This window comes from Dankookia rubra (assembly GCF_004355005.1).
Taxonomy (GTDB): domain Bacteria; phylum Pseudomonadota; class Alphaproteobacteria; order Acetobacterales; family Acetobacteraceae; genus Paracraurococcus; species Paracraurococcus ruber_A.
Window position 1 is genome coordinate 1 of the sequence record NZ_SMSJ01000004.1, and the last position, 218,835, is coordinate 218,835.

General features: G+C 71.5%; 222 protein-coding genes and 1 riboswitch (1 of these 223 only partly in view). Of the genes, 93 read left to right on the forward strand and 129 right to left on the reverse strand.

Features of this window, described 5'->3' with window-relative positions; all coding sequences use genetic code 11:
- On the reverse strand, positions 1-486 hold a 486-nt coding region (locus tag E2C06_RS04410), incomplete at its 3' end, for a tetratricopeptide repeat protein (protein ID WP_133287377.1).
- 179 nt (positions 487-665) lie between these two features.
- On the opposite strand from E2C06_RS04410, the gene E2C06_RS04415 reads away from it, so the two are divergent.
- Positions 666-905, forward strand: coding sequence for a NepR family anti-sigma factor (locus E2C06_RS04415; protein WP_133287378.1), 240 nt, complete (start codon positions 666-668; stop codon positions 903-905).
- Positions 906-915: 10 nt separating this feature from the next.
- Here E2C06_RS04415 and E2C06_RS04420 read toward each other — a convergent pair whose 3' ends face one another.
- Complete coding sequence (locus tag E2C06_RS04420) at positions 916-1,446, reverse strand: RNA polymerase sigma factor (RefSeq protein ID WP_133287379.1); 531 nt, start codon at positions 1,444-1,446, stop codon at positions 916-918.
- A 308-nt stretch (positions 1,447-1,754) separates the two neighbouring features.
- Positions 1,755-3,425 carry a formate--tetrahydrofolate ligase gene (locus E2C06_RS04425; protein ID WP_133287380.1) on the reverse strand — a complete coding sequence of 557 codons (1,671 nt, stop codon included), beginning with the start codon at positions 3,423-3,425 and terminating at the stop codon, positions 1,755-1,757.
- Between the two features lie 98 nt (positions 3,426-3,523).
- Between E2C06_RS04425 and E2C06_RS04430 the strand changes: the two genes are divergently transcribed.
- Complete coding sequence (locus E2C06_RS04430) at positions 3,524-3,736, forward strand: DUF1289 domain-containing protein (RefSeq protein ID WP_133287381.1); 213 nt, start codon at positions 3,524-3,526, stop codon at positions 3,734-3,736.
- A gap of 144 nt (positions 3,737-3,880) precedes the next feature.
- Entirely contained in the window at positions 3,881-4,531 is a 651-nt protein-coding gene (locus E2C06_RS04435) for an OmpW/AlkL family protein (RefSeq protein WP_133287382.1), read from the forward strand.
- Positions 4,532-4,645: 114 nt separating this feature from the next.
- Here E2C06_RS04435 and E2C06_RS04440 read toward each other — a convergent pair whose 3' ends face one another.
- The gene (locus E2C06_RS04440; protein ID WP_133287383.1) at positions 4,646-5,806 is read right to left on the reverse strand and encodes a 2-aminoethylphosphonate--pyruvate transaminase; all 1,161 of its coding nucleotides are present in this window, start codon (positions 5,804-5,806) and stop codon (positions 4,646-4,648) included.
- Positions 5,807-5,819: 13 nt separating this feature from the next.
- On the reverse strand, positions 5,820-6,494 hold the full coding sequence (locus E2C06_RS04445; protein WP_133287628.1) for a DUF1194 domain-containing protein: 675 nt from the start codon (positions 6,492-6,494) through the stop codon (positions 5,820-5,822).
- A gap of 127 nt (positions 6,495-6,621) precedes the next feature.
- Here E2C06_RS04445 and E2C06_RS04450 point away from each other — a divergent pair, with 127 nt between their 5' ends.
- From E2C06_RS04450 to E2C06_RS04475, 6 genes are all read left to right on the forward strand, one after another.
- Complete coding sequence (locus E2C06_RS04450; protein WP_133287384.1) at positions 6,622-7,380, forward strand: endonuclease III domain-containing protein; 759 nt, start codon at positions 6,622-6,624, stop codon at positions 7,378-7,380.
- A 107-nt stretch (positions 7,381-7,487) separates the two neighbouring features.
- Positions 7,488-7,910, forward strand: coding sequence for a CBS domain-containing protein (locus tag E2C06_RS04455; protein ID WP_133287385.1), 423 nt, complete (start codon positions 7,488-7,490; stop codon positions 7,908-7,910).
- 144 nt (positions 7,911-8,054) lie between these two features.
- On the forward strand, positions 8,055-9,272 hold the full coding sequence (locus E2C06_RS04460; RefSeq protein WP_241671116.1) for a CaiB/BaiF CoA transferase family protein: 1,218 nt from the start codon (positions 8,055-8,057) through the stop codon (positions 9,270-9,272).
- Positions 9,269-10,072 carry an enoyl-CoA hydratase gene (locus E2C06_RS04465; RefSeq protein WP_133287386.1) on the forward strand — a complete coding sequence of 268 codons (804 nt, stop codon included), beginning with the start codon at positions 9,269-9,271 and terminating at the stop codon, positions 10,070-10,072. Before E2C06_RS04460 ends, E2C06_RS04465 begins: the two co-directional genes overlap by 4 nt.
- Before the next feature lie 183 nt (positions 10,073-10,255).
- Complete coding sequence (locus E2C06_RS04470) at positions 10,256-10,921, forward strand: exopolysaccharide biosynthesis protein (protein ID WP_133287387.1); 666 nt, start codon at positions 10,256-10,258, stop codon at positions 10,919-10,921.
- A gap of 263 nt (positions 10,922-11,184) precedes the next feature.
- Positions 11,185-11,483, forward strand: a riboswitch (cobalamin riboswitch).
- Between the two features lie 142 nt (positions 11,484-11,625).
- Complete coding sequence (locus E2C06_RS04475) at positions 11,626-13,617, forward strand: TonB-dependent receptor plug domain-containing protein (RefSeq protein ID WP_133287388.1); 1,992 nt, start codon at positions 11,626-11,628, stop codon at positions 13,615-13,617.
- Here the strand turns inward: E2C06_RS04475 and E2C06_RS04480 are convergent.
- The gene (locus E2C06_RS04480; RefSeq protein WP_133287389.1) at positions 13,571-14,533 is read right to left on the reverse strand and encodes a cation diffusion facilitator family transporter; all 963 of its coding nucleotides are present in this window, start codon (positions 14,531-14,533) and stop codon (positions 13,571-13,573) included. The genes E2C06_RS04475 and E2C06_RS04480 overlap by 47 nt on opposite strands.
- A gap of 85 nt (positions 14,534-14,618) precedes the next feature.
- Here E2C06_RS04480 and E2C06_RS04485 point away from each other — a divergent pair, with 85 nt between their 5' ends.
- Positions 14,619-14,945 carry a YnfA family protein gene (locus tag E2C06_RS04485; RefSeq protein WP_133287390.1) on the forward strand — a complete coding sequence of 109 codons (327 nt, stop codon included), beginning with the start codon at positions 14,619-14,621 and terminating at the stop codon, positions 14,943-14,945.
- Between the two features lie 3 nt (positions 14,946-14,948).
- Here the strand turns inward: E2C06_RS04485 and E2C06_RS04490 are convergent, their stop codons facing one another.
- From E2C06_RS04490 to E2C06_RS04505, 4 genes are all read right to left on the reverse strand, one after another.
- Complete coding sequence (locus E2C06_RS04490; RefSeq protein ID WP_165982212.1) at positions 14,949-15,698, reverse strand: FkbM family methyltransferase; 750 nt, start codon at positions 15,696-15,698, stop codon at positions 14,949-14,951.
- A 43-nt stretch (positions 15,699-15,741) separates the two neighbouring features.
- On the reverse strand, positions 15,742-16,299 hold the full coding sequence (locus E2C06_RS04495) for a cob(I)yrinic acid a,c-diamide adenosyltransferase (RefSeq protein ID WP_133287392.1): 558 nt from the start codon (positions 16,297-16,299) through the stop codon (positions 15,742-15,744).
- Between the two features lie 10 nt (positions 16,300-16,309).
- Positions 16,310-17,182 (reverse strand): energy transducer TonB, encoded by an 873-nt coding sequence (locus E2C06_RS04500; RefSeq protein WP_133287393.1) that lies wholly within the window; start codon positions 17,180-17,182, stop codon positions 16,310-16,312.
- A 116-nt stretch (positions 17,183-17,298) separates the two neighbouring features.
- On the reverse strand, positions 17,299-18,186 hold the full coding sequence (locus E2C06_RS04505; RefSeq protein WP_133287394.1) for a cation diffusion facilitator family transporter: 888 nt from the start codon (positions 18,184-18,186) through the stop codon (positions 17,299-17,301).
- Between the two features lie 895 nt (positions 18,187-19,081).
- On the opposite strand from E2C06_RS04505, the gene E2C06_RS04510 reads away from it, so the two are divergent.
- Positions 19,082-21,004, forward strand: coding sequence for a family 16 glycosylhydrolase (locus E2C06_RS04510; protein ID WP_133287395.1), 1,923 nt, complete (start codon positions 19,082-19,084; stop codon positions 21,002-21,004).
- 5 nt (positions 21,005-21,009) lie between these two features.
- Here E2C06_RS04510 and E2C06_RS04515 read toward each other — a convergent pair whose 3' ends face one another.
- The 8 genes from E2C06_RS04515 to E2C06_RS04550 form a co-directional block, all read right to left on the reverse strand.
- Positions 21,010-21,786 carry an NUDIX hydrolase gene (locus tag E2C06_RS04515; protein ID WP_133287396.1) on the reverse strand — a complete coding sequence of 259 codons (777 nt, stop codon included), beginning with the start codon at positions 21,784-21,786 and terminating at the stop codon, positions 21,010-21,012.
- Between the two features lie 5 nt (positions 21,787-21,791).
- The gene (locus E2C06_RS04520) at positions 21,792-22,763 is read right to left on the reverse strand and encodes a Bug family tripartite tricarboxylate transporter substrate binding protein (protein WP_133287397.1); all 972 of its coding nucleotides are present in this window, start codon (positions 22,761-22,763) and stop codon (positions 21,792-21,794) included.
- Positions 22,747-23,439, reverse strand: coding sequence for a transposase (locus E2C06_RS40715; protein WP_165982213.1), 693 nt, complete (start codon positions 23,437-23,439; stop codon positions 22,747-22,749). The genes E2C06_RS04520 and E2C06_RS40715 overlap by 17 nt, the downstream gene beginning before the upstream one ends.
- 813 nt (positions 23,440-24,252) lie before the next feature.
- Positions 24,253-24,813, reverse strand: a complete 561-nt coding sequence (locus E2C06_RS04530) for a c-type cytochrome (RefSeq protein ID WP_133287398.1) — start codon at positions 24,811-24,813, stop codon at positions 24,253-24,255.
- A complete protein-coding gene (gene soxC / locus E2C06_RS04535) occupies positions 24,800-26,062 on the reverse strand; it encodes a sulfite dehydrogenase (protein ID WP_133287399.1) in 1,263 nt (420 codons plus the stop codon). Before soxC ends, E2C06_RS04530 begins: the two co-directional genes overlap by 14 nt.
- Positions 26,063-26,101: 39 nt before the next feature.
- Entirely contained in the window at positions 26,102-26,644 is a 543-nt protein-coding gene (locus E2C06_RS04540; protein ID WP_206664430.1) for a DUF302 domain-containing protein, read from the reverse strand.
- 181 nt (positions 26,645-26,825) lie between these two features.
- Positions 26,826-27,578 (reverse strand): SDR family NAD(P)-dependent oxidoreductase, encoded by a 753-nt coding sequence (locus E2C06_RS04545; RefSeq protein WP_456305170.1) that lies wholly within the window; start codon positions 27,576-27,578, stop codon positions 26,826-26,828.
- A gap of 63 nt (positions 27,579-27,641) precedes the next feature.
- Positions 27,642-28,415, reverse strand: a complete 774-nt coding sequence (locus E2C06_RS04550) for an MBL fold metallo-hydrolase (RefSeq protein WP_206664431.1) — start codon at positions 28,413-28,415, stop codon at positions 27,642-27,644.
- A 25-nt stretch (positions 28,416-28,440) separates the two neighbouring features.
- On the opposite strand from E2C06_RS04550, the gene E2C06_RS38595 reads away from it, so the two are divergent.
- On the forward strand, positions 28,441-28,602 hold the full coding sequence (locus E2C06_RS38595; protein WP_206664432.1) for a hypothetical protein: 162 nt from the start codon (positions 28,441-28,443) through the stop codon (positions 28,600-28,602).
- 103 nt (positions 28,603-28,705) lie between these two features.
- Here the strand turns inward: E2C06_RS38595 and E2C06_RS04555 are convergent, their stop codons facing one another.
- The 3 genes from E2C06_RS04555 to E2C06_RS04565 all read right to left on the reverse strand — a co-directional run bounded on the left by E2C06_RS04555 (position 28,706) and on the right by E2C06_RS04565 (position 31,535).
- Positions 28,706-29,524 (reverse strand): alpha/beta fold hydrolase, encoded by an 819-nt coding sequence (locus E2C06_RS04555; protein ID WP_133287633.1) that lies wholly within the window; start codon positions 29,522-29,524, stop codon positions 28,706-28,708.
- A 49-nt stretch (positions 29,525-29,573) separates the two neighbouring features.
- Positions 29,574-30,593, reverse strand: coding sequence for an alpha/beta fold hydrolase (locus tag E2C06_RS04560; RefSeq protein WP_241671117.1), 1,020 nt, complete (start codon positions 30,591-30,593; stop codon positions 29,574-29,576).
- 270 nt (positions 30,594-30,863) lie between these two features.
- On the reverse strand, positions 30,864-31,535 hold the full coding sequence (locus E2C06_RS04565; protein ID WP_165982214.1) for a helix-turn-helix domain-containing protein: 672 nt from the start codon (positions 31,533-31,535) through the stop codon (positions 30,864-30,866).
- A gap of 748 nt (positions 31,536-32,283) precedes the next feature.
- On the opposite strand from E2C06_RS04565, the gene E2C06_RS04570 reads away from it, so the two are divergent.
- The gene (locus tag E2C06_RS04570; RefSeq protein WP_165982215.1) at positions 32,284-35,247 is read left to right on the forward strand and encodes an ATP-binding protein; all 2,964 of its coding nucleotides are present in this window, start codon (positions 32,284-32,286) and stop codon (positions 35,245-35,247) included.
- 156 nt (positions 35,248-35,403) lie between these two features.
- On the opposite strand, the gene E2C06_RS04575 is transcribed toward E2C06_RS04570, so the two are convergent.
- Positions 35,404-35,868, reverse strand: coding sequence for a DUF1348 family protein (locus E2C06_RS04575; RefSeq protein WP_133287403.1), 465 nt, complete (start codon positions 35,866-35,868; stop codon positions 35,404-35,406).
- A 300-nt stretch (positions 35,869-36,168) separates the two neighbouring features.
- Here E2C06_RS04575 and E2C06_RS04580 point away from each other — a divergent pair, with 300 nt between their 5' ends.
- The 5 genes from E2C06_RS04580 to E2C06_RS40720 all read left to right on the forward strand — a co-directional run bounded on the left by E2C06_RS04580 (position 36,169) and on the right by E2C06_RS40720 (position 40,474).
- Complete coding sequence (locus tag E2C06_RS04580) at positions 36,169-36,642, forward strand: nuclear transport factor 2 family protein (protein WP_133287404.1); 474 nt, start codon at positions 36,169-36,171, stop codon at positions 36,640-36,642.
- Positions 36,643-36,924: 282 nt separating this feature from the next.
- On the forward strand, positions 36,925-37,911 hold the full coding sequence (locus tag E2C06_RS04585) for a catalase family peroxidase (protein ID WP_165982216.1): 987 nt from the start codon (positions 36,925-36,927) through the stop codon (positions 37,909-37,911).
- A 71-nt stretch (positions 37,912-37,982) separates the two neighbouring features.
- Complete coding sequence (locus tag E2C06_RS04590) at positions 37,983-38,513, forward strand: cytochrome P460 family protein (RefSeq protein ID WP_133287406.1); 531 nt, start codon at positions 37,983-37,985, stop codon at positions 38,511-38,513.
- A gap of 477 nt (positions 38,514-38,990) precedes the next feature.
- Entirely contained in the window at positions 38,991-39,701 is a 711-nt protein-coding gene (locus tag E2C06_RS04595; RefSeq protein WP_133287407.1) for a DUF983 domain-containing protein, read from the forward strand.
- A gap of 161 nt (positions 39,702-39,862) precedes the next feature.
- On the forward strand, positions 39,863-40,474 hold the full coding sequence (locus tag E2C06_RS40720; protein ID WP_369126533.1) for a transposase: 612 nt from the start codon (positions 39,863-39,865) through the stop codon (positions 40,472-40,474).
- Here the strand turns inward: E2C06_RS40720 and yghU are convergent.
- Positions 40,394-41,266 carry a glutathione-dependent disulfide-bond oxidoreductase gene (yghU, locus tag E2C06_RS04605; protein WP_133287409.1) on the reverse strand — a complete coding sequence of 291 codons (873 nt, stop codon included), beginning with the start codon at positions 41,264-41,266 and terminating at the stop codon, positions 40,394-40,396. The genes E2C06_RS40720 and yghU overlap by 81 nt on opposite strands.
- A 121-nt stretch (positions 41,267-41,387) precedes the next feature.
- On the opposite strand from yghU, the gene E2C06_RS04610 reads away from it, so the two are divergent.
- The 8 genes from E2C06_RS04610 to E2C06_RS04645 all read left to right on the forward strand — a co-directional run bounded on the left by E2C06_RS04610 (position 41,388) and on the right by E2C06_RS04645 (position 48,516).
- Positions 41,388-42,107 (forward strand): DUF1028 domain-containing protein, encoded by a 720-nt coding sequence (locus E2C06_RS04610; RefSeq protein WP_133287410.1) that lies wholly within the window; start codon positions 41,388-41,390, stop codon positions 42,105-42,107.
- Between the two features lie 98 nt (positions 42,108-42,205).
- Positions 42,206-42,988 carry a M10 family metallopeptidase C-terminal domain-containing protein gene (locus E2C06_RS04615; RefSeq protein WP_241671118.1) on the forward strand — a complete coding sequence of 261 codons (783 nt, stop codon included), beginning with the start codon at positions 42,206-42,208 and terminating at the stop codon, positions 42,986-42,988.
- A gap of 62 nt (positions 42,989-43,050) precedes the next feature.
- Positions 43,051-44,556 carry an amidohydrolase family protein gene (locus tag E2C06_RS04620; RefSeq protein ID WP_133287412.1) on the forward strand — a complete coding sequence of 502 codons (1,506 nt, stop codon included), beginning with the start codon at positions 43,051-43,053 and terminating at the stop codon, positions 44,554-44,556.
- A 59-nt stretch (positions 44,557-44,615) separates the two neighbouring features.
- Positions 44,616-44,978: a nuclear transport factor 2 family protein gene (locus E2C06_RS04625; RefSeq protein WP_133287413.1), complete on the forward strand. Its 363-nt coding sequence runs from the start codon at positions 44,616-44,618 to the stop codon at positions 44,976-44,978.
- A 49-nt stretch (positions 44,979-45,027) separates the two neighbouring features.
- A complete protein-coding gene (locus E2C06_RS04630) occupies positions 45,028-45,996 on the forward strand; it encodes a Bug family tripartite tricarboxylate transporter substrate binding protein (protein WP_133287414.1) in 969 nt (322 codons plus the stop codon).
- Between the two features lie 15 nt (positions 45,997-46,011).
- Positions 46,012-46,704, forward strand: a complete 693-nt coding sequence (locus tag E2C06_RS04635; RefSeq protein WP_133287415.1) for a cyclase family protein — start codon at positions 46,012-46,014, stop codon at positions 46,702-46,704.
- 35 nt (positions 46,705-46,739) lie between these two features.
- On the forward strand, positions 46,740-47,711 hold the full coding sequence (locus tag E2C06_RS04640; protein ID WP_133287416.1) for a Bug family tripartite tricarboxylate transporter substrate binding protein: 972 nt from the start codon (positions 46,740-46,742) through the stop codon (positions 47,709-47,711).
- A gap of 10 nt (positions 47,712-47,721) precedes the next feature.
- The gene (locus E2C06_RS04645) at positions 47,722-48,516 is read left to right on the forward strand and encodes a hypothetical protein (RefSeq protein WP_133287417.1); all 795 of its coding nucleotides are present in this window, start codon (positions 47,722-47,724) and stop codon (positions 48,514-48,516) included.
- A gap of 20 nt (positions 48,517-48,536) precedes the next feature.
- Here the strand turns inward: E2C06_RS04645 and E2C06_RS04650 are convergent, their stop codons facing one another.
- Together E2C06_RS04650 and E2C06_RS04655 are read right to left on the reverse strand one after the other, a co-directional pair.
- Entirely contained in the window at positions 48,537-49,571 is a 1,035-nt protein-coding gene (locus tag E2C06_RS04650) for an alpha/beta hydrolase family protein (RefSeq protein ID WP_133287418.1), read from the reverse strand.
- A gap of 5 nt (positions 49,572-49,576) precedes the next feature.
- Positions 49,577-50,542, reverse strand: a complete 966-nt coding sequence (locus E2C06_RS04655; protein WP_133287419.1) for a Bug family tripartite tricarboxylate transporter substrate binding protein — start codon at positions 50,540-50,542, stop codon at positions 49,577-49,579.
- Between the two features lie 104 nt (positions 50,543-50,646).
- Here E2C06_RS04655 and E2C06_RS04660 point away from each other — a divergent pair, with 104 nt between their 5' ends.
- On the forward strand, positions 50,647-50,943 hold the full coding sequence (locus E2C06_RS04660) for an alkylphosphonate utilization protein (RefSeq protein WP_133287420.1): 297 nt from the start codon (positions 50,647-50,649) through the stop codon (positions 50,941-50,943).
- 52 nt (positions 50,944-50,995) lie between these two features.
- Here E2C06_RS04660 and E2C06_RS04665 read toward each other — a convergent pair whose 3' ends face one another.
- Positions 50,996-51,790: an enoyl-CoA hydratase/isomerase family protein gene (locus tag E2C06_RS04665; protein ID WP_165982217.1), complete on the reverse strand. Its 795-nt coding sequence runs from the start codon at positions 51,788-51,790 to the stop codon at positions 50,996-50,998.
- 103 nt (positions 51,791-51,893) lie between these two features.
- On the opposite strand from E2C06_RS04665, the gene E2C06_RS04670 reads away from it, so the two are divergent.
- Positions 51,894-52,868, forward strand: coding sequence for a Gfo/Idh/MocA family protein (locus tag E2C06_RS04670; protein ID WP_133287422.1), 975 nt, complete (start codon positions 51,894-51,896; stop codon positions 52,866-52,868).
- Positions 52,869-52,885: 17 nt separating this feature from the next.
- Here E2C06_RS04670 and E2C06_RS04675 read toward each other — a convergent pair whose 3' ends face one another.
- Both E2C06_RS04675 and pobA read right to left on the reverse strand, forming a co-directional pair.
- Positions 52,886-54,841: an alpha/beta hydrolase domain-containing protein gene (locus E2C06_RS04675; protein ID WP_133287423.1), complete on the reverse strand. Its 1,956-nt coding sequence runs from the start codon at positions 54,839-54,841 to the stop codon at positions 52,886-52,888.
- Positions 54,842-54,886: 45 nt separating this feature from the next.
- Complete coding sequence (gene pobA / locus E2C06_RS04680; protein ID WP_133287424.1) at positions 54,887-56,068, reverse strand: 4-hydroxybenzoate 3-monooxygenase; 1,182 nt, start codon at positions 56,066-56,068, stop codon at positions 54,887-54,889.
- Between the two features lie 174 nt (positions 56,069-56,242).
- Between pobA and E2C06_RS04685 the strand changes: the two genes are divergently transcribed.
- Positions 56,243-56,965, forward strand: a complete 723-nt coding sequence (locus tag E2C06_RS04685; protein ID WP_133287425.1) for a glutathione S-transferase family protein — start codon at positions 56,243-56,245, stop codon at positions 56,963-56,965.
- A gap of 29 nt (positions 56,966-56,994) precedes the next feature.
- A complete protein-coding gene (locus E2C06_RS04690; protein WP_206664434.1) occupies positions 56,995-57,699 on the forward strand; it encodes a DsbA family oxidoreductase in 705 nt (234 codons plus the stop codon).
- A gap of 59 nt (positions 57,700-57,758) precedes the next feature.
- On the opposite strand, the gene E2C06_RS04695 is transcribed toward E2C06_RS04690, so the two are convergent.
- From E2C06_RS04695 to folK, 5 genes are all read right to left on the reverse strand, one after another.
- Positions 57,759-58,499, reverse strand: a complete 741-nt coding sequence (locus E2C06_RS04695) for an SDR family NAD(P)-dependent oxidoreductase (RefSeq protein WP_133287427.1) — start codon at positions 58,497-58,499, stop codon at positions 57,759-57,761.
- Positions 58,500-58,534: 35 nt separating this feature from the next.
- Positions 58,535-58,945, reverse strand: a complete 411-nt coding sequence (gene acpS, locus E2C06_RS04700; RefSeq protein ID WP_133287428.1) for a holo-ACP synthase — start codon at positions 58,943-58,945, stop codon at positions 58,535-58,537.
- A complete protein-coding gene (locus E2C06_RS04705) occupies positions 58,942-61,137 on the reverse strand; it encodes a RelA/SpoT family protein (RefSeq protein ID WP_133287635.1) in 2,196 nt (731 codons plus the stop codon). The genes acpS and E2C06_RS04705 overlap by 4 nt, the downstream gene beginning before the upstream one ends.
- A gap of 115 nt (positions 61,138-61,252) precedes the next feature.
- Complete coding sequence (rpoZ, locus tag E2C06_RS04710; protein ID WP_133287636.1) at positions 61,253-61,651, reverse strand: DNA-directed RNA polymerase subunit omega; 399 nt, start codon at positions 61,649-61,651, stop codon at positions 61,253-61,255.
- Positions 61,652-61,786: 135 nt separating this feature from the next.
- Complete coding sequence (gene folK, locus E2C06_RS04715) at positions 61,787-62,353, reverse strand: 2-amino-4-hydroxy-6-hydroxymethyldihydropteridine diphosphokinase (RefSeq protein ID WP_133287429.1); 567 nt, start codon at positions 62,351-62,353, stop codon at positions 61,787-61,789.
- 25 nt (positions 62,354-62,378) lie between these two features.
- Here folK and E2C06_RS04720 point away from each other — a divergent pair, with 25 nt between their 5' ends.
- Positions 62,379-63,014: a LabA-like NYN domain-containing protein gene (locus E2C06_RS04720; RefSeq protein ID WP_241671120.1), complete on the forward strand. Its 636-nt coding sequence runs from the start codon at positions 62,379-62,381 to the stop codon at positions 63,012-63,014.
- Positions 63,015-63,058: 44 nt separating this feature from the next.
- Here the strand turns inward: E2C06_RS04720 and E2C06_RS04725 are convergent, their stop codons facing one another.
- The 3 genes from E2C06_RS04725 to E2C06_RS04735 all read right to left on the reverse strand — a co-directional run bounded on the left by E2C06_RS04725 (position 63,059) and on the right by E2C06_RS04735 (position 65,904).
- Positions 63,059-64,390, reverse strand: coding sequence for an ATP-binding protein (locus tag E2C06_RS04725; protein WP_133287637.1), 1,332 nt, complete (start codon positions 64,388-64,390; stop codon positions 63,059-63,061).
- 88 nt (positions 64,391-64,478) lie between these two features.
- A complete protein-coding gene (locus E2C06_RS04730) occupies positions 64,479-65,192 on the reverse strand; it encodes a response regulator (RefSeq protein ID WP_133287431.1) in 714 nt (237 codons plus the stop codon).
- A 127-nt stretch (positions 65,193-65,319) separates the two neighbouring features.
- The gene (locus E2C06_RS04735) at positions 65,320-65,904 is read right to left on the reverse strand and encodes a MarR family winged helix-turn-helix transcriptional regulator (RefSeq protein WP_241671121.1); all 585 of its coding nucleotides are present in this window, start codon (positions 65,902-65,904) and stop codon (positions 65,320-65,322) included.
- Positions 65,905-66,197: 293 nt separating this feature from the next.
- Here E2C06_RS04735 and E2C06_RS04740 point away from each other — a divergent pair, with 293 nt between their 5' ends.
- Positions 66,198-67,271, forward strand: coding sequence for a branched-chain amino acid aminotransferase (locus tag E2C06_RS04740; RefSeq protein WP_133287432.1), 1,074 nt, complete (start codon positions 66,198-66,200; stop codon positions 67,269-67,271).
- A 19-nt stretch (positions 67,272-67,290) separates the two neighbouring features.
- Complete coding sequence (locus tag E2C06_RS04745; protein WP_133287433.1) at positions 67,291-67,893, forward strand: LysE family translocator; 603 nt, start codon at positions 67,291-67,293, stop codon at positions 67,891-67,893.
- A gap of 1 nt (position 67,894) precedes the next feature.
- On the opposite strand, the gene E2C06_RS04750 is transcribed toward E2C06_RS04745, so the two are convergent.
- Entirely contained in the window at positions 67,895-68,683 is a 789-nt protein-coding gene (locus tag E2C06_RS04750) for a substrate-binding domain-containing protein (protein ID WP_165982218.1), read from the reverse strand.
- Between the two features lie 139 nt (positions 68,684-68,822).
- Between E2C06_RS04750 and E2C06_RS04755 the strand changes: the two genes are divergently transcribed.
- Positions 68,823-69,443, forward strand: coding sequence for a carboxymuconolactone decarboxylase family protein (locus E2C06_RS04755; protein WP_133287434.1), 621 nt, complete (start codon positions 68,823-68,825; stop codon positions 69,441-69,443).
- Positions 69,444-69,597: 154 nt separating this feature from the next.
- On the opposite strand, the gene E2C06_RS04760 is transcribed toward E2C06_RS04755, so the two are convergent.
- The 6 genes from E2C06_RS04760 to dapA all read right to left on the reverse strand — a co-directional run bounded on the left by E2C06_RS04760 (position 69,598) and on the right by dapA (position 73,919).
- Complete coding sequence (locus tag E2C06_RS04760; protein ID WP_133287435.1) at positions 69,598-70,350, reverse strand: sulfite exporter TauE/SafE family protein; 753 nt, start codon at positions 70,348-70,350, stop codon at positions 69,598-69,600.
- Between the two features lie 55 nt (positions 70,351-70,405).
- Positions 70,406-71,206, reverse strand: a complete 801-nt coding sequence (locus tag E2C06_RS04765; RefSeq protein ID WP_133287436.1) for a cyclase family protein — start codon at positions 71,204-71,206, stop codon at positions 70,406-70,408.
- Between the two features lie 55 nt (positions 71,207-71,261).
- Positions 71,262-71,816, reverse strand: a complete 555-nt coding sequence (locus E2C06_RS04770; RefSeq protein ID WP_133287437.1) for a glutathione peroxidase — start codon at positions 71,814-71,816, stop codon at positions 71,262-71,264.
- The gene (locus E2C06_RS04775; protein WP_133287438.1) at positions 71,809-72,483 is read right to left on the reverse strand and encodes a sulfite oxidase-like oxidoreductase; all 675 of its coding nucleotides are present in this window, start codon (positions 72,481-72,483) and stop codon (positions 71,809-71,811) included. The genes E2C06_RS04770 and E2C06_RS04775 overlap by 8 nt, the downstream gene beginning before the upstream one ends.
- A 67-nt stretch (positions 72,484-72,550) precedes the next feature.
- Positions 72,551-73,036: an SsrA-binding protein SmpB gene (gene smpB, locus E2C06_RS04780; RefSeq protein WP_133287439.1), complete on the reverse strand. Its 486-nt coding sequence runs from the start codon at positions 73,034-73,036 to the stop codon at positions 72,551-72,553.
- A gap of 4 nt (positions 73,037-73,040) precedes the next feature.
- Positions 73,041-73,919 (reverse strand): 4-hydroxy-tetrahydrodipicolinate synthase, encoded by an 879-nt coding sequence (gene dapA, locus E2C06_RS04785; RefSeq protein WP_133287440.1) that lies wholly within the window; start codon positions 73,917-73,919, stop codon positions 73,041-73,043.
- A gap of 179 nt (positions 73,920-74,098) precedes the next feature.
- Between dapA and E2C06_RS04790 the strand changes: the two genes are divergently transcribed.
- The 4 genes from E2C06_RS04790 to E2C06_RS04805 are packed head-to-tail and all read left to right on the forward strand — an operon-like array spanning position 74,099 to position 77,884.
- Entirely contained in the window at positions 74,099-76,087 is a 1,989-nt protein-coding gene (locus tag E2C06_RS04790; protein ID WP_133287441.1) for a lytic transglycosylase domain-containing protein, read from the forward strand.
- Positions 76,087-76,932: an alpha/beta fold hydrolase gene (locus tag E2C06_RS39150; protein ID WP_133287442.1), complete on the forward strand. Its 846-nt coding sequence runs from the start codon at positions 76,087-76,089 to the stop codon at positions 76,930-76,932. The genes E2C06_RS04790 and E2C06_RS39150 overlap by 1 nt, the downstream gene beginning before the upstream one ends.
- On the forward strand, positions 76,929-77,393 hold the full coding sequence (locus E2C06_RS39155; protein ID WP_241671122.1) for a phosphatidylglycerophosphatase A family protein: 465 nt from the start codon (positions 76,929-76,931) through the stop codon (positions 77,391-77,393). Before E2C06_RS39150 ends, E2C06_RS39155 begins: the two co-directional genes overlap by 4 nt.
- On the forward strand, positions 77,393-77,884 hold the full coding sequence (locus E2C06_RS04805; protein WP_133287443.1) for a CinA family protein: 492 nt from the start codon (positions 77,393-77,395) through the stop codon (positions 77,882-77,884). The genes E2C06_RS39155 and E2C06_RS04805 overlap by 1 nt, the downstream gene beginning before the upstream one ends.
- Here E2C06_RS04805 and E2C06_RS04810 read toward each other — a convergent pair.
- From E2C06_RS04810 to E2C06_RS38605, 21 genes are all read right to left on the reverse strand, one after another.
- On the reverse strand, positions 77,871-78,848 hold the full coding sequence (locus tag E2C06_RS04810; protein WP_133287444.1) for a tripartite tricarboxylate transporter substrate-binding protein: 978 nt from the start codon (positions 78,846-78,848) through the stop codon (positions 77,871-77,873). The two genes, E2C06_RS04805 and E2C06_RS04810, sit on opposite strands and share 14 nt — an antisense overlap.
- A gap of 1 nt (position 78,849) precedes the next feature.
- The gene (locus E2C06_RS04815; protein ID WP_133287445.1) at positions 78,850-80,142 is read right to left on the reverse strand and encodes a serine hydrolase domain-containing protein; all 1,293 of its coding nucleotides are present in this window, start codon (positions 80,140-80,142) and stop codon (positions 78,850-78,852) included.
- 61 nt (positions 80,143-80,203) lie between these two features.
- On the reverse strand, positions 80,204-80,596 hold the full coding sequence (locus tag E2C06_RS04820; RefSeq protein WP_241671123.1) for a YraN family protein: 393 nt from the start codon (positions 80,594-80,596) through the stop codon (positions 80,204-80,206).
- A gap of 91 nt (positions 80,597-80,687) precedes the next feature.
- On the reverse strand, positions 80,688-81,752 hold the full coding sequence (locus E2C06_RS04825) for a threonine aldolase family protein (protein WP_133287446.1): 1,065 nt from the start codon (positions 81,750-81,752) through the stop codon (positions 80,688-80,690).
- A 68-nt stretch (positions 81,753-81,820) separates the two neighbouring features.
- Positions 81,821-82,447, reverse strand: a complete 627-nt coding sequence (locus tag E2C06_RS04830) for a glutathione S-transferase family protein (protein ID WP_133287447.1) — start codon at positions 82,445-82,447, stop codon at positions 81,821-81,823.
- 83 nt (positions 82,448-82,530) lie between these two features.
- Complete coding sequence (locus E2C06_RS04835; protein WP_133287448.1) at positions 82,531-82,851, reverse strand: hypothetical protein; 321 nt, start codon at positions 82,849-82,851, stop codon at positions 82,531-82,533.
- A gap of 37 nt (positions 82,852-82,888) precedes the next feature.
- Positions 82,889-83,359 (reverse strand): type II toxin-antitoxin system RatA family toxin, encoded by a 471-nt coding sequence (locus E2C06_RS04840; RefSeq protein ID WP_133287449.1) that lies wholly within the window; start codon positions 83,357-83,359, stop codon positions 82,889-82,891.
- A complete protein-coding gene (gene lipA, locus E2C06_RS04845; protein ID WP_133287450.1) occupies positions 83,359-84,339 on the reverse strand; it encodes a lipoyl synthase in 981 nt (326 codons plus the stop codon). Before lipA ends, E2C06_RS04840 begins: the two co-directional genes overlap by 1 nt.
- A 26-nt stretch (positions 84,340-84,365) precedes the next feature.
- A complete protein-coding gene (gene lpdA / locus E2C06_RS04850) occupies positions 84,366-85,763 on the reverse strand; it encodes a dihydrolipoyl dehydrogenase (protein WP_133287451.1) in 1,398 nt (465 codons plus the stop codon).
- Position 85,764: 1 nt separating this feature from the next.
- Positions 85,765-86,298 (reverse strand): GNAT family N-acetyltransferase, encoded by a 534-nt coding sequence (locus E2C06_RS04855; protein ID WP_133287452.1) that lies wholly within the window; start codon positions 86,296-86,298, stop codon positions 85,765-85,767.
- Entirely contained in the window at positions 86,298-87,713 is a 1,416-nt protein-coding gene (locus tag E2C06_RS04860) for a pyruvate dehydrogenase complex dihydrolipoamide acetyltransferase (RefSeq protein WP_133287453.1), read from the reverse strand. Before E2C06_RS04860 ends, E2C06_RS04855 begins: the two co-directional genes overlap by 1 nt.
- A 13-nt stretch (positions 87,714-87,726) precedes the next feature.
- Positions 87,727-89,157, reverse strand: a complete 1,431-nt coding sequence (locus E2C06_RS04865) for a pyruvate dehydrogenase complex E1 component subunit beta (protein ID WP_133287454.1) — start codon at positions 89,155-89,157, stop codon at positions 87,727-87,729.
- Between the two features lies 1 nt (position 89,158).
- Positions 89,159-90,124 carry a pyruvate dehydrogenase (acetyl-transferring) E1 component subunit alpha gene (gene pdhA, locus E2C06_RS04870; RefSeq protein WP_193560423.1) on the reverse strand — a complete coding sequence of 322 codons (966 nt, stop codon included), beginning with the start codon at positions 90,122-90,124 and terminating at the stop codon, positions 89,159-89,161.
- Positions 90,125-90,931: 807 nt separating this feature from the next.
- The gene (locus E2C06_RS04875; protein ID WP_133287456.1) at positions 90,932-91,264 is read right to left on the reverse strand and encodes an FtsB family cell division protein; all 333 of its coding nucleotides are present in this window, start codon (positions 91,262-91,264) and stop codon (positions 90,932-90,934) included.
- A gap of 124 nt (positions 91,265-91,388) precedes the next feature.
- The gene (gene eno, locus E2C06_RS04880; protein ID WP_133287457.1) at positions 91,389-92,666 is read right to left on the reverse strand and encodes a phosphopyruvate hydratase; all 1,278 of its coding nucleotides are present in this window, start codon (positions 92,664-92,666) and stop codon (positions 91,389-91,391) included.
- Between the two features lie 102 nt (positions 92,667-92,768).
- On the reverse strand, positions 92,769-93,038 hold the full coding sequence (locus E2C06_RS04885; protein ID WP_133287458.1) for a hypothetical protein: 270 nt from the start codon (positions 93,036-93,038) through the stop codon (positions 92,769-92,771).
- 13 nt (positions 93,039-93,051) lie between these two features.
- A complete protein-coding gene (locus E2C06_RS04890) occupies positions 93,052-93,984 on the reverse strand; it encodes a hypothetical protein (protein ID WP_133287459.1) in 933 nt (310 codons plus the stop codon).
- 111 nt (positions 93,985-94,095) lie between these two features.
- Entirely contained in the window at positions 94,096-95,730 is a 1,635-nt protein-coding gene (locus E2C06_RS04895; RefSeq protein ID WP_133287460.1) for a CTP synthase, read from the reverse strand.
- Positions 95,731-95,862: 132 nt separating this feature from the next.
- Positions 95,863-96,183 carry a preprotein translocase subunit SecG gene (secG, locus tag E2C06_RS04900; RefSeq protein ID WP_133287461.1) on the reverse strand — a complete coding sequence of 107 codons (321 nt, stop codon included), beginning with the start codon at positions 96,181-96,183 and terminating at the stop codon, positions 95,863-95,865.
- Between the two features lie 38 nt (positions 96,184-96,221).
- Positions 96,222-96,404 carry a hypothetical protein gene (locus E2C06_RS38600; protein ID WP_206664435.1) on the reverse strand — a complete coding sequence of 61 codons (183 nt, stop codon included), beginning with the start codon at positions 96,402-96,404 and terminating at the stop codon, positions 96,222-96,224.
- A 103-nt stretch (positions 96,405-96,507) separates the two neighbouring features.
- Positions 96,508-96,975 (reverse strand): hypothetical protein, encoded by a 468-nt coding sequence (locus E2C06_RS38605; RefSeq protein ID WP_206664446.1) that lies wholly within the window; start codon positions 96,973-96,975, stop codon positions 96,508-96,510.
- Between the two features lie 65 nt (positions 96,976-97,040).
- On the opposite strand from E2C06_RS38605, the gene E2C06_RS38610 reads away from it, so the two are divergent.
- On the forward strand, positions 97,041-97,178 hold the full coding sequence (locus tag E2C06_RS38610) for a hypothetical protein (RefSeq protein WP_206664436.1): 138 nt from the start codon (positions 97,041-97,043) through the stop codon (positions 97,176-97,178).
- 272 nt (positions 97,179-97,450) lie between these two features.
- On the forward strand, positions 97,451-98,311 hold the full coding sequence (locus E2C06_RS04910) for an SDR family NAD(P)-dependent oxidoreductase (protein WP_133287462.1): 861 nt from the start codon (positions 97,451-97,453) through the stop codon (positions 98,309-98,311).
- A gap of 22 nt (positions 98,312-98,333) precedes the next feature.
- Here the strand turns inward: E2C06_RS04910 and E2C06_RS04915 are convergent, their stop codons facing one another.
- From E2C06_RS04915 to E2C06_RS04930, 4 genes are all read right to left on the reverse strand, one after another.
- Entirely contained in the window at positions 98,334-98,747 is a 414-nt protein-coding gene (locus E2C06_RS04915; RefSeq protein ID WP_133287463.1) for a Rieske (2Fe-2S) protein, read from the reverse strand.
- A gap of 63 nt (positions 98,748-98,810) precedes the next feature.
- Positions 98,811-99,920, reverse strand: coding sequence for an amidohydrolase family protein (locus E2C06_RS04920; protein WP_133287464.1), 1,110 nt, complete (start codon positions 99,918-99,920; stop codon positions 98,811-98,813).
- A complete protein-coding gene (locus E2C06_RS04925; protein WP_133287465.1) occupies positions 99,917-100,981 on the reverse strand; it encodes an amidohydrolase family protein in 1,065 nt (354 codons plus the stop codon). The genes E2C06_RS04920 and E2C06_RS04925 overlap by 4 nt, the downstream gene beginning before the upstream one ends.
- A 110-nt stretch (positions 100,982-101,091) precedes the next feature.
- On the reverse strand, positions 101,092-101,757 hold the full coding sequence (locus E2C06_RS04930) for a winged helix-turn-helix transcriptional regulator (protein ID WP_206664437.1): 666 nt from the start codon (positions 101,755-101,757) through the stop codon (positions 101,092-101,094).
- An 82-nt stretch (positions 101,758-101,839) separates the two neighbouring features.
- Between E2C06_RS04930 and E2C06_RS04935 the strand changes: the two genes are divergently transcribed.
- The 3 genes from E2C06_RS04935 to E2C06_RS04945 are packed head-to-tail and all read left to right on the forward strand — an operon-like array spanning position 101,840 to position 103,173.
- Complete coding sequence (locus E2C06_RS04935) at positions 101,840-102,262, forward strand: VOC family protein (RefSeq protein ID WP_133287467.1); 423 nt, start codon at positions 101,840-101,842, stop codon at positions 102,260-102,262.
- A 4-nt stretch (positions 102,263-102,266) separates the two neighbouring features.
- Entirely contained in the window at positions 102,267-102,734 is a 468-nt protein-coding gene (locus E2C06_RS04940) for a VOC family protein (RefSeq protein WP_165982220.1), read from the forward strand.
- Between the two features lie 19 nt (positions 102,735-102,753).
- Positions 102,754-103,173 (forward strand): YciI family protein, encoded by a 420-nt coding sequence (locus tag E2C06_RS04945; protein WP_133287469.1) that lies wholly within the window; start codon positions 102,754-102,756, stop codon positions 103,171-103,173.
- A gap of 129 nt (positions 103,174-103,302) precedes the next feature.
- On the opposite strand, the gene E2C06_RS04950 is transcribed toward E2C06_RS04945, so the two are convergent.
- The gene (locus tag E2C06_RS04950) at positions 103,303-104,307 is read right to left on the reverse strand and encodes an NAD(P)-dependent oxidoreductase (RefSeq protein ID WP_133287470.1); all 1,005 of its coding nucleotides are present in this window, start codon (positions 104,305-104,307) and stop codon (positions 103,303-103,305) included.
- A 96-nt stretch (positions 104,308-104,403) separates the two neighbouring features.
- Here E2C06_RS04950 and E2C06_RS04955 point away from each other — a divergent pair, with 96 nt between their 5' ends.
- Positions 104,404-105,813, forward strand: a complete 1,410-nt coding sequence (locus E2C06_RS04955; RefSeq protein WP_133287471.1) for a dipeptidase — start codon at positions 104,404-104,406, stop codon at positions 105,811-105,813.
- Positions 105,814-105,870: 57 nt separating this feature from the next.
- Here the strand turns inward: E2C06_RS04955 and E2C06_RS04960 are convergent, their stop codons facing one another.
- Positions 105,871-107,283: an FAD-binding oxidoreductase gene (locus tag E2C06_RS04960; protein ID WP_133287472.1), complete on the reverse strand. Its 1,413-nt coding sequence runs from the start codon at positions 107,281-107,283 to the stop codon at positions 105,871-105,873.
- 121 nt (positions 107,284-107,404) lie between these two features.
- Here E2C06_RS04960 and E2C06_RS04965 point away from each other — a divergent pair, with 121 nt between their 5' ends.
- A complete protein-coding gene (locus E2C06_RS04965) occupies positions 107,405-109,030 on the forward strand; it encodes a GMC family oxidoreductase (RefSeq protein ID WP_133287473.1) in 1,626 nt (541 codons plus the stop codon).
- Positions 109,031-109,091: 61 nt separating this feature from the next.
- Here the strand turns inward: E2C06_RS04965 and E2C06_RS04970 are convergent, their stop codons facing one another.
- The 4 genes from E2C06_RS04970 to E2C06_RS04985 form a co-directional block, all read right to left on the reverse strand.
- Entirely contained in the window at positions 109,092-109,832 is a 741-nt protein-coding gene (locus E2C06_RS04970; RefSeq protein WP_133287474.1) for an enoyl-CoA hydratase/isomerase family protein, read from the reverse strand.
- Complete coding sequence (locus tag E2C06_RS04975) at positions 109,829-110,485, reverse strand: enoyl-CoA hydratase/isomerase family protein (RefSeq protein ID WP_133287475.1); 657 nt, start codon at positions 110,483-110,485, stop codon at positions 109,829-109,831. Before E2C06_RS04975 ends, E2C06_RS04970 begins: the two co-directional genes overlap by 4 nt.
- 86 nt (positions 110,486-110,571) lie before the next feature.
- Positions 110,572-111,546: a hydroxymethylglutaryl-CoA lyase gene (locus E2C06_RS04980; RefSeq protein ID WP_133287476.1), complete on the reverse strand. Its 975-nt coding sequence runs from the start codon at positions 111,544-111,546 to the stop codon at positions 110,572-110,574.
- The gene (locus E2C06_RS04985) at positions 111,543-112,403 is read right to left on the reverse strand and encodes a CoA-binding protein (RefSeq protein WP_165982221.1); all 861 of its coding nucleotides are present in this window, start codon (positions 112,401-112,403) and stop codon (positions 111,543-111,545) included. Before E2C06_RS04985 ends, E2C06_RS04980 begins: the two co-directional genes overlap by 4 nt.
- Before the next feature lie 13 nt (positions 112,404-112,416).
- On the opposite strand from E2C06_RS04985, the gene E2C06_RS04990 reads away from it, so the two are divergent.
- Positions 112,417-113,544 (forward strand): ATP-grasp domain-containing protein, encoded by a 1,128-nt coding sequence (locus E2C06_RS04990; protein WP_165982222.1) that lies wholly within the window; start codon positions 112,417-112,419, stop codon positions 113,542-113,544.
- 1 nt (position 113,545) lies between these two features.
- Here E2C06_RS04990 and E2C06_RS04995 read toward each other — a convergent pair whose 3' ends face one another.
- Genes E2C06_RS04995 through E2C06_RS05005 form a run of 3 tightly spaced genes read right to left on the reverse strand, consistent with a single transcriptional unit; the run spans position 113,546 to position 115,406 of the window.
- A complete protein-coding gene (locus E2C06_RS04995; protein ID WP_133287479.1) occupies positions 113,546-114,505 on the reverse strand; it encodes a Bug family tripartite tricarboxylate transporter substrate binding protein in 960 nt (319 codons plus the stop codon).
- The gene (locus E2C06_RS05000; RefSeq protein ID WP_133287480.1) at positions 114,502-114,864 is read right to left on the reverse strand and encodes an MmcQ/YjbR family DNA-binding protein; all 363 of its coding nucleotides are present in this window, start codon (positions 114,862-114,864) and stop codon (positions 114,502-114,504) included. The genes E2C06_RS04995 and E2C06_RS05000 overlap by 4 nt, the downstream gene beginning before the upstream one ends.
- Before the next feature lie 20 nt (positions 114,865-114,884).
- The gene (locus E2C06_RS05005; protein ID WP_165982224.1) at positions 114,885-115,406 is read right to left on the reverse strand and encodes a GNAT family N-acetyltransferase; all 522 of its coding nucleotides are present in this window, start codon (positions 115,404-115,406) and stop codon (positions 114,885-114,887) included.
- Between the two features lie 62 nt (positions 115,407-115,468).
- Between E2C06_RS05005 and E2C06_RS05010 the strand changes: the two genes are divergently transcribed.
- The gene (locus tag E2C06_RS05010; protein ID WP_133287482.1) at positions 115,469-116,143 is read left to right on the forward strand and encodes an RraA family protein; all 675 of its coding nucleotides are present in this window, start codon (positions 115,469-115,471) and stop codon (positions 116,141-116,143) included.
- Here the strand turns inward: E2C06_RS05010 and E2C06_RS05015 are convergent.
- On the reverse strand, positions 116,115-116,423 hold the full coding sequence (locus tag E2C06_RS05015; RefSeq protein ID WP_133287483.1) for a hypothetical protein: 309 nt from the start codon (positions 116,421-116,423) through the stop codon (positions 116,115-116,117). The two genes, E2C06_RS05010 and E2C06_RS05015, sit on opposite strands and share 29 nt — an antisense overlap.
- Before the next feature lie 30 nt (positions 116,424-116,453).
- Positions 116,454-116,918, reverse strand: coding sequence for a tRNA (N6-threonylcarbamoyladenosine(37)-N6)-methyltransferase TrmO (gene tsaA / locus E2C06_RS05020; RefSeq protein WP_133287484.1), 465 nt, complete (start codon positions 116,916-116,918; stop codon positions 116,454-116,456).
- 72 nt (positions 116,919-116,990) lie between these two features.
- Between tsaA and E2C06_RS05025 the strand changes: the two genes are divergently transcribed.
- Positions 116,991-117,941 carry a Bug family tripartite tricarboxylate transporter substrate binding protein gene (locus E2C06_RS05025; RefSeq protein WP_165982225.1) on the forward strand — a complete coding sequence of 317 codons (951 nt, stop codon included), beginning with the start codon at positions 116,991-116,993 and terminating at the stop codon, positions 117,939-117,941.
- Here E2C06_RS05025 and E2C06_RS05030 read toward each other — a convergent pair.
- Both E2C06_RS05030 and E2C06_RS05035 read right to left on the reverse strand, forming a co-directional pair.
- A complete protein-coding gene (locus E2C06_RS05030) occupies positions 117,928-119,154 on the reverse strand; it encodes a CaiB/BaiF CoA transferase family protein (protein ID WP_133287486.1) in 1,227 nt (408 codons plus the stop codon). The genes E2C06_RS05025 and E2C06_RS05030 overlap by 14 nt on opposite strands.
- Positions 119,151-119,999 (reverse strand): FAS1-like dehydratase domain-containing protein, encoded by an 849-nt coding sequence (locus tag E2C06_RS05035; protein WP_133287487.1) that lies wholly within the window; start codon positions 119,997-119,999, stop codon positions 119,151-119,153. The genes E2C06_RS05030 and E2C06_RS05035 overlap by 4 nt, the downstream gene beginning before the upstream one ends.
- A gap of 181 nt (positions 120,000-120,180) precedes the next feature.
- On the opposite strand from E2C06_RS05035, the gene E2C06_RS38615 reads away from it, so the two are divergent.
- On the forward strand, positions 120,181-120,318 hold the full coding sequence (locus tag E2C06_RS38615) for a hypothetical protein (RefSeq protein ID WP_206664438.1): 138 nt from the start codon (positions 120,181-120,183) through the stop codon (positions 120,316-120,318).
- A 561-nt stretch (positions 120,319-120,879) separates the two neighbouring features.
- Complete coding sequence (locus E2C06_RS39160; protein ID WP_241671126.1) at positions 120,880-121,422, forward strand: NAD(P)/FAD-dependent oxidoreductase; 543 nt, start codon at positions 120,880-120,882, stop codon at positions 121,420-121,422.
- A gap of 123 nt (positions 121,423-121,545) precedes the next feature.
- On the opposite strand, the gene E2C06_RS05045 is transcribed toward E2C06_RS39160, so the two are convergent.
- From E2C06_RS05045 to E2C06_RS05055, 3 genes are all read right to left on the reverse strand, one after another.
- Positions 121,546-121,818: a hypothetical protein gene (locus E2C06_RS05045; protein WP_133287488.1), complete on the reverse strand. Its 273-nt coding sequence runs from the start codon at positions 121,816-121,818 to the stop codon at positions 121,546-121,548.
- A gap of 74 nt (positions 121,819-121,892) precedes the next feature.
- A complete protein-coding gene (locus tag E2C06_RS05050) occupies positions 121,893-123,095 on the reverse strand; it encodes a CaiB/BaiF CoA transferase family protein (RefSeq protein ID WP_133287489.1) in 1,203 nt (400 codons plus the stop codon).
- A gap of 110 nt (positions 123,096-123,205) precedes the next feature.
- The gene (locus E2C06_RS05055) at positions 123,206-125,152 is read right to left on the reverse strand and encodes an elongation factor G (RefSeq protein WP_133287490.1); all 1,947 of its coding nucleotides are present in this window, start codon (positions 125,150-125,152) and stop codon (positions 123,206-123,208) included.
- Positions 125,153-125,322: 170 nt separating this feature from the next.
- Between E2C06_RS05055 and E2C06_RS05060 the strand changes: the two genes are divergently transcribed.
- Both E2C06_RS05060 and E2C06_RS05065 read left to right on the forward strand, forming a co-directional pair.
- Positions 125,323-125,736: a hypothetical protein gene (locus E2C06_RS05060; RefSeq protein WP_133287491.1), complete on the forward strand. Its 414-nt coding sequence runs from the start codon at positions 125,323-125,325 to the stop codon at positions 125,734-125,736.
- A 69-nt stretch (positions 125,737-125,805) separates the two neighbouring features.
- Positions 125,806-126,582, forward strand: a complete 777-nt coding sequence (locus tag E2C06_RS05065) for an SDR family NAD(P)-dependent oxidoreductase (RefSeq protein ID WP_133287492.1) — start codon at positions 125,806-125,808, stop codon at positions 126,580-126,582.
- Positions 126,583-126,703: 121 nt separating this feature from the next.
- On the opposite strand, the gene mgtA is transcribed toward E2C06_RS05065, so the two are convergent.
- Complete coding sequence (gene mgtA, locus E2C06_RS05070; protein ID WP_133287493.1) at positions 126,704-129,217, reverse strand: magnesium-translocating P-type ATPase; 2,514 nt, start codon at positions 129,215-129,217, stop codon at positions 126,704-126,706.
- A 99-nt stretch (positions 129,218-129,316) separates the two neighbouring features.
- On the opposite strand from mgtA, the gene E2C06_RS05075 reads away from it, so the two are divergent.
- Positions 129,317-129,982, forward strand: coding sequence for a gamma-glutamylcyclotransferase (locus E2C06_RS05075; protein ID WP_165982226.1), 666 nt, complete (start codon positions 129,317-129,319; stop codon positions 129,980-129,982).
- 51 nt (positions 129,983-130,033) lie between these two features.
- Entirely contained in the window at positions 130,034-130,717 is a 684-nt protein-coding gene (locus tag E2C06_RS05080; protein WP_193560420.1) for an isochorismatase family protein, read from the forward strand.
- Between the two features lie 62 nt (positions 130,718-130,779).
- Here E2C06_RS05080 and E2C06_RS05085 read toward each other — a convergent pair whose 3' ends face one another.
- The 3 genes from E2C06_RS05085 to E2C06_RS05095 form a co-directional block, all read right to left on the reverse strand.
- Positions 130,780-132,183, reverse strand: a complete 1,404-nt coding sequence (locus E2C06_RS05085) for an NAD(P)(+) transhydrogenase (Re/Si-specific) subunit beta (protein WP_133287496.1) — start codon at positions 132,181-132,183, stop codon at positions 130,780-130,782.
- Positions 132,184-132,187: 4 nt separating this feature from the next.
- Positions 132,188-132,601, reverse strand: coding sequence for an NAD(P) transhydrogenase subunit alpha (locus E2C06_RS05090; protein ID WP_133287497.1), 414 nt, complete (start codon positions 132,599-132,601; stop codon positions 132,188-132,190).
- A gap of 87 nt (positions 132,602-132,688) precedes the next feature.
- Entirely contained in the window at positions 132,689-133,846 is a 1,158-nt protein-coding gene (locus E2C06_RS05095; protein WP_133287498.1) for a Re/Si-specific NAD(P)(+) transhydrogenase subunit alpha, read from the reverse strand.
- A gap of 236 nt (positions 133,847-134,082) precedes the next feature.
- Here E2C06_RS05095 and E2C06_RS05100 point away from each other — a divergent pair, with 236 nt between their 5' ends.
- Positions 134,083-135,402, forward strand: a complete 1,320-nt coding sequence (locus E2C06_RS05100; protein ID WP_133287499.1) for an MFS transporter — start codon at positions 134,083-134,085, stop codon at positions 135,400-135,402.
- 111 nt (positions 135,403-135,513) lie between these two features.
- Here the strand turns inward: E2C06_RS05100 and E2C06_RS05105 are convergent, their stop codons facing one another.
- Entirely contained in the window at positions 135,514-136,875 is a 1,362-nt protein-coding gene (locus E2C06_RS05105) for an ABC1 kinase family protein (RefSeq protein WP_133287500.1), read from the reverse strand.
- Positions 136,872-138,770 (reverse strand): M3 family oligoendopeptidase, encoded by a 1,899-nt coding sequence (locus tag E2C06_RS05110; protein WP_133287501.1) that lies wholly within the window; start codon positions 138,768-138,770, stop codon positions 136,872-136,874. The genes E2C06_RS05105 and E2C06_RS05110 overlap by 4 nt, the downstream gene beginning before the upstream one ends.
- Before the next feature lie 88 nt (positions 138,771-138,858).
- Here E2C06_RS05110 and E2C06_RS05115 point away from each other — a divergent pair, with 88 nt between their 5' ends.
- The 3 genes from E2C06_RS05115 (at position 138,859) to E2C06_RS05125 (ending at position 141,639) form a co-directional block, all read left to right on the forward strand.
- Positions 138,859-140,607, forward strand: a complete 1,749-nt coding sequence (locus E2C06_RS05115; RefSeq protein ID WP_133287502.1) for an AMP-dependent synthetase/ligase — start codon at positions 138,859-138,861, stop codon at positions 140,605-140,607.
- Between the two features lie 4 nt (positions 140,608-140,611).
- Positions 140,612-141,286 (forward strand): class I SAM-dependent methyltransferase, encoded by a 675-nt coding sequence (locus E2C06_RS05120; protein ID WP_133287503.1) that lies wholly within the window; start codon positions 140,612-140,614, stop codon positions 141,284-141,286.
- A 140-nt stretch (positions 141,287-141,426) separates the two neighbouring features.
- Positions 141,427-141,639 (forward strand): hypothetical protein, encoded by a 213-nt coding sequence (locus E2C06_RS05125; protein WP_133287504.1) that lies wholly within the window; start codon positions 141,427-141,429, stop codon positions 141,637-141,639.
- Here the strand turns inward: E2C06_RS05125 and E2C06_RS05130 are convergent.
- The 9 genes from E2C06_RS05130 to E2C06_RS05170 form a co-directional block, all read right to left on the reverse strand.
- Positions 141,584-142,429 carry a sterol desaturase family protein gene (locus E2C06_RS05130; protein ID WP_133287505.1) on the reverse strand — a complete coding sequence of 282 codons (846 nt, stop codon included), beginning with the start codon at positions 142,427-142,429 and terminating at the stop codon, positions 141,584-141,586. The genes E2C06_RS05125 and E2C06_RS05130 overlap by 56 nt on opposite strands.
- A gap of 43 nt (positions 142,430-142,472) precedes the next feature.
- A complete protein-coding gene (locus E2C06_RS05135; protein WP_133287506.1) occupies positions 142,473-142,676 on the reverse strand; it encodes a hypothetical protein in 204 nt (67 codons plus the stop codon).
- Positions 142,677-142,811: 135 nt separating this feature from the next.
- The gene (locus E2C06_RS05140) at positions 142,812-143,624 is read right to left on the reverse strand and encodes a quinoprotein dehydrogenase-associated SoxYZ-like carrier (protein WP_165982227.1); all 813 of its coding nucleotides are present in this window, start codon (positions 143,622-143,624) and stop codon (positions 142,812-142,814) included.
- A 5-nt stretch (positions 143,625-143,629) separates the two neighbouring features.
- On the reverse strand, positions 143,630-144,565 hold the full coding sequence (locus E2C06_RS05145) for a quinoprotein relay system zinc metallohydrolase 2 (protein WP_241671127.1): 936 nt from the start codon (positions 144,563-144,565) through the stop codon (positions 143,630-143,632).
- Positions 144,566-144,617: 52 nt separating this feature from the next.
- Positions 144,618-144,695: a pyrroloquinoline quinone precursor peptide PqqA gene (gene pqqA, locus E2C06_RS40725; RefSeq protein WP_133287642.1), complete on the reverse strand. Its 78-nt coding sequence runs from the start codon at positions 144,693-144,695 to the stop codon at positions 144,618-144,620.
- Between the two features lie 74 nt (positions 144,696-144,769).
- Complete coding sequence (gene fdhF / locus E2C06_RS05155) at positions 144,770-147,514, reverse strand: formate dehydrogenase subunit alpha (protein ID WP_133287509.1); 2,745 nt, start codon at positions 147,512-147,514, stop codon at positions 144,770-144,772.
- Complete coding sequence (locus E2C06_RS05160) at positions 147,511-149,199, reverse strand: NAD(P)H-dependent oxidoreductase subunit E (protein WP_133287510.1); 1,689 nt, start codon at positions 149,197-149,199, stop codon at positions 147,511-147,513. Before E2C06_RS05160 ends, fdhF begins: the two co-directional genes overlap by 4 nt.
- Positions 149,200-149,233: 34 nt before the next feature.
- Positions 149,234-149,578 carry a hypothetical protein gene (locus E2C06_RS05165; protein WP_133287511.1) on the reverse strand — a complete coding sequence of 115 codons (345 nt, stop codon included), beginning with the start codon at positions 149,576-149,578 and terminating at the stop codon, positions 149,234-149,236.
- Positions 149,575-150,237, reverse strand: coding sequence for a hypothetical protein (locus E2C06_RS05170; protein WP_133287512.1), 663 nt, complete (start codon positions 150,235-150,237; stop codon positions 149,575-149,577). Before E2C06_RS05170 ends, E2C06_RS05165 begins: the two co-directional genes overlap by 4 nt.
- A gap of 287 nt (positions 150,238-150,524) precedes the next feature.
- Between E2C06_RS05170 and E2C06_RS05175 the strand changes: the two genes are divergently transcribed.
- Genes E2C06_RS05175 through E2C06_RS05190 form a run of 4 tightly spaced genes read left to right on the forward strand, consistent with a single transcriptional unit; the run spans position 150,525 to position 154,094 of the window.
- Positions 150,525-152,312 (forward strand): methanol/ethanol family PQQ-dependent dehydrogenase, encoded by a 1,788-nt coding sequence (locus E2C06_RS05175; protein WP_133287513.1) that lies wholly within the window; start codon positions 150,525-150,527, stop codon positions 152,310-152,312.
- Between the two features lie 53 nt (positions 152,313-152,365).
- Entirely contained in the window at positions 152,366-152,770 is a 405-nt protein-coding gene (locus E2C06_RS05180; RefSeq protein ID WP_206664440.1) for a c-type cytochrome, read from the forward strand.
- The gene (locus E2C06_RS05185; RefSeq protein WP_133287515.1) at positions 152,767-153,579 is read left to right on the forward strand and encodes a substrate-binding domain-containing protein; all 813 of its coding nucleotides are present in this window, start codon (positions 152,767-152,769) and stop codon (positions 153,577-153,579) included. Before E2C06_RS05180 ends, E2C06_RS05185 begins: the two co-directional genes overlap by 4 nt.
- A 14-nt stretch (positions 153,580-153,593) precedes the next feature.
- On the forward strand, positions 153,594-154,094 hold the full coding sequence (locus tag E2C06_RS05190) for a rhodanese-like domain-containing protein (RefSeq protein ID WP_241671128.1): 501 nt from the start codon (positions 153,594-153,596) through the stop codon (positions 154,092-154,094).
- Between the two features lie 22 nt (positions 154,095-154,116).
- On the opposite strand, the gene E2C06_RS05195 is transcribed toward E2C06_RS05190, so the two are convergent.
- Genes E2C06_RS05195 through E2C06_RS05205 form a run of 3 tightly spaced genes read right to left on the reverse strand, consistent with a single transcriptional unit; the run spans position 154,117 to position 156,817 of the window.
- Positions 154,117-154,698: a hypothetical protein gene (locus tag E2C06_RS05195; protein WP_133287517.1), complete on the reverse strand. Its 582-nt coding sequence runs from the start codon at positions 154,696-154,698 to the stop codon at positions 154,117-154,119.
- Positions 154,695-155,651, reverse strand: coding sequence for a PQQ-dependent catabolism-associated beta-propeller protein (locus tag E2C06_RS05200; protein WP_133287518.1), 957 nt, complete (start codon positions 155,649-155,651; stop codon positions 154,695-154,697). Before E2C06_RS05200 ends, E2C06_RS05195 begins: the two co-directional genes overlap by 4 nt.
- Positions 155,636-156,817 (reverse strand): ABC transporter substrate-binding protein, encoded by a 1,182-nt coding sequence (locus E2C06_RS05205; protein WP_133287519.1) that lies wholly within the window; start codon positions 156,815-156,817, stop codon positions 155,636-155,638. Before E2C06_RS05205 ends, E2C06_RS05200 begins: the two co-directional genes overlap by 16 nt.
- An 80-nt stretch (positions 156,818-156,897) precedes the next feature.
- On the opposite strand from E2C06_RS05205, the gene E2C06_RS05210 reads away from it, so the two are divergent.
- Positions 156,898-157,404 (forward strand): DUF3280 domain-containing protein, encoded by a 507-nt coding sequence (locus E2C06_RS05210; protein ID WP_133287520.1) that lies wholly within the window; start codon positions 156,898-156,900, stop codon positions 157,402-157,404.
- A gap of 13 nt (positions 157,405-157,417) precedes the next feature.
- Here the strand turns inward: E2C06_RS05210 and E2C06_RS05215 are convergent, their stop codons facing one another.
- Positions 157,418-157,777 carry a c-type cytochrome gene (locus E2C06_RS05215; protein WP_206664447.1) on the reverse strand — a complete coding sequence of 120 codons (360 nt, stop codon included), beginning with the start codon at positions 157,775-157,777 and terminating at the stop codon, positions 157,418-157,420.
- 166 nt (positions 157,778-157,943) lie between these two features.
- On the opposite strand from E2C06_RS05215, the gene cysK reads away from it, so the two are divergent.
- Positions 157,944-158,858, forward strand: a complete 915-nt coding sequence (gene cysK / locus E2C06_RS05220; RefSeq protein ID WP_133287522.1) for a cysteine synthase A — start codon at positions 157,944-157,946, stop codon at positions 158,856-158,858.
- A gap of 38 nt (positions 158,859-158,896) precedes the next feature.
- Here cysK and E2C06_RS05225 read toward each other — a convergent pair whose 3' ends face one another.
- The gene (locus E2C06_RS05225) at positions 158,897-159,196 is read right to left on the reverse strand and encodes a DUF2312 domain-containing protein (RefSeq protein ID WP_241671129.1); all 300 of its coding nucleotides are present in this window, start codon (positions 159,194-159,196) and stop codon (positions 158,897-158,899) included.
- Positions 159,197-159,288: 92 nt separating this feature from the next.
- A complete protein-coding gene (locus E2C06_RS05230) occupies positions 159,289-159,597 on the reverse strand; it encodes a DUF1244 domain-containing protein (RefSeq protein WP_133287523.1) in 309 nt (102 codons plus the stop codon).
- Between the two features lie 121 nt (positions 159,598-159,718).
- On the opposite strand from E2C06_RS05230, the gene E2C06_RS05235 reads away from it, so the two are divergent.
- A complete protein-coding gene (locus tag E2C06_RS05235; protein ID WP_133287524.1) occupies positions 159,719-160,093 on the forward strand; it encodes a nuclear transport factor 2 family protein in 375 nt (124 codons plus the stop codon).
- Positions 160,094-160,158: 65 nt separating this feature from the next.
- Here E2C06_RS05235 and E2C06_RS05240 read toward each other — a convergent pair whose 3' ends face one another.
- Together E2C06_RS05240 and E2C06_RS05245 are read right to left on the reverse strand one after the other, a co-directional pair.
- A complete protein-coding gene (locus tag E2C06_RS05240) occupies positions 160,159-161,124 on the reverse strand; it encodes a tripartite tricarboxylate transporter substrate-binding protein (RefSeq protein WP_133287525.1) in 966 nt (321 codons plus the stop codon).
- A 163-nt stretch (positions 161,125-161,287) separates the two neighbouring features.
- A complete protein-coding gene (locus E2C06_RS05245) occupies positions 161,288-162,361 on the reverse strand; it encodes a tartrate dehydrogenase (RefSeq protein ID WP_133287526.1) in 1,074 nt (357 codons plus the stop codon).
- 43 nt (positions 162,362-162,404) lie between these two features.
- On the opposite strand from E2C06_RS05245, the gene E2C06_RS05250 reads away from it, so the two are divergent.
- The 4 genes from E2C06_RS05250 to E2C06_RS05265 all read left to right on the forward strand — a co-directional run bounded on the left by E2C06_RS05250 (position 162,405) and on the right by E2C06_RS05265 (position 166,895).
- On the forward strand, positions 162,405-163,112 hold the full coding sequence (locus E2C06_RS05250; protein WP_133287527.1) for a GntR family transcriptional regulator: 708 nt from the start codon (positions 162,405-162,407) through the stop codon (positions 163,110-163,112).
- Positions 163,113-163,236: 124 nt separating this feature from the next.
- Positions 163,237-164,550: a glycerate kinase type-2 family protein gene (locus E2C06_RS05255; RefSeq protein ID WP_133287528.1), complete on the forward strand. Its 1,314-nt coding sequence runs from the start codon at positions 163,237-163,239 to the stop codon at positions 164,548-164,550.
- Between the two features lie 396 nt (positions 164,551-164,946).
- The gene (pyk, locus tag E2C06_RS05260) at positions 164,947-166,380 is read left to right on the forward strand and encodes a pyruvate kinase (RefSeq protein ID WP_165982237.1); all 1,434 of its coding nucleotides are present in this window, start codon (positions 164,947-164,949) and stop codon (positions 166,378-166,380) included.
- A gap of 116 nt (positions 166,381-166,496) precedes the next feature.
- Positions 166,497-166,895 (forward strand): hypothetical protein, encoded by a 399-nt coding sequence (locus tag E2C06_RS05265; RefSeq protein ID WP_133287530.1) that lies wholly within the window; start codon positions 166,497-166,499, stop codon positions 166,893-166,895.
- A 40-nt stretch (positions 166,896-166,935) separates the two neighbouring features.
- Here E2C06_RS05265 and E2C06_RS05270 read toward each other — a convergent pair whose 3' ends face one another.
- Positions 166,936-168,402 carry a DUF2231 domain-containing protein gene (locus tag E2C06_RS05270; protein WP_133287531.1) on the reverse strand — a complete coding sequence of 489 codons (1,467 nt, stop codon included), beginning with the start codon at positions 168,400-168,402 and terminating at the stop codon, positions 166,936-166,938.
- A gap of 253 nt (positions 168,403-168,655) precedes the next feature.
- On the opposite strand from E2C06_RS05270, the gene E2C06_RS05275 reads away from it, so the two are divergent.
- Positions 168,656-170,173, forward strand: coding sequence for a coiled-coil domain-containing protein (locus E2C06_RS05275; protein WP_133287532.1), 1,518 nt, complete (start codon positions 168,656-168,658; stop codon positions 170,171-170,173).
- 280 nt (positions 170,174-170,453) lie between these two features.
- On the opposite strand, the gene ada is transcribed toward E2C06_RS05275, so the two are convergent.
- The 3 genes from ada to E2C06_RS05290 form a co-directional block, all read right to left on the reverse strand.
- Positions 170,454-171,524, reverse strand: coding sequence for a bifunctional DNA-binding transcriptional regulator/O6-methylguanine-DNA methyltransferase Ada (ada, locus tag E2C06_RS05280; protein WP_133287533.1), 1,071 nt, complete (start codon positions 171,522-171,524; stop codon positions 170,454-170,456).
- 338 nt (positions 171,525-171,862) lie between these two features.
- The gene (locus E2C06_RS05285; protein ID WP_165982228.1) at positions 171,863-172,444 is read right to left on the reverse strand and encodes a tetratricopeptide repeat protein; all 582 of its coding nucleotides are present in this window, start codon (positions 172,442-172,444) and stop codon (positions 171,863-171,865) included.
- Positions 172,445-172,633: 189 nt separating this feature from the next.
- Positions 172,634-173,626: a Bug family tripartite tricarboxylate transporter substrate binding protein gene (locus E2C06_RS05290; protein WP_165982229.1), complete on the reverse strand. Its 993-nt coding sequence runs from the start codon at positions 173,624-173,626 to the stop codon at positions 172,634-172,636.
- 132 nt (positions 173,627-173,758) lie between these two features.
- On the opposite strand from E2C06_RS05290, the gene E2C06_RS05295 reads away from it, so the two are divergent.
- Positions 173,759-174,865 (forward strand): YihY/virulence factor BrkB family protein, encoded by a 1,107-nt coding sequence (locus E2C06_RS05295; RefSeq protein WP_133287536.1) that lies wholly within the window; start codon positions 173,759-173,761, stop codon positions 174,863-174,865.
- Positions 174,866-174,989: 124 nt separating this feature from the next.
- Here E2C06_RS05295 and E2C06_RS05300 read toward each other — a convergent pair whose 3' ends face one another.
- The 7 genes from E2C06_RS05300 to E2C06_RS05330 form a co-directional block, all read right to left on the reverse strand.
- A complete protein-coding gene (locus E2C06_RS05300) occupies positions 174,990-175,400 on the reverse strand; it encodes a hypothetical protein (RefSeq protein ID WP_133287537.1) in 411 nt (136 codons plus the stop codon).
- A gap of 72 nt (positions 175,401-175,472) precedes the next feature.
- The gene (locus E2C06_RS05305) at positions 175,473-175,883 is read right to left on the reverse strand and encodes a globin (protein WP_133287538.1); all 411 of its coding nucleotides are present in this window, start codon (positions 175,881-175,883) and stop codon (positions 175,473-175,475) included.
- Positions 175,884-176,024: 141 nt separating this feature from the next.
- Positions 176,025-176,246 carry a DUF2798 domain-containing protein gene (locus E2C06_RS05310; protein ID WP_133287539.1) on the reverse strand — a complete coding sequence of 74 codons (222 nt, stop codon included), beginning with the start codon at positions 176,244-176,246 and terminating at the stop codon, positions 176,025-176,027.
- Positions 176,243-177,565: a glycolate oxidase subunit GlcF gene (gene glcF, locus E2C06_RS05315; protein WP_133287540.1), complete on the reverse strand. Its 1,323-nt coding sequence runs from the start codon at positions 177,563-177,565 to the stop codon at positions 176,243-176,245. The genes E2C06_RS05310 and glcF overlap by 4 nt, the downstream gene beginning before the upstream one ends.
- Before the next feature lie 197 nt (positions 177,566-177,762).
- The gene (locus tag E2C06_RS05320; RefSeq protein WP_133287541.1) at positions 177,763-179,067 is read right to left on the reverse strand and encodes a hypothetical protein; all 1,305 of its coding nucleotides are present in this window, start codon (positions 179,065-179,067) and stop codon (positions 177,763-177,765) included.
- Positions 179,068-179,189: 122 nt separating this feature from the next.
- Positions 179,190-179,939 (reverse strand): SGNH/GDSL hydrolase family protein, encoded by a 750-nt coding sequence (locus tag E2C06_RS05325; protein ID WP_133287542.1) that lies wholly within the window; start codon positions 179,937-179,939, stop codon positions 179,190-179,192.
- Positions 179,940-179,944: 5 nt separating this feature from the next.
- On the reverse strand, positions 179,945-181,159 hold the full coding sequence (locus E2C06_RS05330) for an OpgC family protein (protein ID WP_165982230.1): 1,215 nt from the start codon (positions 181,157-181,159) through the stop codon (positions 179,945-179,947).
- 144 nt (positions 181,160-181,303) lie between these two features.
- Between E2C06_RS05330 and E2C06_RS05335 the strand changes: the two genes are divergently transcribed.
- Positions 181,304-182,065 (forward strand): SGNH/GDSL hydrolase family protein, encoded by a 762-nt coding sequence (locus E2C06_RS05335; protein WP_165982231.1) that lies wholly within the window; start codon positions 181,304-181,306, stop codon positions 182,063-182,065.
- A 73-nt stretch (positions 182,066-182,138) separates the two neighbouring features.
- On the opposite strand, the gene E2C06_RS05340 is transcribed toward E2C06_RS05335, so the two are convergent.
- A complete protein-coding gene (locus tag E2C06_RS05340) occupies positions 182,139-182,954 on the reverse strand; it encodes a hypothetical protein (protein WP_133287545.1) in 816 nt (271 codons plus the stop codon).
- Positions 182,955-183,197: 243 nt separating this feature from the next.
- Positions 183,198-183,356 carry a hypothetical protein gene (locus E2C06_RS37385; RefSeq protein ID WP_165982232.1) on the reverse strand — a complete coding sequence of 53 codons (159 nt, stop codon included), beginning with the start codon at positions 183,354-183,356 and terminating at the stop codon, positions 183,198-183,200.
- A 298-nt stretch (positions 183,357-183,654) separates the two neighbouring features.
- On the opposite strand from E2C06_RS37385, the gene E2C06_RS05345 reads away from it, so the two are divergent.
- A complete protein-coding gene (locus E2C06_RS05345; RefSeq protein ID WP_133287546.1) occupies positions 183,655-184,470 on the forward strand; it encodes a bestrophin-like domain in 816 nt (271 codons plus the stop codon).
- A gap of 68 nt (positions 184,471-184,538) precedes the next feature.
- A complete protein-coding gene (locus E2C06_RS05350) occupies positions 184,539-184,871 on the forward strand; it encodes a hypothetical protein (RefSeq protein WP_133287547.1) in 333 nt (110 codons plus the stop codon).
- A gap of 22 nt (positions 184,872-184,893) precedes the next feature.
- On the opposite strand, the gene E2C06_RS05355 is transcribed toward E2C06_RS05350, so the two are convergent.
- Positions 184,894-186,078: an FAD-binding protein gene (locus E2C06_RS05355; protein WP_241671130.1), complete on the reverse strand. Its 1,185-nt coding sequence runs from the start codon at positions 186,076-186,078 to the stop codon at positions 184,894-184,896.
- A gap of 8 nt (positions 186,079-186,086) precedes the next feature.
- Positions 186,087-187,559, reverse strand: coding sequence for an FAD-linked oxidase C-terminal domain-containing protein (locus E2C06_RS05360; RefSeq protein WP_133287549.1), 1,473 nt, complete (start codon positions 187,557-187,559; stop codon positions 186,087-186,089).
- 128 nt (positions 187,560-187,687) lie between these two features.
- Here E2C06_RS05360 and E2C06_RS05365 point away from each other — a divergent pair, with 128 nt between their 5' ends.
- Positions 187,688-188,059, forward strand: a complete 372-nt coding sequence (locus E2C06_RS05365) for a hypothetical protein (RefSeq protein ID WP_133287550.1) — start codon at positions 187,688-187,690, stop codon at positions 188,057-188,059.
- A 517-nt stretch (positions 188,060-188,576) separates the two neighbouring features.
- Here the strand turns inward: E2C06_RS05365 and ykgO are convergent.
- The 3 genes from ykgO to E2C06_RS05380 all read right to left on the reverse strand — a co-directional run bounded on the left by ykgO (position 188,577) and on the right by E2C06_RS05380 (position 190,963).
- Positions 188,577-188,702 (reverse strand): type B 50S ribosomal protein L36, encoded by a 126-nt coding sequence (gene ykgO, locus E2C06_RS05370; RefSeq protein ID WP_133287551.1) that lies wholly within the window; start codon positions 188,700-188,702, stop codon positions 188,577-188,579.
- 86 nt (positions 188,703-188,788) lie between these two features.
- Positions 188,789-190,003, reverse strand: coding sequence for a 3-sulfinopropanoyl-CoA desulfinase (acdA, locus tag E2C06_RS05375; RefSeq protein WP_133287552.1), 1,215 nt, complete (start codon positions 190,001-190,003; stop codon positions 188,789-188,791).
- A 30-nt stretch (positions 190,004-190,033) separates the two neighbouring features.
- Positions 190,034-190,963 (reverse strand): hydrogen peroxide-inducible genes activator, encoded by a 930-nt coding sequence (locus E2C06_RS05380; RefSeq protein ID WP_133287553.1) that lies wholly within the window; start codon positions 190,961-190,963, stop codon positions 190,034-190,036.
- A 195-nt stretch (positions 190,964-191,158) separates the two neighbouring features.
- Here E2C06_RS05380 and E2C06_RS05385 point away from each other — a divergent pair, with 195 nt between their 5' ends.
- From E2C06_RS05385 to E2C06_RS05395, 3 genes are all read left to right on the forward strand, one after another.
- The gene (locus E2C06_RS05385) at positions 191,159-191,734 is read left to right on the forward strand and encodes a peroxiredoxin (protein WP_133287554.1); all 576 of its coding nucleotides are present in this window, start codon (positions 191,159-191,161) and stop codon (positions 191,732-191,734) included.
- A gap of 193 nt (positions 191,735-191,927) precedes the next feature.
- Positions 191,928-192,458, forward strand: coding sequence for a carboxymuconolactone decarboxylase family protein (locus E2C06_RS05390; RefSeq protein WP_133287555.1), 531 nt, complete (start codon positions 191,928-191,930; stop codon positions 192,456-192,458).
- Positions 192,459-192,520: 62 nt separating this feature from the next.
- On the forward strand, positions 192,521-194,080 hold the full coding sequence (locus tag E2C06_RS05395; RefSeq protein WP_133287556.1) for an EAL domain-containing protein: 1,560 nt from the start codon (positions 192,521-192,523) through the stop codon (positions 194,078-194,080).
- A 10-nt stretch (positions 194,081-194,090) separates the two neighbouring features.
- Here the strand turns inward: E2C06_RS05395 and E2C06_RS05400 are convergent, their stop codons facing one another.
- Positions 194,091-195,044, reverse strand: a complete 954-nt coding sequence (locus tag E2C06_RS05400) for an MBL fold metallo-hydrolase (protein WP_133287557.1) — start codon at positions 195,042-195,044, stop codon at positions 194,091-194,093.
- A 183-nt stretch (positions 195,045-195,227) separates the two neighbouring features.
- Positions 195,228-196,205: a 2-hydroxyacid dehydrogenase gene (locus E2C06_RS05405; protein WP_133287558.1), complete on the reverse strand. Its 978-nt coding sequence runs from the start codon at positions 196,203-196,205 to the stop codon at positions 195,228-195,230.
- A 153-nt stretch (positions 196,206-196,358) separates the two neighbouring features.
- Between E2C06_RS05405 and E2C06_RS05410 the strand changes: the two genes are divergently transcribed.
- The 15 genes from E2C06_RS05410 to E2C06_RS05475 all read left to right on the forward strand — a co-directional run bounded on the left by E2C06_RS05410 (position 196,359) and on the right by E2C06_RS05475 (position 216,879).
- Entirely contained in the window at positions 196,359-197,150 is a 792-nt protein-coding gene (locus E2C06_RS05410; protein ID WP_133287559.1) for an SDR family oxidoreductase, read from the forward strand.
- Positions 197,151-197,331: 181 nt separating this feature from the next.
- The gene (locus E2C06_RS05415; RefSeq protein ID WP_133287560.1) at positions 197,332-198,597 is read left to right on the forward strand and encodes a hydantoinase/carbamoylase family amidase; all 1,266 of its coding nucleotides are present in this window, start codon (positions 197,332-197,334) and stop codon (positions 198,595-198,597) included.
- Positions 198,594-200,666: a hydantoinase/oxoprolinase family protein gene (locus E2C06_RS05420; protein WP_133287561.1), complete on the forward strand. Its 2,073-nt coding sequence runs from the start codon at positions 198,594-198,596 to the stop codon at positions 200,664-200,666. The genes E2C06_RS05415 and E2C06_RS05420 overlap by 4 nt, the downstream gene beginning before the upstream one ends.
- A complete protein-coding gene (locus tag E2C06_RS05425) occupies positions 200,666-202,351 on the forward strand; it encodes a hydantoinase B/oxoprolinase family protein (protein WP_133287562.1) in 1,686 nt (561 codons plus the stop codon). Before E2C06_RS05420 ends, E2C06_RS05425 begins: the two co-directional genes overlap by 1 nt.
- 240 nt (positions 202,352-202,591) lie before the next feature.
- Positions 202,592-204,670 (forward strand): PQQ-dependent dehydrogenase, methanol/ethanol family, encoded by a 2,079-nt coding sequence (locus E2C06_RS05430; protein WP_133287563.1) that lies wholly within the window; start codon positions 202,592-202,594, stop codon positions 204,668-204,670.
- Between the two features lie 22 nt (positions 204,671-204,692).
- Positions 204,693-205,637, forward strand: coding sequence for a Bug family tripartite tricarboxylate transporter substrate binding protein (locus E2C06_RS05435; RefSeq protein WP_133287564.1), 945 nt, complete (start codon positions 204,693-204,695; stop codon positions 205,635-205,637).
- Positions 205,638-205,720: 83 nt separating this feature from the next.
- Positions 205,721-207,178: an N-acyl-D-amino-acid deacylase family protein gene (locus E2C06_RS05440; protein WP_133287565.1), complete on the forward strand. Its 1,458-nt coding sequence runs from the start codon at positions 205,721-205,723 to the stop codon at positions 207,176-207,178.
- A gap of 7 nt (positions 207,179-207,185) precedes the next feature.
- Positions 207,186-207,605, forward strand: a complete 420-nt coding sequence (locus E2C06_RS05445) for a hypothetical protein (RefSeq protein WP_133287566.1) — start codon at positions 207,186-207,188, stop codon at positions 207,603-207,605.
- A 300-nt stretch (positions 207,606-207,905) separates the two neighbouring features.
- Positions 207,906-209,534 (forward strand): thiamine pyrophosphate-binding protein, encoded by a 1,629-nt coding sequence (locus E2C06_RS05450; RefSeq protein WP_133287567.1) that lies wholly within the window; start codon positions 207,906-207,908, stop codon positions 209,532-209,534.
- 366 nt (positions 209,535-209,900) lie between these two features.
- On the forward strand, positions 209,901-212,057 hold the full coding sequence (locus E2C06_RS05455; RefSeq protein WP_165982233.1) for a TonB-dependent siderophore receptor: 2,157 nt from the start codon (positions 209,901-209,903) through the stop codon (positions 212,055-212,057).
- Positions 212,058-212,064: 7 nt separating this feature from the next.
- Entirely contained in the window at positions 212,065-213,156 is a 1,092-nt protein-coding gene (locus tag E2C06_RS05460; RefSeq protein WP_133287569.1) for a PepSY-associated TM helix domain-containing protein, read from the forward strand.
- Complete coding sequence (locus E2C06_RS37390; RefSeq protein WP_165982234.1) at positions 213,153-213,311, forward strand: hypothetical protein; 159 nt, start codon at positions 213,153-213,155, stop codon at positions 213,309-213,311. Before E2C06_RS05460 ends, E2C06_RS37390 begins: the two co-directional genes overlap by 4 nt.
- 188 nt (positions 213,312-213,499) lie before the next feature.
- Positions 213,500-214,669, forward strand: coding sequence for an acyl-CoA dehydrogenase family protein (locus E2C06_RS05465; protein WP_133287570.1), 1,170 nt, complete (start codon positions 213,500-213,502; stop codon positions 214,667-214,669).
- A gap of 83 nt (positions 214,670-214,752) precedes the next feature.
- Positions 214,753-215,718 carry a Bug family tripartite tricarboxylate transporter substrate binding protein gene (locus E2C06_RS05470; protein ID WP_165982235.1) on the forward strand — a complete coding sequence of 322 codons (966 nt, stop codon included), beginning with the start codon at positions 214,753-214,755 and terminating at the stop codon, positions 215,716-215,718.
- 27 nt (positions 215,719-215,745) lie between these two features.
- Entirely contained in the window at positions 215,746-216,879 is a 1,134-nt protein-coding gene (locus tag E2C06_RS05475) for a CaiB/BaiF CoA transferase family protein (RefSeq protein ID WP_133287572.1), read from the forward strand.
- Between the two features lie 275 nt (positions 216,880-217,154).
- On the opposite strand, the gene E2C06_RS05480 is transcribed toward E2C06_RS05475, so the two are convergent.
- Positions 217,155-218,018, reverse strand: a complete 864-nt coding sequence (locus E2C06_RS05480; RefSeq protein ID WP_133287573.1) for a transglycosylase SLT domain-containing protein — start codon at positions 218,016-218,018, stop codon at positions 217,155-217,157.
- Between the two features lie 337 nt (positions 218,019-218,355).
- Positions 218,356-218,835, reverse strand: the 3' portion of a protein-coding gene (locus E2C06_RS05485) for an N-formylglutamate amidohydrolase (protein WP_133287574.1). Its footprint extends 405 nt past the window's final position; the window shows 480 of its 885 coding nt (coding positions 406-885); its start codon lies off the right edge, out of view; its stop codon occupies positions 218,356-218,358.

Below are 218,835 nucleotides of genomic sequence, written 5' to 3' on the forward strand. Positions count from 1 at the left end.
GGCCGCACCGGCCGCATCGCCGGCCTCGCGCCGCGCATGGGCGAGCGCGAGCCGAGGCTCAGGCGCCTCCGGCAGCAGGGCCGCCGCCTGCGCCAGCGGGGCCAGCGCCGCCGCGGCATCGCCGAGCGCAGAGAGCGCCTGGCCGAGGTTGCGCAGCGCCACCGGATCCTCTGGCCGCCGCGCGAGCGCCGCCCGCAGCGCCACCACCGCCTCGGCCAGCCGCCCGGCCTCGGCCAGGGCGGCGCCGCGATTGGCGAGGAAGACCGGCTCCTCCGGCGCCGCCGCCAGAGCGCGTTTGGTATGCCGCAGCGCGCCGGCCGCATCGCCGCGTTGCCGCGCCAGCACGCCCAGCAGGTTGTGCGCGTTCGGCTCGTCCGGCCGGCGCTTCAGCACTTGGCGGTAGAGCCTTTCAGCCGCAGCCAGGTCGCCCGCGGCGTGGCGCGCGGCACCGGCCTGCAACAGGGACTGGGGATCTTCGGGAGGCATCCGGCGGTCATCGCAGCCGGGCGTTCCCGACGCAATGCGGCCATCCCGGTTCAGGCGGCCATCACTAACGCGTGCTTGCTTATGCGAACCGGCTTATCTACTTTCACGTGCATTCCAGCCTGCTTCGCCTGCCACCCCGGACAGCCGTTGCGGAACAAAGCCCGGAGCCCCCGCGCCGCATGCCCGACGCCAAGCCCAATGCCTTGTCCGCCGGCGTGGAACCCGCTTCCGATGCAGGCATTGGGGTTTCCATGCAGGATCTTGCAACCCCCGTCCGGGACAGGCCGCCCGTACCGCAGGCGGAGGCACCCGAGTTCGACGCTTGGCTGCGCCGGCACCTGACCCGGCTGCACGCCGAGGTGCTGACCGAACCGGTGCCCGACCGCTTCCTTCGACTGCTCGACCACCTTTCCGACTGAACCGCCGCGGTCAGCCCAGCTCCGGGTCGCTGCCCGAGCGTGGCTCCAGCCCGACGCCGCGCCGCAGCGCCTCCCGCGCCCGCGACAGGCGCGACCGCAGTGTCCCCGCCGGCACGCCGAGCACCTTCGCCGCCTCGCTGTAGTCGAGCCCCTCGACCACCACGACCCAGAGTGCCTCCCGGTGGATCGGCGGCAGGCGGCGGAAGGCGATGATCACGTCGCGCATCTCCTGCCGCTCCTCCTGCCCGCCCGAGATTGCCGCTTCCGGCATCGTCTCGGGCGACAGGAAGGGGCTGCGCGCGGCCCGCCGCACGGCGGCGGCGCGCGCATGGCGCAGGATGGTGAAGAGCCAGGCGCGGAGATTCGTCCCTTCCTGGAACTGGTCGCGCGCGCCGATCGCGCGGACGAGCGTCTCCTGCACAAGGTCGTCGGCGGCATCGCCGTGCTTCACCAGCACGCGCGCGAAACGTCGCAACCGCGGTATCTCCGCGGCAACAGCGTTCGCGAAGGCGTCCGCCCCGGGCGCCCTGTCCTCTTGCATTCGAAACCGGTGGCCCCCTCGTCACGCTGCAATCTCGTCGGACACGACACTATCCGATGGCCGCGGACGGGTGCGCCACGGGCGGCACACCCTTGCGTGTGAGCCCGGGTGCTGCGCTGCACGCTTGCGTGCGGCGTTCATCGATTGGCCATGATTGCACCAGCGCCGTGCACCGATGACACAGCGCGGCGCGGCAGCGTGGCGCGATACGGTCTCGCATCATCTGCCGGATCGGCGATCCGTGTCTTGCACCACACGTTTGCCGTGCGGTGCGGTGCCGGAAGTTGCCTGGAGGCTGAAGCGGGACCTCAGAACAGCCCGTCGATCCGACCGTCGGCGTCGAGCCCGATTCCCTCCGCCGCCGGATGCCGCGGCAGGCCGGGCATGGTCATGATGTCGCCGCAGACCGCGACGACGAAGCCGGCCCCGGCCGAGAGCCGGACCTCGCGCACCGGCAGCACATGGCCCTCCGGCGCGCCCATCCTGGTCGCGTCGGCGCTGAAGCTGTACTGGGTCTTGGCGACGCAGACCGGGACATGGCCGAAGCCCATCTCCTCGAAGCGCTTAAGCCGCGCCGCGACCGCGGGCGGGATCTGCACTTCGGCGGCGTGGTAGATCTCCCGCGCGATGGTCCGCAGCTTCTCGGCGAGCGGCAGGGCAGGCTCGTAGAGCGAGCGGTACTTCGCATGGCCCTCGGCCAGCAGCGCCTGCACCGCGCGGCCGAGCTCGGCGGCGCCCGCGGCGCCCTCGCCCCAATGGGTGCAGAGGAAGGCCTCGGCGCCGATCCGCGCCATGGCGTGGCGGACCGCGGCGATCTCGGCATCCGTGTCCGTGGTGAACTTGTTCAGCGCGACGACGACGGGCAGTCCGAATTTCCGCATGTTCTCGACATGGCGGACAAGGTTGACCACGCCGCGCTCGACCGCCGCCACGTCCTCCGGCCCCAGCGCCGACTTCGCCACGCCGCCATGCATCTTCAGCGCCCGCACGGTGGCCACGACCACCGCGAGGTCGGGCGAGAGGCCGGCACTCGGGCACTTGATGTCGAGGAATTTTTCGGCGCCCAGGTCGGCGCCGAAGCCGGCTTCCGTCACCACCACATCGGCGAGCGAGAGGCCGAGCGTCGTCGCCATGACGCTGTTGCAGCCATGCGCGATATTGGCGAAGGGCCCGCCATGCACCAGCGCGGGCGAGCCTTCCAGCGTCTGCACCAGGTTGGGCTGCAGCGCGTCGCGCAGCAGCGCGGCCATGGCGCCATCGGCCTTGATGTCGCGCGCGGTGATGCTGGTGCCGTCGCGGGTCTGGCCGATGATGATGCGGCCGAGCCGCGCCTGCAGGTCGGCGAGATCACGCGCGAGGCAGAAGATCGCCATGACCTCGGAAGCCACCGTGATGTCGAAGCCGTCCTCCCGCGGCACGCCCTGCGAGGCCCCGCCGAGGCCGAGAACCATGTTCCGCAGGTTGCGGTCGTTCATGTCCATGGCGCGGCGCCAGGTGACGCGGCGCGGATCGATGCCGAGCGCATTGCCCCAGTACAGATGGTTGTCGATCATCGCGCTCAGCAGGTTGTTCGCCGCGGTGATCGCGTGGAAATCGCCGGTGAAATGGAGGTTGATGTCCTCCATCGGCGCCACCTGGGCCCGGCCGCCGCCGGTCGCCCCGCCCTTCACGCCGAAGCAGGGGCCGAGCGAGGGCTCCCGCAGGCAGATCATGGTCCGGGTGCCCAGCGCGTTCAGCGCGTCGCCGAGGCCGATGGTGGTGGTGGTCTTGCCCTCCCCGGCCGCGGTCGGGCTGATGCCGGTGACCAGCACCAGCTTGCCGCGCGGCTTGTCGGCCTGGGTCCGCAGCAGGCTGAAATCGAGCTTCGCCTTGTGGCGGCCGAAGGGGATCAGTGCCGCCTCCGGGATGCCGGCGCGTTCGGCGATGGCGCCGATCGGCAGCAGGGTCGCGGCGCGCGCGATCTCGAGGTCGGTGGCCATGATCTTCCCTCCCGGCAGGCTCCTCGCGCTTAGAGGTCCGGGCGGCCAGGGGCAAGCGCCGGCGGCAACCATCCGGTCCGGAACGGCTTTGCTAGGGCATGGCAAGCCCCTGCATCGATATCTGCCGCTACGACGAGGCCACGGGCTGGTGCCTCGGCTGCGGCATGACCCGGAAGGACAAGAAGCACTGGAAGAAGGCGAAGGAGCAGCGGCCGGAGATCCGCGCGGTGCTGCCCGGCCGGCTGGCCGCCCTCGCCGCCTCGGGCGAGGCAACCGGCGAGGCGGCAAAGAAGAAGAAGCGGAAGGACTGACTGGCCTGCTGTGGCTTTTTTGCCACAGCGTGGTGGCTCGGGATATTGGTTTCAGACGCAACTTGATCCGCATCAAGGCCGCGTGACGATTGCGCACCTATTCCGGTCCGCAGCGGCAACGCCGCCCTCAACGGATCGAGAGACATGCACAAGACCTTTGGTAAGCTGGCCGGTGCCGTCGCCCTGGCCGCCCTCGCCGTCACCGGCGCCGCCGCGCAGGATGCGCCGCGCGGCAAGCAGGCGGGCGACTTCGTCGTCGGCCTCGGCGCCATTGGGGTGCTGCCGGGCAACGGCGGCAGCACCAGCATCGGCGGCAAGCCGGAAGCGAGCAACTCGGCGACCGCGCAGCTCGACTTCACCTATTTCATGGCGCCGCAGGTCGCGCTGAACCTGATCGCCGCCACCTCGCAGCACGATGTCAGCGTCAAGGGCTCGGCGCTCGGCGACGTGAAGCTGGGCAGCGTCTGGGTGCTGCCGCCGACCTTGACCCTGCAGATCCACCCGTTTCCGGCCTCGCGGATCAGCCCCTATGCGGGCATCGGCCTGAACTACACCTTCTTCTACGGCTATGGCGGCAACAAGACCCCGCCCGTGAGCCGCGTGCGGATCGACAGCACCCCGGCCTTCGCCGCGGTGGTCGGCGTGGACTACGAGCTTGCGCCGAACTGGCTGCTGAACCTCGACGCCAAGAAGATCCTGCTGCGGCCGGATGTCAGCGTGAACTCCGGCACCGTCACCGCCCGCGCCAACCTCGACCCCTGGGTGATCGGCGCCGCCGTCCGCTACCGGTTCTGAGCCCGCGGCGCGGCCTGAATCCAGATCCGGATGCGGCGCCGCCATGGCCCGTTGTTGCCAGGGCAGGTTCACGCGTCCGGGCCTTCGCGCCCAGCCGCGGGCCGCCCTGGCCGCTCAGTCGTCGTCCCGGGCCGAGACCTTCTGCCGCGGCGCATCGTTGCCCGAAGCCTCGCGCCGCGTGACGCCCAGCTCCCGCAGCGCCCCGTCGATCGCCGCCACCGCGCCGCGGATGTCCTCGGGCGTTACCGCACCGATGCAGCCGACGCGGAAGGTCGGCGCCTGGGTGTTCCAGAAATTGCTGATCAGCACGCCGCGGCGCTTCAGCGCATCGACGAAGGGCTGCAGCTCGAAGGCCGGGTCGGCCGGCTGGTGCACGGTGACGATCACCGGGCCCTGATGCGCCCAGTCCAGGTAGGGCGCCATGCCGAGCGCCCGCACGCCGTCATACATCGCCCGTGCGTTCTCCCGGTAGCGCGCCAGCCGCGCGGGCTGGCCGCCTTCCCTCTCATGCAGGTCGAGCGCCACGCTGAAGGCCGCGAGCGACTGCACCGGCGGGGTGAAGCGGAAGCTGCCCCAGCCTGCCCGCAGCGCATGGGCATAAACGTCGGACAGGTCGAAGGCCCATGACCCGGCATTGCCGGCCGCGGCCGTCACGCTGTCGATCCGCGCGACCGCGAAGCCGATGCCGGGGAGGCCTTCGAGGCACTTGCCGCTGGTGAAGATCAGCGCGTCGATTTCCGGGTGGTCGGCGAGATTGACCGGCAGCGCGCCGAAGGCCGAGACGGAATCGAGGATCAGCCGCCGCCCGGCCGCCCGCACCGCCGGGCCGATGACCTCCGGGTCGTTGACGATGCCGCTGCCCGTTTCGTTGTGGATCATCGCGACATGGGAGATGGCGGGGTCGGCCGCGAGCGCCGCGGCGATCTCCTCGGCGGTGACCGGCCGGGTGTCCGGCCCGGGCAGGGCCACCACCACGCGGCCGGCTTCCGTCGCCAGCCGCACCGCGCGGTCGGCATAGGCGCCGTTCTGCGGGATCAGCAGCTTCCCCCCGGCCGGGACGAAGGTGCGGATCGCGGCTTCCATCATGAAATGGCCGCAGCCCTGCAGCGGCAGGGTGGCGTGCATGCCCTCGACGCCGCCGGCCAGCACCCGGACGCGCTCGCGGATCGAGGCATAGGTGGGGCGGAAATCGTTGTCCCAGGGGGCGATGTCCTGCGCCATCGCGGCACGGGTCTCGGGCCTGGTCTGCACCGGGCCCGGAATCAGCAGCAGCATGAATCTGCACCTGTCAGTAAGCCCGAGGAGATAACCGATCCGCCCGGGACAGGAGAAGCCCGCCGATCTCCCGCGCCAGCTTTTCCCGGATAGCCTGGGCAAAGGCGGCGTAGTCCGGGCAGTCCATGGCGAAGCTGCCGGGGCCGCCGATGACGTCCGACCGGTAGTGGTCGAGCAGGTCGGGCTCCTCGTTCAGCACCGCGAGGCCATTCAGCGTGACCCCCGCGGCGACGCCGATGTCGCGCACCGGGCCGGGCAAACGCCCCTGGTTGTGCCGGCCGTCGCCCGAGACGTCGAGGACGTGGCGCGTGGCCGGCGCCGGGCAGCGCGCCAGCAGGGCGAGGCCCGCCGCCATCCCCTCCCCCAGCGCGGTCGCCCCCGGCAGCGGCAGGCGTGGGGCATTGTCGATCGCCTCGGCCAGCGCCGCCGCGGAGGCCGCCCCGTCCAGCCGTGTCCAGGGCACCGCGACCTCCGGCCCGCCCGAGGGCGGCCGCATCGAGGGCCAGGCGCCCGACCAGAACAGCAGGGCCACGGCGACCGCCCCGCGCGGCCCGCCGGCGCAGGCCGCGGCGATGCCGGGGTCGCGGAAGGCCGCGGCATAGCCGCCGATCATCAGGCCGAACTCGTCGTAGTCGACGCTGGCCGAGACATCGATGGCGAGGCAGAGGGCGAGGTCGACGGGATCCATCGTCACCGGATAGCGCGAAGCTGCACCCGGTCCGCAGCGCGCATCAAGCCCGCACGGGATGTTGCGGCCATGGCCTTGGGGGCGGTTGCAGGCCGAACCGCAAGGCGCGAGGGCCGTTCGTCCTGCCATGCCCGTCCCCCAGACCTCAGAGCCCCGCCGCGGCGTCGCCCGCCTACCGCCCGCGCCGGATGCCGCGAAGCGCGCCCTGGCGCTGGAAGCGCATCGGCGGCTCTGCGCCGAATACGGCTGCCCCATCACCTATTTCCACGCCCTGGCGCCGCTGGACGAGCTGGTCTCCTCCCTGCTGTCCCACCGCACCAAGAATGCCGACAGCGCCCGGGCCTTCAAGGCGCTGCGGGAGCAGTTCCCGGATTGGGCGGCGGTCCGCGACGCGCCGGTGGCGGAGGTCGAGCGGGCGATCGCCGGCGTGACCTGGCCGGAAGCCAAGGCGCCCGCCCTGCAAAGGACGCTGCGGGCACTGACCGAACGGCAGGGGCTGCTCGACCTGTCGCACCTGGCGGGGATGCCGGAGGCGGAGGCGGCGGCCTGGCTCGCCTCCCTGCCCGGGGTCGGGCCGAAGACGGCGGCGGCGGTGCTGTCCTTCAGCACGCTGCGCGGCCGGGCGCTGCCGGTCGACAGCCACCACCACCGGGTCGCGGCACGGCTCGGGCTGATCCCGAAGACGCTCGCGGTCGGGCCGGCGCATGCGGTGCTGGCGGCGCTGCTGCCGGACGACTGGGACGCGCAGCAGTTCTACGACCACCATCAGGTGCTGATGCGGCACGGCCAGCGCTGCTGCTTCTTCCGCGGCCCGGCCTGCGGCCGTTGCGTGCTGCGGGACCTCTGCCCGGAGGGCCAGGCGCGGCTCGGCACCGTGCCGGCCTGAGGCACCCGATCTGGCGCCCACAACAACGCGACCAGGCGGCTTGCGGCGGATCAAGGCCGGCCGCCGGCCCCGGCCCGAAGCTCCGCCGGCCGTCATGGGAGGGCAAGATGACCAACCGCCACATGCACGAGATCATCACCCGGCGGCATCCGATCACCCTGCCGCCCGAGGCCTCCGTGCAGCATGCCTGCCAGGAGATGCGGAACCACCGCATCGGCGCGATCCTGGTGACCGACCCGCATGGCCGGCTGCTCGGCATCTTCACCGGGCGGGACGCCATCTGCCGCATCCTGGCCGAGGGCCGCGACCCGCACGCGACCTGCCTGCGTGACGTGATGACCGCCAACCCCGAGGCCATGCCGCCGCATGTCCGGGCGGTCGAGGCGCTGCGGCTGATGCGAGACGGCGGCTTCCGCCATGTTCCCGTGGTGGATGGCGACCGCCTGGTCGGCATCGTCTCCCGCGGGGATTTCCTGGCCGACGAGCGCGGCCGGCTGGAGGTGGAAAGCGACCTCTGGGAACGGCTCTAGACGGCTCGCGGGAGGGCTCGAAGGCCCGGGCGCCGATCCGCCGGGGCCGGGCGGCGTCGCGTCCGGATCGCGGCCCGGCCCCGGCCCCCATCTGGCCAGTGCGGGCACCCTCCCCTAGTCTTGCCGCTATCCCGGGAGGAACCGATGCCCGAAAGCCCGATCGATCCGAAATTGATGCAGGAGACTCGCCTTCCCCTGGCCGGCCTCCGCGTCCTCGACCTGACGCTTGCCCGCGCCGGCCCGACCTGCGTCCGCCACCTGGCGGACTGGGGCGCCGACATCATCCGGGTGGAGCCGCCCGGGCAGGGCGACGGCCTCGGCGGCGCGCGGGACGGCTTCGACCAGGTCAACCTGCACCGCAACAAGCGCGGCCTGTCGATCGACCTGAAGAACCCGGCCGGGCTTGCCGCCTTCCGCAAGGTCGCGGCGACCGCCGACATCCTGGTCGAGAACATGCGGATGCAGGTCAAGCACCGCCTGAAGATCGCCTATGACGACCTGAAGGAGATCAACCCGCGGCTGATCTATGCCTCGATCTCCGGCTTCGGCCAGACCGGCCCCTATTCCAAGCGCGGCGGCGTCGACCAGATCGCGCAGGGCATGGGCGGGCTGATGACCATCACCGGCGAGCCGGGCCGCGGGCCGATGCGGGTCGGCATCCCGATCAACGACCTCACGGCGGGCAACCTGCTGGCCATGGGCATCATGATGAAGCTCTACGACCGGGAGCGCACCGGCCGCGGCGGCTATGTCCATACCTCCCTGCTCGAGGCCCAGGTCTTCATGCTGGACTTCCAGGCCAGCCGTTACCTGATGGATGGCGAAGTGGCGGGCCAGGCCGGCAACGACCACCCCGTGAACATCCCGATGGGCGTCTTCCCGACGCAGGACAAGCCGATCAACATCGCGGCGTCCTCGCCCAAGCTCTGGACCAATTTCTGCAAGGCCGCCGGCCACGAGGAATGGCTCGAGGTCGAGGACTGGAAGACCAATGGCGGCCGCTCCAAAGATCGCAAGCGGATCAACGAGGTGATAGCCGCAGTCACCAGCCAGCATTCCTCCGACTACTGGATCGAGAAGCTGGAGGAAGCCGGCATCCCCTGCGGCCCGGTGAACAACATCCGCGAGGTCTTCGAGGACCCGCAGGTCCAGCACCTCGAGATGGCGATGCCGATGCAGCACCGCACCCGCGGCGACATCAAGGTCGTGGCCCAGCCGGTGAACCTCGAGGGCGTCGAGACCGGCTTCTACCGGGACATGCCGAACCTCGGCGAGCACAACGACGAAATCCTGGCGGAAGCCGGCCTCACCGCAGCCGAGATCGCAGACCTGAAAGCCAAGGGAGCCCTGGGGGGCGCATGAGCAACTTCGAATTCGCCGACGGCAAGATCCTCGCCAGCATCGAGGACGGCGTCGGCCGGGTGGTGTTCAACCAGCCGGAAAAGCGCAACGCCATGTCGGTGAACATGTGGGAGGGGATGGGCGCCGCGCTCGACCTCTTCGCCGAGGACCCGAAGGTGCGCTGCGTCGTGCTGCAGGGCGCCGGCGACAAGGCCTTTGTCTCGGGCGCCGATATCAGCCAGTTCGAGAAGGTCCGCAGCAACGCCGACGCGCAGCAGGAATACGACCGCATCACCAGCGCCGGGCGGGTGAAGCTGTCGAATTACGCCAAGCCGGTGATCGCGCAGATCCGCGGCTTCTGCATGGGCGGCGGCCTCGGCATCGCCATGTCGACCGACATCCGCATCGCCTCCGAGGACAGCCAGTTCGGCATCCCGGCGGCGAAGCTCTCGATCGCCTATGGCTTCGACATGGTCCGCGCCCTGGTCGACCTGGTCGGGCCGGCGCATGCCCACATGATCCTGATGACCGGCGAGCGCTTCGACGCCCGTGAGGCCGAGCGGGTCGGGCTGGTCAACAAGGTGGTGCCGGTTGCCGAGCTGGATGCAACCGTGGCGAAGCTGACCGCGACCCTGGCGGGGAACGCGCCGCTCTCGCTGACCACCAACAAGCAGACGGTGAAGGCGGTGCTGAAGGACGCGGCGGACCGCGACATGGCCGCCATCCGCGCCGCCATGGCCGCCTGCTTCGACAGCGCCGACTACAAGGAAGGCCGCCGCGCCTTCATGGAGAAGCGCAAGCCGGCTTTCACCGGTCGCTGATATCCTCGGCACCGCCTCGCCAGGCCCCGGGTCTCGCCGAGATTCCCGGTGCATGGCGGGGCGGTTGCGCTTAGGATAGGCAGAACGTGACGGACCCGCAAAGAAGGGTCGCGCGACGAGGCTTTGGAAGAACGGCCGTTCCGCGGCTGGGCATCGACTGGGACGAAGGGTCTGAGACCGGGAATGGACGGGAATATCGAGGCGCCGATCGTCGCGGCAGCGTCCGTGCATGGGCACGCGCACGGCACGGAAGCCGCCGGTGCGCCGATCTCGCGCATCGTCGCCGAAGTGGCGGCCCGCTTCCCCGGCGAGCGCATCACCCTCGGCGACATGGCCGAGGCCTTTGGGGATCGCGCCTTCGGCCTGCTGATCCTGCTGCTGCTGCTGCCCTCGCTGCTGCCCGGCATGGCCTCGGTCTTCGGCACGCCGGTGCTGATCCTCGGCGTGCAGATGGGCCTCGGCCGGCGGGTGCCGAAGCTGCCCGGATTCATCGCCCGGCAGAGCATCAAGCGGGGCGACCTGTTGCGGCTGGCCGGCTCCTCCTCCAAATGGCTGAACAAGGTCGAGCGCTTCGTGAAGCCGCGGCCGGGCTTCTTCACCTCCCCGGCCGGCGACCGGATCTTCGGCTGGCTCACCGCCTATGTCGCGCTGATGCTGATCCTGCCCGGGCCCGGAACCAATGGCCCGCCGGCCTTCGGCGCCATCGTCATGGCGCTCGGCCTGGTGGAGCACGACAACAAGGTCACCGCCTGGGGCGTTGCCCTGACCATTGCCGGCTGCGCCTTCGCCACCTTCGTGCTCGGCGTGGTCTGCTGGCTCGGGGTCAAGGCGCTCGGCTGGGTGTTCTAGCGGCGCGCCCACCGCCGGGCGGGCAGGCGAGCGCGGCAGGTCGGGCATGTGTCCGCCCGTTCTCCTCCTGTCATGCCGAGCGCACGAAGGTTATACCTTCATGCGCTCCCGGGCGCCGCGCCTCCGCGCGGCTCGGCTTCGCCGCATTGGCAACGGGCGCCACTCGGCGCCTCGGTCCTTCGAACCGCAGGTCGGGACTTCGTGCGTCAGGTGTGATGCCCCCCGGACCGCTGCCCCCCTGCCCTCCGGCCGGGTGGCCTGCTACAGGGCAGTCATGCGCCGGTGGCCCGCAAGGGCTGAAACGGGAACGCGTGAGGTTGGGACTTCGGCCTGGGATCGGTCGGCGCGCATTCGGCGCGGCGGGTGATCCGCAGGGCCACGGACCCGTCCAGGCCGCGGCTGCCCTCGCAACTGTAGGCGGTGAGGTCCTGCCATTCGCCATTGCGCCGAAGGGGTGTTCCCCGGCCGCGCGAGAAGGCGGCAGGATCGCGGAAGGCATCGGGGATCTTCCCCGGCCGTCCCCACCGTGAGCCAGGAGACCGGCCGGCGCAGAGTTGTCTCGCGCGTGCCGGGCGAGGTGCACCGGCGCACCGGATCACAGGCCACCCGCCGCGGCGGGGCGCCTCCGTCTGCGGGAACGACGCCCGTCGTCCCGGCCCCCAGGGCCGGGGCTCGTTCGTCAATGCCGCAGGGGGAACCCCATCATGCGACGCGTCACACTGGCCCTGTCCGGGGCCCTGGCAGGCGGCATCGCCGCGCTGCCCGGCCTCGCCCATGCCCAAGCGCCGATTCCCGACACCATCATCACCGGCACCCGGATCCCCACGCCGCAGGAACGCGTGCCGGCCGCCGCCACCGTCATCACCCGCCAGGATATCGAGGAGCGCGGCTACCAGACGCTGGCCGAGGCGCTGACCGCCGTCCCCGGCCTCCGCATCGCGCCGCAGGGCGGGCCGGGCCAGCTCACCAGCGCCTTCCTGCGCGGCACCGGCAGCGGCAACGTGCTGGTGCTGATCGACGGCGTCCCCGCCAACGATGTCGGCGCGCCGACCGGCGGCTTCGACTTCGGCCAGGACCTGCTCTTCGACGTGGAGCGGATCGAGGTGGTGCGTGGGCCGCTTTCCTCGCTCTATGGCTCCTCGGCGATCGGCGGCGTGGTCAACCTGATCACCCGCCGCGCCGCGCCGGACAAGGCCTTCGCGCCCTATGGCGAGCTGGCCGGCGGCACGCAGAACACGCTGCGCGGCGGGCTCGGCGCCACCGGCACGGTCGGCGCCTTCGACTACCTGATGTCCGGCTTCTCGCAGTCCACCCGCGGCTTCAACGCGCTCGCGCCGCGCTTCGAGACCAACATCCCGGAACGCGACGGCTTCCGCGGCGCCACCGGCACCGCGCGGCTCGGCTGGACACCGATCGAGGGCACCCGCTTCGAGGGCCTGCTGCGCTGGCGGGAGAACCGCTTCGGCCTCGACAACGTGCCGCAGGACGACCCCAACTACAGCGGCCGCGACCGCCGCTGGGCCGGGCAGTTGCGCGGCGAGACGAAGCTGCTGGACGGCGTCTGGACCACCGGGATGCGGGTCTTCTCGACCGAGCAGAGCCGCCGCTACACCAACCTGCCCGACCAGTTCGATGCCTTCACGCGGGAGGATTCCCGCTTCCGCGGCACCCGCACCGGCGTCGACTGGGGCAACACGGTCCGGCTGCCCTCGGCCGGGCCCTTCACCGACGGCGCGTTCGGCTTCGGCGTGACGCATACGCTGGAGGAGGCGCGGACGACGCAGTCCTTCCCCTCCGACTTCGGCGATTTCACCAGCAACCTGCGGGCGCAGCAGCACACCACCTCCGGCTGGGCCTCGCTGCAGTACCGGCTGCTGGAACGGCTCGACCTCTCGGGCGGGCTGCGGCAGGACAACGTCACCGGCGTCGAGGGCGCGACCACCTGGAAGCTAGGCGCCGCACTCGCCCTGCCCGAGGTCGCCTCCCGCCTGCGGCTTTCCGCCGGCACTGCCTTCCGCGCGCCGTCGCTCTTCGAGCGCTACGGCATCGGCGCCTTCGACGGCTTCCAGGTCTCGACCGGCAACCCGGACCTGAAGCCGGAGCGCAGCTTCGGCTGGGAGATCGGCAGCGACACCGACCTGCCGGCCTTCGGCAACCGGCGCTTCGCCACCGCCAGCTGGACCTTCTTCCGGAGCCACGTGCGCGACCAGATCGTCAACGTCTTCGGCCCGACCGGCAGCACCTATGCCAATATCAACCGCGCCGATATCCACGGCGCGGAGCTCGGCATGACGCTGCGCCCGGCGAGCTGGTTCGAGACGACGGCGGCCTGGACCATTACCGAGGCCTTCGACGCCGAGACCGACCGCCGCCTGCCGCGGCGGCCGGAGACGGTGGTCAGCCTGACCGCCCGGCTCGTGCCGCTGCCGAAGGTGGTGGTGGCACCGACGGTGCTCCTCACCGGCCGCAGCCCCGAAGCCGCCTTCGCCAGCTACGCCAATGACGGCACCGCCTATGCTTATGCCCGCAGCAACCCGGCGGGCGCGGTGGTGAACGTCACCGCCAGCTGGCAGGCCTTCGATCAGGCGGCGCTCTTCCTCGAGGCGCGCAACCTCGGCAACAGCCGCTGGGAGCCGGTGAACGGCTTCGTCACGCCGGGGCGGAGCGTGCTGGTCGGGACGCGCTTCGCGCTGTAGCGGCGGGCGCGTCCCGCGGCCGCGGCCGCAGGAAGAGCCGCGTTACCTCCGGATGCGCCGCCTCGACGCGGCGCGTCAGCTCGGCGGCGGCCTGTTCGACCCCGCCGCCGGGCAGGTCGTCGCGGAAGTCGATGGTCACCGCGACCAGCACCTCGGCCGGGCCGAGATGCATGCTGAGCAGTTCCTCCACCGCCGCGACGCGCGCATCGGCCAGCAGCATGCCGCGCACAGCCTCGACCAGCCGCGGCGAGGCCGCCTCCCCGGTCAGCAGGCTGCGCGTCTCGTTCGCCAGGAAGGCGGCGGTCGCCACCAGCAGCAGGCCGATGCCGATCGAGGCGACGCCGTCCAGCACCGGCAGGTCGAGCCATTCGGCAAGGCCCAGCCCGGCCAGCGCGATCAGCAGCCCGACCAGCGCCGCGCTGTCCTCGAGCAGGACGGAGAAGACGCCGGGATCCTTGCTGCGCCGGATGGCGGTCCAGAAGGGCTCGCCGAGATGGGCGCGGCGGAACTCACGATAGGCGACGCGGAAGGAAAGGCCTTCGAAGACCACCGCGGCGCCGAGCACGGCGAAGTTGATCCAGGCGCCCTCGACCGGATGCGGCGCGGCGATCTTCCGCCAACCCTCGTAGATCGAGAAGGCGCCGCCGAGGGCGAAGATCAGCAGCGCCACGACGAAGGCCCAGAAGTAGAGCTCCATCCCATGGCCGAAGGGGTGCCGGACGGAAGGCGGCCTTGCGGCGCGACGCAGGCCGAGCAGCAGCAGCCCCTGGTTGCCGGTATCGACCGAGGAGTGGATCGCCTCCGACAGCATGGCGGCGGATCCGGTCCAGAACGCGGCGGCGAATTTGGTCGCGGCGATCGCGCAGTTGCCCGCAAGCGCCGCCAGGATGACCCGCCGCGACCCGCCATGCGCCATGCCCTGTACCTCCGCTGCAACCGGGCAGAACGGCGGCGGGCCGGAATGGCTGCATGGCGCCCTCCGGCGCGCTAGCCTGCGCCGGATGACCAGCGCAATCGCCTACGCCGTCGCCGCGCTCGCCGAGATCGCCGGCTGCTTCGCCGCCTGGGCCGTGCTGCGGCAGGATGCGGGCGCCTGGTGGCTGCTGCCCGGGGCGGCGTCACTCGGGCTCTTCGCCTGGGCGCTGACCTGGGTGGAGGCGGATGCGGCCGGCCGCGCCTTCGCCGCCTATGGCGGGGTCTATATCGCCGCCTCGCTCGGCTGGCTCTGGGTGGTGGAAGGACGGACGCCGACCGGGTGGGACATGGCCGGCGCCGGGCTTTGCTTGGCCGGGGCCGGCGTCATCCTCGTCGGCGCGGCGCGGGGGTAGCGCCTATGCCAGGGCCTCGCTCCGCGTGGCATGCACGTCCAGCCAGCCATGCGCCAGCAGCCCGTCCCGCCCCGACAGGCGCATGAAGTCGAACCAGCGGCCGGTGATCTCGGTGAAGTCGGACCACCGCGCCGGGTCCAGCTCCAGCCCGAACAGCCCGCTGTGGTGGCCGGTGAACTGCACCGCGGCGTAGCTGCCCTCCCGCGCCGGCTCCGGCGGCGGATTGCTCCAGTGGAAGGCCTGGTTCACCAGCTGCGCCCGGTCGTAGCCGCAGGCCCGCAGATAGGCGAAGATGTCGAAGGAGGAGGCCTCCATCGAGACAAAATCCGGCCGCCGCCCATCCGCCAGGAGCTGCCGGGCGCATTCCTCGTCCATGCCCTCGATGTCGCATTTCAGGTAGCGCGGCACGCCGAAGCGATCGAACAGCTCCATCATGGTGACCGTGGGCACCGTGATCTCCTGCACCGCGTGCCCGCCCTTGGCGGCGAAGTCGCGGTAGACGCTGTTCCAGTCATCCTTCACCGGGTTGACCCAGAAGGAGATCGTCTCCCCGCCGCGGGGATAGAGCGCGCAGGGCACCACGGTCAGCCGCCCGGCCTCGACCTCTGCGGCGAAGCGGGCGGAGACCGCGGCGCAGAAATCCGGCCTCGCCTCCAGCGCCACCACGCGGAAGCCCTTCCGCAGGTAGTATTCGGTGTCGAGGCCATGGTGCAGGCCGAGGTCGAAGACCAGGTCGGGGATCGGGGGGCTCATGCCGCCATGGATACCGCCCCGGCGCCCGCCGGCAAAGCGAAGCTCACGCCCCGCCGGGTACCCAGAGCACGTCGCCCGCGCCATTGCCGTTCAGCCGCCGCGACAGCACGAAGAGATGGTCGGACAGCCGGTTGAGGTAGCGCACCGCGTCCGGGTTCACCGCCTCGGCCGCCGCGAGCGCCACCACCGCGCGCTCCGCCCGCCGAGCCAGGGTCCGTGCGAGGTGCGCCGCCGCCGCTGCCGGGGTGCCGCCCGGCAGCACGAAGCTGCGCAGCGCCGGCAGCGCGGCGTTCATGGCGGCGAGTTCGCGTTCCAGCCGCAGGCACTGCGCCGGGGTCACCCGCAGGCGCCCCTCCCCCTCCCCTGGCATGCAGAGATCGGCGCCGAGGTCGAAGAGGTCGTTCTGCATGCGCGCCAGCATCGCGTCCGCTTCCGGCTCCGCCTCGGTCTGCAGCCGCAGCAGGCCGAGCGCGGCATTGGCCTCATCCACCGCGCCCATCGCCTCGATCCGCAGGGTGTCCTTGCGCACCCGCGTCCCGTCACCGAGCGAGGTCTCGCCCTGGTCGCCGCCGCGGGTGGTGATGACGTCGAGCTTGACCATGAACCGAACCTCAGCGGGGCAGGCGGAAGGTGACGTTGACGAAGGAGAAGGACACCACCGGTTGGCCGTCCCGCATCGCCGGCTCGAACCGCCACTGCGCGTAGTAGTCGAGCGCCGCCTTGTCCAAGGCGCGGTGGCCGGCGCTCGATACGATCTCCACATTGGTGACCCGGCCCCGTTCGTCAATCGTCAGCCGCAGGCGTGCCGAGCCGGCCGCGTTGCTCCGGCGCGCCTCTTCCGGATAGGCCGGCTCCGGTGGCCGATAGACCGCCTTTGCGGCGACCGTCACGCCGGTGATCGTCGCGCGCGCACCGAGCGAGAATGGCTGTACTCCACCCGCCCAGGGATTCACCTGGGGCGGTGCGGGCGTTTCCTGCGCCGGCGATGGCCTGGCGGCCGCGGGGGTTGCGCGCGGCGTCGCAGGCCGGGGCGGCATCGGCGGCGGCAGGGGCAGTGGCTCCGCGTCGTCCGGCTCGGCCGTCGGCGCGCTGGCGGCCAGCGGGGGCGCCGGCGCGGGCGGCGGAGGCTCGGTGGGGATGGGCGGGGGCGGCGGCGCGACGGTGGCTGCCAGGGCCTCCGGCAAGGGTGGCGCGGGCTCGTCGAGGCCGGGCGCGGGCGGCGGCGGGGGTGCCACGGGCGAGGGTGGCACTGCCGCCGCGGGAGGCGGGGGGGGCGGGGCAGCCTCGGGCGGCGGCGGCACCGGCCGTTCCGCGGGTGCGGCCGTCGCATCCGGACTGTCGGGCTGCGCCTCGCCGGCCACCTCCTCGGCCGCATCCTCCCAGACCATGGCGACGGCCTGGGTATCGGGCGCCGTGCCGAGCTTCGCGCGCTCCAGCCACAGCAGCATTCCGCCCAGCGCCGCGGCGTGCAGCGCCACGGACACCAGGGGGGCCCAAAGGAATGCCTCATCGGCGGGCCGGCGCCGACGCGGCCCCGCCCAGCGCGCGGCGACAGCGGGGACGATTGCCTGCCGAGCCTCCGGTGCCGTCGAACGACGGCTCACAGCACCAGCACGCCGTGGTGCTTGGCCTTGCCCTCGGGCTCGACATGGATGGTGATGGTGGCGCCCTCGATCTCCGCCTTCAGCGCCGCCTCGATCCGGTCGCAGATCACATGCGCATCGTCGACGCTGAGGCTGCCGGGCACCACCAGGTGGAACTCGATGAAGGTCAGCCGCCCGGCATGGCGCGTGCGCAGGTCATGCGCCTCGATCGCCCCCTCGGCGCTGGCCGAGACGGCGCCGCGGATCCGCGCCAGGAGGCCGGGCTCCACCGCCTCGTCCATCAGCCCGCCGACCGATTCCCGCATCAGGTACCAGCCGGACCAGAGAATGTTCACCGCGGTCAGCGCCGCGATCAGTGGGTCGAGCCAGAGCCGCCCGGTCACCGCCACCGCGCCGACGCCGACCAGCACGCCGAGCGAGGTGACCACGTCCGCCATCAGGTGCCGCGCATCGGCCAGCAGCGCAGGCGACCGGAGCCGCCGCCCCTCGCGCCGCAGCAGGATGGCCCAGCCGGCGTTGATGGCGGTTGCGGCGGCCGAGATCAGCAGCCCGACCACCGCATCCTCCGGCGGGCGCGGCGCGACATAGGCGCCCCAGGCGCTGTGCAGGATCGCCAGGGCGGCGACGATGATCAGCGCGCCTTCCAGGACGGCCGAGAAATACTCCGCCTTGGTATGGCCATAGGGGTGGTTGGCATCGGCCGGCAGGGCGGAAAACTGCACCGCGACCAGCGCCGCCCCGGCGGCGGCGACGTTCACCACGCTTTCCAGCGCATCGGCCAGCAGCGCGACGCTGCCCGTCACCCACCAGGCGCCGAGCTTCAGCGCGAGCACGGCGGCGGCGATCACCAGGCTGCCGGCGGCGAGGCGGACCACGCGCGTCATGCGATCGGGGCGGCGGAAGGGGCCAAGGGGCGGGGCTCCGGCAATGGAGGCGGTTCATGCCCCGGAGGATGCAGTGGGGGCAACCCCCGATGCACCGTGCCGGGACCCTGGTCGGGACCCGCTCGGACCGCCGGGAGGCTGGCCGGGGAACGCGCCTCGCCCCGCAGCTTTCGGGCGGCACCGAGGGGACGGAGCAAGGGGGCAGGAGCCAGCACATGGCAGGATCGAACGAGCGAGAGGCTGGCCAGACCGACACGGGCGCACCGCCCGGCGCTTTGGGGGACCGGTCAGCCCCAGGAACCGGGCAGACCAGGGTGGTCCCTGCCCCGAGTGCCACGGCAGCGGCCGACGCAACGGGCAGCCCTGTCCGGCCTACGAGGGCAGCGGCCAGGTCGTGCGGGTCGTGGGCAACGCGTAGACTAACGGCTCGCCGGCCTTCGCCGGGGCCAAATTCACGCGCATGTTATCCAAAAAATGAGACGGTCCAAGCTCAGTATTCCGCTCAAGCAATTGATGCGTGAGGATGAAAAAGCTTTGAATGCGGTGTTCCACAACCCTGGCTTTATCGAAATTCACTAAAAGAACCATTGCGGTAACTGTTAGTCCTTCTAATCTTCCAAATATTCAACCCGAAGCTTATTTATAATTGCATACGTTCGCCTAACAGCTCTTATCGGCGACTACTGATGTCTTCTCTTTATTGAAACGCCACGCAGAGAAGACATACCGAACCCGTTGTCATTTCGGGTTCAGTGAGCCAGGCCATCTAATCGCCTTCCGGGGCTCTTAACCCCTGCCGGCCACCGTGCCGACGGGATGTGAGCCCCATGCCTCCGCTCCGCGGCGCTTCACAACAAGCCACGGGGTCCTGCCACCAGGCATGGAAGGACAAGCCTTGGCCATCCTCAATGCAGTCTCCGTTGCACTGAACACCTCCGCCGCACCCAGGAAATGGCTCACCGCCGCCAAAGGCACGACCCTCAACGGCACCAGCGGGGCCGATGCCCTTTCCGCCCCGAACGGTCAGGCCACCCTCAGTGGCGGCGGCGGCGACGACACCTATGTCATCTGGGACGCCAGCAGCCGCATCATCGAATTGGCCAATGGCGGCATCGACACGGTGCAGTCCTATGCATCGGCCTTTGCCCTGCCCGACTTCGTCGAGAACCTGCAGCTCATGTGGACCGGCAGCGCTGGCCGCGGCAATGCGCTCCACAACATCATCACCGCGGGCGATGGCTCGCAGACCCTCGACGGCGGCGCTGGGAACGACGTGCTGACCGGCGGCACCGGGGCCAATACCTTCATCGCCCGCCGCGGCAATGGCAGCGACGTCATCACCGATTTTCAGGCCGGCATCGACAAGATCCTGCTGCAGGACGCCGCCCTCTACAGCTTCGGCGCGGTGCAGGCGGCGCTGACCCAGCTGGGCACCGACACCGTGCTCAGCCTCGGCGGTGGCGAGAGGCTGGTGCTGCGGAACGTCAAGGCCAGCTTGCTCAGCGCGCAGGATTTCATGCTGCCGGCCGACCCGACGCATGCCGGCATGCGCGTCACCTTCGCCGAGGAGTTCAACAGCCTCAGCGCCTCGGCCACCGGCATCGGCACCACCTGGAAGACGACTTTCAAGATCAACGACCAGCTGCGGACCCTGTCGACCAACAAGGAGGCCGAATACTATTCCGATGCCTCGGTCGGGGTGAATCCCTTCAGCATCAGCCAGGGCATCCTCGACATCACCGCCGCGCCCGGAAGCAACCCGTTGGGGCTCGCCTATACTTCCGGGCTGCTCACCACCGCGAGGTCCTTCGCCCAGCAATACGGCTACTTCGAGGTGCGGGCGCAGCTTCCGGCAGGCCAGGGCTTCTGGCCGGCCTTCTGGCTGCTGCCGGCCGATGGGGGCTGGCCGCCCGAGATCGACATCTTCGAGATGCTCGGCAAGGACCCGACCACCGCCTATTTCAGCCTGCACACCACCACCGGGCCCACCACCACCAAGTCGATGAGCCTGCTGCCGGACCTGTCGAAGGGCTTCCACACCTTCGGCCTCGACTGGCAGGCCGACCGGATCCGCTGGTATGTCGACGGCAACGAGGTGGCCGAGGCGGCAACCCCGGCCGACATGCAGAAGCCGATGTACATGCTGCTGAACCTGGCGGTCGGCGATGCCGGAAGCTGGCCCGGCAAGTATGATCCGAGCCTGCCGACCGGCCATATGCTGGTCGACTATGTCCGCGTCTGGCAGGCCGGCACCATCGCCCCGCCGCCCAGCGTCACCACGGTCACCGGCCCGGGCGACGTCACCGCGGCCGGCGGCACCTATACGCTGCGGCCGGACGGGCTCAGTGACCTCTATGACTTCACCAAGGCCCGCGCCGCCATCCATCTCGACGCCGCCACCATGTCCGCCAAGCCGGTGCATACCGTCTGGGGCAGTGCCCTCGGCGACGAGGTCCGCGCCGGCGCCGGCACGCTGAACTTCTCCGCCGGCGCCGGCGACGACACCTTCTTCTTCGGCCGCGGCACCTCCCGCGTCCAGGGCGGCGGCGGCAACGATACCTTCGTGCTCACCAAGGGCGCCATCGCCGCAGGCGACCAGATCATCGACTTCCACCGCAGCCTGCCCGGCGGCGGGGAGCACGACCTGCTCCGGCTCGACGGCTTCTCCAGCGCCGCCCACCTGGACTACCGGGCCGGCACCAAGATGCAGTCCTATGTCGTGGTGGACGGCACCTATGTCTCGCCGGTCATCACCATCCAGATCGCCAATGCCGCAGGCACGCTCACCCAGGCCGACTACCTCTTCAACCGCGGCTGAGCGGGTCAGATGGCCGGCGCGTCCAGCACCTCGAAGACCGAGCCGCCGTAGCCGGCCTCGGCCGGGATGGTCAGGCGCCAGCCCTGCTCGGTCTGCACCATCTCGGGCGTCACCGTCACCACCGGGGCCTGGCGCGCCGCCGCCAGCGCTTCCGCCACCGTTGCATGGCGGCCGAGCTTCTCGAGGTTCTTCCGGGTCGGGAAGACCAGGCGGCGCTGGCCGGCATTGGCTTCCTCGATCGCCCGGGCCGGGGTGATCCAGACGCTGTCCTCGCTTTCGTACCCGTCATGCACCGCGAGCTGGTCGGGCGGCGCGGCGGCGAGGAAGAACTGTGTGTCGAAGCGCTTGCTGCGGGACAGCGGCGTGACCCAATGGGCGAACTGCACCATGCCGTCGATCGCCGGCTCCAGCCGCTCCTCGGCCAGCATGGCGCTCAGCGGCTGCTCGCCCTTGGCGACGCGGGCGCGGTGCAGCGCCTCGATCCCCAGCAGCCGGGTCGCGTCGACCAGCGTCGCCTCCCCCCGTGGCCGCGCCAGCAGCACGCCGCATTCCTCGAAGGTCTCGCGGATGCCGGCGATACGGAACCCGTCGAGCGCATCCGCGCCGCCCAGCGCCTGGTCGTCCGGCTCCACCCGCCCGCCCGGGAAGACCAGCGCGCCACCGGCGAATTCGATGTCGCGGTGGCGCACCACCATGAAGACCTCGACCCCCTCCGCGCCGTCGCGCAGCAGCAACACGGTGGAGGCGGGCCGCGCCGGGACAGGGAGTTTCGTCTCGCTCATCTCGCTCACTCCAGCCGCAGGCCGAGGCCGCGGATCAGCGGCGTCCAGCGCGCGATCTCGGCCTGGATGAAAGCACCGAATTGCTCGGGCGTGCCGCCGACCACGTCGCCCGCCTGGCGGTCGCGCACGCTGTCGCGCACCGCCTGGTCCGCCAGGACGGCATTGAAGCTGCGGTTGGCTGCGGCCACCACGCCCGGGTCCATCCCGGCCGGGCCGAGGATGCCGTTCCAGACCAGCGCCTCGAATCCCGGCAGGGTATCCGCCACCGGCGGCACGCCCGGCAGCAGGGCCACCGGCCCCTTCGAGGAGACCGCGAGCGGCCGCACCTTGCCTTCCCGGATGAAGGGCAGCGCGGTGGAGACGGTCATGAAGGTCGACAGCGTCTCGGCCGCGAGGATGCTGCGCGCCACCTCCGCGCCGCTTCGGTAGGGCACCGGCGTCATCTTCAGGCCGAGGTCGCGCAGCATCAACTCGTGCGCCAGGTGGCCGGAATAGCCGATGCCGGGATGCGCATAGGGGATGTCGCCTTTCGCCCGCGCATAGGCGATGAAGCCCGCCATGTCCTGCACCGGCAGGGAGGCCGGGACGACCAGGACCAGCGGCAGGTTCACCAGGTGGCAGATCGGGGTGAAGGCGGTGGCGGGGTCGTAGGGGACGCTGGGCTGCAGCTCCCGCGCGATGGCGTTGGCGCCAAGATCGGCCAGCATCAGGGTATAGCCGTCCGGCCTGGCCTGGGCGACGAAGGCCCCGGCGATGGTGCCGCCGGCGCCGCCGCGGTTCTCCACCACCATGGTCTGGCCGTTGCCATGCGGGGCGAAGGCATTGGCGACGGTGCGGGCCAGGGTGTCGGAGGCCCCGCCGGCGCCGAAGGGCACCACCAGGCGCACGGTGCGGTCGGGCCAGGCCGCCTGGGCTTGCGCGAGGCGCGGGGCAGTGAGCGCCGCCGCCAGCAGGCCGAGATCACGCCGTCGCATCATGCTGTCCGTTTCCCTTCCCCGTTGCGGCAAACTGCCGGTGCGCGCGGCACGTGGCAACCGGTCCGGCAGGGGGATCGACGGCACGCCGCCCCTTCCGGACACCCCGCCGAGGGCCGGGAGGCCGCTGGACACCTCCGGTCGGCGGTTTTGGACTTGAGGGAATTGAGGACCGGAATCGGCTCAAGGCAATTGAGGCCGAAGCGGCGGGATCGGGCGGGGAGGCCGGTGCCGCCGGTACCGGCCGCGCGGCGGGTTCAGGATTTGAGGAATTGAGCGCTTGAAGTGAGGCCGTGCGGATGCGGACGGCGCGGCGGTGCAGCGCGGCAAGCCAGCCCGTCAGGGCCCGGAGCGCGGGGTCCGCCGCTTCCGCGGCCGCCGCGTGCAGCCGGGCCCAGACCCCGGCACGGGCCCAGCGATGGTAGTGGCGATAGAGGGTCGGCCAGAACGGGCCCTGCGCGCCGGCCGGCACCCAGGCGACGCCATGCGCGGCGACGGCGAGAATGCAGTTCAGCCGGTGGCGAAGGTCAGGCAGGCGGCTGCGCGGGAGCAGCGGCGCGAGAGCGGCCCATGCGGCATCGGCGAGGGGGGCCCAGGGGCGGGTGGCAGGAATCGGACAAAGTGCCGGGCGCGCGACGCCGGACAGCAGCCTCGCCGGTGCGGGTTCGCAATGGGTCACGCGCCTGCCTCCAAACCAAACGAGCGAAGATAGCAGGAAAATAATCTTATCGCAAGCCGCAACCGGCCCGCCGCGTCAGGCAAGGAACAGGCGGTCCGCGTCCGGGCGGTCCTTCGCCGCCCTGGACCGCCGCCCTGGCCGTCGATCCAGCGGGGGAAGGCGGCCCGTGGTCTTCGGCAGCAGGCTGCCGGGTCGCCCGCCGGCACCGATGAAAGTGAGGTCCCCGGCTTTCCACACGTTGCTGCAGCGCGTGGGCGGTGGCCATCCGCAGGCATCGTCGGATCGACCGAAGCCACGGATCCCCGGTCGGGCATCCGTACTTGGAGCGACCGGGAACGAGCGGGCGGTCAGCATGATCAGGCGGTGACGCGAAGGACGTGCCCGGCTTCGCCGTCACGAACCCTTTGCCCGGAAGCCCAGCGAGGCCATCCGCGCTCCAGGCGGCCTTGCCGCCGAGCGCGGGATGCACCGAACCGCGGACCGCCGCCATGGCCAGGAAGCCCGGATCGCGGCGCGCGGAAGCCTCGGCCGAGCCAGGGCTTGCCTAGCCCGGCGGGTTCCCAGACCCGCGAAGCGCTGTTGCGACAGGCGGGCACGGCCTCCGTCGCCGCGCGATCCCATTCGTCGCGCCGGGTGGCCATGCATCGCACGCCACGGCAGCCATGGCGGCGACCCGCCGCGCCAGCCGCGCGATGTTCCCGTTCACGGGTGCCGCCGACGACCGCGACGCCTTGATCCAAATGAGCCCGCCGACCGCAGGGAGAGCCCCCGAAGCGAGCGGCCTGGCGCTGACCTGGCGCCAGCCGGCCTTCGTCATGGCCTGCTCGCGGGAGGCTGCCGGGCGTTGCGGATGATGCTGAACTCCCGGTCCGGGACGAAGCCATCGCGGTTGGGCATGCGGATCGCGGTCAGGCTGGTGCGGTCGAGAATCGCATCGGCCGGCACGATGCCGTTGAGGTTCAGGATATAGGCGACGACGGCATAGGTGTCGTCGTCGCTGAGCGTCTGCGGCGCCGGGTAGGGCATCGCCCGCCGCACGTAGTCGAACAGCGTCGTGGCATAGGGCCAGAAGCTGCCGACCGTCTTGACCGGGTGGTCCGAGGCCAGGCTGCCCTGACCACCCGCAAGACGGTCGGCGAGACCACCCTGGCCGCTCTCGCCGTGGCAGGCGGCGCAGCTCTCCTCGAAGACCTGCGTCCCGCGGGCGACGCTGCCGCTGCCCGCCGGCAGGCCCTTGCCGTCAGGCCGGACATCGATGTCCCAGAGCGTCACCTCAGCCGGGCTGGCCGGGCGGCCGAACTCCGCGGCGGGGGCAGCCAGGGCGCAGCTGAGGGCCGCGGCGAGGCCGAGCGCTGCGGGTCTAGGCCAGGACATTGCGGACGTTTCCCCCGGCGTCGATGGCCCAGGTCTGCTGGGCGTTGTAGTGGAACAGGGCGTTCGTCCCGGTCCTGGCGATGAAGCTCGCGCGGTCCGGCTGCAGGTTGCCCGCCTCGTCGGTGGCGCGGCTGACGATCTTCGTCGGGCTGCCGTCCCAGGCCCAGTCCGCCTGGAAGCGGGCCTGCGCCTTGGGCAGGGCGGGCCCGGCGATCGCGGCATCGCGCCAGGTCCTGGCGCCGTCGGTGCTGACCTCGACCCGCGTGATGCGGCCGAAGCCGCTCCAGGCCAGCCCGGTGAGCCGATTGAAGCCCGGACGGATCTGCATCATCCCGGACGGCGAGGTGATCACCGAATTCACCTCCTGCCGGAGCTGGAACTGGCGCGCCGCGCCATTCGCCTGAAGCTGGGTGTAGCGGGCGGTCTCCCACCGCGTCATGAAGGGACGGTCGCCGAATTTCAGGCGCCGCAGCCACTTGATGTTCAGGTTGCCCTCGAAGCCCGGCAGGAACAGGCGCAGCGGAAAGCCATGCGCGGGCCGCAGCGGCTCGCCATTCTGGCCATAGGCGAGCATTCCCTCGGCGATGATCTCGTCGGTGAGCGGGATGCTGCGGGCAACCGCGGATCCGTCGCCGCCTTCCGCCAGCATCCAGGTCGAGCCCGGGTCGGCACCCACGAGGTCGATGAGGAAGCGGAGCGGCACGCCGGTCCACTCGTTGGTGCTGACCAGCCCATGGGTGTTCTGCACCGTCACATCGGGCGGCGCCTGCTTCCAGTTCTCCCAGCCGTTGCCGGTGCATTCCAGGAAGGCGACGCGCGAGGTCGCGGGCATGGCGCGGATGTCTTCCATGGTGAAGACGAGATCGCGCTTCACCATGCCATGCACCAGCAGCCGGTGCCGGGCGGGATCGATGTCCGGCACGCCGGCATGGCTGCGTTCGTAGTGCAGATCGGCCGGCGTGATCGTGCCCACCAGCCTGTCGAGCGGCGCCTTCGAGTTGATCGCCTCGCTCGGGTCGACCGGCCGGCGGCCGGGCGTGGATTCCGGGATGCGCGAGAGGTGCACGTATTCGGAACGCTCGCTGGTCGAGGAAAGCGGCGCGCCGGGCCCGCGCGGCGGCACGTCGGCGAGGGTGTCGGCGGCCGCAGGTCCGGCGACGGCGACGCCTGCGGCGCCGGCCAGAATGCGCCGACGCGAGGGATCGCCGCCATCCCGTGCGCGTCCCCTGCCCGTGAATGTCAGTCTCATGCTGCCGGCTCCTGCCTGCGGACGCGATGGGCCAGGGACTCAGTTCGACGTCGCGCCGACCGCATCGGCAATGAGAGGTTCGGCACCCGCGAGCCTGGCGGCAAGTCCCGCCGGCAGACCGTGCCTGCCCTCGAGCGAGCTCGCGGGCGTGTAGACGACGAGCACCTTGCCCCCCGCCTCCTCGCGCACCAGGAGCTTCAGCGGCAACTCGAGGCCGAAGTCGGGAGCGGCGATCATCAGCGGCGTGCCGCCCTTCGGATTGCCGTAGACGAGAAGCGTCGTCGGCGGCATCTCGAGACCGGCCGACCTGGCGGCCTCGCGTTGATCAATGGCCGCGAAGATCGTGAAGCCCCTGCCCTCCAGTGCGGAACGCAGCTTCTGCAGGGTGTCCGCGAAGGGATACGCGCTCTCCAGCCGCTTGGTCTCCGTCATCCCAGCCTCCATCGCCAGCGCATTCGTCGCCGGGGCCGCGACGGCGAGCATCACGCCACATGCCGCCGCCCGCCGCGAAATCCAGGCCTGATCCCTCATCGCATGCACCCTGTTCAAACCGGTGGCCAGGCAGCCGCCGAGGTCCCGCACGGCAGCCTGTCCGTACCTCCCCGGGCGCCAGGCGGTCGAGGCAAGACGCGCCCGGATGCGACGCCCGCGGGCATCCCCGCAAGCGGAAGCGGCGCCGCGCGCCTGATCGAAGCGTCCCCCGGACCCGGCCGGGGTGGCGGCGGAAGGGCAGTGCGGCACGCGGGCCATGCACGACGCGCGCCTAGATCTGGGCTGATCCGCCATCGACGAACAACTCGACGCCGTTGACGAAGCTGCTCTCGTCCGATGCCAGGAACAGCGCCGCGCCGGCAGTCTCCTCGACATCGCCGAGGCGCCCCAGCGGCGTCGTCTGTTCCACCATGCGGACCATCTGCCCATGGGTCTCGCCCGTCGGTGCGAGGCCGTGCCATCCCGGGGTGGAGGTCGATCCCGGCGCGAGCACGTTGACGCGGATCCGGCGTGGCGCGAGATCCAGGATCCAGCTGCGCGCGAAGTTGCGGATGGCCGCCTTGCTCGCGCTGTACACGCTGAAGGCGGGGGTGCCCTTCGTCGCGGCGGTCGAGCCGGTCAGGATGACCGAGGCACCGTCCTTGAGCAGCGGAAGGGCCTTCTGGACCGTGAAGAGGGTACCGCGGACATTGGTGGCGAAGGTGCTGTCGAAATGCTCCTCGGTGATCGACCCGAGCGCCGCGAAGCTGCCGCCGCCGGCATTGGCGAAGAGCACGTCGATCCTTCCCGCCTCTTCGCGGACGATGGCGAAGAGACGATCCAGGTCCGCCAAGCGGGAGACGTCGCTCTGGATTCCCCGGGCGCTCCCGCCCACCTCCGCCACCGCGGCAGCGAGTTCCTTTTCGCGGCGCGCCGTCATGAAGACGCGGGCGCCTTCCCTGGCGAACCGCTTGGCGGCGGCAAGGCCGATGCCGCTGTTCGCACCGGTGATCACCGCGATCTTTCCATCGAGCCGACCCATCATACGATCTCCTGCTGGTGATTGTCGCGGCTTACCGGTGCCGATTGCGCGCGCTTCGCTGCCGGGTCAGACACCCTCAAGAACAAGCCTGGTGAACAGGTCGGGGCTGATGACGAAGCTGCCCCATGTCGCGTCGTGATCGCCGGTCGGCTTGGCGGCGATCACCTGCTCCAACGAAAGTCCGTTCCGCTTCAGGGCCGCAACCTTCATGCGGACGTCGACAAGCATGTCGCGGAAGTCCTGGAGCTCACGCCGGTTGCTCACCGGTCGGCCATGCCCCGGAACGACGATCGTGCGGTCCGTCGTCATCGCCAGATTGGCATCCGCTGCGCGGATCGTGCCGTCGATGCTGCCGCCGGTGGAATAGTCGATGAAGGGATAGGCGCCGTTCCAGAACGTGTCGCCGGTGTGCAGGATATCGGGTTCGACGAAGTGTACCGAGATGTCGCTGTCGGTATGCGCCGGGCCATAGTGGCGAAGCTGCAGCGTGGTGCCGTTGGCGCGCAGCCTGTGGTCCTGAGCGAAGACATCCACCGGCAGGCCCCCCGCCGGCACGGCCGGAAAATCGTAGGACCAGTCTTCCACCCGCTGCGTGGTGGAAAGATGCTTGCGGGTGTTCTCATGCGCCAGGATCCGGGCGCCGACCGAATGCAACCATTCATTGCCGTCCGAATGGTCGAAGTGCCAATGGGTATTGATCAGCCGCGTCACCGGCTCGGCGCCGAGTTCGGCGAGCGCGCCTGTCATCTGGCGGCGCGATGCGCCGATCCCTGCATCCACCATCAGCTTGCCATCGGACCCCGTCAGCACCGCGACATTGCCGCCGGAGCCTTCGAGCACGGCGACGTCACCGCGCAACCTATGGATGGCGATCGGCGCCCGCGCCGCTTCCGCCTTGATCGTGTCGACGATCCCGCGCGCCTCGGCGAAGGCCTGCCGCGGCGTCAGCCAGGCGCCGGACGCGATGAGGGCCGGCGCGCTCAGGCAGCACAGGCAGAAGCCGCGGCGCGACGGTGAGGCGCGGTGAACGGGGGTCATGGCACCTCCGGTTGTGTCGTGCGGCGCGGTTGCCGCGAAGTTTTCGGCTCAGAAAAGGTGCCGCGGTTGCCCGCGGCGGACCCCCGACCGCCCTAGGCGATGAAGCTCAGCAGCTCCGCGTTGACGCGGTCCTTGAGCGTCGTGCACATGCCGTGCGGCGCGCCGTCATAGACCTTCAGCGTGGCGCCGCGGATCATCCGCGAGGACAGCATCGCCGAGGCGGCGATGGGCACAATCTGGTCGTCGCTGCCGTGCAGGACGAGGGTGGGGACATCGATGCGCGCCAGGTCCTCGGTCAGGTCCGTCTCGGAAAAGGCCTTGATGCAGAAATAGGATGCGGGAAAGCCCGCCATCATGCCCTGCCGCCAGAAATCCTCCCGCACGCCCTCCGAGATCGCGGCGCCCGGGCGGTTGTAGCCGTAGAAGGGCAGGCTCAGGTCGCGCCAGAACGTCGCACGGTCGGCCTGCACGCCGGCGCGGAGTTTGTCGAAGGCCTCGAGAGGCGTGCCGAGCGGGTTGGCGTTGGTCTTCACCATCAACGGCGGGATCGCGCCGATCAGCGCGACCTTGGCGACGCGCCCGGTGCCGTGGCGGCCGATGTAGCGCGTGACCTCGCCGCCCCCGGTGGAGTGGCCGACATGGATCGCGTCGCGCAGGTCCAGCGCACGCACCAGCGCCGCGAGGTCGTCGGCGTAGGTGTCGAGGTCGTTGCCGGCCCAGGGCTGGCTGGACCTGCCATGGCCGCGGCGGTCATGCGCGATGCAGCGGTAGCCGCGCTGCGCCAGGAAGAACATCTGGTCCTCGAAGGCATCGGCGCTCAGCGGCCAGCCATGACTGAAGACGATGGGGCGGCCCTGGCCCCAATCCTTGTAGTAGATCTGCGTGCCATCCTCGACAGTGACGGTGCCCATCATGGATCTCCCTCTTTCGGTGGAACTGCGGTGACGACCGCGGCCGGCTTCAGCGTGGAGCGACCTTCCGGTCGAGGAAGCCGCGGATGAGCGGCGCCATCTCGTCGAGCTTGTCCTCCAGCGCGAAATGGCCGGTGTCGAGCAGGTGCAGCTCGGCATCCGGAAGGTCGCGCCTGAAGGGATGCGCACCCGATGCCGGGAAGATCGTGTCGTTGGCGCCCCAGACGATCAGCGTCGGCGGTCGGCGCTGGCGGAAATAGGCCTGCACTGCCGGGTAGAGCGGGACGTTCGTGCGGTAGTCGTAGAAGAGGTCCAGCTGGATATCGGCATTGCCCGGACGATCGAGCAGCGCCTGGTCCTGCACCCAATTGTCCGGGGCGATCCGTGTCACGTCACGGACGCCGTCGGTGTACTGGAACTTCGTCGTTGCCGGCGCCACCAGGAAGTTCAATGCCTGCCGCCGCTCCGCCGAGTTGTCGGCCCAATAGGCCTTGATCGGATCCCAGAAGGCACCCAGGCCCTCGTCATAGGCGTTGCCATTCTGCACGACGAGGCCGGTGATCCTTTCCGGGTGCTTCAGTGCGAGGCGCCAGCCGACCGGCGCCCCGTAGTCCATGACGTACATGGCGTACCGGCCGATGCCCAGGCGATCGAGCAGCCCATCCACCAGGGTGCCGAAGCGGTCGAAGGTATAGGCGAAGGCCTTGTGGTCGGGCATGTCGCTCTGGCCGAAGCCGGGATAGTCGGGCGCGACGACGCGGTACCGGTCAGCCAGGCTCGGGATCAGGTTGCGGAACATGTGCGAGGATGTCGGGAAGCCGTGCAACAGCAGCACCACCGGCGCATCGGCAGGGCCGGCTTCGCGGTAGAAGACCTTCACGCCTTCTATGCTCGCCACCCGGTAATGGACGACAGGCGGGGCGCCTGCAGCGACGGCATGCGGCACCGCCAGCGCCGCACCGATACCGAGAGCGGCGAGCGAGAGGGCGTGGCGGCGGCCGTGGATCAGGGCCGTGGCTGCCGGAGTGCCGGTGAAAGGCGGCATCGCCTCGTCACGGGGTGTGCGCATCGGAACCTCCCTGCCTTCGACAGCCTTCGCCTCGCATGACCTCGACCCTGTCGGCCGGCCCTGGCCACGGTCGCCCGAGGCCATGCCGCGCCGGGACGTTCCTGGGCGTCTCCGATCCGGCGCTGCGTCACCGATGCAGGCTAAGGACGCCGGCAACGCGCTTCTTTCCGATTGCGCGGGCAGGGTTCCGTTATGCCCGGTGGCGCAAGCCGCGCGCGGGGCACGCCGGGCCGCAGCCCGGCGAAGGCCAGCCGCGCCGGTGCCAGGGCGTCAGCGTTGCGGCAGATGCGCCAGCCGCCAGCGGCCCGGGGTGGTGCCGGTGCAGCGCTTGAAGACGGTCGAGAAATGCGCCTGCGTCTGGAACCCCACGGCGAGCGCGATCTCGACGAGGGGCGTATGATCCTCGGCCAGCATGGCCTTGGCGCGGTCGATGCGATGCGCTACGACATAGTCGTGCGGGCGGTAGCCGGTCGTGGCGCGGAACTGGGCGGCGAAGTACGATCGCGACAGCCCCGCAACCTGGGCCAGGTCGATGAGCGTCACCGCTTCGGACAGGTTGGACTCGAGATAGTCCTGGACACGCCTCAGGCGCCATTTCGGCAGCGGGCAGGTCGTCGGCGGCACAGCCTGATGCGCCGCGAGGCGCAGCAGCAGAGTGCGCGCGATGCTCTCGGCATAGAGCGGTTCCCGCGCATGCGGCCGGTCGGCGAGGCTGCGGGCAAGCTGGGCGGCCAGGGGGTCGCGCAGGACACGGCCTGCCGCGTCGGCCATCCTGGCGCCCAGGCCGTCCGTCTCGACGAAATGCCGCGGCAGCCGGATATGGATGAAGTCGCAAGGCGTGTCGAACTCGGCCACCAGCGTCTGGCCGGGCTTGGTCACCTGCACCGCGCCCGCCGCCATGACGCCGTCGAAGATATCCCTCCGGCCGGCGCTGAGGCGCATGCGTGTCCGTTGCAGCGAAATCGCTAGAACATGGCAGTCGGCCGGCGTGGTGGCCTCGGCCCGGCGCCGTTCGGAGGAAGGGTCGATCCAGCGGGAGGCCAGCACGGCGGTGCGGGCCCAGCCGTCATCGTGGCACCCCCCGGTGCTTCGCCATGCCGATTCGAGTGGCAGGCCCGAGGCGGGTCGCCCGGGTATGCCGGGCGACGGATACGCACGGTGCGACAGGCCCGGAGGCTGCGGGTCGACATTCGCCTGGAGAAACATGGAGGTCTCCTCGTCCCGTGCAACGCGCCCTTCCGGCGGGATTGAGTGCTCCGCCGCGCCAGCCACGTCGCAACGGATTGCCGGTTTGCGACTCCGTCATGATGCCGCGAGCCACCCCTGAAAGCCCGTTATGTGCTGTGAGCGGGTGTGAGAAGCGTGGGTCGCTGCCCTTCCGAATGGCTGACCGCACCGGGGCCGGATCCGCCGCCTGATCGGTCGCATGGAACCGGCATCCGGCAGGGATGTTGCGGTGCGTACCGGTTCCGAAGCGCCGAAGCCATGGCCGCACACGACGGCGTGCGCGCCATCATTGCCCGGATCGAGCATGGATGGAGAAGGAGCAGGTGCTGGGGATGAGCCAGATCTCCGATCTCGGCGGTCCCTGTCCTCCGACCGGACGGTCATCCCTGCTGCCTGCGCGGGGCCGGGGATGCGGCATGCGGCGCCGGGCCGAAGCGACGCCAGGCGCCCGCGAGGGCACGGCATGACCGCTGCCTCGAGCGGCCCGTCGACTGCCCCGGTTGATTTCGGCCCTTTCCGGCTGGTCGCCCAGACGCGGCTGCTGCTGAAGGATGGGCAGCCCGTCCTCCTGGGAAGCCGCGCCTTCGACCTGCTCCGTGTACTCGTCGGCAATGCGCGGCAGCCGGTGAGCAAGCGGGAACTGATGGCGAAGGTCTGGCCCGATGTCGTCGTCGACGAAGGCAGCCTGCGCTTCCACATCGCGGCGCTCCGCAAGGCGCTCGGCGACGGAGAAGGCGCGGCACGCTACATCGTCACGCTGCCGGGCCGCGGCTACACCTTCGTCGGCGACGTCAGGCTGTCCGACGCGGCAGCGGCCAGCCAGCGCCAGGCGGTCGACCCTTCCTACATCCTCCCTGCCCGCCTCGGGCGCCTCCTCGGGCGGGATGCGGTGACGCGGGCTGTCGCAGCGCGGCTCGTCGCCGAGCGATTCGTGTCCCTGATCGGGCCGGGCGGCATCGGCAAGACGACCCTCGCCGTCAGCCTCGGGCATGAGTTCCTCGAAACCTTCGCGGGGCAGGTCTGCATGGTGGACCTCGGGCCGGTCGGCGATCCGGGCCTCGCGGTAGGGGCCGTCGCCTCCGCCCTCGGCATCGCGGTCCGGACCGCGGATGCGAGCCCCGCCATCATCGCCTTCCTGCGCGACCGGCGGCTGCTGCTGATCCTCGACAGCTGCGAACATGTCATCGACAGCATCGCGGTCCTGGCGGAGCAGATCCATCGGCAAGCGCCGGGAACCCATATCCTGGCGACGAGCCGGGAGGCGCTGCGCGTCGAAGGGGAACGCGTCGTGCGCCTGGCCGCGCTGGACTCGCCGCCCGAGGACGAGGCGCTGGACGCCGCCAGGGCCCTGGCCTTTCCGGCGGTGCAGCTCTTCGTCGAGCGCGTCGCCGCCGGCGAGAGCGCCTTCGAGCTGAGCGACGAGGAGGCTCCCGTCGTGGCCGGCATATGCCGCAACCTGGACGGCATGCCCCTGGCGATAGAGCTCGCCGCCGGCCGCGTCGGGGTCTATGGCATCGCCGAGACCGCGCGGCTGCTGGACGGGAGCTTCCCGCTGGTCTGGCGAGGCCGGCGCACGGCACATCCGCGCCACCAGACCCTCGCCGCGACGCTCGACTGGAGCCACGCGCTGCTGCTCGAGCCGGAGCGCCTGGTGCTGCGGCGGCTGGCGATCTTCGTCGGCGGCTTCAACCTGGCGGCGGCGAGGGCCGTGGCAGCCGATGATGTCCGCGGTGGCGAGATGGTGCTGGATTCTCTTGCCGGCCTCGTCGCAAAATCCCTTGTGGCGGTGCGGTCCGGCGGCGCGAGGACAACCTACCGCCTGCTCGACACGACGCGCGCCTATGCGCTCGAGAAGTTGGCGGCCAGCGGCGAATGGGCTGCGGTTGCCCGGCGGCATGCCGGGTATTTCCGCGACAGCCTGCCATTGCGGAGCCATGGCTCCGCCGAGACGGCACGGGCCGGATCCATCGACCGTGACAATATCGGCAATGTCCGTGCCGCCCTCGCCTGGTGCTTCGGCGAGGGCGGCGATCCCAGGATCGGCGTCGATCTTGCCGCGGCCGCGGCGCCGCTCTTCCTCCGCCTGTCGCTGCTGACCGAATGCCTGCTCTGGACGGAACGGGCATTGGCCATGCTCGAGGCTGACATGCGCGGAGCCCGGCAGGAGATGGAGCTGCAGGCCTCGCTCGGCGTCTCGCTGATGTTCACGAATGGCAACGGCGAACGGGTCTTCGCCGCCTTCGAAAGCAGCGCGGCGATCGCGGAGCGCATCGGCGACCTGGAGCGTCAGCACCGACTCCTGGTCTGGCTCAACATCCTGCATCTCCGCATGGGGCGCTACCGGGACGCGCTGGCTCATGCCGAGCGATGCGCGGCGACCGCCCTGCAGCTTGGCGACCCGGATGCGATTGCGGCGGCGGACGGCCTGGTCGGCTCCAACTACAACCTGCTGGGGCGGCATGCGGAGGCCGAGCTGCTGCTCTCCGCCTCGCTGGCCCGGGGGATACCGGCCGACGGTCCGGTACGCCTCGGCTTCAGCACCAGGAACCATGCGATGATATCGCTGGCGCAGACCCTCTGGCTCCGTGGCCGGCCGGACCGGGCGGTGTCCGTCGCGCTCGAGACCATCGAGGAAGCGGTTCAGCTCGGCCATCCCGGCACCCATTGCATCGCGCTGCTCTACGCCGTCGCGGTCTTCCTCTGGGCCGGCGACCTTGCGCGGGCGGAGGAGCATCTCGAGCAGTTCATCGCGCAGGCGAAGCGTCATTCCCTGGCACCCTACCTTGCATCCGGCATGGGGATCAGGGGCGAGATCGCCATCCGCCGCGGCCAAGCCGAGGCCGGTGTCGTGGCGCTGCGCACCGCGCTCGGGACGCTGCAACGCGACCGCTACCAGATGCGCGTCACCCCGTTCTGCTGCGCCATCGCCGAGGGGCTTGTCTCGCTGGGCCGCCCTGAGGAGGCGCTGGCGACGATCGACGGCGCCATCGAACGGGCGGAGAGCGTCGGCGACCTGATGTGCATGCCCGAGATGCTCCGCATCAAGGGCGGGATCCTGGCCGGCCGGCCGGATACAGCGCCGCAGGCGGCCGAGGCCATGCTCCTGCGGTCGATCGAGCTGGCACGGGCAAAGGATGCGCTGAGCTGGGAGTTGCGTGGCGCGATGAGCCTGGCCCGGCTCTGGTCCCGCCAGGGCCGTCACCGCGACGCGGCGCAGCAGCTTGCCGCGGTCCACGGCCGGTTCACCGAGGGCTTTGCGACCGCCGACCTGCTGGCCGCGAGGCTGCTGCTCGACGAGTTGGAACGCCGCGCCGCGGGGATGTCCTGGCCTGCGCCGCGGCCTGGCCCCGTGGCGCCGCCCGACGACGCGCCGCCAAGCGACGGGCACGGGGACGACCGGAGGATGCAGGACCGGGCGCCGGACTGAATCGCGCCAGGTTTGCGCGGCCTAGCGGCACGCGACCCGGCATGACGACATTGGAATTGCCGGGCTGCGGTCGCGCTGCGCCGTGCGGCCGCCGCCGCAACCCGGCCCGGTGCCTTTCCATCCCTGCTTTCAGCCTGGTGGTGGCGAGACTGGCCGTCAGAGGCCCAGTTCCTCGAGGCCGGCATGGTCGGCCGGACGGATGCAGGTCCACTCCCAGCGCAGGCGGCGGCCGGCCTCGGGGATGGGCTGGTCGTTGACGGTGGCGTAGCGATGGGTCACCAGCCCCGCCGCGTCGAGCTTCCAATGGCCGTTGCCGTAGCTGCGGAACCAATTGCCGCTATCGTCGCGCCATTCATAGGCAAAGCGGACGGCGATGCGGTCTGCAGAAAAGGTCCAGGGCGCCACCACCAGGCGGTACTCGAGCTCCCGGCTCCATTTCCGGGTCAGGTAGCGCAGGAGCGAGGCGCGCCCGCGCAGGACTTCGGTACGGCAGTGCCAGACGCTGTCGGGGCTATAGGCGAGTGCGACGCGCTCCGGCGCGCAGGTGTTCCAGGCGTCCTCCATCATGCGCACCCTTGCGGCCAGGGTATCGGCGGTCAGCGGCCGTAGCGGCTCGGGCATCGGGTGGGCTCCGCGTCGACGATCGCCGGCCGTGCAGCCCGGCTTTGCCAGCATTCGGGCAGCATCGTCCCGGCCGATGCGGGCGGCTTTTCCCTGCGTCCGGCGGTTTGCTGGTTAGCGCGGGGCGCCACCGCGCCCGGTCGTCCCGCCGAGCGGGGCGGGGCGGCCCGACCATGCATTCGCGCAAGCACCGGTCCTGGGCGGAATACCGCGGAACCGGGCGCCGGCAACCGTCGGGCGATGGCTCGCGGCACCCGGGCGCGGCGCTGCAGCACCGCCATCCTGCACCGGGGAGATCGCGTGGCCAAGGATCGCCAACCCCTGCCGCCCTTCACCGAAGCCAGTGCGGTGCTGAAGGTCAGGACCGCCGAGGATGCCTGGAATTCCTGCGACCCGGCGCGGGTGGCCCTCGCCTCCGCTGCCGGCAGCCTTTGGCGGAACCGGACCGAGATCATGCAAGGGCGGCCGGCCATCACCCGGTTCCTGGCGCGCACCTGGATGCGGGAACTCGACTACCGCCTGATCCGGGAGCTTTGGGCCTTCGGGGGTAGCCGGATCGCTGCCCGCTTTGCCTATGAGTGGCACGATCCGGCTGGCCGGTGGACACGGTGCTACGGCACCGAGGCCTGGGAATTCGACCGGCATGGGCTGGTGCGGCTGCGGCATGCCTCGATCAACGACCTGCCGATCACCGAGGCGGAGCGGAAATTCCATTGGGACCGCACCGGACCGCGGCCGCCGGATCATCCCGGCCTGTCCGAACTCAATCTTTGACCGGCGGGCGCGATGCGCGCCCCGGCGAGCCTGGTGGCCGCGCGCGGCGGAGTCCCTGCGCGGGTCCCGGCATGCGCAATGCGCGCCCTGCGGATCGAGCGCCGCTGCACCGCCGCGACGCGCTTCCGTATCGGAGCCAGTATGGCGTGCGAATGCGCAATGCCCGATGAGAGAACCATGCGACGACTGCCCGTGAGGCCGGCGGGACGCAGTCCGGCCTGCCGTGCCCGGGCAGGTCAACCTACCAGGCTGGTCTCGCCACACAGCCCTCGGAGCGATGTCATGAGGAAGCGCGGTTTCGCCTTGGCCTTGCTGCTGGCCGCCGGCGCGGGCATCTGGCCGGCGGCGGGTCAGAACAATGAGCAATTGGGCCAGCGGCTGTTCGACGTGATGTCGCGCAACAACCCGGAAGTGCTGCCGGGCCGGCGCGTCAACCATGCGAAAGGCGAGGTGTTCAAGGGCACCTTCACCGCCAGCCCGGGCGCTGCTGCGCTCAGCAAGGCACCTCACCTGCAGGGCGGGACAGTGCCGATGGTGATCCGCTTCTCCGACAGCGGCGGGACCCTGACCGTTCCCGACCGGGCGGAGCCGGTCCACGGCATGGCGATGACCTTCCTGCTGCCGGATGGCAGCTCGACCGACCTCATGTGCCTCAACATGCCGGTCTTCGTCTCGGCAACGCCGGAGGATTTCATCGCCTTCAACGAGGCCTTGCAGGCCAGCCCGCCCGGCAGTGCGTCGCCCACGGCGATCCAGCGCCACGTCGCGGCCCACCCGGAGACCCAGCGCTTCCTCGCCATGCTGAAGCCGATGCCGGAGAGCTTCGGCACCGCGAGCTATTTCGCGATCCATGCCTATCGCCTGACCAATGCCGCCGGCGAGCGGCACGATGTCCGCTGGCGCATCGTGCCCGAGGCGGGGGAGCTTGCCCGCAAGCCCGAGGATGCCGCAGCGAGCCCGCCCGATGCCCTGTTCGAGGAGATGCATGGCCGGCTGGACCGTGGCCCGGTGGCGTTCCGCCTGCAGGTCCAGGTGGCCGAACCCGGCGACCCCACGGACAATGCCACCATCGCCTGGCCCGAGAGCCGCCGGATCGTCGACCTCGGGCAGATCCTGGTGACGGCCGCGGTGGCCAACCCGGCCGAGGCCGAGAAGCCGATCGGCTTCCTGCCCGGCAAGGAACTCCCTGGCCTCGAGCCCGGCAACGACCCGTTCTTTGCCGCCCGTGCGGCCGTCTATGCGGTGGCCTTCAGGGCCCGGAATCCCTGATGGCGGCGCGGCACTCGGCGGGGCGGCCGGGCCGGCGTCCATCCTCAGCCCGCGAAAGGGAGACTTGCGACATGGCACGGACATCAACGCCCGCGCTTGCGGTTGCAGCCGTCGCATGTGCCGCCGTCGGGGTGGTCCCTGTTCTGGCCGGCCATGCTGAGGACGAGGCGTCGGCCGTGTTCGGTGTCAGGATGCCTGCCGGATATCGCAATTGGCAGTTGATCAGCGTGGCCCATGAAGCGGGCAGCCTCAATGACCTGCGCGCCGTCCTGGGCAACGACGTCGCGGCGAAAGCCTTCCGGGAAGGGATCACCCCCTTCCCGGATGGCGCGATCATCGCAAGGCTGGCCTGGCGCCATGAGCCGTCGGCCGGAAACAACGCGGCCTTCGGCCGGACCCAATCCTTCGTCGCCGGCGCCCCCACGAATGTCCAGTTCAGCGTCAAGGATTCGAGCCGGTACCCCGGCACGGGTGGCTGGGGATTCGGCCAGTTCGAGGGCGGCAGGCCCAACCGCGACGAGGCGCTCCTCGGCACATGCTTTCCCTGCCACAGCCAAGCGCCGGGCACGGCCGATTTCGTCTTCACGCGCTACGCGCCTTGAGCGGCATCGGCTTCGATCATGAATCCCGCCCCGGGACGTCGGCAGCAGCCCCGGCGCCCAAATGCCATGCGGCCCTGCCGCCTCGCAGGTCGGACCAGCGCTCGCCCGCTGCCAGGAGAGAGACTTCGGGACCGGACCAACCTGCATTCAGGGAAACGCCCGAGGGAAGCCGGACAGATGGCTCCGGAGCCGACCGCATGATGCGACCCACGTGATCGCCGGGAGGGAGCATGACATGGAGGAAGCAAAGTCACGCGTCTCGGTGAGCTATGCGGGCTTCGGCGGCGCTTCCGCGGCGTTCCAGCACTCCCGGTTCACCTCGCTTGCACATGCGGGGGTGGTCGAGAGTCTCGAGCGCGCCATCGAAGCAGTGGGGCTCCGGGGGGGCTGGGCAAAGTCGATGCCCAGGCACTTGTGCGGCGGGGTGGCTAGGACTTGCGAGACACAGTCCAAGTCCTGTCGCTCTACCCAAGGTGCATGGTGCGACTGCTCGAGCCGGATCCCGGCGTCCTGCCCGGCGCTTCCCTCAGGTTCGCGGCCGTGGAGACGCCGGACGGGCATGTCACCGTCACCTGGGCCGACCATGCCGCTGCCTTCGCGCGCTGCGATGATCCGGCGCTCGTCGAACTGGGGCGTGAACTCGCAACCATCTGCGAAGCCGTCTTGACGCGGACCTTGGTGTTGGGGCGCACGCCCGCCGATACGAAGGCGCGCCCGTGGATGAACAGGAGGGGCACCGTGGCAGCCGACCCAGAACCTCGTCGCATCGAACAGGCTACCCTGGCGCAGATGGCGAAGCGATCGTCTCCTGCCCTCTGGCCCGGCCTGCGTCGCGGCGTGTCCAGACGATGCCCGGCTTGCGGCGAAGGCCGTCTGTTCTGCGGCTACCTCGCGGTGATCCCGGCATGCTCGGTGTGCGCCAATGACAACGAGCAGTATCCTTCCGACGATTTCGCACCCTACGTCACCATGTTCTTGGTGCTGCATCTGATGGTGCCGATCCTGCTGATCGCGGACCGCGCCTGGAATGCGCCAATGGGCCTGGAACTGGCCCTTGCGCTGCCGCTTTTCGCGGCCGCAACGCTTCTCCTCTTGCCTTTCGCCAAAGGGGGCGTGATCGGCTTCGCGTGGTCGCGCGGTGTAACCCGTGCGCCAGTGACCATCACAGGCCTCGATGGAAGTGGCTGACCCGTTCATCCGCGCCAAGGCCGGCAGCATGGTGCGCGCGCGGCAGAGCGGCCGGGCGGACGCGCGGTCGGCCGGGTCCGATCGATACCGGTGCCGTGCGGTCGCGCCGGCGGCGCGATCCGTCGCGGGCGGCCTTTCGGGTGCATAGCCGCTCGGCGATGATGACGCGCCACGACCTGGCGGAGCGACGGTGGGAGGCAATTCTCGACCTGCTGCCCGGCAGGGCGGGTGATCCTGTTCGGCCCGCTGCCGACAACCGCGCCCTTGTGGACGGCGTGCTGTGGCTCCGGCATTGCGGGGCGTGCTGGTCGGACATGCCGGCGCGCTACGGGAACGGACTGGGGGACGGTTCACAGGCGCTTCGCGCGGCCGGCCCAAGGCGCGGACCGGGAGCGGGCGTCCTGGACGCTCTCCAGCACGCCAGATGCCGGGGACCGCATGATCGACGGCACCCGCATCCGCGCCCATCGGGATGCAGGAGCGGCACAGGGGCGCGCTCCGATCGGCAAATCCATCGCCCGCCCTTCGGGCAAGGCGGTGCGTCATCCGGCGCCGAGGCGGTCGGAAACCTGCTCGTCATGCCCGGTGCCGGCGGCGTCAGCCGGGCCGAGGACCCGCTGAACACCGCCGTGCTCATCATCTGCGCCAGTTCGGCAACGGCAGGTCAGGGGGGGCGGCGCCCTCCCCTGCCGTCATTCCGCCGCCGGCGCGACCTTGTCCTGCGTCCTGGTCTCGAAATCGCTGGCGTCGTGTCGCTCATGCAACTGGCTTGAAGGCTCCCCCTGCACCCGGTTCACCATCCTTCCGCGCCGCGCCGCCGGCCGCGCGTGGATCGCATCGGCCCAGCGGTTGACGTGCTTGTAGCTCGGCGCGTCGAGGAACTCCGCCGCGCCGTAGAGCCAGCCCTTCACCAGCCCGCCATACCAGGGCCAGACCGCCATGTCGGCGATCGTGTACTCGGCGCCGCCGAGGTACTCGTTCTCGGCCAGGCGCCGGTCGAGCACGTCGAGCTGCCGCTTCACCTCCATTGCGAAGCGGTCGATCGGGTACTCCCATTTCGTCGGGGCATAGGCGTAGAAATGCCCGAAGCCGCCGCCGAGATACGGCGCGCTGCCCATCTGCCAGAAGAGCCAGGACAGCACCTCGGCCCGCGGCGCCGGATCGCGCGGCAGGAAGGCGCCGAATTTCTCCGCCAGGTGCACGAGGATGGCGCCTGATTCGAAGACCCGGATCGGGGTCGGCCCGCTGCGGTCGAGCAGCGCGGGGATCTTTGAATTCGGGTTGATGCCGACGAAGCCGGAGCCGAACTGGTCGCCCTCGCCGATGCGGATCAGCCAGGCGTCGTATTCGGCGCCTTTGTGCCCCGCCGCCAGCAGCTCCTCCAGCATCACCGTCACCTTCACCCCGTTCGGCGTGCCGAGCGAGTAGAGCTGCAGCGGGTGGCGGCCGACCGGCAGCTCCTTCTCATGCGTCGCGCCGGCGGTGGGGCGGTTGGTATTGGCGAAGCGGCCGCCATTGGCCTTGTTCCAGGTCCAGACCTTGGGGGGGACGTATTCGTCGGTCATGGGCGATGCTCCCGTTGATGGCTCCGGGGTAGAGGATGGGGCCGCTGCGGCGGAAGCGACACCCCTCCCCCGCCGGTCGCCGCGCGGGCATGCTCGGCGGCCGAGCCGGAGGGAGCCCCGCATGACCTGGTCCATCGTCGCCCATGACCCCGGAACGGGGGCCTTCGCCGTCGCCGTTTCCACCTGCAACTTCGCGGTCGGCGCCAGCTGCCCCTTCGTGCGCTCGGGCGTGGGTGCGGTCTCCACCCAGTCCTTCACCAACCGCTACCTGGCGCCGGCGATCCTCGACGGGCTGGAGCGCGGGCTGCACCCGGCGGAGGCGATCGAGGGCGCGCTGGTCGGGGACCGGGGCCGGGGGATCCGCCAGGTGCATGCGGTGGACCGGCACGGGAACAGTGCCGCCTGGACCGGCAACAATTGCGTGGAATGGTGCGGCGACAGCCCGCAGCAGGGCTTCTCGGTCGCCGGCAACATGCTGGCCGGCGAGGCAGTGGTGGCCGGCACGGCGGCGGCCTATGCGGCGGGTGCGGCACTGCCGCTGCCGGAACGCCTGATGGCGGCGATGGAAGCCGGCCAGGCCGCCGGCGGCGACAAGCGCGGCAAGCAATCCGCCGCGATGCTGCTGACAACGATCGAGGATTTCCCCGATCTCAACCTCCGCGTCGACGACCATCCGGAACCCTTGCCGGAGTTGCGGCGGATGCTCGGCATCTGGCGGGTGATGCGGGCACCGACGCTGCACGAGGCACCGCGCAAGGCCGACCCGTCAGGCCACTGCGATATCGATGCGATCGAGGCGGGATGGATCGCCCGCGGGGTCACGCTTCGCTTCAGGCGCTAGTAGCAGACGCGTGAGTTCGCGTTTTCGTTTAGTGATCTTGGCGCATCGACACTTCAGGTTGTGAACACGAACGACGGTATACACTTCTGGAGAGCGATATGCCCCTGCTCAATGGCACGACCGACGCGGACACCATCCTCGGCACCGCCGCGGCGGACGGAATCCGGGCCGGCAGCGGCAACGACCTGATCTACGGCGACGGGCTGGACGGACCGCATCCGGCGATCTTCCCGGACCCGGCCGGCGGCCCGGCGCCGCAGGGCAACACGCTCTACGCCGGGGCCGGCCACGACACCGTCTTCGCAGGCTATGGCGCCGATACGGTGCAGGGCGGCACCGGCGACGACCTGATCCAGGGCTGGGGCGTGCTGGCGCAATCCAGCCTCTACCGGGACGCCTATGCCCGGGACGCGGATGGCAGCGACGACCTGCGCGGCGATGCGGGCAACGACACCATCCGCGCCGGCGGCGGCAACGACCGGCTGGATGGCGGCGACGGCGACGACCTGCTGGACGGCGGCACGGGGGCCGACACGCTGCAGGGCGGGGCGGGCGCCGACCGCTTCGTCTTCGGCGCGCTCGACGCCCGGGCGCGGATGCCGGTCTACGACACCAGGGGCGACGTGGTGGCCGACTTCCAGGACGGCTTGGACCACCTGGATCTCTCGGCCTTCGCGCGCCGGCTGCCGGGGGTCGTGACCGACGTGCTGGCCGATACCGCCTTCACCGACCCGACCCACCTGCAGGTCCGCAGCATGATCGTCGGCGCCGACACGCGGGTGGAAATCCATCTGCCCGGCAACGGCAGTCTCGGCGTCGATGCGGTGATCACACTGCTCGGCCAGCACCACCTGACCGCCGCGGACGTGCTCTTCGCCTGAACCATCGCCCCCTTGGCACGCCCCTGGCATGCTGGGCCGCAGCAGCCGGGGGACAAGCGACGATGGCAAGGATCGAGACGGGCCGCATCCTGATCCGCGGCGGGTTGCTGGCGGATGCGGCGACCCGCCGCGCCGCGCCGGCCGACATCCTGGTGGAGGACGGCGTCATCCGTGCCCTCGGCACCGGCCTCGCCGCGCCCGCCGATGCGCGGGTCGAGGATGCGACGGGGCTGCTGCTGCATCCCGGCCTGGTCAACGCCCATACGCATGGCCATGGCGGCCTCGCCCGCGGGCTGGCCGACACCTGGACGCTGGAATTGCTGCTGGCCGCGGCGCCCTGGATGGGCGGCGGGCGGAGCCTCGCCGACAAGAAGCTCTCGACCCAGCTGGTCGCCGCCGAGATGGCGCTGAAGGGTGTCACCGCGGCCTATGACCTCTCGGCCGAGGCGCCGCTGCCGACAAGGGACGGCATGGACGCCATGGCGGAAGCCTATGCCGAGGTCGGGCTCCGCGCGGTGATCGCGCCGATGGTCGCCGACCGCACGGTCTGGGACGCGGTGCCGGGCCTGCGCGACGCGCTGCCGGATGCGCTGCGCGCCCAGGTGGACGCGACCCGCCCGGCACCGGGCGATGCGACGCTGGCCGCCATGCGCGACATCCTGCATCACTGGCGCTGGGCTGCGGCCGATATCCGCGCCGCGCTGGCGCCCACCATCCCGCTGCATTGCGCCGATGAATTCCTCTGCGGCTGCGGCGCGCTGGCGAAGGAGTTCGGCGCCCCGCTGCAGAGCCATGTCGGCGAGAGCAAGCTGCAGGCCCTGGCCGGGATGCAGCGCTACGGGAAGACGCTGGTGCAGCACCTCGATGCGCTCGGCCTGGTCGGCCCGGGCTTCTCGGCGGCGCACGGCATCTGGCTGACCGACGACGACCTGCGCCTGCTGGCGGCGAAAGGCGCGGCGATCGCCCACAACCCGGGCAGCAACATGCGGCTGGGGAACGGGATGTTCCGGCTGCGCCGGGCGCTCGACCTCGGCGTCACCGTCGGGATCGGCACGGACGGCGTTTCCTCCTCCGACACCTCCAACATGTACGAGGCGATGCGCGCCGCCTTCCAGCTCGCCGCGGTGCAGGGGCCGGACCCGGCGGAGTGGGTCAGCGCCGAGGAGGTCTGGCGCGCCGGCACGCAGGGCTCGGCCAAGGCGCTGGGCTTCGCCAACATCGGCGCCATCGCGCCGGGGATGAAGGCGGACATCGTCTTCCTCGACCTGCAGCACCCCAACTGGATGCCGCTGAACGGCACGGTGAACCAGCTCGTGCACACCGAGGACGCCAATGCGCTGCGTCACGTCATGGTCGGCGGCGGCTTCATCGTCCGCGACCGCCGCCTGCTGACCGTGGACCTGGCGAAGCTGGCGCGGGAGGCCGAGGCGGCGCGGGCGCGGCTGGAGGCGCTGAATGCCGGGAAGCGGCAGCTCTTCGCCCTGCTGGAACCCGTGGTCCGCAGCTTCTGCCCGGCCTTCGCGAAGCAGCCCTACCCGGTGCGCCGTTACCTCTGCGATACTGCTTGAACCCCGCCTTTAGTTCTTGATACGTTCCCTCCGCGCCAGCTGGCGCGGAGGGAAAGTCGATGACCACGCAGGAGATCGCCGAGCAATTCGCCGCGCTCTGCAAGGCCGGCCGGTTCGAGGAAGCCGGCGAGCGCTTCTGGGCCGAGGACGTCGTCAGCATCGAGCCCATGGCCGGCGACATGGCCGTGCTCAAGGGCAAGGCCGCGGTCCAGGGCAAGGGCGCGTGGTGGTACGCGAACCATGACATACACGCGACCGAGACCGAGGGTCCCTATGTCAACGGCGATCAGTTCGCCTTGCGTTTCCTCATCGACGTGACGCCGAAGGCCAGCGGCCAGCGCATGCAGATGGAGGAGGTCGGCCTCTACACCGTCCAGGCCGGCAAGGTGGTGGAGGAAAAGTTCTACTTCCGCGGCAGCTGATCCTGGCACGGCGCTGGCTTGTCCAGGCGGTCCCGCCGGAGCCCGCGCCATGCCGACCCGCCGTCTCTTGCTCGCCCTGCCGGCCCTCGCGTTGCCCTCGCGCCGGGCAGGGGCGCAGGCCGGCTGGGCGCCCGACCGCCCGCTGCGCATGGTCGCGCCCTTCCCGCCCGGCGGCGCCTCCGACCTCGTCGCCCGCATGCTGGCCGAGGCACTGGGCGCCGCGCTCGGGCAGCCCATGCAGGTGGAGAACCGCTCCGGCGCCGGCGGTGCGCTCGGCACGGAGGCCGTGGTGCGCGCCCGGCCGGACGGGCTGACCCTGCTGATGGGCAGCCAGGCGACGCATGCCACCAACCCGGCGCTGCAGAAGCTGCCCTTCGACCCCATGTCCGACCTGGCCGTCGTCGCCGGCATCTGCGGCGTGCCGGCGGTGCTGGTGGTGCATCCCGCGGTGCCCGCGGCCACGCTGGGGGAACTGGTCGCCCTGGCCCGCGCCCGGCCCGGCTCGCTCCGCTACGGCTCGGCCGGGATCGGCGCCTCCACCCATCTCGCCGCCGCGCTCTTCGCCCATCTCGCGGGCATCGGGCTGACGCATGTGCCCTATCGCGGCACCGCCCCGGCGACGCAGGACCTGCTGGCGGGGCGGATCGAGCTGATGACCGACACGCTGCCCACCGCGCTGCCGCAGATCCAGGCCGGGCGCCTCCGCGCGCTCGGCGTCTCCACCCCCGCCCGCTCCGCCAGCCTGCCCGAGGTGCCGGCCATCGCCGAGACGGTGCCGGGCTACGAGGCGCTGAACTGGTACGCTGCCTATGTGCCGGCCGCGACGCCCGAGCCGGCCCTGGCGCGGCTGCACCAAGCCCTCGCCGCCGCGGTGGCGCGGCCGCGCTTCCAGGAGCGGCTGGCGCAGCGGGGCATGCTGCCCCTGCCCGGCAGCCGGGCGGCGATCGCCGCCTATGCCGCGGCCGACCGGCGGCGCTGGACCGACCTCGTGCTTGCGGCGAACATCAGGCCCGACTGAGCGGAGGACAGCGCCATGCCCGAATTCGTCGATCTCTCGCGCGAGATCTTCCACCGCACCCAGACCCACCCCAGCCACCCGCCCGCGGTGGTGACGGTCTGGGGCGACCATTCGGAGAAGAAGGTCGCGGGCAACACCACCTTCACCAGCAAGGCGCTGTACCTGTCGATGAGCGACCATGCCGGCACGCATGTCGATGCCCCCGTGCATTTCGACCCGCGGCCGGAGGCGCGCTCGATCGACCAGGTGCCGCTCGAGGATTTCTATACCTCCGGCATCTGCCTCGATCTGAGCCATGTGCCGCTGAAGCATTCGATCACCGTGCCGGAGATGGAGGCGGCGCTGGCAAAATCCGGCCAGGAGATCAGGCCGCGCGACACCGTCCTGCTGCACATGGCGACCAACGACCGGCTGCTCGGCAAGCCCGGCTACCTGCACGACTTCCCCGGTCTGGCGCTCGAGAGCGTGCATTGGCTGGCCGACCGTGGCATCGGCATGTTCGGCGTCGAGGCGATCAGCCCGGCGCCGGAGGGCGAGCCCAACTTCCTCGCCCACATGGCCTGCGCCGAGCGCGGGATCACCCACATGGAATGCCTGGAGAACCTCGACAGGCTGCTCGGCCGCGGTCGCTTCACCTTCATCGGTTTCCCGCTGAAGATCAGGGGCGGCACCGCCAGCCCGATCCGCGCCGTGGCGATGTTCGCCTGACGCCGCTGGCATGGGCGTTGCAGCGCCGCGACATCATGCACGCCCTGCCCCGCCGAACCGTCCTCGCCGCCGCACTCGCCCTCCCCGCCATCGCCAGGGCGCAACCCGCCTGGCCCGAGCGGCCGATCCGCTGGATCGTGAACTTCCCGCCGGGCGGCGCGGCGGACACGCTCTCCCGCGCCCTCGGCGAGGCGATCGGCACGAGGCTCGGCCAGCCCATCGTCATCGAGAACCGGCCGGGCGCCGGTGGCCTCGTCGGCGCCGACCTCGTCGCCAAGGCGCGCGGCGACACGCACCTGGTCATCATCTCGAGCGCCGCCTCGCACGGCATCGGCCCGGTGCTCTACCCGAACATGCCCTACGACCCGATGGCGGACTTCACCCACATCGCCCTCGTCGGCACCTTCGCCAGCGTGCTGGTGGTCAATCCCGGCGTGCCGGCCAAGGATCTCGGCGAGTTCCTCGGCATGGCGCGGGCACGGCCGGGCGGCCTGGCCTATGGCACCGGCGGCAACGGCACCATGAACCACCTGATCGGCCAGCTGCTGGCCCGCGCCGCGGGGGTGGAGCTGACGCATGTGCCCTATCGCGGCTCGGCGCCGGCGCTGGCGGATGCGATCGGCGGGCAGCTCCCGGCCGTCATGGAAAGCCTGCCGATCGCCCTGCCGCACCTGCGCAGCGGCCGGCTGCGGGCGCTCGGCACGTCGGAGGCGACGCGCGACGCCGCGCTGCCGGATGTGCCGAGTTTCACCGAGGCCGGCTTCCCCGCGGCGCAGAGCACCAACTGGTTCGGCTTCTCCGCCGCCGCCGGCATCCCGCCGGAGATCGCTGCCCGCTGGGGCGCGGTGATCGCCGAGGCGCTGGCCGATCCGAAGCTGCGCGAGCGCTTCGCCGGCATCGGCGTGGTGCCGGGGCGGATGGACGCCGCCGGCTATGCCGCGCTGATCGCCGGCGAGCTCGCGCGCTGGCGCGGGGTGATCCAGGCGGCCGGGATCAGGCCGGACTGACGGCGCGGCGATGGCCGGAGAAGCCGACCCGCCGCGCGCTCCCGCCGCCCCGCGCGGGGATCCGGCCCGGGCAGGCCGGGCCGGCGCGGCGGTGGCCGAGGAGGATGCGGAAGCGCGCGGCATCGCCCGCGCGCTGCGGCACGCGATGATCACCGAGGCGCGGCGGCTGGGACCCATGCCGACCGCGCTCGTCAACGCGGCCAACCTCCACAACCCGGTTGCCCGCCGCCGCTTCCTGCTGCGCCTGCGCGAGGCCAACCCGGCCATCTTCCATGCGAGCGACCGCACCAGCGGGGGCAAGGTGCGGATCGAGGCGGTCTGGTTCGACATCGCCGCGGGGCCGCCGATCCGGCCGGGCATCGCCGCCATGCTCTGGCGGTCGCCGGCGCGCCACCGCCGCGTCGTCACCTCCTGGGGCGTCGGCATGGCCTTCTCGCACCATGCGCAGGAACGGGCCGTGCGGCGCCTCGGCGCCGTGACGCTGCAGCAGCAGTCGGAGGTGCTGCATACGGCCTGGCGGTACTTCGGCGGATGCCTCAACGCGCTTGGGCACGGCGACCGCGCGGAGGCCGACTGGGCCGACCTGCTCGGCCGCTCCTACCTCGTGCCCTGCTTCGCCGTGGCGGGGGGCCGCCGGGGATTGGCGGTGATCGACTGGGAAAGCTTCGTGCTGCCGCGGATCGTCACCGTGCTCGATGCCGACCTGCTCCGCCCGGAGCAGGAGGCGCTGTTCCGCCGCTTCCTGGCGGATGGCCGGTGCCCGCCGCTGACCGATGTCGAGGCCCCCGAGCGGGAGGCGGACTGACCGCGCCGCCGCGACCCGCCCTATTTCCCCGACCCGGTTGTCCGCGCCAGCCAGCCGGCCAGCCAGTCCGCGATCTCGAGGCTGTTGTTGTCCTGCATGAGCATATGGGAATTCCCCTTGATGCCCATCTCCGGCAGCACCGCGACCTCGACCTTGCCGCCGGCCGCATTGGCCGCGGCGGCGAAGTCGCGGCAGCCCTTCAGCCGCGGCGTCCAGCGCGGCGCGAGCTCGACGTAGTCGCCCCAGAGCACCAGCACCGGCAGCCCCTTGTAGGGCGCCATGTCGCCATCGGCCGCGGGGCAGGCGCCCGGCTCGATCGAGACAATGCCGGCGATCCCGGCACGGTCCAGCGCCGCCGCCTGGAAGGGGTAGATCCCGGACTGCGAATGGCTGACCAGCACGGCGCCGTCCAGTTTCCGCGCCAGTTCCGACAGCGCCGGCACGGTCGGGTTCGGGGTCGGCAGGCTGTTCAGCCAGTCCGGCACCATCTGCTTCCAGAACTCGCCCTGGGCTTCCAGCGGGAAGCGCATGCCGGGGAAGACCTGCGGGTATGCCGCGCCGAAGCGGAAGATCGCCCAGGCCGGCTCGTGTCCCGCCGAGAAGACCGTCGGCAGCTCGTCCGCCGGGGCCTTGCCGGAGCGGACCCGGTTGATGCCGGTGATGCTGCCGGCCGAGCGGCCGCGCCAGGCCTGGTCGACCACATAGGTCGGATGGCCGCGGCGGACGAAGTATTCGTCCCAACCCATGCGGCCGTCGGGCGTCGTCTCCCAGGTCTTGCCGGTCAGGCAGCAGCCATGCACCAGCACCAGGGGGCGGCCAAGGGGGCGTCCACCGGCGGCGGGCGGCACCTGGTAGCGGACATAGACCTGGTCGACCGTGATGGTGCCGCTCGGCGCATAGGCCGGCAGGGTCGAAAGCGCGTCGGCCTGCACCTCCCGCCCGCCGATGAAGAAGCTGCCCTGCCTTTCGATCGTCAGCGGGCCTTCGGGCTGCGCCGCGGCCGGCAGGGCCAGCAGCAGCGCAAGGGCGAGTGTCAGCACATGGCGCACGGTCATGCTCCTCAACCCGGCTCGATCCCGGCCTCGCGGGCGCGGTCGCCGAGTTCCTTGATCTGGCCGGCCAGAAAGGTCCGGAACCACTCCGGCTCGGTCGGCTTCGGCACGTAGCCGAGCTTCGCCACCCGGTCCGCGAACTCGGCGCTGGAGAGCACCGCGTTCATCGCCGCATTGGCCCGCGCGATCACCGGGGCCGGCGTGCCGGCGGGCACCGCCATGCCGAACCAGAAGCGGAAGCCGTAGCCCGGCAGCACCGTGCCGACCGGCGGAATCTCGGGCAGCAGCGCGAAGGGCTCGGGCTGGGTGATGCCCAGCGCCCGGACCTTGCCGTCCTTCATCTGCGGCACGCCGGCAGGGATGTCGGTGAAGGTGCAGTCGATGCGCCCGGCGATGACGTCGGTCAGCGCCTCCGGCCCGCCGCGATAGGGGATGCCGGCCATCTCCACGCCGGCCATGCGCGCCATGGTGGCGGTGGCGATATGGGCGCTCTGGTTGCCGTAGCTGAAGGTCAGCGCGCCGGGCCGCGCCTTCGCCAGGGCCAGCAGCCCGGCGAGGTCGCGCGCCGGGTGGTCGGCGCGGACGACGAGGATGTAGGCGGTCTCGGCGAGGAAGCCGATCGGGGCGAAATCCTTGATGGGGTCGTAGGGCAGCTTGCGGACCACATAGGGCGCGAGGGCGCCGTTGGTGACGCTCAGCACGCACCAGGTATGGCCATCCGTGCCGGCCCGCGCCGAGGCCTCGGTGCCGACCACGCCATTGCCGCCGGGCCGGTTCTCGATGATCACCGCCTGGCCGAGCTCGCGCGCCAGCGGCTCCGACAGGTGCCGCATCAGCGTGTCGGTCACGCTGCCCGCGGGGAAGGCAACGACGATACGGATGGGGCGGTCCGGCCAGGCGGGTTGGGCGGCGGCGGGCATCGCCAGCAGCGCTGGTGCTGCAAGAATCGCGCGGCGCCCGATGGTGCCCGACATGCCGTCTCCTCCGTCCTGTTGGGCGGGACACTCCCCCGCCGCCGGCCTGCTGGCAAGCCGCCGGGGACCAGCTAGAACGCGGCCGAACCGGAGATCGGGCGGCCATGGCCGAGGATGACGATGCCTATGTCCATGACGAAGCCACGGGGGAATGGCGGCCGGCCGCCGAGGTCGTTCCACCTGCCGTGCCTCCGGTTCGCGACGCTGCCGGCAATGTGCTGGCCGATGGCGATGCCGTCACCGCCATCAAGGACCTCAAGGTGAAGGGCGCCAACCAGACCCTCAAGCAGGGCACGGTGATCCGCTCGATCCGGCTGACCGACAATCCCGAGGAGATCGACTGCCGTCACGAGAGCATCAAGGGCCTCGTCCTGCGCACCGAGTTCGTCCGCAAGCGGTAGCCGAGCCCGCAGAAAACGAAGGGGTGCGGGGGAAGCGCCTTCTTCTTCCTTCCTACTTCACCCAGCTGGCCTTCCGCTTCGCCTTGAAGGCCGCGATCCCCTCCGCTGCCTCGGCTCCGGATGCCGTCCGCGCGAAGGCCGCCGCCCCGGCCTCGGCATAGCCTTCCGGCGAGATCGGCCCGAGCGCCGCCAGCAGCCCCTTGGTCTCGGCCAGCGCCCCCGGCGCGCCCTCCAGCACCGCGGCGATGGTCCGCTGCACCTGGGCTTCCAGCGCCGCCGCATCCGGCAGAACCTGATGCAACAGGCCGATCCGCCCGGCTTCGGCCGCCTCGATCACCGCCGCTTCCAGCACCAGCCGGGTCGCCGCGGTGCGGCCGGCGCGGCGGGCCAGCCAGGGCAGGATCTGCGCCGGGACCAGGCCGCGCCGCACCTCCGGCGCGGCGAAGCGGGCGGTCGCGGCGCCGAAGGCGATGTCGGCGGCACAGCAGAAACCCAAGCCCCCGGCATGGCAGGCGCCCTCGACCGTGGCGATCACCACTTGCGGCAGGGCCGAGATGTCGACGAAGCGCTGCCCGGTGCGGCGGTTGCGGGTGGTCTGGCGGGCCAGCTTCTGCTCCGGCGTCTGGTCCGAGGCGACCTCGGTCAGGTCGAGCCCGGCGCAGAAATGGCCGCCCGCGCCGGCGATCACCAGCACCCGCGCCGTGGCGTCCTGCGCGAGGTCCGCCAGCAGCCGGTCCCAGGCGGCGCCCATGGCCTCGCTCAGCGCGTTGCGGCGCTCCGGCCGGTTCATGGTGGCGCGGACCACGGGGCCCTCGCGGGTCACCAGCAGCGGGGTGTCGTCGGCCATGCGGCATTTCTCCTCGGGCGGCGGAGGATGCGGGCGCGGAGGGGGGCGGGCAAGACGGCCGGAGCGTGGCATACCCGCGCCGAGACAGGCAGGAGACCCCGGCATGGCCGCCATCAACCTCGGCATCATCGGCTTCGGCATCATGGGGGAACGGCTGCTGCGTGCGGCTGTCGACCATGCCGCGGCGCATGTCCGGCCCGTGGGCGTCTGGGACCCCTCCCCCGCCGCCGCGGCGCGGCTGGCCGCGGCCGCACCCGGCGTGCCGCTGCTGGACGGCGCCGCGGCGGTGATCGAGGCCTGCGACTGCCTCTACATCGCCGCCCCGCCCAAGGCGCACCTGCCCATGGCCGAGGCCGCGCTTGGCGCCGGCCGTGCCGTCTTCCTCGAGAAGCCGCTCGCGGTCGACCTCGCCGCGGCGCGCGACTTCGTCGCCAAGGCCGAGGCACTGGACACGCGGGCGGCGGTGAACTTCCCGATGGCCTCCTCGCCCGGCGTCGCCCAGCTCTCGGCCTGGCGGGCGGAGGGCGGGGTGGGGGATGCGGAAAGCCTCGCCATCGAGGTCGCCTTCGCCACATGGCCGCGCGGCTGGCAGCAGGATGCGGCCTCCTGGCTGGCCCGCCGGGCGGAGGGCGGCTTCACCCGGGAGGTTGTCTCCCACTTCCTGTTCCTGACGCGCCGGCAGCTTGGCCCGCTGGTGCTGCAGGACGCCTCCGTCACCTATCCGGGCGGCGACCTGGCGGAGACCGCGATCACCGCCCGGCTGACCGCCGGCGGCGTGCCGGTGACGCTGGCGGGCGGCGTCGGCACCACGCCGAAGGACGACCACAATACCTGGACGCTGCGCGGCCCGGCCGGCGCGGTGCGGCTGCACGACTGGTCGGTCGCCGAACGGCTGGCGGCCGACGGCACCTGGCAGCCCGCGCCGGATGCCATGCCGAATGCGCGGCTGCGGCCGGAGGTGCTGCGCCGCCAGCTCGCCAGCGTCGCCGCCATGACCCGCGGCAAGCCCCATCCGCTGGCGACGCTGCGGGAGGCGCTGGAGGTGCAGCAGGTGGTCGAGGCCATCCTCGCCGCCTGAGCCCGGGCAGCGCGGCGCTACTTCAGGCCGCGCTCGCGCGCCGCGGCGACATAGGCCCCGGCATCCGCCGGCAGCAGCAGCCGCTCGGCCGCCAGCACCTCGGCCGCGACCCGCACCGCGGCGACGTAGGCGGCCTGGCCGGGATAGCGCTCGGCGAGGCTCGGGCGCGGGTCGCCGGCCGCCTGGCGCGCGGCGGCATCGGCGGCGAAGGGCAGGAAGCTGCCCTCGCGGTCGCAGAACTCTTCCCGCAGCCCTTCGGCGGCATAAAGGTTCCAGCCGGTATGGGTGCCGCGCGGCACGGCGATGTCGGGCAGCCGGACCCCGGCGCGCTCGTTGCCGTCGGCATCGACGGCGGGGACGAGCGGGCGCCAGGCCTCCTCGGCGCCACGGGTGCCGGCGACCCAATCCGTCACCGGGGCGATCGGCGTGGCGAAGCGCGGGCGCAGCGTGCCGGGGATGACGGGAAAGCGCCGCAGCGCCTCCTCCGCCGGGACCAGGGTGCCATCGGCCAGGCGCGGCACGCGCGACGGCGGCGGCGCGTTGCCGGCCTCCACCCACTCCTCGAGCGCCGCGAGCAGGGCGCGCAGCAGCGGGCTGGCGGAATGCGGGTTGTTGGGGTTGTGGCAGGGACCCCGCGCGGTGGTCGCGCCGAAGCGGCCACCATGCTTGGTGCCGGCGACGAGGTAGTGCCTGACATTCGGGAGCGCATGCAGGTCCTGGGTGCCGGCCGGGTCGGTGTGGATCAGGCTGGCGCCCTTCTGCCAGTACTCGGTGGAGGTATTCACCTCCATCAGCAGCGGATCGCTGCCGTCGCCGCGCAGCAGGGCGCCGCGCTTGCCCGTGGCGGGGTCGGTCGCCTCGGCCGCGGCCATCGGGAACCAAGTCTCCGGATGGGCGAAGTCCTCGTGCCAGGTCGCGGTGCGGTCGGGCTGGGCGAAGCGGTCATTGGCGAAGACCCGGCCGGCCCCGGCGATATGCGCCAGCACGCCGTCGAAGACCCGGCGCCCGCTTGTGTCGGCATTCATCCCGAGCTCGAGGTGGTGCCGCAGCCAGCGCCCGGCCTGCGAGATGCCCAGGGCGAAGGTGGTGCGGATGGCGATGCCGGCGAGCGGCCCGGGGCGGCCCTGCCCGTCGGCCTCACCGTGCCGCAGGAAGCTGACCAGGTCGCGCGTCGCCGCATAGCCCATGCCGAGCGGCCGGGCCCCGGTCGCGGTGTAGCGGAACTCGTAGATGCTGCCGGGGGTGAAGGCGGTGCCCTCGGGCAGCAGCCGGATCGCGCGCTCGCCGGCGAAGGCGAAGGCGACCGGCTGCGGCGCGTCCTCCCGCCGGCGGCGAACGGTCAGGCTGGCCTTGGCGGGGTCGGCCTCGGCGGCGGGGTAGGAGAGCGGCGCGGTCGGCCGGTCGCCTGGGTTGACGCGGGTGCCGAAGACGAACTCGTCCCGCACCGGGCCGGTGACGCCGGGCAGCAGGGGCAGGTCGATGCGCATCCCGTCGTTGGTGCGCGGCGCCTCGGGGTCCCAGCCGCTCCAGACCACCGTCGTGCCTGCCCGCAGCGGCAAGGCGAGCCCGACCGAGCCGGGGGTCCGCAGCGCGTTCAGCTCCGGCTGTGCGCCGGGCGCGTCGAAGACATTGCCGAAGATCATCTTCCGGCCGCGGTTGGTCACGTCGTACAGCAGCCGGCCATTGGCCCGGGCCGGGTCGGCAGGGCGCAGGATGACGACCTCGGTCGCGTATTCCACCTGGCCGCGGGCGTTGCGCGGGGCGAGGCCGAGATCGACGATGGGCGCATTGCGCGGATCGGCTGGGTCGAGCTCGCCGCGAGCGATGCCGGCGATGCGAAGATAGGGCCCGGCGCCGAAATCCTGGCCGCCGGAGAAGCTTTCCTGCGCGGTGAGCTCGAAGCCGGTGATGCGCGCCGCGGCGGGGGTTGCGGCCAGCAGGGCGGCAGTGGCGGCCGTGACGGCTCGGTTCATGGCGGGTCCTCCCGGCCCGAGGATAGGCGGACGCGGACCGGCCGGTCATCCCATCTGCATGGGCAGGCCGACATAGTTCTCGGCGAGCGTCAGCGACCCCGCCGCGCTGCCGCAGACATAGTCGAGCTCGGCCACCTGAACCTTGTGCTCGAAGGGGTCCCCGCCGTCGAAGCGGTGCAGCATGGATGTCATCCACCAGGAGAAGCGCTGCGCCTTCCAGACGCGGCGCAGCGCGGTGGCGGAATAGGCATCCAGCAGCGCGGTGCCCTGGCCGCGGTAGAAGGCCTCGAGCGCGCGGGCCAGCACGATGATGTCGGCGATCGCCAGGTTCATCCCCTTGGCACCGGTGGGCGGGACGATATGGGCGGCGTCGCCGGCGAGGAAGAGCCGGCCGTGCCGCATCGGCTCGGCGACGAAGCTGCGCATGGGGGTGATGCCCTTCTGCAAGATCGGGCCCTCCTTGACCGGCGAATGGCCGTCGCGCCCGGCCATGCGGGCATGCAGCTCGGCCCAGATCCGGTCGTCGGACCAGTCGGCGATGTCCTCCTCCGGCCGGCACTGGATGTAGTGCCGCGCCAGGGTGGTGCTGCGCATGGTGGCGAGGGCGAAGCCGCGCTCGTGCCGGGCATAGATCAGCTCGTGCGAGGCCGGCGGCGCGCTGGCGAGGATGCCGAGCCAGGCGAAGGGATAGACGCGTTCGTAGACGCGCAGCACGCTCTCCGGCATCGCGTCGCGGCAGACGCCGTGGAAGCCGTCGCACCCCGCGATGACGTCGCAATGCAGGGTCTGTGCCTGGCCGTCATGGCGGAAGGTGATGCTCGGATAGTCGGTGTCGATGTCGTGCACCGCGGCATCCTCGACCTCGAACAGCAGCGGCCCGCCATGGGCGAGGCGCGCGGCGATGAGATCCTTCACCACCTCCTGCTGGCCGTAGATCGTGACCCGCTTTCCGGTCAGCCCGGTCAGGTCGATGCGGTGGCCCTGGCCGTCGAAGCGGAGCTCGATCCCCTCATGCGGCAGGCCCTCGCGGTGCAGGCGGTCGCCGACGCCGGTCTCGGTCAGGATGTCGACCGTGCCCTGTTCCAGCAGGCCGGCGCGGATACGGTCCTCGACATAGGCGCGGGAGCGGGCCTCGAGGATCACGCTCTCGATCCCGGCGCGGTGCAGCAGATGCGCCAGCAGCAGCCCGGCCGGCCCGGCCCCGATGATCCCCACCTGCGTGCGCATGCCGCCCCTCCGCTCCGTCCGGCCGAATGTGCAGGCTTCAACCCCCCTGGCAAGGGATGGCCCGCCCGCGTTTGCAACCGGCGCCCCGGCGGGGGAGAGTGGCACCAGCCGGCCGAGCGAAACAGGGTGCCGCGAAGGCGCCGGGCCTGCCGCGACTGCAAGGGGAGGACGGCCATGGGCCGCGTTCTGTACGACCTGGCCGGGGCCGACCCGGCGCTGCGCTTCAGTCCCTTCTGCTGGCGCATCCGCATGGCGCTGGCGCACAAGGACCTGGAGGTCGAGGCCATCCCCTGGCGCTTCACCGAGAAGGACCGTATCGCCTTCAGCGGCCAGGGGCTGGTGCCGGTGCTGGTGGACGGGGACCGGACGCTGCACGACAGCTGGGCCATCGCCGAATACCTCGAAGCGGCCTACCCGCACCGCCCCAGCCTGTTCGGCGGGCCCGAGGCGCAGGCGGTGACGCGCTTCGTCAATGGCTGGACCGACAGCGTCCTGCATCCCTGGATCGCGCGGATGGTGGTGCGGGACATCCTGGACTGCATTCGGCCGGAGGATGCAGGCTATTTCCGCGAAAGCCGGGAGACGCGCTTCGGCATGACGCTGGAGCAGTTCGTCGCGGCACGGGAGGAGACCCTGCCCGAGTTCCGCCGCGCGCTGCAGCCGCTGCGGCTGGCGCTGCGTGGCCAGTCCTTCCTGGCCGGCGAGGCCCCGGCCCATGCCGACTACATCGTCTTCGGCGCCTTCATGTGGGCACGCTCGGTCAGTCCCTTCCGGCTACTGGAAGCCGACGACCCTGTGCATGCCTGGCGTGGGCGGATGCTCGGGCTGTTCGACGGGCTTGCAGCCGGCGCGCCGGGTCACGACCTGCAGGCGCAAGGATCAGGAGCGGCGCGATGAGCGAAGTCTGTGGCCCGGATGGGTGCGAGGTGCCTGCGACCACAGGCGGGGCGCTGCCGCTGGAGCGGGCGGCGTCACGGATCGACGTCGTCTCCGACGCCATCTGCCCCTGGTGCTGGGTGGGCAAGCGCAACCTGGAGGGCGCTTTGGCGATCCTGGCCTCGGAGGGCGAACGGTTCGAGGTGCATTGGCGCCCGTTTCAGCTCAACCCCGAGATGCCGAAGGAGGGCGTGGAGCGGGACAGCTATCGCGCCGCCAAGTTCGGCAGCCTGGCCCGGAGCCGGGAGTTGGACGCGCAGGTGGCGGCCGCAGGCCGCGCCGCGGGGGTGGACTTCCAGCATGCGCTGATGCGGCGCACCCCGAACACGGTGGATGCGCATCGGGTGATCCGGCTGGCCGGGGCGCAGGGCCCGGCGGTGCAGGACAAAGTGGTGGAGGCGCTGTTTGCGGCCTATTTCCAGCAGGGCCGCGACATCGCCGATCGGGCGGTGCTGGCCGAGATCGCCGGGGCGCAGGGGCTGGACGTGTCCGCCCATCTGGCCAGTGACGAGGGCGAGGCCGAGGTGCTGGCCGAGGATGCCGGCTTCCGCCGCGCCGGCCTCTCCGGCGTGCCGACCTTCGCGCTCGACGGCCATGTGGTCTTCAGCGGCGCCATGCCCGCCGACCGCATGGCCGACGCCTTCCGCCGCGCGCTTGCGATCCTGCGCGGCCCGGCAGCGCGCGCGGCCGAATAGCGTCCCGGAAAATTGGATGGGGGTTGCAGGGGGTATACTTTCCCCCTGCCCATTCTTGTTCAGTAGGTCGCCCGTCCGCCCGAGACGTCGAACACCGCCCCGGTCGAGAAGCTGCAATCCTCGGTTGCCAGCCAGCAGATCAGCGCGGCGATCTCCCCCACCTCCGCGAAGCGGTTGGCCGGGATCTTCGACAGCATGTAGTCGATCTGCGCCTGCGTCATCTGCTTGAAGATGTCTGTCGCCGCCGCCGCGGGCGTCACGCAGTTCACCCGGATCGGCGTCTGCGCCAACTCCCTGCCAAGCGACTTGGTGAAGCCGATGACCCCCGCCTTGGCTGCCGAATAGGCCGCGGCATTCGGGTTTCCCTCCTTGCCGGCGATCGAGGCCACGTTGACGATGCGGCCGTAATTCCGCGCCCGCATGCCCGGCACCACGGCGCGGCAGGACAGGAAGACGCCGGTCAGGTCGATCTCTATCACCTGGCGCCAGGCATCGATCGGATAGGCGTCGACCGGCATGTTGGGGCCGGTGATGCCGGCATTGGCGACGAGGATGTCGAGCGGGCCGAGCGCCGTCTCGGTGCCGGCGAGCGCGGCCTCGATGCTGGCGTAGTCGGCCACGTCGACCTTGGCCGCGAAACCGCCGAGCCGCGCCGCGACCTTCTGCGCCTCGGCCAGGTCGAGGTCCCAAATGGCGGGGCGGCCGCCGCCGGCGGCGATCCGCTCGGCGACCGCAAGGCCGATGCCGCGCGCGCCGCCGGTGATGGCCGCGATCCGGCCCTTGAGATCGAGTGCGTTCATGCAGTCCTCCGCCGCTCGTATTAGGCGGGCCGCGGCTATCCGGCCAGCCGGACCGCCGAGATGATGACGATCGCCGAGGCGTAGGGGTATTCGTCGGTCATGGTCAGGTCCACCTGCGCGGCATGACCGGGCGGGGTCAGCGCGGCCAGGCGCGCGGCGGCGCCGCCGGTCAGCTGCAGGGTCGGTTTGCCCGACCGCAGGTTCACCACGCCGAGGTCGCGCATGAAGACGCCCTGGGCGAAGCCGGTGCCGAGCGCCTTCGACGCAGCTTCCTTCGCCGCGAAGCGCTTGGCATAGGTCCCGGCACGCAGCGTCTCGGTGCGCCGCTCGGCCTTGGCGCGTTCCACCGGGGTGAAGACACGGTCGAGGAAGCGCTCGCCATGGCGTTCCAGCACCCGCTCGATCCGGCGGATGTCGCAGATGTCGTTGCCCAGCCCCAGGATCATCCGCGCATCCGCTCCACGCGCAGGTTGTCGGCCGGCGCCCGCAGCGCCGCCATGATGCGTTCCAGGTGGCGCAGGTCGGTGACCTCGATATCCAGCAGCACCTCGATCGAATCGCCGTCGCGGTGCTGCACCTTCAGCCCGCTGACCGCGCCTTCGTTCTGCGCCACCGTCTCGGTCAGCGCGGCCAGCGCCGAGTTCCGCGCCCGCGTCTCCACCACCACGCGGCCGACGCGGGCGGCGGCCGAGGCCTCGTCCCAATCGACGTCGAGGAAGCGCTCGGGCGTCGCGGCGAAATTCTCGAGCGTGTGGCAATCGGTCGCGTGGATCGTCACCCCCTTGCCGGTGGTGACGATGCCGAGGATCCGCTCGCCCGGCAGCGGGTGGCAGCAGCCGGCGAAGTGGAAGGGCATGCCGCTGACCAGGCCGGTGACCGGCAGGTTGGCATTGCCGCCGCGGGCGGCGCCGGGGCGGTCGGGCCGGCCGAGCAGCGGGCTCGCGCCGATCCGGCCGCGCGGCCGGGCCAGCGGCAGCGCATCGGCGATGCGCGGCGGGATGCGGAGCTCCGGCACCGCGGCGTGCAGCACCTCCTTGGCCGAGAGCGAGCCGGAGCCGACGGCGGTGTACAGTTCCTCGAGCCCCGCCTGCTTGAGCGGCTTGAGCGCGCCTTCCAGCAGCTTCTCGGTCGCTTCCAGCCCTTCCTGGCGGAAGGCCTTGGCGATGGCGGCGCGGCCGCCTTCCATGTGCTCCTCGCGCAGCCGCGCATGGACGAAGCGGCGGATGCGTGCGCGTGCCTTGCCGGTGACGACGAAGCGTTCCCAGCCCGGGTTCGGCTGGCCGCCGCGGGCGGTGATGATCTCGACCTGGTCGCCGTTCTCCAGCTGGTGGCGCAGCGGGACGATCTTGCCGTTGACCTTGGCGCCGACGCAGCTGTCGCCGACCTGGCTATGGACCTCGTAGGCGAAGTCTATCGGCGTGGCGCCGCGCGGCAGCTCGATCAGGTCGCCCTTGGGGGAGAAGCAGAAGACCTGGTCGCGGTGCAGTTCCAGCTTGGTGTGGTCGAGGAAATCCTGCGCGCCCTCGGCATTCTCGAGGATGTCGAGCAGGGCGCGGACCCAGGGGTAGCGCTTGCGGTTGCCGGCGGCGGAGGTATTGCCTGCCGGCCCCTGCTTGTAGATCCAGTGCGCGGCGACGCCGTATTCGGCGACCTCGTGCATCTCCTTGGTGCGGATCTGCACCTCGATCTTGGCGTTGCGCCGTTCCGGCACCGTGACGCCGGTGTGCAGCGACTGGTAGCCGTTGGTCTTCGGCGTCGAAATGTAGTCCTTGAAACGGCCGGGGACCACGCGATAGGCATCGTGCACGGCGCCGAGCGCGACGTAGCAGGCGGCGCGGTCCTCGACCAGAACGCGGAAGGCCATGACGTCCGAGAGCGCCTCGAAGGCCACGTTCTTCTTCTGCATCTTCAGCCAGATCGAATAGGGCGACTTTTCCCGGCCAACCACGTCGATGGCGATGATGCCGTGGTTCGCCAGCACCCGCTTCAGGTCCTGCTCGATCTCGCGGATCAGGTCGGCGCCCTGGCCGCGCAGGAAGGTCAGCCGTGCCGCGATGGTCTGCCGCGCCTCCGGGTGCAGCTCCTGGAAGGCCAGCGTCTCCAGCTCGGTCTTCAGCGCGTCCATGCCGATGCGCTCGGCGAGCGGGGTGAAGATGTCGATGGTCTCGCGCGCGGTCTTCCGGCGGCGCTCGGCCTGCGGCACGAAATGCAGCGTCCGCATGTTGTGCAGGCGGTCGGCCAGCTTGACCAGCAGGACCCGGATGTCCTCGCTCATCGCCAGGACCAGCTTGCGGAGGTTCTCCGCCTGCTTGGTGCGCTCGGATTGCAGCTCGATGCGGGTGAGCTTGGTGACGCCGTCTACCAGCCGGGCGACCTCGGCGCCGAAGCGGCGCTCGATCTCCTTCAGCCCGAAGGAGGTATCCTCGGCGACGTCGTGCAGCAGGGCAGTGGCGATCGTCGCGCTGTCCAGCCGGTAGTCGGCCAGAATGTTCGCCACGGCGATCGGATGGGTGATGTAGGGATCGCCATTCTCGCGCTTCTGCGCGGCATGCGCCTCGGCGGCGACCTGGCCGGCGCGTTCCAGCAGCGCGACATCGGCGCGGGGGTCGTAGCCCGCAACCCGGCGGGCGAGCGCCATCGCCTCATCGAGGCCGGGGACCGGCGCGGGCGCGATGCCCGCCACCGCGCCCTCCGGCGCGCGCGGCACCGGTGCCTGCAGGGGCCCGGCGTCGCGCGAGGTCAATGGGTCCTCCTCAGCGGCGGCCGCCGCCCAGCTCGGCCGCGATGGCGGCTTCCAGATCGTCGGGCGACATGTCCTCGAGGCCGGCGCCCTCGGCGGGCAGCTCCTCATTCACGTCCATGACGCCGAAGATGTTCTCGTCGGTGGCGATGAGGTCGAGCACCTCCTCCTCCGCCGGCTCGGGCTCGGGCGCGCGCTGCAGCGACTTGATCAGGTCGGCCTCGACCGAATCGAGCGCAATGGTTTGGTCGGCGATCTCGCGCAGGGCAACGACAGGGTTCTTGTCGTTGTCGCGGTCGAGGGTCAGGTCCTCGCCGCGGCCGATGTTCCGGGCGCGCTGCGCTGCGATGAGCACCAATTCGAACCGGTTCGGGATCTGGACGATGCAGTCTTCAACAGTGACGCGTGCCATCACGGCCTCGTGTTCATTTGGGCGGCGGGAAGGGCGGCCCGCGGCAAAGGTCTGCAGGAGAACCTTCCAGATAGCCACCACGGCCGGCGGATGCAAGCGGGAAGCCCCTAGCCGGCTGCCCCGGGCGACCCCATCTCAACCCCGAATGGGTTCTGGCGGTGCTTGGTCATGCGGGAGGGCTGCGAGCAGCGCCGCTGGGCCACATCCGAACACCGGATGCACCCAGCCGGGGGCGACGTCCAGCATAGGCTGCAGCACGAAGCGTCGCAGATGCGCCCGCGGATGCGGCAGCACCGGATCAGGCGCCGCGCGGCAGAGCCCGTCGAGGTCGATCAGGTCGAGGTCGAGCACCCTCGGCGCATTGGGATAGGGCCGTTGCCGCCCGGCACGGTGCTCGATGGCATGGAGGGCCGCCAGCAGAAGGGCCGGATCGCCCGCCGCCCCGTCCAGCCGCGCCACCCCGTTGACGTAGAGCGGGGCACCGGGCAGGGGTGGAACCGAGACGGTGCGGTACCAATTCGAGAGGGCCCGCAGTCGCAGCCCGGGCAGGGAATCCAGGGCTGCGGCCGCCGTTCGGCAGGTCTGCAACGGGGGCTGTCCGGCCCCCGCGGGCAAATTCGCCCCTAACGCGATAAGGATCACAGATTTCTCTCTTACAAATATATATTCCCGGCCTAGTATGGAAAGGTGCCTTCCCGGCATGCATCACATTTCGAGAGCGCGCAGCTTGCAGTCCGAGCGTATCGAACGAATCGCCGTCTTCATCGACGGAGCGAACCTCTACGCCGCCTCCCGGACCCTGGGATTCGACGTGGACTACAAGAACCTGCTGGCGCATTTCCGGCAGCGCTCCTACCTCGTGCGCGCCTACTACTATACCGCGCTGCTCGAGACCGAGGAGTACTCGCCGCTCCGGCCGCTGGTCGACTGGCTCGGCTACAACGGGTATTCCGTGGTCACCAAGCCGGCCAAGGAATTCACCGACGCCACCGGGCGGCGCCGGGTCAAGGGCAGCGTCGACATCGAGATGGCGGTCGACGTCCTCGACCTCACCCCCTCGCTCGACCATGTGGTGATCTTCTCCGGCGACGGCGACCTGCGCCGGCTGGTCGAATCGGTGCAGCGCCGCGGCGTGCGGGTGACGGTGATCTCCACCATCCGCACCCAGCCGGCGATGATCGCCGACGACCTGCGCCGCCAGGCGGATGCCTTCATCGACCTCGCGGATCTCGCCGAGCACATCACCCGTCGCCAGGTGGAACCGCGCAGCCGAACGCCGATGGCCCCGGCCGCCCGCACCGGCGCCCCGGTGCGCGCGACGCCGGCGGATCCCTTCCGCGAGACGCCCGACCTGCCGGAATGAGGCCGGCGGCGGCGCCTCGCCGGCCGCGGTGAGCCGCCTGCGGCCTAGACCGGCAGCCGCACCCGCGCCCGCAGCCCGCCCAGCGGACTTTCCTCCAGCATGATCTCGCCGCCATGCGCGCGGACGATGTCGCGGGCGATTGCCAGCCCCAGGCCGGTTCCGTCCGGCGAGCCGCTGTGGAAGGGCCGGAAGGCCTCCTCCCGCTCGGTCGCCGGGATGCCCGGCCCGTTGTCGTCCACCGTCACCTCCGCCCAGAGCGACTTCTGCTCCCCTCCCGGGCCGCCGAGCCCGGTCCGCGGCACCGTCCGCACCTCCACCGCGATGCGCTGGGCATGCCGGCGCGCGTTGTCGACCAGGTTGCCAAGGCAGCGCCGCACCGCATCCGCCCGCAGCGGCATGGCCAGCGCCTCGGGCGCCGTAACCGCCACCTGCGCGCCGGTCCGGCGTGCATTCGCCGCGACGTCCTTCACCAGTTCCACCAGGTCGGCCGGGCGCGACTGCTCCACCCCCTCCCCGCGGGCAAAGGTGAGGTAGGCGGCGGTCATGCGCTCCATCTCCTCGACATCCTGGTTCAGCGCCGCCAGGTCCTCCTCCGTCTCGGCATCGCGCGGCAGCATGGCCAGCGCGAGGCGCATCCGGGTCAGCGGGGTGCGCAGGTCGTGGCTGATGCCGGCCAGCATCTCGGTCCGCTGGCCAACGAAGCGGCGGATGCGCTCCTGCATGCGGTTGAAGGCGGCGGCGGCCTGGCGGACCTCGCTGGCGCCTTCCGGCTTCATCGGCCCGACATCGCGCCCCAGCCCAAAGGCTTCCGCCGCCCCGGCGAGCCGCCGGATCGCGCGCACCTGGTTCTTCATGAACAGGATGGCGACGCCCGAGAGGATCAGCGCCGAGCCCACCAGCCAGATGACGAAGAGATAGAGGGTCGAGGTGAAGAGCCGCTTGCGCGGCGCCTCCACATGCAGCACGCCGTCCGGCAGCTGCACCCGGATGATGATGCTGCGCGGGTCGCTCTGCCAATCGGTGTCGAAGGGCAGCCGCACGCGCTCCCGCAACGCGTTGTTCAGGTCCTCCTCCAGCGGCAGCAGAGGCAGGCTGGCGGGGCGGGCGACGAACTGGATGCGGGCGGCTTCCTCGTAGGCCAGGGCGAGGTCGAGTCGCCAGGCAGCCTCGCGGAAGATCCAGGCGCGGTTCTCCGGATCCTCCCGCCGCACCAGCTCGACCAGCATCGCCACGTCGCCGGCGACGCCCCCCGCCAGCCGGCGGGAGATGACGTCGAGATGCGCGCCATAGAAAAGCTGCAGCGCCACCGCCTGCAGGATCAGCATCGGGACGAGGATGATCAGCACGGAGCGCGCCAGCAGCCCGCGCGGCAGCATGGCCCGCAGCGCGCGGGAGACCGGCTTGGCGCCGGGCGCCGGCAGGGTCACGGCCCGGCGCCCGTCGGGGTCCGGATCGAGGTCCGGGTCAAGGCCCAGGCCGCAGCACGTAGCCGCGGTGGCGGACGGTGTGCAGGAAGCGCGGCTCGCGCGGGTCCGGCTCGATCTTGCGGCGCAGCCGGGTGACCTGCACGTCGACGGCGCGCTCCCCGGCCTCCGGCGTGCCGAGGGCGGCAGCGATGTCCTCGCGGCTCAGCACCTCGCCCGGGCGGCGGGCCAGGGCGGCCAGCAGCGCCGCCTCCCCGCCGGTCAGGCGGATGGTGCCGTCGGGGCCGCGCAACTCCGACCGCTCGGCATCGAACCAGCGCATGCCGAGCTGGACCGGCGCCTGCGGCAGCAGGGTGGACGGCGGCGGCGCGGTGCGGCGCAGGATGGTGCGGATACGCAGCGCCAGCTCACGCGGGTCGAAGGGCTTGGCCAGGTAGTCGTCGGCGCCCATCTCGAAGCCGGCCACGCGGTCGTCGGGACCGCCGCGCGCGGTCAGCATCAGCACGGGCACGTCGTTGCCGTCGCGCCGCAGCGATTCGACCAGCTCGAGCCCCGTCTCGCCCGGCATCATCACGTCCAGCACCACCAGGTCGAAGGCCATGGCCGCCAGGGCGCCGCGGGCCGCGGCGGCATCGGCGGCGCTGGTCACGCGGAAGCCCTGCTCCGCCAAGTAACGCTGCAGCAGCGCGCGCAGCCTAGCGTCGTCGTCCACCACCAGCAGATGGGCGTTGTCGGTGGCAAGCTCGGCCGGCATGTCCAGCGTATTCCTCCCCCAGGTCGCGCACTGCGGGGCGGCGCCGCCCCGCGACTCCATCCTAGCCATCGGCTGGCAGGCTTGCACGGCCGGCCGGGCCAGGGCGAGCCAAAGGCGGCGCCCGGGATCAGCCGGTGCGGGCGAGAGATGTGGCGCCGCGCCGCGTTGGCGAGGGCTGCTCCAGCCGCTCGAGCTGTGCCCGCGCCTCCGGCCCCATCAGCCCGCGCATGACGCGGCGGAAGCCCTCGACCGCGATCGGCCCGGCCTCACGATAGGCCCGCATGACCCATTCGCGCTGCCGCTCGAACAACCGCCGCTCCAGCGCCTCGCCCTTCGGGGTGAGCGAGAGCAGGCGCTGCCGGCGGTCGTTGCGGCCGGTCGCCTGGACGACATAGTCCTCCTCCATCAGCGGGGTCAGCACGCGGGCGAGCGACTGCTTGGTGATGCCGAGGATGCCGAGCAGGTCGCCGACGGTGATCCCCGGCCGGCGGCCGACGAAGTGCAGCACCCGGTGATGCGCCCGGCCCATGCCGAGCTCGGCCAGGATCTCGTCCGCCCCGGCGGTGAAGTCGCGGTAGCCGAAGAAGAGCAGGTCCTGCGCCAGGCGCAGCTCCTCCTCCCGCAGGAAGAGCAGGTTGCGGCCGGCGCCGACCGGGGCACCCACCGGCTGCTCGGCCTTCGCGTCGGCTTTCTGGTCCGTTGGTTCAGGCATGGCTGACATGCTGTGCCGTCTGGCCTCCTGTTTGGTCAGCAACATTGACACATTTTTCCGATTGGGTCTAGTTTGCCCCGGCGGCAAGCAACGATATTGCGGAGAACGCAGCCATGGCGATGGTTCCTTACAGCAACCCGATCGGCTCCTCGGCCAGGGAGGCCGAGTCGCGGCCCCGGCCCACGGCGGCCCCGGCCGGCACGGCCGCTATCCGCCAGCGCTGAAAGCTTCTCCCGCGACACCTTTCAAGGCCCCATAGGGCCAGCAGCACGGCAGCCAGAAGGACCCGAACCATGGGCGATTTCCCGACCACCCGCACCAAGACACCGAAGCCGAAGCCGGCCGACGAGACGCTTTCCTTCGGCAAGGTGCTGACCGACCACATGTTCCTCATGGACTACGACGAGGGAAAGGGCTGGCACTCCCCGCGCATCGTGCCCTACGGGCCGCTCAGCCTCGACCCCGCGACCTCCGTGCTGCACTACGGCCAGGCGATCTTCGACGGGCTGAAGGCCTTCCGCGGCGACGACGGCAAGGTCCGGCTGTTCCGCCCCGACCGCCATGCGGAGCGCTTCAACCGCTCGGCCGGCATCATGTGCATGCCGGAACTGCCCGTCGACATCATCCGCCAGAGCTTCGACGCGCTGATCGGCGTCGACCATGCCTGGGTGCCGCACATGCCGGGCACCTCGCTCTATCTCCGCCCGACCATCATCGCCACCGACGTCTTCCTCGGCGTGCATCCGGCGCACAGCTACCTGTACTTCCTCATCCTCTCGCCGGTCGGCAGCTACTACTCCGAAGGCGTGAAGCCGGTGCGGATCCTGGCCTCCGACAGCCATGTCCGGGCGGTGAAGGGTGGCACGGGCGAGGCCAAGACCGCCGCCAACTACGCCGCCAGCCTGGCCGGCCAGCGCGACGCCGCGGCAGCCGGCTATACCCAGGTGCTGTATCTGGACGGCGTGCACCGCAGGTACCTGGACGAGGTCGGCACCATGAACATCATGGTCCGCATCGGCGACGAGGTGATCACCCCGCCGCTCGCCGGCACCATCCTCGACGGCGTCACCCGCAACAGCGCGATGACCTTGATGCAGGACTGGGGCCTCCGGATCAGCGAGCGTCCCATCACCATCGACGAGGTGATGCAGGCCGGCCGCGACGGCACGCTGCGCGAGATGTGGGGCACCGGCACCGCCGCCGTGGTCTCCCCGGTCGGCACCCTTGGCTACAAGGGCGAGGACGTGACGATCAACGGCGGCGAGACCGGCGAGCTGACCCGGAAGCTCTACGACAGCATCGTCGGCATCCAGTACGGCCGCACCAACGACGCGCATGGCTGGACCAGCGTCGTGGAGCCGGTCTGATAGGGGCCGGGGCGGCGCCATGCAGGGCACCGCCTGGTTCGCCTCGGCCGCCGGCTTCGCCCTGGCGATGTCGGCGACGCCCGGGCCGAACAACGCGCTGGTCGCCGCGACTGCGGCGAATTTCGGCCTGCGGCGCAGCCTGCCGCAGGTGCTCGGCGTCTCGGTCGGCTTTCCCGTCATGCTGATGCTGGTGGCGCTGGGCGCGGCGGAGCTGCTGCGCGGTGCGCCCGGGCTGATGGCGGCGCTGCGCTGGGTCGGCGCCGCCTGGATGGTCTGGCTGGCCTGGGGCATCGCCACCGCCGCGCCACCCGCGCCGGGTGCCGCGCCGGGCAGGCCGATGACGGCGATGCAGGCGGCGCTGTTCCAGTGGGTGAACCCCAAGGCCTGGATCATCGCCGCCGGCGCCATCGCCACCTATACCGGCGGCGAGGGCGGGTTGCTGGGCGAGGCCGTCGCGCTCGCCGCGCTCTTCGCCATTGCCGCCTGCGGCAGCCTGCTGGGCTGGGCGGCGCTCGGCGCAGGCACCGCCCGGCTGCTGCGCGACCCGGCGGCGCTGCGCTGGTTCAACCGGGTCATGGCGGGGCTGCTGGTGGCCTCCCTGGTGCCGGTGCTGCTGGGATAGCCTAGCGCTTCGGCTCCCCCGCCGGGTCCAGCCCCATGCTGCGGATGGTCGGCCATGCCGCCGGCGCGGTCAGGAAGGCGACGAAGGCCTTCGCCACCTCCGGCTGCTCGGCGCCGACCGGGATGCCGGCGGAGAAGGAGGTCACCAGCTGGATCGCCTCCGGCAGCGGGCCGACCAGCGTGGCGCCGGGGATGCCGAGGATCTCGCTGATCTGCTGGAAGCCGACCGCCGCCTCCCCGGCGGCGACCACCTCGGCCACCCGCCTGGTGCTCGGCACCTTGAAGGCCTTCCCCGCCATCTGATCGGTGATGCCGAGCCCCTGGAAGAAGCGCGACGAGATGTAGACGCCGCTGGCGCTGTCGGAATAGGCGACCGAGGGCGCCGCCAGCAGCATCGCCTTGACCGCCGCCGGGGTCGAGACGTCGGGCTGCGGCGCGCCGGCCTTCACCACGACGCCGATGCGGGAGAAGACCAGGTCGGTGCGGCTGCCCTTCTGCAGCCTGCCTTCCTCGATCAGCTTGTCGATCGCCTCGCCGGCGATGATGACCATGTCGGCGGCCTCGCCCCGCGCCAGGCGGTTCGGCACCGCGGTCGGCACGGCGCCCATCGAGGCGCCGTAGATCTTGGTGACCTTGTGGCCGGTCGCCTTTTCGAATTCCGGCGCCAGCGCGTCGAGCGCGCTGTGGAAGCCGCCCGAGCTCATCACCTTGATCTCAGCGGCGAAGGCGGTGCAGGCGAGCAGCGGCAGGGCGGCGATGGCGCCCAGCAGGGCGCGGCGGATGGGCAGCATGGCTTGGGTTCCTTCCCCGGGGGGTCTCGGTTGCCGCCATTCGGCCCCCATGGCGCGCCAGGGGCAAGCCCCGGCCGTTGCCGCGCCGCGGGCCGGCGGCGCAAGCTGCGGCCAGGGAAAACGGCGAGGGAGAAGGTCCATGCGGCACATCATGCTGGCGGCGGCGCTGGCCTGCGGCCTGGCGGGCGCGGCGGCGGCGCAGGAGCGCTTTCCGGAACTCAAGCTGGACCAGATGACGCCGGAGCAGCGCAAGGTGGCCGAGGCGATCATGGCCGGCCCGCGCGGCCGGATGTCCGGCCCCTTCAATGCCTGGCTGCGCAGCCCGGAGATCGCGGACGCGTTGCAGAATGTCGGTGCCAAGGTCCGCTACAAGAGCTCGATACCGCCGGCGCTGAACGAGTTCGCCATCCTGATCACGGCGCGCGAATGGACTTCGCAATACGAGTGGTACGCGCATCATCCGCTGGCGATGAAGGCCGGGTTGCCGCCACAGGTCGCCGCCGAGCTGGCGCAGGGCCGCAAGCCCGAAGGGATGGATGCCGACACCGCCCTGGTCTGGCAATTCTGCACCGAGCTGCACCGCAACCACGTGGTCTCCGACGCCACCTATGCCGCGGCGAGGCAGCGCTTCGGCGAGCAGGGCGTGGTCGATCTGATCGCGGTCAGCGGCTACTACGTGACGGTGTCGATGACGCTGAACGTGGCGCAGGTCGGCCTTCCGCCGGGGGTGGCGCCGCCGTTGCCGGAGTTGAAGAAGTAGGAAGGCCGGGGAGAAAGTATTCTTCCTAGACCCCTCATCTATTTCTGTGAGTCGGCAGCCGCCGCGCAGCAATACCCGGTTCACACAAAGGAAGGGTGGGGTTCGGGGAGGAAATGCTTTTCCTTCCCCGACTTTGCCGTCTTATTGCCCAGCGTCAGCCGAAGGCCCGGAACGCCAGCCAAAGCCCCACCAGCCCGAGCGCCGCCTGGATCACCGTGCGGAACCGCGCATCCGGCATGGCGCGCCGCACCCGCGTGCCGACCGCCATGCCGAGGAAGGCCGGCGCCACCCCGACCAGCGAGGCGAGGCCGAGATCCGGCGGCAGCAGCCCGGCCCCGGCCATGCCGATCCCGAGCGCCAGTGTTGCCAGCAAGGCACCGACGCCGAAGCCCTGGACGAAATGCTGCGGCGGCAGCTTCAGCGCGGCCAGATACGGCGCGGCCGGCATCAGGAAGCTGCCGGTCATGCCGGTCAGCAGCCCGGCCGTTCCGCCGATCAGGGGCGACAGCCAGCGTTCCTGCTCCCGGCTCGGCGTCGGCATCGGCCGGCCGGCAAGCGCCAGCGCGGCGGAGGCGATCAGCAACAGCCCGAGCAGGCCCGAGAGCAGCACCGCATCCGACCGCGCCAGGATGCCGGCGCCGGCCAGCGTCCCGAGCACGGCGGCGGCCAGGAAGGGCCAGAGCCGCCGCAGCGCCGGGACCAGCGCCGGCCCGACCAGCGACTGCCAGACATTGGTCGCCAGGGTCGGCACCAGCATCAGCGCCATGGCCTCAGGCAGCGGGCGGGTGAGCGCGAGCAGGCCGAGGGTCACCGTCGGCAGGCCGAAGCCGGCCACGCCCTTGACGAAGCCGGCCACCGTGAAGGCGCCGAGGACGAGGGCCGTTTCGGCCAGGTCGAAGGAGATCATGCGGCCGGCAGGCTAGCCCCGCCGCCGGCCGCACGATACGCCCCGGCCCGAAGCGTCAGGCGAGCGCGATCGCCCGGCCCGGGCCGCCGGTGCCGCCGGCGATCTTCGGCGCGCCGGCGACGATCGTCGCCCCGGTGGCCGGCAGTTGGCCGAGATTGGCGGCGCATTCGAGACCCCATTTCCCCGCCCCCAGCCAAGCGACATGGAAGGCGAAGTCGGGCGAGCTGCCATGGTCGAGCGAGAGCGTGTCCACCGCCACGCCCGCCGCGCCGCGGCCGAGCAGCAGCGGCGCCACATCGGGCCGGAAGCCGGGGAAGCGGAGCTTGCCCCCGGCATCGGCGTTGCGGAAGCGGGGCGTGCCCACATGCGCGTCCCAGCCTGCATTCAGCGCGAGGCAGGCGCCCTGCGGGATGCGGCCATGCGACGCCTCATGCGCCGCGATGTCCTCGGGCGTCACCTGGTAGTCCGGCTCGGCCGCGGCCTTGGCGCGGACATCCAGCACCACCAGCGGGCAGACCAGCTGCGCGACGGGAATGGCATCGACCGGGGCACCGCCCGCGCTGAAATGCAGCGGCGCGTCGAAATGCGTCCCGACATGCTCGACATAGGATAGCCGATGCATGTTGTAGCCGTCCTTGGCCAGGACGTTGACCTGCTCCATCTCGATCGCCGGGCTGCCGCCGAAAGTCGGGAAGGAGGGCGAGAGCGCATGCGTCAGGTCGACCACGCGTGATATGCCGGCGGTCCGCACCGGCTGGGCCATGGCCGGAGCGGCGGCCGCCGCGGCGACCGCTGCCAGGACTCCCCGGCGGCCGAGCTTCGCCGCCACTGTCCGCATGATGCAGGCATCGCACATGGCCTTCCCCTCCCCGATCTGCGCGGGGAGGCTAGACCATGCGGCGGCCCTAGTTCTACGCCGCAGGCTTCGCCAGCACGGCCTCGATCGCCTGGACCAGTTCGCGCGAGTCCGGTCCGGTCTGAGTGGCGAAGCCGCGCACCGTGCGGCCGTCCCGCGCCACCAGGTACTTGTGGAAGTTCCAGCGCGGCGGACCGCCGCCGCGCTCCGCCAGGAAGGCAAAGACCGGCGCCGCCTGCGCGCCGCGGACGTGGGAAACCGTCGTCATCGGGAATTCGACGTTGTAGTTGGTCTCGCAGAAATCCTTGATCTTCTTGTTGTCGAAGGATTCCTGGTTGAAGTCCTGCGAGGGCACGCCGAGCACCACCAGGCCGCGCGGGCCGTAGGTCTCGTGCAGCCTCTGCAGCCCGGCATATTGCGGCGTATAGCCGCAGAAGCTGGCGGTGTTCACCACCAGCACCGCCTTGCCGCGATAGTCCGAGAGCGCGAGCGGCCCGCCCTCGATCGCCTCCATGCGGAAGTCATACAGGCTGGCCGAGGCCGCGCTCGCGCCGCCCGCCATCAGCGCGCCCCCGAAGAGGACCGCCGCACGTCTGGTCAGCTCAACCATACCGCTCCTCCGCCCAGGGGTCGCCGTTGTTGTGGTAGCCGCGGACCTCCCAGAAGCCGGGCCGGTCGTCCCGCAGCAACTCGATCCGGGTGACCCATTTCGGGCTCTTCCAGAAATAGAGGCGCGGCAGCACCACGCGCACCGGGCCACCATGCTGGCGGGTGAGCGGCGCGCCTTCCCAGGAATGCGCCAGCAGGACCTCGTCCGCCACGAACTCGGACAGCGGCACGTTGGTGGTGTAGCCGTCATAGGAAGTGAAGGAGACGAAGCGCGCCTCCTCCTTCGGCCGCGCCATGGCGATCAGGTCCTTCGCCCGAACGCCCTGCCAGTGGTTGTTGTAGCGCGACCACTGGGTGACGCAGTGGATGTCGTTGACCAATTCGGTCTGCGGCAGGGCCATGAATTCCGGCAGGGTCAGGCGGACCGGGGCCTGGACCAGCCCCTCGACCCGCAGACGCCACTTGTCCGGCGAGACATCGGGCTGCACGCCGAGGTCGAGCACCGGCCAGTCCTTCACGAGTGTCTGGCCAGGGGGAAGGCGGTCGCGGCTGGGATCGAGCTGCGTCCCGGTCAGCAGGCGGCCGTCGCGGGCCCAGGCCTGCTTGGTCTCGACCAGCTTGTCCCGGATCCTGCCGGTCACGGGGACGGTCTCGTCTTCCTCTGCCATCGCGCTCTCCTGCATCTCCTTACGTGCCGATCACGGCGGCGGATGCAAGGGGGAGGCTCGAGCGGACCTACCCCCGGTTCCGCATCAGCCGCGCCTTGTCGCGCGCCCAGTCGCGCTCGGCAATGGCATTGCGCTTGTCGTGCTTCTTGCGGCCCTCGGAGACGCCGAGCACCACCTTGGCGATGCCCTTGTCGTTGAAATGGATCTGCAGCGGCACGATGGTGGCGCCGTCCCGGGCGATGGCGCCGATCAGCTCGTTCACCTGCTTCTTGTGCAGCAGCAGCTTGCGCGGCCTGCCCGGCTCGAACTTCGCCACCGTGCTGCCGGCCTGCCATTCCGGGATGGTGCAGCCGAACAGGTAAAGCGCGCCGTCACGCTCGCCCGCCCAGGCCTCGGACAGGGTGGCGCGGCCGGCGCGGAGCGACTTCACCTCCGGCCCCACCAGCACCAGGCCGGCCTCCATCGTCTCGCCGATGGTGTAGTCGTAGCGCGCCCGGCGGTTCTGCGAGGCGATGCCGTGCGAGATCAGGGTCTTCTTCTTGGGCTCGGCCATGAGGTCAGTTCAGGAGTCCGACGGAGATCATCGCCTCGCGCACCCGCGCCTTGGTCGCGGCGGCGACCGGGGCCATCGGCAGGCGGCAATGGTCGGCGGTCTTGCCAAGCAGGCTGGCGGCGTACTTCACCGGGCCGGGCGAGGTTTCGCAGAACATCGCGTCGTGCAGCGGCACCAACCGGTCCTGGATCGCCATCGCCTCGCCGATCCGCCCGGCGCGCCAGGCTTGGTGCATCTCGGCGCAAAGGCGCGGCGCGACGTTCGCGGTCACGCTGATGCAGCCATGTCCGCCAGACGCGCTGAAGGACACCGCCAGATGGTCCTCGCCCGACAACTGGATGAAGTCCGCGCCGCAGGCGCGCTTGGTGTGCAGCGGCCGGGCCAGGTTGCCGGTCGAGTCCTTCACGCCGACGATGTTCCGGTGCTTCGCCAGCCGCGCCATGGTCTCGACCGACATGTCGATCACGCTGCGCCCGGGGATGTTGTAGATAAAGAGCGGCAGGTCCGCCGCATCGGCGATGGCGGTGTAGTGCAGGAACAGGCCTTCCTGGGTCGGCTTGTTGTAGTAGGGCGTCACCACAAGCGTCGCGTCCGCACCGGCCTTCTTGGCATGCCGGGCAAAGTCGATCGCCTCGGCGGTACTGTTGCTGCCGGCGCCGGCGATGACGGGCACGCGGCCGCGTGCGGTCTCGACGCAGATCTCGACGACCCGCTTGTGCTCGTCGTGGCTCAGCGTCGGGCTCTCGCCGGTGGTGCCGACCGGGATCAGGCCTTCCGTCCCCTCGGCGATCTGCCACTCGACGAATTCAGAGAAGGCCTTCTCGTCCAGGGACCCGTCGGCACGCATCGGCGTGATCAACGCGACCATCGATCCCTTGAACATCTGGCTTTCCTCCGGAAGGGCCGGCTCTGCCCATCGTGGCCGGGCGCACGTGTCCCGGCATGGCAGGCGTAGCCGGGGCGGAGAACCTAGTCATCGGGGGTTCCAGGGGCAAGGGCGGCGGCGACCCGGACGCGCGGATCGGTCACACACCGGCACCGTTTTTGCCCTAATAAGCACCCATGCGCCGCCGCTCCCTGCTCGCCCTGCCCCTGCTCGTCCCTGCCACGGCCGTCGCCCAGCCGGCCGCCCTGGCGGGCGCCGAGGCCGCACGCCTCGCCGGCCGCCAGGCCATGGCCCTGGCTCAGGCCCAGCGCTGGGCGGAGGCCGAGGCGGCGGCGCAGTCCGCCGACCCGCTGATCCGCAAATACGTCACCTGGCTGCGCCTGCAGCAGCGTGGCCAGGCCGCCGGCGCGGCGGAGCTGATCGGCTTCGCCCTCGGCAACCCCGATTGGCCCGGCCAGGACATGCTCGGCCGCCGGGTCGAGGAAGCCTTGGCCTTCGACCCCGACGACGACCTGGCCACCCAGTGGTTCGCCGCCCGGGCGCCGCGCAGCCTGGACGGCTACCAGCGCCTGGCGGATACCCTCGCCCGGGCCGGCCGAGCCGCCGAGGCGACCAGGGTCCTCCGCACCGGCTGGGCCGAGGCGCCGCCCGATCCGGTAGCCGAGGCCGCCTACCTCACCCGCAACGCCGCCAGCCTGACCCCGGCCGAGCACGAACGCCGCTTCGACCGCTTGGCCCTGGCCCGCGACACCGCCGCGGCGGCGCGGGCGATGCCCTACCTGGACCCGGCCCGGCAGGGCAATGCCGCCGCGCGCCTCGCCTATGCCGCCGACCGGCCGGATGCCGACGCCCCCGGGATCGCCGCCGCGGCGCCGGCCGATGCCGGGCTGACGCTCGAGCGCGCCCGCTGGCTGCGCCGGCGCGAGCAGGACCAGGAGGCCGCCGGGGCCTTTGCCGCCGGTGCGCGGCTGATCCCCTTCCCCGCTCCGGATTCCGCCCGCGCCGCCTGGGCGGAGCGGCAGGTCCTCGCCCGTAAGCTGCTCCGCCTCGGCGACCCTCGCGCCGCCTACGGCGTCGCCGCCGGCCATGGGATTACGGCGCCCGGGGAAGCGCGGCAGGACGCCGAATTCCTCGCCGGCTTCATCGCGCTCCGCTTCCTGCGCGATGCCCCTGCCGCCGAGCGCCACTTCGCCCGGCTCGGCGAGAACAGCCGCAGCGTCATCACCCGCGCGCGCAGCCTCTACTGGCAGGGTCGCGCGGCGGAGGCGCAGGGCGCCGGCGGCCGGGCTCGGGAGCGCTACAGGGCCGCGGCCGACTTTCCCCTCGCCTTCTATGGCCAGCTCGCCGCGGTGACGCTGGGCGAGGACGGCGCGGCCCTCTCCGCCCGCATCGCCCGCGCCCCGGCGCCGCAGCCCTCCGCCGCCCAGGCCGAGGCCTTCGCGGCGCGCGAGCCGGCCCAGCTGGTGCTGGCCATGGCCGACCTTGGCGAGAGCCGCCGCGCCCGCCCCTTCCTGCTGCGGCTGGAGGAGCTCTCCGCCGACCCGGCGGAGAAGGTGCTGGCCGCCCGGCTGGCCCAGCGCATAGGCCGGCCCGACCATGCCGTCTGGGTCGTCCGCCGCGCCGGTGCCGGCGGATTGATGGCGCTCGCCGAGGGCTGGCCCGCCCCCTATCCTGCCCCGGCCGAGGGGCCGGAGCCGGCCCTGGTCTTCGGCATCACCCGGCAGGAAAGCAATTTCGACCCCGAGGCGGTCTCCTCCGCCAATGCCCGCGGGCTCATGCAGCTGCTGCCCACGACCGCGACCGGTGTGGCCAAGCGGCTCGGGCTGCGGCATCAGGTGGGGATGCTGACCACCGACCCGCCGCACAACATGCGCCTCGGCGCCGCCTATCTGGACCAGCTGCTGGTCCGCTTCGGCGGTACCCTCCCCTTCGCCATCGCCGGCTACAATGCCGGGCCGGGCCGGGTGGACGAATGGCTCGGCACCTATGGCGACCCGCGCGCCGGCGGCGTCGCCATGCTCGACTGGATGGAGCAGATCCCCTTCGGCGAGACCCGCAACTACGTCCAGCGGGTCATCGAGAACATGGCGATCTACCGCGCGCTCGACGCGCGGTCCGTGGGGCTGGAACACCCGATGACGCAGTGGCTGCGGGCGCCGGCCTGATGGAACCCCGCCGCCGCGTGGTCAGCGCCCGGGACGGGCTGCGCCTGGCCGCGCTGGACTGGGCGGGGCCGGCGCATGCCACGCCGCTGCTCTGCCTCTCCGGCATCTCCCGCTCCGGGCTCGACTTCGTCCATGTCGCCGAGCATTTCGCCGGGACGCGACGCATCGTGGCGCTGGACTATGCCGGGCATGGCGAGAGCGGGCGTGCCGCCTCCCCCGGCCGCTATGCGCCGCAGCTCGCGGTGGGCGACGTGCTGGACGCGATGGCGGCGCTCGGCCTGCACCGCGTTGCGCTGCTCGGCACCAGCTTCGGCGGCATCCTCGGCATGGCGCTCGGCACCATGCGGCCCGGCGTGCTGGCCGGGCTGGCGCTGAACGACACCGGCCCGGTGCTGCAGCAGGGCGGGCTCGATGCCATCGGCGAGATCATCGGCCGCGACACGGGCTTCGGCTCGCTGGAGGAGGCCGTGGCCTTCCTCAAGGCCCGGCTGCCGCCGCTCGGCATCACCGAGGCCGGCTGGCCCGAGGTGGCGGACCGCACCTACAAGCGCGGCGAGGATGGGCGATGGCACCCGCGCTGGGACATCCGCATTGTCGATATCCTGCCGAAGGACGGCGGTGCCGCGCCCGACCTCTGGCCCTTCTTCCGCGCCATTCCGCCGGTCCCGAGCCTGCTGGTCTGGGGGCAGGAGAGCTCGGTGCTCTCGGCCCGGACGGTCCAGGCGATGCGCGCGGCGCGGCCGGAGCTGGCGCTCTGCTCGCTGCCCGGCATCGGCCATGCGCCCGGCCTCGGCGAGCCCGCGGCGCTGGCGGCGATCGGCCGCTGGCTGGCCCGGATGCCGTGAGTCCCGGCCAGGACCTGGCCTATGCGGTCGCCACGCTCGGCGGCATCGGCCGGTTGCGGCCGGCGCCTGGCAGCTGGGGCTCGGCGGCGGTGCTGCCGGCGGTGCTGCTGGGCCCGCTGGCCTGCCTCGGCCTGGCGCTGCTGCTGACCGCGGCCGGTCTTTGGGCGACGTGGCGGCTGCTGGGCGACGACACCACCGCCGACCCGTCCTGGGTGGTGGTGGACGAGGGCGCCGGGCAATTGCTGGCCCTCGCCGCCTTGCCCGCGGGCGCCGGAGGCTTTGGCTTGCTGCTGGCCTTCCTGCTGTTCCGCATCTTCGACATCACCAAGCCCGGCCCGGTCGGCTGGGCCGACCGGCAGCACGGCGCGCGCGGCGTGATGCTGGACGACATCATCGCCGGCGCCCTGGCCGCGGCGCTGGTCCTGCTCGCCCGCGCCACCCTGCCGGAAGGACTGCTCTGATGCTGCCGCAAGCCACATTGGACGAGGCGCGCGACCTGCTGGCGCTGCTGCAATCGCGCGGGATGACCCTGGCCACCGCCGAGAGCTGCACCGGCGGGCTGATCGCCGCGGCGCTCACCGCCATCGCCGGCAGCTCGGCCGTCGTCACGCATGGCTTCGTCACCTATTCGAACGAGGCGAAGCGCGACCTGCTCGGCATCCCCTGGGGGATGATCGAGGGGTATGGCGCGGTCAGCGATGCGGTGGCGCGGCGGATGGCGGAAGGCGCGCTGGCCCGCAGCGGTGCCGGTGTCGCTGTGAGCTGCACCGGGATCGCCGGGCCGGGCGGCGCGATGCCGGGCAAGCCGGTGGGGCTGGTGCACATGGCCGTGGCCGTACCGGGCGAGACGCGGGCGCTGCGCCGGGTCTTCCCCGGCGACCGCACCGCCGTGCGTGCGGCCACGGTCGCCGAGGTCTTCGCGCTGGTGCGCGGGCTGCTCACTCCGCGCTGAGACCGCGCGCCGTGATCAGGCCGCGCCAGGCCGCGATCTCCTCGACGACCAGGGCGCGGGTCGCGGTCGGGGCGCTGGGGTCGACCTCGCCATCGGTCAGCTCCTCGAGCTTCGTCCGCACCGCGGGCTGGGCCAGGCTGCGCAGCAGCGCGGCATGGACCGCGGCGATGACCGGCGCGGGCGTCGCGGCCGGGGCGGCGAGGCCGGCCCATGTATAGCTGCGGAAGTCGGGAAAGCCGGATGCGGCCACGGTCGGGATCGCCGGGAAGCGGCCGCTGCGCCGGTCGGCGGTCACCCCCAGGCCGCGCAGCTTCGGGTCCTGCAGCAGGCCCATGGCGCCGACCGAGGTGCTGACCATGAGCGGCAGCTCGCCGCCCAGCACGGCGGTGATCCCGGCGACATCGCTGCGATAGGGTACCTGGCCCATCTCGATCCCCGCGGCGGCGCTGAACAGCTCCCCGGTCAGGTGGTGCGACGATCCCGGGCCGAGCGTGCCGTATTGCACCGCGCCCGGCCTCGCCTTCGCCGCGGCGACCAGGGCGCGGAGGTCGCGGTAGGGTCCATCGGCGCGCGCCACCAGCACGAAGGCGTAGCGCAGCGCGACGCTGATCCAGGCGAAGCTGTCCACCGGGTCGAAGCCCGTGGCCTTGCCGAAGGCGGCCGCGACGCCGTGGCTGCCGGTCAGCAGGCCGAGGGTATGGCCATCGGCCGGCGCACGGGCCAGGGCGGCGGAGGCGATGTTGCCGCCGGCGCCGGGACGCGGCTCGACCACCACCGGCCGGCCGAGCGCCTCGGCCAGCGGCGGCGCCAGGATCCGGCAGATGGTGTCCGCCGCGCCGCCGGCGCCGAAGCCGTGCAGCAGGGTGATGCTGCGGTCCGGCGCCCATCCCTGCCCCATCCCTTGGGCCCGCGCGACGGCGGGCGCGGCCAGCGCCGTGAGCAGCAGCCGGCGCGCCAGCGCCATGTCAGGTCAGCGCCTGGTAGACCAGCTGCCGCATGGCATAGCGGTACTGGATGCGGTCGGAAGGCCCCTGCAGCATCAGCACCGCGTAGAGCTCCTCCTTCGGGTCGATCCAGAAATAGGTGCCATAGGCGCCGCCCCAGAAGTAGTCGCCGACATTGCCCGGCACCGGGCTGCGGCCCTGCGCCGTGCGCACCGCGAAGCCGAGCCCGAAGCCGTAGCCGGTGACCGGCGCCGGGGCGAGGCCGCCGAAACGCACCAGCAGGCCGGGGCCGTATTGGGTACCCTCAGGCAGGTGGTTGGCGGACATGAGCTGGATGGTGCTGCGTGAGGCCAGCTGTGCCTCACCCAGCCGGCCGCCGTTCAGCAGCATCTGGCAGAAGCGGGCATAGTCCATGGCGGTCGAGACCATGCCGCCGCCGCCGGAGAACATGCGCGGCTTCTCCAGCGCATCGGGGATCGCCTGCCGGGCATTGGTGACCGGGTCGACCTGGGCGCGGGCAACGCGGTTCGCGGCCTCGGGCGGCGCCCAGAAGCCGGTATCCGCCAGGCCGAGCGGGGCGGAGATGCGGGCGCGGATGAAGGCGTCGAGGTCCTGGCCAGCGACCACCTCGACGATGCGGCCGACCACATCGGTGGCGTGGCTGTATTCCCAGGTGGTGCCGGGCTGGAACATCAGCGGCTGGGCGGCGAGCCGGGCGGTGAACTCGGCCGAGGTCAGGCTGCGGTCGGCGACCTTGGCGGCGACATAGGCCGACTGCACGGGATGCGGCGCCGGGCCGGGGCCGGGCAGCGCGCCATAGGTCAGGCCGGCGGTGTGCCGCAGCAGGTCCTGCAGGGTCGCCTCTCGCTCGACCGGCGCACCCTCGAGCCCGACCTTCTGGCCCTTGAACTCCGGCAGGTAGCGGCTGACGGGATGCCAGAGCATCACCTTGCCTTCCTCGGCCAGCATCATCAGCGCCAGCGAGGCGAAGGGCTTGGTCATCGAGGCGATGCGGAAGATCGCGTCGGCCGGCATCGGCGCGCGGGCTTCGCGGTCGCGGAAGCCGACCGGCTCATGCAGGGCCAGCTTGCCGCCGCGGCCGATGGCGACGACGGCGCCGGGGATGCGGCCGGCATCGACCTCCGACTGCAACCAAGCCGTGACGCGGCCGAGCCGGTCGCGCGATAGGCCGGCATCCTCCGGCCGGGTGGCGCGGGCGAGCGGGCCGGAATCGGTTGCAGCAGCGGCGGGGCGGATGAGCGAGGCGGTGGCGAGCCCCGCGGCCGCGGCGAAAGCGGCACGGCGTTCGAGCATGAGCGGCGTCGTCCCTGGACGTGGTTGTTGGCACGAAGCTTCATGCCCGCCCCCCTGGGGGTCAAGCATCGCCGAGGCGGAAGGCATCGGTGATGCGGCGCACCGTGCCGTCGGCGGCGACCAGCAGCACGTCGAAGCGCATGCCGGCGGTGCCGTGGCCGGGATTCTCCGCCAGCCAACATTCGGCGGCGGCGACGAGGCGGGCGCGCTGGCGCGGGCCGAGCGCATGGGCAGCCTCGGTCAGGCTCGGCCGCGCCTTCACCTCGACGAAGGCGAGCAGTCCCTCGCGCTCGGCGACGAGGTCGAGCTCGCCCGCCGGGGTGCGCGCGCGGCGGGCCAGCACGGTCCAGCCGTACGCGGCGAGGGCCGCTGCGGCGGCATCCTCCGCGCCGCGGCCAGTACGATCGGCGCGGACACCGCGTTGCTGCCGCGCGACATCCATTGGTGTCGTCATGGAGCCGGAGTGTGCCGCGCCACGACTGCCGATTTCGAGAAAAAGGTGAGAGGGGGCTTCGGGGAAGAGCATTCCTCTGCCCGCCGGGTGGTCACGCCGCGAGCGCCTCGCGGATGAGCCCAACGGCTTCCTCGATCATCGGCGCGGTGACGTCGAGATGCGTGCAGGCCCGCACCCGCCCGCCGAGCCCGCTGACCGCGACGCCCTGCATGATGAGCCTCTGCTGCAGCGTCGCCACGTCGATGCCGGCGCCCTTGACGTCGAAGAAGACCAGGTTGGTGTCGGGTTCCTCCACCACCACGCCGGGAATCTGCGCCAGGCCGCGGGCCAGCGCCTTGGCATTGGCATGGTCCTCGGCCAGCCGGTCGACATGGTGGTCGAGCGCGTGGAGGCAGCCGGCGGCCGAGAGCCCGGCCTGGCGCATCGAGCCGCCCAGCCGCTGCTTCCAGCGCCAGGCGGCGCCGATGAACTCGCTGCTTCCGCACAGCACCGCGCCGAGCGGCGCGCCGAGGCCCTTGGTGAAATCCAACCAGACGCTGTCGTAGCCGGCGACCATGTCCTTCGGCGCGATGCCGGCAGCGACGCAGGCATTCATCAGCCGGGCGCCGTCCATATGCGTCGCCCAGCCCTGCTCGTGCGCGATCCCGGCGACCGCGTTGAGCTGCGCCAGCGGCCAGACCGCGCCGCCGCCGATATTGGCGGTCTGCTCCACCTCCAGCAGGCGCTGCGGCGGGGTGTAGCGGGTGCGCGGGCGGATCGCGGCGCGGAGGTCGTCTGCGGAGAACATCCCGCGCGGGCCTTTCAGCCCCATGATCTGCGCGCCGGTCAGCGCGGCATGGGTGCCGCCCTCCGAGGTCAGGATATGCGCCGTCTCGTGCGCCACCACCTCGTCGCCCTTCTGGCAATGGGTGAGGATGGCGACGACGTTGCACATGGTGCCGGAGGGCAGGAACATCGCCGCCTCCTTGCCCATCAGCGCGGCCATGCGGTCGCAGAGGGCGTGGACGGTCGGGTCATCGCCATGCTGCTCGTCGCCGACCTCGGCGCGCATCATGGCCTCCTTCATCGCCGGGGTCGGGCGGGTCTGGGTGTCGGAGTAGAGGTTGATGCGGGTGCGCGGCGCGCCGGCGGGCGGGCGGGGCGGGGCATGGACCATGGCGGGCTTTCCTGAGATCGGCGCCAAGCTGCGACGGAAGGCGGCGCCGGGCAACCCGGCCGCCGCGTTCAGCGCGGCACCTCGAAATGCCGCGCCCAGGCGGCGGCCAGGCGAGGCCGGGTGGCGACGGCGCGTGCCAGGGCCTGGATGCGCGGGAGGTGATCGGGCATCCAGTCCTCGTTGCCCATCCAGCGGGACAGCACCGCCAGGGTGAGGTCGGCGAGCGAGAGCCGGTCGCCCAGCACGAAGGGGCCAGGCGCGGCGCCGGCCTCGATCAGCCGCCAGATCTCGCGCGACATCTCCACCGCCCGGTCACGGATCGAGGCAGGCTCGGCCCCGAAGCGATCGGGGTAGTCGTAGCGCGTGACGCAGGGATAGAGCTCGCTCGCGGCCAGCATCATCCAGCGCAGGGACTTGGCACGGTCGGGATCGTCACCCGGCGGCAGCAGCCCGGCCTCGGGGTGCCGGGCTTCCAGGGTCAGCAGGATCGCGGTGCTCTCGGTCACCACCGTGCCGTCGGGCAGGATCAGGGTCGGCAATCGGGCCATTGGGTTGATGCGGCGGTATTCCGCCGCCAGTTGGGCGTCCCCATCGATGGATACCGGGCGCAGCTCGACCTCGGCGCCGATCTCGGCCAAGGCCAGCTCGATCATCGCGGAACCGGAGCGCCGGTCCCCATAAAGGATGTATCCCATGCGGCGAGCCTGGAACGGCGGGGGCTCCGCGGGCAAACGCAAAGCCGTGATGGGCCGATCAGCGCGGCTGATGGCCGGCGGAGTCAGACCGAGGCGCCGCGCCGCCGGTTGCCCAGCCGCGCGATGACCCCGACCAGTGCCTCGATGGCTGCGCCGGCAAGAACCAGGCCGATGATCCCGCCGGCCACCACCGCCAAGTCGTACCAGGGATCTGGCAGGCCGGCGGCGGCCTGTCCCAGCCGACGGAACAGTCCCACAAGGTCGACCTGCGGCAGTGGCTGCGCGGTGGCGCCGGGACCGCCAAGATGGTCTGTGATGAAGCCGAGCACCGCCTGCAGCCAGCCCTGCTGCGTGGCGGAGCCGAGGAGGAGGATGAGGAAAAGCAGCCGGACACGCGAGCGCATGCCGGTCAATCTCGACCGCAAGCGGTAAAGGAAGGGTTCAGGCCTGGGGGGCCGGTGCCGCTCCGGGTGGGGCCGCCGGGCGGCCGTAGAGCTGCATGGCCCGCCGCTCGAAGGACCGGACCATCAGCCGCACGGCCTCGTTGAAGACGGTGCCGATGACGGCCTGCAGCAGGCGCGACTTGAACTCGAAGTCGACGAAGAACTCGACCTCGGTGCCATGCGCATGCGGGTGGAAGCGCCAGTGGTTGTTCAGGTAGCGGAAGGGACCGGTCAGGTATCGCACATGCACGTGGTGCGGCCGCTCCAGGGTGACCGAGCTGCGGAAGGTTTCCCGGAACATCTTGAAGCCGATGGTCAGGTCGGCGATCAGCTCGTCTTCCTTGCGGGATATCACCCGGGCGCCGACGCACCAGGGCAGGAATTCGGGGTAGCGGCGTACGTCGGCCACCATGTCGAAGAGCTGCTCCGGCGTGTAGCGGAGGACCTTCCTCTCGGCATGCGTCGGCATCAGGCGGCGGCAAGCCTGGCGGCACGCGCATCCCGCAGGGCGGCGAAGTCGCGGTCGGCGTGATAGCTGCTGCGGGTCAGCGGCGTCGCCGAGACCAGCAGGAACCCCTTGCCGCGGGCCATGCGGGCATAATCCTCGAACTCCTCGGGGGTGACGAAGCGGTCCACCGCGGCATGCTTCACCGTCGGCTGCAGGTACTGGCCGATGGTCAGAAAATCGACCTCGGCCGAGCGCAGGTCGTCCATGACCTGCAGCACCTCGATGCGCGCCTCACCGAGGCCAACCATGACACCGGACTTAGTGAAGATCGTGGGGTCGAGCTGCTTCACCCGGTCCAGCAATCGTAGCGAGTGATAGTAGCGGGCGCCGGGACGGATGGTCGGATAGAGTTTAGGGACAGTCTCCAGGTTGTGGTTGAAGACGTCCGGGCGCGCGGCGACCACCACCTCCAGCGCTCCGTCCTTGCGGAGGAAGTCGGGGGTCAGGACCTCGATCGTGGTGCCCCGCGCCGCGGCGCGAATCGCGCGGATGGTTTCGGCGAAGTGCTCCGCCCCGCCATCGGCCAAATCGTCGCGGTCGACGCTCGTGACGACGACATGCCGCAGCCCGAGCTTCGCCACCGCATCGGCGACCCGGCGCGGCTCGTCGGCATCGAGGGCCTTCGGCAGGCCGGTCGCCACGTTGCAGAAGCTGCAGGCGCGGGTGCAGGTCTCGCCCATGATCATCATGGTGGCGTGGCGCTGCGACCAGCATTCCCCGATATTCGGGCAGGCGGCTTCCTCGCAGACCGTGGTCAGCTTGTTGTCCCGCATGAGGGTGCGGGTTTCGTGGTAGATCGGGCTGTTCGGCGCCTTGACCCGGATCCAGGCGGGTTTCCGCTGGATCGGGTTGTCGGGGCGATGGGCCTTCTCCGGGTGGCGGAGGATCCTCTCCTCCGCCGCCAGGTTGGCCCGGTGGTCGATATCGATGCGGGTGGACATTCCAGATCAGCCCGGTGCGTTCGGCCCTAGATGTGGATCACCCGGCCGTAGGCATCAAGCACCGCCTCATGCATGGCTTCAGAGACGGTCGGATGCGGGAAGACCGTCTCCATCAGTTCCGTCTCGGTCGTCTCCATGGTCTTGGCAATGGTGTAGCCCTGGATCATCTCCGTCACCTCGGGCCCGGCCATGTGGGCGCCCAGCAATTCGCCGGTCTTGGCGTCGAAGACGGTCTTGATCATGCCCTCGGGCTCGCCCATGGCGATCGCCTTGCCATTGCCGATGAAGGGGAAGCGGCCGACCTTGACCTCATGGCCCGCCGCTTTCGCCGCAGCTTCCGTCAGGCCGACGCTGGCGACCTGCGGGCGGCAATAGGTGCAGCCGGGGATGTTCTTCGTGTCCATGGGGTGGACATGCATGCCCGCGATCGCCTCGACGCAGAGCACGCCCTCATGGCTTGCCTTGTGCGCCAGCCAGGGCGGGCCGGTGAGGTCACCGATGGCATAGACCCCGGGCTCCCCGGTGCGGCAGAGCTCGTCGACCAGCACATGGGTGCGGTCGACCTTCACGCCGGTGCCCTCGATCCCGATGCCCTCGACATTGCCGACGATGCCGACGGCCGAGATGACGCGGTCGGCGGTGATCTCCTGCACCTTGCCGTTCGCCTCGATCACCGCGGTGACCTCGTTGGCGCCGCGGCGCAGGCCCTGGATCTTGGCGCCGGTCAGGATCTTCATGCCCTGCTTGGCGAAGGCCTTCTGCACGAAAGTGCCGATCTCCGCATCTTCGACCGGCAGGATGCGGTCGAGCACCTCGACCAGCGTCACCTCGGCCCCGAGGTTGAGATAGAAGCTGGCGAATTCGGCACCGATGGCGCCGGAGCCGATGACGATCAGCCGCTTAGGCATGCTGTCCGGCACCATCGCCTCGCGGTAGGTCCAGATCAGCTTGCCGTCCGGCTCGATCCCCGGCAGGACGCGGGCGCGGGCGCCGGTGGCCAGGATGATGTGCTTGGCGGCGAGCTCGGCCACCGGCTTGCCGTCCTTGGTGACGGCCATCTTCCCCTTGCCGGCCAGCTTGCCTTCCCCGTCGAAGACCGTGACCTTGTTCTTCTTCATGAGAAAGCGGACGCCGTCCGAGAGCTGCTTGGCGACGGCACGGCTGCGCTTGACGATCTTGCCGATGTCGAACTTGATGTTGTCGGCGCTGAAGCCATAGGCGTCCAGCGTGTGCAGCAGGTGGTTGATCTCGCTCGAGCGCAGCAGCGCCTTGGTCGGAATGCAGCCCCAATTGAGGCAGATCCCGCCCAGGTGCTCGCGTTCCACCACCGCGGTCTTCATGCCGAGCTGGGCGGCACGGATGGCGGCGACATAGCCGCCGGGGCCACCGCCGAGGACGATGAGGTCGAAGGTTTGCTCGGCCATATTACGTCTCCTGCCCGGCGAGGGCGGCAAGCGCCGCGCCGCTGAGGCGTTGCAGGGTCCAGCCCTCCCGCGGGAGGGCACCGATGGAGCGGTAGAAGGCGATGGAGGGGGCGTTCCAGTCGAGCACGGACCACTCCATCCGGCTGCACTCCTCGGCCAGGGCGCGTCGCGCCAGCTCGGCGAAGATCGCCCGGCCGATGCCCCGGCCGCGTGCCGCGGGCTTCACGAAGACATCCTCGACATAGAGCTTCGGCCGGCCATCGAAGGTGCTGACGCTGTGGTACCATAGGGCGAAGCCGACCGGCGCGCCCTGCCATTCCGCGATCAGCGCCGCGCCCCGGCGGGGCTCCCCGAAAAGCAGGCGGCGGAAGTCCTCCTCCGTTGCCCGCACCTCGTGCAGCAGCTTCTCGTACTCCGCCAGCGCGCGGACGAAATGCAGGACCAGCCCGGCATCGTCCGGCGTCGCATCGCGGAGACGCAGCTCGCGCGACCGCGATGCGCCCTCGCCGACGCTCGGACGACCGGGCGCGGGCATCACAGCATCAGGCTCAGCGGGTCCTCGATCACGCCCTTCAGCGCCTGCATGAACTCGGCCGCCAGCGCGCCGTCGATGACGCGGTGGTCGACCGAGAGGGTGCAGGTCATCACCGTGGCGATGGCGAGTTCGCCGTTCTTCACCACTGGCCGCTTCTCGCCGGCTGCGACCGCCAGGATGCCGGCCTGGGGCGGGTTGATGATCGCCGAGAAGGACTGCACCCCATACATCCCCATGTTGGAGATGCTGAAGCCGCCACCCTGGAATTCCTCCGGCTTCAGCTTGTTGGCCTTGGCGCGGGACGCCAGGTCCTTCATCTCGTTGCTGATCGTCGACAGGCCCTTCTGGTCAGCCTTGCGGATGATGGGCGTGATCAGGCCAGTGGGCGTCGAGACGGCGACCGAGACATCGACGTCGTGGAACTGCAGGATCGCGTCATCCGTCCACATGGCATTGACGTTGGGGAAGCGCCGCAGCGTCGCCGCCACTGCCTTGATGACCAGGTCGTTGACCGAGAGCTTGAAGGCGCCCGGTCCCTCCTTCGCGGATTTCGCGTTGAGGTCCGCGCGCAGCTTCAGCAGCGCGTCGATCTCGAAATCCATCGTCACGTAGAAATGCGGGATGGTCTGCTTCGATTCCGCCAGCCGCCGCGCGATCACCTTGCGGATGGTGCTGTTCGGCACCGGGGTATGCGGTGCGGTCACCGCCGGGGCTGGTGCCGTCGGCCTGGGCGCCGGGGCAGCAGCGGGGGCCGCAGCCTGCGGGGCTGCCGCCGGCGTCGGCGCTGCTGCCGGACCCTTGGCCAGCGCCGCCTCGATATCCGCCTTGACGATCCGCCCGGCCGGGCCGCTGCCCTTCACGCCGGACAGGTCGAGCCCCGATTGCTGCGCCATGCGGCGCGCGAGCGGCGAGGCAAAGACGCGGTCGCCCGCATCATGCCCGTTGGCCTTCGGCGCCGGGGCGGGTGCCGCGCCGGTCGCGGACGGCGTCGGCATGGAGATCGGCTGTTCCGCCGCGCCGGCGACCTTCCCGCCGGCGGCCTGGACCGCTTCCATCGCCGGGCCGGCGCTGGCCGACTGCGCCGGCTCCGGCGCCTTCGCGCCCTGCGGCACGGGTGTCTGGGCCGCCTGCGGCGCGGGTGCCTTGGTCCCATCGCCCGAAGGCACCGCCTCGCCGGCCTCGACCAGCACGGCAATCGGGTCGTTGACCTTCACGCCCTGGGTGCCGTCGCCGACCAGGATCTTGCCGAGCACGCCCTCGTCGACGGCTTCCACTTCCATGGTCGCCTTGTCGGTCTCGATCTCGGCGATGATGTCGCCGGCCTTGACCTCGTCGCCTTCCTTCTTCAGCCAGCGCGCCAGCGTGCCCTCGGTCATGGTGGGCGACAGGGCGGGCATCAGGATGTTGGTTGCCATGGGTCCCGCCCCCTTACTTGTAGGTCACGCGCTTCACCGCATCGACGATCTCTGCGGTGGTCGGCAGGGCCAGCTTCTCGAGGTTCGCCGCATAGGGCATCGGTACGTCCTTGCCGCAGACGCGCACCGGCGGGGCGTCCAGCCAGTCGAAGGCCGCCTCGATCACCTGCATCGCCACCTCGGTGCCGATATTGGCATAGGGCCAGCCCTCCTCGACCGTCACCAGCCGGTTGGTGCGCTTGACGGAGGCCGCGATGGTCTCGCTGTCCAGCGGGCGGATGGAACGCAGGTTGATCACCTCCGCCTCGATCCCCTGTTTGGCGAGTTCGTCCGCCGCCGCCAGCGCCCAGGTCACTGCGATGGAATAGGCGACGATCGTCACGTCGCGGCCGGCGCGCTCGGTCTTGGCCTTGCCGATCGGGACGATGAAATCCTCGGCCGTCGGGCAGTCGAAGGTATGGCCGTAGAGGATCTCATTCTCCAGCACGATGACCGGGTTCGGGTCCCGGATCGCTGCCCGCAGCAGGCCCTTCGCATCGGCCGAGGACCAGGGCGCCACCACCTTCAGCCCCGGCACATGCGCGTACCACGACGCGTAGCACTGGCTGTGCTGCGCCGCGACGCGCGCCGCCGCGCCGTTTGCGCCGCGGAAGACGATGGGGCAGCCGAGCTGGCCGCCGCTCATGTACAGCGTCTTGGCGGCGCTGTTGATGATCTGGTCGATCGCCTGCATCGAGAAGTTGAAGGTCATGTACTCGACGATCGGCTTGAGGCCCGTCATCGCCGCGCCGACTGCCATGCCGGTGAAGCCGTGCTCGGTGATCGGGGTGTCGATGACGCGCCGCGGGCCGAACTCGTCCAGCAGGCCCTGGCTGATCTTGTAGGCGCCCTGGTACTGGGCGACCTCCTCGCCCATGAGGAACACCTTGTCGTCGGCCCGCATCTCGACTGCCATGGCATCGCGCAAGGCCTCGCGCACCGTCATCGGCTTGGTCGGGCCCCAGTCCTTCTCGGGCGCCGCCGCGGCCTCGCCCATCTTGGCCGCGCCTTCCTTGCGATCCGTCCCGCGCTGGGCGACCGTGCCGTAATCCTCGGCCTGCTTCGCCACCTCGCCGACCGCGGGGCTGGCCGCCGCCGGCGGCGCCGGATGCTGCGGCATGGCGGTGTCGGCGCCTGGCGCCGCGCCCTTGGAGGCCGCGCCGCCGCCGCCGTCGAGCTCGGCGATCGGCGAGTTGACCGAGACGCCCTCGGTGCCCTCGGCCACCAGGATCTTCGTCAGGGTCCCTTCATCCACGGCTTCCACTTCCATGGTCGCCTTGTCGGTCTCGATCTCGGCGATCACGTCGCCGGACTTCACCGCGTCGCCTTCCTGCTTCAGCCACTTGGCCAGCTTGCCCTCGGTCATCGTGGGCGACAGCGCCGGCATCAGGATCTGCACGCCCATCTCAGCGGGCCTCCTCGATGAGGATGTCGGTCCAGAGCTCTTTCTCGTCCGGCTCCGGGCTGGACTGCGCGAAATCGGCCGCTTCCTGGACGATCGCCTTCACCTCATCGTCGATCTTCTTGAGGTCGGCCTCGGTCGCGCCTTGCTCCAGCAGCATCTTGCGCGCCGTCTCGATCGGGTCGGACTGCTCACGCATCTTCTGCACCTCCTCCCGCGTGCGGTACTTCGCCGGGTCGGACATGGAGTGGCCGCGGTAGCGGTATGTCTTCATTTCCAGCAGGTAGGGGCCGTTTCCGGCGCGGCAGTGGGCAACGGCGCGCTCGCCGGCTTCCTTCACCGCCATCACCGACATGCCGTCCACCTGCTCGCCCGGGATGCCCCAGGGGGCGCCGTTCTTCGACAGGTCACGGGATGCGCTGGCGCGCTCCACGCTGGTGCCCATGCCGTACTTGTTGTTCTCGATGATGAAGATCACCGGCAGCTTCATCAGCGCCGCCAGGTTGAAGCTCTCATAGACCTGGCCCTGGTTGGAGGCGCCCTCGCCGAAATAGGTAAGCGAGACGTTGCGGCTTTCCCGGTACCAGTTCGAGAAGGCGAGGCCGGCGCCGAGAGAAACCTGGGCGCCGACGATGCCGTGGCCGCCATAGAAGCCCTTCTCGCGGCTGAACATGTGCATGGAGCCGCCCTTGCCGCGCGAATAGCCGCCGGCACGCCCGGTCAGCTCGGCCATGACGCCCCGCGCCTCCATGCCCGTGGCCAGCATGTGCCCGTGGTCGCGGTAGGAGGTGATGACCTGGTCACCCGGCTCGAGGCAGGCCTGCATGCCGACGACGACCGCTTCCTGGCCGATATAAAGGTGGCAGAAGCCGCCAATCAGGCCCATGCCGTAGAGCTGGCCTGCCTTTTCCTCGAAGCGGCGGATCTGCAGCATGTCGCGATAGGCCTGGAGGAGCTGGTCCCGCGTCATTGGGGCCTCCTTCGCCGTCCGCGTGCGGCGCTTGGCGCCCGCGGTTTCCGCTGCCTGGGCCATGCTGACGGCTCCCCTCTCGTCTCCGGTCAGCGTGATCTACGCAACCCGGCGCTCCGGGACAAGCGACAGCGAAGCGAAAAAAAGCTCGATGCTGCAACGCAATACGACGATTAACTCGATACAAGTTAACGGCTGCGTCTGGTATTACACCACCGCCTGGGAACCGTTGCGGGGAACCCTGCAGCGGCGCAAGGACCGCGAAGATTATCGCCCCTCATGCGCAGCTTCCCGCCCGTTCGAAAGGTACTGGCCCTCTCGCGATACTGCCAAGCTACAGGGAAGATGCCGCTGCCCGCGCCGGTCCGCTGGTTGCTTGCACCACTCTATGCCCTGATGTTCGCCGGCGGGGCGAAGTCCTTTGATCCCCAATCCGCTGCTCGGCGACCCGGCGCTGAACCGGCGCGGGCTGCACCGGGCCCGCAAGCGCCTGGCACGCGAGATGGTCCCGCCCATTGTGACGCCTTGGCTCGTCCTCGGCGACGTCGCGCCCGGCTTCGACGCGGTCTCCGGCTCCCACCACCCCAAGTCGCACCGGCGCGGTCTGGCGGAGGGTACGCACTGCCGCATCGCGATCCGGGTCTGTGGAAGCGGCAGACCCATCTTGCCTTGGCCCGGCGGGTGCTGCCGCCGTGGCCCGGGCGGGGCCATGCTGTGCGCAGCTTCCGGGCCGCGCAGGACCTGCTTGCCCCGGTGGCGCCGGGCGGTTGACGCAGCCCGGCGGCGCCGCCGGCGCGCTGACGTGGCCTACTGGAACAGCCGCTTGCCGGGCTCGTAGGGAATGACGATCTCGTCCTTGCCGACCAGGTTGAGCAGGGTCCGCGCCCGCTCATCAAGCTGGTCGCGATCGATCCGGTCGCCGCGCAGGCCGGTGACCCGCCGTTCCAGTGCGTCCCTGTCGGCCTCCGCCTTGGTCAGCGTGGCACGGGCCTGGGCGATGTCTGCCAGTTTCTGCTCGCGCGCCACCAGGCCGAAATCGCCCTGCTGGGAATTCCAGGCGAAATAGCCGCAGAGCGCCGCAAAGGCGACCGGCAGTATCGCGTCCCGCATCCGGCGCTTCAGCGCACGGCCAAACGACATGAACCCTCAACCCCAAGCTGTCCGGCGGCAGAGAATCAGCGCCGGAGCGTTTTGGCAAGCGGGATCGTATGCCAGGGCCCGATCGTGAAGCGACCCTGGCCCCAAAAGGCCGGAACAGTCCGGTTCAGCGGCGCAGGATGCCCCGGCCGGCATAGCGGGCGGCGCTGCCGAGTTGCTGCTCGATCCGGATCAGCTGGTTGTACTTGGCCAGCCGGTCGGAGCGCGAGAGCGAGCCGGTCTTGATCTGCCCGCAATTGGTGGCGACGGCCAGGTCGGCGATGGTCGCGTCCTCGGTCTCGCCGGAGCGGTGGCTCATCACCGCCTTGTAGCCGGCGCGATGCGCCATCTCGACCGCCTCCAGCGTCTCGGTCAGGGTGCCGATCTGGTTGACCTTGACCAGGATGGCATTGCCGGTGCCGGTCTCGATTCCCTGGCGGAGGCGCTCCGGGTTCGTCACGAACAGGTCGTCGCCGACCAGCTGGACCTTCGCCCCGAGCTTCTCGGTCAGCAGCTTCCAGCCGGCCCAGTCATCCTCGGACATGCCGTCCTCGATGCTGATGATCGGCCACTTGGCGCAGAGCGCCGCGAGATAGTCGACCATCCCTGCGGAATCGAGGCTCTTGCCCTCGCCTTCCATCCTGTAGACGCCGTCCTGGTAGAACTCGGTCGAGGCGCAGTCGAGGGCGAACATGATGTCCTCACCCACCCGGTGGCCGGCGGCCTCGCAGGCGCGGGCGATGAAGGACAGCGCCTCGTCCGCCGAGCCGATATTCGGGGCGAAGCCACCCTCGTCGCCCACGTTGGTGTTGTGGTGGGCGTCGTGCAGCTGCTTCTTCAACGCCGCGAAGCATTCGGCGCCGATCCGCACGGCATCGGCGGCGGTGCCGGCCGAGACCGGCATGATCATGAATTCCTGGATGTCGATCGGGTTGTCGGCGTGCTGGCCGCCATTGATGATGTTCATCATCGGCACCGGCAGGGTGCGGGCGAATACGCCGCCGACATAGCGATACAGCGGCAGGGCCAGGTCCTCGGCCGCCGCCTTGGCCACCGCCAGGCTGACCGCCAGGATGGCATTCGCCCCGAGCCGCGCCTTGTTCGGCGTGCCGTCCAGCTCGATCATCGTCTCGTCGATCCGGACCTGCTCCTCCGGGTCCATGCCGGAGAGGGCGTCGAAGATCTCGCCCTCGACATTCGCCACGGCCTTCTGCACGCCCTTGCCGCCGAAGCGGGACTTGTCGCCGTCGCGCAGCTCGACCGCTTCGTGCGCGCCGGTCGAGGCACCGGAGGGGACGATGGCGCGGCCGACGGCGCCGCTGTCCAGCTGGACCTCGGCTTCCACGGTCGGGTTGCCGCGCGAGTCGAGGACCTCGCGGGCGATGATGTCGACGATGGCGGACATGCGCGTCTCCGGGTCGCTTGGGGTGCGCCGGCCATAAGACGGTCCCGCGCCAGGGGCAAGGGGTTGGCAGGGGCATGTCACCGGCTTGGCAGCGTTCCGGGGCTAGGCGGTACCGCCGCCATCGCCGCCCGAATCGCCGGCGCCGGTGCCACCGCCGTCCGACAGGGCTCCGTCCAGGCCCGCGATAGGGCCCTGGTCGGTACCCTCGGGGACCTCCGACTGGCGCAGGGCGAGTCCCGCCATGGCCGCGGCGCAGGACAGGAAGGCCCAGAACGGGGCGAAGGGCGCCAGCCCCAGCACCGCGGCCCCGGCCAGGCCGAGGAAGGCGAGCAGCCCGCCGGCCAGCAGCAGCCGCCCGGCCGCGCGGCGCATCGGGCGTGCCCCGTCAGCCCCGCCTGGCGGCCTCGGCCATGGCGCCGAGCCGCGCCACCGCGGCCTCGAAGGCGGCAATCCGCTGGTCCGCGTCGGGCGCGCCGGCTGCCAGGGCGGCATGCGCCGCCTCCAGCGTGCCGAGCAGGTCGACCAGGGCGCTGAAGCTGCCCTGGGCGGGATCGTCCTCACGTTGCTCGGCGACGCTGCGGAAGATCGTGTAGCGTTCCCCGGGGCCTAGCCGCCGGTCGGCGGCGACGGCGGCCAGGAAGCGGGCCTGGACGGCATCCAGCCCCTCCCGCCGCGCCCGGAGGGCACCGCGGGTGCCCTGGCCCGGCTCCGTGCCGATCACCGCCCGCAGCAGTGCGGTGACGGCGGTCAGATGCGGCGCCGCCTCCGCCACCATGGCGGGCACGGTCACGCCGCCGGCAGTAGCCATGCGGTCCGGCAGGTCGGAAAGGGCGGCGATGCCGGCGAGGCCGGCGGCCTGCACCGGCTCGGGCGGCACGGTGCCGCTCGTCCGGCGGACCGCCTGCAGCCCCTCCGCGGCGGCGCGGGACAGCATGGCACCGGCGGGGCCGGAGCGCGGCTCGATCGCCTCGCCGCCTGCCAGTTGTGCCAGGCCGTGGGCATAGTCGCCAAGCGCGGTGAGGCCCGGCATCAGCACCTGGCCGGCGGCCTCGGCCGCGCCCGAAGCTGCCGGGGAAAGTCGCGGACCCCCGGCCTGGCGCCCGCCTGCGGCGAAGCCTATCGCGGCGTCCTCGCGCTGCGCCATGCGCTCGAAGGAATCCATCCGCAGGATCAGGGAATCGGCGTTGGGGTCGGCCGCTTCCAGCGCGTTGCCGAGGCGGAGGGCGAGCGGCGATGACGGGTCCTTCCGCGCGCCACCGGCGGCGCAGCCTATGGCCAGCAGGGGCAGGAGGAGCACCAGGCTGCGACGCAGGAGCATGAGGGTCTCGCCTTCAATCAGGCGGGCAGTGACGCCGGCCCCGAGCGTCACGTCAAGCTAACGACCCGTCATGATCGCTCCACACGGCCTTGCCTGGCCCTGCGGAGCGGGTCAGACCAGCCGCGCCTGGCGGATCGCGGCGCCGATGAAGCCGCGGAACAGCGGATGCGGCTCGAAGGGCTTGCTGCGGAGCTCGGGATGGAACTGCACGCCGATGAACCAGGGGTGGTCCGGGTATTCGACGATCTCGGGCAGCGCGCCGTCCGGGGACATGCCGGAGAAGCGGAGCCCCACCTCCTCCAGCCGATCCTTGTAGTTGACGTTCACCTCGTAGCGGTGGCGATGGCGCTCGGTGATGTCGGTGGCGCCGCCATAGACCTGCTGCACCAGCGTCCCCTCGCCGAGGCGGGCCAGGTAGGAGCCGAGCCGCATGGTGCCGCCGAGGTCGCCGGCCGCGTTGCGGCGTTCCAGCGCATTGCCGCGCAGCCATTCGGTCATCAGCCCGACCACCGCATGCTCGCAGGGGCCGAACTCGGTGGAGGAGGCGCCCTTGAGGCCGACCAGGTTCCGCGCCGCCTCGATCACCGCCATCTGCATGCCGAAGCAGATGCCGAAAAAAGGCACCTTGCGTTCGCGGGCGAAGCGGACCGCTTCCAGCTTGCCGGCGGTGCCGCGTTCGCCGAAGCCGCCGGGCACCAGGATGCCGCTGGCGCCCTCGAGCCGGGCGACGGCCTCCTCGTCGCGCTCGAAGACTTCCGAGTCGACCCAGTCCAGCTTGACCCGGACATTGTGGGCGATGCCGCCATGGGTCAGCGCCTCGGCCAGCGACTTATAGCTGTCGAGCAGGTTGGTATACTTGCCGACGACGGCGATGGTGACCTCGCCCTCGGGCTGCTGCAGGGAATGGACGATGCCCTCCCAGCGCCGCATGTCAGGCTCGCCATAGGCGCTCAGGCCGAAATGGCGGAGCACTTCCTGATCGAGGCCTTCCGCGTGGTACTGCAGCGGCACGCCGTAGATGGTGCTGGCGTCGAGCGCCGGTATCACGCTCTCGGGCCGCACGTTGCAGAACAGCGCGATCTTGCGGCGCTCGTTCTCCGGGATCGGCCGGTCGCAGCGGCAGAGCAGGATCTGCGGCTGGATGCCGAGGCCGAGCAGTTCCTTGACCGAATGTTGCGTCGGCTTGGTCTTCAACTCGCCGGCCGAGCCGATATAGGGAACCAGGGTGAGGTGGACGAAGAGGCTGCGCTGCGGCCCCATCTCGTTCGAGAGCTGGCGCATCGCCTCGAGGAAGGGGAGCGACTCGATGTCGCCGACAGTGCCGCCGACCTCGACCAGGACGAAGTCGTAGCCGTCGGTCTCGGCCTGGACGACTTCCTTGATCTTGTCGGTGATGTGCGGGATGACCTGGACGGTGCCGCCGAGGTAGTCGCCGCGCCGTTCGGCGGCGATGACGTCGGAGTAGATCCGCCCCGTCGTCCAGTTATCCGCCTTGCTGGCGTGCACGCCGGTGAAGCGCTCGTAGTGACCGAGGTCGAGATCGGTCTCCGCACCGTCGTCGGTAACGAAAACCTCGCCGTGCTGATACGGGGACATCGTCCCGGGATCGACGTTGAGATAGGGATCGAGCTTGCGGAGCCGCACCTTGTAGCCACGGGCCTGCAACAACGCGCCGAGCGACGCCGCTGCAATGCCCTTGCCGAGGGAGGAGACCACGCCGCCGGTGATGAATACGAACCGCGCCATGGGTGCCCTGCTTACCGCGTGCGGCGCGCCGCCGCTACCCGCAGTGTGAGGGAGCGGCCATGCATTCGCGGGGGATGTTGCAAAAGCCGGGCTTGCGCGGAGGCGCGACTCGGCGCTGCCGGGCCGCAGGCCTCAGTTCGTCGGGACGCTCGGGGCCGGCGGCGTGGCCGGCAGCGCGGGGGCGGTCGCGGCCGGCGGCGCTTCGAGGATCGAGCGCGGGCCGGTGGTGCCGCGGCCCATGATGGCGAGGGTCAGCGACAACGCGAAGAAGGCGGTGCCGAGAACGGCCGTGGTGCGGGTGAGCAGGTTCGCCGTGCCGCGCCCGGTCATGAAGCCGCCCATGCCCTGGGAGGAGCCGACGCCGAGCCCGCCACCCTCGGAGCGCTGGAGCAGCACCACGCCGATCAGGGCGAGGGTCACGAAGAGGTGAATGATGAGGAGGACGGTGGCCATGGGCTGCGCGAGGGTCCGGTACGGCGAGGCTGCGGGTTCTACAGGCTCGGCGCGCCGGAAGCCACCCTTCGCGGCGCGGGCCGCCCCGGGCGGGCCACGGCGGCCGCCCGCACCGCCTCCGCCAAGTCGTGGCTGGCCAGGTTCTTGGCCTTCGCCTCCACCTCCAGGTCCGCCCAGCCGAGATGGCCGAGGGCCCAGCCATTGAGGGCGTGGTTCCACATGCGGTCGGAGTGGCGGCGCAGTTCGCGGGCCGGGACGCTGGCGGCGCGGAGGACGGCATGGTCGGGCAGCCTGTCCGGGTCGAGGCCGCCGGGCAGCAGGTCCTCACGCGGGGCGCTCAGGTGACCGAGCGGACGGGTGCCGCGCCAGCTTGCCGCGACGTGAGCGATGCATGGGTCGTCGGGGGCGATGTGCTGCCCTTTGGGTGAAGCACCAGTGATGGTGCAGGTCGAGCACGATGAGCAATAGGTCCGCGAACGGCAGCAGGTCGTCGAGGCCGTAGGAGATCTCTTCGTTCTCGACCGTCAGCAGGTTGCGGGTGGCCTCCCACAGCAGGGCGAAGCCGCGGCAGAATCCCTCGGTGCCCGGGGCGCGGGCGCCGCCATGGATGTTGATGTGCGCGCCCATCGGGTGCCAGCCGCCGGCGAGGCCGAGCAGCCCCATGACCTCCGTGTGATAGTCGAGCTCCGCGACGCTGTTGGCGAGCGCCTGCGGGTTCCGAGTGGAAAGGACGCGGTACTGGCCGGGATGCAGGGAAAGCCGGAGGCCGGCCGCATGGGCCCGGGCCCCGATGGCGGCAGGCCGGTCTCGACCAGGTCGCGCAGCGCCGGCGCGTCATAGCGCGGGCGGGCGACCGGGTGGGCATAGACGGACAGCACGCTGCTGATGATGCGGAGGCAGCGATCGAGCGGTGGGGCAGCGGCGGCCTCCTCCACCTGCGCGGCGAGGGCGGCGAGATCGCCCTGGACGAGGCCGAGCAGCTTCGCGGTCGCTAGTGCTGCGGAAAGGCGGGCAAGCGCGGCGACAGTGGTGTCGCGGAGGTTCATCGCGGCGGCCGGGTGCGGGTCGCCGGGCGGAGGAAGCCATTTGCAGCACCAGCCGATTCGCATGCATGCGCGAATGCGGGGTGATGGGCGGCGTTTGCCGCGCGGCGGCCCACCCCTGCGCCGGACTGCCATCCACCTGGTAGGCTGCCATGGCCTACCGCGACCGCACCGGGAACCGGCGCGCCGGTACGCGTTGCCCTGCCGCAGCCAGGAGACGAACGATGACCCATCCCGCCCTTGTCCCGGGAAGCGTGGCCGTGATCACGGGTGGCGCCTCCGGCATCGGCCTGGCCGCGGCGACGCGTCTGGCCGGGCTCGGCCTGAGCGTCTGCATCGCCGACCTCGGCGGGGAGCGGCTCGCGCGCGCGGCCGAGGTCGTCGCCGCTGCGGCGCCGGGCGGAGCGTCGAGCGTGCTGGCGGTGGCCACCGACGTAAGCCGCGCCGAGGCGGTGGAACGGCTGGAAGCCACGGTCCGCGACCGCTTCGGCGGCACCGACGTGCTGATGAACAATGCCGGGGTGCAGCCCGGCAGCGCCCTGCCCGGCACCGCCGAGGCCTGGGAGCGAATCATCGGCGTGAACCTCTGGGGCGTGATCCACGGCACGCGGATCTTCATGCCCCGCATGGTGGCCCGCAAGCGGCCGGGGCTGATCATCAACACCGGTTCCAAGCAGGGGATCACCACGCCGCCGGGCGACCCGGCCTACAACGTCACAAAGGCCGGGGTGAAGGCGCTGACCGAGGCGCTGCAGCACACGCTGCGCAACACGCCGGACTGCAAAGTGACCGCGCACCTGCTGATCCCGGGTTTCGTCTTCACGCCGCTGACGGCGAATGGCCGGACCGAGAAGCCGGACGCCGCCTGGACGCCGGACCAGACGGTGGGGTTCATGCTGGAGCGGCTGGAGGCCGGAGATTTCTACATCCTGTGCCCCGACAACGACGTGCCGCGGTCGCTGGACGAGCGGCGCATCCTCTGGGCCGCCGGCGACATCGTGGAGAACCGCCCGCCGCTCTCGCGCTGGCATCCCGACCACGCCGAGGCCTTCAAGGACTTCCTGGACAGGGGAGCCGCGAGTTGAGCGCGCAGCGCCCAGTTGCCCCTCAGGCCTCCACCACGACGTAGGCGTCCTCGACCCGCACCGGGAAGGTCTCCGCCACATACGGCCCTTCCGCCAGGGCCGCCCCGCTTTCCACATGCGCCGCGTATTGCCGCACCTGCACCCGCTTCGGGTCGAACCAGCTCTTCCCCGTGCGGATGTCGAATTCCCAGTAGTGCCAGGGGCAGCGGATCATCTCCCCGCGCCGGCCGTAGTGGTAGACGCCCGGCTCCGGGCTCTCGACATGGCCGCTGACCAGCCCGGCGCAGAGGCTGCCGCCCTGGTGCGGGCAACGGTCGCTCAGCGCGAAGAACTCGCCGCCGAGATTGAAGACGACGATCCGCTTCCCCTCCGCCTCCACCAGCTTCCGCTCGCCCGGCGGAATATCGGCGACGGCGCAGACGACATGCTTGGGCACGGCAGACTCACAGAAAAAGGTGAGAGGGGGTCCGGGGGAGAGCATTGCTCTCCCCCCCTGGCCTTACAGTCGGTAGAGCGCCCGCGCATTCCCGCCATAAATCGCCGCCCGCTTCTCCGCCGGCACCACGCCCGGCATGGCCGAGCGCGCATCGTCGAAGTCCCAGTGCGGGTAGTCCGAGGCGAACAGGATCCGGTCCCAGCCGACCCATTCCATGATGTCGAGCAGGTGGGCGCCGCGCTCCGGCTCCTCCATCGGCTGGGTGGAGACCCAGATGTGCTGGCGGATCTGTTCGGAGGGCAGGCGCGTGAGGTGCGGCACTTCGGATTTCAGGCTCTTCCAGGCCTGGTCCAGCCGCCAGCCGACCGAGGGCAGCCAGGCGAAGCCGCATTCGATGAGGATGATCTTCAGGTCGGGGAAGCGCTCGAATACGCCCTCCACCACCAGGGAGATCACCTGGTTCTGGCAGGAGGTGGCGTGCTCCGAGACCTCCTCGATGTAGAAGCTCGGCCAGCCGCCATTGGTCATGGCCCAGCCGCTATAGCCAAAGGCATGGAAGGCGACGGGCAGGCCGGCCTCGGCAGCGGCCTCGTAGATCGGCCAGTAGCGCGGGTTGCCGGCCGGCTCGGCGGTCCGGCTCATCATCAGGACCTGGCAGAAATTCGGGTCGCCGGCGCGCTTGCGAATCTCGGCGGCGGAGGCGGCGGGGTCCTCATAGGGCACCACGATGCTGCCGCGCAGGCGCGGTTCCTTGCGCAGCCAGTGCTCGAGCTGCCACTCGTTCACGGCGTGGGCCATGGCGGCGGAGAAGGCGTTGTTGCGGTCGCCCTGCCCGCTCGGCTGCAGCGGGTTCAGCACCCCGATATCGGTGCCGTAGTTGTCCAGGAGCTGGAAGCGCAGGAAGTCGAGGTCGGAGGCCGGGGTGCCGCCGGTGGGCGGCCAGGCGTCGCGGCGGGAGGCCAGCGGCTGCGCCTTCGGGAAGGGCGGCTGCCCGCCGGTGAAGCCGTGCCGCTGGCGCATGCCCCAGGTCTGCAGGTGCTGCCACCAGCGATCCGACATGAAGGGCTTGAACTCGGTGATCGCCTTGGGCCGCGGATGGATGTCCACGTCGATCAGGCCGAGGGTCGCCGCGGCGGGCTTGCCGGGCACCTGGATGGGCTGGATGACATTCATGCCAAGGCTCCTTCCCGGAGGCGGTCGTAGGTGGCGAGCGCATTCTCGCGCATCAGTTTAGGCATCAGTGCGGACGGGATGCCGGGCGGCACCGCCGCGTCGCCATCGAATTGCCAATGCGGCCAGTCGGAGGCCCAGAGCAGCATGCGGTCCGAACGCAGGTGGTCGAGGATTCGCTCCACCTGCTCCTGCGGCGCGTCCAGCGGCTGGACGGTCAGGCGGACCTGGTCACGGATGATCTCGGCCGGCAGGCGGTCCACCCAGGGGATCTCGAAGCGGACGCCCTTCCAGGTCTTCGACAGGCGCCAAAGGAATGCCGGAAGCCAGGTGACACCGGATTCCAGCAGCACAACCTTGAGCTCCGGGTGCTTCACCAGCGCGCCTTCGGTCATCAGGCTGGCCAGGGTGCTCTGGAAGCCCTGCTGGTTGGCGGCGTATTCCTCGAGGTACCAGGAGGTCCAGCCGACCGAGGTCTGCGGGTGGCGATAGGCGCTGCCGGCATGGATGCCGAGCGCCAGCCCGTGCCGCACGCAGGCCTCGTAGATCGGCCAGTACTGCCGCTTGCCCAGCGGGTTCTCCCCCATTGCCAGCACCAGCACCTGGACGAAGCGGCGATCGGGGCCGAGCCGCTCGATCTCCTCGACCGCCGCCGCGACGTTCTGCATCGGCAGGACGATGGAGGCACGCAGGCGGTCGTCGCGGTCCAGCCATTCCGCCCGGGTCCAGTCGTTCAGCGCCCGGGTAAAGGCGACCGCCATGTCCTGGTTGAGGACGAGCTGCACGCCGTAGAGCGGGTTGAGGATGCCGGTCACGACGCCGAAGCGGTCCAGCACCTGGGCGCGGAGCTGGTCCACGGTCCCGGCGCCGCGGCCGCCCGCGCCTCGCCAGTCGGCGCGGATGGTCTTCGGCGAGTTCACCGGCCAGGACTGGCTGTCGAGCGTGGTGATCCCGCGCTCCCGCACCTGGTCGGCCCAGAAGGCGTCCATGTAGGGCGTCAGCGCCTGCATCCCTGGCACCATCGGATGCAGGTCGCAATCGATTGGGCGATAGCCGCTGAACATGCAGTTTCCCGTTCCCGCGGCCCTCCCGGGGGCCGGACTGGTATATCAGCCCGATCGGGGTGCTACGGCAAGCGCCGGCCTTGGTCGACCGACCAGGAGGCAGGCCGGAATCAGGGCAAGGCCTTGTCCGGCAATGGAAAGAGCGTGGCGAAGCGCGCCGCCAGCCCACGGTCGCCCGCGACCTCGACGATGCCTTCCGCCTCCAACGCCGCGAGCGGCACGCCGCCATAGATCGCGGCGGCGAGCACCGCGGGCGGGCCCGCCAGGATGAGGTCGGCGGGGTCCGCCGGGCCGGCAGCGATCTCGATGCGGCCCTCGGCGAGGTCCCCGGCGAACTCCCCTTCCCCCAGCCGGAAGCCGATCCGCGCCCGCAGCCCCGCCGCCCGGTCCGGGTCCAGCATGGTCCGGAGCGACAACAGGAAGGAGACCGCGCTGATCGGCAGGGTCGGGTCGTGCCGCGGCGACCGCGCCGCCCAGCGGCCGAGCGCCTGGAATATCGGCTCGCTCTCCAGCCCCCATTGGGTCAGCACATAGACCTGGACACCAGCGGGCGGCGCCAATTTCCGGCGAAGAAGGATTCCCACGGCCTCCAGCTCTTCCAACCGTTGGGCCAGGACGGTGGCGCTGATGCCGGGTAGGCTGGCCCGCAGGTCGCCGAAGCGGCGCGGGCCCAGCAGCAATTCCCGCATCACCAGCAGCGCCCAGCGGTCCCCCACCAGGTCAAGCGCATGGGCGGCGGCGCAGGCATCCTCGTAGCGACGAGGCCTCGGCTGCAACTCACTCCGTTTTTCTGACTTCATGGTAGCAATTTATAACTCGGAGGTGCAGGCTTGTCGAACGAACCGGGAGGATAGCCGCATGGCCAAACTGATCTTCGTCAACCTGCCCGTCGCGGACCTGCCGCGGGCGGTCGCCTTCTACGAAGCCGTGGGGGCGGAGAAGAACCCGCAATTTTCGGACGATACCGCCGCCTGCATGGTCCTCTCCGAGACCATCCACACCATGCTGCTGACCCACGCCAAATTCCGGCAGTTCACCACCAAGTCTATCCCGGATGCCAAGGCGACCTGCCAGGTGCTGCTCTGCGTCTCCGCCGAGAGCCGCGCCGAGGTGGACGGAATGGTCGAGCGCGCCGGCGCGGCCGGCGGTGGCATGGACCCCGGCCCGAAACAGGACCACGGCTTCATGTACGGCCGCAGTTTCGAGGACCCGGACGGCCATGTCTGGGAGGTCATGTGGATGGACCTGGCGGCTGCACAGGCCGCCATGGCGAAGGGCTGAGCCGATGGCGACGCTCGCACCCTGCGTCTGGATCCCCGGGAAGGCCGAGGAAGCGGCCGCTTTCTACCTCGCCGCCTTCCGGCGTGCCGGGCAGCCGGCCGAGATCCGCGGCCAAATGCGCATGGGCGCCGAGGGCAGCCTGATCGCCGTCACCGTCGTGCTCGCGGGGCAGGAGGTGATGCTGTTCAACCCGCCGCATGAGGTGGCGCATACCCATGCCTTCTCGCTCTTCCTCACCGGCGCGACCCAGGCGGAGGTGGATGTGTTGTGGGACGGGCTGCTGGAAGGCGGCAAGCCAGTGCAGTGCGGCTGGCTGACCGACCGCTACGGCATCTCCTGGCAAGTCGTACCCGGCCCCGTCGCCGACCTCCTGGCGAAGGCCGATGCATCCCAGGCCGCGCGGCTGAACCAGGCGATCCAGGGCATGGTGAAGATAGACCTGCCAACCCTGCAGCAAGCCTTCGAGGGATGACCCACGGGGAGACAGGGCAATGCGCGTAATGGTGCTGGTGAAGGCAACCAAAAACAGCGAGGCCGGCCTTATGCCCTCGCCCGAGCTTCTCGCGGCCATGGGTCGGTTCAACCAGGAACTGGCCGATGCTGGCATCCTGCTGGCAGGCGAGGGCTTGCATCCCTCCTCGAAAGGCAAGCGCGTGGCCTTCGACGGCGCGTCCCGCACCGTGATCGACGGTCCCTTCGCCGCCACCGGCGAACTCGTCGCCGGCTTCTGGCTATGGCAGGTCAAGGACATGGAGGAGGCGCTCGCCTGGGCGAAGCGCTGCCCCAACCCGATGCCCGGGCCGAGCGAGATCGAGGTCCGCCCACTCTTCGAGATGGCGGATTTCGGCGCGGCGCTGACGCCTGAGATCGCCGCGGCGGAGGCCCGGCTGCGGGATCAGGTGGCGGGGTGAAGCAAGGCCGGGGAGAAAGTATTCTCCCCGGACCCCTGGTCTATTTTTCCGAGACGGGCCTCGATTCGCAAAAGGAAGGGTAGGGCTTGGGGAGGAAATACTTTTCCTTCCCTAACCCTCCTCCTCCGGCTAGGCCGCCGGTGGCGTGATGCCCATGCGCGACAGCCGCGTCGCCGCCGCGGCGTTCACGGCATGGTCCGGCACCTCGCCCCGCGCCAGCGCCGTTACCTGCCGCACCGTGTCAAAGGCCTGGTGCTCGATCGCCGAGGGGGTCAGGCCGCCGACATGCGGCGTGGCGATCACCTTCCGATGCGCGGCCAGTGCCGGGGTCGGCATCTGGTCCGGCGCGCGGCCGACGTCCATGGCGACGCCGGCGAGGTGCCCGCCATCCAGCGCCGCCAGCAGCGCCGCCTCGTCCACCAGGTTGCCGCGCGAGGGGTTCACGAAGAACGCGTCCGGCTTCATCCGGGCAAAGGCGGCGGCGTCCATCAGGTTTTCGGTCTGCTCGTTGGCGACCGCCAGACAGACGACGAAATCGCTCCCGGCCAGCAGCCGCTCCAGCGGCACGTGGTCCAGCCGCGCATCATCCGGCGCCGCATGCGGATCTGCCACCAGCACCCGCATCCCAAGCGCCAGGCCGAGCGGCGCCAGGTAACGCCCGATCGCGCCATAGCCGATGATGCCGAGCGTCGCGCCGTTGAGCTGCCGGCCCATCCGCGCCGCCGGCACCTCTCCCCGCTGGTAGGCCGACGCCGCCTCGCTGACGCCGCGCGCCAGGTCGACCATCTGCCCCAGCACCAGCTCGGCGACCGAGGGAATGAAGCCCGGCGTCGCCTGGGTCACCAGCACGCCGGCCGCGCTGGCCGCGGCCAGGTCGACGTTGCGGATGTCCACGGCGCAGCGCAGGAAGGCGACCAGATCGGGGGCATGCCGGAAGGTCTCGGCCTCGCCCGGCGACTGCCGGTAGCTGACGATGGCCTCGCACCCCGCGGCAGCCTCGGCCAGCTCCCGCCCTGCCAGGTGACGGCCGGTCCCGTTCAGCCGCACCTCGGCGACCTGCCGCAGCGCCGCCAGGGCGCGCTCGCCGTAGTAGTTCGCCAGCGCATCGGCGGTATGGGTCAGGTAGACCTTCATGGCGCGCTCCCTCGTTTGTTGGCGCATCCCTCCCATGCCCCCGCCAGGGGCGCAACGCGGCTTGGCCGCGGCGGCGTGGCGTGTTGGATTGGCGACATGCCGCATCCGCTCCCCGCCATCCTGGCGCATCTCGACGAAAACGCCGCCGCTGCCGAGGCGCGGCTGATCGACTGGCTCCGCATCCCCAGCATCAGCGCCCAGCCGGCCCATGCCGGCGACTGCCTGCGCGCCGCCGGCTGGGTACGCGACGAATTGCAGGGCATGGGCTTCGCCGCCGAGGTCCGCCCGACCGCCGGCCATCCCGTGGTCGTCGGCCACCATCCCGGCCCGGGCCGACCAGGGGGAAAAGCTTCCCCGCACCTGCTGTTCTACGGCCATTACGACGTGCAGCCGGCCGACCCGCTGGCGCTCTGGACCTCGCCGCCCTTCGACCCCGTCGTGGTCGAGGGCCCGCACGGGCCGCGCGTGGTCGCCCGCGGCGCGGTGGACGACAAGGGCCAGTGCGCCATGTGGCTGGAAGCCCTGCGCGCCTGGCACTTGGTTGCCGGCGGCCCGCCCTGCGCGATCACCGTGCTGATCGAGGGCGAGGAGGAGGTCGGCAGCCCAAGCCTCGACCCCTTCCTCACCGCCAACCGGGAGGAGCTGAAGGCCGATGTCGCGGTGATCAGCGACACCGGGATGTGGGACATCGACACGCCGGCCATCACCACCAGCCTGCGCGGCATGGTCTATGCGCAGGTCGACCTGAAGGCGGCGTCCCGCGACCTGCACAGCGGCATCTATGGCGGCGCCGCGCGCAACCCGATCAACCTGCTCAGCCAGATCATGGGCGGGCTGCACGATGCCGACGGCCGTGTGCAGCTGCCCGGCTTCTACGACGGTGTGCGGGAGCTGACCAATGCGCAACGCGTCGAATGGGATGCGCTGCGGTTCGACGAGGCGGAGTTCCTTGGCGAGGTCGGCCTGTCCGTCCCGGCCGGCGAGCGCGGCCGCGGCGCGCTGGAGCGGATGTGGGCCAGGCCGACCGCCGACCTGAACGGCATCTGGGGCGGCTACACGGGCGATGGCAGCAAGACGGTCATCGCTTCGGAAGCGCATGCCAAGCTGTCCTGCCGCCTGGTCCCCGGCCAGGACCCGCAGAAGGTGGCCGAAAGCATCCGCCGCTTCGTCGCCGAGCGCCTGCCGGCCGACTGCACGGCCGAGGTCCAGGTCTTCAGCACCACCCCGGGGATCGAGGTCGCGGCCGACAGCCCCTGGGTCCGCGCCGCCCGCACCGCGTTGACGGAAGAATACGGCAAGCCCGCGGTGCTGATGGGCTGCGGCGGCTCGATCCCGGTGGTCGAGAGCATGCAGCGGCTGCTCGGCCTCGACAGCCTGCTGGTCGGCTTCGGGCTGACCGACGACCAGGTGCACAGCCCGAACGAGAAATTCGAGTTCCGCTGCCTGCACAAGGGCGCCCGAAGCCATGCGCGGCTGCTGGCGGAGATCGCCGGGCGCACCGCCTGAAACGGGCGGCGCGGGCCTGACCCGGGCTTTGCGGGCTCCGCCGGCGCGGGGTGCTGCCTAGGGCAGCACCTTGCCCGGGTTCATCCGCCCCACCGGGTCGAGCGCCGCCTTCAAGGTACGCATCAATTCCAGCGCGATCGGGTCCTTGTGCGTCGCCATGGCGTGACGCTTCGATTGGCCGATGCCGTGCTCGGCGGAGAAGCTGCCGCCGAGCGAGACCGCGATGGCATTGACCAGCGGCTCCATCTCCCCTGCCCGCTCGACCCAGGCGGCGCGATCGCCCGGCCAGTCCGCCGGCGCATGCAGCGACAGGTGGATGTTGCCGTCGCCGGCATGGCCGATCGCCGCCATCCGGCCCTCCGGCCAACGCGCCTTCAGCTCCCGCTCCGCAGTATTGACGAAGTCCGGCACGGCCGAGACCGGCACGGATGTGTCGGTGCCGACCGAGGGGCTGTCGCGCCGCGAGCAATCCGGGTAGTCCTCGCGGATCTTCCAGATCATCGCGCGCTGCGCCTCGCTCTCGGCGATGACGGCGTCCACCGCCTCCCCGCTCTCGATCGCGGCGCCCAGCGCGTCCTCGAGCATCTCGCGCAGCGGCACGCTCTCATGCGCCGCGGCTATCTCCACCATGACGTACCAGGGTGCCTCCAGCGGCAGCGGCATGCGCAGGCCGACGCCGTGTTTCGCCGCCATCTCCATGCAGAAGCGGGCGCAGAGCTCGAAGCCGATCAGCTCGGCGCCGCTGCCCATGACGCGGGAAAACAGCGAGAGCGCCGCGTCCGGGCTCGGCACCGCGACAAAGGCGCTCTCGACACGTTTCAGCGCCGGGACCATGCGCAGCGCCGCGGCGGTGATGACGCCCAGCGTCCCCTCCCCGCCGATGAACAGGTGCCGCATCGCATAGCCGCTATTGTCCTTCCGGACCCGCCGCAGGTCGTCGAGGACGCGGCCATCCGGCAGCACCACTTCCAGCCCCAGCACCAACTCGCGCGCATTGCCCCAGCGCAGCGTCCGGATGCCGCCGGCATTGGTCGACAGCATGCCGCCGATCTGCGCCGTGCCCTGCGCGCCCCATTGGATCGGAAACAGCCGCCCGGCCTCGGCCGCGGCCGCCTGCACCGTCTGCACCACGCAGCCGGCTTCCGCCACCAGGGAGAAGTCGCGCGCATCCACGTTCCGGATGCGGTTGAGCCGTTCGAGCGACAGCACCACCGCGGGCGGCCCGTTTGCCGCCGGCACTGCGCCGCCCGCAAGCCCGGTGCGGCCGCCGGCGGGGACGATGGACAGGCCCATGGCGCCGCAGCGCCTTACCACCTCCGCCACCTCGGCCGTGGAGCCGGGGCGGGCGACCGCCAGCGGCTGGCCGCGGTAGGCGCCACGCCAATCGACGGCATAGGGAGCGATGTCGTTGGCATCGCGGAGGACGTTCCTAGGGCCGACGGCGTCGGCCAGCATGTCGAGCAGACTCATTGTGGGGGCATCCTCCGCCGCGCCGGGCGCCGCTTCAACCCCCCTGGCCTGTCGGACCGCGCCGCGCTTCACTGCAGCCGACGGGTGAGGGAGATGCTGCGATGCACAAGGGAATGGGCGTATGAGCGACGGCGTGCCGCTGAGCGCGGATTATGTTGTGGTGGGCGCCGGCTCGGCCGGCTGCGCCGTCGCGGCGCGGCTCTCGGAGGACCCATCCGTCCGCGTCGTGCTGCTCGAGGCCGGGTCGCGCGACCGGAGCCCCTGGCTGCACGTCCCGATCGGCTATGCCAAGACCATGTATCACCCGACCCTGTCCTGGAACCTGGTGACGGAACCGGAGCCGGAGCTGGAAGGCCGCCGCGTCCCCTGGCCGCGCGGCCGCACCCTCGGCGGTTCCTCGGCGATCAACGGGCTGCTCTATGTCCGCGGCCAGCACGCCGACTACGACCATTGGCGCCAGCTCGGCTGCACCGGCTGGTCTTTTGAGGACGTATTGCCCTACTTCAAGCGGTCCGAGGACCAGGAGCGCGGCGCCTCCGACCTGCATGGCAAGGGCGGGCCGCTCGCCGTCTCCGACCTGCGCGACCGCAACCCTCTGGCGCTCGCCTTCATCGACGCCGCGGCCGAGCTCGGCTTCCCGCGCAACGACGACTTCAACGGGGCCGACCAGGAAGGCGCCGGCTTCTTCCAGGTGACGGCGCGCAACGGCTGGCGCTGCTCCTCCGCCTCCGCCTACCTGAAGCCGGCGCGCAGCCGGCCGAACCTCATCGTCGTCACCGACGCGCATAGCAACGGCCTGGTGATGGAAGGTCGCCGCGCCGCCGGCGTCTCCTTCACCCGGCATGGTGCGACGCTGACCATCAAGGCGGAACGCGAGGTGATCCTCTCGGCCGGTGCCATCGCCTCCCCGCATCTGCTGCTGTTGTCCGGAATCGGGCCGGCCGAGCACCTGCAGGATATCGGCGTACCTGTGGTGCACGATCTGGCGCAGGTCGGGCGCAACCTGCAGGACCATTTCCAGGCCCGGCTGGCCTTCCGGGTGAAGGGGCCGGGCAGCCTCAACGAGCGCGTCGCCAGCCTCTTCGGCAAGGCGATGATGGGCGCCGAATTCGCGCTCCGCCGCACCGGCCCGCTGACCGTCAGCGCCGGCACCGCGGGCCTCTTTGCCCGCGTGCTGCCGGGCAGCGGGACGCCTGACGTGCAGTACCACTTCCTGCCCTTCAGCACCTCGAAAACCATGCTGGAGTTGCATGACTTCCCTGGCATGACCATCAGCGCCTGCCAGCTCCGTCCGGAAAGCCGCGGCACCATCACGCTCGCCAGCCGCGACCCGATGCAGAAGGCGCTGATCCACGCCAACTACCTGGCGACCGAGACCGACCGGCGCTGCATGGTGGAGGGTATCAAGCTCGGCCGCCGCCTGGCCCAGGCCCGCGCCTTCGCCGGCATCGTCGAGGAGGAAATCGTACCCGGCGCGGCCGCCGCGAGCGACGACGACATCCTCGGCTTCATCCGCCGCACCGGCAACACGATCTACCACCCGAGCGGCACCTGCCGCATGGGTGGCGACCCGGCCAGCGTGGTAGACCCGGAGCTGCGGGTGCGGGGGATCGAGGGACTGCGGGTCGCCGATGCCTCGATCATGCCGACCGTGGTCTCCGGCAACACCAACGCGCCCAGCATCATGATCGGCGAGAAATGCGCCGACATGATCAAGGCCGCGGCAAAAGTCAGGCTGGCGGCCTGATCCGGCCCGCGATCGTCCCGCGTGGCGACACGCAGGACGTGGATCGCCGGCCCGACGGAGCCTAGCCCTTGAAACCGGCCATCGCCGATCTCCACTCGGCGGCAGCCAGGCTTTCCTCGATCGCCAGCAGCTCCGTCGCCAGCGCACCGCGCGGGTCGCGCTCCACGCCCTCGTCGATGCATCGCTTGGCCAGGCGCAGTGCGGCAGGGGGCGCCTTGGCGATGGTGGCGGCGATCTCCTCGACCGCAGCCTCCAGCGCCTCGGCCGGCACCAGCCGCGTCACCAGCCCGTGCGCCTGCGCCTCCTCCGCCGACAGCGCCCGCCCGGTCAGCATCATGTCCTTCGCCAGTCGCTTGCCGAGCACCCGCGGCAGCCGCTGCGTCGCGCCCACCGTGCCCCAGAGTGCCTCAGGCGTGCGGAAGCTGGCCGCCGTCGTCGCCACGACGAAATCGCAGGCGGCGACGATCTCGCAGCCCGATCCGACGGCCAACCCTTCCACCACGGCGACGACCGGCATGGGCAGCGCCTCGATCGCCGCATAGGCCGCGAAGCCCTTCAACCGCCGTGCCCGTACCTGGTCGTCGCTCATCCCCTGGCGCTCCTTCAGGTCGGCGCCGGCACAGAAGATCGGGCCGGCGGCGCGGATCAGCACCAGCCGCGCCGCCTCCGCCGCCACGCGCCGGCAGGCCGCGGCCAGCGCCTCTGCCATCGCCAGGTTGAAGGCATTGCGCGCCGCCGGCCGGTTCAGCCGCAGCGTCACCACGCCGCGCGCGTCCACTGCATGGTTCACCGTATCGTTCATCGCCGGATTCCCGCCGCATCGATCATCCTTTTGATGCCGCGCAGGTTCTCCGGCCCGTACTGCGCCGCAGCCAGGGCCAGCGCGCATGCCTCCTCCAGCAGCGCGTCCCGCGGCACCACGCGGTTGACCAGCCGCAACGCGCGCGCCTCCGCCGCATCCAGCGTGCGGCCAGTGGCCAGCATCTCGAAAGCGTCCTTGGGGCCGAGATGCCGCAGCAGTTGCGGCGCGACGAGCCGCGGCCAGATGCCGTGCCGCGCCTCCGGCCAGGTGAACAGCGCATCCTCCGCCGCCACGACCATGTCGCAGCCGAGCATCAGCGAAGCGCCCATCCCGACCACGCGGCCATGCACCGCCGCGACCACGGGCCGGGCCATGGCGCCCGGCGCGGCCAGCACCGCATCGGCCAGTGCCGCCCGCGCCTGCCAAGCTGCCGGGGCGTCGGTCAGCAGACGCCGTTCGTCGAGATCGCCCCCGGCGCAGAAGCCGGTACCCTCCCCGGCCAGCACCACAGCGGATACGGCCGCGTCCGCCTCCGCCGCCCGCAGCGCCTCCACCACGGCGGCAGAGAGCGCCATGCTGAGGGCATTGCGCTTCTCCGGCCGGTTCAGCCGCAGCAACAGGACAGGGCCGCGCATCTCACTCAGCAGGATCATGGCGCGGACGCTAGCGGCAGGTCCCGGGCTGTCAACGCGGCAAGGGAAGCAAAAGCAGGGAAAACGATATTCCCCAAACCTCCCGTCTAACTCTCTGCGTCTGCCCTTGCCACCTTCGAATCCAGGCGGCGGCCGAGGAGGTGCTCCGCGGCATGGCCCGCCGCACGGAGCGCGGCCAGGTCCAGTCCGGTGACATAGCCCATCGCGTCCAACGCAGTGGCCAGGTCCTCGGTGCAGGTATTGCCGGTGAAGCCCTCGCCATAGGCGATCCGCGCCGGATGGCCGCCCGTGCCGCCCAGCGCACAATCGGCATGGGTCAGGCCCGCTTCGATCGCCGCCAGCGTATTCGCCACCCCGGTGCCGCGGCTGTCGTGGAAATGCGCGATGAAGGTCGCCGTCGGCAGCGCGCCGTGCAGCCAGCCGATCAGGTCGCGCACCCGCGGCGGCGTCGCGCTGCCGATCGTGTCGCCGATCGCGATCCGGGTCACGCCCAGCGAGGCAAAGCGCTCGGCATCCTCCAGCACACGCTCCTGCGGCGTGCGGCCGTCAAAGGGGCAGTCGAAGGCGACGCTGATCGTGCCGACCAGGGTGAAAGCGTCGCGCCCCAACGCCGCCATCTCCGCGACATTCGCCCATTGCTCCTCGCGCGAGCGCTTCAGGTTGCGCTGCGAATGCCCCTCGCTGGCCGAGATCAGCAAGGAGATCTCCTCCGGCCCCCAGCCCGCCTCGCGCGCCGCCAGCGCCCGCTTCACCGCCTGGGGGTTCGGGCAGGTCGCCTTGAACAGCACGCCCGGCCGGCGGCGGACCCCGCGCAGCACAGCCTCGGCATCGGCAAATTGCGGTACCTGCCGCGGATGCGCGAAGCTGGTGATCTCGATGCGGCGGAAGCCGCAATCGGCGATCCGCTCGATTATCACGATCTTCGCCTCGGGCGGCAGGATGGTGTCCTCATGCTGCAGCCCGTCGCGGGCGAAGCATTCGCACAGCACGATGCCGGGTCCCTCCGGCGCCGCGCCCGCGGTGATCTCCTCCAGCTCGGCGGCGGTCGGCAGGTCGCTCATCGATTCAGGTCCTTGAGGATGGCGATGACGGCTTCGGGGTCGCGCGCGACATGCGCGCCGCCGGCGGCCAGCGCCGCCAGCTTGGCCGCGGCGGTTTCCCGCTCGGCGCCGGCCAGCGCGCCGGCATGGCCCATGCGCTTGCCCGGCGGCGCGTGCCGGCCGACGAGCATGGCGACGACGGGCTTCGGGCAGGATGGGATCGCCTCGGCCAGCGCATATTCCTTGTCGCCGCCGATCTCGCCGCAATAGGCGATGGCGGAGACAGCCGGATCGGCCGCGAGCGCCGCAAGCCATTCGTGCGGGTTGCGGCCGCAGACCGTGTCGCCGCCGATATGCGCGACGACCCGCTGACCAATTCCGGCCGCGGTCAGCAGCCGCGCCATGGTCAGGGTCAGCGTGCCGCTGCGGCAAAGCACCGCGACCGAACCAGGCGTGCAGAAGGACGGCGCGATGGAGCCAAGCAGCCCCAAGCCAGGCACGCACAGTCCGAGGGTGTTCGGCCCCACCATCCAGGATCCCGCCGCCCGCGCCGCCTGCGCCGCGCGCAGCCCGTCGTGCACCGGGACGTATTCCGCCGCGACCACGATGCTCGGGATGCCAGCCGCGGCGCGCACCGCATCCAGCACGCCCTCCGGCGGCGTGTAGATCACCGCGGCATCCGCCGGCTCCGGCAACGCACGGACATCGTCGTGAAGCGGCAGGCCGTCCACCACCTCCCCGCCGCGGCCGAGCGCGATGCCGGCGACCAGGTTGGTCCCGGCTTCCCGCATCGAGGCGACCTGGGCGGCGGCGTAGCGGCCAGTCGGGTTGAACACCACGACGCGACGGGGGAAGCTGCTGAGAAAGGGTGCGCTCATCACGGAGGGAACGGTGCGTCTCGCAGAGCATGATGGCAAGAGACTGCTGCACCAACACGGCGTGGCAATACCCCGCGGCACGCTGCTGCATGCTGCGCCTGCGAAGGATGCGCAGGGCATCTTCAAGGCGCAGGTGCTGGAGGGTGGCCGCGGCAAGCGCGGCTTGGTGCGCCGCAGCATGACGGGGGAGGCACCGCCGATCGCCGCCGCGATCCGTGCCGCACTCGGCGACGAGACCGCGCCATTGCTGCTCGAGGAAGCGGTGCCGATGGCACGGGAGATCTACCTGGCGCTCCGCATCGACGGCACGGCGCAATGCATCGAGCTGCTCTGCGCGCCGGAGGGCGGCGTCGAGGTCGAGCATGCGGCGTCCCTGCTGCGTTGCGGCATCGAACCTGAGGCGCCCGGCGTCCTGGAGACCGCCTATGCCGCGCTGCGCGCCGGCTTCGCACCCGACCTCGCGGCGCGGTTGGCGCGGCTGGCGCTGCGCCTCGCCCGCATCCTGCGCGACGAGGATCTCGACCTCCTGGAGATCAACCCGCTCGGCCTGCTGCCGGACGGACGGCTGGTCGCCTGCGACGCCAAGCTCGTACGCGACGACTCCGCGGTGTTCCGCCATGCGGCGCCCGCCCTGTCCGCAGCGCTCGAAGATGCGGCGCTGACGCCGCTGGAACGCCGTGCCCGCGACCAGGGCTTCCAGCTGGTGGAGCTGGAGGGCGGCACCGTGGCGATGATCACCGCCGGCGCCGGCCTCGGCATGCTGATGCTCGACCTGTTGGCGGATGCCGGGTGCCCCGCCGCCTGCTTCATGGACAATGCCAATGGCGGCCCGGCCGAGACCATGCCGGATCGCCTTGCCGCCGCCTTCGAGATCGCCGCGCGGCCGGAGGTGAAGGCGATCATGTTCTTCACCACGCTGGCCTCGCGCGGCCTGAAGGCCCGGGTCGATGCGCTGGCCGCCGCGCTGCGCGCCAACCCGCCGACCAAGCCCTTTCTCGCCGGCATCGCCGCTGGCCACGCGGCGCTGCGCGGCTATCCGCTGGACCAGGCCCGTGCCGACCTCGCCGCCGTCGGCGTCGCCGCGCTGCACGACAACCCGCACGACCTGGTGCGGGCAGTGGCGGCAGCGGTGCGCGGTTGAGCTATTCCGGCTCGATCCCCGCCATGCGCATGATGCGGCCGTATTTTACCCGCTCGCTGCGACCATAGGCGATGGCGGTGTCCAGATCCATCGCCACCGGGTCCATGCTCATCTCCCGCAGCCGTCGGCTGATCTCCGGCTCCTGCACCGCCAGGGTGACCTGCCGGTTGACCTCGCGCTGGATGGCCGGCGCGACCGCGCTGCGGATGCCCATGCCGATATAGCCGTTGGTCTCGAAGCCGTCGTACAGCTCGCGCATCGCCGGCAGGTCGGGGAAGCGGGCGGAGCGTGTCGGGCCGGTCACCGCCAGAGCGCGGAACTTGCCGGAGTTCAGATGCGCATCGGCTGCCACCATGTCGATGAAGCAGAACTGCACCTGCCCGGCCATCAGGTCGGTGATCGCGTTGCCGACGATCTTGTAGGAGACCTCCTCGAATTCCAGCTTCGCCACCCGCTTCAGCAGCGCCGCGGGAATGCGGGAGGAACCGTTGAACCAGGCCGAGTTCAGCTTGCCCGGCTGCGCCTGGATGGCGGCGAAAAGCTCTTCCGCCGTCTTCCACGGGCTGTCCGCCGCCACCATCAGGTAGCTCGAGGTCAGGCCGAAGACGCCGACCAGCGCGAAGTCGCGTTCCGCATCATAGCCCGGGTTGCGCATCAGATACGGATTGACCGAGAAAGTCGTCGTCGCGCCGAGCAGCAGCGTATGGCCATCCGCCGGAGCCTGCAGCACCGCAAGCGTGCCGACCACGCCATTGCCGCCGGCGATGTTCTCGACGACGAAACCCTGCCCCGTGGCCGCCTGCATCTGCCGCCCGACCAGCCGGGCGCAGATGTCGCTGGACCCGCCGGCAGCGAAGGGCACGACGATGCGCACTGGCCGCAGCGGCCAAGCCGCCGCCCTCGCCGGCCCGCCGAGCGCCGCAGCGCCACCGAGCGCCAGGATCCCGCGCCGTCCGATCATGCCGTCTCCTCCGAGTCTTTTCTTGGTTCATCAGCCTGCACCACCAGCCGCTTCGGCGCTACCAGGCGGTAGCTGCGGCGGACCAGTTCCGTCACCTCCGCCCAGTCCGGCAACAGGTGCAGCCGCATGCCGACCCAGCCCTTGGGACCGAGATAGGGCGGAGCGAAGAAGCGGTCGGCATCGGCTCCGACCAGCACCTGCTGCGCGCCGGGCGGCGCCTTGCACCAGACCGCAATGTCCCCTCCCGCGCCCGGCGCCATGGCGAAGATCTTCCCGCGCACCCGGAAGGTCGGCAAGTCCCAGGTCTCGCGCTCCTCCGTTTCCGGCAGGGCGAGGCAGAGCGCGCGCAGCCTGGCCATCGGCCCCGCCGCCATCCGGCTCAGACCCCGCGCAGGTCGAGCGCCATCAGCACCTCGTCCACATATTGCCCGGGGCCGAGCTTCAACCCGCGCGGGTCCGTGCCATAGGCGCGGAAGCCCAGGGCGACATAGAGCGCATGCGCCGCCACTGCCTCGGCGCTGACCGTCAGCCGCAGCGTCTCGAGTCCCGCGTCCCGGGCGACGGCGATCGTCCGTTCCAGCAGCAGGCGGCCGAGACCCTGGCTGCGCGCCACGCGGCGCACATAGACGCCCCAGACCTGGCCCTTATGTGCCAGCTTCCGCCGGGGCTCGGCATGCAGGCCGGCCATGGCCTGGGGTGCCGCCTCGCCCGGCAGCCAGGCGCCGAGGATCGCGTCCGGCGGGTCCTGCGGCATCCCGGCGGCGAAGCAAGCGACGTCACGCGACGCCTCCTCCTCGAAGGTCGCGCCGAAGGCGTCCGGGTGCAGCCGCAGCGCCTCAAGCCGGATCTCGCGGAAGGCGGCGGCCTCGGCCAGGGTGAAGGCACGGATGATGGGCGACATGCGGAGCCTCGACAGGGCGCTTGCGACCGGCATCATGCGCCGGCCCGCAGGTGCAAGAAACCATGATGACCCTTGGCTTCAGCATCCGTACCGTCACCACCCGCGTCGATGCCGCGCTCTGCGCCCGGGCCGCCAAGCCGCCTGCAGCCAATATCAGCGGCGTGGTGAACCACGTGCAGACCATGCGCGGGGGCTTTCGCGCCTTCGGCGGCCGGCTGGCGGTGGCGGGTCCCGCCTTCACCGTGAAGGCGCGACGCGGGGACAACCTGACGCTGCACCGCGTCATCGACCTAGCGGTGCCGGGCGATGTCATTGTCATCGACGCCGGCGGCCTCGGCACCGCCACCACGGGGGATCTGGTGATGCGCTGGGCTGCGCGCCGCGGCATTGCCGCGGTGGTCATCGACGGCGCCACCTGCGACGCGGCGCATCCCGACGATATGGAGCTCGGCGTCTGGGCGCGCGGCGTAACACCCTCCGGCCTCCACAAAGACGGGCCAGGCGAGATCGGCTGCCCGATCGCCTGCGGCGGCCAAGGGGTGATGCCGGGTGACCTGATCATGGCGGACGAGGACGGCGTGGTGGTGCTGCCGTTGGCCGATGCGGAAGCATCGATTGCCGCGGCCGAGCGCCACAATGCCAATGAAACCGCGGCGCAGGCTGCGATGGATGCCGGTCGCTGGGACCGTGGCTGGGTGGTGGAGGCGCTCAGGGCAAAGGGTTGCAAGGGCGCCTGACCGCCCGCACTGCGGCATAGGCCGGCTCGGCCACGAAGCTGCCGCGATCGTCGCCCGGCTCCGCCATGGCCGCCAGCCCCAGCGCCACGGCGAATTGCACGGCGCCGAAGGTGAGTCCGGTGAACAGCCAAAACAGCAGCGCCGGCCAGACGCCAGCGGAGGGCGCGCACAGCAAGGTGCCGACCCCGCCCAGATCGGACAATAGCAGCGCCGCGAGGAAGAGCGAGGCGATGCCGAAGCCGATGGCGACCTGCAGTGCGAAGAAGCGAAGGACCGGCATGCGGCATCAGCGCCGCAGCCGGCCCCGGGTTCATTCGCTGCGCGGAGTCGCGTGCGGCGCCAGCCAGCCCATGGTCGCATCGGGCTCGGCATCCGTCGTCGGCAGATAGGGCTTGATGTCGAGCAGCGGCGTACCGTTGGCGCAGTCGAGGTTGCGTACCCGCAGCACGCCGGGCGCAGCGAATCCCTCGAACCGCACTACCGAGAGCGCAATCGGGTTCGGCCGCACCGGTGCCCGCGTCGCAAAGATCCCGCGCCGGTCGCCGTCGAAGCGCGGCGAGAGCACCAGCGGCGCCGGTGCGGCGCGATCCATCCAATAGAGCAGGATGAGGTGGCTGAACCCATCCAGGCCCAGCAGCCCGGCCTGATATTCCGGCGCCACCACCGCGCGGCATTCCGGCAGCGGATCCGGCTGGCGGCCGTTGCGCGGGCAGTCGGCCGGGGTGATCCAGGGCGTCTCGAGATGGCCGATGGGCGTCACGCTGAAAGCGGCCATGGATGCCTCCCTTGGGAACCAGCACGGCCCGCTGTATTCTTTCCGGAACGCGGAGGAAAGTGGATGCCGGGATTGGGAAGACGCGCCCTGCTGGGCAGCTTGCTGGCGGCGCCGGCCCTGGCGCAGGCATCCTGGCCGAACCGCCCGATCCGCTTCATCAGCCCCTTCGCCCCGGGCGGTCCGCAGGAGGTGCCGGCGCGGATCATCGCCGAGCACCTGTCGCAGCGGCTCGGCCAGCCCGTGGTGATCGAATCGAGGCCGGGCGCGGGCAGCGCCGTCGGCACGCAGTTCGTGGCGCGCGAGACGGACGGCCACACCTTCCTTTTCACCACGACCTCCTTCGCCACCCTGCCGGCGATCATGAAGGATCCCGGCTTCGATCCCTTCGTCGATCTGGTGCCGGTGACGCTGGTCTCGGAAAGCTCCTTGCTGCTGGCGGCGCGGGCCGATGCGCCCTTCGTCGATGTCGCCGGGCTGCTGGCGGCGGCGAAGGCGCGGCCGGGGCGGATCAGCGTCGGCTCGGCCGGCATCGGCTCCTCCACCCACCTGTCAATGGCGCTGCTGCAGAACCTGGCGGGGATCGAACTGCTGCACGTGCCCTATCGCGGCGTGACCCAGTCCTTGACCGCGCTGCTGGCGGGCGACATCGATCTCTGGACCGGCGATCCCTCGATCCCGGCGGGGCAGTTGCAGGACGGCAAGGTCCGGCCGCTGGCAGTGACCACCGCGGCGCGCAGCCCGGCGCTGCCGAACGTGCCGGCGATCGGCGAGGCGGTGCCGGGCTTCGCCGTGCCCTTCTGGTTTGCCATGCTCGGCGGCCGTGCCACGCCGGCCGAGGCGGTGCCGATCCTGATACGGGAGATGGCGGCGCTGCGCGCGCCGGACAGCGCGCTGTGGCGCCGCATGACGGCGCAGGGCGCGACGGTCCTGCTGACCGGGCCGGAGGCGCTGGCCGCGCGGCTGCGGCAGGAAATCCCGCAATGGAAGCGGGTGGCCGCCGCCGCCGGGATCACCCCGGAATGACGGGAGCGGGCGGCGCGACCACCGCGCCGCCGAGCAGCGACTCGATTTCCGTCTCCGTATAGCCCGCCTCCGCCAGCACGCCGCGCGCGTCGGCCGAGAGGCGCGGCGCCAGGCGGATCTCGTCCGGCCCGGCGGCGGAGAAGGTGACGGGGCGGCCGAGGCCGGTCATCGCGCCCTCGGTCGGGTGGACCTCCTGGCGCAGCAGGCCGGTTTCCCAGAGATGCGGATCCTCCAGCAGCCCCTCGATCGTCGCATAGGGCATGGCGGGGATCTCGCGGCGCCGGAACTCCGCCGCCCACTCCGCGGTCGGGCGCTGCCGCAGCGCCTCGGCGCGCAGGGTGAAGTAGGCATCGACGTTGCGGAAGCGGGCGACGACGCTGTTGAAGCGCGGGTCGTCGCGCAGTTCCGGCCGGCCGATGGCGTCGAAGAAGGCGAAGGCCTGCGCATCGGTATTGGCCGAGACGGCGATGTAGCCGTCCTGCGTCGGGATCGGCCTGGCATCCGGGTTCATCACCCGTGGGTCGCCGGTGGCGCCCTCGGGGTCGAAGGTGCGCCTGAACATGTGCTCGGTCAGGACGAAATGCGCCATGCTCTCGTACATCGGGACCTCGATCGCCTGGCCCCCTCCTTCCCCTGGGCCGCTGCGCTCGCGGGCGAGCAGCGCGGCGGTGATCGCCTGGCTGGCGATGATGCCGGTGATGTGGTCGCAGAGCACGAAGGGGGCGTAGCGCGGTTCCCCGGTGACGCGGCCGAGCGCTGCGGCGAAGCCGGACATGCCCTGGATGATGGTGTCGTAGGCCGGGCTGTCATGATGCCGGCCGCGGCTGCCGAAACCGACGATGACGCAGAAGACGAGGCGCGGGTTGCGCGGCCGCAGCGCCTCCCAGCTGATGCCGAGGCGCTTCAGCGCGCCGCCGCGCATGTTGGTCACCAGCACGTCGGCCTGCTCGGCGAGCCGCGCCAGCACCGCCATGCCGTCCGCGGTCTTCAGGTCGACGGCGATGCTGCGCTTGCCGCGGTTGAAGTGGATGAACTTGGGGGACATGTCGGGCGAGGGTGCCGGGCCGCCGAGCTTGCGCAGCAGGTCGCCCTCGGGGCTTTCCAGCTTGATGACCTCTGCGCCCTGCTCGGCAAGCGTCAGCGTACAGGATGGGCCGACGACCACGGCGGTGAGGTCGAGGACCTTGACGCCGGACAATGGTCCCTTGGTCATGCCGCGCTCTCCGCCACGCATTCGAAAGCCTGCCGCCCGGCATCGTCCAGCGCCCAGAGCCGCGCCCGGCCCGGCGCCTCCAGGTGGCAGGCCAGCGTCGCCTGCCGTCCGACGAAGAGCGGCCGCCCAGCCCGCGTCGTCACCCGCCGCAGCGGCCCCGGCAGGTGCCGCTTGGCCAACTCCGTCAGCTTGGTCGTGGTGATGCCGCCATTGACGACGAGGGCGGGATAACCCTCCGTTTCGCGGGCGTAGTCGGCATCGTAGTGGATGCGGTGGCCGTTGTAGGTCACCGCCGAGTAGCGGAAGAGCAGCGTGGTGTCGGGCGTGAAGCCCTCGCGCACCGTGCCGTCCGGCAGCACCGGCGGTGCCGCCTCGGCCACGGCGGCGCCTGGCGTCGCCGCCTCCCGATAGACCAGGTCCTGCTCCTCCGCCACGCATTCGCGGCCGCCGCTCTCGATGCCATGCCGCACCGTGACGAAGATCATCCGTCCGCTGCGGCCGGTCTTCGGCGCAATGGCGGTGATGCGCGAGACGCGACGGACATCCGCGCCGATGGCGACCGGCGCCTGGAACCAGGTCCGCCGGCCGGCGAACATCCGCCGCGGCAGCGGCACCGGCGGCAGGAACTCGCCGAGCGCCGCGTGGCCATCCGGCCCCAGCCCGGATTGCCGCGCCAGCGGCCCGAACAGCGCGGCGTGCCAACCTTCCGGCATCGGCGCGCCGTGACGGATGGTACCCGGGTCCTGGTCCAGGAGGGCGGCGAGCCGGCGCAGCAGCACCAGGCTCGCCTCGTCCTCCGCCACCTCCTCGCGGCCGATCCAGCCCTGCAACGCGGCCTCGTCCATGCCCGCCCTCCCCTTTCCGCCGAGTCTCCCGGCCGTGGGACGGGCTGTCAAACCGCGCTCGCCGTTTCCGCAGGGTCACCATCAGGCTGACGACGACACGACGGAGCGAGATCGACGGCGGGCACGGGAGAGGCTGCGACACCGCATCGGATCGTCGTCGTGGGCGGCGGCGCTGGAACTGGTGACCAGGCTCGGCAATACGCTCGGGCGTTCGGGGAAGGCGCAGGTGACGCTGGTCGAGAAGGCCCGCACGCATCTCTGGAAGCCGCTGCTGCATGCGGTCGCCGCCGGCAGCCTCACCGCGCGCAGCATGAGCTGAACTACCTCGCCCAGGCACATTGGCCCCGCTTCACCTACCGCTTCGGGGAGATGATCGGCCTCGATCGCGAGAAGCGGGAGGTGCTGCTGGGCGCGACGAAGGATGACGAGGGCCGGCAGATCACCCCGCCCAACGCCGTCCCCTACGACACGCTGGTGGTTTCGATCGGCAGCGTCACCAACAACTTCGGCACTCCGGGCGCCGCGCAAGTCGCGGTGCCGCTGGCGACGCCGGAACAGGCCAGCCGCTTCCACCGCCGCCTGGTCAATGCCCGCCTGCGCGCCGATAGCCAGGCGGAGCCGGTGTGGCCGGGCCACTGCACGTGGCGATCACCGGTGCCGGCGCGACCGGCACCGAACTGGCGGCGGAGCTGCACCGCACCGTCCGCGCCGTGGTGGCCTAGGGCCTCACCCGCATCGACCCCGAGAGCGATATCCGCATCCGTCTGGTCGAAGCCGCGCCGCACATCCTGCCGGCACTGCCCGAGCGCATCTCCATCGCCACGACGGAGCTGCTGATAAAGCTGGGGTCGAGGTCCTGGCAGGCCGGCGGGTCAGCGAGGTGCGGGAAGACGGAGCCGGTCTCGCGGATGGCGAATTCCTGCCCGGGGAACTGGTCGTCTGGGCCGCCGGGGTGAAGGGGCCGAAGGTGCTGGAGGACATCGCGGGACTCGAGACCACGCGGACCAACCAGCTGCTGGTCGAGCCGACGCTACAGACCACGCGCGATTCGGATATTTTCGCCATGGGCGACTGTGCCGCCTGCCCACGGCCGGACGGCCAGGGCTTCCTGCCGCCACGCGCCCAGGCGGCGCACCAGCAGGCCTCGCACGTGATCGGGCAAATCAACCGGCAGCCGACGGGCCAGCCACTGACGCCCTTTGTCTACCGCGACTTCGGCTCGCTGGTCTCGCTCGGCAAGTACCGCACGGTCGGCGGCCTGATGGGCTTCCTGGTCGACAAAAGCATGTTCATCGAGGGGTATTTCGCCCGACTGATGTATCGCTCGCTCTACAAGGTGCACCAGTCGGCGCTGCACGGGCATCGCCGGTGGCCTGGCGGACTCTGGCGAGTCTTCTCACCTCCCGCATGGAGCCGGGAGTGAGGCTGCACTGACTGGACGGATGTCGCCCTGACCCTGTCGGGGCAAACTCCGTCCAGGTTTTGTTAAGCTGGCGATTCACGTCCTGCGTGTCTTCACTCAGGACGATCGAGGCTGGCCGCCGCTTCAGCGCGGCTGCACCTGCGGGTTGCCGCCTGGGGTGCCCGGCGGCGGAATGACCGGCGTCGTGTTGGGTGCCGGGACCGGCGCCGGAGCCTGGATGCCGGGGTCGACGCCGGCCGGCGGCCGCACCACGCCAGCGGGCGGGGTGGCGGGCGCGGCGGCAAGCGGGGGTGCCGGCACCGCGGGACGCGGCGCTTCGCGCGGCGGCGCCGGTTGCGCCAGGGCATAGCCGGGCAGCAATGCCAGGGCCGCCATCCATCGCCAGTGCAGTCGCATGCCTTGCCTCCGCTTCGGGAAGGCAACGCCTGCGACAGGGCGGCGGTTCGCCGGCCGGGGTGCCGTCCATCGCATCAGGACGCGGCGCACACCGCGCCGCTGCCGATCAGCGCGGCGATCTCCGCCTCGGCATAGCCCGCCTCGGCCAGGATCGCGGCGCTGTCGCCGCCGAGCCGCGGCGAGGGCAAGCGCTCGCCGGTCGGCGTCGCCGAGAATTTCACCGGCGCCACCATGCGGGTGAGGCGGCCTTCGGTCGGGTGGTCCTCCGCCTCGAAGAAGCCGGTCGCCGACAGGTGCGGGTCCTCAAGGATCGTCTCCAGCGTGTGCACCGGCGTCACCGGCAGGTCGGCCGCTTCCAGCAGCGCCATCCATTCGGCGCTGGTCCGCGTCAGGAATTCCTGCGCCAGCATGCCGAGCACCGCGTCGATATGCACGGTGCGCGTCGCATGGCTGGCGAAACGCGGATCGGTCGAGACCAGGTCGGGCCAGCCGACCGCGGCGCAGAAGTTCCGCCACTGCCGGTCGTTGTAGATCATGGTGCAGACGAAGCCGTCCCTGGTCCGGTAGGGCTTGCGGTCGGGCGAGAGCAGCCGGCCATAGCCGCCGGCATCGAGCGGCGGGTCGAAGACCTTGCCGCCGAGGTGGTCGCCGAGAACGAAGTTCAGCATGGTCTCGAACATCGGCACCTCGACCAGCTGCCCCTCCCCGCTGCGGAGCTGGTGGACCAGGGCGGCATTGATCGCGCTGGCCGCCATCAGCCCGGTGATGCGGTCGGCCATGGCCAGCGGCACGTAGCGCGGCTCGCCACCGCTGACATGCGCATTGAGACCGGCGATTAGCGCGGCGCCCTGCATCAGGTCGTCATAGGCGGGACGCGGGCCATACGGCCCGTCCTGCGCAAAGCCGAGCACGCTGGCATAGACGATGCGCGGATTGGCCGTCCGCACCGCGGCGTAGTCGAGGCCGAGCCGCGCCATGGCGGCGGGGCGGATGTTGGTCACCAGCACGTCGGCGGATTTCGCCAGGCGCAGCAGTACCGCCCGCGCCGCCGGCGTCTTGAGGTCGAGCGAGATGCTGCGCTTGCCGCGGTTGATGGTGATGAACATGCAGCCCATCCCCGGATTGCGGCCGGGGCCGATCAGGCGGACCACGTCGCCCTCCGGCGCCTCCACCTTGGTCACCGCAGCGCCCATCTCCGCCAGGACCTGCGTGCAATAGGGCCCGACCAGCACGGTGGTGAGGTCGAGCACGCGGATTCCCGCGAGTGGTCCTGGCATGGGCACGTTTCCCCGATGGCGGCGTTGGGCGGGAGGATACACGCCGGAGCGGATCGCCGAAGGGCTCGCCGGCATGAATCCGCTCCGCAAACATCGCGCCCGCGAGGCCGCTACTTGTGCCGGGCTTCGGCCAGGTGGTCGAATCGATGGACATAGCTGCCGAGGCCCTGGGTCAGGCTGCGCAGCTCGATGATGAAATCCTGCAGTTCGGCGGCCGGCACCAGCGCCTCCACCGCGTCCCAGCCTTCCCAGCCCTCCTTCGCCGCATAGCCGAGGATCTGGCCGCGCCGCCCGGTCAGCAAGCGCTGGGCGTTCGGGGTATATTCTGCCGGCACCGTGACGGTCACCGCCTCGATCGGCTCCAGCAGCACCGGGTCGGCCTTGGCCAGCCCGTCCTGCATCGCCTGGCGCGTGGCCGTGGCGAAGGCCATGTCGCTGCTGTCGACCGAATGGAAGCTGCCGTCCAGCAGCGTCACCGCGACATCAACCACGGGATGGCCGAGCGGGCCCTTTTTCGTCGCCTCCTCGGCCGCCTCCCCCACCGCGGGAATGAAGCGGCGCGGCACGGCGCCGCCGACCACCTTCTCCTCGAAGGCGAAGCCGGCGCCGCGCGGGCGCGGTTCGATATGCAGCTTCACGTCGGCGAACTGGCCGTGGCCGCCGGTCTGCCGCTTCAGCCTGGCATGCTGGGTGATGGGCTGGCGGATGGTCTCGCGATAGGCGATCTGCGGCCGCACGGTGCGCAGCTTGATGCCGAGCGCGCCGGACAGCCGCTCCACCGCCGCGCGCAGGTGGATCTCGCCCTGGCCATGCAGGATGGTCTGGGCGCTTTCGGGGTCCAGCACCACGCCGAGCGCCGGGTCCTCCTCCGCCAGCCGCTGCAGCGCGCCGGACAGCCGCACCTCGTCCTTGCGGTCGTCCAGCACCACGGCCAGGGCATGCACCGGGGCGGCGGGCCGCGGAAAGGCCAGCGGCGGCTCGGTGCCAAGCGTCGCGCCCGTTGTCACGCCTTCGAGCCGGCCGAGCGCCACGATCTCGCCGGTCGCCGCTTCGGGAACCTTTTGCGCCTCGCCGTTTGGGAAGCGGTGGATGCCGCCGACCCGGTGGCCGTCGAGCTGCGCGCCGTCCTTCACTTGGCCGCGCCAGATCCGCGCCCAGGACAGTCGCCCGGCATGGCCGGCATGCAGGGTGCGGAAGATCTGTGCCAGCGGCGCGCCCTCGGGCGCGATGCCGCGGCGGGCCGCCGTCTCCTGCGGGTCCGGCACGTCGTGCCGCAGCGCCTTCCACAGCCGCTGGACGCCGTTGTTGTGCTCCGCCGCGCCGAGCAGCACGGAAACGACGGCCCCGCTCGCCTCGCTCGTGTGGAGCGGGCGGTAGATCTCCTCGAGGTCCGGCGCCAGATCCTCCAGCACCTTCTCGAGCAGCGCGTCGTCGTGGTCGGCCAGCGCCTCCAGCAGCTCGGCCCGCGCCTCCGCCTCGCGCTCGCGCATCGCCGGCGGCAACTCGATCCGCTCGGAGGCGGCGCCGCGGCGGTAGCGATAGGCGCGCTCGGAGACGACGTCGACATAGCCGGTCACCGTCTCGCCCTCGCGGATCGGCACCTGACGCAATACCAGCTTGCGGCGGGTCTGGCCCTGCAGTGCCGCCAGCGTGTCGCGCACCCGACCATCCAGCTGGTCGATCTTGTTGACGAAGACCAGGGCCGGGACGCCCTGGTCCTCCAGCATCCGGAAGACCGGGCCGAGCCCGGCGGCGCGGCCGGGCGCGGCTTCGGCCACCACGACCGCCAAGTCGCAGACCGCGAGCGCACAGGCCGCGTCGTGCGCGAATTCGATCGAGCCGGGACAGTCCAGCAGCGACCAGGCATCGCCCATGAGGCCGGCATGGCCGAGGCGGAGCTCGGTCCCCATGCCGCGCGGGCCGCCGCGCCGCGCCGCGCCGCCGGCGGCGCCCAGCAGCGCGTCGAACAGGGTCGATTTCCCGCTGCCCTGCGGGCCGATGAGCGCGAAGGATCGGGGCCTCGCCCCGCCGGGTTGTCTGCCGCTGGCGTCAGGCATGGTGAACTGCCCTCCCTTTCGGGGCAGGCCGTCGCGGCGCGCAAGCCGGGCACCGCAGGCGGGCCAGCCCGGGTCGTTGTCGACCCTTGGTTGCCGCGGGCATCCCGGCGCCGCCGGGTGGAGCCCGGGCACCGCGCGTGGGCGGCAGCCTAGCGAGATCGGTGGGGCGAATGCCACCACGCCGTCGCGGCCGGACCGACCGCGCCGGCGTATCCATCCTCGAGCAACCCTTGGATGGTTTATTCATGCAGCGATTGCATGGTCAGAGGCGAGCAATCGGCGAATTTCACGCTGGTATTTTGCTGCGATGCAGCATCATGCTGCAACGCAACATCGCAATGGCGAGGTTCACCATGAAAATCAACCTGCATGTCCCGGGCGTCCAGACCGAAGCCGCCCTGTCGAATTCCATCCTGCCTGTGGTCGGAGCCGCGATCCTGCTGACTGGATTGGCCGTCCTGCCGGCCTCGGCCCTTTTCCTGGCGGCGCTGACCGGCGCGACCGGGCTGGGCGTGAGCCTGGCCGAGCTGCGCCGGCACGGCGGCCCGGACGTTCCGGCGCTGCCAATCCTGACCGAGCGCTGAGCCGCCCGGGCTGTCCGTCTTCCCGTCCATCGCCGATACTCGGTGACCGGAACGGGAGGAGGCACAGCCATGGCCGAACTGCGCGGGGGCAATCTCGGCCCCTATGAGCTGAAGGGCCGCGTCGCGGTCGTCACCGGCGGCAGCAACGGCATCGGCGCCGCGACCGCGCGCCGCCTGGCCGATGCTGGCGCCACGGTGGTGGTCGGCTACAACGAAGGCGCCGGGCGGGCCGCGGCGCTCACGGCGGACCTGCCCGGAAGCGGCCATCTGGCACTGCGCTTGCCGATGGCCGACAGCGCCGCGTTGCAGGCTGCCGCGGCCGAGGTCACCGCGAAGCTCGGTCGCTGCGACGTGCTGGTGAACTCGGCCGGCACCACGCGCGCCGTGCCGCATGCCGACCTCGACGCGCTGGACGACGACCTCATCGACCGGGTGCTGACGATCAACGTGCGCGGCCCGATCGCCACCATCCGCGCCTTCCTGCCGCTGCTGAAGGCCAGCGGCGACGCGGTCATCGTCAACATCTCATCCTTGGCCGCGGTCACCGGCACCGGCAGCAGCATCATCTACGGCGCGTCGAAGGCGGCGATCGACACGATCGGCCTGTCGCTGGCGCGGGTGCTGGGGTCGTCCGGGATCCGCGTGGTCTCGATCTCGCCTTCCGCGGTGCTGACCGACTTCGTCCCGGGCCGCAGCCGCGAGACGGTGGAGAAGGCGGCGCTCGCCTCGCCGCTGCGAACCCTGACGGAAGCCGACGACGTGGCGCTGGCGGTGATGTCGGTGGTGACGCATCTACGGCTGACCACCGGCGTCGCCATCCTGGTCGATGGCGGCAAGCACCTGTAAGTAAGACAGGCCGGGGTAAGGGAATTCTCCCCGGACCCATTATCTATTTCCCTCAGCCGAGGGCCACCGCGCAGAAAAAGGCAGGTCGAGGCGAAATGCCTTTTTCCCGGACCTTGCCCGGCTACCTCGCCGCGCGCGGCACCGCCACGCGCTTCAGCGCCTCCGCCACCGCCAGGTACGCCACCACCAATGCCATGATCACCCCCAGCAGCGCACCCGGCAGCGGCGCGAAGCCCAGCACCGCGGCGAAGGGACCGAGCGCCAGGGCCAGCGCCGCGGCGAGCGCCCCGAGCGAGGTCGCCGCCAGCACCGGATGCGGCCGGGTGGCGCGCCAGGCCGGGCCCGCGGTGCGGATCAGGAAGATCACCAGGATCTGCGTCACCATGCTTTCGACGAACCAGGCGGTGCGGAATTCCTCCGGCGTCGCACCATAGCCCCAGAGCAGGATGCCGAAGGTCGCCAGGTCGAAGACCGAAGACAGCGGCCCCATCACCATGGTGAAGCGCAGCACCTGCCGCATGTCCCAGGCATGCGGCGCTGCCAGATCGGCCCGGTCCACCGCGTCAAAGGGAATGCCGAGCTCGGAGACGTCGTAGAGCAGGTTGTTCAGCAGAATCTGCGCCGGCAGCAGCGGCAGGAAGGGAATGACGAGGGAAGCGACCGCCATCGAAAGCATGTTGCCGAAATTGGAGGAGGTGCCCATCCGTACGTATTTCATCACGTTGGCATAGGTCCGCCGCCCCTCCTCCACACCCTCCGCCAGCACGCCGAGATCGGGCGCGAGCAGGATCAGGTCCGCCGCGGCACGCGCCACCTCGGTCGCCTCCTGCACCGAGATCCCGGCATCGGCGGTGTGAATCGCCGGCGCGTCGTTGATGCCGTCGCCGATGAAGCCGACCGTGTGGCCACGCGCCTTCAGCGCCAGCAGGATGCGGCGCTTCTGGTCGGGCGAGACGCGGGCGTAGAGATCGACCTGCCCGACCCGCGCCGCCAGCGCATGGTCGTCCATCCCGGCAATTTCCTCTCCGGTCAGCAGGCCCTGCGCGGGCAGGCCGAGCGCCTGCACCAGATGCCGCACCACCGGCGCCGCATCGCCCGAGACGATCTTGGTGCGGATGCCGAGCTCGGCCAGCCGCGCCACCGCCGCGGCGGCGGATCGCTTCGGCGGGTCGAGGAAGGCGCAGAAGCCGAGGAAGGTGAGGTCCCGCTCCGCCTCCGGCCCGTCCACCACCTCGCCTTCCGGAACGGCGCGGGTGGCCACGCCGAGCAGCCGCAGCCCTTCCGCCCCGCGCGCCTCGGCCGCTGCCAGCAGCGCGGCACGGTCGAAGGCGTTGCCCTCGGCGCCGGTACAGGCGGCCAGCACGGCTTCCGGCGCGCCCTTCACCACCAGCAAGCGCTGGCCTTCGCCCTCGGCCAGAACGGAGGATCGTCGGCGCTCGAAGCCGAAGGGCAGCTCGGCCAGCAGCCGCCAGCCGGCAGGCAGCGGCTGCGCCGCCAGGATCGCCGCATCCAGCGTGGTCGGCTGGCCGCTCGCCAGCCCTGCATTCAGCGCCGCCATCCGCAGCACCTCGGGCGAGGTCGCATCGGCGAGCGCGATCCGCGCCTCGGTCAGCGTGCCGGTCTTGTCGGTGCAGAGCACGTCCATCGCGCCGAGGTCGTGGATCGCCGCCAGCCGCTTCACCACCACCTGCTTCGCCGCCATCCGCATTGCGCCGCGCGACAGCGTGACGGTGGTCACCATCGGCAGCAGCTCCGGCGTCAGCCCGACCGCGAGTGCGACGGCGAACAGGAAGCTCTCCAGCGGCGGGCGGTGGAAGGCCAGGTGCGCCAGCAACACGAAAAGCACCAGGAAGACCGTCAGCCGCAAGATCAACAGGCCGAGCCCGCGCAACCCGCGCTCAAAGGCCGTCGCCGGCCGTCGCGCCGCCAGCGCCGCGGCGACGCCGCCGAGCCGGGTCGCCGACCCGGTCGCCACCACCAGCATGGTCGCCGCACCCGTGACCACCGCGGTGCCGGAAAAGACGGCATTCGTCGCCTCGGCGAGCGTTGCGCCGGCGCCGGCGCCCGGACGCTTGGCGACCGGATAGGGCTCGCCGGTCAGCAGCGCCTCGTTCACCTGCAGGCCCTGGCCGTCGAGGAGGACGCCATCGGCCGGGACCAGCGCGCCGGCGGCCAGTTCCACCACGTCACCGGCGACCAGCGCTTCGACCGGCACCCCCTGGGGGCGGCCGTCCCGCCTCGCGATGGCGCGGACCGCGACGCTGTCGCGCAGCGCCCCCGCAGCCTGTTCCGCCCGGTGCTCCTGCGCCACGTCCATGGCGACCGAGACGGCGACGATGCTGAGGATGATGCCGAAGCCGGGCCAATCGCCGGTCAGGCCGGACACAAGCCCGGCGACGATCAGGATGGCGATCAGCGGTTCCGCCATGCGGCGAAGGATCTTGCGGCCGATCGCCGCCGGGGCGTGATCGACAACGGCGTTCGGGCCATCCACGGCGCGACGGCGCTCCGCATCGGCAGCGGCGAGGCCCCACGGCCCGCTGCCGAGGCGCGCAAGCAGTGCCTCGGGCGCTTCGGTCCAGAAGGTCGCGGTCGCGCGATGGTCATGCACGGGCACGGCGGAAGAGTGCAGCATGGGCACAGGATGGAACGCCAGGGTTTAAGGCGCCTTGATCCAGCACAGGGCGCAACGAATCAGCCAGGAACGCTGCCGGTCACCCACCGTTGGGCCGGCATGACCCTGACTCGCGCGCTGATCGCGCAACGCCTGCCGGAAAGCCGGGTCCCCGCCCGACCGCCCCAGACCGTCCCCGAGAACCTGTTGCGCGCCAGTCTGGCGGGCGCCCTGTGCAGCCGCCGCGCCGGCGACCTGCCACGCATCTTCGCCTTCGGGTCGCTGATGTGGGAAAGACAGGTGCTGCCCGGCGCCTTGCCGGAGCCGGCTCGTCTCGGCGGCTTCGCCCGCCGTTGGCACCTGCGCGACATCCACAATCGCGGCGTGCCGGAGGCGCCGGGGCTAACCCTCGGGCTCGAGCCGGAGCCTGGCGAATGCTGCGACGGGCTGCTCTTCACCCTGCCGGATGATGCGCTGCTCTGGCCGGTCTGGCGGCATGAAATGCTGCCGGGCTTCTACCGCACCGAATGGGTCACAGTGGTGCCGCTGCCGCAAGGCAGGCCGGTACGGGCGCTGACCTTCATCGCCGATGCCGCCCACCCGCTCCATGCCGGCCCCTTGCCGGAGCCGGCCCAGGCCCGCGTGCTGGCCACGGCGGTCGGGCCGCAGGGACCGGATGCCGAATACCTGCTCTCGACGCAGGAGACCTTGCGCCAGGCCGGGCTGGAGGACCGGCAGGTCGACCGTCTCGCCGGCATGGTCGGGCGGCTGCTGGCGGTCGGCTGACTGGCACGCGCTCTGCTTGGCACTCGGCCCATGCCGCCGAGGAAGCCGTCAATGCCCCGCACTGTCCAGGTCGCCGCCCGCCCCGAGCCCATCGCCGTGGTGCCGGAAGAAACCGCGCTGATCGTCGTGGACATGCAGCACGCCTACCTCTCGAACGGCGGCTATCTCGACCTCTGCGGCTTCGACGTAAGCGGCTCACCCCCGGTGATCGAGGAATGCGCCCGGGTCATCGCCGCCTGCCGCGATGCCGCCATACCCGTCATCTACCTGCAGAACGGCTTCTCCCCCGACCTGCGGGAGGCGCCCGGGCCGGCGGCGCCGGTCTGGCACAAGTCGAACGCGCTTAAGTTCATGCGGGCGAACGATGCCTATGCCGGCAAGCTGATCACCCACGGCACCTGGGACCACGAGATCGTGCCGGAGGTGGCGCCGCGGCCGGGTGAGGTGGTGGTGGGAAAGTCGCGCTACAGCGGCTTCGCCGGCACGGCGCTGGAGCAGATCCTGCGCGCGCGCCGCGTCCGCACCGTGCTGGTCATCGGCGTCGCCACCAATGTCTGCGTCGAGAGCACGATCCGCGATGCCTATCACCGGGAGTTCTTCCCGGTGATGGTATCCGACGCGACGCTGGGAGCGGGGCCCGGCAGCCAGGCGGCAACCGAGTTCAACGTGCGGGCATTCTTCGGCTGGGTGACCTCGGGGGCCGAGCTGCGGGCGGCACTGGGCGGCAATGCATGAAAGAAAGGCCGGGGAGAAGGTATTCTCCCCGGCCCCCTCATCTACTTGCGTGGGTTCGCAGGCTACTTCTGCAGAGCCTGGACGACCTCCTGCGTGACCTTCTTCGCGTCGCCGAACAGCATCATGGTGTTGGGGCGGAAGAACAGCTCGTTGTCTACGCCGGCATAGCCGCTGGCCATGCCGCGCTTGATGAAGAAGACCGTCTTGGCCTTCTCCACGTCGAGGATCGGCATGCCGTAGATGGCGCTGGACTTGTCGGTCTTGGCCGCCGGATTGGTCACGTCGTTGGCGCCGATGACGAAGGCGACGTCGGCCTCGGCGAACTCGGGGTTTATCTCCTCGAGCTCCTTGACGTCCTCGTAGGGGACGTTCGCCTCGGCCAGCAGCACGTTCATGTGCCCGGGCATGCGGCCGGCGACGGGGTGGATGGCGTATTCCACGGTGGCGCCCTCCTTCTTCAGCAGGTCGCCCATCTCCCGCAGCACCTGCTGCGCCTGCGCCACCGCCATGCCGTAGCCCGGCACGATGATGATCTTGGCGGCGTTCTTCATGATGAAGGCCGCGTCCTCCGGGCTGCCGGCCTTGACCGGGCCATGGTCCGCGGTGGCGCCGCCGGCGCCCGCGGCGCTGGTATCCGTCCCGAAGCCGCCCAGCAGCACGTTGATGATGCTGCGGTTCATGCCCTTGCACATGATGTAGGACAGGATGGCGCCGGACGCGCCAACCAGCGCGCCGGTGACGATCAGCAGCAGGTTGCCGATGGTGAAGCCGATGCCCGCCGCCGCCCAGCCGGAATAGCTGTTCAGCATCGAGACAACGACCGGCATGTCGGCGCCGCCGATCGGGATGATCAGCAGGAAGCCGAGCGCAAAGGAGAGCAGCGCGATCAGCCAGAACAGCACCGGGTTGCCGTTCATGACGAAGGCGATGATGAGCACCAGCAGCAGCACGCCGAGCGCCGCGTTCAGCTTGTGCTGCTGCGGGAAGATGATGGGCGCGCCGGACATTCGGCCATCGAGCTTGGCAAAGGCGATGACCGAGCCGGAGAAGGTGATGGCACCGATGGCGAGGCCGAGCGACATCTCGACCAGCGAGGCGCCGTGGATATGGCCATGCGTGCCGATGCCGAAGCTTTCCGGGCTGTAGAAGGCGGCCGCGGCGACGAAGACCGCGGCCATGCCGACCAGCGAGTGGAAGGCGGCGACCAACTGCGGCAGCGAGGTCATCTGGATCCGCTTGGCCACCACCGCGCCGATGCTGCCGCCGATCGCGATGCCGGCCAGGATCAGGATGATGCCGCCGGGCGCCATGCCCGGGCGGAACAGCGTCGCCACGATGGCGATCGCCATGCCGATCATGCCGAACTGGTTGCCCTGCCGCGAGGTGGTCGGGTGGGACAGCCCGCGCAGCGCGAGGATGAAGAGGACCGCCGCGACCAGGTAGGCGAGCGTCGAGATCGTCGCCATGGCGTCAGGCCTTCTTCTTGGTCTGGAACATCGCCAGCATCCGGCGCGTCACCAGAAAGCCGCCGAAGATGTTGACCGAGGCGAAGGTCACGGCGAGGAAGCCGAAGATCCGCGCACCCCAGTTGTCTGCCGTGCCGGCGGCCAGGATGGCGCCGACCACGATGACCGAGGAGATGGCGTTGGTCACGCCCATCAGCGGGCTGTGCAGCGCCGGCGTGACGTTCCAGACCACGTAGTAGCCGACGAAGCAGGCCAGCAGGAAGATCGTCAGCAGGAACAGGAAAGGATCGGCCGCGGCGGCCCCGTGCTGCACGGCGGGCACGATCTGCGTCTCCGCCATCAGCCGCGCCTGTGCGGCGAGCGCGCCGGCACGGTCGGCCAGCGCCTGGGCCTGGTTGGCCAGGTCGGTCGGGTTCATGGTCTCGTCTCCTTCGGCGATGCCGGCCGGTTCAGGCTTCCGGGCCTGCCGGCCCTCCAGCCATCAAGCGGCATCGGGTTGAACACGTCAGGCGGCTTTGGCGGGTGCGAGGCTCGGGTGCACGACGGTGCCGTTGTGGGTCAGCAGGACGCCCTTCACAATCTCGTCCTCAGGCGGCAGCTTCGGCGCCTTGGCCTCCTTGTCCCAGAAGGTGGTCAGGAAGGTCAGCAGGTTGCGCGCGAAGAGCGCCGACGAGGCGCCGGCGATGCGGCCCGGCCAGTTGTTGAAGCCGATGATCTTCACCCCGTTGTCGGTGGTGATGAACTGGCCCGGCTGGGTCAGCGCCACGTTGCCGCCGGCATCCGACGCGATGTCGACGATCACCGAGCCCGGCTTCATCGAGGCGACCATCTCGGCCGTCACCAGGGTCGGCGCCTTGCGGCCCTGCACCAGCGCGGTGGTGATGACGATGTCCTGCTTGGCGATGTGCGCGGCGACGACCTTGGCCTGCTCGGCATAGAACTCGGCCGAGAGCTGCTTCGCGTAGCCGCCGGCGGTCTGCGCCTGCTTGCTCTCCTCGGACTCGTAGCCGACATAGGCGGCGCCGAGCGACTTGATCTCCTCCTTCGCCGCCGGCCGCACATCGGTGGCGGAGACCCGGCCACCGAGCCGCCGCGCCGTGGCGATGGCCTGCAGCCCGGCGACGCCGGCGCCCATGACGAAGACATTGGCGGCCGAGATCGTGCCGGCCGCGGTCATCAGCATGGGGAAGCCGCGGTCGAAGGCCGCCGCCGCTTCGATCACGGCACGGTAGCCCGTGAGGTTCGCCTGGGAGGAGAGGATGTCCATGCTCTGCGCCCGGGTGATGCGCGGCAGCAGCTCCATCGCCCCGGCCTCGATGCCGAGCTGGGCATAGGTCTGCGCCATCTCCGGCGAGGCTTGCAGCTGGCCGAGCATCAGCGCGCCGCGCGGGATCAACGACAACTCGTCCACCGGCCCCTCCCCGGTGCCGAGCGGGGCGCGGATCTTCAGCACGATGTTGGCGCCGTTCAGCGTGGCGGCGGCGTCCGGAGCGACCTCCGCCCCGGCGGCGGCATATTCGGCATCCGGGATGCCGGAGGGCAGGCCGGCACCGGCCTCGATCGCCACGGTGCAGCCGAGGGCGATGAACTTCTTGACCGTTTCCGGCGTGGCCGCGACGCGAGTCTCGGCGGGCCGGCGCTCCTTCAGGACAGCCAGACGCATACGGGGTCCCCCCTCTTCAGCCTGATAGATGCGGCGATGCATGAAAGCGGGCAAGCCCGCACGGGCTGCCGCTGTGTTGTCGCCTGATACAATGCGCGCGAAAGCTTGACCATGGGGGTCGGGCAATCCGCCCCGGTCGCGCCCGGCGGCGGCTTGTTTCGCTGGCCCGGGTGATCGCCCGGCGCGCCCCCGTGTTCTTCCCGCAGGGCCCGAGCCGGGCCGGAGGGGAAGGCAGGATGGCATCAGTTGCAGCAGGGATGGCCGCACCCGGCATCGCCGCCGTGGCCAGGGAGGCGACTGAAGGCCCGGCGCGGCCGCCGATTCCGAAGCGGGTCGTGGCGGCGACCGTCGCCGGCAATGCGCTGGAGTTCTACGACTTCGTGACCTACGCCTTCTTCGCCGTCTATATCGGCCAGGCCTTCTTCCCGGCCTCCACCCCCTTCATGAGCCTGCTGCTCTCGGTCGGGGTCTTCGGCGTCGGCTTCGTCTTCCGCCCGCTCGGTGGCGTGCTGATCGGCGCCTATGCCGACCGGGCCGGGCGTAAGCCGGCGATGCTGCTGACCATCCTGATGATCACCGTCGGCACCATCGGGCTCGCCCTGACGCCCTCCTATGCCAGCATCGGCATCGCCGCGCCGCTGATCGTGGTTTTCTGCAGGCTGGTCCAGGGGCTGGCGCTCGGCGGGGAGGTCGGGCCGGCCAGCGCCTTCCTGATCGAGATCGCCCCGCCCGGAAAGCGCGGCCTCTATTCTAGCTGGCAACTCGCCAGCCAGGGCATCGCCGCGCTGATGGCGGGGATGATCGGCACCGGTCTCTCGTTGGTCCTGTCGCATGACGACTTGGTCGCCTGGGGCTGGCGGGTGCCCTTCCTGCTCTGCCTGGCGCTGATTCCGGTCGCGGTCGTCCTGCGGCGGACCATGCCGGAGACGCTGGAGCACGGGCCCGCCGCGGCGCCCGCGCGGCGGCTGCGGGACCATGCGAAGCTGATCGGGCTCGGCGTGCTGCTGATCCTGGGCGGGACGGTGGCGACCTATGTCGGCAACTACATGACGACCTATGCCATCGCCACGCTGCACTTCCCCTCCACGATCGCGCTCGCCGCGACGGTGGTGGGCGGGCTCGGCACGCTGGTCTTCTCGCTGTTCGGGGGGTGGCTGAGCGACCGGGTCGGCCGGCGGCCGGTCATGCTGGTGCCGCGCATCCTGCTGGCGGTCCTCGCCTGGCCGCTCTTCCTGCTGCTGACCGCCTATCCCAGCGCCGCGACGCTGTTCCTCGCCACCGGCACCATCACCGCGCTGACCGCGACCAGCAGCAGCGCGGCGCTCGCAGTGATCCCGGAACTGCTGCCGCGGGCGATCCGCGCGACCGGGCTGGCGGTGGCCTATGCGGTCGGCGTCTCGCTCTTCGGCGGGACGACCCAGTTCGTCATCACCTGGCTGATCGAGGCGACGGGCAATCCGACCTCCCCCGCCTGGCACGTGGCGCTAACCAGCCTGGTCACGGCCATCGCCATGTGGACCCTGCCCGAGAGCCGCGACCGGGTGCTGGAAAACTGAAACCGCCACCGAAGGCGTCCCGACCGGGTCAGGGCGCCTTCCGGCCAGCTTGCGTCGCGCCGGCGCTTCACGTCCCGGGTGCTGCCACCCAGAACCGTCGTAGGCCGAGGCTCACGCCATCGGCGCCGGCACCTTCGCTTCCGCCAGCGCCGCCGCCTGGCGCTCGGCGACGCCCTGCTCGGTCAGGTCGCCGATCATCTCCATGAACAGCCGGTGCCAGTTCATCTCGCAGCGCAGCCGCAGGAAGACGCTGCCGAGGCCGACCGCCGCACGGTCCATCAGCGGGAATTCGCGGGGGATCTTCACCCCGCCGGTCCGCTTCAGGCCCTCATGCACCTTCTGGGCGATCTTCCGCCCATAGGACATGTCGTCGGAGAACTGGATCGGCCGGACCTTGTCCTGCACCAGCGGCTCATAAAGGAAGGCGGCCCAGAGGTTCAGGACCTCCATCGTGTCCTTCGACAGGTTGCGGAAGCCCCAGATGCGGTAGGCCTCGGCCGCCTTCTCGTCGTCGTGGTCGCGCACCGCCTCGTACAGCATGATGACGCCGCCGACGAAGCTGGGTGGGAAGACCCGGATGGTGCCGAAGTCGAACAGGTTGATGCCCTGCTGGTCCGGCCGCACCTGGTAGTTGCCGAGGTGCGGGTCGCCATGGATGACGCCGTAGCGGTAGAAGGGCCGGTACCACGCCCGGAACAGCCCCTCGGCATAGGCCTGCCGTTCCTCGACCGGCGGGTCCTCCGCCAGGCGCTTCACCAGCGGACGGCCTTCCAGCCAGGTCATGGTCAGCAGGCGGGTGGTGCAATAGCCCTCGATCGGGGTCGGCACCGCGACATGCGGCTGGTCGGCCAGCATCAAGGCATAGAGCCGCTGGTGCGCGGCTTCGCGGAGGTAGTCCAGCTCCTCGCGCAGCCGGTCGCGCAGCTCCTGGTAAACCTCGCCGTTGTCGAGCGCGCTGTCCATCCGCTGGTAGAGGTTCATCGCCAGCTTGAGTTGGCGGAGGTCGGCCTCCACCACGCTCGGCATGTCAGGGTATTGCAGCTTGCAGGCGACCAGCATGCCGTCCGGCAGCCGGGCCTTGTGCACCTGGCCGAGCGAGGCGGCGGCTGCGGCCTCACGGCCGAACTCGGAGAACTTGCTCTCCCAGCCCGGGCCCAGCTCGCCGGCCATGCGGCGGCGGACGAAGGGCCAGCCCATCGGCGGCGCATTGGCCTGCAGCGTCTCCAGCTGCTCGGCATATTCCTCCGGCAGGGCGTCCGGCACCGTCGAGAGGAACTGCGCCACCTTCATCAGCGGGCCCTTCAGCCCGCCGAGGATCTGCTTCAGGTCCTCGGCATGCGCCCCCTTGTCGGTCTTGAGGCCGAGGAAGCGCTGCCCGGCGACGCGCGCGGCGATGCCGCCCACGGCGCCGGAGGTCTGCACCATCCGGCGGACCTCGCCGAAGATGGTGCTGTCGGGGTTACGGCCGCTCATGCCGCGGTTTCCAGTTCGTCGATGAAGCCGGCGATCACGTCGAGCCCGCGCTGCCAGAACTGCGGGTCGGAGGCATCGAGCCCGAAGGGCGCCAGCAACTCCTTGTGCCGCAGCGTGCCGCCGGCTTTCAGCAGGTCGAGGTATTTCTCCTCGAAGCCCGGCACCGCCTTGTCGCGGTACACGCCGTAAAGGGCGTTCACCAGGCAGTCGCCGAAGGCATAGGCATAGACATAGAAGGGGCTGTGCACGAAGTGCGGGATGTAGGCCCAGTAGACGCCGTAGTCCTCCGTGAAGTCGAAGGCTGGACCCAGGCTCTCCCGCTGCACCTGCATCCAGAGCCCGGCGATCTGCTCGGCGGAGAGCTCGCCCTTCCGGCGCTCCTCGTGCAGCAGCGTCTCGAAGCGGTAGAAGGCGATCTGCCGCACCACCGTGTTCAGCATGTCCTCGACCTTGCCGGCCAGCATCAGCCGGCGCCGCTGCGGGTCGCGCTCGGCATCCAGCAGGCCGCGAAAGGTCAGCATCTCGCCGAAAACGCTGGCAGTCTCGGCGAGCGTGAGCGGCGTCCCGGACAGCAGATATCCCTGCCGGCCCGCCAGCACCTGGTGCACACCGTGGCCCAGCTCATGCGCCAGCGTCATCACGTCGCGCGTCTTGCCGTGATAGTTCAGCAGAAGATAGGGGTGCGCCGAGGGAACCGTCGGGTGGGCGAAGGCGCCGCTGGCCTTCCCCGGCCGCAGCGCCGCGTCGATCCAAGGCTTCTCGAAGAAGCGGCCGCCGATCGAGGCCAGCTCCGGGCTGAAGGCGGCATAGCTGTCGAGCACCGTCTTCACCGCCTCCGGCCAGGCGATGCTGCGGTCCACCTCACCCGGCAGCGGCGCGTTCCGGTCCCAGTGCTGCAGCTTCTCGAGGCCCAGCCACTTCGCCTTCATGGCGTAGTAGCGGTGCGACAGGCGCGGGAAGCTGGTGCGAACCGCGGTCACCAGCGCATCCACCACCTCGTCCTCGACCATGTTGGCGCGATTGCGCGAAGAGCCGGGGCGCGGGTAGCTGCGCCAGTTGTCGAGGATCTCCTTGTCCTTGGCCAAGGTATTGGTGATCAGCGAGAACAGCCGGATGCGGCTGCCGAAGGCCTCCGACACCCCCTTGGCCGCCGCCGCCCGCACCGCGCGGTCGCCGTCCGACAGGCGGTTCAGCGCCGCCGAGACGGTCACCTCCTCCCCGGACACGGTCACCGTCATGCCGGCGATGGTCTCGTCGAACAGACGGTTCCAGGCGGAGCGGCCGGTGACTTCCTTCTCGTGCAGCAGCTTCTCGAGCTCGTCCGAGAGCTGGTGCGGCCGGAAAACCCGAAGGTCGCGCAGCCAGGGGCCCCAGCGGCGCAGCGCCGCACTGCCGGCCAGCTTGCGGTCCAGCTCCGCATCCTCCAGCCGGTTCAGCTCCAGCGTGAAGAACAGCAGGTGGGAGGAGATGACCGTCACCCGCTCCTGCAAGGTCTGGTAGAAGCGGCCGTTCGCGGGATCTTGGGCATCGCCGGCGAAGACCAGTTGGCCGTAGCTCATCGCCCGGCCCAATACCTCCTCGATCCGCTCGTAGCCGGCGATCGCCTCCGCCAGCCCGTCGCCGCCCAGCCCGGCCAGCCGGCCGGCGAAGCGGGCGGAGAAGGCCTTGCCATCCGCCTCCGCCTGGTCGAGATCGACGGCGAGCCGGGGATCCTCCGGCGAGGCATAAAGGTCGGAAAGGTCCCATACCGGCAGCTTCGCGCCGCCGGCGGCCTCCCCGGCATCGAGGGGCGAGAAGGCGGTCTGGGAGACCGGGCGGGGTCCCGCGACCGCGGCAGCATCGGCCGCGGCACGGGTCGGGGTCGGAATGGGGGCGGATGAGGTCACGTCCTCCATATAAGGTCCCGGGTGGCGTGGCCAAGCCGCCACGGCACCGGGAACGGGCATGCGAGGGGGGAGAATGTCGGGGACGGAGACGCTCGCCATGTCAGGCGCGGCACGCAAGACCACGCGGCTGTGGGAACCCGCGGCCGGCGGCTGGACCAGCCTGCCGGGCATGCTGTTCGCCCTGGCGCGGAAGCACCCCGAAAGGCCGATGTTGCGCTACTGGCGAGACGGCGGCTGGCAGCGCTTGGCCTGGGGCGACTTCGCCCTCCAGGTGGCCCGCGCCGCCGCCTGGCTGCGGGCGAAGGGGATCGTGCCGGGCGACCGGGTGATGCTGGTGTCCGAAAGCCGGCCGGAATGGAACGTGGCGGATGCCGCCGTCATGGCGATCGGCGCCGTGACGGTGCCGACCTACACCACCAATACCGTCGCCGACCACACGCACATCCTGCGGGATTCCGGGGCGCGGGCAGCTATCGTTTCCTCCGCCGCGCTCGCTGCCCGGGTCGCGGAAGCGGCGGCCGGCGCCGGCGGGCTCGACCTGCTGGTCTGCCTCGACGGCGCGGACGGCACGCAGACGCGGCACTGGGCCGAGGTGATGGCCGGGCCCGGCGACCTGCCGATGCTGATGGCAGAGGTGGAGGAGATCCCGGCCGGGCGTCTCGCCTGCCTGATCTACACCTCCGGCACCGGGGGTACCCCGCGCGGCGTCATGCTGCCGCACCGCGCCATGCTGGCGAACCGGGAGGGCGTGCGCGGGCTGATCGAACGGCTCGGCGTGGAGGGCGAGCCCTACCTCTCCTTCCTGCCGCTCTCGCACAGCTACGAGCATACGGTCGGCTGCTTCCTGCTGCCCTCAATGGGGATGGAGGTGGTCTATTCGCGCGGCGCCGAGCGCCTCGCGGCGGAGTTCCAGGAGATCCGGCCGGCCATCGTCACCGCCGTGCCCCGGCTGTTCGAGGTGCTTCGGGCGCGCATGCTGGCGCAGGTCGAGAAGGAGGACGGCCTCAAGCGCCGGCTCTTCGAGCGGGCGCTGTCCCAGGGGTTGCGACGGATGGACGGGCCGAGGCTCGGGCTGGGGGAGCGGCTGCTCGACCCGATCCTTGACCGGCTGGTGCGGGACAAGGTGCGGGCGCGCTTCGGCGGGCGGCTGAAGGCGCTGGTCTCCGGCGGGGCGCGGCTGGATCCCGACCTCTCCGGCTTCTTCATCGCCCTCGGCCTGCCGCTGATCCAGGGCTACGGCCAGTCCGAGGCCGGGCCGGTGATCAGCGTCAACCTGCCCTGGGACAACCACCGCCACACCGTCGGCCCGCCGCTGAAGGGGGTCGAGGCGCGGATCGCCGCGGATGGCGAGCTGCTGATCCGCGGCGACCTAGTCATGGACGGCTACTGGAACAACCCGGAGGCAACCGACCAGGCCCTCCGCCCCGGCCCCGACGGCGCCACCTGGCTGCATACCGGCGACGTGGCGCGGCTGGAGCAGGGCCGCATCACCGTCACCGACCGCAAGCGGGACTTCATAAAGACCCTTGGCGGCGACATGGTCAGCCCGGCCAAGCTGGAAGGCCTGCTGATGGCCGAACCGGAGATCGCCCAGGCGGTGGTGGCCGGGGAAGGCCAGCCCGGCATCGTCGCCCTGCTGGTTCCGGCGGATGGCTGCGCCGAAGCCCTCGGCAAGGCGGTCGCGCGGGTCAATGCCCGGCTCTCGACCATTGAGCGCATCCGCCGCTGGGTCCCGCTGCCAGCCGCCTTCTCGGTGGAGAACGGCATGCTGACGCCCACCATGAAAGTGAAGCGGCGGGCGGTGCTGGAACGCTTCGACGGGGAGATCGCCGGGCTTTACCGTTGAGCCCATGTCAACCACCGCCAACACCGCCGATGCCGCCTACTGGAACAGCCCGGCGACGCGGGTTTGGGCCACCGGCCATGCGCGCATCGATGCCATCTTCGCTCCGGTCCTGGCGGCGGCGCTGGAGGCGGCGGCGCCGCGGCCCGGGGAAAGGGTGCTCAACATCGGCTGTGGCAGCGGTACCTCGGTGCTGGCGCTGGCCGAGGCGGTGGGACCGGGTGGCCAGGTGCTGGGCGCCGACATCGCCGCGGAATCGGTCGCGGTGGCGCGGCGGCGGGTCGCCGAGGCAGGGCTGGCCCAGGCCGCCATCTTGCTGGGCGATGCCGGGTCCCACCCCTTCCCGCCCGGCGGCTTCGACCTGCTCTTCTCCCGCTTCGGGGTGATGTTCTTCGACCCGCCGGCCGCCGCCTTCCGCAATCTCCGCGCCGCGCTGCGGCCGGGCGGGCGGTTATGCGCCGCCGCCTTCCGCGCCGCCGCCGAGAATCCCTGGACCACCGCGCCGGCCGGGGCGATCAGCCACCTCGTGCCGCTGCCGCCGCCCGCCCGGCCCGACGCCCCCGGCCAGTTCGGCTGGGCGCGGGAGGCTCATGTGCGAGCAATCCTGGACGGCGCCGGCTTCACCGACATTGCCCTCGTGCCGCGCGCGCCTGAGCCGGCCGGATTGCCCTTCGCAATGTGATCTGCGATCCCCTTGGCGGGACGCCGCGCGCGCATCCAAGGTACTTTCGACGCGCCGGGCGATCATCCGGGCCCGAGCAGCGACTGGAACGATCCGGCGGGCCGCATGGCCGTCGCCGGCACCAAGGGGAGGGCCAAAGCATGGACGGCACGCTGCTCCGCGGCGGCATACTATCCGGCATCGCCGTGGCGCTCGGCAGCCTCGCCTTGCTGATCGTGCTGATCTACTGGTCGACCCGCAACCGCGGCCCGCGCCGGCCGGTCGACATGGCCCGGCACCAGGAGGCGCTGCGGAACTTCAGGCTTCGCTACGCCGCGGAACCGCTGCCGAAGCGATGGTGGGGACGGAACTGACCGGGGCCTGGCTCAGCGGCTGCAGCAGCAGCCGGCCGAACCGCTGTTCCGCCGGGGTGCGCCAACCTTCGACGCCGATCACCACCGCCTCCCCGGCCGCCGGCGCGGCGCGGTAGCTGCCGAACAGACGGTCCCACCAGGGCAGGCAGAAGCCGTAGCAGCTATCGGTCTCCGCCCTCACCTCGGAATGGTGGGTCCGGTGCATGTCGGGCGTCACCAGCACCAGGCGCAGCGCGGCCTCCATGCGCGGCGACAGGGCGATGGCGGCATGGTTGAACATGGCCGTCGCGTTCAACAGGACCTCGAAGCCCAGCACCGCCAGCGGCGGGGCGCCCAGCGCGGCCACGGCCGCCATCTTCACCCCCATCGAGACCAGGATCTCGACCGGGTGGAAGCGCAGCGCGCTGGTCGCGTCGAGTTCCGGGTCGGCATGATGCACCCGGTGCAACCGCCAGAGCAGCGGCACCGCATGGGTCACTCGGTGCTGCCAGTAGATCAGCAGGTCGAGCAGCAGGATGGCCAGCGGGACCGCAAGCCAGGCCGGGATGCCGACCGCGGGAACGAGGCCGAACCCGCGCGCTTCGGCCCAGGCCGCCGCGCCGACCGCCGCGGCCGGCGCCACCGCCCGCACCAGCAGCGTCCCGGCAAAGGCAAGGCCGATATTACCCGGCCAGCGCCGTGGGCCGAGCGGCCTCGGGCGGCCCCAGGGCAGCAGCCACTCCAGCGCCAGCAGTGTCAGCAGGACGCCGAGGAATACGCCGAGGCGGATGGCAGGCGCTTGCTCCAGCATGACGGCAGGATGGAGCCGCCCCGGCGACGGCGCCAGCCCTAGGTCAGATCTTCGCCTGGCGCGGGACATTCACCTCGCAGCGCCAGCGGCTGAGGGTGAAGGCCGGGTGCTGCGAGAGCCATTGCGCCGCGACCATTTGGCCCTGGGCGGCGCAGGCCATGACGGAATGGATCTCGGTGAGCGGACGCTCCTCCCGGCACTCGGTCGGGGAAGCGGCGAGGCAGACCAGCATGACGAGTTCGATCAAGGGTGGGGGTTCCATCCAGGGGGCGACAGGCGGATCACACGCATCTCCCCCGTCAGGAGGCATGGCTTCGCGCGCCGTTCGATGCTGCGTAGCACAACGGAGAATTCACGCAAAAGAGATGACAGCAGCGGAGCGTCAACCGGCCCCATTCAGGGTCCAATGGCCTTCGAAGCGGCGGTCGCGGTTGTCGATCGCCAGAACGCGCAACTCACCGCCCGGTCGCCCGGCCAGGGTGAAGCCGAAGGTCGGATTCTCGGCGATGGAGATGTCGGAGGCGACCTCCAGCACCGGCGCGCCGGCATAGGTCACCCGCAGGCTGCGGATGAACTCGGCCGGGATCGACAGGCGCGTCAGCTGGTCCATCTGCAGGCCGGAGGTATTGGGATGGCTGATCGCCACCTGCACCGGCACGGCGCGATCCGGGCCGGGCGACCCCTCCGGCAAGGTCAGGCGCATGCGCCCCATCCGTTGCCGCGCCGCCTCCAGGTCGCCACCCATGGGGGCGGAACAGCCGCCAGCCGCCTTGACGAAGCGGGCGGCCTCCAGCAGCCGGGCGTCATCGGTCTCCGCCACCACATGCAGGTTGGTATAGGCGTCTACCCGCACCCGCGTGGTCAGCGCCCGCAGCGCGCCCGGCTGGCCGGCGCGGACGGTGGCCGCCAGCGGCAACGGGTTCTCGTCGATCACCAGGTGGATGGCGGTGACGCGCGGTGCCAGGTCCGCCGAGAGGGCGAGGCCGACCGGCACCAGCGCCGCATCCAGCGCCCGCGGCGGGACGCTGAGGTCGAGCGCCGCGCCGGCGGGCTCGACCGGGCGGTCGCCGAAGATCGCCTGCTTCAGGTCGCGCCAGCGCTCCGCCCGGCGTGGGGTATCCGCCGGCTCGATGCCCTGGGCGCGGGCGATGGCCGGGGCGGCCAGGGCGGCGAGCAGCAGGGGGCGACGACGCATGGCGGCTACTCCCATTCCAGTTCGCGGTAGGCGGCGGTGACGTTACGGCCGTGATAGGCCTCGCCCAGGCGCCAGCGGGCGGCTTCCTCCGGCGCGACGCGGGCGGGCGCCTCGGCGATGCCGATGCCGGCGGCGATGGCGGCGCGGGTGCCGTCGCGCAATGCCAAAAGGTAGCGGGTGAGGTCGGCCGCGCCGGCCGGCCAGGGGACGGCAGGCGGGCCATGGCCCGGCACGGCGCGCAGGGCCTCTTTCGCGCGCAATGCCTCGAGCTCGAGCATCCAGCCGGACAGGCTGCCGTCGAGCGACGGGATGCGGCGGACGAAGAGCAGGTCGCCCGTCCAGAGCGTGCCCGTTGTGCCGTCCAGCAGGCTGAGGTCGTGGTCGGTATGGGCCGGCGGGTGCGCCTGCAGCGCCAGCACCCGGCCGCCGAGATCGAGGTCCAGCCGGTCCTGCACCAGCCGGGTCGGCGCCAGCACGGCGCTGCCGGCGGCCGCCTCGCCCATCTCGCGCTCCAGCATGCGCCGATAGAATTCGCCACGCTGCGCCAGGGCCGCCGGCAGCCTGGAATGGGTAACAACCTCCGCGCCGCAATCGGCGAAGGCCGCGGCGCCCATGGCGTGGTCCGGATGGACATGGGTGAGGACAAGATGGCGGATCGGCAAGGGCGTGACCGCTTCGATCGCCTGCCGCAGCAGTCGGCCATGCGCCAGGCTGCCGCCAGGGTCGATCACCGCGACCGCGTCGCGGCCAATGACGAAGCCGGTATTGGCCAGGGCGTCGAGGTTCGCCGCCGAGGCATCCTCATCGAGGCCGGGAAGGACGAAGAGGCCGGGGGCTACCTCGATCGGTCGCGTCGCCGGGGCGGCAGCGGCCAGCAGGACCGCGCCCAATCCCAGCAGCACGCCGCGGCGGGACGTCGCGGCGGGCCTTGCAGGCGTCAACCGGTCCGGTTCAGACCGCCATGCCATCGGGCATGCCGGTCACCGGACCGCCTCAGACCGTCGCGCTGGCGTAGGCGTTGATCTCGAGTCCAAGGCAGATCTCGGTGATGCGGGGGGTCTTCCAGGCCATCTCGCTTCTCCTTCTGGACGTGACGGGAACGCGAGACTGGCGGCGCGGGCGCGCATCGATCAAGCCTGGCAGCCTCACGTCCGCGTGGGCACCGCCTCTACCCGCACGGCGCAGTACTTGAATTCGGGGATCTTGCCGAAGGGGTCGAGCTGCGGGTTGGTCAGCAGGTTAGCCGCCGCCTCGCGATAGGCAAAGGGAACGAAGACCAGCCCCTCCGGCAGGGCAGGGTCGGCGCGCGCGGCCAACTCGATCGCGCCGCGCCGGGTCTCCAGCCGCAGCCGCTGGCCGGGAGCGAGGCCGCGCCGCGCCAGTTCGGCCGGCGCGAGGGAGGCGGTCGGCTCCGGCTCCAGCGCGTCCAGCATGCCGGCGCGGCGGGTCATGCTGCCGGTGTGCCAGTGTTCCAGCTGCCGGCCGGTGGTCAGCACCAGCGGGTAGCGCTCGTCCGGCATCTCGTCCGGGTCGCGCAGCCCGGCGGTGACGAAGCGGGCGCGGCCGCTGGCGGTCGGGAAACGGTCGCCGAAGACGATCGCCTCGCCGGGCCGGTCCGGGCTGTGGCAGGGATAGGTGACGCTGCCCTCCCGCTCCAGCCGGTCCCAGGTGATGTTGGCCAACGAGGGCGTCGCCGCCGCCATCTCCGGGAAGACCTCGCGCGGATGGGCATAGTCCCAGGGCAAGCCGAGGCGGTTCGCCATCTCGACGATGATATCGAGATCCTGCCGCACGCCCTCCGGCAGCGGCAGCGCGGCGCGGCCCATCTGCACCTGGCGGTTGGTATTGGTGACGGTCCCGTCCTTCTCCGGCCAGGCGGAAGCCGGCAGCACCACATCGGCCAGCGCCGCCGTCTCGGTCAGGAACAGATCCTGCACCACCAGGTGCTCGAGCTTCGTCAGCGCCGCCCGGGCATGCGCGACGTCCGGATCCGACATCGCCGGGTTCTCGCCCATGATGTACATGCCGGCGATCTCGCCACGCTCCATCGCCTGCATGATCTCGACCACTGTCAGGCCCGGGGTTGGGTCGAGCCTGGCGCCCCAGAGGTCTTCAAGATGCGCCCGCGCAGCGTCGTCATCGGTATGGCGGTAGTCGGGGAACATCATCGGGATCAGCCCGGCGTCCGAGGCGCCCTGGACGTTGTTCTGGCCGCGCAGCGGGTGCAGCCCGGTGCCCGGCCGGCCAACCTGGCCGCAGAGCAGGGCGAGCGCGATCAGGCAGCGGGTATTGTCGGTGCCATGCGTCGACTGGCTGATGCCCATGCCCCAGAGGATCATCGCCGTTCGCGCCCGGGCGAACAGCCGGGCGACCCGGCGGAGCTGCTCCGCCGGCACGCCGCAGAGCGGCGCCATGGCCTCCGGCGTCAGCGCCGCGACATGCTCGCGCAGCGCCGCGAAATCCTCGGTATGCGCCGCGACGTATTGCCGGTCGTAGAGGCCTTCCTCGATCACCGTATGGAGCATGGCGTTGAGCATCGGCACGTCGCGGCCGGGGGCGAAGCGCACCACCTCCTGCGCGTGGCGGTCGAGCGCGCTGCCGCGCGGGTCGAGTGTGACGAGCGCTGCGCCGCGCGCCGCCGCCTCCTTCAGGAAGGTGGCGGCGACCGGATGGTTCTCGGTCGGCCGGGCGCCGATGACGACGATCACCTCCGCCTCCGCCGCCGCCATGAAAGGTGCGGTGACGGCGCCGGAGCCGATGCCTTCCAGCAGCGCGGCGACCGAGGCGGCGTGGCAGAGCCGGGTGCAGTGGTCGATGTTGTTGGTGCCGAAGCCGGTGCGGACCAGCTTCTGGAACAGGTAGGCCTCCTCGTTCGAGCCCTTGGCCGAGCCGAAGCCGGCCAGAGCGTTCGGCCCGCTCCGGTCGCGGATGCGGGCGAGGCCGCCGGCCGCCAGCGCCAGCGCCTCCTCCCAATCAGCCTCGCGGAATTTCGTGCGTGCGAGGCGAGGATCGAGGCAATCCGCCGGATCCTTCGGCGAGATGCGGACCAGCGGCCGCGTCAGGCGGTCCGGATGCGCCAGGTAGTCGAAGCCAAAGCGGCCCTTGACGCAGAGCCGCCCCTGGTTGGACGGTCCGTCGCGCCCGACCACCTCCTCGATCGCGCCGTCGCGCACGCGGAAGCCGACCTGGCAGCCGACGCCGCAATAGGGACAGACGCTGGCGATCTCCGTGGCGGGTGCCGCCGCGCGATGCCCTGCCCCGTCCAGCACCGATTTCGGCAGCAGCGCCCCGGTCGGGCAGGCCTGCACGCATTCGCCGCAGGCGACGCAGGAGGACGCGCCCATCGGGTCGAGCAAGTCGAAGCTGACCGCCACCTCCATACCCCGCCGCGCCAGGCCGATGACGTCGTTATGCTGCACCTCGCGGCAGGCCCGTTCGCAGAGGCCGCACTGGATGCAGGCGTCGAGTTGCACCGCCATCGCGGGGTGGGACATGTCTGGCGCAGGTGCATGCGGTTCGGGCGCGAAGCGCGAGCCGCTGAGCCCGAGCCGCTGTGTCCACTGTCCGAAGCCGGCAGACGCGTCGCGCCCGGCCGCGCCCGGCTGGTCGGCCAGCAGCAGTTCGAAGACCATCCGCCGCGCGCGCTCGGCGCGCTCGGTCGCGGTGCGCACCGCCATGCCCTCCCGCGGCTGGCGGATGCAGGATGCCGCGAGCACCCGCTCGCCCTCGATCTCCACCAGGCAGGCGCGGCAATTGCCGTCCGGCCGGTAGCCGGGCCGCGGGCGGTGGCAGAGATGCGGGATCTCCGTGCCCTCGCGCGTGGCGACCTCCCAGAGGCTTTCGCCCGGCGCGGCCGCGACCTCCCGCCCGTCCAGGGTGAAGCGGATCATGCGACCGCCTCCGGCATGTGACGCAGCAGCGTGCGCACCGGGTTCATCGCCGCCTGGCCGAGGCCGCAGATTGAACCGTCGGCCATCGCAACGGCGAGTTCCTCGAGCAGCGCGCGGTCCCAGCGCGGCGCCTCGAGCAGCGCCGCCGCCTTCGCCGTGCCGACGCGGCAGGGCGTGCACTGGCCGCAGCTTTCCTCACGGAAGAAGCGCACCAGGTTGCGCGCCGCCCCGGCCAGGTCGTCCTGGTCCGACAGGACCACCACCGCGCCCGAGCCGATGAAGCAGCCCTGTGCATCGAGCGTGCCGAAATCGAGCGGCAGGTCGGCCAGGCGTTCGGGCAGTATCCCGCCCGAGGCGCCGCCCGGCAGGTAGGCGACGAAGCGATGGCCGGCCAGCATGCCGCCGGCGAATTCCTCGACCAACTCGCGCGCGGTGACGCCCGCCGGCGCCAGCTTCTCGCCCGGGTTCCGCACCCGGCCGGAGACGCTGAAGAAGCGCAGACCCTGCCGCCCGCGCCTTCCCATGGCGGCATGCCGCGCCGCGGCCTCCCGGTGCGCCAGCAACTCCGGCAACAGCCAGAGTGTCTCGACGTTGTGGATCAGGGTTGGGCGGCCGAACAGTCCATGCTCGCCCGGGAAGGGCGGCTTGTGGCGCGGATATCCGCGGCGGCCTTCGAGGCTCTCCAGCAGCGCCGTCTCCTCCCCGCAAATGTAGGCGCCGGCGCCGCGGCGGAGATGGATCGGCATGCGCGCCAGCCCGGCCTCGGCCAATGCCGCGATCTCGGCTCCCAGCATGCGGCGCAGATGCGGGTATTCGTCGCGCAGGTAGATCCAGCAGGCCGCGGCGCCGATCGCCTCGGCGGCGATCAGCATGCCTTCCAGCACGCGGTGCGGCTCGGTCTCCAGGCAGTAGCGGTCCTTGAAGGTGCCGGGCTCGCCTTCGTCCGCATTCACCACCAGATGCCGCGGCCCCGGCTGCGACATGACCAGCCGCCACTTGCGCGCGGCGGGGAAGCCGGCCCCGCCGAGGCCCCGCAGCGCCGCTGCCTCAAGGGTCGCCAGCATCTGCCCATGTCCCGCTGGGCCGTGCTGCTGCGCCAGGCGCAGCGCGGCATAGCCGCCACGCGCCCGGTAGGCCGCCAGCCCCGGCGGCATCGGCAGCACCGGCGGCCCGTCGCGCACCGCGGCCGCCAGGCGCGCCGGCGTCGCATGCTCCACCAGTTCATGCCCCAGCGCCGCGGCGGGCGCGCGATGGCAGGCTCCCATGCAGGGCGCGGCGACCACGCGGGCACCGCCGGGCGGCGCGGCACGCAGCGCATCCAGCAGGCGGTGTGCGCCGGCCATGGCGCAGGGTAGGCTTTCGCAGATGCGGATCGTCAGCGGCGGCGGCGCCGGGGCCGCATCCTCCAGCACCTCGAAATGGTGGTAGAAACTGGCGACCTCGAAGACCTCAACCGGTGCCAGCCGCAGCAGGTCGGCCAGGGCGACGAGGTGCCCGGTGCGCAGGCAGCCATGCCGGTCCTGCAAGGCGTGCAGATGCTCGATCAGCAGGTCGCGCCGCAGCGGCAGCGCGCCGATCGCCGCCAGCACCGCCGCGCGCGCCGCATCCCCGGCGACCCGGCCGCGCGGGCCGGTCCTCGGCCCACGACGTCCCTGCCGCGTTGCCGCGGCATCCCCATCAGCCATTCCGGCCTTTCCTCCCGCCACGTCCCCGCGCAACTCAGGGGAAGCAGCGCAGTGTTGCCTCCGCTTGTGCCCGACGCAACGCCTCCACCGCCGCGCGGGTCTGCGGCGGGTCGCGGAATTCGGCGCCGCGTTCACCGAGGTTGCCGGCCTGCATGCGCAGCACCGTGTCCGCGGCCTCGTAGCTGGCGAAGGGCAGTTGCTCGGCGATGGTGTCGATGCTGCAGGCGCAGCGTTCCAGCGCCAGCCGGGTGTTGCCGTTCGCCGCCATGCAGCCGAGCACGTAGTCGGCCCGGGCCACCGTCGGATAGCCGTGCGGGTCGTCATGCGCCTGCGCCGGCAGCGTCGCCAGCAGCAGCACCCCGAGCGCCAGCCGCTTCATAGCGGCACCGCCGCGGCGAAGGTGATCTCCTCGCGCACCGCGCCCTCCGCCAGTTCGCCGAAGATCGTATGGATCCAGCCCGGGACGGCCTCGGCCAGCACGAAGCGGTAGCGCTGATCCTGGTAGCGGCCGGCCCGGGGCTCCCCGATGAAGGGGTGCAGCGTGACCTCCGCCGCGTCGATCTCGCGTCCGTCGAAGGCCAGCATCAGGTGCCGCGGCGGCGCGGCCTCGGCCAGCGCGCGGCGGATGCGGTTGCGGAACCAGTCAGGCGCGCCGCCGGTTGCCGCGCTGAGCTCACGCGAGACGCGGTCGAGCGCGAATAGCAGCAGCGGATTGCCGCGGAAGCCCCGCGCGGTCGGGTAGCGGATGGCGCGCGGCCCGGTCAGGAACTCCGCCGCCACGTCGCGCCGGCCTGGCTCCTCCCCCGCCCGCACCGCGAGCCGGATCGTGTCGTGCACCGGTGCCTGCCCCGCCGCCGCCCGCAGGAAGTCATAGTCCAGCCGGACCGGTGGATCGAGCGCCGCGAGATGCGGCGTCTCGAACAGCAGCACCTGTGCCCCTGACAAGGCCGGGGACAGTGCCGGCGCCGGCTCGGCCGCAAGCGGCAGCGGCAGCGGCAGCGCGCCGAGCAGCGCGATCAATCCGCGTCGCTTGGTCATTCGGTTCTCCCTTCCTACCCGCCGCTTCCGCTTGCCGGTATGCCGGACAGAGAATTCGCAGGGCATGGTCCAGGTTCCAACAGGTCGCGTCCAGCCGCATCGCGGGGTCGCGTGTTGTCGAACACGTGCGCGGCACCGGCAGCGCTGGTCGCTTGTGGAGCATCCTGCCGACCCAATAGCTTCGGAGGTGGGTGGTGCTTCGAATCATCATCCATCCGGCGGCGAAGGCCGTCGGCTAGCGAGACAATCGCGCGTCCGTGCCAAACGGCCGCAGGAGGAACGACAAGATGTTGCGACGCGTTGCCCTGGCCTGCGCGCTGGCCGTGACGGCCACGGGCGCTTCCGCCAATCCGGAACTGCTGCGCATGCAGCGCGACCCCAATCAATGGGTCATGCCGAACGGCAACTATGCATCCTGGCGCTACAGCGAGCTGAACCAGATCACCCGCGAGAATGTCGGTAACCTGAAGCCGACCTGGCAATTCTCCACTGGCGTGCTGCGCGGCCACGAAGGCGGCCCGCTGGTGGTGGGGGAGGTGATGTACATCCATACTCCCTTCCCCAACCGCGTCTTCGCGCTCGACCTCAACAACCCGGGCCGCGTGCTCTGGCGCTATGAGCCGACCCAGGACCCGACCGTGATCGGCGTGATGTGCTGCGACACGGTGAACCGCGGCCCGGCCTATGCGGATGGCAAGATCATCCTCAGCCAGGCGGACACCACCGTCGTCGCGCTCGACGCCAAGACCGGCAAAGAGGTCTGGAAGGTGAAGAACGGCGATCCGGCGAAGGGCGAGACGGCGACGATGGCGCCGATGGTCTTCGGCGACAAGGTGCTGATCGGCATCTCGGGCGGCGAGTACGGCATCCGCGGCCATGTCACCGCCTACAACCTTGCCGATGGCAAGCAGGCCTGGCGCGCCTATTCGGTCGGGACGGATGAGGACATCAAGTTCGATCCGCAGAAGACCATGTCGATGGGCCAGCCGGTCGGCGCCAACAGCTCCATCAAGACCTGGGAAGGCGACCAGTGGAAGATGGGCGGCGGCTCCACCTGGGGCTGGTTCAGCTACGACCCCGACCTGAACCTGATCTACTACGGCTCTGGCAACCCGGGCACCTGGAACCCGGTGCAGCGGCCCGGTGACAACAAGTGGTCGATGACCATCTTCGCGCGCGACGCGACGACCGGCGTGGCGAAATGGGTCTACCAGATGACCCCGCACGACGAGTGGGACTACGACGGCGTCAACGAGATGGTTCTGGTCGACAACCTGCAGGTCGGCAACCAGCGCGTCGCCAAGGCACTGGTCCATATGGACCGCAATGGCTTCGGCTATACGCTGAACCGCGAAAACGGCCAGCTCATGGTGGCGCAGAAGTTCGACCCGGCGGTGAACTGGGCGACGCATGTCGACATGGAAACCGGCCGGCCGCAGGTGGTCAGCCAGTACTCCACCCGCGCGCAGGGCGAGGACAACAACACCAAGAACATCTGCCCCGCCGCGCTCGGCACCAAGGACCAACAGCCCTCCGCCTGGTCGCCCAAGGCCAGCCTGCTGTTCGTGCCGACCAACCATGTCTGCATGGACTACGAGCCCTTCCGCGTCTCCTACAGCGCGGGGCAGCCCTTCATCGGCGCGACGCTGTCGATGTATCCGCCGCAGGGCTCGGACAATTTGGGCAACTTCATCGCCTGGAACCCGGGCAGCGGGAAGATCGCCTGGTCGAAGCCCGAGCGCTTCTCGGTCTGGTCCGGCGCGCTGGCGACCGCCGGTGATGTCGTCTTCTACGGCACCCTGGAAGGCTACCTGAAGGCAGTCGACACCAAGGACGGCAAGGAGCTGTTCAGCTACCGCACGCCGTCCGGCATCATCGGCAACGTCAATACCTTCACCCACAAGGGCAAGCAGTATGTCGCGGTGATGTCCGGCGTTGGCGGCTGGGCCGGCATCGGCATGGCAGCCGGCCTGCAGGGCGAATCCGAAGGGCTGGGCGCGGTCGGCGCCTACAAGTCGCTGTCGGACTACACCCAGCTCGGCGGCGTGCTGACCGTGTTTGCGCTGCCGAACTGACGCCTCCCCCAAGGGCCGGCGCCATGCGGCGCCGGTCCGCCCGGAGCTTCCGCATGAAGACAGTGTTCGCATTGACGCTCGCGCTGCTGGCCATGGTGCCCGCGGCGCGGGCGGACGACGAGAAGCCCTACAAGGTCGAGAACGGCAAGGTGGATCAGGCCACCTTCAACGGCTATCGCCGCTACGGCAATTCCTGCCTGCAATGCCACGGGCCGGACGGCGCCGGCAGCAGCTACGCGCCGAACCTGACGGAATCGCTCAAACACCTGTCGCACGAGCAATTCGCCGAGACGGTCATCAACGGCCGGCAGAATATCAGCAGCTCGCAGCAGAACGTCATGCCATCCTTCGGGCATGTCGAGGACGTGGTTACCTATCTCGACGACATCTACGGCTACCTGAAGGCGCGGTCGGACGGTGCGCTCGGCCGCGGCCGGCCGGAACGCATCGGCCGATGAGGCGGCTCGCGCTGCTGGCGCTGCTACTGACGGCGTCGGCCGCGGCCCCGGTGGCGGCGCAGACCGGCGATCTGGTGGCGACCGACGCGCTTCGGGTCTGCGCCGACCCGGCAAACCTGCCCTTCTCCAACGACCGCGGCGAGGGCTTCGAGAACCGGATCGCCGCGCTGCTCGGCCAAGCGCTGGACCGCAAGGTGGACTATGTCTTCTTCCCGCAGGTGCAGGGCTTCGTCCGCAACACGCTGCGGGCGGGGCGCTGCGACCTGGTGATGGGGACGGTCGCCGGCGACGAGCTGATGCAGAACACCAACCCCTATTACCACACCAGCTATGTCATCGCCTTCCGCGGTGACCGTCCGGTACCCGAACGGCTGGATGATCCCGCAATGAAGGCGCTCCGGCTCGGCGCCATTGCCCGCACGCCACCGATCGACCTGCTGCTGCGCAACGGGCTGATCGGCAATACCCGCTTCTTCCCGCTGGCGGTCGACACGCGGCACGAAAGCCCCGGCGCCGAGCTGCTGCGCGCGGTGGCGGATGGCGAGCTTGACGCCGCCCTGGTCTGGGGGCCTATCGCCGGCTACCAGGCCAAGGTGAAGGGCCTGCCACTGACGCTGCGGGCGCTGCCGAGCGAGCCCGGCACGATGCGGATGGATTTCCGGATCACCATGGGCGTCCGCGGGCAGGAGCCGGAATGGCGCCGCCGCATCAACGCGGTCATCCGCAGCCACCAGGCCGAGATCGACGGCATCCTGCGCGACTACGGCGTGCCGCTGCTGGACGCCGAGGGGCGTCTGCAGGCGCCGTGAGGCGGCGCGCGCTGTTGCTCGCCACGCCCGTGCTGGCGGCAGCGGAAGGCTATCGGATGGAGGACTACCGCGCGCCGGTGCCGGATGCGGCACCCGGCGCCCGGACCATCGACACGACCGAGGCCGCCCGTCTGTTCGACCGCCATGCGGCCGCCTGGGTCGACGTGCTGGCCGCGCCGCGTCGGCCGGAGGGGCTGCCGGCCGATGCGCTCTGGCGGCCGAGCCCGCGGCTCGGGGTCCCCGGCAGCCTTTGGTTGCCGGAGGTCGGGCGCGGTGCGCTCTCGCCGGAAACGGAGGCCTGGTTCCGCATCGGACTGGAACGCGCGACGCAGGGCGACCGCGACCGCCCCGTGGTCTTTTACTGCCTCGCCGATTGCTGGATGAGCTGGAACGCGGCGAAGCGCGCGGCGGCCTGGGGCTGGCGACAGGTGCTGTGGTACCGCGACGGCATGGATGGCTGGGAAGCCGCCGGGCTGCCGACCGAGGAGCTGCACCCGGCGCCCGGCTGGCGTTGATCCTCCGCGCCGCTCGCCCGCGCTATTCCGGCGGCATCGCCGCCCGCAAGGCCCTTGCATAGGCGCCGAGCCGCGCCTCCAACCGCACCGGCGCCTCGCAGGCGTAGCGCAGGGTGCGCTCGGCATCGGTATAGGATTTGGCGGCGAAGAAATGGCGCTGCGTCAGTTCTTCCCGTGCCTCGGCCGGTGCCGTGCGCAACTCCGCCTCCAGCCCGCGCACCTGCTCGGCCAGGTCGCGCTGGCGGCGGGCGAAGCGGCGGAGCTGCTCGATGATCGCGTCGCGCTGCCGGTTGGTCTCGGCCAGCGTCCCGGTGAAGGCCAGCGGCAGCAGCCGGCGGCGGGCGGGGGCGCCCATCGGCGCGGCGAAGTCGCGGATCGCAGCGAGGCCGGTCGCTTCCTCCACACCGCGCGGCGCGATCCGCGCAACCAGCGCCGCGACATCCGGCTCAGCCCGCCAGTCGCCCTCCGGCACGCCGGGCCAGAGCACGCCGGCGGCGAGATGCGGGACCAGCCTCTGCACGCAGGGCCAGTCCGGATCGGCCTGCGGCTGCGCCGCCGCTACGGCCGGCAGCAGCGCTGCCAGCAGCAGCGCCCAGCGCGTCACGGCTTCACCACCACGCCCCAGGGGGCCTGCCCCACGGGGACGCTGCGCAGCACGCGCATCGCCTGGATGTCGATCATCGACAGGTCGTTGCTGACGCCGTTGGTGGTGAAGACCCGGGTGCCGTCGGTCGAGAGCGCCAGGTTCCAGACCCGCTGGCCAACCAGCAGCATGCGCTCCACTTGCCGGCTCGCCACGTCCACCACCGCCACCCGGTTGGCCGGACCCAGCGCCACGAACAGCTTCGTCCCGTCGCCCGACAGCACCATGCCGACCGGCTGGACCGCTTCGGCCGGAACGCCGGGGATGCTGAAGCGCACCTCTCCCAGTGCGCGCCAGTCATCCGCGCCGATCAGGGTCAGTGTGCCGCCGATCTCGGAGGAGACCCAGAAGCGTTTGCCGTCCGGCTCCCAGAGCGCGAAGCGCGGCCGGGCGCCGACCAGGACATTGGCCACGATCTTCCCGCTGTCCACCTCGATCACATGCGCCATGCTGGTGGTCTCGGAGGTATTGACCACGTAGCGCCCGTCAGGGCTGAGGCCGAGTCCCTCGGGCTCCACCCCCACCGGGATCTCCTGCAGCACCAGGCCGCGGTCGACATCGACCACGGTCACCATGTTGTCGTCCTCGTTGGCGACGAAGAGCCGGCGGCCGTCCGGGTGCAGCGCGGCGCGCTCGGGGTCGGACCCGCTCGGCAGGTGCCGCACCACGCGCCAGGTGGTGGTGTCCACCACGTCGATACGGTCGCTGTCGCCGACACAGACGTAGAGGTGCCGCCCGTCGCGCGACAGGACGATTCCGCGCGGGCGTTCGCCGACCTTGACGGTGCGGACCAGCTTCAGCGTCCCGCCGTCCAGCACGGTGATGGTGTTGTCCTTCTCGTTCGAGACCATGATGGTCTCGGCCCGCGCCGTCGCGCAGCAGAGCAGCAGGGCGAGGATCAGGGCGCGCGGCATTGCGTCTCCGGCCGGTCGGTGCCGAGCGTGTCGAGTTCGGAAAACCGGTGCTGGAAGCCCGGTTGCGGAGAGACGGCGACCAGCGCCCGGGGTGCCGCCAGCAGCACCGGCTGGCGCAGCTGCCCGTCCCAGTCGCGGAAGGACAGCCGTGCCCCCTTGAAGCCGGCCAGCTCGAAAGCCGGGCTGCGCAGGAAGGCGACGATGCGGGCCGGGTCGGTGGTGCCGGCGCGCACCGCGCCCTCTCCCACCGCGCGCAGCGCCAGCCAGGCTGCCTGGTCGAGCGGCGTCATCGGCCGCCCGGCCTGGGCGCGGAAGCGGCGCTGCAACTGCGTGGCGCCCCATTGCTCGTGGACCGGCGACCAGATGGTCGGCGTGAGGCCCTGCGTGCCGGCGACCGGTCGCGGGTCGGTGGTGCGCCAGGCCAGGCTGTCGCCCCAGGTGCCGCCCTCGTCCGCCACCACCAGGATGTCGTAGGCGGGCGCCCCCTGGGTGAAGCGCGCCGCCTCGGCGGCGATCGACATGTGGCCGGTATCGGTGCGCTGCGCGCCGGGCTCATGGGTCCAGGGTTTGTCGAGCACGATGCGCAGGCCGAATTTCCGCGCCGCGCGCCGCACCGCCTCGGCATAGAGCAGGTCGCCCGGCGCCGGCCCGACCGCGAGGAAGATGTTGCGCCAGCGCTTGACCGCCAGGTACTGCGCCAGCGCATCGGCCAGCATGGCGCGGCTCGGCAGCACGTGCAGGATGTTGCGGCGGCAGTCGGCGTTGCGCAGGGCATCGTCGGGGGCGGCGATGTTCAGCAACACCGCCCCTGGCTCGGCGGCCGCCTGCAGCAGCAGCTCCGCCGGCAGGTCGGCGACCACCAGGCGGATGCCGGTGGCGAGCAGCGCGCGCAGTGCCTCGAGCGCCGCCTCGGGCTCCTCCGCGCGGCGTTCCCCCAGGGTGAAGGACTGGCCGGTGAAGCGGCCGGTGGTGGCATTGTCGGCGAGGCCCAGCCGGGCGCCCTGAACGCCCTCATCCGCCGGAGGCGGCTCGATCAGCGTGCTGGCGACCGGACGCGGCGGGCGAAGCGAGAGATAGCCGATCGGCAGCGGCGCCGCCTGCGCGGCGGCCGCCAGCGGCAGCAGCGTTGCGGCCAGCACGGCACGGCGCGCCAGTGGAATCGCCATGCCTTTCCCTCCCGCGGCCTGGCATCCTGCCGCTCCGCCACGCGTAGTCTGCCGGCACATCCCGACGTTGCGGAGAACCCATGCGCTCAACACGCCGTGCGGCCTGGCTGCCATTGCTTCTCGCCTTCGCCGCCACCCCGGCCCTGGCCGCGGACCGGATCGCGGTCTTCGACCCGGAATTGCTCGACACGTCCGGCGAGGGCATCCGGCCCGACCAGCAGCAGCGCCTTGCCATGATCGGCCAGGACCTGCGCCAGGCGCTGGCCGCCTCCGGCCGCTATGTCGTGGTCGAGATCGCGCCGCAGCGCGCCCGACTGGCGGAAGGCCCGGCGCTGCGCGGCTGCGGCTCCTGCGCGGCGGAGGCGGCGGCGGCGCTCGGCGCCGACCTTGCCCTGATCACCGTCGTACAGAAGGTGAGCAACCTGATCCTCAGCATCACCCTGTCGGTGCTGGAGGCCGCGCCGTCCGGCGCGCGCCGCGCGGTCTACAGCGCCGAGATCCGCGGCAACACCGATGAGAGCTGGCAGCGCGGGCTGCGGTGGCTGCTGCGCCACCGGCTGCTGGCCGCGCCGGAGGCGAAGCCGTGACGGCGTCACGCCGTCATTTCTGGGTTGCCAGATAGGCGATGATGTTCTGCCGCTCGGCCTCGTCCTTGATGCCGGCCAGGATCATCCGGTTGCCCGGAACATAGGCCTTCGGGTCCTGCAGGTAGGTGTCGATCGAGGCCTCGTCCCAGGTCTTGCCGGCGTTCTTCATCGCCTGGGAGTAGTTGAAATTCGGCACGGCACCGGAGGCGCGGCCGACCACGCCGTGCAGGCTGGGCCCGACCTTGTTCTGCCCCTCGGCGACGGCATGGCAGACGGCGCAGCGGCGGCTGAAGGCGGCCTTGCCGGCCTCGGCATCGCCCGCGGCCAACGCGCCGCCCACCGGCAGCAACAGGGCCATCGACGCCGCAAGCATGGTCACTGGTCGCATCCGCTTCCTCCCTGATCGTCCCAGAAGCGTTAGGCTAGCCGCGTCGCCCAGGTTCCCCGGGTGACGCGATCCTGTCCGCCGGCCTCCACTTCCATCAAGCGGCAGGGTGGATTATTGGTTGCACCACCAAAATTCCACGGAGCGACGTCGCATGAAAGCCCAGAGCGTTCTCGATACGATCGGTGGCACACCGCATATCCGGCTCGGCCGCCTCTTTCCCGACGCCGAGGTCTGGATCAAGTCCGAGCGCAGCAATCCCGGCGGCTCGATCAAGGACCGCATCGGCATCGCCATGATCGAGGCGGCCGAGGCCGAGGGCCGGCTGAAGCCGGGCGGCACCATCATCGAGCCGACCTCGGGCAATACCGGCATCGGCCTGGCCATGGCAGCGGCGGTGAAGGGCTACAAGCTCATCCTCGTCATGCCCGAGAGCATGTCGGTCGAGCGCCGCCGGCTGATGCAGGCCTATGGCGCGACCTTCGACCTGACCCCGCGCGAAAAGGGCATGAAGGGCTCGATCGCCCGGGCCGAGGAGCTGGCGGCGGCCACGCCCGGCGCCTGGATCCCGATGCAGTTCGACAACCCGGCCAATATCGCCGTCCATGCGAGGACCACGGCGCAGGAAATCCTGGCCGACTTTCCGGAGGGCATCGACGCGCTGATCACCGGCGTCGGCACCGGCGGCCACATCACCGGCTGCGCCCAGGTGCTGAAGGCCAAGTGGCCGCGGTTGAAGGTCTTCGCGGTGGAGCCCACGGCATCGCCGGTCATCTCGGGCGGCGCGCCCTCGCCGCATCCGATCCAGGGTATCGGCGCCGGCTTCGTCCCGGGCAACCTGCATACCGACCTGCTGGACGGCGTCGTCCAGGTGACGGCCGACGCCGCCAAGGACTATGCCCGGCGCTCGGCCAGCGAGGAGGGGTTGCTGGTCGGCATGTCCTCCGGCGCCACGCTCGCGGCGATTGCCCAGAAATTGCCGGAAATGCCGGCCGGCGCCCGCGTGCTCGGCTTCAACTACGACACCGGCGAGCGGTATCTCTCGGTGCCGGACTTCCTGCCGGCGTGAAAGGCCGGGCGGCGGCCCCCCAGCCGCCGCCCGTCCGATCACATCCCGAGCGCGCGGCGGTAGAGGTCGAGCAGCGTCTCCTGCTCCTCCACCTCGGCCGGCTCCTTCTTGCGGATCGAGATGATCTGCCGGACGACCTTGACGTCGAAGCCCGCCGACTTCGCCTCGGCGAAGATGTCCTTGATGTCGCTAGCGAGGGCCTTGCGCTCCTCCTCCAGTCGCTCCACCCGCTCGATGATGCTTCGCAGCCGGTCGACCGCGATGCCGCCGACTTCCGGGTCCGGATCAGCCTCCTGCCGGGCGCGGCTCGCCCGGGCCTCGTCTTCCACGTCACTCATCGCTGCGGCCCCCTATGCGAAGGGGGGCGGGTTTACCGGTCGCGGCGCGGGGCAGCAACGGCAAACCGCCATCCGGTCGGGGGCCGCTTCGCTCAGTGGCCCGGATTGGCGGCGAACTTCGCCTTCTGCTCGGCGCTGGCCTCCTTCTGGTACTGCGCCTGCCATTCCTTGTAGGGCATGCCGTAGACAATCTCCCGCGCATCGGGGTCGGCGAGGGTGATGCCCTGCTCCGCCGCGCCCTCGCGGTACCAGCGGGAAAGGCAATTCCGGCAGAACCCCGCCAGGTTCATCATGTCGATGTTCTGTACGTCGGTCCGCGTGCGCAGGTGCTCGACCAGCTTGCGGAAGGCGGCGGCTTCCAGCCGGGTGCGGGTGGCGTCGTCGAATTCGGGTGCAGCCATGCTCAGGTCCTCCAGTCTTGCCGGTCATTTGGGGCCGGCCGGGGTGGTGCGACAAGGCGGCGCGAACGGCATTCCCAGGTAGCGGGTCGCAGGCCGGGTCCGCAACCACGGGAGGACGCCCATGCCGACCGCCGGATTCGACTTCGCCGTACTTCGCCGGGCGCTGGAGCACGGCGACGCCGCGACGCTCGTCGCGCTCTATGCCGAGGATGCAGAGATGACCATCGTCGACCGCAACCGCCCGCCCAGCGCTCCGCTGCGGCTGCTGGGACGGCCGGCCATCGCCGGCTTCTGGCGGGATGTCTGCGCCCGGGAGACGACCCATGCAGTGGCTGAGGAAGTGGTCGGGGCGGACCGCATCGCCTTCGTCGAGCACTGCGCCTACCCGGACGGCTGCAATGTCGTCTCGGCAATGACGCTGGATGTGCGGGAAGGGCGGATCGCCCGCCACCTCACCGTGCAGGCCTGGGACGAGGTGATTGGCTCGGCTGGCTGAGGAAGCTCGATAGAGCGGACCGCTTCAGCCCTTCGCGCCTACGGCGCCCCGGCCATCGGGCCACGTCAGTCCGCGTATTGCCCCGCCGCCTGGATGATCGGCCGCCAGCGCGCCACCTCCTCGGCCAGGAAGCGGGTGTGGAAGGCCTCGGTGGCGCGATCCTGGCTGGCCGGCTCGGTCACCAGGTCGGCCAGCCGGGCCAGCAGCCGTTCCTCCCGCAGGGATGCCCGCAACGCCTCGGACAGCCGCGCGCGGATCTCGGCCGGGGTCGCCTTCGGGGCATAGAGGCCGTGCCAGGTGCTCATCGCCAGGCTCGGCTCGCCCGCCTCGGCCGTGGTCGGCAGGTCGAGGCCGGGGACGCGCTGCGGCAGGGTCGCCGCGTAGCCCTTGATGCGGTTCTCCCGCAGGAAGGTCGCCGTATTGGTGGCCTGGTCGCAGAACAGGTCGATCCGACCCGCCATCAGCTCGGTGATCGCCGGCGCGCTGCCGCGGAACACGACGGAGGTCAGCGCGGTGCCCGCCGCATGCTGCAGCAGCATCCCGCAGAGCTGGTTGGCGGCGCCGAGGCCGGAATGCGCCAGCGTCAGCTTGTCACCCTCCCGCTTGATCGCCGCCATGACGCCGGCGAGGTCGGCGGCCGGGAAGTCCGGACGCGCCACCACCGTCATCGCGGCGTCGGAGGCTAGGCCGAGCGGCGCGAAGCTGCCCTGCACGTCGTAGGGCAGCTTGCGGTACAGCGTCGCCGCGCTGGCATGGCCGATATGGTGGAACATCAGCGTGGTGCCGTCGGGCCGGGCATTGGCGACGCGGGCGGCGGCGATGGTGCCGCCGGCGCCGGTCACGTTCTCCACCACCACCGCTTGGCCGAGGTCGTGGCCCATCCCCTCTGCGACCAGCCGGGCGATGACGTCGGTCGGCCCGCCGGCGCTGAAGGGCACGGTGATGGTCACCGGCCGGTCCGGCACCCAGGCAGCGCGCGCGATGGCGGGGAGCGCGAGCGGCGTGGCGAGCAGCGTGCGGCGGGAGAGCATGGGGCGTTTCCTTCCGGATCAAAGCAAGCAAGGTTGGGGAAAAGGCATTCTCCCCAAACCCCTCATCTATTTTTCTGAGTCGGGCCCCGACTCGGAGACGGGAAGGCCAGGGGCAACATGCATGTTCGGGAAGGGAACACTTTTCCCGCCCCGGCCTTCGTCCTCAGTCGTTGGCGCCGCGGATGGCGGCGATGACAGCCCCCGTCACCTGCTCGGTATCCGCGGTGCCGCCGACGTCCGCGGTCATGACGCCGTCGGCGCAGACGCGTTCCACCGCCGCCATCAGCCGCGCCGCCGCCGGTGCCTCGCCGATATGCTCCAGCATCATCGCCGCGGTCCAGAAGGTGGCGACCGGATTGGCCACGCCCTTGCCCGCGATGTCGAAGGCCGAGCCATGGATCGGCTCGAACATCGACGGGAAGCGGCGGGAGGGGTCGAGGTTGGCGGTCGGCGCCACGCCGAGCGACCCGGCCAGCGCGCCCGCCAAGTCGGACAGGATGTCGGCATGCAGGTTGGTCGCGACCACAGTGTCGATGCTGGCCGGCTTCTGCACCATTCGGGCAGCCATGGCGTCGACCAGTTCCTTCTCCCAGGTCACGCCGGGGTAGTCGCGGGCGACTTCGGCGGCGACCTCGTCCCAGAAGACCATGCCGTGCTTCTGCGCATTGGACTTGGTGACGACGGTCAGCTTCTTCCGTGGCCGCTTCGCGGCGATCTCGAAGGCGGTCTTCATGATCCGGGTGACGCCGGCGCGGGTGAAGATCGCCGTCTCGGTCGCGACCTCCTCGGGGTGGCCGCGATGGGCGCGGCCGCCATGGCCGGCATACTCACCCTCGGAGTTCTCCCGCACGATCACCCAGTCGATGTCGCCGGGCTGCACGGTCCGAAGCGGGCTGGTCAGGCCGGGCAGCACGCGGGTCGGGCGGATATTGGCGTATTGGTCGAAGCCCTGGCAGATCCGCAGGCGCAGGCCCCAGAGCGTGATGTCGTCCGGCACCTGCTGGTCGCCAACCGCGCCGAAGAAGATGGCGTCGAAGCCCTTCAGGGTCTCGAGCCCGTCCTCGGCCATCATCCTGCCGGTCTCCCGGTAGTAGTCGGTGCCCCAGGGGAAGTCGGTGACGTCGAGGCGGAAATCGCCGCTGCGCTCGGCGAGCGCGTGCAGGACGCGGAGGCCGGCGGGGATGACTTCCTTGCCGATGCCGTCGGCGGGGATGGCGGCAATCCGATGGGTGCGCATGGGGACTCCTGGGACTCGGGGTGGCGGTGGCATGCTATCTGGCATGGAAGACGAGACAGGCCTGCGGGTCCGCCCCGCGGCACGAGCCGACCGGCCGCGCGAGAGCCTGGCCCAGGCCGCCTATGCGGCGCTGAAGGCCAGCATCCTGGAGGGGCTGCTGCCCCCGGGGCATGAGGCCGTGGAGCAGGCCATCGCCGACCAGCTCGGCATGAGCCGCACTCCGGTGCACGAGGCGGTGCTTCGACTGCAGCACGAGGGCTTCCTGCAGGTCCTGCCGCGCCGCGGCGTCCGCGTGCTGCCGATCGACCCGACCGACCTGCGGGAAACCTATGACGTGCTGGTCGCGCTGGAAGGCGCCGCGGCGGCGCTGCTGGCCGGGCGTGGCGCGGCCGGCGCGTCGGCCTTGACCACCATGGCCGAGGCGACCGAGGCGATGCGCCAGGCCCTGGCCGCCGGCGACCGGACGGGCTGGGCGGCAGCCGACGAACGCTTCCACCGCACGCTCCTGGAGGGCGGCGGCAATGCCAAGCTGGCGCGGCTGGCACAGACTGCGGCGGACCAGGCGCAACGCGCCCGCAGCGCCACGGCAGCCCTGCGCCCCGACCCGACCACCTCGATCGCCGAGCATGCGGCGATCCTGTCCGCGCTGCGCGACGCTCGGCCCGATGCGGCCCGGCTGGCGGTGGCGGCGCACCGGCGCCGCGCCAGCCAGGAGATCCTGCGGGTGCTCGGGGCCCTGCCGCTCGGCTGACCGCATGGTTCCTGGTTCACTGCCGCCCATGCACAGCTTCTTCCATACCACGAGAAACTTTACAACCCACCCCTGGCGCGGCATCCCAGGGGAAGGGACAAACGCCCGGGAGCGGGAGGACGGCATGACGAGCGGAACCGGAACCGGGCACTGGGACGATGCGACGGCCCGCGCCGCCCTGCTGCGGCTGTTCGAGGCCGGGGTGCGCGCCGCCGACCCCTTGACGGTCCTTGCGCCACATCTGCCCGAGCCGCCGACCTCCGGCCGCGTCGTGGTGGTCGGCGTCGGCAAGGCGGCGGCGAAGATGGCGCTCGCGGTGGAGCAGGCCTGGCCGGCGGTGCCGCTGTCGGGCCTCGTCGTCACGACCCATGGCGCCGACCTGCCCGACCCGCCGGCGAACCGCCGCATCCCCGTCCGTTTCGCCAGCCACCCGGTGCCGGACGCGCATGGCGCCGCAGCGGCGGCCGAGATCCTGGCGGCGGTGCGCGGGCTGACGGCGGACGACCTCGTGCTCTTCCTCGTCTCCGGCGGTGGGTCGTCGCTCTCCACCCTGCCCGCCCCCGGGCTGACACTCGGCGACCTGATCGCGGTCAACCGCGAGCTGCTGAGCTGCGGCGCGCCGATCGACCACATGAATTGCATCCGCAAGCACCTCTCGGGCTTCTCCGGCGGGCGGCTGGCGGTGGCGGCCCACCCCGCGCGGGTGGTGACCCTGGCGATCTCCGACGTGCCCGGCGACGACCCGGCGGTGATCGCCTCCGGCCCCACCCTGGCCGACCCCACCACCTTCGCCGAGGCCCGCGGCCTGGTCGCGCATTACCGGATGCGGCTGCCGGACGCCGCGACCCGGCACCTGGCGGAAGCCGCCGAGGAAACGCCGAAGCCCGGCGACCCGCGCCTGGCCGGGACCGAGCTGCGGATGATCGCCACGCCGATGGCTTCGCTGCGCGCCATGGCGGCGGAGGCGACGGCACTCGGCCTGAAGCCGCTGATCCTCGGCGACGCGCTCGAGGGCGAGGCACGCGAGCTCGGCCGGGCGCTCGGCGGCATCGCCCTCTCGGCGGCGACGCACGGCCTGCCGGTGGCGCGGCCGGCGGTGCTGCTTTCGGGCGGCGAGACCACCGTCACCATCGACGGCCCGGCCGGCGAGGGCGGCAGGGGCACCGAGACGCTGCTCGGCATGGCCCTGGCGCTGGCCGGCACGCCGCAGGTCTGGGCGCTCTGCTGCGACACGGACGGCATCGACGGCAAGTCGGATGCCGCCGGCGCCATCGCGGCGCCGGATACCCTGGCCCGTGCACGGGCCAGGGGGGTCGATCCGCGCGCCGCGCTGACGGGGCACGACAGCACCGGGCTATTCCGGGCCCTGGGCGACCTGGTGGTGACCGGGCCGACGCTGACCAACGTGAATGACGTGCGAGCCCTGCTGATCGGCTGAGGCCGGCCCGCGCGGCCGGCGCCGACCGACACACAATTCGGTGAAACCTTAACCCCGTCGCGGCATTGAGGCGGCAGCAGGCCGGAAAGGCCGTGATCGCCGCGACCTGCACGGCAGTTTCGGCTTAACCTTAATACTTAAGGATTTTCTTAAGTCTATCCGCCACAGCTTAATCCCCATAAGCTGTGAGGCATGAGAGACGCCATCCTCGACGACCTGCTGAACCGCCGCGGCACCGGGGCGAAGATCGCCACCGCCCTCGGCATCACCCCCGCCGCCGTGTCGCAATGGCAGCGCGTCCCGGCCGACCGGGTGACCGAGCTCGCCCGGCTGCTCGAGATGCCGGCCTGGCAGCTCCGGCCCGACCTCTTCCCCGCGCCGGAAGGCAAGCTCCGCATGGCCCCCCGCATCCCGCTGCGGCGCCGCCGCCGCACCAAGATCGTCGCCACCCTCGGCCCCGCCTCCTCCAGCCCGGAGGTGATCGAGCGGCTGTTCCGCACTGGCGCCGACGTCTTCCGGCTGAACTTCAGCCACGGGTCGCATGCCGACCATGCCGAGCGCATCGCCACCATCCGCGCGCTCGAGGAGAAGACCGGCCGCCCGATCGGCATCCTCGCCGACGTCCAGGGCCCGAAGCTGCGGGTCGGCCGCTTCCAGGGCGGCCGGGTGCAGCTGCAGACCGGCCAGCCCTTCCGCCTCGACCTCAACCCGACCCCCGGCAATGTCAGCCGGGTCCAGCTGCCGCATGTCGAGATCATCCAGGCGGCGCAGATCGGCACCTCGCTGCTGCTCGACGACGGCAAGCTGCGGCTGCGCGTCACCCGCGTCCGCGGCGACCACCTCGAGACCGAGGTCGTGGTCGGCGGCGCGCTGTCGGACCGCAAGGGCGTCAACGTCCCCGACGTTGCCCTGCCGATCCCGGCGCTGACCGAGAAGGACCGCGAGGACCTCGACTTCGTCCTGCCCCTCGGCATCGACTACATCGGCCTGAGCTTCGTCCAGCGGCCGGAGGACGTGGCCGAGGCAAAGGCCGTCGCTGCCGGCCGCGCCCTGATCATGGTGAAGATGGAGAAGCCGCAGGCGGTCGAGAACCTCGACGCCATCGTGGCGCTGACCGATTGCGTCATGGTCGCCCGCGGCGACCTCGGCGTCGAATGCCCGCCCGAGGAAGTGCCGCTGATCCAGAAGCGGATCGTCCGCGCGGCGCGCGCCGCGGGCAAGCCCGTGGTGGTGGCGACGCAGATGCTGGAGAGCATGATCGCCTCCCCCTCCCCGACCCGGGCCGAGGCCTCGGACGTGGCGACGGCGGTGTTCGACGGCGCCGACGCGGTGATGCTCTCGGCCGAGACCGCCGCCGGCCAGTACCCCTACGAAGCCGTCAACATGATGGACCGCATCGTGGCGCGGGTGGAGCAGGACCCCGACTGGCGCCGGCAGACCGACACGGCGCGGCCGGAGCCCGAGCCGAACAGCGCCGGCGCCATCGCCGCCGCGGCGCGGCAGGTGGCGCACACCATCCAGGCCCAGGCGATCGCCACCTTCACCTCGACCGGCAGCACCACGCTCCGCGTCGCGCGCGAAAGGCCGGACTGCCCGATCCTCGGCCTGACCGCCAGCATGGAAAGCGCGCGGCGCCTGGCCGTGGTCTGGGGCGTCCATCCGCTGCTGACGCAGGAGCCGCACAGCATGGGCGACATGGTCTCGAAGGCGCTGCGGGCGGCGCAGCAGGAGGGCTTCGCCAATCCGGGGCAGGAAGTCGTGGTGACCGCCGGCGTTCCCTTCGGCACGCCGGGGACCACCAATGCCCTGCGCGTGGCGACGCTGAAATAAGTCGCTTCCGGCATTACGTGGCGGAAAGATAAGCCGGGTCGTGCGTTGCCGCTGGCGACAGGGCTGGTGGACCCAGGGGGGTCCGCCAGGCTTGCCGCCAGCCAGGGAACAGCGACATGACCATCACCCGACTTGCCGGAGCGGCCGCGATGGCCGCCAGCCTCGGCCTCCTTGCCGCCTGCCAGAGTCAGACGCCAGCCTACACGCCGCAGCCGGGCGCCAGCGCCGCCGCGCCAGTCGTCCCCGGCACCGCTCGGATCATGGGCGGGTCGAGCAATGCCGACATCCAGCGGGTGCAGCAGGGCAGCGGCGCCCAGGCGCCGATCGTGCCGGGCACCGGGCGGATCATGGGCGGCATCAGCAATGCCGAGGTCCAGCGCACCATGCCCGCCGGCACGGGCGTGGAGGCGCCGATCAAGCCGGGCACCGGCCGGATCATGGGCGGGATCAGCAATACCGAGGTGCAGCGCGCCGGCGGCGGCGCCCCCCCGCCAGGTGGGCCCGCGCCGCGCTGATGCCAGCGCCCCGGGGTGACCCCCGGGGCCGCCGCGCGGATCAGGCGCCTTCCAGCAGCCGGATCTTCAGCGCCCGGAAGGCGTGCCGGGCGCGGGAGGCACGCGCCTCCTCCAGCAGCGCCTCGAGCGCGTGGCCGATCTCGCGCAGCCGCGGCTCGCCGAGCCGCTGCGCCTCGACGAACATCGAGCGCTCCTCCGACCCGGCATGGTGGTCCACCGCCGCCTGCAGGGCGCGCAGGTGGTCCTCGAATTCCGGACTCGCGGTGTTCAGCTTCAGGGTCATGGCCAGCAGGTCGGCCAGCTGCCGGTGCTCGGCATGGGCGACCGCGACATCCTCGCTGACCGGCTGGACCGCCGGGTAGAAGAGCCGGTCCTCGATGGTTTCGTGGATCTCCAGCTCCTCGGCCAGGGCCCGCATCAGGTCGCGACGTTCCGGGTTTTCGCGCGGGATGGCGAGGATGCGCGCGAACATCCGCCGCAGCAGGGTGTGGTGCTCGACCAGCACCTCGTCGGCCTTCCGGCCGCGCGGGCCGCCCTGCGGACCCGCGGCGCGGGCGGCCCGGGCCGCCGTCACCACCGCGTCCCCCGGCTCCTGCTCCCGGCGCAGCTCGACCATGCCGTCGCGGATCCGCACGGCGTAGCGCGGCTGCGGCGTGGTGGAGGGGCCATCGGTCGGCCGGCCGGTTTCGAGGCAGTAGCGCGAGCCGTGCCAGGGGCAGACAAGCCGCCCCTCCAGCACCCAGCCCTGGTCGAGCGGACCGCCGGCATGGGAGCAGCGCGCCCCCATCGCATGCACCCGCCCGCCATGCAGCACCAGGGCGATGCCGATCGCCTGCCGCGTGTCGGCATCGGCGACCTCGACCCGGCGCGGCCGGTCCTCCGCCAGGTCGGACAGCGGCAGCACCGCCTGCCACTCGCGCGGCTCCGGGCTGCGGTCGGCATGGTCCACCCCGACGCGCCGGCGATAGACGAGATGCCCGCCGAGATAGCCGCCGGCGGCCATGCAGCCGAAGGCAGCCGCCGAGGCGAGCCGCCCCTGCCCGCGCCGGCCGCGCCCGCGCAGCGCCAAGGACAGCAGGTTCAGCCCGAGCGCGGTGCCGTTCGCCAGCGCATGCACCAGGCCCAGCCGGCGGTCGCGGCCATCGGTGTATTGCCAGTCGGCCATCCCCGTCGCCGCGGCGGCGACCGCGCCCAGCGCGCCGGCCCGCAGCGCGGTATCCGCCGCCTCGGCCGCCCGGCGGTCTCGCACCAGGCCGAGCGCCGCCAGCAGGTCGAGCCCGAGCGCCAGGGTCCAGCTGCCGATCGGCAGGGTCACCAGCATCGGGTGGACCGGGTGGCCGTAGCCGGTGCCGTGCAGCGCATTGCCCAGCCGCCGCGCCGGCCGGCCGATGATCTGGGCCGGCCGGGCCAGGGCATTGCTGATGGCATAGCCCGGCGGGTCGAGCGCCTCCGCCGCCTCGATCCGCCCGATCAGGGCCTCCGCCCCACGCCGCCGGCCGCGCGCCATCGGATTTCTCCTCCCGGGCGCATCGCGGGGGTGCGAACCGCCATGCCGGCCTAAAGCGGTGGCGGCATGGCGGTTCGCCGCCTGGGCGCGGGGCGCAACCGGAGCGGGGAAACAGGATCGTGACCGGTCCGAGGCTCCGCCACGGCGCGGCGGCGATTGACCCCGGCACCCCAAGCGGGCGCCATGCCCCGGCCTTTCGGGGGCTTGGGGGAGATATCGTATGCTTGGGTCGTCACGCCGGCCGGGACCGGCCATGCTCGTGCTGTGCTCGACCTTCCTGGTGCCGCTGGCCGGTTGCGGCCTGACGGTCGAGCGCACGGCCCGGGTCGACAGCCTGCAACGTGACCTCGCCACCTCGCAGGCGGAAGGCGGCGCGCTTCGCCTGCGGGTCAGCGAACTCGAGCGGACGGTGGAACAGGAACGCCAGGCCGCCGGCGACCTCTCGGCCATCGAGGCGAAGCTGGCCCAGGCCCGCGCCTCCCTCGCCGCCGCGCAGCGCGGCCGCTGGACCGCCGAGGCCGAGGTGAAGCGGCAGCGGGACCAGCTCACCGCAGAGGAGCAGCGGCTGGGCGGCCTGCAGACCGAGGCGGGGCAGCTCGAGCAGAGCCGTACCGAGCGCGCCGGCAGCCTGGTCGAGACCGAGCGCCGGCTCGGCCTGCTGCAGGACCAGGCGGGGGCGGAGGACCGCCGGCTCGGCGGGTTGCGCGACCAGACCGGCCAGACCGAACGCCGGCTGACCGAGCTGCGCGACCAGGTCGCCGGCCAGGATGGCCGCCTGGCCGCGCTGACCGAACGCATCGCCGCCGAGGACCGCCGGCTGGCGACGCTCCGCGGCGAGGCCATGGCGGCCGAACAGCGCCTGACCGGCCTGCGCGAGCAGGCCGCCGGCGAGGACCGCACCCTGGCCGGGCAGCGGGAGCGCGTGGTGCAGGAGGAGGCGCGGCTGCAGGCACTGCGCAGCACCATCACCGAGGCCGAGCGCACCGTCGCCGAACGCCGGAACGCCGGCACCGAGGCGGAACGCCGGCTGGCCACGCTGCGCGAGCAGACCGCGGCGGCGGAGCGCAGCCTGACGGAGACGAACGGCCGGCTGACCCGCACCACCCAGGCGGCCGATGCCGCCGACCAGCGGGTCAAGGGGCTCGAGACCCGCGCGGCCGAGCTGGGCCGCGGCGGCACCGAGGCGGAGCAGCGGCTGGCCGGCCTGCGGCAGAGCGTGACGGCGGCCGAGGCGACGCTCGCGGAACGCCGCACCGCGGTCGGCCAGGCCGAGGCCGAGCTGACCCGGCTCGGCACCGCGCGCGACCAGGCCCAGGCGACGCTGCGCGAGCTGGAACAGCGCAGCGCCGCGCTGCGCGGCGAGATCGGCGCTGCCGAGAAGCGGCTCGCCGAGCTGCGCGACGGCACCGCCGCCGAGGAGCGGCGGTTGCAGACCGCCCGCGCCGAGGCCGCCGCCGCCGACCAGGCGCTGGTGCAGCGGCGCAACGCGCTGGCCGAGCTCGACACCCGCGCCCGGACCATGGAAGGCGAGGCGCGGCAGGAACAGGCCGCGCTCCGCCGCGACCTCGAAGCCCTGCGCGGCGAGGTGACCGGTCTGGAGCGTCGGCGCGAGGCGCTGAACGGCGAGATCGCAACCACCCAGGCGAGGCTGGAATCGCAGCGGCGCGACCTGGCCGACATCACCGCCCGGCTGGCGCGTGAGCGGGCGGAGGGCAGCCAGGCGATCCCGACCGCGGCGCCGGAGGGCGGCGGGCCGGCCGGCAGCCGCTGAGGGACGATCTTCCCCTCCCCGAACGCCGGGCTTCCTTTCCCCGAGTCGGCACCCGCCGCGCGGCGGGTGCCGGACGCAGACGATAGATGGATGGCTGCCGCGCGACGTTCCGGCCTGCCGCCCGCAGGGCCGAGGCGCCGAATGGCGCCCGCCGCCGGTACGGCGAAGCCAAGCGGTGCGGAGGCACGGCGCCCGGCGCCTGGGGCGCACGAAGGGCTAACCTCGTGCGCTCGGCATCAAGCGGCCGGGGGAGAATACCCTCTCCGCCAGGCCTTTCCGGTTACGCCTTCCCCGCCCGCTCCTTTGCCAGCAGCGCCCGCTTGCGCGGCACGCCCCAGCGATACCCCGTCAGGTCGCCATCCTTGCCGACGACCCGGTGGCAGGGCACGGCCAGCGAGACATGGTTCTGCGCGCAGGCCCGGGCCACCGCGCGGACCGCCTTCGGCGCGCCGATCGCCTCGGCCATCTGGCCATAGGTCCGGGTCTCGCCCAAGGGAATCGCCACCAGCGCCTCCCATACCCGGCGCTGGAAGGCGGTGCCGCGCAGGTCGAGCGGCAGGGCGAGCGCGGCCTTGGGCTCCTCGAGGAAGGCCACCACCTCGCGCACCGTCGCCGCCAGGGCCGCGGCCGCCGGCTCGACCCGCGCCTTGGGAAAGCGGCGGCGGAGGTCGCCCTCGAGCGCCGCGTGGTCCTCGGCGAAGCCGATGAAGCAGACGCCGCTGTCCGTCGCGCCGACCATCAGTGGGCCGAGCGCGCTCATCGCCGTCGCGGTGCGGATGGTCTCGCCCTCGCCGCCCCGCCGCGCCGCGCCGGGGGTCATGCCGAGCACCCGGCCCGGCGCCTCGTAGACCCGGCTTTCGGAGCCATAGCCGGCGCCGGCCACGGCCTCGGCCACCCGGTCGCCGGCGGCAAGCGCTGCCTGCAGCCGGCGGGCACGGACGGATTCGGCATAGCTGCGCGGGGTCACGCCGGTGATCTCCTTGAACAGCCGCAGGAAATGGTGCCGCGCATAGCCGGCGCGGTCGGCCAGCGTCGCCAGGCTGGGGATGGTCTCGCTGGCCTCGACCAAGTCGCAGGCGGCGCGGATGGCGGCGGCATGGATCGTGGCGCGCTCGCCGCGCGGGTCGCAGCGCTTGCAGGCGCGGAAGCCGGCCGCCTCGGCCGCGGCGACATCGGCATAGAAGCGGACGTTGCGCCGCAAGGGCGGGCGGGAGGGACAGCCGGGGCGGCAATAGACGCCCTGGGTCGTCACCGCATAGAGGAAATCCCCGCAGGCGGGGGACGGATCGCGCGCCAGCAGGGCATCCCAGCGGGCGGCATCGTTATCGGGGATGGGGGCCATGTGCGTCATGGCGCCACTCTGGCCCCGGGCCGGGGCGCCGGCCATCCGGGGATTGCCCCGGCACGGCCGGTCCGGAGCGACCCGCCGGCCCGGGCCGTCCCGGCGATACTATTTCGAGGCCTGCACCGCCGCGGCGGCGGCCACCAGGCCGAACACCCAGGGAAGCACGTTGAGGATCTCGTTCACGTCCGTTGTCCTTCACCGGTGGAACCGCATGGGCCCGCCTTCGTCCCGCCCCATTTGGGCCGCTGGAACATTACTCGCCAATCATGTTTCCGGATTGCTGCCATGCAGCGGATGAATGCCGGTAATCCGGTCCCCGCGCCGCGCCGGGAGACCGGCCGCGGTCAGGTCGTGTCGCCCTCGGCCTTCCGGCGCTGCTCCTTCAGCCGCTCCGCCCCGCCGGGCATGCGCGGGTTGATCGCCAGCGCGGCTTCCAGGCTGCGCAGCGCGCCCATCGCATTGCCGGCCTCCTCCTGCAGCGAGGCCAGGCTCATCAGCGCCGCCCAGTGGCGGGGCTCGAGCCGCAGCACCTCCTGCAGGTCGCGCGCCGCGGCGGCGGTGTCGCCGGCCCGGGCATAGGCCTGGGCGCGCAGGTACCAGGCATCCGGGAAGTCGGGCTGCAGGGTGATGGCGGCGTCGAAATCCTCCAGCGCCTCGGCCGGCAGCTGCGTCTCCACGTTGCGGACGCCGCGGCGGAGCAGGAGGTTGGTCGAGGGCGTCGCGGCCTGGGCCCAGAGCGTGCGGATGCGTGCCTCGACCAGCGCAGCGCCGCCCTCGTCGGGCGCGGTGCGCAACGCCTCGAAGGCGCGGTCGAGCTCGGCCCTGCGCGCCTCCGCAGCCCGCGCGGCCGCGCTTTGCGGCCCCGGAGCATGCGCCGGGGGGGCGGCAGGCGCTTGTGCCAGGGCGACGTGGGGCAGCAGGAGCATCAGGGCGAGGAGCCGGCGCATCGCTGGAAGGTCGGGCGCCCCGTCGCCGCTGGCAAGGGTCGTGCGGGACTGCCGAAGCCGGGCATGTGGAAGCACGCCGCCGGGCTGCGCCCTCTCCGGCGATCCGCGACGCTGCGGTTCACGTCGTCGGGCCGCGCCTTCCGGCGATCGGCGCCGGGCGCCGCAGCCTCAGCCGCGCCCGAGCGTCAGCCCCGCCTCCCGCACGATGGCGCGGAACTTGGCGACCTCGGCGGCGAGGAAGGCGCGGGTCCCGGCCGGCGTGCCGGGCCGGGCCGGGTCCACCCCGGCCTGGGCCAGGCGCTGCGAGGTATCGCCCTCGGTCAGCGCGGCGCCCACCGCGCGGGACAGGGTATCGGCGATCTCCGGCGGCAGGCCGCGCGGCGCCGCCAGGATGTTCCAGGTGGTGATCTCGAAGCCCTTCAGCCCGACCTCGTCGAGCGTCGGGATCTCCGGAAACAGCGGGTGCCGCGTCAGCGAGGACACCGCGAGGCCGCGCGAGAGCCCGTCGCGCACATGGGTGGCGACCGAGGCCAGCACCTCCAGCGAATAGTCCACCTCGCCCTTGGCCAGGGCCTCCATCACCGCCGAGCCGCCGCGATAGGGGACGTGCTCGGCCTTCAGGCCGCCCGCGCGCATCTTCAGGTATTCGCCGGTCAGGTGGCCGATGCCCCCGGCCCCGCTGGTCGCCCAGGTATAGCCGCCGGGCTTCGCCTTCACCGCCGCCAGCAGGTCCTGCGCCGTCCGGAAGGGCGAGGCCGCGGGGACGACGAGGACGATTGGCCCGCCGCCCACCACGGCGATCTGGGTGAAATCCTCGACCGGGTCGTAGGGCGTCGTCTGCGGAAAGGCGGCCGGGTTGGTGCCGAGCGCCGAGGCCGAGGCCAGCAGCAGCGTGTAGCCGTCCGCCGGCCGGTGCCGCACCCATTCCGCCCCGACCGAGCCGCCGGCACCCGCCCGGTTCTCGACGATCAGCCGGGCCTGGGCGCCGAGCTTCGGCGCCATCCGCTCGGCCATGATGCGCGCGGCGATGTCGGTCGATCCGCCGGCGAGAAAGGGCACCACCACGGAGATCGGCCGGTCCGGCCAGGCCTGCGCCCGGGCGGTGCGAATGACGGGTGCCGCGAGGACGGCGGAGAGCAGCAGGCGGCGCGGCAGCGTCATGCGAGGTTTCCCGGACGGGTCTGCCCGCGACATGGCGCGAAAACGGCGCGGCGGCAAATCGCAGCGGTGCGCGGCACCCTGGCGCGGCTGCCGCGTTGGCGGGCCGTTGCCCCTCGCGTTCCGGAGACACCGATGCCGACTGAACGCAGCCCTTATCCCGTCCTCGCCACCCTCGCCGCGGCCGGCGGGCTGGCCCTGCTGCTGACCGGGCGCGGCGGCGCCACCCCGGCCCGTGCCAGGACCCGTCCCGGGACCGCCGCCGATGCACGTCCGCCGGCCAGGGCCAGAGCGGCGCCGGCACCGCATGGGCGCGGCCATGGCGCCGCCAGCCCGACCGAAATCCCGGCCCGCGGCTGGTGGGACATCGTCAAGCGCACGGCCTCCGAGGTCTCCAGCGACCGGGTGATGTCGGAAGCGGCCGGCATCACCTTCTACGCCCTGCTCGCGCTCTTCCCGGCGCTCGCCGCGCTGATCTCGATCTACGGGCTCTTCGCCGACCCGACGACGATCAACGACCACCTGGCGACGCTGTCGGGCGTCATACCCAGCGGAGGGATGGACATCATCTCAGACCAGGTGAAGCGCATCACCGCCAAGGGCAACGGCACGCTCGGCTTCGGCGCGCTGATCGGCCTTGCCACCTCGCTCTGGTCCTCGAACCAGGCAATGAAGGCGATGGTCGATTCGCTGAACATCGTCTACGACGAGCAGGAGCGGCGCGGCTTCTTCTACCGGCTCGCGGTCACCATGGCCTTCACCCTGGCCGCCATCCTGTTCATCGTGCTGGCCATGGTCGCGGTGGTGGCGGTCCCGGTGGCACTGAACTTCATCGGCCTCGGCGGCACGCTGGACACCCTGCTGCGCCTGGCGCGCTGGCCGGTGATGCTGCTGGTGATCGGCGTCTTCCTTGCCTGCCTCTATCGATACGGGCCGAGCCGGGAACGGGCGCAGTGGCGCTGGGTGAGCTGGGGCAGCGCCTTCGCCTCCTTCGCCTGGATCGCCTTCTCGCTCGGCTTCTCCTGGTACGTGACGAATTTCGGCAACTACAACGAGACCTACGGCTCGCTCGGCGCCGTCATCGGCTTCATGACCTGGATCTGGCTTTCCTCCACCGTGGTGCTGGTCGGCGCGGAGCTGGATGCGGAAATGGAGCACCAGACGGCGCGCGACACCACCACGGGCCCGGAGCGGCCGATGGGCGCCCGCGGCGCGAAGATGGCGGATACGGTGGCGGGGTAGCGCCCCCGCCGCGGTTGGTGCCGGCTCAGTTGCCGCGGCTGGCCCGCAAGCTCCGCGTGCTGGTCGGCTCGGCCTCGCCCACCGACAGCACCCGATCGCAGCCGTCGAGGCGCCGCGGGCTGGACTAACAGACCGGCCGCGCCTCCCGCAGGCGGAGCCGGGCGGCGGCGAGGTAGAGATCCTCGGCCGAGAGCACCATGGCCAGGCTTTGCGTATTGTGCTGCTTGCCGCGGGCATCCTCGGCCGCCCGGCAGGCGGCGGCATCGGCATCGGCGATCGCGGCCTCGCAGACGGCGCGCCCGGCCGGGTCGAGGGCGCTGCGCAGCGCGCGCTGTCCGGACTCGGCCGTGCTGCGGGCAAGCGAGGCGCCAAGCGCATCCGAGGCATGATCGGCGGGCTGCACCGGCGGCGCGACCGGCCTGGCCGGGAAGATGCGGCCCGGCAGGCTCACCCGGCCAGCGGCCAGCATGCCGAGGATACCGAAGCCGGCGCCCAGCGCGACGGCATAGAGCGGGGTGTTCCAGCGCTGGCGCATGGCGAGCCGATCCAGAATAAGAGATTAGCCGATCCATAAATCAACTTTTGGGCCAGGGCTGGCTCCCCGAAATCATGTTCCCGCAGCCAAATGATTGGCATCCGAATTCTTCTCCCCGGCCAGCGCGCCCAGCCGCGCCTGCCAGGCGATCGCCATGGCCGGAGTCCAGTCGGCGCCCAGCGCGTCGCGCACCACCGCCCGGAGCAGGTTGAAGAAGCCGTCGAAGAGCGCGAGCGGGACGCCGATGTTCAGGTGGTTCATTCGCTCGATGCCGACCAGCCCGGCCAGCCGCCCGCCGCCATCGAGCAGCGCCTCCACCGCGACGGCCAGCATCTGGCCGCGGACATGACCGCCCGGATCCATCAGGAACAGCGCCTCGGCCTCGGGATGCAGGGCAAAGAGGCGGCCATAGACCGCCGCCGCCGGGTCGGCGCAGCGGGCGGCGAAACACTCGAGGCTCTCGGCCACCGGGTCCTGGTCCATGCGCGCCTCCATCGTCCGGCGCAGGCTAGGGCGGTTTGCCTTCGGAGGTGAACGCGCCACCGACTTCGCGCATCGCCTGCAGGCCAGAGTCTGGCAGCATGGCGGTCCCGCCCTGCCGCGCTCCGCCCCATCGCGCCCGGTTCAGGCCGTCAGGCGCCCGACGATGCGGCGGGCCAGCGGCAGGGCGAAGACCGCCGAGGGGAAGGCGAAGGACCAGGCCAGCATCCAGTTCTTCAGCCAAAGCGGGACGAAGCCCGGCGGGAAGCCGACGCTGTTCGCGGTGATGAGGAAGGAGACGCAGAATGCCATGAAGAAGGTCATGACCAGCGGCACCAGCACCGGGGTGTAGCGCTCGGGGATCATGCCGCCTTCGCGCGCCGCGCCGCGCCGACCGCCGCCGGCTCCGGCCCGCCGGCCATCCAGTCCAGAAGCTCGACCGTATGGACCACCGGCAGCGCGTCGCCGCCGAGCTGCGTCAGGCAGCCGATATTGCCGGCGGCGATCAGGTCGGCGCCGGTGCGGTTGAGGTTGTGCAGCTTGCGCGCCTTGAGCTTCCCGGCGATCTCCGGCTGCAGCAGGTTGTAGGTGCCGGCGCTGCCGCAGCAGAGATGCGGCTCGGCCGGGTCACGCACCGCGAAGCCGGCCTTGGCCAGCAATTGCTTGGGCAGGGCGGTGATCTTCTGGCCGTGCTGCAGGCTGCAGGCGGAGTGGTAGGCGATCGTCAGGCCGGGCTTCCCGCGGGTCGGCGCATAGGCGAATTTCTGCAGGGCTTCCGAGACGTCCATCGCCAGCGCCGCGACCTTCTCCGCCGCCGCGGCATCCGGCTCCTCCCGGAACATGAAGCCGTAGTCCTTCACCGTCGTGCCGCAGCCCGAGGTGTTGATGACGATGCCGTCCAGCCCCTCCCCGTCCAGCTCGCGGCTCCAGGCCGCGATGTTGGCGCGGGCCAGGCGCATCGCCGGGTCGTGGTCGCCCATGTGGTGGTTCAGCGCGCCGCAGCAGCCCTGTTCGCGGGTGATCACCACCTCGACGCCCATGCGGGTCAGCAGGCGGATCGTCGACTCGTTGATCGAGGGCGCCAGGACCTGCTGCGCGCAGCCGGTCAGCAGCGCGACGCGGCCGCGGCGCTGCCCCTGCGCCTTGTGCACCTGCGGTGCCTGCATCGGGCTGGCCGGCGGCAGCGCGCCAGGCGCCAGCGTCAGCATGGCCCGCAGCCGCTGCCCCAGCACATGCCCGCCCGGCACCAGCCCGGCCAGCGGCCGGCCGAGCCGGGCGCCGGCGACGGCGGCGCGGAACCGCGCGGGATGGGGCAGCACGGCGGACAGCACCCGGCGCAGGGCCCGCTCGTGCCAGGGGCGGTCGTAGGTCTCCTCGATATATTTCCGGGCGTGGTCGACCAGGTGCATGTAGTTCACGCCGGAAGGACAGGTGGTCATGCAGGACAGGCAGGACAGGCACCGGTCCACATGCTTGACCACCTCGGCCGTCGCCGGCCTGCCGCTCTCGAGCATGTCCTTGATCAGGTAGATGCGGCCGCGCGGGCTATCGAGCTCGTCGCCCAGCAGCACGAAGGTCGGGCAGGTCGCGGTGCAGAAGCCGCAATGCACGCAGGTCCGCAGGATCGTGTTGCTCTCCCGGGTATCCGGGTCGGCCAGTTGCTCGGGCGCGAAATTCGTCTGCATGAATGGGGATATAGGCGGTGGCGCGGAAGGGGGGAACCTCGCCTGCCCCGGCCAAAGGTCGGGAAGGGAAAAGTATTCCCTCCCCGGCCTTCACCCTCCCTTCCGGTGGGTTGGCGCTCGCCACGCGGCGGGCGCGCTTACGGCAACGGAGCGGGATCCAGGGCGGATACCGTCGCCCCGGCCTTGCCGTTCGTCCCTCAGGCGAAGAGGTAGTCCACCCCCGCCACCAGGTGATCGACCCCCTCGACGGTGAAGGCTTCGCGGTGCCCGGCGCCGTCCACCACCCGGTAGTGCCCCTCCCCCAGGTCGCGCAGCCTTGCGTCCGGGCCGAAGCCCTCGAAGCGGATCAGGTCGCCGGCATGGAAGCCGGTGATGCGGTCGCCGCGGAGGCTGCCGGCCTGCTCGACAAAGGTGGTCTGGCCGCTGCCGCTCTCGAGCCAGTCATGCGTACCGGTCAGGGCGAAGAGGTTGACCCCACCGCCGCCGGCCACGTGGTTGTGCCCCGCCCCGCCGGTGACAGTCAGGTTGACCATCGCCTCGGCCGTCACGGTATTGCCGCGGCCGCCGAGCTCGACCTGCGCGGTCGAGAGATGCCCGTCATAGGTCGAGTTGCCGCGCGGGACGGAGAAGGGGTAGATCGCGTAGGGCAGCAGGCTGTTGGCGGCGATCCGGTCGTCGAGCGTATCGGCGCCGATCGCCGTCAGCCGCAGCGTCGCCTGGCCATGGGTGGTGATCGCGGCCGTCCCACCGGCATTGTCGCCGGCAAAGGACCAGAGCGCGGTATCGCCGTGCGCGAGCACCAGGCTGCCACCCCCGGCGCCGACCACGTCCACAGTCTTGCCCTGCCCGGTGCCGGTGAAATCGGCATGCACCGTCTGGAAGGTCGCCAGCAGCCAGGCATCGCCATCGGCCCGGTGCGGGGTGAAGTCCAGCGTGCCGGAGCCGGTCCAGCTGCCGAGGTTCTGGATGCGGGCGAAATCCACCCCTTCCAGCCGCACCGGCGCGGTGAGCACCAGGTCGTCCGGCCGGCCCGTGGTGAAGGCATCGGCCGCGATCGTCGCGGCAGCGAGCGTGCCGACCACCTCCTCCCGGATCAGCACCACCCGGTCGGGCAGCGCCGTCACGCTGCCATCCGCCGCCACCTGCTCCGGGTGCAGGACCAGCCGCGCCTCGTGCAGGCCGGGCGTCGTCGCGCTGAGCACCACGTCGACCTCGCCCCGCCCGGTCTGCGGGCCGATGTCGCTGAAGGCGGCGGGCACGAAGAACCGCATGTCGGGGTCGCCCTCGACCGCGAACCGCACGGTCAGCGCATCGGCGGGCGGCGCGGCGTCGTTCATCACGGCGACGCCGAAGGTCCGCAGCAGGCTGCCGGCCTCGACCTGGCCGAGGTCGAGCACCCAATTGTCGCCCTCGGCGCGCAGGCCCGCGGGGCCGCTCATCTGGCGCAGGACAAGCTGCGGCGGCGGGCCGAAGGGCGCTGCGGCGGCGGGATCGTCTGGCATTTTGTCCATCCCCATCCGGCCATATGCCGGCGGTGGAATCACAGCCAGACGAAGGTGGAATGTATACGCATCGCCGCGTGATGCGCGCGGAGGTGATTCCGGTTACCGGAGATTGCGGCGGCTCAGTTCCGCAGCTGGTCCCGGGCCTCCGCCGCGCCGGCGCGCAGCAGCGCCGCCATCGCCTGGGCCAGGCAGTCGTTCAGCCGGTCGGTCGCGGCCACCCGCTCCGGCTTCGGGGCGCGCTCGAGATCCACCTGCTCGGTTTCCGCCCAATAGCGCATCAGGTCCCAGCGCCGCAGCAGCGGCACCTGGTGCGCCGCCGCCACCAGCCGCAGCGCGTCGAGATAGGGATCGACATTGGCATTGGCCCGCAGGAACCGGGAAAATTGCGGGTCGATCAGCACCGCATCGGCACCCGCCGCCTTCACCGCGTCGAGCCCGGTGTTCAGCGCCTCGACCATCTCGTCGACCTCGAGGCCGCGCACCGCGCTGACCGTGCCGGTGGCCCAGAGCACGAGCTGCGCCGGGGCCTTTGCCATCTCCTCGGCCAGCAGCGCCCCGGCCTCGGCGGTGTTGATCCCGCGCCGGCCGCGCACCACGACCTCGAAGGCGACGCCGGGGCGGCGGGCGGCCAGCAGCGCCTGCAGCCGGGCCGGCCAGGCGGCCTCCGGCCCGCTGGTGCCGGGGCCGAGCACGGAGATGCCGCCGACCACCAGGATCCGCAGCGACCTGCCCGCCACCGCGCGGACCGTGGCCGGCAGCGGCGCGCCGGCGTCCAGCAGCTCGGGCGGGGAGATGCAGGCACGCGTCTCCGCCCGCGCCGCCGGGGCGAGCAGCGCAACAAGCAGCAGCATCCCGGGGAGCCGTGCCATGACCATTACGCTGCAGTCGTAGATGACGACGCCGGTACCGGCAAGCCGGCGGCGCGGGCGGCCGCCCTCCCCCCGCCCGCGGGTTCCCCCCGCTGGCGGTACCAGGCCGCGACCGCACCCACCGCGACGAGCGCCGCCAGCCCGGCCAGGTTGACCGCCAGCTGCATCGGCCCGCGATCCGACTGCTCCAGCGCCAGCCGGCCGAGGAAGGACAGGAAGATGCCGGTGCAGAAGACCGGCAGCCCGTGCTGGCCCATCAGCAGGAAGGGCGCTGCCGGCCGGCCGCGCAGCCAGGCGGCGTCGCGGGGCACCGCATGGCCCAGCAGGTAGGCCAGCGCCAGGATCGAGACGAGCCGCAGCGGGTGCAGCGCGCTCTTGTCGATGGTGGTCAGCACCACGCCGACCTGCTCCGGCACCAGGGCCAGCCATTCCGGCGCCTCGAAGGCCACCAGCATCGCCACGGCGCCGAAGGCCAGCAATGCGACGCAGCCGCCGACCAGCCAGCCCCGGTAGGGCACCGCCGGCGGGATGCCGCGCCTGCCGTCCGGGCCCGGCGGCGCATAGCCCAGCACGGCGCCGGCGAGGAACAGCAGCTGCCAGGCAAAGGGGTTGAAGAACCAGCCGCCGTCGATCCAGTTCGGCAGGTTCAGGTCGAGCAGCCGCGCCGCGGCGTAGAGCACCGCGGACAGCGCCAGCAGCAGCACCGGCCGGCGCAGCAGCGGCAATGCCGGGACCAGCAGCACCAGGAGCGCGATATAAAGCGGCAGGATGTCGAGGAAGGCCGGCTGGTAGCGCAGCAGCAGGGCCTGCAGCAGCGCGACATAGGGCTGCTCCCGGAAGGGGTCCAGGTGTAGCTCGTCCAGATAGGCCGGGTTGTCGAGCAGGCCGGCGGAATAGCCGACCTGCGCGGCAAAGACGACGAACAGAAAGATGTGCGCGACATAGAGCGCCCCGGCCCGGCGCAGCAGCGAGGCCGCGGCGAAGAGCCAGCCGCGCCGGTCGAGCGCCGCGCCGTAGGCCAGGCCGGCTGCATAGCCGGCCAGCAGCACGAAGGCCTCGGTCGCGTCGCAGAAGGCGATGTTCCGCAGGGTCAGCTCGCCGAGGCGATTGCCCGGGATGTGGTCGACGAAGATCGAGAAGAGCGCCAGGCCGCGAAACAGGTCGACCCGGAGGTCGCGGCCCGTGCCGGTTGCCCCGCTGCCCCGGATCAGCCCCCGCATGCACGACCTCCGGCCCCCGATGGGCACCCGACACGATGGGCGCCGCGAAAGTTGCGGTGCGCGCCGTGCTTTGCAAGTCACGTTGTGCGCCGCACGCGCCGGCGGCCGCTGGCGCTGCCCGCGATCCTTTGGCAGGGTCGCGGGATGCGCCGCCTTGCCACCATGTTCTCCCCCCTGGTTGTCCCCCTGGCCGCCCTGCTGCTGCCGACCCTGGCCGCCGCCCAGCCCTGCCCGCCGGCGCCGCTTCAGCGCGCCAGCCTGCCGGCGACCCGCGTGACCGTGGCGCATGGCGCGCCGCTGACCATCGTTGCCTTCGGCTCCTCCTCGACCGAGGGCGCCGCCGCCTCCGGCTCCGAGGCCACCTACCCCGCCCAGCTCGAGGCGCGGCTGCGCGCCGCCCTGCCCGGCCTGCCGCTGGTGGTGCTCAACCGCGGCAAGGGCGGCCAGGAGGTGCCCGAGATGCTGGCCCGGCTCGAAGCCGACGTGCTGGCCGAACACCCCACCATGGTCATCTGGCAGGCCGGCGCCAATGCCGTGCTGCAGGGCATGCCGGCCGAGGAGTTCCGCGCGGCGCTGGCCGGCGGCGTCGCCCGGATCCAGGCGGCCGGCGCCGACGTGCTGCTGATGGACAGCCAGCGCGCGCCCCGCATCCTGCAATCCCCGGGATTCGAGCGGCTGGACGCAGCGATCGACGGGCTGGCCGAGGCGACCTCGGCCGAGCTCTTCTCCCGCGCCGCGCTGATGCGGGCCTGGGAGGCCGCGGGGACGCCCTCGGCCGAGATGATCTCGCCCGACGGGCTGCACCACAACGACCGCGGCTATGCCTGCGTCGCCGCGGCACTGGCCCGCACCATCCTGGCGGCGGCCGGCCCGGTGCCGGCCCCGGCCCAGGTGGCGAAGCGGTAGGTCGGCACCGCCCCCGGCGCCGCCGGAGGCCCTGCCGGCGGCCGGGCCAGGGCAGACCAGGGAAGCCGACGCCCTATTCGGCCGCCAGGGTCTCCGGCGGCACCGTTATCGCGTGGTTCGGCCGCGGCAACAGTGCCAGCCGGGCATCCAGCCGGCCCTGCACCATGTCGCGGAACAGCGCCCGGTTGACCGGGCCGGTCTCCGGCACCCGGTCGAGGAAGTCGCGGAACAGCGCGCGGTAGCGCGCCGCCTGGCGGACGAAGCGCTCATCGACCTGGAAGCAGGCCATGTCCTCGGGCGTCGCCGGCAGCAGCCGCAGGATCGCCAGGCCGAGTTCGGCCCCGGCCGGCAGCGGCAGCTCGACCGCCCCCCGGCCCTCGGGGCCTTCCGCGGTGCGCCAGCCGAAGGCCAGCCGCCACATCGCGGCCATGACCGCGGCCAGCTCCCGCCCGGTCATGTCCCATTCCGCCACCAGCCGGGCGAGGCGGGTCTCGGTCGCCAGGGCCTGCAGCGTCTCTGCCTGACGCCGCCCGGCATTGGCTTGGCCCAGCTGCAGGCGGACCTGTTCCTGCAGCAGGCTGGTCTGCTCCCGGCTTTCGGCCAGCATGGCCTGCAGCACCAGGTGCCGGCTGTCGCCGGCCTCGGCTTGCCGCAGCAGCGCCCGGCGGAGCTCCGCCAGCTCGGCCCGCTGGGTCGCCCAGGCCTGGGCCAGCAGCGCGGCGCAGCCCGGCAGCAGCAGGCCCGCGGCGAGGCTGACCCAGCCGGCCGGGCCGAGCGCCAGCAGCGCCTGCGGTCCGTCTAGGGCCAGCAGCACCAGCGCGGCGCCGACCGGCAACAGGGCGGCAAGAAGCAGGAGGCCGAAGCCGATGGCGCGTGCGAGCAGGCGCAAGGCGAGCAGCCCTCCGATGAGTCACTTGAGAGTGATTTCAGATCACCTTCAATTTACAGATTGCAAGGCGGATTTCCAGCGCCGCGCCCCCCCAGTGCGCGGCGATTTCCGCGTCTGTGGCCGCAACGCCGCGGTCCCCTGGCCGGCGGCCGTTTCCGTGGGCGGCGCTGCGATGGCGACCCGGCGGCGGACCCCGGGGAAAACTGCCGCATGATGCCTCGTGCTCCGCAGGCCGGCGATCCGCTACTCGCCGTCCCGCTTGGCGATGGCGTCGCCATCCTGTGCCGCCGAATCGGCGGCGTGCCACTTACCCTTTCCGCCGTCGCGGCCGCCGATGGCAGCGCCGCCCTTCCGGTGCGTGACGGCATCCCCCGGCCGGCCCCGGCCGACCGTGTCCTGCACGGCCTGCTGCGCAGGCGCCCGCCCGCCACGGCACCCGCCCGGGGCGGAGCCGGACGGGCCGCATCGCCTCTGGAACGGCGCTGGGCGCCTCGTCGCCGCGGACCCCAGGCGCGGGCCGCTTCCAGCCGCCCTGCTCCTGCAGCTCGCCACCGCCAAGGCCCGGCTGACCGGGCCGATGGGCAGGACAGGCCGGCACCGCCTGCTGCTGCGGGGCGAATGACCACCGTTCCCGCTCATGCGGCTCTGGCCTAGGCTGGCGCATGCGGCGATTCGGCCGTCGCACGGGGGATGGCAGCGCATGACCCAGCTGATCAACGCCCTGGCGGAGCGCGGCCTGCTGCCGCTGGGCGCCTTCCTGCTGGCGATGCTGCTGCTGGCCAACGAGCTGGGCTACCGGGTCGGCCGCTGGCGCGCCGCGGCACGGCTGGAAACCGTCGAATCCAACATGGGCATGCTGACGACCGGCATGCTCGGCCTGCTCGCCTTCACCCTCGGCCTGACCATCTCCATCGCCGAGTCGCGCTACGAGGCGCGGCGCGACCTGGTGGTGACCGAGGCCAATGCGATCGGCACCGCCTGGCTGCGCGCCGGCCTGGTGCGCGGCGGGGAAGGCCCCGAGATCCGCCGCGAGCTGGAGGACTATACCCGACTCCGGCTCGACTATACCCGCGCCGGCCCGGACCCGGAGGCCGAGGCGGCGTTGAACGCCGCCACCAATGCGGCGCAGGCCAGCATCTGGACCTTGGCCCAGGCGGCCGCGCTGCGCGACCCCAGCCCGCTCATGGCCGGCCTGGTCGCTTCCCTCAACGAGACCTTCGACGCGGCGTCGTCGCAGCGCTTCGCCTATGAGAGCCGCGCGCCGGCGCATATCCAGTGGCTGCTGCTGATCGGCTCGCTGCTCTCGGTCGGCGCCATCGGCGTGCAGCTCGGGCTCGGTCCGCAGCGGCACCTGGTGCTGAGCGTGCTGCTGATGGCGATGTGGACCGGCGGCATGCTGCTGATCACCGACCTGAACCGGCCGCGCCAGGGCAATATCCGGGTCGACCCGGCGCCGCTGGTCTGGGCGCTGCAGGGCTTCGCCGGCAGCGCGCCGACGCCGCCGCCGAAGCCATAGGGCGACGGCCCGGCCGTCCTTATATGATGCGGCACGGCGCGATTCGGCGCCGGGCAAGGATTCCCCCAATGGCACGCAAGCCGTCCCGCCCCCGCCCGGTGGACGCCGCCATCCTCCGGCTGATGGCGCTCGTCGCCAAGGGCGTCGCGCCGCACCGCATGGCGCGCGAGGTCGAGATCATCGCCGGCGAATGGGCCGCGGCGCCCGAAGCCGACCCCGCCGAGGTCCGCGACCGGCTGGACCAGCTGCGCGAGCTGATCGCCGCCGGCGTGGCCGATGCCGAGGAGCAGGTCTTGGATGTCGATACCAGCGAGCCCGCGGCGGTGAAGCAGGCCGCCGCGACCCTCGCCGCGCTGCGGGCAACGCAGGAGGCGACGGCGCGGGCCTTGGAGGCGGCCTGAGGCCGGCGCGCCCGCGGGGCGGTCAGAGCCCGGCCCGCATCCGCCCGGGGTTCAGGATCCCCTTCGGGTCGAGCACCGCCTTCACCCGCCGGCCGATCGCCGCCAGCGCCGCCGGCTCCTCCGGCAGCACGGCCACCGCGGCGCGCAGCGGCTCCGGCGCGCGGAACAGGGTGAAGCTGCCGCCCGCCGCCTCGGCCGCGGCGACCACCCTTGCATGGGCCTCCGGCGTCGCCGGCCCGGCCAGCCAGACCAGCCCGCCGCCCCAGTCGAGCAGCGCCCTCGCCATCCCCGCGGCGGCCACGACCTTCGGCCCCGCGGTCGGCCGGACGGAGACGCGCCAGATGGCGTCGTCGGGCGCCGCGCCGAGCGGCCCGGCCTCGCGCACCGCGGCCCAGAGCGCGCGGCTCTCGGCATCCTCGATCACCGCGACCTCGCCCAGCGGGGCCAGGTCGGCGCGCAGCCGCCCGGTGCGGTAGGCGACGGAGTCGGAGAATTCCTCGATCCGCAGCAGCGCCAGCGGGCCGGGCCGGCCCTCCGTCCCGCTCGGCAGCACCGCGGCGCCGGAGACGCCGAAGGGGCTGCCGAGCCCGGCCGAGAGCACCCTGACGCCGGCCGCCAGGTCCGCCACCCGCACCGCGACGGTGCCGGAGGAGGCCGGCCCGGGCAGCACCTTCAAGGTCACCTCGGTGATCACGCCGAGCGTGCCATGGGCGCCGGCCAGCAGCTTGCAGAGGTCGAGCCCGGTGACGTTCTTCAGCACCCGCCCGCCGCTGCGGAAGACCTCGCCGGTGCCGCCGGCGGCGCGGATGCCCATGACGTGGTCGCGCATGGCGCCGCCGGTGATGCGGCGGGGGCCGGAAAGGTTGGTCGAGACCAGCCCGCCGATGGTCGGCGGCAGGGCCGCGCCGAACAGGGCGGAGAAGCTCGGCGGCTCGGCGATCAGGTGCTGCCCGCGCTCGGCCAGCGCCGCCTCGATCTCCGGCAGCGGCGTGCCGGTCCAGGCCGAGACGATCATCTCGGACGGGCTGTAGAGCGTGATGCCGGACAGGCCGCGGGTCGTCAGCGTGCGGGCGGCCTGCACCGGGCGGAGGAAGGCGCGCTTGGTGCCGTTCCCCTCGATCGCCAGCGGCTCCCCGGCCGCGGCCGCCGCGGCAATGGCGGCGGAGAGGTCGGCCTCGGTCGCCGGGGCCAGGACCTCGCCTTGCACCCCGCCGCTCATGCCGCGTGCGGCAGGACGCGGGCGGCGAAGGCCGGGTTGTCCTCCAGCGGGAAGACCTTGGCCGGGTTCAGCAGCCAGTCCGGGTCGAAGGCGCCCTTGATGGCGCGCTGCAGGGAGAGCTCCGGCGCGGTGAACTGCACGCCCATCAGGTCGCGCTTCTCGACGCCGACGCCGTGCTCGCCGGTGAGGCAGCCGCCGACCTCGACGCAGAGCTTCAGGATATCGGCGCCGAAGGCCTCCGCCGCGTGGAAGCTCTTCGGGTCGTTGGCGTCGAACATGATCAGCGGATGCAGGTTGCCGTCGCCGGCATGGAAGATGTTGGCGACCTGCAGGCCATAGCTTTCGGACATCTCGCCGATCCGCCGCAGCACGAAGGGCAGCTGCCCCGTGGGGATGGTGCCGTCCATGCAGAGGTAGTCGGGGGAGATGCGGCCGACCGCGCCGAAGGCGCCCTTGCGGCCCTTCCAGATCGCCAGCGACTGCTCGGCGCTCTCGGCCACCTTGACGCTGATCGGGTCGAAGCGCTCGCAGATCCCCTTCAGCTTGGCGAGCAGGCTGTCCTGCTCGGCGACGCTGCCCTCGACCTCGATGATCAGCAGGGATTCGGCGTCCAGCGGATAGCCGGCATGGGCGAAGGCCTCGCAGGCATGGATCGCCGGGCGGTCCATGAACTCGAGCGCCACGGGGATGATGCCGGAGGCGATGATGGCATCCACCGCCTCGCCGGCGATCTCGTTGCTCTTGAAGGCGGCCAGCATGGCGCGCTGGCCCTCCGGGCTGTGCAGGATGCGGACCGTCACCTCGGTGATCACCGCCAGCATCCCTTCGCTGCCGGTCAGCAGGCCGAGCCAGTCATAGCCGGCGGCGTCCAGGTGGCGGCCGCCGACCTCGAGGATCTCGCCCTCGATCGTCACCAGCTTGAGGCCGAGCAGGTTGTTGGCGGTGACGCCGTATTTCAGGCAATGCGCCCCGCCCGAGTTCATGTTGACGTTGCCGCCGATCATGCAGGCGAGCTGGCTTGACGGGTCGGGCGCGTAGAAGAAGCCGTCGGCGGCGACATGGTTGGTGATGCCGAGGTTGGTGACCCCGGCCTCCACCATCGCCAGGCGGTTGTCGTAGTCGACCTCGAGGATGCGGTTCATCCGCATCAGGCCGATCACCACCGCATCGGCCAGCGGCAGCGCGCCGCCCGAGAGCGAGGTGCCGGCGCCGCGCGGGATCACCCGCACGCCGTTCTGGTGGCAGTAGCGCAGGATCGCGGCGACCTGCTCGGTCGTCTCCGGCAGCACCACCGCCAGCGGCGGCTGCCGGTAGGCCGAGAGCCCGTCGGTCTCGTAGGGCTTGAGGCGCAGCTCCTCGCTGATCACGCCGTCGCCCATCGGGCCGGGCGGCAGGATGCGCTGCAGGGCGGCGACGATCTCGGCACGCCGGGCCAGCACCTCCGGCTTCGGGTCGGGCAGCCTGATCACCTGCGTCACTCCTGCGGCCATGTGCAACCGGGCGGAAAATGGGCCGGCCGATGCCGCCCGGCAAGCGCCCGGCTTGCCCCTGGCCGGCGGGGCGGGCAGTTTCCCCGCCAATTCGATTGGAGATGCGCGTGCCCCGCTTCCGCCCCCTGGTCCTCGCCGCCTGCCTCGCGCTCGGCTTCGCCGCGTCCTTCGCCGCCCCCGCCGCGGCGCAGATCCGCGAAGGCGCCTACGGCGTCGAGGGCACCAACCCGGACGGCACCAACTACGACGGCGAGTTCCTGCTGCGGACCGGGCCCGGCGGCGCCTGGGTGGCGACCTGGCGGGTGGCGAGCGAGAACATCATGGGCCTCGGCCTGATCCAGGCCGGGGTGCTGGCGGTATCCTTCGTGGTCAATGGCCGGCCCGGCGTCGCGGTCTTCGAGGTCGAGCCGGACGGCCGGCTGCGCGGCAGCTGGACCACCGGCGGCGGCCTGGGGACGGAGATGCTGACGCCGAAATAGGCCGGGCGGGGCTGGTCCGCCGCGGCGGCGGCCGGGGCAGCGGGTTTTCGGACAATGCCCGGGGCGGGGCGGGGCGGGCCGGCAGGCCAGGCCCGGCCGGCGCGGCAGGATTGGCGTTTTCGGACAAAGTCCGGCGGCGGGCCGGCGCGTCGACCTGGCGCTTCCCCGCCTACCCGCGCGGCTCGGCGAGGGGCACCCGCCTCCGGACCGGTCGATCGGCGTTTCGGACGAAGCGCCGCGGCGGCCCTGCAAGCCGGCCGTGGGGCGGCACCGCCACCGGGGGTCCGCCCGGCGGCGGGCGGGAGCGCTCGTGGGGGACGCTGACGCACGCGGCTGCCTCTGGACCGGAAGTGCCGATGCTAACAGGAAAATTATCCTTTAGACAAGCCTCGGTCCGGCCACGCAGAAAGCCCGCCGCGGCGGGGCCGGCGGCGGGTTGCGGAACCCCGGTCGGTCCGGCGGAATGCCCCGGCCGTTCCCCGAGTACCCGGAGGCCGGCCGGGACGGCCCGGCAGGATCAGCCCTGGCGGGCCTTCAGCCGGGGGTTCTTCTTGTTCAGCACGTAGATGCGGCCGCGGCGGCGCACCACGACGCAGTTCTTGTCCCGCGTCTTGGCGGACTTCAGGCTGTTGCGGATCTTCATCTGACTGGACCTTGGTACGCCGAGCGGCAGCGAAAGAGAGGCGGTGCGTCTAAGGAAAGGGGGCCGGCCTGTCAACCAAAGCCGGGCTATTCGGCCGCCTGCCGGAGAAAGCCGTCGCGGGTCTGCGGCAGCTTCCGCCCGAGGATCCGCTCCGCCACCTGGGTCCGCAGCACCTGCGCCGTGCCGCCGGCGATGGCGAACATGCGGGCGTCGCGGACGAAGCGCTCCATCGGGTTGTCGCGGCTGTAGCCGGCGGCGCCCCAGACCTGCAGCGCCTGGTTGGTGACCTCGATCGCCGTGTCCGCCGCCAGCACCTTGGCCTGGGCGGCGGCGAGACGGTCGGGGAAGCCGTCGGCGCCATCGCCCGGCCCGGCGCTGCGGGCGGCGCGCCAGATCAGGGCGCGGGAGGCCTCGAGCCTGATCGACATGTCTGCCAGCATCCAGGCGAGGCCCTGGAACTCGGCGATGGGACGGCCGAACTGCCGGCGCGCTTGGGCATAGTCCATCGCCCGGTCGAAGGCCCCGGCGGCGATGCCGAGCGCGGCCGTCGCGGCGCCGACCCGCTGGCCGTTATAGGCCTCCATCAGCCGGCCGAAGCCGCGGGCGAAGCCGCCGGGCGGCCGCAGCACCATCGAATCCGGCACCTCGAGGCCGCGGAAGTGGATCTCCGCCTCCGGCATCCCCTTCAGCCCCATGGACGGGATGCGGCGATGGATGACGAGTCCGGCGGGGTCCCCCTCCCCGCCCCGCACCACCAGGAAGCCGCCGATGCCGAGATCGACGCCGTCCTCGAAGGCGCGGGCGAAGACGAGATGGAGGCGGGAGACGCCGCCGCCGGTGATCCAGTGCTTCACCCCGTCGATCACCCAGGCATCGCCGCGGCGGACGGCGCGGGTGGTCATCTCGGTCGCCGCCGAGCCCGCCTCGGGCTCGGTGATGCAGATCGCCGGCTTGTCGCCGGCCAGCACCAGCCCGGCCGCCAGGCGCTGCTGCGCCGGGCTGCCATAGGCCATGACTGCGCCGATCGCGCCCATGTTCGCCTCGACCGCGATGCGGCCGCAGACGGCGCAGGCCTTCGCGAGTTCCTCGATCACCAGCACGGCGTCGAGATAGGAGCTGCCGGCGCCGCCGAAGGCCTTCGGGATGGTCAGGCCCATCAGCCCGGCCTCGGTCATCCGGCGGACCATGGGCCAGGGATACCGCTCGGTGCGGTCGGTCTCGGCGGCCTGGGCGGCGGCCTCCCGCGCCAGCTCGCGCGCGCGGTCGCGCAACCTCGCCTGCTCCGGCGTCAGCCCGTCCATGCCCGTTTCCTCTTCCCCGTCCCGTCCCCGTTACGCGCCGTTCATCGCCGCCGCAATGGCCGGCGCGAGGTCGCGGAACTCCGCCGCGCGCGGGCTGCGGGCGCGCCAGGCGAGCGCCAGGCTGCGGCCGGACGTCGCCTCGGCGCCGTCCTCGCCTTCCAATGGCCGCACCTCGACCGGGGTGCCGGCCAGCACCCCGCCCTCCACCGCCAGCCGCGGCACCAGCGTCACGCCGAGCCCGCTGGCGACCATCTGCACCAGGGTATGGAGGGAGGTGGCGGCGAAGCCCTCCTCCCCCGGCAGGGTCCCGCGCGGCAGGCCGCAGGCGTCGAGCGCGTGTTCCCGCAGGCAATGCCCGCCCTCCAGCAGCAGCAGCCGCTCGGCGGAAAGCGCGCCGACCGGCACCCGGTCCCGCGCCGCCAGCCGGTGCCCGGCCGGCAGGGCCGCGAGAAAGGGATCGGTGGCCAGCGCCAGGGTCTCGGCATCGCCGCAGGCGCAGGGCAGCGCCAGCAGCAGCAGGTCGAGCCGCCCGGCCTCCAGCTGCGCCACCAGCCGCTCGGTCTGGTCCTCCCGCAGCCAGAGCCGCAGCCGCGGGAAGGCCGCCCGCAACGCGGGCATCAGCCGGGGCAGCAGGAAGGGGCCGATGGTCGGGATGATGCCGAGGCGGAGCGGGCCGGAGAGCGGGTCGCGCGCCGCGGCCGCGGTCTCGGCCACCGCCTCCAGCGCGCCGAGCGCCTGGCGGGCGCGCTCCACCACCTCCAGGCCGAGGAGGGTAAAGACCGGGCGCTTGGCGGCGCCGCGTTCCAGCAGCGCGGCATCCAGCTGGCGCTCGAGCGCGATGATCCCGGCGGAGAGGGTGGATTGGCTGACCGCGCAGGCGGTGGCGGCCCGGCCGAAATGGCCGTGGTCGGCCAGGGCCAGGAGGTAGCGGAGCTGTTGGGGCGACGGGAGGGTGATCATATGCCGTTCTGGTTGCGGCCGGCCGGACGGGACGGACCGGTGGGCGGCCGCGCCTCATTATCGGATTTATCGATCATTATACCCAAAACTATTCATTGGCCAGAAACGGCAGCGCTGTCCATATATGGTGCAGCGCAGCAGCGTTCCCGCTTCGGGTCCCCCTGCCGTGCCCTGAACCACCAAGAGGATGCCCGCATGCTGACCGTTGGCGACAAGTTCCCCTCCTTCAAGCTCGCCGCCGTGAAGGCCGGCCCCGAGGGCCTCGGCGGCCCCGGCAAGTCCTTCACCGAGATCTCCTCCGAGTCGGACGCCGGCAAGTGGAAGATCGTCTTCTTCTGGCCGAAGGACTTCACCTTCGTCTGCCCGACCGAGATCGCCGCCTTCGCCAAGCTGTCCGGCGAATTCGCCGACCGCGACACCGTGGTCTACGGCGTCTCCACCGACAGCGAGTTCGTTCACCTGAACTGGCGCGTCTACAACGACGACATCCGCGACCTGTCGATCCCGATGCTGGCCGACATCAAGCGCGAGCTGTCCGCGGCGCTCGGGATCCTCGACAAGGAGGCCGGCGTGCCGCTGCGCGCCACCTTCATCGTCGACCCGGACGGCACCATCCAGTGGGCCTCGGTCAACGGCCTGAACGTCGGCCGCAACCCGCAGGAAGTGCTCCGCGTGCTCGACGCGCTGCAGACCGACGAGCTCTGCCCCTGCAACTGGACCAAGGGCGAGGAAGCCCTGGACGCCCAGAAGCTCTTCGAGAAGGCGGCGTAATTCGGTTCGGTCCGCGCCGCAGGAAGCCGCCACGCCAACCCTTCCTGCAGTGCGGAACGGGGGGCAATCAGCCCCCCGTAGGCCCCCGCTCTCCCGCGCCGGTGGCACGGGAGAGGGTAGGTCGAACGGATCGGCGATCCGCGCCTAGGTCCGCTCCGCCCACCCCGACAACCAGCCCCTGAAGGAGCCCGCCATGTCGCTGGAAGCCCTCCGCAATGCCCTGCCGGAATACGCCAAGGACCAGAAGCTGAACCTCGGCAGCCTGGCCGCCGAGACCGCCCTGACCCCGCAGCAGCGCGCCGGCACCTTCGTCGCCTCGGCGCTCGCCAGCCGCAACCCGGTGGTGATCAAGGAGATCGTCGGCGAGTTCGGCCCGCAGCTGAGCCCGGAGGCGCTGAACGCCGCCAAGACCGCGGCCAGCATCATGGGCATGAACAACATCTACTACCGCTTCACCCACCTGGTGCATGGCGACTATGCCCAGATGCCGGCCAAGCTGCGGATGAACGCCATGGCCCGTCCGGGCGTCGAGAAGGTGGACTTCGAGCTCTGGTCGCTCGCCGTCTCCGCCATCAACGGCTGCGGGATGTGCATGGAGAGCCACGAGAAGGTCATCCTGCAGCACGGCACCAGCAAGGACGCGGTGCAGGCCGCGGTGCGCATCGCCGCCGTGGTGCACGCGACGGCCGCGACGCTCGACGGCGAGGCCGCGCTCGCGGCCTGACGTTCACCCGGCCTTCACCCGGCTGCGCCATGGTCCCCCGGACACATGGGGCGGCCGGGTGGATGGACGGGAATGCGCAGCCGCGGCGGGTGACGGACCGGGAGCGATTCCTCACCTTCGCCCTCGCCGCGGCGGAGATCCTGCTGGAGGTCTCGCCCAGGGGCCACATCCTGTTTGCCGCCGGCGCGCTGCAGAGCCGGCTCGGCGCGCCGGCCGAAAGCTGGGTCGGCCGCCCGGTGCGGGACCTGCTGGCCCGCGGTGACCGGCCGGGCTTCGATCTTGCCTTCGCCGGGCTGCAGGCACGCGACCGCCTGCCCCCCATCTGCTTCCACCTGGCCGATGCCCGCCGCACGCCGATGTCCTGCGCCGGGCTCCGCCTGCTCGGCCAAGATGCCGATCGCATCTGCCTGACCTTCGCCGCCATGCCCTGCCAGGCGGCGGCGGCGCTCCCCTCGGGCCCCGTCGCGCTGCGCGATGCGGCGGAACTGGCGGCGCGGGACGCCGGCAGCCCCGGCACGCTCGGGCTGATCGAGCTGCGCGGCGAGGAAGGCCCCCTCACCCCCTCCGCCGAGATCGCCGAGCGGATCCGCGAGACCATCGCCGACGGCCTGGCGCCGGATGCGGTGGCGGGCGAGCTCGCCGCCGGCCGCTACGGGCTGATCTCCGGGACGCTGGACGACCTCGACGACCTCGGCGCCCGCATCGCCGCGGCGGCGGGGGACGGCGCCTCGGTCGCCACCCGCAGCCTGCCGCTGGCGGCCGAGGGGCTGACGCCCATGCAGGCCTCCCGGGCGCTCCGCCACGCCCTCGCCTGCTTCACTCGCGACGGGCCGGAAGCGCTGGACCAGGCCGGCTTCGCCGATGGCCTCTCCGGCTTCGTCACGGAAGCCTATGCCCGCGCCGTCTGGCTGCGCCGCGCCATCGCCGAGCGCCGCTTCCGCCTGGCCTTCCAGCCGATCGTCTCGCTCTCCGACCGCGCGCCGCACCATTTCGAGGCGCTGCTGCGGCCGGAGCCCGAGGCCGCTTCGCCGGTGCACGGCGTGCAGGAATTCGTCACCTTCGCCGAGACGGCGGGCCTCTCGGAGGAGCTGGACTGGGCGGTGCTCACGACCGTCTGCGCCGCGACGCGGCGGGCGCGGCAGACCCGCATCGCCGCCAACCTCTCGGGCCTCACCCTGCAGAGCCCGGCCTTCCGCGACCGCCTGCTCGTGCTGCTGGATGCCGAGCCGCTGCTGACCCACCGCCTGCTGATCGAGATCACCGAGACCGCCGAGATCGAGGACGAGGCCGAGGCGGTCCGCACGGTGGAGGCGCTGCGGGCGCGCGGCCTGCCGCTCTGCATCGACGATTTCGGCGCCGGTGCCGCGGCCTTCCGCTACCTCCACGCCTTCCGCGTGGACTACGTGAAGATCGACGGGCTTTATGTCGCAGCGGCGCTGCGCAGCGACCAGGATCGCGGCATCGTCGCCGGCATGGTGGACCTGGCCCGCACCGTCGGCGCCCGGGTGGTGGCCGAGCGGATCGAGACCGAGGAGGAAGCGGCGCTGATGCGCGAGCTCGGCGTCGATTTCGGCCAGGGCTGGCTTTATGGCAAGCCGGGGCCGCTGCCGGGGGGCGAGTGACCCGGCCGCCTCAGCCCCAGTCCGCCCGGACGTAGCGGTAGCCCTGCCCGTCGCGCGCGATGTGCCCCGCGGCCGGGAAGGGGAAATGGTAGCCGATCACCTGGATGCGGTCGGTCGCCACCTTGTCCAGCACCCGGCGGCGCGTCGCCTCGGCCGCCGGCGCGTCGAACTCGAACAGCGACTGCATCCCCGGGCGGCGGGCAAACAGCTCCGGCCGATGGGTGGTATCGGCCAGGACCATCATCTGCTGCCCGGCATCGGCGACGCGGAAGATGCAATGCCCCGGCGTATGGCCGAAGGCGGCCACGGCGTGGATGCCGGGCGAGACCTCGGCGCCCGGGGCGAAGCGGCGGGTGCGGTCGCGGTAGGGGGCGAAACGGCGAGCAACATTGGCGAAGTTGACCCGCTGGCCCTCCGGGCTGCGGCTCTCGTTGCCGGCATCGCTCCACCAGGCCCATTCAGGCTCGGCCACCGCCACTTCGGCATTGGGGAAGACCGCGCTGCCGTCCCGCGTCGTCAGGCCGTGGATATGGTCCTGGTGGCAGTGGGTGATCACCACCAGCCCGACCTTGGCGGGGTCGAGGCCCGCGGCCGCCATGTTGGCGCCGAGCAGCCCGGCGGTCGGCGCCATCTGGCCGCCGGTGCCGGCATCGAAGGCGACCAGCAGCCTGCCGGTATCGACGAAGGTGACGGTATAGGGCCCGTCATAGGTCGCGGTCGGCAGGAAGCTCTCGGCCAGGGTCGCCTGCACCTCGGGCAAGGGCGCGTTGCGCACCAGGCCCTCGGCGCTGCGGCGGCTGAAGCCGTCGAAGACCGTCGTGACGGTGAAGCCGCCCAGCATGAACCGGTACCAGCCCGGCGCCTGCGGCAGGGCGGTGGACGCCGCGCCCTGGGCCATGGCGCGGCCGGCCAGGGCGGGGGCGGCGAGCGCGGCGATCAGCGCGGCGCGGCGGGTGGTCTCCATTGGGCATCCTCCCTGGCCCGGCGCGCCCTGACGTCGTCGGGCCGCCGCCGGGACGGATATGTTGGGCCGGCGATTCACGCCCTGCGCCTTGCGGCCCAGGACGGTCGCGGGCCGGTTGGGCCGGTTGGGCCGGTTGGGCCGGTTGGGCCGGTTGGGCCGGGGAGGATGCGCCAGGCCGGCGCGCTACGCCACCCGGTGCGGCGGGGCGGTGTGCTTGATCAGCACGGCGTCGAGGTTCTCCAGCGCCCGGTTGCCCATGGCGTCGCGCACCTCGATCGTCGCGCTGCCGAGATGCGGCAGGAGCGCCACGTTCTCGAGCGTGAGGTAGCCTGGGTTCACCTTCGGCTCGCCGTCATAGACATCGAGCCCGGCGGCGCGGATATGCCCCGACCTCAGTGCGGCGATCAGGCTCTCGTCGTGCACCGAAACGCCCCGGCCGCTGTTCACCACGATGCTGCCCGGCTTCATCTTGTTGAGGCGCGCCGTGTTCAGCCAATGCCGGTTGGCATCGCCGCCGGGGACATGCATCGAGATGATGTCGATCGCACCGAGGAAGCTGTCCTCGTTGTCGTGGTAGATGGCGCCCTGCTCCACCTCGGGCGGCAGCTTCTGGATGTCGCGGTAGTGGATCTCCATCCTGAACCCACGGGCCATGGCCGCGAGTTCCCGGCCGATGCGGCCGAAGCCGAGGATGCCGAGCTTCTTGCCCTCGAGCGTCACGCCCATGAGCTGGGTCGGCGCCCAGCCCTTCCACTGGCCCGCGCGGACCATGCGCTCGCCCTCGCCGGCGCGGCGGGCGGCCATCAGCATCAGGGTGAAGGCGCATTCCGCGGTGGCGAAGGAGAGCACCTCCGGCGTGTTCACCACGACGATGTTCCGCGCCTTGGCCGCAGCGATGTCGATATGGTCGAAGCCGACCGAGAAGGTGGCGATGACCTTCACGCTGTCCGGCAGGGCCTTGATGCAGGCGGCGTCGAACTTGTCCCCGGCGGCGCCGAGGATGCCGGCGGCGCCGATCTCATTCGCGCGGCGGGCGATCTCGGCGCCATCGGTCGACCAGGGATCGTCGTTCGGGTTCAGGCGGGCGTCGTAGTCGCGGCTGGCGCGCGCCTCGATGGCATCGGGCAGCTTGCGGGTGACGAGCAGGATCGGCTTGGCCATGGTGGACGGTCTCCTTCGGGCGGCCGGTGTACCAGCGTGTCCGACCCAGAGAAATAGAGGGGGGTCTCAGGTGGCCTTGCGTCCCGCCCTTCCCTTGCCTTGCGCCCGCCCCCGGGGCACCGTCCCGCCCCTGAATCGGGAAGGAGCGTCCCCATGGATCTCGGGTTGAAGGGCCGCCGCGCCCTGGTGATGGGTGGAACCAAGGGCCTCGGCCGCTCGATCGCCGATGCGCTGGCGGCCGAGGGCGCCGGCCTCGTCATCAGCGGCCGCGACCAGGGCCGGCTGGACCAGGCCGCTTCCGAGCTGAAGGCGGCCGGGGCCGCGGCAGCTTCCGGCGTCGTCGCCGACGTCGCCAGCAGCGCCGACATGGACTGCCTGGCCGAGGCGGCGGTGGCCGCGCTCGGCGGGGTCGACATCCTGGTGCTGAACCATGGCGGCCCGCCGCCCTGCACCGCCAGCCAGATCACCGAGCCCGCCTTGCTGGAATGGTTCCAGCACATCGTCGTCTCGCCGATCCGGATCACCAACGCCCTGCTGCCGGCGATGCGGGAACGGAAATGGGGCCGCGTCATCGTGGTCGGCAGCACCGGCATGCAGCACCCGATCCCGACGCTGGCGCTGTCCAACACGCTGCGCGCCTCGATCTGGGGCTGGCTGAAGACCCTGAGCGGCGAGGTGGCGAAGGACGGGGTGACGATGAACGTGCTCGCCCCCGGCACCATCCTGACGGACCGCGTGACCTCGACCACCACGGTGCGGGCGAAGGCGAAGGGCGTCTCCTTCGATGAGGCGCTGGCCGAGGCCGCCGCCGAGATCCCTGCCGGTCGCTTGGGCACGCCGGCGGATTACGGGCCGATGGGTGCCTTCCTGGCGAGCGAGAAAGGCGGCTACGTGACCGGCAGCATGATCCGCGTCGACGGCGGCCGCGTGCGCGGGATGGTGTGAAGGAAGGCCGGGGAGAAGGCATTCTCCCCGGACCCCTCATCTATTTCTGTGAGTCCGGCACCCTCCGCGCGGCGGCAGCCGACTCACAAAAAGGAAGGGTGGGGTTCGGGGAGGGAATACTTTTCCCTCCCCGACCTTCGGCACGAGATTCGCTAGGACCTATTCGCCGCAGGAGCCTTCGATGCTGCCCAACCTCACCCCCGACGTCGCGCTGGCGGAGCAGCTTTTCGCCGAGTTGCGCGCCCGCAGCTTCGACGGCACCGGCATCACCCGCGAGGCCTATGGCCCGGGCGAGCGCATGGCGCATGCGTTGCTGGCCGAGGCAGGCGATGCGCTGGGGCTGGAGCGCAAGGTCGACCCCGTCGGCAACATGTACCTCACCCTGCCCGGCGCCGACCGCGCGACGAAGCGCGTCATCCTCGGCAGCCACCTCGACAGCGTGCGGCAGGGCGGCAACTACGACGGCGCCGCCGGCGTGCTGGCCGGGCTCGCCGCCGTCGCCGGCATGAAGCGGGCGGGCTTCACCCCGGGCCGCGACGTCACCGTCATGGCGATCCGGGCCGAGGAGGCCGGCGCCTGGTTCCCCACCAGCTACCCCGGCAGCCGCGGCGCGCTCGGGACGATGCGGCCGGAGGAACTGCAGGTGAAGCGGCTCGACAGCGGCCGCACGCTGGCCGAGCACATGCGGGACGAGGGCTTCGATCCCGGCTTCGTCGAGGCGGGCCAGCGGGCGGTCGGGCCGGACGACGTCGCCGCCTTCCTCGAGGTGCATATCGAGCAGGGCCCGGTGCTGGATGCCGAGGGCATCCCCATTGGCATCATCACCGGCATCCCCGGCAGCCGGCGCCTGCGCGCCGGGCGGGTGATCGGCGAATGGAACCACTCCGGCGCCACGCCGCGGAAGTACCGGCGCGACGCGGCGATCGCGCTGGCCGACCTGGCGGTGGCGATGGACGAGGCCTGGTGCCTGCTGGAAGCCCGCGGCCACCGCATGGTCTGCACCTTCTGCGTGCTGGCGACGGCGCCGGAGGCGGGTTTCACCAAGATCCCCGGCGAGGCGCATTTCCAGCTCGATGTCCGCAGCGTCAACCTGCATTCCTGCGACGCGCTGTTCGAGGTTCTGTACGACAAGGTCGCCGAGATCGAGGCGCGGCGCGGCGTCAGGTTCGAGCTGGGCTCGGAGGCGGGCAGCCGCGCCAGCCCGATGGATGCCGGCGTGCAGGCCGGCCTGGTGCGGGCGGCGGAGGCGCTGGGGGCGAAGTACCTGGCGATGGCCTCCGGCGGCGGGCATGACGCGGCGGCCTTCGCCCAGGCGGGCGTGCCGGCGGGCATGCTCTTCGTCCGCAACCAAAACGGCAGCCACAACCCACATGAGGCGATGCGGATGGAGGATTTTGCGGTGGCCTGCGCGGTCGCGCAGCGGTTCGCGGCGGAGTATGGGGCTTGAGCGCGAAGCTCGCCGTCGATATCGGCGGCACCTTCACCGACCTCGCCATCGAGCGCGGCGCCGAGCGCTGGACCGCCAAGGTCCTGACCACGCCGGCCGCGCCCGAGCAGGGCGTGCTGGACGGCGTCGCCCAGGTGCTGGCCAAGGCCGGGATGGCGCCCGCCGACATTATCCTCGTCATCCACGGCACGACGCTGGCGACCAATGCGGTGATCGAGCGGAAGGGGGCCAGGACCGCGCTCCTGACGACCGACGGCTTCCGCGACGTCCTCGCCCTCGGCAACGAGAGCCGCTACGACCAGTACGACCTGAACATCGAGCTGCCGCAGCCGCTGGTGCCGCGCCGCTGGCGCCTGCCGGTCAGCGAGCGGCTGGACAATACGGGCAAGGTCCTGCTGCCGCTGGACGAGGCGGCGGTCGAGGCCCAGGTCGCCTTCATGCGGGCCGAGGGGATCGAGGCGGTCGCCATCGGCTTCCTGCATGCCTTCGTCAACCCCGAGCATGAAAGGCAGGCCGCGGCGATCGTCCGGCGGCTCTGGCCCGAGGTGCCGATCTCGCTCTCCTCCGAGGTCTCGCCCGAGATGCGGGAATGGGAGCGCTTCAGCACCACCGTCGCCAATGCCTATGTCCAGCCGAGGATGGCCAGTTATCTCGGCCGGCTCGAGGTCGGGCTGCGCGACGCGGGCCTTGCCTGTCCGCTTTTCATGATGCTCTCGGGCGGCGGGCTGACGACGCTCGAGACGGCGGCGCGCTTCCCGATCCGGCTGGTGGAGAGCGGCCCGGCCGGGGGCGCGATCTTCTCGGCGCATGTGGCGCGGGAGCGCGGCCTCGAGCGCGTGCTGTCCTTCGACATGGGCGGCACCACGGCGAAGGTGTGCCTGATCGACGACTTCCAGCCGCAGGCGAGCCGGGCCTTCGAGGTGGCACGCGTCGGCCGCTTCAAGAAGGGCTCCGGCCTGCCGCTGCGCATCCCGGTGATCGAGATGGTGGAGATCGGCGCCGGCGGCGGCTCGATCGCCGCGGTGGACAGCCTCGGCCGCATCACGGTGGGGCCGGAGAGCGCCGGCGCCGATCCGGGCCCGGCCTGCTACGGCCGCGGCGGGGTGAAGCCGGCGGTGACGGATGCCAACCTGGCGCTCGGCCGCTACGACCCCCTGGCCTTCGCCGGCGGGTCGCTGCGGCTGTTCCCCGAGGCCTCGCGCGACGCGCTGGCTGCCGAAGTCGGCGGCAGGCTCGGCCTCTCCGCCGAGATGGCGGCGCTCGGCGTGGTCGAGATGGTGGACGAGAACATGTCGAACGCCGCCCGCGTGCATGCCATCGAGAGCGGCAAGGGTTTCTCCGGCCGCAGCATCATCGCCTTCGGCGGCGGCGGCCCGGTGCATGGCTACCGCGTGGCGGAGAAGATCGGGGTGAAGCGGCTGCTGGTGCCGAGCGGCGCCGGGGTCGGCAGCGCCATCGGCTTCCTCCGCGCGCCGGTCGCCTATGAGGTGGTGCGCAGCCTCTACCAGCGCTTCGCGAGTTTCGACGTCGAGGCGGTGAATGCGCTGCTGGCGGGGATGGCGGCGGAGGCCTCGGCCGTGGTCGCCAAGGGCGCCTTCGGGGCGGAGACCAGGGAAAGCCGCATCGCCTACATGCGCTATGTCGGCCAGGGGCACGAGATCTCCGTCCCCCTGCCGCCGCGCGACATGACGGCCGAGGACGTGCGGACTATTCGCGCGCTCTACGACCAGGAATATACCCGCTTCTACGACCGCCCCGTGCCGGGCAGCGACGTCGAGGTCCTGAGCTTCGCGGTGACGGTGGCGACGCTGGTCGAGCCGGTGGAGCCGGCCGCCGCGGCGCATGCCGCCCCTGCCCCGGCGCCGATCCGCCGGCAGGCGGTGCGCGACACCGTCACCGGCGAGGTGGCGGACTGGCCGGTCTATGACCGCGCGGCGATGGCACCGGGCGCGGTGGTGCCCGGCCCCTGCATCGTGGCGGAGGCGGAGACGAGCACGCTGGTCGGCCCGGGCTGGACCTGCGCGATGGACAGCCTCGGCTATCTCGACCTGACGCAGGAGAGCGCGTGATGAAGGACACCAGCACGCAGGACACCGGAGCCCTCGCCAAAATCCAGCGCCAGATCCAGTGGAACCGCCTGATCGCGGTGGTCGAGGAACAGGCGCAGACCATGATCCGCACCGCCTTTTCCACCACGGTGCGCGAAGCCGGCGACCTCTCGGCCGGCATCTTCGACCTGCAGGGCCGCATGCTGGCCCAGGCCGTCACCGGCACGCCGGGCCACGTCAATTCCATGATGGAAAGCGTTGGCCATTTCTTGGCGAAATTCCCGGCGCACACCATGCAGCCCGGCGACCACTACATCACCAACGACCCCTGGCTCGGCACCGGCCACCTGCACGACCTGACCGTCGTCACGCCGGCCTTCCGCAACGGCAGGATCGTCGGCCTTTTCGCCAACACCGCCCATATCATCGACATCGGCGGGCTCGGCATGGGGCCGGAGGGACGCAGCGTCTTCGAGGAAGGCCTCTACATCCCCATCGTCAAGTGCTTCGACCGCGGCGCGCCGAACGAGACCTTCTTCGACTTCCTCCGCGCCGGCAGCCGCACGCCGGTGGAGCTGGAAGGCGACGTCTACAGCCTCTGCGCCTGCAACGATGCCGGCGCCAAGCGGCTGGTCGAGATGCTGGACGAGTTCGACATGGACAGCCTCGACCCGCTGGCCGGCTTCATCTTCGACAGCTCGCTGGCCGCGACGCTCGAGGAGATCCGCAAGCTGCCGCAGGGCACCTATGGCGGCTCGATCAAGTCGGACGGCTACGAGTTCGAGGTGACGCTGCAGGCCTCGATGACCATCGCCGCGGACCGCATCACGGTGGACTATGCCGGCACCTCCGGCCTGTCCACGCGTGGCATCAACGTCCCCCCGGCCTATTGCCGCGCCTATGCCTGCTTCGGCATCAAGTGCGTCGTGGCGCCCGAGATCCCGAACAACTGGGCCAGCCTCTCGCCCTTCCACATGGTCATCCCGGAAGGCTGCATCCTGAACGCGCCGCGTCCCTACCCCGTCAGCGTCCGCCACGTCGTCGGGCAATTGCTGCCCGACCTGATGATGGGCTGCCTGCACCAGGCGGTGCCCGATCGCGTCAATGCCGAGGGCTCCTCCGCGCTCTGGAACCCGCCGCTGCGCGGCGGCTCACAGGTCTCCGGCCAGGCCGCCGAGACCGAGGATTTCGAGATCATCACCTTCAACTCCGGCGGCACCGGCGCCCGGCCGGCCAAGGACGGCCTCGACGGCATCGCCTTCCCCTCCGGTGTCCGCACCATGCCGGTAGAGGCGACCGAGAACGTCGCGCCGGTGATCTTCTGGCAGAAGCAGCTTCGTCCGGATTCCGCCGGGCCGGGGCGCACCCGCGGTGGCTTCGGCCAGGTCATGGAGATCGGCGCCAAGGACGAGGCCGAGTTCGCCGTCAACGCCATCTTCGACCGCGTCGCCAATGCGCCGAAGGGCCGCGAGGGCGGCGGCGACGGCGCCACCGGCTGGGTCGGACTCAACGACGCCAACGGCACGCCGCTGCGCACCAAGGGCTTCCAGGTGATCCCGAAGGGCCGCCGCCTGCTGTTGAAGCTGCCCGGCGGCGGCGGCATGGGCGACCCGAAGGCGCGGGATCCGGAGCAGGTGAGGCGCGACGTGGCCGACGGCCTTATCTCGAAGCAGGCGGCCCGCGACCTCTACGGCGTCGAGGCCTGATCGCACCGGCGCTGCCGCCTCTGCCATCCTCCTCAGAAACGAGGAGGCGACGTCCGATGCGGTTGCGGCTGCAGGCGACGACCGAGGAGGGCGGGCTGCGCGCGGCGGAACGGCCGCGCCTCACGCAGGCGTGGGCGGCGGTGCGGGCCGCCGCCACACGCGACGGTTGCACCTCGCGCTGCCGTTGACTTAGCCTCCCTAACAAGGATCAAGCATCCACGTCCCGGGAGGACACCCAGCATGCACCTCGCCCGCGCCGCCTTCGGCGCCCTGCTCGCCTGCACCGCGGCGCCCGCCTTCGCGCAACGGCAGAACCCCGCCGCCGGCATCGACCAGCAGCACATCATCGCCAATGCCGCGACCGGACGCGACTGGCCGAGCTACGGGCTGAACTTCTCCGAGAACCGCTTCAGCCCGCTGCGCGGCCTGACCACGGACAACGTCTCGAAGCTCGGCCTCGCCTGGTCGACCGATCTCGGCTCGAAGCGCGGCGTGCAGGCGACGCCCGTGGTGGTCGGCGGCGTCATGTACGTCACGGCCTCCTGGTCCGTGGTGCATGCGATCGACGCGCGCAGCGGCAGGACGCTCTGGACCTTCGACCCGCAGGTGCCGCGTGCCCATGGCGAGAAGGGCTGCTGCGACGTGGTGAACCGCGGCGTCGCGGTGCATCGCGGCAAGGTCTACGTCGCCTCCTACGATGGCCGCCTGTTTGCGCTGGATGCCGCGACCGGCGCCAAGCTATGGGAGAAGGACACCATCCTCGACCGCGCCCGGCCCTATACCATCACCGGCGCGCCGCGGGTCTTCGCCGGCAAGGTGGTGATCGGCAATGGCGGCGCCGAATACGGCGTGCGCGGCTACCTCACGGCCTATGACGCCGAGAGCGGCGAGCAGAAGTGGCGCTGGTTCAGCGTCCCCGGCGACCCGGCCAAGCCGCCCGAGGACGAGTCCATGGCCCGCGCCATGAAGACCTGGGACCCCGCGGGCAGGTGGTGGGAGGCCGGCGGCGGCGGGACGATGTGGGACACCATGTCCTACGACCCCGAGCTGAACCTGATGTATGTCGGCACCGGCAACGGCTCGCCCTGGAACCGCAACCTGCGCAGCCCCTCCGGCGGCGACAACCTTTATCTCGGCTCCATCGTCGCGCTGAACCCGGAGACCGGCCAGTATGTCTGGCACTACCAGGAAACACCCGGCGACAACTGGGACTATACCTCGACCCAGCCGATGATCCTCGCCGACCTGACCATCGAGGGAAAGCCGCGCAAGGTCGTCATGCACGCGCCGAAGAACGGCTTCTTCTTCGTCATCGACCGCACCAACGGCCAGTTCATCTCCGCCCGTCCCTTCACCGAGACGACCTGGGCCAGCGGCTATGACAGCGAGGGCCGGCCGATGGAGAACCCGGCGGCGCGCCCGGTGAACGGGACCTTCGAAGCGATCCCGACCGCCTATGGCGCGCGCAACTGGCACCCGGTGTCGTTCAACCCGCAGACCGGGCTGGCCTACATGCCGGTGCACGGCGTGCCGCTCTCCCTCACCTCCGACCCGGCCTGGCGGATGAACGCCAACGTGCCCGGCGGTTTCCAGAGCGCCTCCGGCTGGAACCTAGGCTTCCTGCTGAATGCCGAGCAGCCCAAGGCCAAGCCCTTCGGCCGCCTGGTGGCCTGGGACCCGGTGCGGCAGCAGGAGGCCTGGTCGCGCGACCTCGGCGGGCCCTGGAACGGCGGCACGCTGACCACCGCCGGCAACCTGGTCTTCCAGGGCACCGCGGACGGGCGCTTCCTCGCCTATGACGCGCGCGACGGGAAGCCCTTGTGGGAGGTGCCGGTCGGCTCCGGCGTGGTCGCGGCGCCCTCGACCTGGGAGCTCGACGGACAGCAATACGTCTCCGTCGCGGTCGGCTGGGGCGGCGTCTACGGCATCGTCCAGCGCGCGACGGACCGCGTCTCTCCGGGACGGGTCTATACCTTCCGCCTCGGTGGCACCGCGGCCATGCCGGCGGCGGTGCGGGCGGAGGCGCGGCCCTTGATCGGCGGCGTTGCCTACCGGAAGGAGGACGTCGAGGCCGGCACCGGCCTTTATGTCGCGAACTGCGCGGGCTGCCACGGCACCCCGGGCGTGAACAGCGGCGGCAACGTGCCGAACCTCGGCTATACGACGCGGGAGACCATGGAGGCGCTGCCGAAGCTCGTCCTCGACGGCGCCTTCGCCGAGCAGGGCATGCCGCGCTTCGACGGGCGGCTGGACGAGGCGAAGCTGCTGCAGATCCGCGCCTTCATCCTGGGCACGGTGGACAGCGTCCGGCCGCGCTGAGCCATCCGGGGGAGGATCCGCCATGCGCCGACTTGCCCTGCCGCTCTGCCTCGCGCTGCTCGGGCTGGCGGCCTCCCTGCCGGCCCGGGCGCAGTCGGCGCTGGTGATCGTTACCAGCTTCGGCCCGGCCTCGGCGGCGGATATCGTCGCGCGGCTGCTCGCGGCGGAGTTCGCCCCCTTCCTCGGCCAGCCCGTCGCGGTGAAGAATGTCAGCGGCGCCGCCGGCACCATCGCGGCGAACGAGGTGGTGCGGGCCCGCCCGGACGGCCAGACGCTGCTCTTCACGCCGATCGGGCCGGTCGCCATTCAGCCGAGCTTCATGCGCAATGCCGGCTACACCGCGCGCGACCTGGCGCCGGTCTGCATGGTGAACCGCGCGCCGCTGATCATGATGACGCCGCCGGGCAGCGGCCTGCGCACGGTGGCCGACGTCGCGGCGCGGGCCCGCGCCGCGCCGGCGCCGATGCCCTACGCCTCGACCGGCATGGGCACCACGCCGCATCTTTCCATGGTCACCTTCGCCCGGGCGGCGGGGGTGGCGCTGGACCATGTCGTCTATCGCGGGCCGGGCGACGTGATGGTCGCCTTCCAGCAGGGGCAGGTGCAGATCTTCAACGACCACCCCTCCTCCCTCAGGGCCAATGGGCTGCACGCCATCGCCGTGCTGAACCCCGAGCGGGTGCCCGACTTCCCCGAGGTGCCGACGATGCGCGAGCAGGGCTTCGACGTGAATTTCGCGATCTGGCACGGGCTGTTCGCCCCCGCCGGCACCCCGCCCGCCACCATCGCCCGCATGGAGGCCGCCTGCGCCCGCGCAGTGACCTCGGACGCCATGCGCGTCGGGCATGAGCGGATCACCACGCCCATCGTCTTCCAGGGCGCCCGCGAATTCGCCGCGACCGTCGCCGCGGATTCGGAGCGGATGCGGACGATCATCGAGGAAGGCGGCCTGCGCCAGGCGGAGTAGGCGCCCGGCTTGCTGGCTTGGCTGTCTGGCGTCGGCGCGGCGCGCGGGCCATGATCGGCCCTCGTTCTGCCGAAGGTTACGCCATGGCCCTGCGCTGCGATCTCATCATCCGCGATGCCACGCTGTTCGACGGCACCGGCGCGCCGCGCCGGGTCGGCGATGTCGGCGTCACCGGCGACCGGATCGCCGCGGTCGGCGACCTCGGCGGGGCGAGCGCCGACCGGGAGATAATCGGCACGGGAAAGGCCCTCGCGCCGGGCTTCATCGACGCGCATACGCATGACGACCGCGCCGTGCTCTCGGGCTGCGAATGCCTGCGCTGCAAGTCCTCGCAGGGCGTCACCACCGTGGTCGTCGGCAATTGCGGCGTTTCTCTCGCGCCGCTGACCCAGGCGAAGGGCAAGCGTCCGCCGCCGCCGCTCGACCTAGTCGGCGACAGCGGCTTCTCCTTCGACAGCTTCGCCGAATACGCCGATGCCGTCCGCCGCACCCCGGCGGCGGTGAACACCTATGCCATCATCGGCCACCAGACGCTGCGCTACCGCGTCATGGGCGACGACCTCTACCGCCCGGCCAGGGACGCCGAGATCGCCCGGATGCGCCAGCTGGTCGCCGAGGCCCTGGCCGAGGGCGCCTCGGGCTTCTCGACCGGCCTCTACTACAAGCCCAACATGCATGCGACGACCGAGGAGGTGATCGCCGTCGCCGAGCCGCTGCGCGCCGCGGGGGGCATGTACTTCACCCATATGCGGGACGAGGCCGACCGGGTCTGCGCCTCGATCGAGGAGACGCTGAAGATCGGCAAGCAGGTCGGCGTTCCCGTCTGGATCAGCCACCACAAATGCTCGATGCCGGAGAATTACGGCCGCAGCGTGCAGACCCTCGCCCTGCTGGAGGCCTCCGCCTCCCTGCAGGAGGTCGCCTACGACATGTACCCCTACCCCGCGGGGTCCACCGTGCTGATGCCGGACCGGCTGCGCGACGATGTCCGCGTCATCATCACCTGGTCCATCCCGCACCCGGAATTCGCCGGCAAGGACCTGGCGGAGGTCGCGCGCGGCTGGAACATGGACCAGCGCGCCGCAGCGGAGAAGCTGCTGCCCGCCGGCGCCATCACCTTCCAGATGGACGAGGAGGACGTCCGCCGTATCATGGCGCATCCGATGAGCGTCATCGGCTCGGACGGCATCCCGCACGACGCCCATCCGCATCCCCGCCTCTGGGGCACCTTTCCGCGCGTGCTCGGCCTCTATTCCCGCCAGCTCGGCCTGCTGAGCATGGAGCAGGCGGTGCACAAGATGACCGGCCGCACGGCGTCGCTGTTCGGCATGGTCGACCGCGGCGTGCTGCGCCCCGGCGCCTATGCCGACCTCGTGCTCTTCGACCCGCACAAGGTGCTGGACCGCGCCACCTTCGAGGACCCGAAGCAGGAGAGCGACGGGATCGAGGAGGTCTGGACCAATGGTCGCCCGGTCTTCCGCGCCGGCCAGGGCCTGACCGGCGAAGCCCCCGGCCGGCTGATCCGCCGCAACCGCGACTGAGCCCGGCATGCCGCGCGAGGAGGATACCGGCCCCGCCCCGGGGCCGCTGCTGCAGCGGGGCACGCTGTCGCGCGGTGCCGTCGCCGGCGGCATCGGCCTGCTGGCGCTGGGCGGCCTCGCCTGGCTGCGGGCTGACAACCGCCCGGAGCCGCCGCTCGAGGCCTACCGGCGCATGGGGCTGACGGCCGGCCCGCCGGCGCTGCGGCGCGACCTGCTGGTGGAATTCCCCGCCGGCAGCGCCCCCGCCCCGCTGGTCCGGCGGCTGGAGGGGCTGGGCTTCGCCTGCCGCCCGGCGGAGGCCGCCTGGACCTGCCTGCACGTCGCCCACGGCGAGGGCCGCGCCGTCTGGGAGGCCGAGGTTACCCTGAGGCTGGCCGAGGTGGCGCTGGCCGGGCTGGAGGTGCGCTTCCGCGAGGCGGCGCGCTGAACGCGCAACGAAAGTCGTTGTTTGTCTGTTTCGGCACCTTGCCACGACTTTGCATTCGATACATCATGCCTCTTGGCTCGCGGGAACGATCCGGTGCGTCCATTCTCGCCGGCGCGGCGGACGACATCACGCAAGGGCGGGTTTTGACGACCTTGGCGCCGCCGGTCAGCAGCGTGGCGGCGGTCGCGGTCATGCTCGGGCTGATCGCGCCGCCAGCGCATCGGGCGACTGACCCGGCGCGGGTTTGCAAGCCGCGGCGGCTGCGGTAGTCCGGTTCCGGAAAAACGACCGGGACACCGCATGCCGACCGCCGCCGAACGCATCGCCGAGTTCCTCGCGGGACAGGGCATCGACCGCGCCTTCTGCGTGCCGGGCGAGAGCTACATCGCGCTGCTCGACGCGCTGCATGCCCACAGGTCCCTCGATCTCGTCACCTGCCGCTCGGAGGGCGGCGCCGGCTTCATGGCGGTGGCCGATGCCAAGCTGACCGGACTGCCCGGCGTGGTGCTCGTCTCCCGCGGCCCCGGTGCCTGCAACGCCTCCATCGCGGTGCACACCGCCGAGCAGGACGCGACGCCGCTGATCCTCCTCGTGGGCCAAGTTGAAAAGCGCGACCTTCGGCGCAACGCCTTCCAGGAGATCGACTACGCCAACATGTTCCGCGGCGTGGCGAAGTGGGTGGGCGAGCTGACCGATCCCGAGCAGGCGCCGGAGTTCATCGCCCGCGCCTTCGCCGCGGCGATGGGCGGCGTCCCCGGCCCCGTCGTGCTCTCGCTGCCCGAGGACGTGCTGGCCATGCCATGCCGGGCGCCGCTGATGCCGGCGACCCTTCCCGCCCCCGTGCCGCCGGCGCCGGCCGACGCCGCGCGCCTCGCCGCCCTGCTGCGCGGCGCCGAGCGGCCGATCCTGCTGGCCGGCCACGGCTTCGAATCGCCCGAGGGCCGCGCCGCGCTGCTGCGCTTCGCCGAGGCCTGGGAGCTGCCCGTTGCGGTCTCCTTCCGCCGCCAGGACCTCTTCCCCAACCGCCATCCGCTCTATGCCGGCGACCTCGGCCTCAGGAACCCGGATGCCCAGCGCGCCGCCTTCGCCGAGGCGGACCTGGTGCTGGCGCTCGGCACCCGGCTGACCGACATCACCACCCAGGGCTGGACCTGGCCCGCCGCCGGCCAGCGGCTGGTGCATGTCTGCGCCGACCCGCGCTTCCTCGGCTGGCTCTTCCCGGCCGAACTCGCCATCGCCGCCGACGCGCGGGCGACCATCGACGCGCTGGCCGCCGAGGCCCCCGCGGCGCCGGCCGGCCGCGCCGCCTGGAACGCCCGGCTGCGCGACATCCACCTCTCCGATTGCCAGGTCGCGCCGCGCCGGTTCGAGGACGGCGTCGCCTTCGCCGAGGTCGCCAAGCTGATCGAGCGGATCGCCCCGGCCGATGCCATCGTCACGCTGGATGCCGGCACCTTCGGCGCGCCCTTCTACCGCAAGGCCACCTGGACGCCGCCGCAGAGGCTGCTGGTCCCAGTCTCCGGCGCCATGGGCTTCGGCGTGCCGGCCGGCGTCGCCGCCGCGCTGCGCCACCCGGACCGCCGGGTGATCGCGCTGGTCGGCGACGGCGGCGCGCTGATGACCGGCGGGGAATACGCGGTCGCCGTCGCCCGCGGCGTGCCGCTCAAGCTCGTATTGTCGGACAACGGCAGCTACGCCTCGATCCGCATCCATCAGGAGCGGGCGCATCCGGGGCGGGTCTCCGGGACCTCGCTCGTCAACCCGGATTTCGCCCGGTGGTGCGCCGCCTTCCGGGTGCCGGTGACGATGGTCGAGACCCAGGACGACCTCCCGGCGCTGGAGGCGGCGCTGCGCGCGCCCGGTGCGGCGGCGATCGTCGTGCGGACCTCGCTGCGGGCGGTGCTGCCGGGTCCCGTCGCGGCAGCCTGAGGGCAAGCGACGCCTGGGTGGCACCACCCGGGCGCCCTCATGTGCCCGGCTGCGCGGCGCGCCGAACCTCGCGGCGTCGGCCATGACGGGCGTCGAAGGGGTTGGCGTCGACCGCGAGAGGGCGCGAATGCCCGGACGCGCAAACCCGCTCCGCATCCGGCAGGCTCAGCGCCGCCGCCTTCCCCGTCGCACGTAAGCCGCTGCAATTCCCGCACGCCGCCCGCCCCTGGCCGGCCGAGGCCCCAGCCACCCCGATCCCCGGGCGGCAGGGTCCGGCGCAGGCCCGGAGCGCGTGCCGGGCACTGCCTTGCAATTGCAAATGAGTCGCATTATCAAAATCGACATCATCCCGTCGGGAGCCTCCCCGTGCGCCGCCACGCCTGTCCCACCGCTCTCCTCGGCCTGTTGTCCGTCGCCCTGGCCGGACCTGCCGCCGCACAACAGGACGCGGCGGATGGCACGATCCGGCTGCCGGAGATCCCCGTCTCCGGACGGCCGGTGCTCGGCGCGCCTGCCCCGGTGCGCGGCTTCGTCGCCACCGAGGCCACCGCGGGCACCAAGGACGCGACCCCGCTGCTGGAAGTGCCGCAATCCGTCTCGGTCGTGCCGCGCAGCACGATCGACACGCTGCAGGCGCAGACGGTCGGCGAGGCGGTCCGCTACCAGGCGGGGCTGCGCGGCGACTCCTATGGGCCGGACCCGCGCGCCGACTTCCTCCAGCTCCGCGGCTTCGACGCGGTCGACAACGGCCTCTACCTCGACGGGCTCCGCTACAGCACCGGCTTCGCCGCCGGATCGCTTGAGACCTACGGCCTCGACCGCTTCGAGATCATCCGTGGCCCGGCCTCGGTCCTTTATGGCCAGATCCAGCCGGGCGGCCTGGTCAACCAGGTCTCCCGCCGCCCGACCCTGACGCCGCAGGGCGAGGTCCGCCTCTCCGCCGGCGATTTCGGCCGCGTCCAGGCGGCCGGCACCAGCAGCGGGCCGATCGACCGCGACGGCGTCTGGTCCTACAGCCTGACCGCGCTGGGACGGTTGGCCGACAGCCAGGTCGACAAGGTCGGCAACGACCGCGTCTTCGTGGCGCCGGCGCTGACCTGGCGGCCGGACAACGACACGCGGCTGACGGTCCATGCCTATTATCAGCGGGACCGCACCCAGGGCGCGCAGTTCCTGCCTTATCGCGGCACCGTCACGGAGACCGCCTTCGGCCGCATCCCGACCCGCCGCTTCGCCGGCGAGCCGGGTTTCGACAAGTACGACATCACCCAGTGGGGCGTCGGTACCGAGTTCGAGCGCCGGCTCGGCGAGGCCGTCACCATCCGGCAGAACCTCCGCTGGGCGCATTCCGGGATCAACTGGCGGCAGACGGTGGCGACCGGGCTCGAGGCCGACGACCGGACCCTGTCGCGCATCAGCTACGTCACCAACCCGGATATCGACCGCATTCAGGTCGACAACCAGGCGGAGATCCGCTTCGCCACCGGCCCGCTCGGCCACAAGGTGCTGACCGGCTTCGACTATTCCACGGTGCGGATCGCCAATCCGCAGGCCTTCGGCAGCGCGGCGGGCCTCGACGCCTTTCGCCCGGTCTACGGCTCCCCGGTGCCGCTGCCCGCGCCCAGCCTCAATACCCGGCAGAACACCGCGCAGTACGGGCTCTATGCGCAGGACCAGGTCCGGCTCGGCGAGCGGCTGGTGCTGACCGCTGGCGTCCGGAATGACTGGGTAAACAGCGACACGCTCGACCGTATCGGCGGCACCACGCAGCGCCAGCGGGACACCGCCACGACGGCGCGGGTCGGGCTCGTCTACCTCGCACCCGGCGGGCTCGCCCCCTATGCGAGCTGGTCCACCTCCTTCCTGCCGACGCCCGGCACCGATGCCGCCGGCCGGGGCTTCCGGCCACGCACGGGCGAGCAGTTCGAGGTCGGCATCAAGTACCAGCCGCCCGGCGGCGAGAGCTTCGTCCAGGCCGCCGCCTTCCAGATCACCCAGGCCGACAGCCTGACCACCGACCCCAACAACCCACTTTTCCAAGTGCAGACCGGCGAGATCCGGGTGCGCGGGCTCGAGCTGGAAGGCGTCGGCCGGCTGGCCCGCGGGTTCAGCCTGATCGGGTCCTTCACCTATCTGGACCCGACCATCACCAAGGGCGCGGCGGAGGAGGTTGGCAACCGGCCGGCCGGCGTGCCGGCCTATGGCACCGGCCTCTATGCCGACCAGAGCTTCGACGAGGCCTGGGGCCGCTTGGCCGGCCTCGGGCTGGGCGGCGGCATCCGCTTCCTCGGCAATACCACCACCGGGAACACGGCGCACAACGTGGTGCCGTCCGTCACCCTGGTGGATGCGGCGCTGCGCTACGACCTCAGCCGCTTCGGCCGCGAGCTCGAGGGAACCCATGTCGCGGTCACCGCCAACAATCTCTTCGACACCGCCTATGTCGCCCGCTGTACCAGCGATGCCGCCTGCTTCTACGGCAACCGGCGCACCGTGCTGGCCAGCTTGGTCAGGCGCTGGTAGGGCGGCGGTGTCGCTGCGCGCCTGGTCGCGGCTGCACACCTGGTCGAGCCTGGCCTGCACCCTGTTCCTGCTGCTGCTCTGCCTCACCGGCCTGCCGCTGATCTTCCATGAGGAGATCGGCCGGCTGACCGGCGCGGAGATCGAGGCGACGGCCCTGCCGCCGGGCACCCCGCCCGCCGACCTCGACCGCGTCGTCGCCGCCGCCCGCGCGGCGCGGCCGGGCGAGGTGGTGCAGTACCTGATCTGGGAGGACGACCCGGCAATCCTGCGGCTCAGCCTGGCGCCGGCCGCGGATTCGCCGCCGGATGCGCTGACGACCGTGCTGGTCGACGCGCGCAGCGCCGCCGTGCTCGGCCAGCCGCGCGACCGGGAGGGCTTCCTCTACTGGATGCTCAGGCTGCACACCGACCTTTTTGCCGGCATCCCCGGCAAGCTGTTCCTGGGCGCGATTGGGCTGCTTTTCGTGCTGGCGACGGTTTCCGGCGCCGTGCTCTACGGACCCTTCGCGCGGCATGGCCGGTTCGGCGCGGTGCGGGCGGGCCGTACGGCGCGCCTCCGCTGGCTCGACCTGCACAATATCCTCGGCGTGGTGACGCTGAGCTGGGTGCTGGTCGTCGGCGCCACGGGAGTGGTGAATGCCCTGGCCGAGCAGGTGCTGGCGGTCTGGCGTGCCGACCAGCTGGCGGCGATGACGGCGCCCTGGCGCGGCCAGCCGCCGGTCGAGGCGCCGGGCCCGGTCCAGGCAGCGGTCGAGGCCGCGCGGCAGGCGGCGCCCGGGATGGAAATTTTCTTCGTCGCCTGGCCGCAGACGCCGTTCTCGAGCCCGCACCACTACGCGGTCTTCCTGCGCGGCGGCACGCCGCTGACACATCGCGTCCTGATGCCGGCGCTGGTCGATGCGGCGGAGGGCGGGTTGACGGACCTGCGGCCGATGCCGTGGTACGCGCAGGCGCTGCTGCTCTCCCAGCCGCTGCATTTCGGCGATTACGGCGGGCTGCCGCTGAAGCTGGCCTGGGCGGTGCTGGATCTGGTCACGATCCTGGTGCTCGGCAGCGGGGTCTGGCTGTGGTGGCGCCGCCGCCGGGGCACCGCGGCATGAGCCGCGGCTGGCCGATCCCCGCCGCGCTCGCGGCCCTCTCCGCCGCCGGACTGGTCGCCGGCCTGATCGGCGACGGACCCTGGGACCTGGTGGCGAGTCTCTCCCTTCTCCTGCCGCTCGGCGCCGCCTGGTGGGCGGGGCGGCGGCGCGGGTGACGGCGCGAGGTGAGCGGGGGTGGCGGCTGCCGCTGCCGCCGGCGGCAGCAGCACGGGGTCCCACCGGCCGCAGGATCCCCTGCCCCCGCCGCGGGCGGAAGATCCCGTGGCGGGGGCCGGGTGCGGCCCGCCGCCCGCTTGCCACCCCGTCATGCCGGTCCTAATCCGGCTGGACGGAGGAGATGTCCATGGACCAGCAGCCGTTCGCCACCGATCCGCATGCCGAGATCCGCGAGGAGGTGGCCAAGCTCTGCGCCCGCTTCCCTGGCGAGTACTGGCGCCGGGTCGACCGCGACCGCGCCTACCCGACCGAGTTCGTCCAGGCGCTGACCGAGGGCGGCTGGCTCGGCGCGCTGATCCCCGAGGAATATGGCGGGGCCGGCCTGCCGCTTTCCGCCGCGGCGGCGATCCTCGAGGAGATCCACCGCTCCGGCGGCAATGCCGGCGCCTGCCATGCGCAGATGTACATCATGGGCGCGGTGCTGAAGCACGGGAACGCCGACCAGAAGAAGCGCTACCTTCCCGGCATCGCCTCCGGCGCGCTGCGGCTGCAGGCCTTCGGGGTGACCGAGCCGACCAGCGGCACCGACACGACGGCGCTGCGCACCGTGGCGAAGCGCGAGGGCGACCGCTACATCGTCAACGGCCAGAAGATCTGGACTAGCCGGGCCGAGCACTCCGACCTGATGCTGCTACTGGCCCGCACCACGCCGCGCGGCGAGGTGACGAAGAAGACCGACGGGCTCTCGACCTTCATCGTCGACATGAAGGCGGCGCTCGGCAATGGCCTGACCATCCGTCCCATCCGCACCATGATGAACCACAACACCACCGAGGTCTTCTTCGACAACATGGTGGTGCCGGCGGAGAACCTGGTCGGCGTCGAGGGCAAGGGCTTCCGCTACATCCTGGACGGGATGAACGCGGAGCGGCTGCTGATCTCCTCGGAGTCCATCGGCGATGCCAAGTGGTTCATCCAGAAGGCGGTGGACTACAGCAAGGAGCGCGTGCTGTTCGGCCGGCCGATCGGGCAGAACCAGGGTGTCCAATTCCCGATCGCCAAAGCCTATGCGCAGATGCGCGCGGCGGAAGCCGTGGTGAAGCAGGGCTTGGCGAAGTTCGAGGCCGGGCTGCCCTGCGGCGAGGAGGCCAACATGGGCAAGATGCTCGCGGCCGATGCCGCCTGGGCCGCCGGCGAGGCCTGCATCCAGACCTTCGGCGGCTTCGGCTTCGCCGAGGAATACGACATCGAGCGCAAGTACCGCGAGGCGCGGCTCTATCAGGTGGCGCCGATCAGCACCAACCTGATCCTGTCCTATATCGGCGAGCACGTGCTCGGCATGCCGCGGTCCTACTAGGCCCCGGTTGGCGGCGGCGGCGGCGCATGGCTATCCTTCGCGCGGCAGCGGCCCGGGACGAGGCCGCGCCCCGGAGGACCGCCGTGCATCGTCGCCACCTGCTTGCCGCCGCGCTCGCCGCGGCCCCGCTTTCCGCTTCCCTGGCGCAGGGCTTCCCGGCGCGCCCGATCCGCATCGTCGTCGGCTTCCCGCCCGGCGGCGGCTCCGACCTCGTCGCCCGGCCACTGGCGCAGAAGATGCAGCCGGTGCTGGGGCAGTCCATCCTGGTCGAGAACCGCGGCGGGGCGAACGGCAATCTCGGCCTAGCCGAGGTCGCGAAGAGCGCGCCGGACGGCTATACGATCGGGCACGTCAACAACAGCGTCATCGCGGTCAACCCGCTGCTCTACGCCAACCTGCCCTTCGATGCGGCGCGCGACTTCACCCCGGTCGGCACCGTCACTGCCGGCGCGCTCTTCGTCATGGTGCCGGCCGAGCTGCCGGCGCGCGACCTGCGCGAGTTGGTGGCGCTGGCCAGGGCGAAGCCGGGCCAGCTCAACTTCGGCTCGGGCGGCGCCGGCGGCGTCACCCATCTCGGCTTCGAGCTGCTGCGCAAGCAGACCGGCGTCGAGATCGTCCACATCCCCTATCGCGGCAGCGCGCCGGCGCTGCAGGACATGCTGGGCGGCCGCATCCAGCTGATGATCGACGGCTTCAACCTGGCCAAGGCGCAGGTCGATGCCGGCCGGGTCCGCGCCATTGCCTTCCTCGGCCAGGACCGTCATCCGGCGCTGCCGAACGTCCTGACCGCGGTGGAGCAGGGCTTCCCGGGCCTGGTCGTGCCGGGGTGGCAGGGCTTCATCGCCCCAGCCGGCACGCCGGAGCCGGTGCTGGCGCGGCTGGAGGAGGCCTTCCGCATGGCGGTGGCCGACCCGGAGATCCAGGCGAATTTCATGGCCCAGGGGACGCTGGCGGTGTTCCGCGGCCGGGCCGAGATGGCGCGCATGATCCGCGAGGAGACGGCGCGCTGGGCCCCCATCATCCAGGAGCTCGGCATCCGGCTCGACTGAGCCGGGGCCTGGCAGGAAAGGCAGCGCATGACCGGATCGAAACCCTTGGCGGGCCTGCTCGTCGTCTCCATGGAGCAGGCCGTCGCCGCGCCCTATTGCGCCTCGCGCCTCGCCGATGCCGGCGCGCGGGTGATCAAGATCGAGCGCGAGGAGGGCGACTTCGCCCGCGCCTATGACGCCGTGGCGAAGGGCCAGTCGAGCTACTTCGTCTGGCTGAACCGCGGCAAGGAAAGCCTGTGCCTCGACATCAAGGCGCCGGCCGACAAGGCGCTGCTCGAGCGCCTGCTGAAGAAGGCCGACGTGTTCATCCAGAACCTCGCCCCCGGCGCCATGGCGCGGGCCGGCTTCGGGTCGGCCGCGCTGCGGGCCAAGCACCCTCGGCTGATCACCGTCGACATCTCGGGCTATGGCGAGGAGGGCGAGTACGCCTCGATGAAGGCCTACGACCTGCTGGTGCAGGCGGAGAGCGGCCTCGCCCATGTCACCGGCCGCGCGGAAGGCCCGGGCCGGGTCGGCGTCTCGGCCTGCGACATCGCCTGCGGCATGCACAGCTACGCCGCGGTGCTCGAGGCGCTGATCGAGCGCGGCATCACCGGGTCAGGCAAGGGCATCGCGGTCAGCCTCTTCGACGGCATGGCGGACTGGATGTCGGTGCCGCTGCTGCAATACGAGGGCACGGGGAAGAATCCGCCGCGGATCGGCCTGGCGCATCCCTCGATCTGCCCCTACGGCGCTTTCGAGACGAAGGACGGCCAACTGGTCCTCATCGCCATCCAGAACGAGCGGGAATGGGCCAGCTTCTCCGAACATTTCCTGGATGAGGCGGGGCTGCCGCACCGCGACGGCTTCCGCAGCAACAACGAGCGCGTGGCGAACCGGCCGATGGTGGACGCGCACATCGCCCGGGTCTTCGCCGGGCTGACCCGGGCGGACTGCGCGGCGAAGCTGCGCCGGGCGAATACCGCCTATGGCTTTGTCAATGACTGCGAGGGCTTGCGCACCCACCCGGCGCTGCGCCGGGTGGAGGTCGAGACGCCGAAGGGGCCGGTGGCAATCGGCGCGCCGCCGGCGGTGCTGTCCGACGGGCCGCGGGCGCTGGGGCCCGTGCCGGCCATTGGCCAGCATTCGGCGGCGATCCGGGCCGAATTCGCGGCGGGGTAGGCCAAGCAAAAGGGGGGGAGGAAAGGTATTTCCCTCCCCACGCCATTCTTGGGTCCCGTTCCGCCGCGCGGCGAACGCACGCCCCATAAGCCAGCCAAGGCCTGGGCGCGTCGCGTCCAACGGGAGGATCCAGACTCCACAGCCTTGCTGCCCGTTTTCGACTCCGAGGGCTCCCCCAGCGGCTTGCGTTCGAAGGTGAACGCGGCACCGCTATGGATCGTAGCCTTCAGAACGGATTCAGGCGTCAGGGCGTTCACGCCCTCCCGCCATCGGCTTTAGCGCCGGCCGGCGGCCGGCAGCGGCAGCGGTGCCTCCGCCACCTCCAGCAAGCCCCGCCTCGGTACCGCGCCAGTGCGGGCAGCGATCGTCGCGGGACCGGACCGCAGCACCGGCGTTCCCATCATCAGCAGCGGCTGGCCCGGGCCGCTTCGGGCCTTGCCCCGCGTTGCCATGGCGACGATCTGGAAGCCATTGGTGCCGATCGGCCGGGAGGCGACCACCTTGCCATCGGCCCAGGCCGCGATCATCGCCTCCCGTCGCTGCTCCTCGGCCAGGCGGACCGCCATGGCGGGCCAGGCGGCCATGACCTGCTGGCGATAGGGCTCGCCGCGTTCCGGCGTCGAGGAATGGTAATTCGCCGCTGCCTGTTCCCAGCTGCCGGCCTGGGCCTGCAACCGCTTCAGGAAGAGCCCGGCATACCGCGCATTCGCCACCGGGTCGAAGGCGGTCTCGAGATTGGGGAAAGCATCCGGGTGGTGCTTCAGGTTCACCTGCAGGCAGCCAACGTCGATCACCGTCACGCCGCGTGCGCGCAGCGCATCGACCGCGGCGATCGCCTCCGCCTTGCTGTCGAAATAGCGGCCCTGGCCTTCGGCATTGATGGTCCAGGGCCAAGCGGTGACGCTACGGCCGCTGGCATCGGGGCGGCCGGATTCGACCTTGCCGATGGCATGCAGCAGGCCGGTGGGCACCTTGTGCTCGCGCTCGGCCGCCTGGATGGCTTGACGGCAGAGCTGGCCGGGATCCGTTGCGACGGCCGCGGCAGGCGTCCGGGCCGGTCGCTCCGCCCACGCCCCAGGGGCGGCAGACGCCAGGGCCAGACAAGCCAGGGCGGGGGCGAGAACGGCGGCAAGACGCATGCGGTGGTCTCCTCGGGGGCGGTGATCACCCCGGTTATTCGCTTCATATATCAAAGGGTTCTGACCGAAAGGCATCACCGAGGCAGGAGCTGCAATGAATTATGGTGCAGCGCAAAATAACCCTTGCCAGATGCCGGGAGGGCACCTAACTTGTGCATCGCAGCAACACGGCGTTGCCGGGTTGTCTGCTTTCTTGGACGTTTCCTCCCTAAACTCGGCGGTGCCTCTGGCACCGCCTTTTTTTTCGCATGCTTCGCGCATGCGCGGTGTCACCGGCCTGTGAGGCAGGTCACGTTCCCGTCGGACTCGGCGAAGTTGCGGTTCTTTCGGGCGGGTCTCAGCCCAGCCCGGACCAATCCGCCAGGGCCAGCCCGGCGATCACCTTGGTCAGGTCGGCCTGCAGTGCCGGCATCCGCGGCAGTCGCTCGATCCGTGCCTCATCCATGTAGAGCGGCCGGGCGATCTCGACCTGCAGCGCGTGCACCCCTTCCCGCGGCCGGCCGTAATGCCGGGTGACATAGCCGCCGGCATAAGGGTCGTTGCGCCGAACCCGGTATCCGAGGCTCGAGAGCAGCTCCTCCGCCAGCCGGGTCGCCCGCGGCGCGCAAGCGGTGCCATGCGCGTCGCCAAGGACGAAATCCGGCGGGCTGCCGGAATGCGTCGGGTGGGTCGGCATGGAATGGCAATCGATCAGCAGGCAATAACCGAATTCGTCGCGCGTTTCGGCTATCAGCGCGGCCAGCGCGGCATGGTAGGGCTGCCAGTAGCGGCGGATGCGGTCCTCCGCCTCCTCGAAGCGCAGCTTGTGGCGATAGAC

Excerpts from the sequence above, each read along its gene's own strand:
- E2C06_RS04415 (WP_133287378.1), top strand. The coding sequence starts at position 666 with ATGCCCGACGCCAAGCCCAATGCCTTGTCCGCCGGCGTGGAACCCGCT.
- E2C06_RS04420 (WP_133287379.1), bottom strand. The coding sequence starts at position 1,446 with ATGCAAGAGGACAGGGCGCCCGGGGCGGACGCCTTCGCGAACGCTGTT.
- E2C06_RS04425 (WP_133287380.1), bottom strand. The coding sequence starts at position 3,425 with ATGGCCACCGACCTCGAGATCGCGCGCGCCGCGACCCTGCTGCCGATC.
- E2C06_RS04430 (WP_133287381.1), top strand. The coding sequence starts at position 3,524 with ATGGCAAGCCCCTGCATCGATATCTGCCGCTACGACGAGGCCACGGGC.
- E2C06_RS04435 (WP_133287382.1), top strand. The coding sequence starts at position 3,881 with ATGCACAAGACCTTTGGTAAGCTGGCCGGTGCCGTCGCCCTGGCCGCC.
- E2C06_RS04440 (WP_133287383.1), bottom strand. The coding sequence starts at position 5,806 with ATGCTGCTGCTGATTCCGGGCCCGGTGCAGACCAGGCCCGAGACCCGT.
- E2C06_RS04445 (WP_133287628.1), bottom strand. The coding sequence starts at position 6,494 with ATGGATCCCGTCGACCTCGCCCTCTGCCTCGCCATCGATGTCTCGGCC.
- E2C06_RS04450 (WP_133287384.1), top strand. The coding sequence starts at position 6,622 with ATGCCCGTCCCCCAGACCTCAGAGCCCCGCCGCGGCGTCGCCCGCCTA.
- E2C06_RS04455 (WP_133287385.1), top strand. The coding sequence starts at position 7,488 with ATGACCAACCGCCACATGCACGAGATCATCACCCGGCGGCATCCGATC.
- E2C06_RS04460 (WP_241671116.1), top strand. The coding sequence starts at position 8,055 with ATGCCCGAAAGCCCGATCGATCCGAAATTGATGCAGGAGACTCGCCTT.
- E2C06_RS04465 (WP_133287386.1), top strand. The coding sequence starts at position 9,269 with ATGAGCAACTTCGAATTCGCCGACGGCAAGATCCTCGCCAGCATCGAG.
- E2C06_RS04470 (WP_133287387.1), top strand. The coding sequence starts at position 10,256 with ATGGACGGGAATATCGAGGCGCCGATCGTCGCGGCAGCGTCCGTGCAT.
- E2C06_RS04475 (WP_133287388.1), top strand. The coding sequence starts at position 11,626 with ATGCGACGCGTCACACTGGCCCTGTCCGGGGCCCTGGCAGGCGGCATC.
- E2C06_RS04480 (WP_133287389.1), bottom strand. The coding sequence starts at position 14,533 with ATGGCGCATGGCGGGTCGCGGCGGGTCATCCTGGCGGCGCTTGCGGGC.
- E2C06_RS04485 (WP_133287390.1), top strand. The coding sequence starts at position 14,619 with ATGACCAGCGCAATCGCCTACGCCGTCGCCGCGCTCGCCGAGATCGCC.
- E2C06_RS04490 (WP_165982212.1), bottom strand. The coding sequence starts at position 15,698 with ATGAGCCCCCCGATCCCCGACCTGGTCTTCGACCTCGGCCTGCACCAT.
- E2C06_RS04495 (WP_133287392.1), bottom strand. The coding sequence starts at position 16,299 with ATGGTCAAGCTCGACGTCATCACCACCCGCGGCGGCGACCAGGGCGAG.
- E2C06_RS04505 (WP_133287394.1), bottom strand. The coding sequence starts at position 18,186 with ATGACGCGCGTGGTCCGCCTCGCCGCCGGCAGCCTGGTGATCGCCGCC.
- E2C06_RS04515 (WP_133287396.1), bottom strand. The coding sequence starts at position 21,786 with ATGAGCGAGACGAAACTCCCTGTCCCGGCGCGGCCCGCCTCCACCGTG.
- E2C06_RS04520 (WP_133287397.1), bottom strand. The coding sequence starts at position 22,763 with ATGATGCGACGGCGTGATCTCGGCCTGCTGGCGGCGGCGCTCACTGCC.
- E2C06_RS04530 (WP_133287398.1), bottom strand. The coding sequence starts at position 24,813 with ATGTCCTGGCCTAGACCCGCAGCGCTCGGCCTCGCCGCGGCCCTCAGC.
- soxC (WP_133287399.1), bottom strand. The coding sequence starts at position 26,062 with ATGAGACTGACATTCACGGGCAGGGGACGCGCACGGGATGGCGGCGAT.
- E2C06_RS04545 (WP_456305170.1), bottom strand. The coding sequence starts at position 27,578 with ATGATGGGTCGGCTCGATGGAAAGATCGCGGTGATCACCGGTGCGAAC.
- E2C06_RS38595 (WP_206664432.1), top strand. The coding sequence starts at position 28,441 with ATGGCGATCGGCGCCCGCGCCGCTTCCGCCTTGATCGTGTCGACGATC.
- E2C06_RS04555 (WP_133287633.1), bottom strand. The coding sequence starts at position 29,524 with ATGGGCACCGTCACTGTCGAGGATGGCACGCAGATCTACTACAAGGAT.
- E2C06_RS04560 (WP_241671117.1), bottom strand. The coding sequence starts at position 30,593 with ATGCGCACACCCCGTGACGAGGCGATGCCGCCTTTCACCGGCACTCCG.
- E2C06_RS04565 (WP_165982214.1), bottom strand. The coding sequence starts at position 31,535 with ATGCGCCTCAGCGCCGGCCGGAGGGATATCTTCGACGGCGTCATGGCG.
- E2C06_RS04570 (WP_165982215.1), top strand. The coding sequence starts at position 32,284 with ATGACCGCTGCCTCGAGCGGCCCGTCGACTGCCCCGGTTGATTTCGGC.
- E2C06_RS04575 (WP_133287403.1), bottom strand. The coding sequence starts at position 35,868 with ATGCCCGAGCCGCTACGGCCGCTGACCGCCGATACCCTGGCCGCAAGG.
- E2C06_RS04585 (WP_165982216.1), top strand. The coding sequence starts at position 36,925 with ATGAGGAAGCGCGGTTTCGCCTTGGCCTTGCTGCTGGCCGCCGGCGCG.
- E2C06_RS04590 (WP_133287406.1), top strand. The coding sequence starts at position 37,983 with ATGGCACGGACATCAACGCCCGCGCTTGCGGTTGCAGCCGTCGCATGT.
- E2C06_RS04595 (WP_133287407.1), top strand. The coding sequence starts at position 38,991 with ATGGTGCGACTGCTCGAGCCGGATCCCGGCGTCCTGCCCGGCGCTTCC.
- E2C06_RS40720 (WP_369126533.1), top strand. The coding sequence starts at position 39,863 with ATGACGCGCCACGACCTGGCGGAGCGACGGTGGGAGGCAATTCTCGAC.
- yghU (WP_133287409.1), bottom strand. The coding sequence starts at position 41,266 with ATGACCGACGAATACGTCCCCCCCAAGGTCTGGACCTGGAACAAGGCC.
- E2C06_RS04610 (WP_133287410.1), top strand. The coding sequence starts at position 41,388 with ATGACCTGGTCCATCGTCGCCCATGACCCCGGAACGGGGGCCTTCGCC.
- E2C06_RS04615 (WP_241671118.1), top strand. The coding sequence starts at position 42,206 with ATGCCCCTGCTCAATGGCACGACCGACGCGGACACCATCCTCGGCACC.
- E2C06_RS04620 (WP_133287412.1), top strand. The coding sequence starts at position 43,051 with ATGGCAAGGATCGAGACGGGCCGCATCCTGATCCGCGGCGGGTTGCTG.
- E2C06_RS04625 (WP_133287413.1), top strand. The coding sequence starts at position 44,616 with ATGACCACGCAGGAGATCGCCGAGCAATTCGCCGCGCTCTGCAAGGCC.
- E2C06_RS04630 (WP_133287414.1), top strand. The coding sequence starts at position 45,028 with ATGCCGACCCGCCGTCTCTTGCTCGCCCTGCCGGCCCTCGCGTTGCCC.
- E2C06_RS04635 (WP_133287415.1), top strand. The coding sequence starts at position 46,012 with ATGCCCGAATTCGTCGATCTCTCGCGCGAGATCTTCCACCGCACCCAG.
- E2C06_RS04640 (WP_133287416.1), top strand. The coding sequence starts at position 46,740 with ATGCACGCCCTGCCCCGCCGAACCGTCCTCGCCGCCGCACTCGCCCTC.
- E2C06_RS04645 (WP_133287417.1), top strand. The coding sequence starts at position 47,722 with ATGGCCGGAGAAGCCGACCCGCCGCGCGCTCCCGCCGCCCCGCGCGGG.
- E2C06_RS04650 (WP_133287418.1), bottom strand. The coding sequence starts at position 49,571 with ATGACCGTGCGCCATGTGCTGACACTCGCCCTTGCGCTGCTGCTGGCC.
- E2C06_RS04655 (WP_133287419.1), bottom strand. The coding sequence starts at position 50,542 with ATGTCGGGCACCATCGGGCGCCGCGCGATTCTTGCAGCACCAGCGCTG.
- E2C06_RS04660 (WP_133287420.1), top strand. The coding sequence starts at position 50,647 with ATGGCCGAGGATGACGATGCCTATGTCCATGACGAAGCCACGGGGGAA.
- E2C06_RS04665 (WP_165982217.1), bottom strand. The coding sequence starts at position 51,790 with ATGGCCGACGACACCCCGCTGCTGGTGACCCGCGAGGGCCCCGTGGTC.
- E2C06_RS04670 (WP_133287422.1), top strand. The coding sequence starts at position 51,894 with ATGGCCGCCATCAACCTCGGCATCATCGGCTTCGGCATCATGGGGGAA.
- E2C06_RS04675 (WP_133287423.1), bottom strand. The coding sequence starts at position 54,841 with ATGAACCGAGCCGTCACGGCCGCCACTGCCGCCCTGCTGGCCGCAACC.
- pobA (WP_133287424.1), bottom strand. The coding sequence starts at position 56,068 with ATGCGCACGCAGGTGGGGATCATCGGGGCCGGGCCGGCCGGGCTGCTG.
- E2C06_RS04685 (WP_133287425.1), top strand. The coding sequence starts at position 56,243 with ATGGGCCGCGTTCTGTACGACCTGGCCGGGGCCGACCCGGCGCTGCGC.
- E2C06_RS04695 (WP_133287427.1), bottom strand. The coding sequence starts at position 58,499 with ATGAACGCACTCGATCTCAAGGGCCGGATCGCGGCCATCACCGGCGGC.
- acpS (WP_133287428.1), bottom strand. The coding sequence starts at position 58,945 with ATGATCCTGGGGCTGGGCAACGACATCTGCGACATCCGCCGGATCGAG.
- E2C06_RS04705 (WP_133287635.1), bottom strand. The coding sequence starts at position 61,137 with ATGGCGCTCGCCCGCCGGGTTGCGGGCTACGACCCCCGCGCCGATGTC.
- rpoZ (WP_133287636.1), bottom strand. The coding sequence starts at position 61,651 with ATGGCACGCGTCACTGTTGAAGACTGCATCGTCCAGATCCCGAACCGG.
- folK (WP_133287429.1), bottom strand. The coding sequence starts at position 62,353 with ATGCCGGGAAGGCACCTTTCCATACTAGGCCGGGAATATATATTTGTA.
- E2C06_RS04725 (WP_133287637.1), bottom strand. The coding sequence starts at position 64,390 with ATGCTGCCGCGCGGGCTGCTGGCGCGCTCCGTGCTGATCATCCTCGTC.
- E2C06_RS04730 (WP_133287431.1), bottom strand. The coding sequence starts at position 65,192 with ATGCCGGCCGAGCTTGCCACCGACAACGCCCATCTGCTGGTGGTGGAC.
- E2C06_RS04735 (WP_241671121.1), bottom strand. The coding sequence starts at position 65,904 with ATGCCTGAACCAACGGACCAGAAAGCCGACGCGAAGGCCGAGCAGCCG.
- E2C06_RS04740 (WP_133287432.1), top strand. The coding sequence starts at position 66,198 with ATGGGCGATTTCCCGACCACCCGCACCAAGACACCGAAGCCGAAGCCG.
- E2C06_RS04745 (WP_133287433.1), top strand. The coding sequence starts at position 67,291 with ATGCAGGGCACCGCCTGGTTCGCCTCGGCCGCCGGCTTCGCCCTGGCG.
- E2C06_RS04750 (WP_165982218.1), bottom strand. The coding sequence starts at position 68,683 with ATGCTGCCCATCCGCCGCGCCCTGCTGGGCGCCATCGCCGCCCTGCCG.
- E2C06_RS04755 (WP_133287434.1), top strand. The coding sequence starts at position 68,823 with ATGCGGCACATCATGCTGGCGGCGGCGCTGGCCTGCGGCCTGGCGGGC.
- E2C06_RS04760 (WP_133287435.1), bottom strand. The coding sequence starts at position 70,350 with ATGATCTCCTTCGACCTGGCCGAAACGGCCCTCGTCCTCGGCGCCTTC.
- E2C06_RS04765 (WP_133287436.1), bottom strand. The coding sequence starts at position 71,206 with ATGTGCGATGCCTGCATCATGCGGACAGTGGCGGCGAAGCTCGGCCGC.
- E2C06_RS04770 (WP_133287437.1), bottom strand. The coding sequence starts at position 71,816 with ATGGTTGAGCTGACCAGACGTGCGGCGGTCCTCTTCGGGGGCGCGCTG.
- E2C06_RS04775 (WP_133287438.1), bottom strand. The coding sequence starts at position 72,483 with ATGGCAGAGGAAGACGAGACCGTCCCCGTGACCGGCAGGATCCGGGAC.
- smpB (WP_133287439.1), bottom strand. The coding sequence starts at position 73,036 with ATGGCCGAGCCCAAGAAGAAGACCCTGATCTCGCACGGCATCGCCTCG.
- dapA (WP_133287440.1), bottom strand. The coding sequence starts at position 73,919 with ATGTTCAAGGGATCGATGGTCGCGTTGATCACGCCGATGCGTGCCGAC.
- E2C06_RS04790 (WP_133287441.1), top strand. The coding sequence starts at position 74,099 with ATGCGCCGCCGCTCCCTGCTCGCCCTGCCCCTGCTCGTCCCTGCCACG.
- E2C06_RS39150 (WP_133287442.1), top strand. The coding sequence starts at position 76,087 with ATGGAACCCCGCCGCCGCGTGGTCAGCGCCCGGGACGGGCTGCGCCTG.
- E2C06_RS04805 (WP_133287443.1), top strand. The coding sequence starts at position 77,393 with ATGCTGCCGCAAGCCACATTGGACGAGGCGCGCGACCTGCTGGCGCTG.
- E2C06_RS04810 (WP_133287444.1), bottom strand. The coding sequence starts at position 78,848 with ATGGCGCTGGCGCGCCGGCTGCTGCTCACGGCGCTGGCCGCGCCCGCC.
- E2C06_RS04815 (WP_133287445.1), bottom strand. The coding sequence starts at position 80,142 with ATGCTCGAACGCCGTGCCGCTTTCGCCGCGGCCGCGGGGCTCGCCACC.
- E2C06_RS04820 (WP_241671123.1), bottom strand. The coding sequence starts at position 80,596 with ATGACGACACCAATGGATGTCGCGCGGCAGCAACGCGGTGTCCGCGCC.
- E2C06_RS04825 (WP_133287446.1), bottom strand. The coding sequence starts at position 81,752 with ATGGTCCATGCCCCGCCCCGCCCGCCCGCCGGCGCGCCGCGCACCCGC.
- E2C06_RS04830 (WP_133287447.1), bottom strand. The coding sequence starts at position 82,447 with ATGGGATACATCCTTTATGGGGACCGGCGCTCCGGTTCCGCGATGATC.
- E2C06_RS04835 (WP_133287448.1), bottom strand. The coding sequence starts at position 82,851 with ATGCGCTCGCGTGTCCGGCTGCTTTTCCTCATCCTCCTCCTCGGCTCC.
- E2C06_RS04840 (WP_133287449.1), bottom strand. The coding sequence starts at position 83,359 with ATGCCGACGCATGCCGAGAGGAAGGTCCTCCGCTACACGCCGGAGCAG.
- lipA (WP_133287450.1), bottom strand. The coding sequence starts at position 84,339 with ATGTCCACCCGCATCGATATCGACCACCGGGCCAACCTGGCGGCGGAG.
- lpdA (WP_133287451.1), bottom strand. The coding sequence starts at position 85,763 with ATGGCCGAGCAAACCTTCGACCTCATCGTCCTCGGCGGTGGCCCCGGC.
- E2C06_RS04855 (WP_133287452.1), bottom strand. The coding sequence starts at position 86,298 with ATGCCCGCGCCCGGTCGTCCGAGCGTCGGCGAGGGCGCATCGCGGTCG.
- E2C06_RS04860 (WP_133287453.1), bottom strand. The coding sequence starts at position 87,713 with ATGGCAACCAACATCCTGATGCCCGCCCTGTCGCCCACCATGACCGAG.
- E2C06_RS04865 (WP_133287454.1), bottom strand. The coding sequence starts at position 89,157 with ATGGGCGTGCAGATCCTGATGCCGGCGCTGTCGCCCACGATGACCGAG.
- pdhA (WP_193560423.1), bottom strand. The coding sequence starts at position 90,124 with ATGACGCGGGACCAGCTCCTCCAGGCCTATCGCGACATGCTGCAGATC.
- E2C06_RS04875 (WP_133287456.1), bottom strand. The coding sequence starts at position 91,264 with ATGTCGTTTGGCCGTGCGCTGAAGCGCCGGATGCGGGACGCGATACTG.
- eno (WP_133287457.1), bottom strand. The coding sequence starts at position 92,666 with ATGTCCGCCATCGTCGACATCATCGCCCGCGAGGTCCTCGACTCGCGC.
- E2C06_RS04885 (WP_133287458.1), bottom strand. The coding sequence starts at position 93,038 with ATGCGCCGCGCGGCCGGGCGGCTGCTGCTGGCCGGCGGGCTGCTCGCC.
- E2C06_RS04890 (WP_133287459.1), bottom strand. The coding sequence starts at position 93,984 with ATGCTCCTGCGTCGCAGCCTGGTGCTCCTCCTGCCCCTGCTGGCCATA.
- E2C06_RS04895 (WP_133287460.1), bottom strand. The coding sequence starts at position 95,730 with ATGGCGCGGTTCGTATTCATCACCGGCGGCGTGGTCTCCTCCCTCGGC.
- secG (WP_133287461.1), bottom strand. The coding sequence starts at position 96,183 with ATGGCCACCGTCCTCCTCATCATTCACCTCTTCGTGACCCTCGCCCTG.
- E2C06_RS38600 (WP_206664435.1), bottom strand. The coding sequence starts at position 96,404 with ATGTGGAACCACGCCCTCAATGGCTGGGCCCTCGGCCATCTCGGCTGG.
- E2C06_RS04910 (WP_133287462.1), top strand. The coding sequence starts at position 97,451 with ATGACCCATCCCGCCCTTGTCCCGGGAAGCGTGGCCGTGATCACGGGT.
- E2C06_RS04920 (WP_133287464.1), bottom strand. The coding sequence starts at position 99,920 with ATGAATGTCATCCAGCCCATCCAGGTGCCCGGCAAGCCCGCCGCGGCG.
- E2C06_RS04925 (WP_133287465.1), bottom strand. The coding sequence starts at position 100,981 with ATGTTCAGCGGCTATCGCCCAATCGATTGCGACCTGCATCCGATGGTG.
- E2C06_RS04935 (WP_133287467.1), top strand. The coding sequence starts at position 101,840 with ATGGCCAAACTGATCTTCGTCAACCTGCCCGTCGCGGACCTGCCGCGG.
- E2C06_RS04940 (WP_165982220.1), top strand. The coding sequence starts at position 102,267 with ATGGCGACGCTCGCACCCTGCGTCTGGATCCCCGGGAAGGCCGAGGAA.
- E2C06_RS04945 (WP_133287469.1), top strand. The coding sequence starts at position 102,754 with ATGCGCGTAATGGTGCTGGTGAAGGCAACCAAAAACAGCGAGGCCGGC.
- E2C06_RS04950 (WP_133287470.1), bottom strand. The coding sequence starts at position 104,307 with ATGAAGGTCTACCTGACCCATACCGCCGATGCGCTGGCGAACTACTAC.
- E2C06_RS04955 (WP_133287471.1), top strand. The coding sequence starts at position 104,404 with ATGCCGCATCCGCTCCCCGCCATCCTGGCGCATCTCGACGAAAACGCC.
- E2C06_RS04960 (WP_133287472.1), bottom strand. The coding sequence starts at position 107,283 with ATGAGTCTGCTCGACATGCTGGCCGACGCCGTCGGCCCTAGGAACGTC.
- E2C06_RS04965 (WP_133287473.1), top strand. The coding sequence starts at position 107,405 with ATGAGCGACGGCGTGCCGCTGAGCGCGGATTATGTTGTGGTGGGCGCC.
- E2C06_RS04970 (WP_133287474.1), bottom strand. The coding sequence starts at position 109,832 with ATGAACGATACGGTGAACCATGCAGTGGACGCGCGCGGCGTGGTGACG.
- E2C06_RS04975 (WP_133287475.1), bottom strand. The coding sequence starts at position 110,485 with ATGATCCTGCTGAGTGAGATGCGCGGCCCTGTCCTGTTGCTGCGGCTG.
- E2C06_RS04980 (WP_133287476.1), bottom strand. The coding sequence starts at position 111,546 with ATGAGCGACCTGCCGACCGCCGCCGAGCTGGAGGAGATCACCGCGGGC.
- E2C06_RS04985 (WP_165982221.1), bottom strand. The coding sequence starts at position 112,403 with ATGAGCGCACCCTTTCTCAGCAGCTTCCCCCGTCGCGTCGTGGTGTTC.
- E2C06_RS04995 (WP_133287479.1), bottom strand. The coding sequence starts at position 114,505 with ATGATCGGACGGCGCGGGATCCTGGCGCTCGGTGGCGCTGCGGCGCTC.
- E2C06_RS05000 (WP_133287480.1), bottom strand. The coding sequence starts at position 114,864 with ATGGCCAGGCTGCGCGCGCTCTGCCTCGCCCTGCCGGAAACGGAGGAG.
- E2C06_RS05005 (WP_165982224.1), bottom strand. The coding sequence starts at position 115,406 with ATGTCGCCCATCATCCGTGCCTTCACCCTGGCCGAGGCCGCCGCCTTC.
- E2C06_RS05010 (WP_133287482.1), top strand. The coding sequence starts at position 115,469 with ATGATGACCCTTGGCTTCAGCATCCGTACCGTCACCACCCGCGTCGAT.
- E2C06_RS05015 (WP_133287483.1), bottom strand. The coding sequence starts at position 116,423 with ATGCCGGTCCTTCGCTTCTTCGCACTGCAGGTCGCCATCGGCTTCGGC.
- tsaA (WP_133287484.1), bottom strand. The coding sequence starts at position 116,918 with ATGGCCGCTTTCAGCGTGACGCCCATCGGCCATCTCGAGACGCCCTGG.
- E2C06_RS05030 (WP_133287486.1), bottom strand. The coding sequence starts at position 119,154 with ATGACCAAGGGACCATTGTCCGGCGTCAAGGTCCTCGACCTCACCGCC.
- E2C06_RS05035 (WP_133287487.1), bottom strand. The coding sequence starts at position 119,999 with ATGGACGAGGCCGCGTTGCAGGGCTGGATCGGCCGCGAGGAGGTGGCG.
- E2C06_RS05045 (WP_133287488.1), bottom strand. The coding sequence starts at position 121,818 with ATGCGACTGCACTGGCGATGGATGGCGGCCCTGGCATTGCTGCCCGGC.
- E2C06_RS05050 (WP_133287489.1), bottom strand. The coding sequence starts at position 123,095 with ATGCCAGGACCACTCGCGGGAATCCGCGTGCTCGACCTCACCACCGTG.
- E2C06_RS05055 (WP_133287490.1), bottom strand. The coding sequence starts at position 125,152 with ATGCCTGACGCCAGCGGCAGACAACCCGGCGGGGCGAGGCCCCGATCC.
- E2C06_RS05060 (WP_133287491.1), top strand. The coding sequence starts at position 125,323 with ATGCCACCACGCCGTCGCGGCCGGACCGACCGCGCCGGCGTATCCATC.
- E2C06_RS05065 (WP_133287492.1), top strand. The coding sequence starts at position 125,806 with ATGGCCGAACTGCGCGGGGGCAATCTCGGCCCCTATGAGCTGAAGGGC.
- mgtA (WP_133287493.1), bottom strand. The coding sequence starts at position 129,217 with ATGCTGCACTCTTCCGCCGTGCCCGTGCATGACCATCGCGCGACCGCG.
- E2C06_RS05075 (WP_165982226.1), top strand. The coding sequence starts at position 129,317 with ATGACCCTGACTCGCGCGCTGATCGCGCAACGCCTGCCGGAAAGCCGG.
- E2C06_RS05080 (WP_193560420.1), top strand. The coding sequence starts at position 130,034 with ATGCCCCGCACTGTCCAGGTCGCCGCCCGCCCCGAGCCCATCGCCGTG.
- E2C06_RS05085 (WP_133287496.1), bottom strand. The coding sequence starts at position 132,183 with ATGGCGACGATCTCGACGCTCGCCTACCTGGTCGCGGCGGTCCTCTTC.
- E2C06_RS05090 (WP_133287497.1), bottom strand. The coding sequence starts at position 132,601 with ATGAACCCGACCGACCTGGCCAACCAGGCCCAGGCGCTGGCCGACCGT.
- E2C06_RS05095 (WP_133287498.1), bottom strand. The coding sequence starts at position 133,846 with ATGCGTCTGGCTGTCCTGAAGGAGCGCCGGCCCGCCGAGACTCGCGTC.
- E2C06_RS05100 (WP_133287499.1), top strand. The coding sequence starts at position 134,083 with ATGGCATCAGTTGCAGCAGGGATGGCCGCACCCGGCATCGCCGCCGTG.
- E2C06_RS05105 (WP_133287500.1), bottom strand. The coding sequence starts at position 136,875 with ATGAGCGGCCGTAACCCCGACAGCACCATCTTCGGCGAGGTCCGCCGG.
- E2C06_RS05110 (WP_133287501.1), bottom strand. The coding sequence starts at position 138,770 with ATGGAGGACGTGACCTCATCCGCCCCCATTCCGACCCCGACCCGTGCC.
- E2C06_RS05115 (WP_133287502.1), top strand. The coding sequence starts at position 138,859 with ATGTCAGGCGCGGCACGCAAGACCACGCGGCTGTGGGAACCCGCGGCC.
- E2C06_RS05120 (WP_133287503.1), top strand. The coding sequence starts at position 140,612 with ATGTCAACCACCGCCAACACCGCCGATGCCGCCTACTGGAACAGCCCG.
- E2C06_RS05125 (WP_133287504.1), top strand. The coding sequence starts at position 141,427 with ATGGACGGCACGCTGCTCCGCGGCGGCATACTATCCGGCATCGCCGTG.
- E2C06_RS05130 (WP_133287505.1), bottom strand. The coding sequence starts at position 142,429 with ATGCTGGAGCAAGCGCCTGCCATCCGCCTCGGCGTATTCCTCGGCGTC.
- E2C06_RS05140 (WP_165982227.1), bottom strand. The coding sequence starts at position 143,624 with ATGCGTCGTCGCCCCCTGCTGCTCGCCGCCCTGGCCGCCCCGGCCATC.
- pqqA (WP_133287642.1), bottom strand. The coding sequence starts at position 144,695 with ATGGCCTGGAAGACCCCCCGCATCACCGAGATCTGCCTTGGACTCGAG.
- fdhF (WP_133287509.1), bottom strand. The coding sequence starts at position 147,514 with ATGATCCGCTTCACCCTGGACGGGCGGGAGGTCGCGGCCGCGCCGGGC.
- E2C06_RS05160 (WP_133287510.1), bottom strand. The coding sequence starts at position 149,199 with ATGGCTGATGGGGATGCCGCGGCAACGCGGCAGGGACGTCGTGGGCCG.
- E2C06_RS05165 (WP_133287511.1), bottom strand. The coding sequence starts at position 149,578 with ATGAAGCGGCTGGCGCTCGGGGTGCTGCTGCTGGCGACGCTGCCGGCG.
- E2C06_RS05170 (WP_133287512.1), bottom strand. The coding sequence starts at position 150,237 with ATGACCAAGCGACGCGGATTGATCGCGCTGCTCGGCGCGCTGCCGCTG.
- E2C06_RS05175 (WP_133287513.1), top strand. The coding sequence starts at position 150,525 with ATGTTGCGACGCGTTGCCCTGGCCTGCGCGCTGGCCGTGACGGCCACG.
- E2C06_RS05180 (WP_206664440.1), top strand. The coding sequence starts at position 152,366 with ATGAAGACAGTGTTCGCATTGACGCTCGCGCTGCTGGCCATGGTGCCC.
- E2C06_RS05185 (WP_133287515.1), top strand. The coding sequence starts at position 152,767 with ATGAGGCGGCTCGCGCTGCTGGCGCTGCTACTGACGGCGTCGGCCGCG.
- E2C06_RS05200 (WP_133287518.1), bottom strand. The coding sequence starts at position 155,651 with ATGCCGCGCGCCCTGATCCTCGCCCTGCTGCTCTGCTGCGCGACGGCG.
- E2C06_RS05205 (WP_133287519.1), bottom strand. The coding sequence starts at position 156,817 with ATGGCGATTCCACTGGCGCGCCGTGCCGTGCTGGCCGCAACGCTGCTG.
- E2C06_RS05210 (WP_133287520.1), top strand. The coding sequence starts at position 156,898 with ATGCGCTCAACACGCCGTGCGGCCTGGCTGCCATTGCTTCTCGCCTTC.
- E2C06_RS05215 (WP_206664447.1), bottom strand. The coding sequence starts at position 157,777 with ATGCTTGCGGCGTCGATGGCCCTGTTGCTGCCGGTGGGCGGCGCGTTG.
- cysK (WP_133287522.1), top strand. The coding sequence starts at position 157,944 with ATGAAAGCCCAGAGCGTTCTCGATACGATCGGTGGCACACCGCATATC.
- E2C06_RS05225 (WP_241671129.1), bottom strand. The coding sequence starts at position 159,196 with ATGAGTGACGTGGAAGACGAGGCCCGGGCGAGCCGCGCCCGGCAGGAG.
- E2C06_RS05230 (WP_133287523.1), bottom strand. The coding sequence starts at position 159,597 with ATGGCTGCACCCGAATTCGACGACGCCACCCGCACCCGGCTGGAAGCC.
- E2C06_RS05235 (WP_133287524.1), top strand. The coding sequence starts at position 159,719 with ATGCCGACCGCCGGATTCGACTTCGCCGTACTTCGCCGGGCGCTGGAG.
- E2C06_RS05240 (WP_133287525.1), bottom strand. The coding sequence starts at position 161,124 with ATGCTCTCCCGCCGCACGCTGCTCGCCACGCCGCTCGCGCTCCCCGCC.
- E2C06_RS05245 (WP_133287526.1), bottom strand. The coding sequence starts at position 162,361 with ATGCGCACCCATCGGATTGCCGCCATCCCCGCCGACGGCATCGGCAAG.
- E2C06_RS05250 (WP_133287527.1), top strand. The coding sequence starts at position 162,405 with ATGGAAGACGAGACAGGCCTGCGGGTCCGCCCCGCGGCACGAGCCGAC.
- E2C06_RS05255 (WP_133287528.1), top strand. The coding sequence starts at position 163,237 with ATGACGAGCGGAACCGGAACCGGGCACTGGGACGATGCGACGGCCCGC.
- pyk (WP_165982237.1), top strand. The coding sequence starts at position 164,947 with ATGGCCCCCCGCATCCCGCTGCGGCGCCGCCGCCGCACCAAGATCGTC.
- E2C06_RS05265 (WP_133287530.1), top strand. The coding sequence starts at position 166,497 with ATGACCATCACCCGACTTGCCGGAGCGGCCGCGATGGCCGCCAGCCTC.
- E2C06_RS05270 (WP_133287531.1), bottom strand. The coding sequence starts at position 168,402 with ATGGCGCGCGGCCGGCGGCGTGGGGCGGAGGCCCTGATCGGGCGGATC.
- E2C06_RS05275 (WP_133287532.1), top strand. The coding sequence starts at position 168,656 with ATGCTCGTGCTGTGCTCGACCTTCCTGGTGCCGCTGGCCGGTTGCGGC.
- ada (WP_133287533.1), bottom strand. The coding sequence starts at position 171,524 with ATGACGCACATGGCCCCCATCCCCGATAACGATGCCGCCCGCTGGGAT.
- E2C06_RS05285 (WP_165982228.1), bottom strand. The coding sequence starts at position 172,444 with ATGCTCCTGCTGCCCCACGTCGCCCTGGCACAAGCGCCTGCCGCCCCC.
- E2C06_RS05290 (WP_165982229.1), bottom strand. The coding sequence starts at position 173,626 with ATGACGCTGCCGCGCCGCCTGCTGCTCTCCGCCGTCCTCGCGGCACCC.
- E2C06_RS05295 (WP_133287536.1), top strand. The coding sequence starts at position 173,759 with ATGCCGACTGAACGCAGCCCTTATCCCGTCCTCGCCACCCTCGCCGCG.
- E2C06_RS05300 (WP_133287537.1), bottom strand. The coding sequence starts at position 175,400 with ATGCGCCAGCGCTGGAACACCCCGCTCTATGCCGTCGCGCTGGGCGCC.
- E2C06_RS05305 (WP_133287538.1), bottom strand. The coding sequence starts at position 175,883 with ATGGACCAGGACCCGGTGGCCGAGAGCCTCGAGTGTTTCGCCGCCCGC.
- E2C06_RS05310 (WP_133287539.1), bottom strand. The coding sequence starts at position 176,246 with ATGATCCCCGAGCGCTACACCCCGGTGCTGGTGCCGCTGGTCATGACC.
- glcF (WP_133287540.1), bottom strand. The coding sequence starts at position 177,565 with ATGCAGACGAATTTCGCGCCCGAGCAACTGGCCGACCCGGATACCCGG.
- E2C06_RS05320 (WP_133287541.1), bottom strand. The coding sequence starts at position 179,067 with ATGCCAGACGATCCCGCCGCCGCAGCGCCCTTCGGCCCGCCGCCGCAG.
- E2C06_RS05325 (WP_133287542.1), bottom strand. The coding sequence starts at position 179,939 with ATGGCACGGCTCCCCGGGATGCTGCTGCTTGTTGCGCTGCTCGCCCCG.
- E2C06_RS05330 (WP_165982230.1), bottom strand. The coding sequence starts at position 181,159 with ATGCGGGGGCTGATCCGGGGCAGCGGGGCAACCGGCACGGGCCGCGAC.
- E2C06_RS05335 (WP_165982231.1), top strand. The coding sequence starts at position 181,304 with ATGCGCCGCCTTGCCACCATGTTCTCCCCCCTGGTTGTCCCCCTGGCC.
- E2C06_RS05345 (WP_133287546.1), top strand. The coding sequence starts at position 183,655 with ATGACCCAGCTGATCAACGCCCTGGCGGAGCGCGGCCTGCTGCCGCTG.
- E2C06_RS05350 (WP_133287547.1), top strand. The coding sequence starts at position 184,539 with ATGGCACGCAAGCCGTCCCGCCCCCGCCCGGTGGACGCCGCCATCCTC.
- ykgO (WP_133287551.1), bottom strand. The coding sequence starts at position 188,702 with ATGAAGATCCGCAACAGCCTGAAGTCCGCCAAGACGCGGGACAAGAAC.
- acdA (WP_133287552.1), bottom strand. The coding sequence starts at position 190,003 with ATGGACGGGCTGACGCCGGAGCAGGCGAGGTTGCGCGACCGCGCGCGC.
- E2C06_RS05380 (WP_133287553.1), bottom strand. The coding sequence starts at position 190,963 with ATGATCACCCTCCCGTCGCCCCAACAGCTCCGCTACCTCCTGGCCCTG.
- E2C06_RS05385 (WP_133287554.1), top strand. The coding sequence starts at position 191,159 with ATGCTGACCGTTGGCGACAAGTTCCCCTCCTTCAAGCTCGCCGCCGTG.
- E2C06_RS05390 (WP_133287555.1), top strand. The coding sequence starts at position 191,928 with ATGTCGCTGGAAGCCCTCCGCAATGCCCTGCCGGAATACGCCAAGGAC.
- E2C06_RS05395 (WP_133287556.1), top strand. The coding sequence starts at position 192,521 with ATGGACGGGAATGCGCAGCCGCGGCGGGTGACGGACCGGGAGCGATTC.
- E2C06_RS05400 (WP_133287557.1), bottom strand. The coding sequence starts at position 195,044 with ATGGAGACCACCCGCCGCGCCGCGCTGATCGCCGCGCTCGCCGCCCCC.
- E2C06_RS05405 (WP_133287558.1), bottom strand. The coding sequence starts at position 196,205 with ATGGCCAAGCCGATCCTGCTCGTCACCCGCAAGCTGCCCGATGCCATC.
- E2C06_RS05410 (WP_133287559.1), top strand. The coding sequence starts at position 196,359 with ATGGATCTCGGGTTGAAGGGCCGCCGCGCCCTGGTGATGGGTGGAACC.
- E2C06_RS05415 (WP_133287560.1), top strand. The coding sequence starts at position 197,332 with ATGCTGCCCAACCTCACCCCCGACGTCGCGCTGGCGGAGCAGCTTTTC.
- E2C06_RS05425 (WP_133287562.1), top strand. The coding sequence starts at position 200,666 with ATGAAGGACACCAGCACGCAGGACACCGGAGCCCTCGCCAAAATCCAG.
- E2C06_RS05430 (WP_133287563.1), top strand. The coding sequence starts at position 202,592 with ATGCACCTCGCCCGCGCCGCCTTCGGCGCCCTGCTCGCCTGCACCGCG.
- E2C06_RS05435 (WP_133287564.1), top strand. The coding sequence starts at position 204,693 with ATGCGCCGACTTGCCCTGCCGCTCTGCCTCGCGCTGCTCGGGCTGGCG.
- E2C06_RS05440 (WP_133287565.1), top strand. The coding sequence starts at position 205,721 with ATGGCCCTGCGCTGCGATCTCATCATCCGCGATGCCACGCTGTTCGAC.
- E2C06_RS05445 (WP_133287566.1), top strand. The coding sequence starts at position 207,186 with ATGCCGCGCGAGGAGGATACCGGCCCCGCCCCGGGGCCGCTGCTGCAG.
- E2C06_RS05450 (WP_133287567.1), top strand. The coding sequence starts at position 207,906 with ATGCCGACCGCCGCCGAACGCATCGCCGAGTTCCTCGCGGGACAGGGC.
- E2C06_RS37390 (WP_165982234.1), top strand. The coding sequence starts at position 213,153 with ATGAGCCGCGGCTGGCCGATCCCCGCCGCGCTCGCGGCCCTCTCCGCC.
- E2C06_RS05465 (WP_133287570.1), top strand. The coding sequence starts at position 213,500 with ATGGACCAGCAGCCGTTCGCCACCGATCCGCATGCCGAGATCCGCGAG.
- E2C06_RS05475 (WP_133287572.1), top strand. The coding sequence starts at position 215,746 with ATGACCGGATCGAAACCCTTGGCGGGCCTGCTCGTCGTCTCCATGGAG.
- E2C06_RS05480 (WP_133287573.1), bottom strand. The coding sequence starts at position 218,018 with ATGCGTCTTGCCGCCGTTCTCGCCCCCGCCCTGGCTTGTCTGGCCCTG.